Raw genomic sequence first — 230,686 nt, forward strand, 5'->3', positions numbered from 1 at the left:
GTAATCAACACAAATCGCTATTGGTTGCTCAATCGCCATTGTTTTTTGCTGATATAACAGAAAGAAACAGCGATCAATTTTAGTGTCCAAAAGTTTATCTAAGTGTAATCAAAATGTTAAAAAATGCTTAATTTGACTCGAAGGTAGAGAGTAAATTGAGGTTTACATCGATGATTTTGTAGGGATATGTGTGGAATTTGAGGAATGTAAGAAACACAGGTGAGAGTGATTCTCTGGTTTTTAATCGCGAGTTAGTGAAATGTATTAAATAATAGAAAATAAAAAAACAGCAGACTTATGTCTGCTGTTTTTGGATGACTTATCGTTATTCTGGCTGTTCGATAAGTTCTGGGTTCTTCTGCGTTTTGTACACTTTACCGGCATTAAAGCGTTCTAGATAATCGGCTAAGTCACGTTTCACTTCTGGAACAAGAATGTAGAGACCAACGATGTTGACCAATGCCATGGCGAAAATCATCGCGTCTGAGAAGTCGATAACCGGGCCTAGGTTCATTGCTGCACCAATCACTACAAAGACACAGAACTTCACTTTGTAGATGATTTCAGCGGTTTTGCTCTCACCGAACAGGAATGTCCAAGCTTTAAGACCATAGTAAGACCAAGACAGCATGGTAGAGAAAGCGAACAACACAACTGCAATAGCCAGAATGTAAGGGAACCAGCTAATCGCGCTGCCAAATGCGGCTGAGGTTAGCTCTACTCCCGCCAGCCCAGTATCAGTATCTAGGTAACCTGTGATGATGATAACAAGTGCCGTCATCGTACAGATAACCACAGTGTCGATGAATGGTTCTAACAAGGAGACAAAACCTTCTGACATTGGCTCTTTCGTTTTTACGGCTGCGTGTGCAATAGCTGCCGAACCCACACCCGCTTCGTTCGAAAATGCCGCTCGCTTGAAGCCTTGAATCAACACACCAATGATACCGCCTGTAATACCTTCGCCAGTGAATGCACCGTTGAAAATAGCGCCGAACGCATCATCGATATGGTTGAAGTTCATTGCAAGGATGATTAAAGCAGCGCCTACATAAATAGTCGCCATGAAAGGTACGACTTTCTCAGTCACTTTTGCGATGGATTTGATGCCACCGATGATGACGATACCAACGATAACCGCGAGAATAATACCGAACAACCAGCCTTTATCTGCAAAGAAAGACGCTTCTCCACCAGTGACACTAACCACTTGCTTGAACGCTTGGTTCGCTTGGAACATGTTTCCGCCGCCCAGTGAACCGCCAATAGCGAAGACGGAAAACAGGACTGCTAGGGTGCGACCGAAAGCTGCATTACCACGATGAGCAAGGCCTTTGCTCAGGTAGTACATTGGGCCGCCTGAAACAGAGCCATCAGGGTTAGTATTACGGTATTTCACACCCAATGCACATTCAACAAACTTACTCGACATACCTAATAGGCCTGCCAAAATCATCCAGAATGTTGCACCGGCACCACCGATGGAGATAGCCACAGCCACACCCGCGATGTTACCTAAACCTACTGTCCCTGAAAGGGCTGTTGTTAGTGCTTGAAAGTGAGAAACTTCCCCCTCTTCTTTGGCTTTTGGATCTGAGAATTTACCAGACACCAAATCAATCGCGTGTTTAAATCCGCGAATGTTGATAAACCCAAGGTATAGAGTGAAGAATATTGCTGCAACAACTAACCAAAGAACGATCCAAGGCACCTGTACGTCAGTAAAAGGGAACGGAATGGTCGAGAAGATCATGCCTACAAAAGGGTTGACGATAGGTGCGACCATTTCATTGATCGTGTCATCCAAACTGGATGCTGCAGCACTACCTGCAAAAGTGCTTGCCAAAAGAGCAAGCGAAATACGCTTTGTCATGCTTTTCCTGCCTGTGAAATAAGGTTTATATGAATAATATTTATAAAATGTTGTGTTTTGTTACAAATGAGTAACATTTGGTATTTTTCACTTTATTGTTCTTCGCGCAACATTTTTATCGGAAAATTTGATCTAGAAAACAGTTCTAATAATGACTGAGTTTGAGTGATTAATTTGGATTTAATGACTGATTATAAGTTGTATTGTGGTTATAAATTTCAATTGACTGCTGTTTTATCTATTGTAAATTTTTAACATTTGAATGGTTGATGAAACTGTTTGTTTATAAAACATACAGTAATCAATGGTGAAAGAACGAAATAATGCAGAGTTTTATATCGAATGAAATGAGTGGCATATTGCATTCGGTGTTTTTTTCGAGCGGGTAGGAAGTATTAGTAAAATGGATAGGTATAAAGTCCCAATATTTATGGGTGAAATAATACGATATTGCATATAAAACAGATATTTAACTAAGGTTAGTTTTATGTCAATTGTGAGTGGAAAGAGATCGAAAATCTCGCGTTTGGGTGTAGGATTCGCCGCATCTTTCCTAAGTGGTAAACATCATGAAATCTAACGCATTAAAAATGGCCGTGGTTGCTGGCCTAGGTTTAACAGCTTTAACTGGATGTATGGGGCAAATGGCTACAACGGGTTTGGTCTCCAAGTTTAACCTTGAAGTTGTCGATAACCGCTATGGCCGAGAAGGAATGTTTCTATTGCTTTCTCCGGTGTATGGTATTGCTGGTGCAGCGGACCTGTTTATCTTCAACACCATCGAGTTTTGGACAGGCACAAACCCAATTTCGGGTAAATCGCCAGCCGTTGTGGATACACCCACAAAGAACTACATCAAAGTGAATGATCAACTCGATAGCTCTCTTACGGGAGTGCCTCTGTCAAACAACAGCAGCATTGAACAGACCTCTATGCAGCAAATAGACGAGAATACAATGCAAATGGAGATCTCTTACACCGATGGAACGGTAAAAACGTTACGCGGTGAAAAGGCACAAGATAGTGTGGCCTTCTATCTTGATAACCAGCATGTGACCACTGTAAGCAACGACGAACTTAGCCAATATGTTGCCGTGACTCATATCTAATCGTTCCCACTATTCAGCCTTCGTATCTGCGAAGGCTGTTTCTTTTAAGTGCGCTACACTTGCACTCTCAGCCTAATCTTTGAACAAACTCTCATCTATACATTCACTGAGCTTGCTATAGTAAATTAAGTGTACCGCTGTGAATCGGAGGCGTAATGCGCTCATTTATCACAGGTCTTTCCTTTCTATTAGCGCTGGTTTCTTTTTCTATATCTGCCAGTGCTTTATCGTCTATTAATGCTAGTGAAATCGTTGCTGCATCCGATAAAGCGATGCGAGGAAACTCAAGCTACAGTGAAGCAACGATGGAGATAATACGGCCCGAGTGGAAACGCTCAATGAGTATGAAGAGCTGGACAAAAGGGACTGAGCTTTCGCTGGTTTTGGTGACCGCTCCCGCTAAAGACAAAGGCAGTGCTTCTTTAAAACGTGACCGTGAAATGTGGAACTGGGTTCCGAGTATCGAACGCGTGATAAAAATCGCGCCGTCTATGTTAAGCCAATCTTGGATGGGGTCGGACTTTACCAATGATGATCTTATCAACCAATCCTCTATTGTGGTTGATTATCAACATAAGCTCATTCGCGACGATACGTTTGACGATGACCCTGTCTGGGTTATTGATGCTATCGCTAAGCCTGAAGCTCCCGTTGTATGGAGCCGTGTTACGCTCTGGATTTCAAAGGAAACGCATTTACAACGGAAAGTCGAGTTCTTTGATGAATTTGAAGATCTCGTTAATGTATTGGAAACATTCGATATAAAAGAGATAGGAGGGCGGATGTTACCGACCAAAATGGAAATGTCGCCAGTCGATAAGCCCGGTCACAAGACGGTCTTTAGCACCCACAGAGCTCAGTTTAATTTTGACATTGACAGCGATTTCTTTTCTATCAGCCAAATGAAATCGCTGCGAGAGTAACACTATGCTCGTGAGACTGGCGTGGCGAAACCTTTGGAGGCAGAAAAGGCGCACAGTGCTGACGTCTATGGCGCTCGCTTTGGCTCTATTTCTCTCTTTATTAACCCGCAGTTTTCAAGAAGGAAGTTACAGCGCTAACATTGAAAACGCCGCCAAGTTTTATACTGGGCTTATACAGCTTCAACACCCTGATTTTTACACATCAAACAGCATTGATGACGTACTGCCTAAAACCCAAGCCTTTATTCAACCTGTATTTGATGCTTCTAGCGTGACGCGTGCATTGCCCCGATTAGAATCTGTTGCGCTTGCGGCGTCAGGTGAACGGTCTAAAGGTGTGATGGTATTGGGCGTTGAACCGGAACAGGAAGACGCGTACTCGAACATAAGTTCAAGGCTGATTGCTGGCACATTTATTAACCGCTCTGATAAGTCTGTGTTGATCGGAGAGAGTTTAGCAAGCTATTTACAGCTGAAGGTCGGGGATGAACTGGTGCTGTATGGGCAGGGGTATCGTGGTCAAACAGCGGCGGGGCTTTTCCCTGTGGTGGGGATACTTCATTTTCCGCTTCAGCAGTTGGACAGTCAGCTTGTCTACATGCCGCTAACCGCTGCTCAACAGCTCTATTCGACTCAGGGTTTAGTGACCAGTTGGGTCTTGGATATTGCCGAACTTAAACAATTGGATGAAACAGTTAGCCTGCTTAAGGCATCTTTTGAGCCAAAGACAGTGGTGAAAGACTGGCAAGAGCTCTCACCTGAACTTGCACAGCAGATCTTAATGGACAAAGCCAGTGGAATATTTTTGGTGTACGTCCTGTACGGCATTGTTGGGTTTGGTCTATTTGCCACTATTTTGATGATGACGCTTGAACGTCAGCGAGAATTCGCCGTCATGCTCGCAACGGGTATGCTGCGCAGGAAACTCGCCAGTCTGATTTTGCTCGAATCATTTTTAATCGCGTGTTCTGGAGTGATCTTTGGAATACTCATCTCAACCCCGGTGTTAGTTTATTTCTACTTCAATCCCATAGAGCTCACCGGCGAAGCTGCTCAGCTCATGCGAGATTATGGGTTTGAGCCTATCCTGCCAGTTTTGATTGATGCTCAATTAGTCACAAATCAAATCATCACGGTGCTCACACTTATGTTGCTTTGTTTGGTTTATCCCATTTTTCGCATTTTAAAGTTGAATGTGGCTCGTGGGCTAAAGGGAGGGGGCGATGCTCGTTAAATTGGCTTGGCGTAATCTCTGGCGTAATAAGCTACGCACCGCCATCATTTTAGGGGCGATGGTGTTTGGTTTGGTGGGCGTTACCGCAATGATGGGGTTTATGACAGGCTTTGTTGATAGCATGCTGAGCAATGCGATTCGATGGCAAACCAGTCACTTGCAGATCCATAACACGCAATACATTCGCAACCCCGACATTTCTGAGCAGGTAAGTGAGGGCGAGCGCTTGGCACAGCAGTTGCGCACTTTACCCGATGTCGACACTGTTTCTGCAAGGTTTATCGCCGTAGGTATGGTGGCATCCGCGCGGAGTAATCGCGGTGTTCGGATTAACGGTATCGATTTAGAAGATGAGGCGCGTATAACGCCACTAAGTACAAAACTCAGTGAAGGCGAGTGGCTGAGCAGAGAAGGTCGAAACCCGATACTCGTTTCCCAAAAATTATCTGAGCGTCTAAAGCTGCGAGTAGGTTCCAAAGTGGTAGTGACGTTTACCGATGCTGGTGGCCAAGTGGTCGGGGCGGCTTATCGTGTCAGAGGGATTTTTTCAACGCCATCTACCCAGTTTGATGAAGGGAACGTATTAGTACGCAAATCGGATTTACAGAAGACCGCCGCGATGCAAGGTGTGCATGAAATTGCCATTTTGTTGAAGGACAGCCAAGCACTCGAAAAGATAAAAACAGACATCATCCAGATGCTGGAAGAAGAGAGCGCGGGTAGTCGTATCTCGGTTCGAGACTGGCAACAAATTCAACCTATGTTGGCCACTATGATGAATACCATGGATGTGAGCAACCGAATCATTTTGATCATTTTTGTCATCGCGATGATGTTTGGCATCATCAATATTATGCTGATGTCGGTGTTTGAGCGTACGCAAGAATTTGGCGTCTTAATGGCGGTGGGCATGCAAAAGCACAAAGTATTTAGCTTGATCATGCTAGAAACAACGATGCTTGGCGCAACAGGTGCGCTGCTTGGTTTGGTCGCCAGTGCCGCGCTGATGGCCATTTTACACCATTATGGAATTTCATTAGCAAGTATGTCGGACGGGTTAGGGGCTTATGGTATTGATACCGTTTTATATCCGAGAGTGTCGTATCGAGAGTATCAAATCACCTTTGTGACGGTGTTCGTCGCGAGTGTACTCGCCGCAATTTACCCTGCAAGGCAAATTTTAAAACAACGTCCTGTGGACGCGATGGCGGAGAAAAATTAATGACAATTAAACTAAGCCGCTTATGCAAAACGTACAACCCTGATACTGAGTTTCCGGTTCATGCGGTACAAAATGTGGATTTAGTGATTGAGCAAGGGGAGTTCGTCGCTGTCATGGGGCCTTCAGGCTCGGGTAAAACCACATTACTTAATTTGATTGGTGGCATAGATAAGCCGAGTTCCGGCTCAGTGTTTATTGATGACTGTGATATTTGCGCGTTATCAGAAAAAGAGCTTATTGCGTTTAGGCGTGATCACATAGGCTTTATTTTCCAAGACTACAGTTTGCTACCCGTTTTAACTGCGTTAGAGAACGTTGAGTTTGTAATGCAACTGCAAGGCCATAGAGAAAAAGAGTGCAAACGCCGAGCATTGGATCTGCTCAAGCAAGTCGGTTTAACAGAGCAAAAAGACAAAAGACCAAGCAACATGTCGGGAGGACAACAGCAAAGAGTCGCGGTCGCAAGGGCGTTAGCGCCTAATCCGCGATTCGTTATGGCTGATGAGCCGACCGCCAACCTTGATGCGAAAAGTACCGCGGAACTGCTCGATATCATGCAAAGGCTCAATGAACAAGAAGGGACGACATTTATCTTTTCTACCCATGACCCACGAGTGATAAAAAGAGCCAGGCGCGTCATTGTGTTTGAGGATGGCAAGCTAAAACAGGACTGGTGTGGTTCTAGCAACAAAATATCGCTTGAGGTTGTGGGAGATGAATAGGCGTTTATTCACCACCTTATTGTTAACAGGCAGTCATTTTCTATCTGCTCATGCTTTTGCACAAATCCCAGGCTTGGAGCCAGAGAAGAATTGGGACCTAGGTGGCTATGTAAAATACATGCTGACGTACACAGCCCCTGATGAAACCACTAATACCATTGACCACCTCCTGCACCAGCGTTTCAACTTTGAATACCGCTTTGACAAAACTGTATCTCTGGCTATCGGGTTAAGAAACCGAGCTTTAGTCGGTGACAGTTTAGATATCCCCCAGTATGAACAATTGATTGGACTGGACGCAGGTTACTGGGACCTAAGTGATAACCTAGCTGAAAACGATACCGTGATCGTCAACAGCCAATTCGATCGTTTATTCATGGATTGGAATAAAGGAAGCTGGGCTGCCAGAGTGGGTCGGTTTCGTGTCAATTGGTCAATGAATACCATCTGGAACCCCAACGACTTATTTAACGCTTACTCTATCTACGATTTTGATTATGAAGAGCGAGCAGGTAGTGATGCATTTATGTTGCAGCGTGACTTAGGCTTTGCGGATGGACTGGATGTTGTTTTCAGTCCGAGTAAAGACAGTGAGCTAAATGATTATATGGCGAGATACTATGGCAATAGCAACGGATGGGATTACCAACTCCTAGGAGGAAAATCTCAACTGGATAATGTATTCGGTGGAGGGTTTGCGACCGATTGGCAAGGCGCAGGCGTGCGAGGTGAGGTGACTTGGTTCAAAGCGCGAAAAGACAGCTTTCGAGGTGTATCACTCAATGACAATACCCTTGTCAGTCTAGAGACCGATTATAGCTTTGCCGGAGAAAGAAACTGGTTGGCCCGAATGGCGTGGTTGTACATCGAGCACCCAATTGAAGTACAAAATGCGCAGCGGTATTTAAATTTGCCCCTTAACGCAAAAACGTTAAGCTTTGCACGCCATACAGGCTATCTCGAAGTCGGATTTGATATTACACCGTTAAGTCGCGCGAGCGTGTCGACTATCTATTACAGTGATGATTCATATTTTATAGGATTTTCAAATAGCTACTCTTTAGCCAACAACTGGCAACTCCTGACGGTGATTCAACGTTTTGATGGTTCCAAGCGAAGTGTGTTTGGTGAAACACCAGCAACGCTGCTGTTTGCCAACGTAAAATGGAGTTTTTAGGTGCTGTGATTTAAATTATTGAATGCGCCAAGAATGGCATATTGAACCTATTCTGCACGATTTGATGATAAAGCGAGCGGTTGGCATGGTTTTGATAAAAAAAGGCTTTTCTTTTCAGTCAGATCTGGCATATTAACTCTCGTCGACACGATGTGCGTGCATCGTATAATGGCTATTACCTCAGCCTTCCAAGCTGATGATGCGGGTTCGATTCCCGCTGCACGCTCCAATTCCTGTTAGCTTTTCATCTCATTTGTACGCGAAAGTATTACGATGTGCATAGTAGAAAAGAAACGTCATTCTACTTATTAAGCTGCTCGTATTTATTACCCCAAAAAACATTTTTCCCAAGAATTTCATTTTTCTATTTGAATGCGCGAAAGAGTCTCCGATAAGCACTATACGAGAATATTTTGTTGCGATTAAATTGTTATAAAAATAGTAATAATGTGAGTTGGCGCTTATACCCAACGCTGTGACAACGCACAGCCCACCCGTTAATATGTCAGCTCTAAAGGTTGCCCACAGTCTGTTAATTCTAACTAGAACTACACTTTCCTATCTCTACTTCTTTAGATAAAAAGAGTAGCAACCGTTTAGCACTGAATGATCGCGTTTTTGGGCAAAAATAGTTAGAGGGATACTCTCTTAGCTGCCTGTGCGGCAGTGAAGCAAGAAAGCCTGCAGCTTATGTTCGGGTCCGTTTTCTTAGCTGCCTGTGCGGCAGTGAAGGAACAGATCTTACTGTCGATGCGCCTTGAATTTTTCTTAGCTGCCTGTGCGGCAGTGAAGTGGAAAGAATATGGTATAACACCTGATTTTTAAAGAGCTTGTAGAAAACTAACCAAGAAAACCCTTTTTTTCGCCGTGGCGAATGTTGATATAAAATCAATCACTTACAGCGGTGAGAAAAAAAGGGTCAGGGAGACTAGAACCAAGGTACGGTTGCGGTCTTACTTAAACCGTAACTGTTGATAGGCCCAGTTGTTGGCTCTGACAGCAGCTCACCTAGGGCGACATACACACGCATGTTTTGCTGACTAGATAAGCTTTTTAACTGTAAGAAGGGGAGTTTTAACATTTTTTGCGCTTCATCGGGGATGCGATGAATTGCTTCCTCTTCTGACAACCAACCTTTGGCAATTGAACGTTTACGACGATTATGCACGGACTTTTTTTGCACGCGATACACATTGCGATACCCTTTAACATCAGTTGGCACGCTGCGAATGTCGCTCACGTCGGTGTAGTCCCGCAGTCCTTTTAGCCATTGTAATGCCATTAGTTGACTTAAATTTTGTTCAGTGCCATGCAACCGAAGTACATCACCTAATGAGCGATGGTATTTGGGGAAGCTCACGGCAATGTCACCGGGAAGTGTTTGAGTCATGCTGCGGTGGAATTTGGCGAATAAATTGTTCATTAGCGCAGGAGCTGAAATGTCCAAATCGGGGAGTACCTGAATATCCAAATAGTAGTCCATACTTACTCCCCGAATACGCCGCCACGGATCAGCATCGCCATGACATAATGTTGTTGTTCTAGCTCTGGCGGCTGATCTTTGAGTAGCCAATTGTCCAGCAGGTTGTAAAAATCGGTCTTCTCTTTAGGCTTGCGATAAGCGACGCCGCGATTGGTCACGCTACCATAGGGTTCAATAGCAATAGGTCCGAACTCATCAGCCTGCGGGTACCAAGTGTCGATGGTGCGCAGTGCATTACCAACCTTTTGCGAGTGCATCGCTGCTTGGCCGTTCAGTTGATATAGGAATTTACTCTTGTTTCCGCTACCTGAGTTCATCACTAGCTCTTGCGAAGGGAAAACGGTTTGTCCGTCACCTAACTGACTAAACGCTTCTATTTTTAGCAGTGTCGCTTTTTCACCCATTAGCCCTTGTTCAATGACGGACGCAATATCAGCTAAGGCTTGGTTTTGCTCGTCAAACGCTTTTAAAGTGAGTGCATGGGCGTCAAACACCCACTGTTTGTCATTGTGAGAGATACGTACTTCTACGGCTTCCGCACCGACGCGATTACGCCACAAGAAACGGCCATTCGCGAGGTTGGAAGCGTAGCGATGAGCGACCACTTTGAAGCCATTATTCTCAACGTACTGGCGGATCATAGCGGCTAAAGCTGTTTGATAATCTGGGTTGTTACATGTTGAAGGCGTTGATAAATCACCCAGTACACGCAGGGTAAATTCTAGCTTTAGGGTATCAGCATCGAAAGGCAGTGCGGCATTGTCGACTGTTTGTAGGTTTGCTTTTTCTACTTCTGCGTCAATTTTGCTCGCCTTCGCGCCTTTGACTCGGTTAGAGATGGTACCACGTACTGCTTTTTCAATGACGGATATTGGATGCCATGCTTCAACCTTGTCACGTTGTTGCCAGTTCCCTGCGTACATTAAGGCATCTGAGCACGCTAGTTTAGATTCGAAAGCGAGTACTGAAGGTGTTGTTAATTTGGTCATTTTCTATCCCTTATTCTTAAAAATCGTCATCGAGGCCTTCGTTCAACATAAACTGTGTTGCCGCTACCGATGCGGTGTGACAGACATAAAACGGATCGTGGTAACGGTATTGCCAAATCATGTCGCGGAGGTTGTTAATACGGCTCGGGCTACCGATCCACTCAGCTACGCTGTAGACCGATTCGACAAAACTGACTGGCGATTGGCTATCGCGGACATTCGCTACTTCACCTGCCGCGAACGTTGGCGCAATTTTCTTGTAGCCGATTTGAACCGGAACGAGATAGCCTGAAAATGGCTTGGCGACACGATCCCAACTTACTTGCTCTTCGCCATCTTCGCTTTCTCTTACTTCGCTGGCATATTTCAGCGCGGAAAAGTCGAGCCAATGCTGCAGTGCATTATTTGGCTCTGATTCATTGAGAGCAGCCAAGTACGAGCTCGCATCGGCCAGCACAAATCCCGGTAATAATTTACGCAGCTCACGTTTATGGTGAGTAGGATCAAGTTGATAACAATCGTTGATTGCAGTGATTGTGCCGCCAGCTAGTTTGTGGCTCTGTGCTAACTGCTTGATGTAATTCAACTGTTCAGTTTTGGTTTGCTCGCAGGATGTGTTCAACCCTTCACATTCAATGATCAACGATACCGTGAGGTGCATACGGCCTTCTTCAACAATGGGTGCGGTTTTGCCCTCTTTTGTTAGCGGGTTGCGAGTCAGCGCAAAACCATAAGGCTCGTAAGGGGTATCTCGGTAGCAATGGACCTGATGTTGATGACAGACAATTCCGCAGCCAATGAGGGTGAGCTGATGCTGGCTGTTTTGTGCTTTTCGCGATAGGGCATGAGTAAAACCGAGAAAGTGGCTTACGGCTGGAAAGCCCCACGTCAGGCCAGAAATGGCATTCGCATTGGCGATACGGATGTGTTTTAAAACTAGGTATTGCATTAATTCACCTCCCAAAGCAGTTGCTTAAATTGTTGCCGCCATTCATCGGCTTCGCCTGCACCGAGTATGAATTCACGCCGCCCCGCTGCGACAACACTGTCTTTAAGCCACAAACCAAACTCAGCGCTCAGCGGTTCACGCCAGTCGTCGTTTTCTTCCTGCCATTTGGAGTTGGCAGGGTCGAGCCATCGTGCGGTAAATGCAGAAAGTTGCGAATACGCGTTACTCCATCCTGCTGGTAGTGTTTGCCAAGAGGCCACGGCATTCAAAGCGGCTTCGGCGATCTCATCTACCTTTTGCTCAAGGGCTTCGCGGTGAGATTGGGTACTGATTTCGTTTTTATTTGCTTTGATAAAGGTAGCCAAGCGATGAATCAGTGGGCGAGTGGCGGCACGGACCGCATACTGTTCGAATATCACCGATGTTTGGCTCAGCCTTGGCAACTGGTTTTGCCACTCAGGAGCGCGTGCGTTGAGCAAATAGGTTAAACCTCCTCGGCCCGAGTTAAGCTGAGAGATGTTTTGCGGTTTCGATCCACCTGCGACGGTGATGGCGATATCAGGATAGGCCACCAACATCTTGTTATCGGCTTTATTGGATTTACGTGCATCACGAACGGCTTTCATTTCTTGGCTAAAGCGCGAATGCTGAATTTCGTTGTATACAGCCTGAGACAGTGATGAAGAATACATGGGCGCAAGAAGGTGATATCCAGAAGGATCTTCTGCAACGGGGAAATAGACCTGTTTACTGAGTGTATGGCTGCTTGGCGCACGGTTTTGTAATGCCGCTGATAAACCGTCCACCCAGTTTGTCAGTTGTGCATGATCGTCAGTCAATGGCTCCAACGGGGCTGATTGCCCTTGCTTGAGATATTGCAACAGACTCTTACCTGTATCGTCTGTCAGTTGTAGTAACTTCGCGACATCCAATGCTGCCGCATTTCCGACCGCATCAACGGCTGGTTGGGCGAGACAGAAGGTATCCAGATAGCGATTGTCGTGACCCAGTTGTTCAGCAAGGAAATTACTGCCCTTTGCGGCGCTATGGGTGAACTTAACCGCATGTGTTGCCATGCTGATTTGCCCAGCCTTTTTGGCTGCACTATCAAGCCATGTGTTGACAGTAAAATCGGTATTGAGCTTGCGTTGCTTTTCAGACAGCAAGGCGAGTGCGGTATTATCGTCACCAGCTTTGCTTATCTCTTTATCCAGCGCTTCTTGTTTTGTTGCCTTTCGCTCTGCAATATTGGCAACAATCCGCTCAGTTAATGTTGATGGCATGCCACCTCCTGTTGTGATAATTCACATTGTTGTGTCATGGGGTGAAATATTCTCCTTCAAAGAGCCCCAATAGTGGTGAATAGAGCCACTGTTTACCTTTAGTCAGTTCTCTAAGCTGAATGGTGCTATAACGGCGTTGTGCGGTTTCAAATTCTATCTCGCGCGTTTCAGCCAGTTCTTGTATATCTAGCGCAAGATTGCTTTCCCCAAACGCACTAATACCCTGTGCTAGTACGAGTGGCGGAGCAAGCTTGACCTTGTCGGAGTCAATAAATTCTTCACCCAAATCGTCCCACTCCGATAGCGTGACCATTGAGCAATCCTCATCGACTTCAACGATGTATTCAATGCTTGGCACACTTTGTCTAAACGGAGTCTGGCGTTGAATTTCGCCAAATAGGTGAGCATAGTCAGATGCCCACCACACCCTGCCTTTGTCTCGTAAGTTGAAGTTCAACGCCAAATGTTCCAGTGCGATGAAGCCATTGGCACGTCTGGTTTCACGGCAATATAATTCTTTGGGTTGTTGGACACGAGGCGCGGCGCTGATTACATCGAAGGCGTTCTCTGGGAGTAGCGCGGGATCAGCGAGATCATGGGTTGTCAGGCAAAGCCACTGGCTGTCTGTATCTGGCTTGGCGCTATTGAGACGATAGGATTGGTTCGATTCGAACCCGGGTTTGCAATAGGCAGGAAAGCGATTTTGACACGCGTTAAAGTTCTTATTGAAAATTAATATATTTGGCACTTGCGGTGCAAGGCGGCGGTGACGCTGGACCCGACCGGATAGTTGGATAATGGAGCGTATTGAGCTGGGTTCAGCAATGGCCCAATCGTAATCATGATCACGACCTACCTCAGCGACAGGTGTTGCCAACACCACAAATACGTGGTGTTTTTCAGGGGCGTTCGCCATCATCTGCTGTACTTTTGGGTGCGCTGTAATCGGTGTGTCGGGATCACGTTTGAGTAGGCTATCGAGTTCATTTTCAAGCGTAGAGCGCACCAACAACGGTTGTTGGCTGTGGTAGACGCAATAATGAATGCGGGTATTTGGTTGTGGGGGGAGCGAAAATAATCGACTCGCGACCGCCAGCATGGGCTCAATATTTGCCATTCGGACTAAGCCCGCTGAAAAGGTCTTATCCTCTTGTTGGGTGTGATGATGACGCGAGAGATCTTGTGCATGGTTGAGAATGGTTTGGGCGAAGACATCCACTGGATTATCGCTTTCATTCTCTAGTGTTATCAGCGCCCCTCTGTGTATTGGGTCGCTGGTTTTGGAAAGTTGTTTCACTCGCTCATCAACGAACTGGTCATGCAGCTGTTTAAAGTCGGTCTTGTTTGCAACTGTCTCACTGTTAGCGCTAAATTCATCGACCCAAGCAGCCACAACCGCATCGCTTTGCGCATGACCGTTCGCCACATTGTATTGTTTTCGCCCATGCACGTAGGCATCGAATAGGTCGCTGACCAAGGCGGGCGGTAGTGTCGCTGAAGAAAGGATAACCCGTGAACCCAATAAGCCGGCCCAATACACCAATCGACATAACGCGGGTAAATCGGCCACATCAAAATCGTCTGGCTCATCAAGGATCAAATCACTGGTCATCAAACGCAGCATCGGGCCAATTTGACGTCCGCCTCGCACACCTTCTGTCGCAGGGATCAGGTGGTCAATGGTACTGACCGAAATAGGGGCGCTGATCAGTTTGTGTAGACTGGCGCGACAGTCATCTTTGAGCCAGCGGTTTAAGTAGGTGTTATCTAGCTCACCATCGTATTTCACATAGTCATCGGCAAACATCTGTTGTGACTCACTGCCAGTGAATTGCGTGGCTGATTCTCTCGCTGCCTCTACATCTTTCTTGTTGTGGATGTAGAGATCTTTAACAGCCTGTGAGCCAATGGTCACGGCGATGTCGTCATCGTCAAGGCTTAATGTTTCTTTTAGCGCATCACCTGTTTGTAATGTTAATGTGCGCAAACCCAGTGCAACACTAAAACGGCACCCTTGTTGCTGATCACCCAGTGCATACGCCATCTTCGCGCCCGCGATTGTTTTTCCAGTCCCCGTCGAACTTGCCAAAATAGCGAATAACCCTTGCTGATCTGCCTTTGGTTTTGCACCAGATAACACTTCATAAGCGCGATTTTGCCAGCGAAATTTGGGGTGACTGACGCGCTTTTTCAGCATAGGGTGGCGGATCAGGGTTGGTAGTGCACTGCGTAAACTCGGCAATACTTTTGCTAGGAGATAAGCGTTATGACCGACACCGACGCAATGCTCATCGAGCTTTTGCTTGAGCATTTTGGTTTTACGGTCGGTATTGGCGTAGGCTTGGTAATTGCTGTCTTGCCAGTGTGTATGGGCAATGTCTGATGAGTATGCGTGGTCTGCCAGCATAAGCACCATGCGCGCCACATGCATTGGGTAAGCGAGGTCTATACGCGCATAGTCACGTAAGTTCGGCAATTGCAGTGCTCGAGTTGCTAGGGATGCCGCTTTGGCCCGCCAAGTGTCACTTTGCAAAGGCAAACCATAAGGAAATTCAGCGCACAGCTTTTTCTCTGTGTCAGAAAAGTTGGTATTGAGATGATTTGCAGCATTCCATTCAACTCCGATTCCTTGATGGAACCAGTGATCAGCGGCATTGATCTCTTGGTTCGGTGATGTTTTACCTTGCTGTTGGGGCAGGCGATGATGTGAGACAATCAACCATGCAATGGCCGCTGCGAGTGGGCTGTATGCTGCAATATCCCTAAATACGACACTTTCACTTAACTCAAATGTATTAAGCAGAGATTCCTCGTGGTTTGCTTTTAAGTCGCACAGTGCGCTTAGCCAGGTTCTATCATCACGACCCGCAACAAAAGCTAAGAAGAGTTGCATTGAGACCCATTCATGACGGTAGGGTTCATATCCATCTCCTTTGCCATGTAGCTTATTTTGAAATAAGGTGTTCGCTTTTCCAAAGTCGTGAAACAGACCGGCGATGCCCGCCATCAAAGCAATAGCTTGATTACTGTGCATGCTGCTTTCATCGCTGGCACGCAGGATATCACGCTGGGTGCGGTTGGTTGGTACAGTGCCTTCTAGATTAAACTTGCTGCGCTTTCCAACAACCCACATTAACTCGGTGTGGTTCTTTCCGTAAATGCGATAGCACGCGACAGCGGTGTTTTTGCGCGCGCTCTTTTTCAGCAACATGCGTAGGGTTTTCATCCCTTCATAAGTGATGGGTGTTTGCCAGCAACGCTGTCCTTTGCGTTCACCAAACTGATCTAACACACGCCGCGTTTCTATCAATGCTTGTTTACTGCATTCCGAAATCAGCAAGATGTTCATACCACCATCTCCGCGCAGTGTTCAGCTGTGGCTTGTAGCGTATCAATCATCACATCAAGCGCATTACCTGAACGCAGCTGATTGAGACAGCGTTGACGAAACTCTTGCTCGTCGTCGCCAGCCATAGCGGAGATGAATGCTTGTGGCAACACCAAGGCATCCTTCACGATATCGGCAACATCGAAGACCAAGCCACCACGCCTTGTTTTGCCATGCAAAATTGCTAAGCCGTGTGGCAGTCCAATTACCCAACATGCGGTTGCACCGAGTCCGTAGGCGAGATAGTTACCGTGGTCTAAAAATTGGTTGGCGATATCGTTGCTATTGCCACGTTCTGAACGCTTGAAATCACCATAGTTCACTGCTTGACATGCTAGTTTGTAAAGCGTTTTGGTGGTGGTTGCCTCAAGTAGCAGTACGTCTTGGGTGGTTTCACAATCGGCAAGTAGGCGTTCGAATCGCTCCAAAACTGGCATAAGTTTAGTGTCCTGGACAGGAAAATGCTTTTGCACACTGGCCGATAACCAGTGTTTTTTGATCATGCTGAGTCGTGCAAGTTGAAACTGTTTTGCGGCTGCTAAACGTTTACCGTCGTCAAACCAGAAGCTAACCCATTTTTGTAGATACTCTGTCGGACGGTATTCGGATTGAGGGGTCAGCCAAGATATATCGACTTCCACTTCGTTCGCTGAAAACAAAGGTGTACCACCTCCACCGCAAAAGCCCACCAAGACGCCCGCTTTGGCAAGCTCACGCATCGCAGATTGTGTGACTGAGGTTCCTGTCCCTAGCAATATTGCGGTTGTGTTTGCTATAGGAATATTCCAGTACAAGCTTTCTTTGCCTTGTTCGGTGACGTATTCAACACGCCCACCATTAACTAAAACTCGACAATGCTGCAAGTAGTAAAGGTTCGCCCGTTTGGAGTGCAATACGGTTTTCATTTCGCTGGGGGTGAACGTGTTTTTCATTGGCAGAGCATCCTTATTCTAAGCTCAGTTTTTGTTCAGAAGCACAACAGCTAGAAGGGTGGAGATATATCAATGATATAAATTGTTTACTTAGATTTTGTGAATAGAACCATGTACGCTTTTTACGTCTGCGCAGGCCACAAGAACGAGAAGATTATTGTTCTGACATCGTATTCAACTAAGTGCACTTTGGTGCTCATCTTAAATGCAAAACCTCAAAAAACTTAGTTTTTGATGAGTTTAGAAGGCTAAAAATTGATGGTTATCTCAGTTACTAACTAATGCCTATATTGATCCTCAAAAAAACAACCACTTAGGTGGCGCTAGCTCTCAAATAAAACAATCGTTATCTCATAGGACTCAATTACTGACTAAACTCGTTGTTTATTAATGCTGTCAAGGGAATGATTATGTCCGTAGAAAATAACAAGCAAGAAGTTACGGTTGTAGATGTAAAAATGCCATTTATGTCGATGGTTGTTTTTATGGTTAAAGTTGTTATCGCTTCGATCCCTGCCTTTATAATACTGAGTATTATTTTTGGGGTCTTAATGGCTTTGTTCGGAGGAATGTTTCATGGAATGGGGCGGTATTAAAAAGCTAATAAATTGCTTTAGTTCAGATTGATTCTCTACACGTGGTATTTTGTGTTGAGTTTATTGGTTATGGCGCATTACAACAAAGCGTAAAGATAGAACCAATAACTGGGAACTAAGAGCCAGAATGTTTCAACTTACTGGCTCTCAAAAAAGAGGTTATTGCTGAGCGACTTTAACTCTAATCTTGCTCTTCGCTACATTTGTGAGGTTTAAACTGTTGAGTGCAGTTTTGGCTTCGTTTTCGTCAGGCATTTCGAGGAACGCAAAACCTTTTGAGAGGCCAGTTTCCGAATCTAAAACTAAATTACATTCAGTGACAGTGCCATGGGCAGAGAAAAGAACTCGCACTTCGTGTTCTGTGGTGGTACGCGCAAGGTTGCGGACTAAAAGTTTCATAATATTTTGCCTAGTATAAGTTGCCAGAGCATTCTCTCAGTTCTTGGGAAGCAAACCAAGGGAAGATTGCAAAGGTAGTAGATAAGTTTTAGCTAACAAGGTGTTCTAGAGGGATGGTAAACTCTGCGTTTAAACTTTGGCATTGCAGGAACTACTATAAATGAGCCAAGAACAACCAAATAATCCACTACATGGCCTAACCCTAGAAAAGATTCTTGTGCGTCTACAAGAGCATTATGGATGGGAAGGTTTGGATGCAGAAATCCAAATTAACTGTTTTTACAATAACCCTTCAATTAAGTCGTCGTTGAAGTTCTTACGCAGAACCCAATGGGCAAGAGATAAAGTTGAAGCGCTGTACATTGAAACTTTCTGCAAGTGACAACACCGTTGCTTAGCGTAGATGATACCTTTCAGTTAACGTCATGCACTATATAGACAACTGGCAGAGGATTCGCTAATAAAACTAAAATCATTAGATGCAGTATGCAGTCTTAACTTCATCAGATAATTCACTAGGTGCGATGATTATTTCGCGCCTGTTACCCTTTGTTTTTTTCTTGGACTTGCCAAGATAGCTTCCATAAAGCGGTTGCTCATGTAGAAAACATAGGTAATGGAGGCCTTTAGTCCCAGGTTTCTCCGATAATGTATTTAAGGTATCATGTACAATTAACTAAATTATAGTTACCCATGAATATACCCATAAAAAGCACTTCTTCTTCAGATGTGTCCTGCTCAAACTGCAAAGCGTGCTGCTGTCGTCTTGAAGTTATGATTATTTCAGACACAGGTGTTCCCGAAGAGTTTATCTCTCGCGATCAGTACGGTGGTGAGACAATGTTGCGATTAAGCGATGGTTGGTGTGCAGCCTTAGACAGAGAAAGCTTCATGTGTACAATTTACGAAAACAGGCCATGGATATGTCGCGAGTTCGAAATGGGTTCTTTTGAATGTATTGATGAGCGGGTAAAATTTCTATAAACAAAGGTTTATATCGGCTCTGTTTTCCCTTCCCACGACTCTTGCTACCCAATGATTTCTGGTATTAATAAAGGTGATAGTTATCTTGATTGATGCATACTTGTCTTGGCTGGACTGTTGGCAACAGCCTTTGTTTTAGTTTTAATGATTTAACTGCCCTTAGGTGGAATGTGTATTGCTTTACACTACCCAGCAGAGAATGCTGAGTTTTCGAGGAGGCTCCTGTGAAAAAATATCTGTTAATTATCATCTCGCTTGCTTTAAGTGGTTGCCTTGGAATGCCAGAGTCAGTAAAGCCTGTGCCTGACTTTGAGATTAATAAGTATTTGGGGAAATGGTACGAAATAGCCCGTTTAGATCATTCGTTTGAGGAAGGGTTAAGTCAGGTAACTGCTGAATATACCTTGAAAGATGATGGTGGCGTTTCGGTATTGAATAGAGGTTTCTTAGCCTCAGAAAACGAGTGGAAAGAAGCTGAGGGAAAAGCATATTTTGTAAACAGTGAATCAGAGGGCTATTTAAAAGTGTCTTTTTTTGGTCCTTTTTACGGTTCCTATGTGGTTTTTGAACTCGATAATGAAAACTATCAATATGCATTTGTATCTGGTCCAAACACAGACTACCTTTGGCTTTTGGCACGTACACCTTCAGTTGATCAAGAGTTGAAGGACACGTTTGTACAGATGGTAAAAGAGCGTGGTTTTGATACCAAGCGTTTAATTTTCGTTGATCAGTAATAAAGCTGACACTTCTATAACCACCTTTGAGCTAGGAAACGCAATACGCATTTTTGAAGTCATTAAAGATTTGCAATTTTCGCTAATACGTCACCAAGACAAAGCCGCCTTAACTAAGGGGGCTTTTTTTATGCGTGTTACATTCTTAGTTTTCCTGCATAAGTTCCATTTACTAGCTCGTCAAACGGAGACTTTGCTAAAACAAAAAAGTACTTAAGTGACAGCCCCTCAAGTTAAACGGTTAACCGCTATACTAAAAACTGGACTTGATGAACTCGATCATGAATGTCATTGCGCAAAGAGAATAGGCCTTAAGACGGGGAGCATTGATGGAGCAAGGAAAAGAACCAACGCCTATTGGTGTGATTACTGAGATACACGGCCCGGTGACCGTGGTTGCCTGTGATACGTTACCTCCTTTGCACCAAGCTTTGTGTGCCAATGTTGCCGATGAAACCTATTTTTTTGAAGTCCATCAACACCTCGATAAACATCATATCCGTGCCATTATCTTACATAAAAACTCCGCTTTGCACCGAGGGATATCCGTTTATGATACGGGCGCTTCTCTCCATGTCCCCGTTACCCCTGATTGTCTGGGACGTCTGCTCAATGCTTTTGGTGAGCCGTTGGACGGCGGTAGCAAGCTTAAGGCGTCAATATTTCGTGATGTCCATAGTGTGCCAGTGCCAATCTATGAATCTGTTGGTGTCGGAAAGGTATTAGAAACCGGAATTAAAGTCATCGACCTTCTCTGTCCTTTTATCGAAGGAGGGAAAACAGGCTTGCTTGGTGGCGCAGGTGTTGGGAAAACAGTGTTAATTATGGAATTCATGCACGCCATGGCTTCATTGCATCAGGGAGTCTCTGTTTTTTCTGGGATCGGTGAGCGAATACGTGAAGGCCATGAACTGTGGCATGCCATCCGTGATGCGGGAGTATTGTCACAGACATTGATGGTTTTTGGGCAAATGGATGAATCCCCTGGGGTTCGTTTTCGGATCGGATTGTCTGCCTTGACGTATGCTGAATACCTGCGAGATACCCTGAAAAAAGATGTGTTATTTGTTATGGATAATATTTTCCGTTTTGTTCAGGCAGGCAGTGAAGTATCCAGTTTGCTTGGACGAATGCCCGCGACGGTAGGCTATCAACCGACGCTGTCGACAGATATAGCTGAGATGCAGGACCGTATCCTTTCAACGAGCAATGGCACCATCACGTCGGTGCAGGCCGTTTATGTCCCGGCTGATGATATGACTGATCCGGCAGTCAGTACCATTCTGAGTCACCTTGATAGCACGGTTATGTTATCCCGGGCGCAAGCCGGTAAAGGTATCTATCCGGCCGTTGATGTTTTGCAGTCAAGCAATAAGCTCATGGATCGCCATACGTTAGGCTCACGTCATTACAGTATTGCTGAAGGTGTCCGGGAGCATTTGGCTCGTTACCATGAACTGGAAGATATTATTACCATGCTGGGTGTTGGGGAGCTATCTCAGGCTGATCGCAAAATAATCATGCGTGCCCGTAAGCTTCAGCGCTATCTGACTCAACCCTTCTGGACTACAGCCGCACATACAGGCATACCCGGTGTGTCGGTTCCGCTTGAGAGTACGCTTAAGGATTGTGAGCACTTCCTGCTTGGTCACTATGATGACATACCGGAAAAGTACTGTTATATGCAGGGCAGTATGGAGAAGCAGCCAAGATGAACAGTTTTGTGCTCAATCTGCTGGATGCCACTCATTCTAAAGAGATTGTGAATGTCACTTCTTTTGTCGGGGAAGATCAAACAGGTAGCTTCGGTTTACTCGCTAATCACAGTCGTTTTATGACAGTGCTGTCTACCGGAGTGGCGAAGTACCGTATCAGTGATGGTGATTGGAGGTATCTGGCTGCTACTGGAGGGGTGCTCTATTTTAAGAAAAACGTACTCACATTATGTACCTACCGTTTCTTGTTGGACGATGACTATAACCGGATTAGCCAGGCTTTGGAGCAACAATTGCTCTTAGAAGAAGAAAAGTTACAAACGTTCAAAAAAAGCCTTCATACCATGGAAGAAGAGGCATTGATGCGGTTGTGGGAAATAGGTAAGAAAGAGGTTATGTAGTGCATGGCCAAACTTGATGATTTGAAAAAGAAAATTGAGCATCAGACTGACCGCATGCAGAAGGCAGAGCGAGAGAGGCATACGCTTATTGGCCAAACAATTTATCTTGGAACGTTGGGGTTAGTGTTTGTGTTACCCGTTGTGGGGGGTGCCTACCTTGGTCATTGGATAGATAGCATGATGGAAGGATACTCAATCCGCTGGACCATGAGCTTTATTTTGCTCGGGCTGATGGTAGGGATGATCAATGCATATCTTTTAATTCGCAAATAATGCCATGGATTTGAACTGTAGCAGGGCAAAACTAACTTGGTGAGACTGTTATTATGATAGATAACACGATAGTCACGACATGGGGAATCATGGGGGTAATCGGGCTGATTGCCTGGTTGCTGTCACGGAAGTTAAGTATCAATCCCGGACTGGTGCAGACTGCGGTCGAAGGGATGATTGCCAGCATTGAAAATGTAATTAGAGAAGTTGCGCCTCAGCATGTTAAAAGCCTAACGCCTTTTATTGGCAGTCTTTGGATATTTCTTGTTATCGCCAACCTTAGTGGCCTAATTCCGGGAGTACATTCCCCGACGCGTGATTTATCGGCGACGTCTGCCCTCGCTATCGTTGTTTTTCTCTCCACACATTGGTTTGGCATTTGTCTGATGGGGGTAAAACCTTATTTAAGTCATTACCTCAAACCGAGCCCAATTTTGCTTCCATTCCACCTTATTGGGGAAGTCACCCGCACGGTTGCTTTGGCTGTGAGATTGTTTGGCAACATGATGAGCCTGGAAATGGCAGCGTTGCTGTTTCTTATGGTGGCTGGCTTCCTAGCTCCAGTTCCAATCTTGATGCTCCACGTTATTGAGGCTTTAGTTCAGGCCTATATCTTCGGCATGCTGGCCCTCATTTACATCGCAGGTGGCCTACAATATCAACAACAGCAACAAGAAGGAGAAACTAATGTATGAATTATCAACGTTTGTTATGACGTCCACCGTTGCTGCCATTATCGGAGTTTCAATTGGGGTTATGTTACCCGCGATTGCCATGGGGTGGGCGGTTAGTCGGGCAATGGACGCGCTGGCAAGACAGCCTGAGGCTGAGAAGTCTATCATGCGGACGCTTTTTATCGGATTGGCAATGATAGAGTCGCTGGCCATCTATGTGCTCGTTATTGTTTTGATTGTGTTGTTCCGCAATCCGTTGCTTGAATACCTTATCAACTAAGAGATGGTAGCCATTCTTTGATGGTTGATTCCGAATATTGAGGGATAATGCTTTGGAGTTTAGCTGGTCTACATTTCTGCTGGAGGTGATCAACTTTTTGGTGTTGGTCTGGATTCTAAAACGCTTTCTGTTTAAGCCCGTCATGGCTGTGATTAGTCAGCGCCAGGCTGATATTGACGAGCAACTTGCCCAATCCCAGCGTCTTAATGATGAATCTGCGGCACTGAAAGGTGAGTATGAGAATCGCTTGGCTAACTGGAAGGAACAGTGTCAGTTAGCAAGAGAAGAGTTGAACAAGGAAATTGACGCCGAGCGGGCATCTCGATTAGAACTGCTGGCGCAGTCAATGGAGCAAGAAAAGGAAAAAGCTGAGGTCGCGGAATCCCGCCAGCGCATGGAAGCAATTCGTGAAAGAGAACAACAGGCATTACAACAGAGTGCTCGGTTTGCAAAAACCTTACTTAGCAAAGCATCAGGGCCTGAGCTAGAGTCTCGGCTGCTGAATATCCTGTTAGATGATTTAACTTCGCTTTCTCACGACAATGCGGCCAGCTTGTTACTTCAGTGGGGCGTATTGCCTGAAGTCATTGAAATCAGTAGTGCCTATCCAATAGCGCAAAACAAGCGGCAAGAGTTGGAAAAGGCTCTGGCTGCAGTCAGTCAGCTGTCAATCCCTGTTAGGTATGATGAGGATCCTGAGCTAATCGCTGGATTATTTATCACAATAGGTGCCTGGTGTTTGCGCGCCAATATAAGGGATGATTTAAAAGGGTTTACGGAGTTTGCCTATGTTACCCGATGAAGATGAACTCAGGAGCCCAATTACGCAACAGGCTGTATGGCTCAAGCATTATAAACCTGGGTTGCGTATTGAAGAACGAGGAGTGGTTCTCTCCATTGGTGATGGTATATCTAGGATCACTGGGCTTCCTTCGGCTGCGATGGGTGATGTTTTAATTATGGAGGATGGCAGTCAGGCTATGGTGTTTGACCTGACGGAAGATCTGGTTAGTGCGGTGTTACTGCATGAAACCAGTCAGTTGACAGCCGGAACACCTGTACATCACTCTAATCATTCTCTGAGTATTCCTGTTGGTGATCGGCTACTCGGCCGGGTCGTTGACCCCCTAGGTACCCCACAGGATGGAGAAGCTCCACCCATTCCTTCGGCATGGCAATGTCTGGATACGCTATCACCTCCCATTATCAGCCGTGATTTTGTCAATTCCCCTCTGTATACCGGGATAAAGATCATTGATACGTTAATCCCTATAGGTAAAGGACAAAGGCAATTACTTATCGGTGATGAAGGGTTGGGGCGGAGCGCTCTTGCCCTTGATACTGTCATTAACCAAAAAAATAAAAATGTGCGCTGTGTTTATGTACTCATTGGACAGCGGCGTTCTATTATCGTCAAGACTATCGAAATATTACGAGAGTTTGGCGCCTTGGAATACACAACCGTTGTTGTTGCCGAGGCGAGCAGCCTTCCGGGATTACAGCACTTGGCTCCTTTCGCTGGTTGTGCTATCGCCGAATATTGGATGCAGCAGGGGCATGATACGCTCGTTGTGTATGATGATCTCAGCACGCATGCCAAAATTTATCGCGAATTATCATTACTTCTTCGTCGACCACCGGGGCGAGAAGCGTATCCGGGTGACATTTTCTCAGTGCATGCGGGATTATTGGAGCGCACTACCTGCCTGAGTCCTGCTTATGGTGGAGGAAGCATGACTGCGTTGCCGATAGTCGAGACGAAACAAGGAGAAATAGCCGATTACATCCCGACGAACCTGATATCGATTACTGACGGGCAGATCTATTTGGATCGCGGGTTGTTTTCAGCAGGGTTCCGTCCGGCGATTGATATTGCTCGCTCAGTCTCTCGTATTGGTGGACAAGCTCAGCACCCCAGAGTTAAAGCGGAAGCAGGCAGTATGAAGTTGAACTACCTGCAGTTTTTAGAGCTTGAGAGTTTCACCCGCTTTGGTGCTCGTCTTGAAGCCTCGATGGAAGAGGCGATTCAACGTGGATTGGTATTAAGAGAAATTCTAAAACAGGAGCAGTTTTCCCCTTTCCATGAGACTTTTCAACTAGCATGGCTGGTTGCTTTTAACGATGGACATTTTGAGGGTAACGAGCGACAAAATGTGCAATCACGTCTTGATATTCTTCAACATGAAGTGAAGAGTTGCGGTCTTACACTCGATTCCCCTAGAGAAGAATGGAGTGCAGCTGTAGCTAATTGGTTAGCCTCTTATAGAGAGCAGGACAGTACCTCATGACTCGGCGCCAGGATCTGCAGGATCATCATCAGAATTTAAACGAAATTATAAAAATTCTAGATGCGATGAAAATGTTAGCGTATCTAGAAACTCATAAGTTGAGTACCTTTATGGATGCACAGCATCGAGTGTTTGATGCGATTAACACAGCGACGACTGACTTTCTGAGTTTTTATCCTGAAATGCAGCCAAAAGAATCTCAGGCAATCCCTGTCTATCTTTTAATTGGTTCCGAGCGGGGGTTTTGTGGTGACTTCAACCAGGACCTGATGAATCATCATATTGAGCAGTCTTTAGATACTCCTATTAAGGCCACTTTGATCGTTGTTGGCCGTAAGCTTTACAACTTAATGAAAGACGATGCAGACATCTATGCTCAGTTAGATGGCCCTAATGTTGTTGAAGAGGTACCTACCGTTCTCGATAAAATGATTCAGGTATTTGCGAAGCTGCAACAGCAACAACCATTAATGAGTCTTTATAGTGTTTACCATAGTGGTGAACAGGGCATTATCTCAAAAAAATTATTGCCACCATTTCAGCAACAACCACAATACTCTCCGCGTTTTCCACACCCTCCGGAACTTAACCTGTCTCCGATAGATTTCTTGTTTGACGCTGCGGAGCAATATCTTTTTGCAGCATTGCATGAATTACTCTATTCCTCTTTGTTAGAAGAGAACCACAATCGGATTATGCATCTTGAAGGCGCGGTTAAACATCTTGAAAACGTAGCGGATGAGTTAACTCAGCAATGCAATACATTGCGCCGGGAAGAGATTACCGAGGAAATTGAGGTAATTTTACTTAATGCGAGTAGTGGTGATGATTGGACTAGTGGTTAAGTTTGTAATGAGTTGAACCAATTAGGTTGAGAGGACTTCCTACAATTGGCATTTTTAGTTTGATTCCTTTTTAGTCTTTACTGCACAATGGCCTCGAATTGGAATAAGTAGGGATAAACTCGTGAGTTTAGTTAAAGTTGTTTACGATCATAGAGCGGGTGGGGAAGAGTTCATTACCCATGAGAAAGAAGTCAGATTACATAGGGAACTCTGTGAAATAATTGATGCCTACCCGTGGGCAGAAGAAATGGAAGCCTTTGATAAATATGGCGTTGGTGGTGGTTTGTATTTTGCGCTGGGTGATGACAGCGTATATGCGTGTTATCAATTTGTACCAGTAGATATCAACGCTGGCATCTTGAGCCTAGACGTCGTTTTGAAGCCGGGTTTTTTAAATATGTTTGGACGTAAATCTGCTTCACAATACTTTAATATTGTTTCGATTCCTGAAGCAAAATCGAAGTTAAAAGACCTCTTTGAGCACACAATAGAATCATTGTACGAAAAACATAAGCATTAGCTTACAGGGAGGAACAGTGTATATTCCAAGGAAATTTAGACAGGAAAATATCGAGCAATTAGTCGCGTTAATGCAACAGTATCCGTTTGCAACACTGGTGACTCATTCAAATGAAGGTATTGATGCAACCCATCTTCCGGTGATGTTTAAGCAAGTGGGCGAGCGATTTGTTCTAAAGGCACATATTGCTAAGGCAAACTCGCTTTGGAAAGAAGTGCTAAGCGGCTCGGAGGTTCTGGTCATCTTTAATGGGCCAAATTGTTATATTTCTCCCAATCATTACCCAACAAAAGCTGAACACGGTAAGGCCGTTCCTACATGGAATTACGCAGTAGCGCACGTGAAAGGGACGATCTCTTTTATACATGATCCAGACTGGATACATACTGCAATCGAAGAGCTCACAGCAGAGCATGAATCGCAGTCGATGAAACCATGGTCAATGAGTGACGCTCCAGATGAATTTATTCAAAAATTGTTACTGGCCGTTGTTGGAGTTGAAATTGAAATCAGTTCAATAACAGGGCAGTGGAAGCTAAGTCAGAATCAGCCGGATGTGAATAAACAAGGTGTTATAGAGGGTTTATCGTCGCTTGGCGACCCCGCTTCACAGTCGGTTGCCTCAATGGTTCGCGAACAAACAAAGTAAGTGTCTTCACAATGTGTTTTATAGTGGCTTTCATAACATGGCATTACCTGTTTGTGTTGGTGGGACACGTCGATAAGTGTTACCACGGTAATTCATCACCTTTAAAGTTTACGAATGTGCCAGTATCAGCAGGCCCTTTTTGGTCTAATAAATCCAGTAAACGAAGCGCAACATAACGTGGTGTGAACAGCTTTTCTGGAGAAACGTTTCTCTGAAATGGCTTGGATAATTCTGTATCTGTCGTACCAGGATGAAAAGCCAATACACAGCAATTAGGTAATTTATATTTCCATTCAACGCTGATGGTTTTAAGCGCCATGTTCAAAGCGGCTTTAGAGCAACGATAGCTAATCCATCCACCAATATGATTATCCTCTATGCTTCCTATTCTTGCTGAAATAGAAATGAAATGTGTATTGCTTTGCGATTTTAGTTGTCTAGAAAAGTGCTTGCTAAGGAGGATGGTTGGCACAACGTTTGATTCAATATTGTGGTGAAAGAAATCTGCATTAAACTCGTTAACTGACTTCTCCGGCTTTCTATTTGGACTATGCAGGAATCCAGCGGCATTAATGAGTACATCGAGGCTAGCAATGTGATTTGATAGCTCAACTACGTCGGACTCAGAAGAAGCATCTACTTTAAACCATTGGATGTTTGGGTGTTCGATACGTGGTTTACGTGTGTGGTAGGTTGTATAAATATGCGTATCTGGTCGAGAAATCAATAGTTGGTCTATGAGTGCAGCTCCAATACCACCGGAACCACCAATAATCAAAATATTCAATAGTTTGTACCTAGTCGTTGCGTCACTTAAGCGTAGTTGCCCGATCGAGATACCGCTAATGAAACATTTTAAGTTTTCGCTAGCTGACAAGTTATAGGAAAGCTTGTCAGCAAAGTAATCTAGAATTCTGGAACGCTCAGAATCAATGATCCATTATTTGCTCGCTTGTTTGAGTGTATTCTCTAAGACAGAAATTGACTGGGCATTTGCAGCACGGTCAAAGTGCACATTGATTTGTACCCCTGCTTTTTCAAAAACTACATCATCAAAATCAGTCATCGCTATTTTGTAACCTTTACTCGCGAACAGACTCGTGACTCTTGTCCTTTGTTGAACTTCGAGTGCGGATGAAAGTAGTTTATCCATACCGTATTTCCTCCCGTTTTTCTAAATTGGATGCGAATAATATTATGAAAATGAAGGCATATCTATGCATTTTTGTTTACTAATGACTTCAAAATTTCAGCCGTTATACATTTAATATAGGGCAAAATACGACTTTAGAATAAATCCATACTTATTTTATGGGATTGTGTGAGGTTAATTGAGAATACTTAGTGTCTAATCAAGTTATTTGTTATTTGATTGACATGGTTTCTTACAATTCGGTGAGCTGTACCTTTGAAATGCGATGCACTTATATGTAAACGATTACATGGTGATAAGGATAACGATCACTATATCCTGTAATTGGCTTCGTTATGTTTGCAGTAAATTGATGTCTTTAACGAAAGTAGTATGGGGTATTATCAAAAATAATTTGAAAGTATTTCAAGTTGGTGCGCATTTTTCTAAGGTAATAAGTTTTCTATAGTTCGTGCAACAGCGAGGGCATGTTAGCCAAATCGCCTAACTGAGAGCTAAGGAAGATCAGATGAGTACAACTACCATGAACGCGATCGGGTTCACCGAATCCAAACCCATTGACGCGCCAGAGAGTCTTTACGAATTTACTACCGCCATACCAGAGCTAGAAAAGTTCGATTTGTTAGTGAAGGTGCACGCGGTATCGGTGAACCCAGCAGACGCGAAAGTAAGAGTGCGAGCCGCTGCTGGCAAAACGTTGGATACCCCTCGCGTGCTTGGATTCGATGCCGTGGGCGAAGTCGTGGCTGTGGGCGCTAATGTAACGGAATTCAAGCAAGGTGATCGCGTCTATTATGCTGGTGATATCACGCGCCCGGGTTCTAACTCTGAGTACCATACTGTGGATTCGCGTATTGTGGCCCTAGCTCCTAAGGGATTAACGGACGCGGAGGCCGCCGTTTTGCCATTAACTGCTCTTACTGGCTGGGAAACACTTTTTGATCGCTTGCGTGTTGATCCAACAGAACGTAAGACCTTGTTGATCATTGGCGGGGCTGGTGGTGTCGGTTCAATTACCACACAAATCGCGAAGCAAATGACGAACCTTACGGTGATCGCCACCGCTTCCCGACCAGAAACTGAAGCTTGGGTAAAAGAGATGGGGGCAGACTATGTGGCTAACCATCGAAATTTAGCTGAATCGGTCCGAGATCTGGGTTTTGAAACCGTCGACTATATCTTTAATACCGCCGATACAATTGGACATTGGGATGCGATGGCAGACTTGATTGCGCCCCAAGGGATGATTGCTTCTATTGTTGAGTTTGATGGCGGGGTAGATCTGAGCAAGCTGCAAGGTAAATCGGCTGGTTTTGTTTGGGAGCTAATGTTTACCCGCACTCTGTTTAAGACAGGAGATATGTATAAACAAGGTGATATCCTCAAGCAAGTCGCAAACTTGGTTGATTCTGGACGGCTTAAAAGTACGTTAAGCAAGGAGCTAAATGGGTTGACGGCAGAGTCTTTAAAGCAAGGGCACACCCTAGTGGAGAGTGGTGCGATGATTGGTAAGGTTGCGATTAACTTCGATTAACCTTCCACTACGATTGATTTCTTACCTCTTCTTTTCCGAGAAGAGGTATTTTTGTTTAAGATGCTAAAACATAGCGCTAGAGTAGTGATGATCGGATGAAAGCATTAAATGAATTAACATTGTTCGCAGAAGCAGCCAAACACGGCAGTTTTTCGCGAGTAGCCAATAACATGGATATGACCCCAGCAGCGGTTAGCGCATCGATTAAACGGTTAGAAGAGCAAGTGGGTTTCCCTCTTTTTGTACGCACTACGCGGCGCTTAAGTTTAACTGGGGAAGGCGAATTGTTTCTCACTAAAGTCAATCGCGCGTTAGAAATACTCAAAGAAGGGGTCGAAGATATTGCCAATGCGCGAGGGGAGCTGACGGGTAACATCTACGTTTCGGCCCCGTCTGATTTTGGTCGCAACTTACTCTTAGACTGGATTGATGAATTCACGGAGTTGTATGACAACATTACCGTCAAGCTAGAGTTAAGCGATAAAATTGTTGATATGTACAGTAAGCCCGTGGATATCGCGATTCGCTACGGACAATTGCCAGATTCAAATATGATTGCTATCCCACTTTGTTCGAGCAATGTTCGTGTTTTATGTGCCTCTCCAGAATACATTCGTACGCATCCGCCTATTCTTCATCCAACAGACCTAGAGCAACATAATTGCATCAGTTTTATGGTCGCAGACACAATCCACAATCAATGGCATTTAATGTGTCAGGAAGAGAGGCAAACCGCCTCGGTAACAGGAAGGCTTTCTGCTAACGATGGTGATGTGGTGCGAAGGTTAGCACTCAAAGGAAAAGGGATCGTAAACAAATCGTTGATGGACGTCAGCCAAGATATTATCGACGGCAAGCTCAGGAAGATCTTGCCTGATTGGGAAGGTGAATCTGTGCCACTTTATATGGTCTGTGCGGATAAGCGTCAATTGCGGCCCATTATCAAAGTGTTTCAAGTGTTCTTACAACAAAAATGCTGTAGCCAATTTGAAAAAGTGAGCCAGGCATTGAACCATTAGCCCTCCTAGTTAGAGGGCCAAAGTAGAAGAGGTCGCGTTAAAACTCGCTAAATAGATAGCTTTCTTGGTGGCGAGATTTGGGTAGTTTGGCGTTAAAGTCTTGTGCACTGCGCAAGCCGAGAGGAAGAATCACAGAGCTGCGATAGCCTTTTTCTTTTAACTCAAATTCTTCATCTAACACTTCAGCGTCAAACCCTTCCATTGGCACCGCGTCAATGCCTAATGCCGAAGCTCCAAGCAACACCGTTCCGAGGTTGAGGTAAACTTGCTTTTCCATCCAATGGTGAACGTCTTTTAAATCGTCACGATGCAGGTTCACAAAATAACTGCGACCATTTTGCTGGCCCTGTTTTGTTTCATCGTTAGCAAAGCGACCATCACGCGCTTCATTTTCAAGCAGAAGTTGCAAATATGCGTCGTCGATGTCGGTCTTGGTACAGAAGATCAAAACATGGGAAGCATTTAGCACCTTAGCTTCGTTAAAAGCGTAACGGCCTTGCGTCGCTTTTGCGATACGCTGCTTGGCGTGAGGGCTCTCGGCAATAATAAAGTGCCAAGGTTGTGAGTTGACGCTAGACGGGCTAAATCGCAGTAGCTCTTTTATGCTAGCGATCTGTTCGTGCGATAGTTTGTTTGACGGGTCAAACACTTTAGTGGAGTAACGCGATTTGGCGTAATGCATGATGCTCATAAGACAATTCCTTAGATCTCTGAATAACCAAGAGTGTATGAGCACAGTGGGCGCAGAAAAAGCGCGTGCTGATTGAAGCTGATTCAAATTAAATTTGAAAATAGAACCCTAAAAACGGACGGTGTACCTCAACACGTGATTTAGCCTTTAATTCACTGGACACCGAGTGCGAAAACGTTCGATTAAGAAGTCGAGGAACAGACGCAGGCGTTTGGGCTGATATTGCCTACTGAGATAAATCACGTTCAGGTCTGCGTTAGCGGAAGAAGTTGGAGTGTTGAAGTTTTTCATGCAGTCATCCAATACCGTCACCAAACGGCGTTGATTAATGTCTTCTTGCACATCTAAGATCGATTTCAAGGCGATACCAGCCCCGTCTAATGCCCATTGGCGTATCACTTCGCCATCGTCAGAAAAACGCTTAGGCACAACGGTAAGCGTGTTGTGATTGTCATCGTCCCGAAAGTGCCAAGTCTTGAGTTCTTCATTGCTGCGCACCATCGCTAAGCAAGAGTGATTAGTTAACTCTTGCGGCTCGATAGGTATGCCATTTTTCTCCAAGTAAGATGGTGAGGCGCACAATACCCTGCGGCTAGGGGCTAACTTGCGTGAAATCAGCGTACTGTCGGCTAACTCTCAATAACGAATCACAAAATCTAGTCCAGACTCGGCCAAGTTTGCTAGGTCATCACTCAGATAAAGGTAAGGAATGACATCAGGGTAGTACTCAGAAAATTCAGCCAGAATTGGAGCGATATATTGCTTACCAATGTCGCGTGGCGCCGAGATCTTTAGGGTTCCGCGAACCTCTGTGGCTCCGGTCTGCAGTAAGTTCTCGGTTTCTTTTAGACTGTTGACAATATCTAGGCACGCGTGGTGGTACAAAGCGCCAGAATCGGTCAAAGATATATGTCTAGTCGTTCGGTTTAGCAACTTGACGCCATATCGATTTTCAAGCGCTTGCAGCCGTGCTGTCACGGTTGCAGGTGATAATCCCATTTCTCTTCCTGCCCCCGCGAGACTCTGATTTTTGATAATACTGATAAACAGTCCCATGTCTGAAAATTTGTCCACGTGTTCTTCCTCTTATTCGATTATTCATCTGAGTCGAATAATCAATTCAAATATTACCCAATTATCAATCTGTGTCTAATAGATATACTCCCACCATCGACATTTTATGGGCAAGAATTTCAAGGTAAGCAAACTGATGCGCGTAGTTCTTACTCATCTTTTGATTAACGAAAACACATTGAGAATTTTTATAAAAATTAGGAGTCTCGCATGAGTAAACTATTTCAACCCACGCAACTTAAACAATTTTATCTGCAAAACCGTGTGGTAATGGCTCCAATGACGCGAGCGCGCACCACACAACCGGGTAATATTCCCAATCAAATGATGGCGACTTATTACTCGCAACGAGCAACTGCGGGGCTCATTATTTCGGAAGCCACTCAAATTTCAGATGATTCACAAGGGTATTCATTTACGCCAGGGATCTATACCGATGAGCAAGTCGCGGGTTGGAGTAAAGTGACGCATGCGGTGAAACAGCAAGGCGCAGCTATGTTCTGTCAGCTTTGGCATGTTGGGCGCGTCTCTCATCCAACATTCCAAAATGGTGAACTACCAATGGCGCCATCCGCGCTTAAACCCGTTGAAACGCAAGTGTGGATTGCTGATGAGCAAGGAAATGGTGAAATGGTTGATTGCGTGGAGCCACGCGCGATGGAGCAAGCTGACATTGAAAGGGTGGTGAGTGATTTCGCGAGTGCAGCAAAACGTGCCATCGAAGCTGGGTTTGATGGCGTTGAAATACACGGAGGAAATGGTTATCTAATTGACCAATTTCTACGCACCAACTCTAACCACCGTACCGATCTTTATGGTGGTTCACGTTCAAATCGAATTCGTTTTTTACTTGAAGTGGTTGATGCGGTGAGTAAATCAATCGGTGCAAATAGAGTCGGTGTGCGACTCGCCCCTTTTATCACTTTTAAAGACATGGATTGCCCAGACATTGTGCCAACCATTCTTGAAGCATCAAAACAGCTTCAAGCACGTGATATCGCTTATCTTCATTTATCTGAAGCCGATTGGGATGATGCGCCAGTCATACCCGAAAGTTTCCGAGTGGAACTGCGCAAAGTCTTTACGAATGCGATTATTGTTGCGGGAAGTTACACCCAACAGCGTGCGAATGAGGTGCTAGACAAAGGCTATGCCGATTTGGTGGCCTTTGGACGGCCATTTGTTTCTAACCCAGATTTGGTAAGCCGTTTGAAGCACCAACAACCATTGTCAGATTTGGACCCATCGACATTATTTGGTGGTAGTGACGGTGGTTATACGGATTACAAGGCGTACTTTGGAAGGTAGTTAAACTCACCACTTGATTGTTCCGATGGTGTAAGAACAAAAGGAATAAGAGCTGCACAACTTGGCAGCTCTTTAAGGTAGAGGCATTTTAACTTGCAGCGTTACGCCTTGCGGATTTTGGCTGGTAATGATTGGCGAGCAGCGGCTCCTACCACCCAATCCAACAACACGCCTTTGCCTTCTCGGGTAGGGTCAATTAAGCCAATGTCATTAATGTTGACGCCATCTTGGCTGTGCGTTTTGACAGGTTGCTGTTTATCGCCAATCCAGTGCGAGCGTTGTCCTAACTCAGTATGGCCAAACCCATGTTCAAATCCGAGTGTGCCAGTGCGAATCCCGCTGACTATCATCGCCAGTGCTTTGGTGCTTGCAGATGGCGTCTCGATAATAAACTCATCACCCGTTTTAATGCCTGCGCGCTCGGCATCGATTGGATGGATGTACACTGGGTTTACGCCTTTAATCGAGTTCAACCTTGGCGATAGGTTCGACACCGCACTGTGAATGTTGGATTTAAAGTTCGTCAGGCTGAATGGCCATTCTGAGCTTGGGAACTGGTCTTCTATTGGTGTGCCATCGGCTAGCTTTTGAGGATGCCATGTTGGGCAACCGGTGTAGAAATCACCAGTCATGGTGTTTCTTGCGCTGCCGACACGTTCATTCCATATCGCAACTGGTCGTGTCCATTTATGCTTCATCTGCTCGCCTTGATACGCTTCGCTGGCATTTTCAAAGCGTCCACCGCGAGCGAAAATAAACGCCACACGTTTCATCTCATCCGCTGTTAGCGTACTTTGCATGGTTGGCATTAAACGCTCTAAGCCTGACCACGCAATGTCTTCTGCCGAAACTTCAGGCACGCCGCCTTTCACATAAGCCAAGTTTGCCGCGGAACGTAAGTAGAAATCTTCAGCGCTGTGGAGAGAGTGCCAATTCCCTTGTGCATCTTGAATCGCGTTGTCACCGAAACCGCCCAGTTGCATTTTCTTAGCGACATCAATCAGAAAGTTCTCTAAGCAAATCGAGCGACCGTCGGCGGTTTTCTCTGTTCGCGCTTCCACAATCGGCCAGCGAGCGGTGACGGTTTTCACCGGAACGTCGTGCCAAGGCGTTGCCATACCCCAGCTTTCGTAGGTGACAGTGTCCGGCACAATATAATCCGACAATGCGGTGGTTTCGTTAATGAACGCATCAACAGACACAATCAAACCGAGCTGCTTTGGATCTTTAAGCTTGTCTTCTAGCAGCGTTTTTAAACCGGGTACACCATACATTGGGTTCGCCATATGGTTGATCCACGCTTTAACGCGATATGGATAACCATCAATAGCCGCAGATAGGTGCTCTGTCAGCAGTGGCGCGGCAAACGGATACCAAGGGGCGCGAGTTGGGTAAGGGGATTCACCTGCCTCAACGCGACGTTTGTATTCGCTGGTTTTGTGGTAGGGGAATTTACTGCGCGACAGAAAGACGCCTTTCGGGCCGACTTTGCCAGCAAATTTGGTGAAGTCGTAACGAGGACCCGCAGCGGAAGTTGGGTAGCCACCCGCTTTGGCCATCGCGCCGCCTTTCATATTGATATTACCAATCAACGCATTGAGCATCATGATGGTAAACGAGTTATAGAACCCGTTGGTGTGCATGTTGCCACCGTGGGTATCGGCCACCGCTTTTGTTCCGTGACTGGTGAAGCGTTTTGCTAGTTCAACAATTTGTTCGACAGGGATTTCACATTGTTGGCTGTAGAACTCAAGGCTGTATTTAAACGCCTCTTCTTTGAGTCTTTGCAGGGAAGATTTTACGCGCACTTTGCCTGATGCAAGCGAAACCGTTTTATCGACAAAAAGGGCGGCTTCCTCAGCTTGGGTATGAACACCAAATTCGCCACTTTGATCATCCACGATGACGTACGGATCGGAATCAGACAACGCTTCGCCCTCAAATGGCAGATTCAGATCCGACGCGCGTAAAAACGTGCCGTTTCTCGGGTGCTGCTCATCGCTTATCACGAGATGTGTCGCATTGCACCAGTGCGCGGTGCCTGCTCGTTTCATCGCGTTCGCGCCCGGCTGCGCCAAGAAGGTTTTGTTGTAGCGTTGGTTTTCGATGATCCATTGGATCATGCCAAGCACGAGGGCAGAATCGGTGCCCGGTTTGATTGGTATCCAGCGGTTATTGTCACCGGCCGCCAAGCTCGATGAACCCGCAGGCAAACTTGGTGTGATGATGGTGTATTCCAAGCTACCTTCTGTTCGCGCATTGGCGAGTTGGCGCGCCTGACGCTTAAAAGGGTTGCCAGCTTGAGCAGGCGACATACCAATAAAGATGATGTATTCGGCATTATCGAAGTCTGGTTTTAAATGGGCAAATTTATCCAAATCATTCATGAATGCACCGCTACCAGCACGAAATGCGTAGCCGCAGTAAGAGCCGTGATGCCCAAAATTACGCGTACCATAGCTGTTGAACGCGAAGCGTTTGAATATGTCGTCTCGGCCTTCGTTACCGGCGTTGGTCATTAACAATTGGTTGGCTTTCGGGCCATATTCTGGGCTTTCAGGATCAACAGGCGTTTTTAAATCGCGAATGTCGCGCAAGCCATCAACATGGCCTTCACCAAATAAATCACCACCTTCTACGACTTCTTCTATCAATTGCTCGTAGCTGATCGGAATCCATTTTCCTTCGCCGCGTTTGCCTACTCGTTTCAGGGGCTGAGTAATGCGGTACGGGCTGTTGCGAATTTCTAGCATCCCGTTTCCTCTCGCACAGGCGGTGGAACGGCCGTCAAGGCCCGCTTCTCCTGCCAAACTTAAATAAGCATCTTTGACTGGCGTTTCGAATGGAATGTGTTGCTGATGAGACAATGGGTGATATGGGTTGCCAGTGATACGCAAAATCTCGTCGTTGCGGTTATCAATGCGCACACGCAACCCGCACAGTGACCAACAGCCAAAGCACATGGATGGAGCGACGCGCTGGTTTGGATTAGGGATCAGGTTGCCTTTGCTGTTGACCGTGTACTCTGGTTCAAGAGAATTACCGTGGTGAATATCACGCGTTTTTTCTCCTGCAGTGCCTTTGATCGCACCCTCGACCATGTGTTTGGTTGTGGTGGCGTAACCCGCAGCGAATGCGCCAAGCCCACCCACTGCAATGCCTGATTTCAAAAACTGACGGCGTTTGTTATCCATGATGAAATCCTCTTGATTAGCGTTCAGTTAAGGTGAGTGATGATGCTTTTGCTTCGATATTTTGTTGTGGTTGAACCAGCTCTGATCCGAGCAGTGCCAGTGCAAGCCACAATCCGAGCATCCCGATAATGCCTATCCAGCCATTTCCATCCATAGTGAGTTGGTATGGATACAGCCCCGCATCGAACTTGGCGATGGTTTGTACTTCCATGATGGTAAACCAGCGAATCAGCCACGCACTTGCCAGTGCGGCAGCAGACACAAAACTGAGTCCTATGACGTGACGAAATCTGGCTGATGCGGACTTTTGGGTATCGCGCAAAAAAATGAAAGCGAGCAAAACACAACCTAAAATGACAAAAGTGAGCAAGGCAATGTTGTGCATCCATTGTTCGCTAGAATAGAGCGAAAATGCGGAATTGTTGGATGCCCAAATCGGTAGCAGTATCAGCGTTAATACACCGCTGGTAACCACCGATTTTTTCAGCAAATTAGTATCGCCAGATGTTAGCGTCTTTGACTGACTAGGCAGCAAGAGCCAAATCAGCAGAGCGAAGCCGACTGCGCCCATAAAAGCAGTAACAAACCAAAGAATCGGTGATGCTGGTTGGTGCCATAACGAGCGCGATTTAACGACTGCAATTTCAGCGCCCGTGTAAACTGCAATGGTGATGCCTGATAGCACAGTGATGGCAGACACCATAAGCATGGCTCTGCGAGATAGCGTCCACTCACCCAGTGATAGCTTTGAAATTAGAGGCAGTACTCTCCCTGACTGATTACGTAAGTTGAGCAGATCCTGGCGGAGATACAGCCATGCGGTTATTACCGCTAAACCTGAGAAAACAGGCAAGAAAAGCGACCCTAAAGACATCCATGACCACGGCGTGATGTGCGCGTAAAAATGCCATGCGCGTCCCGGTTGGTGTAAATCACCAGTTAACGCTAATGGTCCCACGATGGCGCTGATGGCCAGCGTCAGAACTAGCGCAGCGCGCAGTCTGTGGCTGGAGTGTTTTTCAAATAATAGGGCGATTAGGAATAAAATAGCGGCAGCATAAGCCGAACCGATGTAGAAGAAATACTGTACCGCCCACGGAAGCCAAGCCATCGCTTGAGGTTGGACTAACACTTCGGTGATGTTCATGCGTGCTCTCCTTGAGGGTCGTAAATAGCTGGTTGTCCGTCGATATGGCTGGTGAAGCGCTCATCCATGCCGATATAAAACACGTGTGGCTTGGTCTCTTCATTGGGCTTTAGCACTTTGATGTCGTCTTGGTGCTTCGCAATTAAGCGGCGGACTTCACTGGATGGATCATTCAAATCACCAATCACACGCGCACCGCCAACACAGGTCTCCACGCAGGCAGGCAATAGACCTTGCTCTAGACGATGTGCACAGAAGGTGCACTTATCTGCGGTGAGGGTGTCCTCATTGATAAAACGCGCGTCGTAAGGGCAAGCTTGTACGCAATACGCGCAGGCGACACAGCGACTGTTATCCACCATGACGATGCCATCTTCGCGCTGAAAGGTTGCTTGAACCGGACACACAGCCACGCAGGGTGGGTTTTCGCAGTGGTTACAAAGGCGAGGGAGCATAAAGGCTTTCGCTTCTCGCGTGGCTTTCGAACCGTCATCCAGCGTGACTTCGTACTGCTTTACTGTGGTCCGGAACTGACCGATAGGCGCTTGGTTTTCAATGCTGCAACCCACAGTGCAAGCCTGGCAGCCGACGCATTTACGCAAATCCACCACCATGGCATAACGTTTCCCCACTTGTCCTTTTCGGTCAGCGGACTGGTTATTTCGAATAATGTTTCCCGCAGTTGCCGTGCCAATGCCTGCGACTGGAATTAACGCGGCTCCGGCTGTGACCGCGCTGAGAAAGCGACGTTTGGTGGAATCCATAACTCACCTGCTTTTTTTGTTGTATTTGAATTGACTGATTCCATTGTGAGAAATGCACCGCGAGGCTTATATTGTGGATTTCCACATACCCAGACCAAACTTGATCTAAAACAAATGTGGTTTAGGGAAGGTAGCTGTTATTCTTGCTTCATTATTTTCGAAGGAACGATTCGACTCATCATGAACAAAACGCCACGGTTGCTTCAGTTTTGGATTCTTTGCTTGGTTGTCTTTGCATCTTTAGCTCAGGGCGCTGTTTCTGAACAAGCAGATCTGCAAGAGCAAAAGGCAGTGCAGCCAGAGGCCAAGCAGAAAGTCGAAGTGGGCGTGTTAGCGATACGTGGTCATCTTTATGCTGAGCAGAGATGGCAACCGACCATTGATTGGCTCAATCAGCAAATTTCTGATGTGCATTTTGTTCTTCATCCCCTTAACTTGGATGAAATGGGCGAAGCGGTGAAGTTTCAGACGATGGATTTCATCTTAACTAACCCAGGTCAGGCAGTGCGATTGGGTAGGCAATACGCGCTATCGTGGATGGCAACGCTAACCAGCCGAGCGCCGCAAAATTCGAACTACGGCATTGGTTCGGCGCTGGTGGTTCGAGCCGGTTCAAGCTATCAAACATTGCAAGATGTCTCAGGGCTTCCCGTTGCTGCTGTATCAGAAAAAGCCTTTGGCGGTTACTTAACGCTGCGTTACCAGATAGTCGAAATGGGTCTTAATCCTAACGATTTCTTTGCTGATGTCCGTTACCTCGGCTTTCCTATTGACGCCAACCTGTATCAATTGCGTGATGGTAATGTGGAAGCCGCTGTCATCCCTGCTTGTTTATTGGAACAGATGCAAAATGAAGGTCTGTTACAGCAAGGTGATTTTCGAGTCCTAAATCAACAGCCAAATGAACATTCTTCGTGCGCTGTTTCTACGCCGTTATATCCAAACTGGTCATTTGCCAAAACAGAGCGTGGCTCAGCTCAGCTCGCCAAACAGATTGCGCAAGTCTTGCTTGCTATGCCGCCAGATCACCCTGCGATTATTGCGGCAGGCGCGTCAGGTTGGACGTCACCCGTCAGCTTGCTGAGCATCGACAAACTTTATCAGGCGCTAGACCTCCATCCGTTGCAGCAGCCTTGGTGGCAAGAAGCATTGCGTTGGCTGCGTAGTCATCAGGAATGGGCGTGGGCGCTGTTCATTTTTGTGATTGTATTGAACGCTTACCACTTTTGGCTTGAGTATCGATTTAGCAAGAGCAAGCAAGCGTTGGAGCATACATCGTTACGTTTAAAAGAGAAAAGTGAACAGTTAGAGCATTCACAAAGAGTCGCGATTGTCGGTGAAATCGGCACCAGTCTTGCCCATGAGCTCAATCAGCCATTGGCGGCCATTCGCAATTACAGTGAAGGCGGTTTACTTCGCTTGGCCAAAAAACGCCCTCATGAAGATATTGTCCCAGTGCTTGAGAAAATACAGGGGCAAGTTGAACGAGCCGATGCAATTATTCAGCGCTTAAGAACGTTGATCCGCAAGCGTAGTGTCGACAAAGCGCCGTGCGATCTTCAAGTTCTTATTGATGACACGATTGAATTGCTCCATTTTCGAATGCAGAAGCAAAATATTTCGATTGTGACCAGTATAGAAGGGAACGTCTGTCCGGTAATTGTCGACGCTGTGGGCGTTCAACAGGTTTTAGTTAATGTGATCAGTAACGCGATTGATGCGTGTACTTTGTTCCAAGAGAAATATCACTCGTCAGGTTATCAAGGTAAAATTGCCCTGCATAGTGACTACCAAGTCAATCAACTTTCCATTCGAGTATTGGACAACGGCACAGGGTTGCAGCAAGAGAATCCAACTCAAGCGTTTGTGAGTAGCAAAGAAGAGGGGCTCGGGCTGGGGTTAGCCATTTGTCGTGATGTAATGGAAATGCATGGTGGCGAGTTTCTCATCAGCTCGACAGCGCCACATGGCTGTTTGGTTGAGCTCGTGTTTCCATATCAAAACTAATCTGAACTAGGCATAGGAGCATTCAATGAGCAGCGGTGAAAAGCAGTTACCTGTTTTTGTAGTCGACGATGATGAATCGGTGCGTGACTCGCTCGCTTTTATGTTGGAAGAACATGACTTCAACGTCACCACTTTTGCTGATGGGCAGTCTTTCCTCGATGAGGTGGACGTTCAGCAAGCGGGGTGTATCATTCTTGATAGTCGAATGCCAAATCTTCGTGGTCAGCAAGTCCATCAAATTTTAAATCAAGCCAACAGTCCCTTGGCTGTTATTTACCTGACGGGGCATGGTGATGTCCCGATGGCGGTCGATGCATTGCAAGCTGGCGCGGTCAATTTTTTCCAAAAGCCAGTCAAAGGAGATGAGTTGGCACAAGCCATTTTGCAGGGACAAGCGCAGTCGGCTGCAAACCTTGATATGGCGGCGGCAAAATCGGCGTATGAATCGCTCACTCCCAGAGAAAAAGACATTTTACGTTTGATCATTGAAGGAAAACGCAACATTCGAATTGCTGACGAACTTTGCATTGCAATGCGCACGGTTGAAGTACACCGCGCCAGCCTATTGAAAAAGTTCTCAGCGAAAACCGTCGCCGAGTTGGCATATATTTACGGTAAATTGGTGTAATTGAAATCAGAGAAAAAGGCTTTGTTTGGACGCTTCTTAGCCAAGTGCTTTTTGCCAAGCCAACAACACATCCTCGCCAAACAAATAAAAAGTCATCGTTAATGTTTGATACTTTTTACGTCTGCAGACCGAAATCGCAATGGTTGCTGCTTCATCTAAAGGGTAACCATAAACGCCACAAGAAATCGCAGGCAGTGCCACCGTGCGGCACCCATTTGCAAGCGCAAGATCAAGCGAGTTTTCGTATGCGGATTCCAGGGTGGCTTTTGGATTCGGGCTGTTCTTGTAAATAGGGCCCACGGTGTGAATAACAAATTTGGCGTTTAGTTTTCCAGCAGTGGTGATGCGCGCTTGTCCAAATGGGCAGCGCACACCATTAACTGCATCTAATTGAGAGCACGCTTGTAACAATTCAGCTCCGGCCGCTCTATGGATGGCACCGTCTACGCCCCCTCCACCCAATAGCGTTGTATTTGCAGCGTTGACGATGGCATCGACATTCGCTTTGGTGATGTCGCCATTGACTAAAAATATATTTTCCATCTTTGACCCTCTGCAAGACAACTAACACAAACTTAGTCCAAATTGAGTCGCATGCTCACTCAAGATTATGGATTAGCTTGCTAGAAATCGCTTCAGCCCGTCTAAAACCAAAGCAATAAGCGCAAAAATAATAAACAGATACGTTGGTATCTCTTGCGAAGAAATTGAGTCACCGATCAATAGCCCAACAATAAAAATAAACGTCGGTTCTACATAGCCAAGTAGGCCAAAGACAGACACCGGTAACTTGGAATACGCATAGAGATAGAGAAGCATTGGCGTAACGGACACGATCCCTAAACCGATGTAATACATATAATCGCTCACAGGAAGGGTAAGCATGTAGTCGGGCGGGTAAAGATAGAATAGCCCAACTAACGCCAATGGCATCATAAATATGTGGTCAACGGTTAGTCCAACATCGGTTGCTAATGGTATGGTTTTTCGATGCATGAAATAGACGGGGTAACCCAACGCGACAACGAGGACAACCCAAGAGATCCCGTCTGACAATGCATAGGCATAAAGAGTGCCCGCTAGAGCGAAATAACACGCTAGCTTTTGAAAAGAAGAGAGCGTTTCGCGATAAATAAATCGACCCACCAGAACCATCACAATCGGCATTGTAAAATAGCCGAGCGCAAGAGATAAGGTTTCACCATTTGCGGGGGCCCAAACAAACAACCAATATTGAGGTGCGATCAAAAGCGCCGAAACACAGTATTTTGGCCACATGCGCCATTTGCTGAGCGCGTCTAGCAGTAGGTGGATTCTATTCGACGTTAATAGTAGTAAGAGAAAAAGAGCAGTACTCCAAAGTACACGTTGAACTGCCAGCCAATGGCTTTCGCCCCCTGTGACATTACTCGAGGGAATTGGCGGTTGAAATTGAACGTATGCTGGGATCAGCGCAAATAGCAATGAACACAGCACAGAGGCGATAACCCCTTTGGTTTGTGCTGACATTGATTCGGTGTAGCGTTTCACCGTGGCAGAGAAATGACTCATTGCTATTACTACCTTTAAACAGAACTAAAAAATAAAAAGGTACTGCGCTTAAAAAACACAGTACCCGGTTTTGCGATTTTGGTTAATAGAACAGGCTAGGTAACCAGAGCGAAATTTGGGGAACAAACGCGATAATGATAACAGCTACGACCGCAATAAAAACGATAGGTGTCACTTTTGCTGTGATTTTTTCAAAAGGCGTTTCCGCGATTGCAGACGCGACAAACAAGTTCTCACCGAGCGGTGGCGTTGAAAAACCAATCGATAGGGCACAAATCATCACAACACCGAAATGTACCGGATCGATACCTAGCGTGTAAGTGACGGGTAGCAATACTGGCGTCAAGATCATGATCGCCGCTAACGTTTCCATAAACATCCCGACAAACAACAGAATACCAATAATCAGCAACCAAATTATATAAGGGTTGGTTGTTAGGGCTGTTAATGCATCAACAATTACTACAGGGATTTGGTTTTCTACCAATAAACGGCCGAAAGCAGTCGCGGTAAGCAGTATCAGCATGATGCGGCCAGACAGCCAAGCGGTTGAATCAATGCATTTGGTGAATTCTTTCCAAGTCAGCTCTTTATGGATAAAGACGCCAACAAACAGCACGTAGAAAATAGTGACAATGGCAGACTCGGTCGGAGTAAATAGTCCAGTGTAGATACCACCTAAAATAACCACAGGGGCACTGAGTGACCATATTCCGTCTTTACACGCTTGAACGGATTCTTTTAAAGACCAAGCATGATTAGATCGCTCAATCTTTACGCGTTTACAATAGAAATAATTATAAATCAGAATGCTGATCGACATGATTAGACCGGGAATTACACCCGCGACAAACATTTTACTGATCGATATCGATTGAAACTGCCCAAATTCCGCAATTGCTTCAAACGGTGCTGCAATCCCCATTGCCGAAATGCCAAAAATAACCATTGGAATAGAAGGTGGGATGATAATACCTAACCCGCCTGAGGCTGCGGTTAAAGCTGCAGAATAGTCTTTGCCGTAGTTGTGCTTGATCATTGCCGGGATCATTAACATACCAACCGCTGCGGTTGTAGCTGGGCCAGAACCCGATATCGCGCCAAAGAAAATACAAGCGACAACCGTTGATGCACCGATGCCACCCGTGAACGACCCCGATAAGGTTTCAGCGATATGTACCAAACGTTTGGAAATGCCAGCCGCTTCCATAATGGCCCCTGCAAAGATAAAAGCAGGGATGGCCATAAGTGGGAAAGATCCAATCGCATTAAAGCCTAGCTGGACCAGTTTAATCGGGTTTTGATCAAGCTGAAGATAAGAGAGCACCGATGCGCCGCCTAAAGCCACCGCGATAGGGGAGCCGATAAGCAACAGCAAGAAAAACGTCGCAAAAAGAACAAATGTGATACTTAAAGGAATCATGTCATCTCCTTAGCTTGTTTGTTTCTTAAACTGGCATCAGCGGCAACGCCACGCTCAAATAACTTTTTTAGATTTACCTGAATATGCCTTAGGGTCATCAATAGGAAGGCAAGAGGCATGATCATATAAATCATTTTCATAGGAATGCCTAATGTTTGTGACTTCCAATATAAATTCATTTTATTAAATACAAAGTCGTAGCATAAATAGAAAAAATAGAGGTTGAACATCAACCAAGATAACTCTGCTAATACTTTGAAAGTAGCCACAACTTTGTTAGGTAAGTATTTATATTGGAAGTCAATTCTATTATGAGCTTCTATGCGAATTGCTCTGCTTGCACCAAAAAAAACAAACCAAACAAATAAATAAACTGCGGACTCTTCACTCCAGCTTATAGAGTGATCGAATATTTCCCTCGCAATTATTTGCATAAATAAAATAGAGGTGAATGCAACGAGTAGAATTCGGCAGATGTAGTTTTCGAAATTATCAATGAAATTTTTAAACATACTACTTCCCTGTAGAGATAATGCGGGGATGACTCCCCACATTGACTAGTTTTGTTTATAGAGTGTCTCGGCCCAGTGCTTTAAGAAGCTCATTGACACGCTCTTTGCCGCCGACTTCGTCAAAGTACTTTGGCCATACGTCTTTCTGTAGCTTGTCGATCCACTTTTGCTCATCTTCGAGCTTGCTGATCTTCATGCCGTAATTGGCAACCAAGTCTTGTTTGATTTTGTCTTCGGTCTTGATGAGATACTCGTAGCTGTACAGCTCTGCTTCGTCACCCGCTTTATCAATCGCGCGTTTTACCTCATCCGACTGCGCTTGATATAAGCTTTCTGACATCAGTACTGGCTCGATTTGGAATAGATAATGGGTTTCAGTCAGGTACTTTTGAATTTCACCAAACTTCATCGACTGAATCGCGGCGTAAGGCGTTTCTTGTCCATCAACCACGCCTTGCTGTAAAGCTGCGAACGTTTCACTCCACGCGATTGGTGTTGCACCAATACCCAGCGATTTATAGGTATCAAGAATCACTTTGCTTTTCGGTACACGCACCGACAGTCCTTGTAGGTCCTCTAACTTCGTGACTGGGTGATCGGAGTTTGTTAAGCGGCGAAAGCCAGAATAAGTCCAAGAAACAATGCGTACATTGGCTTGCTTAAGAACATCTTGCTCAATTTTTTTCGTCACGTCGCTTTCCAATGCTTTTTTAGCATCGTCGATGTTGTGGAACATGTATGGATACGTAAATAAGCCAATAGCAGGGGACAATGCCGCTAAGTTGGAACTGCCCACAACAGACATATCAAGAAGCCCCATAGAGACATCGTTGACGGTAGCTTGCTCTGAGCCTAGTTGACCATTTACAAACAGGGCTGTTTCTATCTTGCCATTCGTTTCATCGGCCAGAATGTCAGAAAACTTTTGAGCAATGATCTCTTGCGTTGAGCCTGCGCCATCACCAATCGCAATATTCCATTTTGCGGCATTGGCTGAAAACGATAAAAGCATTGCAGTACTTAAGATAATCGTCTTTTTCATAGTTCGTTCCCTCATAGATTAGGTTTAGTTTGTTGTGCGCGTTCAATGATTTCCTTGGATAGAATGTCTACCGCATCGAATACAGGTACATCAGACTCTATTTTGTTTTTAATTACTGAAAGCTCAGTACAGACGAGAGCAAGACAATCCACACCTTGGTTGGTCATGTGGTTTTGTAGCTCGTCCAGAGTTTTCAGATCATCATCGGTGAATGATTTGGCTTTGATAGCTTTGATTAGCGCCATCAAATCATCCTGATGATGTGGATCTGGATAAACAGGGGTCAGACCATGTTTGCGAAACACCGGGCCATAAATATCGGTTATCTGCAGAGCAGTGGAACCCAGCAAGCCGACTTTGAAGCAGCCAAGTGAGCGCATTGCTTCGGCTGTAATATCGAGCAAGTTGATCACCGGAACGTCAACCGAACTTGCGACGTCTTGGTAGTAGTAATGAGCCGTGTTACACGGAATAACCAAAAAGTCGGCTCCTTGGCTGACAAGCCCTTGCGCCATTTGAACCATACAAGGAGCAGGGCTTTCGCCTGTGCCTTCAATAATGGCTTTAATTCGTGAAGGCACTTTAGGGTTGTTATCGACTAGCAATCGAATGTGGCCGCTGTCGTCTGACGCTGGCGTTTGTTCAAACACGCGGTACATCAAATCAATCGTGGCTTCTGGGCCCATACCACCAATAACGCCCGGAGTCAGATGGTTACTCATAAGTCGCCTCCACTTCTTGAACGATGATCTTGGCAATTAAGCTGCAATCTTGTTCGTCAAAAGTAAGAGGCAGACGCATATCCAGTAGGGTAGACAGCACCTGATCGGTTTTAACTAACTGAGTTTCGTCGTTTAGGTAGGCCCAGCTATCGTATTTACTGGTGTAACTTTCAGGGGTGTTGCTGCCGAACCACTTAAGCACCACACCACGTTTGGCACATCGCTCTACCAGAGAAATACACTGCTCTGCACTGAAAGTTGGCAGGCTAAACTGAATGGAACTGGCAACAAACTGCTCTTTCTGTGGTCTCTCGGTTAGTTTGATCTTGTCGCTGGTGGACAGCACTTCTGCAACAATATCGTGGCGTAAGTTCCATGCTTTGCAATCTTCATCCAATTTGGCAATTTGCGGCAGCAAGGTTGCGGCGCGCAAGTTATCCATACGACCACTGTAGTTCGGGGTTTGCAGACGAACATCGTCAAACTCACTGCTTTCTGGCGCGGCGTGATGACGGTCATACAGCATGTAAGAGCCTGAGTAGATGATCGCTTTCGCCATGATTTTCTTGTGCGGAGTAACCAGTAAACCACCCTCGCCAGAGTTCATGTGCTTGTAGGTTTGAGTACTAAAGCAGGCCACATCGCCAAAACTGCCGCTAAGTTTGCCATTCCACTTCGCACCCATGGTATGTGCGCAGTCTTCAATTAGCGTTAGGTCGTAGCGGTGGCAAATATCGACCACTTTATCCATATCTGCTATATGGCCACGCATATGGGAGAGCAATAAGAACTTAGCACCGCTTTGGTTTGCTTTGTATTCCAGATCATCTAGGTCGATACACAGGTTTTCATCGATCTCAACCAGTACCGGAGTGGCCCCTGTATTGTGAATCGCGCCCGGCACAGGTGCCAAAGTAAAAGCGTTACACAGCACTTTGTCACCGTGACTGACACCAACACTGCGCATAGCGATATGAAGGGCATACCCGCACGATGCACACGCCAAACAATTATCCACACCCATGTATTGAGCAAAGGCTAACTCAAGCTGATCCGTTGTGCTTTTTTCACCTGGATCAACGTTGTAGCGATGCAAGCGACCTGTACGCATCACCTCTACGGCGAGTGCGATCCCTTCTTCTGGGATAGGGGCTTGCTGAGTGAATGATTTGGTGAACCTTTCCATCTAAACTTCCTCAGAGGTGTACGACTTCTGGTTGTAAACTTCGAAATCCCATTCCATGTCAGGGAAGTACTTTCTTAGTCGCCAGTCACAAGCACGTGCGTGGCCTTCCATGCCTTCGGTACGTGAAATACGAGATCCTGCAGCACTAAAAATCAGGTTTGCTTCGTTGCTGATCTGTTGATAAGTCAGCACTTTCATGAATTTTTGTACGTTAAGACCGCCGCTGTAACGCGCGGCACATTTGGTTGGCAAAATATGGTTGGTGCCAGAGCATTTATCACCGTGTGTGACTGTGCTGCCTTCACCGAGGAAAAGTGATCCGTAGTTGTTGAGGTTGTTTTTCCACCATTCCAGATCTTCGGTCATGACTTGCAGGTGTTCACACGCGTATTCATCACTGACTTTCGCAAGCTCTTCTTTGTCTTCGCAGAAAATGATCTCGCCGTAATCACGCCATGACGCTTCGCACACATCCGCGTTTGGCATATCGGCAATGACAGATGGCATGATTGCCAGCACTTCTTCGCCAATTTCGCGTGACGTGGTGAATAACCAAACAGGGGAGTTGATGCCATGCTCTGCCTGAGAAACCAGATCGACGGCAATCGTCATTGGGTCGGCATGCTTATCCGCGATGATGGCAGATTCCGTTGGGCCAGCAAACACATCAATCCCAACAGGGCCGAACAGAGCGCGTTTCGCTTCTGCTACATACGCGTTACCCGGGCCAACAATGATGTCGACTTTTGGTGTACCAAACAGACCATTCGCCATGGTTGCGATCGCGTGTACGCCACCCATTTCGAGAATGACATCCGCACCTGCAACGTGCATTGCATAAGCAACGGCTGGGTTAATGCTTTCACCGCGTGGTGGAGAACAAGCGATAATATTTGGAACGCCCGCTGCTTTGGCGGTTGCGACACTCATTAGTGCTGAAGCCGCGTGTGCGTATCGGCCTCCTGGTACGTAACATCCTGCGGCTTGTACAGGTAGTACTTTTTGCCCCAAGGTGACGCCTTCTTCTGTTTCGATAGAGAACTCGGTTAAGCTGTCACGTTGTGCATTCGCAAAGCGCTTAATCTGTTTATGAGCAAAATCGATGTCATCTTTAACGCTTTGAGGCACAGAGTCGATGAGTTGCTGCAGTTTCTCGTTCGATAAAACAAACTCAGACGTCCAGCTATCGAACTTTTCAGCGTATTCAGCGACCGCTTGTTCACCTTCTTGCTCGATTCTTTTTAGCATGCCTTCGACAATTGCACGTGTTTCTAGATCGTTATCAACCACGTTGTCTTTTTTGTTGGCTGTTTTAATAAATTCCATTTTATTTCCTTGAGTGTTTATCTAGTGAAGAAAATACAGAGTAAAATAACTGCTGCTATAAATAGCGTTTCCATAACAACGAGTAAGATAGGTTTTATACCGACCGTTAATACGTCTTTTAGTGACGTTCGCACCCCCAGTGCTGCCACTGCGATTAGAAGTAACTTCGACGATAGGGCGTTAAGTAACTCCAGCGGCGCGGCAGGGATTACCCCAGTGCTGTTAACAATAAAAATCAATACAAAACCGACGAGGAAAAAGGGCAGTTGTACTTTGTTACCTTGATGCGAAGCGTTATGCTTCATTAAGAAAAATGATGCGATTAAAACCACAGGGACGAGCGTTGCGACACGCAATAACTTAACAAAGGTACTTAAGTTACCGGCTTCTTCCGACACGCTATATCCAGCGCCCACAACTTGTGCCACATCGTGTATCGTGCCACCTAAAAAGAAGCCTATCTCCGTTGTATTGAGCTCGAGTGCAAGCGCGATGAGTGGATAAAGCACCATTGCGATTGTACTGAGCGTGGTGACCGCGATAACGGTGAACAAGGTGTTGCGTTTTGACTCTTCGCTCTGCGGTAAAATGGCACTGATAGCCATTGCCGCAGAAGCACCGCAGATAGCCACTGAGCCACCCGTGAGCAAACCAAAGTGAGAATTGAACCCCATTCGTTTTGCCAGGAAGAGGCCAAAAGCAATGGTGGAACCGACGGCCGCGCAGACTGTGATGATAGGGGTTACACCAAGCGCTGTGATATCACCTAAGGTGATTCGTACACCAAGCAGTGCAACGCCAATTCTTAAGACAGTTTTGGCTGTAAATTCCAGCCCTTTGGCATAGACGGGCTCCACGCTAAGAAAGTTAAAGGCCATACCCAGTAAAAGAGCCATTAACATTGCTGGCGCACCATAGTTATTTGATAGATAAAGCGCGGCTAAACCAACAAGAACAGAGATCAAAACCCCTGGAGCATAGGTGTTCTTGAGGTTGGCTAACTGCTCAATATGTGCATTATTACTTAGGATATTGGCCATGACTTTCTCTTACCTCAGCGCTTATTCGTAGTTCGCAAAATCGAAGCTGTCGCGGTAGCCAAAGAGTGCTTGCGCGCCGCCAGTGTGAACAAATACGATGTTTTCGCCTTTCTTGAAATGCCCATTGCGAATCAGATCAATCAAGCCTGCTGCGCCTTTGCCTGAATAAACAGGATCTAGCAGGATGCCTTCGTAAGTAGAGAACATATTGATGGCTTCAATGGTTGAAGGAGCAGGAATGCCGTAACCCTCGCCAACGTAATCACAGTTTGCGACGACATCTTCACGTGATACCGCGTCCTTAGCGCCTAGGTGCTCTGCTGTACGTTGCGCAAGTTTGAATACGTTGCCTTCTTGAGTTGGCTTGTCGACACGAACGCCGACACCCAATACTGGGATTTGGCTGTTAGTCATGGCGAAACCAGTCACTAGACCAGCCTGAGTACCCGCACTGCCTGTTGCATGCACAACGTGGTCGATTTTTAGCTGTTGGTCATTGCTTTGTTTTAGGATTTCTAGTGCGCAGTTAACATAGCCAAGTGCGCCGATATGGTTAGAGCCACCGCCAGGGATAATGTATGGATTTTTACCTTCGGCGCGGAGTGTTGCCGCAACATCTTCCATTGCTGCATTCATATCAGTACCGCCAGGGTATTTCGATAATTTTGCATTGAACAACTGGTCCAGCATGACATTGCCGTTGAATTTGTAGTCAGGGTCGTCGCTACCTGTGCGGTCTTCTAGCAAGATGTAGCAGTTCATATTCAATTTGGCTGCGATAGCTGCGGTCTGACGAGCGTGATTCGACTGAGTTGCACCTTGAGTAATAATTGTGTCGGCACCGTTTTCAACCGCATCTGCCATTAAGAACTCAAGCTTACGAGTTTTGTTGCCACCACCAGCCAGACCAGTGCAATCATCTCGTTTGATCCAGATGTTCGGACCGCCCAGTGCCTTGCTTAGGTTTTCCATTAGCTCAAGTGGTGTATCTAAATGAGCAAAGTTCAAACGTGGATAACGTGCTAAATGCATTTTGTGTCTCCTGTTAATGTAAGTGATATGTTTAACACCCAATTACATTAGCGTTCGACATCGCTCGAAAGATAATGCTTTTTTTTAACACCCTTGTTAGTATTTTTTTAATCAGTTGTAAAAATCGAAGGGCGGGGAGCCCAAGGAAAGCAGATGGATTTAAAGTGGATAGAGGATTTTCTGTACCTATCTCAATATGGCAGTTTTGCGAAAGCAGCCAAGGCGAGAAATGTTACTCAGCCTGCATTTGGTAGAAGAATCAAACTATTAGAGGAGTGGCTTGGCGCTGATTTAGTGAACAGAAACACGTATCCGGCAACGTTCACTAAAGCCGGCTTTCGATTTTTAAAACACGCTAACGAGTTGAAGCAACAGATCGAGTTCGCCAGGCTAGAAACGGTCAAGCAAGTTAACAATAATGAAACAACGATCACATTCCATACTCAACACTCGTTATCTGAATACGTTGTGAATCGAATGATTAACAACAATGCCGATGCGTTTAAAACGGCAACGGTGTGTGTTTGCCCAAAGAATCTGCATGACTCTGTCCAATCGTTTATCGATAACCGTTCTGACTTCTTAATTGGTTTGTCGTTTAAAGGCACTCGGCTTTATATCCCAAATCCCGAAGTTGAAACCGTCACTATTGGTACAGACTGCTTGATCCCTGTCGTGGCAACCAAAGAAGATGGTTCACCCCTTTTTAAAGATGCCAAAAACGCGACAGTGCCTTTGTTGAATTATCCATCCAGTACCTTCTTTGCACAGGTGCTGGAAAAGCATGGTTCACTTGGTCAGAGCAAGTGTAACTTCAAAATTGTCTATGAAAACGCGGTAACACATTCGCTCAAATCTATGGCGCTCTCTGGCCATGGCGTGGTGTGGTTGCCTGCGGGTTTTGTTCAAGAAGAATTGGAAGAACAACGATTGACTCGATTTTCGGATTCCATCGCTGCAATACCGGCCAAAATCAAATTGTATCGTTTCTCGACAGAAGAAATGACACCCGCAATGTCAACGCTCTGGCAGCATTTCTCGGAGCAGAATATGGAAATTAACGACGAAGTTCATTGCGTTTAACGTCCGGAAAAGTACTTTGGAACAAAGAAATCAGGCACTGGTGAAAACAGTGCCTGTGTTTTTGTGCTGTTAGATTTCAATTTAGTTCTGCTCGCACAGCGCCCGTGAAAGCGTAAATTGCTGCATCGAAGCTGGAACTACTGGTGCAAGTGTGATCTCGCGAGTTGGTCATCTACGCGTTTCCACCGATGTATAAATCAGCAGAAATTAGGGGATTCATATCGCTCCACTCCTTAAGATGCCAGTTGGTTTTATCTTTGTATTCATCACAATTGAATACCGCCATTTTGTGTTTGTTCTTCCCAAACAGGTGTTCAGACATATAAAGACCAAAGTGCAAGTGTCATTAGTTGCGTATCGTGGCATGCTAGTAGCACACACTTTTTGCTATAAGAGAGCGACATGGATACCCACCAAACTTTTAGCCGGTATAGCCTTGCTGGCCTTGGTGCGACGCTGATCGGAAATGGTATTGGCCGCTTTGCTTATATCGCACTGATGCCGGCACTGATTCAAGCTGGTTGGTTTACGGAAAGCCAGGCTTCGTACCTTGGGGCTGCTACCTTAATTGGTTATATCTTTGGGGTGCCTGCGATTAGCGTACTGACTCGCTACTTTGCTGCTGGTTTTTTGATAAGAGCCGCGATGCTTGTGAGCGGCATGAGCTATATCGGGTGTGCATCAGAAACGGCGCCTTTAGCGTGGTTTTACTTACTGAGGACGCTGGCAGGTGTGGCAGGTGCGATATTAATTATATTGGCGCCACCGATGATGATTCGACTTCATCGCGCAGAGATCAAAGCGAAAGTCAGTGGTGTTATCTTCTCTGGTATTGGTGTCGGTGCGTTGCTATCTGGAACGCTTGTACCTGTTCTGATCTATTTTAATCTCGCTTCAGCTTGGTTCGGGATGGGGGCCATCACACTGGTCACTACAGTATTAACTTGGAATGTTTGGAAAGAAAACGACAAACAGCAAAGCTATGGTGTTGTTGCGGGGTCATTTCACAACTTATCAAAAATGCAGCGAATGACATTCGCACTCATTCTATTGGCATACAGCTTAGACGCTGTAGGTTATCTCCCGCACACAATGTTCTGGGTTGATTACGTGGTCAGAGAGTTAGACATGCCATTCTCAGCGGGTGGATTATTGTGGGCATCATTCGGTCTAGGTGCCATGCTTGGGCCGATTTTAGCCGGCACAATGGGGGATCGTTTTGGCGTTAGGCGTTCATTGGTTGTCTCGTATCTTCTCAAAGGTTTTGGCGTGGCCTTGCCTTTGCTAAGTCATCATCCGTTGTCTTTGTTTCTTTCTGCACTGCTGGTCGGCATTTTTACCCCTGGCACCGTGTCGTTGGTGTCTATATATACTTTAGAGTCTGTCGATTACGAGTTACACACTAAAGCTTGGGGGGCGGCAACAATGGCATTTGCACTTGCGCAGGGGGTTATCGGTTATGGGATGGCACATTTCGCGCCAATACTCGGTTCGTACCTGCCACTGTTTGCTCTCAGTGCCTGTGCGCTGGTGGTTTCTGCAAGCTTAATTGCGATTTCAAAGCAACCTACCAGCGACTACAGCGAAGGTAGAACCGCTATTCAGACAAAGGATTGATCAATGAAACTATATCTCAATGATACTTCACCATTCTCACGTGCTGTGTTGGCCATTTTGGGCCTGATTCAGCCATCCGCTCTTGAGTTGGAGTGGGTCGACCCTTGGCAATCGCCTAACAACCTAAAGAAGGTGAATCCGTTTTGCACGATCCCGGTTTTGGAACTGGATGACGGTACGGCGTTGATGGAAAGCCTGAGCATCTGCCAATACTTATGTGGGGCCTATCAGGTGGACAACCTAAAGGCATTGAACTTGTCTTCACCAAGTGAAATGCGTGTTCTGGGCCTGGCAAAAACACTGATGGAGCTCTCTTTTCGAACGGCGGTGTTACCGCGCTTTACTGAAGTAGAGAATGAGCTAATTAGCAGGGGCTCGAAAGCCATTGAACGCTGTTTAGCTCAGATAGAAGAAGAGCCAGCACTTTTACTTGGACTCGACCCAGTTCATGACAGCAGAGCCCCTTGCAACCTTGCGACATTATATTTGCACGTGGCATTAGATTATGTGGCGTTTCGCCATAACGCTACATTCAGTGCCCATGCGGGGCCAAACATACGTGCTTTTTTGGCCAACTCCCCGTTTGCATCCCTTTTACAAGCGATCACTCCTGAGCAATTAGCTTTAAAGCCCAAGTTTTCAGATCTGATCTTGTCCCTAGAAGCGGCTTAATGGTCTAGGGCACGTACATCTCTGTGCCCTGGGCGATCCTATGACCGATATCCTAAGTACTCATTTATTAATAACTCTTGTTTAATATTTGTAATCAAGTTGTTATATTCAATGCGAAGTAAACTTGGGAGTATTAGGATGAAACTCACGATATCAGGGAAGTTACAGCTCAGTTTTCTGTCACTTGCAGTACTTTTTATCGTAGCAGGGCTATTTATTTATCGCAGCTTAGATACGGTGGAGCAGCATACGACCTCTTTGTTGGAATCTGATTTGCCGACCGTGGACAATGGGCGCTCGATTCAGCAGTCGTTGCAAGCTTCAGTGTCTACTCTGCGCGCATACATGTTACTGGGTGGTGATGAACAGCTAGGGAAAACTCAGTTAGATAGGCTAAATACTATTGTTTTAGAAACAGATGAGTCTTTACCCAAGTTGGAAGGGTTATTAAAAGACGCAACATATCAGCCAATCGAATCAGGCTGGCAGCATGTAAAAACTTTGATTGCCGATATTTCTAAACTCAGCCATTCTGATGAAAATATGCCTGCCCATGCGCTGTTCATTAACGAAGCCGCGCCCATCGCTGAGGTCGCGCTCGACCAACTACAAGGTTTAATTGATGACGAAGCGGGCAACAAAGAAGGCGACGAGCGAAAGCGCTTGTTTCGTCTCTATGCCGACAGCTATACATCACTAGCCAACGCGCTGTCTTCAATGAGGGACTTTTTGCAATATGGTAAGCAAGAGCACCTAGACAAGTATCGTGACTTTCTTCGTTCACACGCCAAATTCGTTGCAGAAATTGAGTCAAAAACTTACTTGATGTCTGACAGCAATATTGGCCTGTGGGATTTGTTTAAAGAGATGCAGCAACTGTATTTTCCATTAGCTCAGCAGATCATAGAGCTGCGCACGACACCAGGTTGGAATATCGCTAACCAGAAAATGGCTCAAGAGCTGATACCAGCACTTAACGCGTTAGATACAAAGCTGGAAACCTTGATCGCCGCGCAGCAAAAGCAAGCGGATGATAGTGGCGCTGGGATTTTTAGCTCAGTTAAATCAGTGGTTTCTTTATTGGTTGCATCAGTGCTGGTTGTGCTAATTGTATCTATCTCGGTGGCGACGTATATGGGGAGAAACCTAGGCCGCAGAGTGACGACAGTGTCTAAACGTGCTCAGCAAATTGCAGCAGGTGATATTTCTCAAAACGAGTTGGTTGTGCAAGGCAATGATGAGCTCACCAGCTTGACTCATTCGATCAATCAAATGAATGGTGCGCTGGCAAACATAGTGAGCGGCGTAACTGAAAAAGCACAAGCGGTAACAGACAGTATGACGGCATTAGAGCAGTCCAGCGCTAAGACCGCAAAGCAAGTGGATGATCAGAAAGCAACCATTGCATTGGTGAGTGAACAGGTGTCAGAGGTGAGCTGCTCTGCGGAAGAAACCGCGCAACAAGCGAAACTATCGGTGAGCAATGTGACCGAATCGAAACAGCAAATTGAAGCGGGTAGTCGCGCGTTAGAGCAGAACCGTCAGACGGTCGCATCCATTCACCAAACCATAGAAATGGCCAATCAACAGGTGTTGGCACTGAGTAAAGAAAGCGAAGCCATAGGCAGAGTCACAGAAGTGATCGAAGGCTTAGCAGAGCAGACGAATTTACTCGCGCTTAATGCTGCTATAGAAGCTGCGAGGGCCGGAGAGTATGGGCGCGGTTTTGCTGTGGTTGCCGATGAGGTAAGAATGCTCGCAACTCGAACCACGGAATCAACGTCAGAAATTAACGCGATCATTCATGCTATTCAATCTTCCACTGTCTCTGTTGCCTGCGAAATTGAAAAGAGCAAAAACCTCGCAGAAGAAGGGGCAACGCATACAGAGCAAGCATCTGGGACTTTGAGTGTAACGGCTGAACAAATAGAGTTACTGGATAGCCAAATGCATGAGTTACTGAGCTCCGCGCAGCAACAATCGAGCGCGACACAGCAAATCCATACCTTGATGTCACAAGTTCATGAGTCGATAGAAGGCGTGGCTGAAATGTCGAATGCCTCAGCGCTGGTTTCTGAGCAGGTCAATCGACAAGTGAGTGAACTGAATCAGGAAATGGGGCAGTTTAAAGTTCAATAGTCTGATATTAAAAAGCGTGCTTGGTTTAACCTGAATGGGTTAATCAGCACGCTTTTCTCATTGATTGGATCACGGGTTTAAGATTCGCAATCGGAATGGCAAGGAATGGTGTAAACCAGGTCCGCCACTTTTTCTGGCTTTAAGACTTCAGACTCTGGAATGCTAAATCGGCACGCCATCATGGTGTTATACAGTTGCCAATGGTTGAGCAGGCATTGTTGATAATCGTCGGTTTCCTCTGACCAGGTTTCCATCATGAAAGGGGTAAGACTTGCCGCCCCGTGAGCAAACATGATCATCTGCCACTTGATCTCCCATACGTTGATCGGCGTATCTGGATGATCGTTGTTATATTCGTCGGAAATGCGGTTAACAATCGCCTCAATTTCTCCAGCACTATCAATAAAGTAGTCAAACAGCGCGTCTTCCTGACGAACTGCATCCGCGATCAACTGTATTGGTTGTTTAAACGTCAGCATATGGGCCAAAAGGCGAACAGAAAAAGTATATAACTTAATGCTTGGCGTTGTGTTGTTTGGCATATTCTCAATGATAGTACGCAAATATCTTTCCATATATTTGTGTAACCCATCACTGATCGCATGCCATATCTTTTCTTTGCTGCCGAAATGGTGACGTATCAAACTATGGGACACGCCGACTTTCTCACTGATGTTACGTAGAGAGACTCGTTCATACCCAAGCTCGCAAAATAGCTCGGTCGCGACCCTTAAAATTTCACATTTTGTTTGCTCAGCGCTTTGTGCACTTCGGCGGCCTTGTTTTCTTTCTGACATTTTACTTATCAATTATTCACGACGCGGTATTTCTACCAGATATAAACCAAGTTTTCACCTTTAACGTCGCTTATGAGGCGATCTATGTCAAATATTTTACTGCACAAATGGAAAATAAATATTGATCTCGCTTATCTAATAAATATACTGCACAGGTGTAAAGCATATTAAATCAAGAGCCTTGTGTATGAAAATGAACAAACTAAGAACACGGCAACCCGCATATCTATTAGCAATTGCAGTGCTAACAGGTGCATTAGTGGGGTGTGATAAAGCAAACTCAGAAATTGTCGAGTCACAGGTGATCACACCTGTAAAATTGATGGAAGTAATTGATTCAGATAGAGAAAGCTCTCAGTCATTCATTGCGGAAATAGATGCGACAGAACGAGCGACTCTCTCATTTCAGGTGAGTGGTCAGGTTGAAGCTATCAAAGTCAAAATGGGGCAGATGGTAAAGCAAGGCGATTTACTTGCACTACTTGACGCTACCGATTATCAAATTGCAGTTAATGCACGCCAAGCCGAATACGATTTGGCCAAAACCGCATTTGAACGCGCAGAGGCACTGTTTCGAAAAAAGTTGGTTAGCGCAGATATGTACGATCAGCACGAGACCAATTTGAAAGCTGCAAAAGCGGCATTAGACCAAGCTATTACTGATCTTGAGTACACAAAGATTGAAGCTCCATTTGATGGTGTTGTCTCAATTGTCTTCAGTAAAAATAACCAAGTTGTGGGCGCGAGCGAACCTGTCCTTAACCTTATTGATAACAACACCTTGGACGTTGTTTTTACTGTGCCCGTGACTTACATCGAACAAAATGGTCTAGAAAGCATTGCAAATTCTCAATTGCTCGTGGAAATGGACAGCCATACTGGTCTGGCGATTCCTGCCGAATTCAAAGAGATATCTACCCAACCAGAGAGTGATACCAACAGTTACACCGCAAGTGCCACTATTCAACGTCCACAGGGCATTAATCTGTTGCCTGGGATGACAGGGTTAGCCAACCTTCAACACAGCGAAAGGAAGCCAGGGTTCACCATATCGAGATCGGCTTGGGTATCTAAACAAGATACCACGGGCGAGTTGTACCGATTTGATGATGAAAAACAAACGATCACCAAGGTTCAAGTGAATTTGGATGAGAGCGGTCGTGTGATTTCTGGAATAGAAGCGGGTGATCTGATCGTGCAAGCGGGAGTGGATAGTTTGGTTTCTGGCCAGCAAGTGAAGGCTTGGGTGAAAGAGGGAGGCATTTAAATGCGATTGATTAAGTATTCGGTTATCGCGATGGCTGTTCTCTCTCTTGCTGCGTGTAAACCGGAAGTAGAGCATAGACCTGTCAATGACTTGGTTGTCGATACATTGAGTGTCGGCGCGCCGGTCGAGAGTCAATATCGCAACTTTAATGGGCTAGTGGTTCCAGCAGAGCTGACACCGTTGGCGTTTCGAGTCGATGGAGAGCTGGCTGCAGTCTTTGTGCGTGAAGGCGATAACGTTCGTAAAGGGCAAGTGGTTGCTTTGCTTAAAGATGCCAAACAAAAGCAGAACCTTGATGACGCTCAGGCAAAATATGAGTTAGCTCTGAAGCAGTTCAAACGAGGGGAAGGGCTGCTCCGCAACAAGATGATTTCATCGGCAGAGCTTGATCAGTTAAGAGCGAGCTATAAGTTGGCACAAGCAAACCTAGAAGCTGCCCATGCCCGTGAGTCGTACACAAGGTTAACCGCGCCTTTTGATGGCGTTGTTTCCGATGTGGCCAAAGATAAATACGAAAGTGTCGCGCCCGGAGAGGTGGTGATGTCGGTTTATATGGATAGCCAAGTGTACGTAAAAATCAATATCTCCGATTCTGTTTTAGCCATGCTGAATCCGAAAATTCGCTCAGACCGATACCAGCCTCAAGTGCGTTTTTCAGGCCATGAGACGGGTTACACAATGGCGTATTTAGAGCACACCACGGAGCTTCATCCACAAAGTCAAAGTTACGAATTTTGGCTCTCAATGCCTCAGGTCACCCCGGCGATCTTGCCCGGTACAAGTGCTAAAGTCGCGGTTGATCTTGTACAAGCTGGCTTAAATACAGTTCAAGGTTATCAACTACCAATGACCGCCATAGATGCAGGTACCAACCGCAACAGCTTTTTTGTGTGGAAGCTGCAACAAGGAGAAGCGCACCGCTATCCCGTCACAGTAGAACAAATCAACGGCCAAGGTGCACTGATATCTAAGGGGATTCACCAAGGCGATGTCGTGATCAACTCAAACTTACGCAAGCTACGTGATGGCATGGAAGTCAAAGGAGCTGAGCTGTGAATATTGCAGAGTACTCAATTAAAAACAAAGTGATCAGCTGGTTATTCTTGGTCATATTGGCAGTGGGCGGCTACACCTCTTTTATGGAATTAGGGAGGTTAGAAGATCCAGCATTTACCATCAAAGATGCCATGATCATCTCTAACTACCCAGGAGCCAATTCTCAGGAAGTTGAAGAAGAGCTTACTTATCCATTAGAAAAAGAGATCCGTAAACTCCCTTATATCGACCGCATTACATCGACATCATCGGACGGTATGTCACAGATAATGGTCAGCATGGAGATGGAATACGGGCCAGAAGAACTGCCACAAATTTGGGATGAAATGCGACGAAAGATCGCCGATCTCAAGCCAAATTTACCATCTGGCGTCAGTTCTATTCAGATCATCGACGACTTCGGTGACGTATACGGCATTATGTTAATGCTGACAGGGGATGACTACGACTATGTAGAGCTTAAGCGCTATGCGGACTATCTAAGCCGTGAATTAGAGCTGGTGGACGGCGTCGGAAAGGTGGCCATTGCGGGCGATCAGCAAGAGCAGCTCTTTGTCGAAGTATCACTGGAGCGACTTGCATCATTAAACCTAGATATGAATACCGTGGTTGGTTTGCTTAACCAGCAAAATAGCGTGCAATCAGCAGGTAAAGTGATGGTCAATGGCCAGTCACTGATTATCCGACCTAATGGGACGATGAGCTCTGAGCAAGAACTGGAAGAGCTGATCATTCACGGCCGCGATACGGGTAACTTGATTCGTTTAAAAGATGTTGCAACGATCAGCCGCGGTATTCAGGAAAAGCCAACCAATGTTATTACCTTTAATGGCAAGCCAGCGATTAATCTTGCTATCTCATTTGGTTCGGGGGTCAACGTTGTTGAAGTGGGTAAAGCACTTCAGGCGGAACTCAACGCGTTAGAAAGCATTAAGCCTGCTGGGGTTAATATTGATTACTTCTACAACCAAGCCGCTGAGGTCGATAACTCGGTCAATGACTTTATCGTCAGCCTAGGTCAAGCGGTTGGTATTGTAATTGTTGTCCTGCTGTTCGCCATGGGGCTACGCAGCGGCATTATTATTGGTTCTGTCCTGCTTCTTACGGTTTTCGGTACTTTCATTTTAATGAATCAAAATGATGTCGAACTGCATCGTATCTCATTAGGGGCTTTGATCATTGCACTGGGTATGTTGGTCGATAACGCCATTGTCGTCGTTGAGGGTATCTTGGTCGGCCTGAAAAAAGGCAAATCCAAGCTGCAAGCCTCCATTGATATTGTCAAACAGACACAATGGCCATTGTTAGGCGCCACCATTATTGCAATTACTGCCTTTGCACCTATCGGTCTTTCAGAAGATGCGACGGGTGAGTTTATGGGCTCTTTATTCTGGGTATTGTGCTACTCACTATTTTTAAGCTGGATTACCGCGTTGACCTTAACACCATTCCTCGCAGAAATGATGTTCAGTGAAGAAGACAAAGCCAGCGACAACGATGCCGATGTAGATCCGTACAAAGGCGTGTTGTTTACCGTTTTTGGCACGATCTTAAAGGTAGCTCTGCGTTTTCGTTGGTTAACCTTGGTTAGCATGGGGGCACTTTTAGTGGTTTCTGTTTTCGGTTTTGGGATGGTGAAGCAGTCCTTTTTCCCACCATCCAATACGCCGATGTTTTACGTTGATATGTGGATGCCGCAAGGAACCGATATTCGTGAGACCATCAAAGAAACCAAAAAAGTGGAACGTTATATTCGTGAACAAGAGAATGTAGAGTTTGTTTCCACGTCGACAGGGCAAGGCCTACAGCGTTTCGCGTTAACGTATCAACCTGAAAAAAGTTATGAAGCGTATACGCAATTGCAGGTTAGAACCGTTGACCGCGATACGATGTTCGAATTGTTAGAACAGCTTGATAAAGAGCTGGCGGTTAAGTTCAACAAGCCAACGTTCCAGTTTAAATTAATGGAATTTGGCCCATCTCCGGCCTCAAAAATCGAAGCGCGTATTACAGGTCCAGACCCACAGACTTTAAGAAATATCGCCTTGCAAGTAGAAGATATTCTGCTTTCCGACCCAGGGGCGAGAAACGTTCGCCATGATTGGCGTGAACGAACCAAAGAGTTAGTACCGCAGTTCAATGAATCTAAGGCTCGACGCTTAGGCATTTCCAAAGAAGAGCTATCAGAAACCTTGCAGATGGCGTTTGGCGGAACACCAATCGGCTTGCTGAGAGATGGCACACACAGGCTACCTATTATCGCCCGCTTACCTGAGGAAGAGCGTGTTGATTTTGGTTCGATTGCCAACGTGAAAATTTGGAGCCCTTCACTGCAAACCTACATTCCGGTTGAACAGGTGATCGATGGTATCGAGCTTGATTGGCAAGAACCACTCATACAGAGAAGGGACAGAAAGCGAACACTCACTGTGCTGGCTGACCACGATGTATTGGGTGATGAAACCGCAGCGAGTTTGTTTGCGCGTATTCAACCTAAAGTCGAGGCGCTACCTTTACCTGAAAGCTATAGCATTAGTTGGGGTGGGGAGTATGAATCTTCGAAAGACGCTCAAGAAGCTTTGTTTGGATCGCTACCCATGGGCTACTTGATCATGTTTATTATCACTATGTTCTTGTTTAACTCGCTCAGAAAACCGTTAGTCATCTGGCTAACAGTGCCGCTATCTATCATCGGCGTTTCAATTGGGCTTTTAGCTACCAATATGCCGTTTAGCTTTACTGCATTTTTAGGGTTATTGAGCCTAAGTGGCATGATCTTGAAAAACGGGATTGTGCTGTTAGACCAAATCAATATTGAACTTTCGTCTGGTAAAGATAAGTACCAAGCCGTATTTGATAGTGCGATCTCACGTGTTCGCCCAGTAAGTATGGCTGCGCTGACCACTATTTTGGGGATGATCCCACTAGTATTTGATGCATTTTTTGGCTCAATGGCGATTACCATTATGGCAGGATTAGGTTTTGCTACCGTGCTTACCTTGATCGTTGTCCCAGTGTTATTCGCGATATTTTATCGAATCAAGCCTTCCACTGCCGGATAATTTTCATGGAATGAAAATGATTTGATATTTGCCAACCCCGATCTAATAAATCGGGGTTTTTTATTCATGGAAATAGATGATTGTGGCACATCAAATATTCTAATTTAGAACGTGATTTACCTTCTTATAATTAGACTTTAGTCGCTATATAACATATGGGTAATTATTGAAAATAATCATAGGATTAAAATTTTATGATTATTCTAAATATCAGTTTTATATAACTATAAATAGACAAAAGTATAACTGATAACACGTGTTCTGGACGGTGTTTATACAACTTACTGTGGCTTTTTATTTTTTGATGCAAAGTATTCAATTGTAATGAAATTATAGAAACAGGATGCAATATTGAATAGAAAACAATGACTTAGAATATTGTGATAAAGTTGGCATTTAATAAAAGTCATTTAAAAACAATGCCTTATGTAGTTTAACAACTATATAACATTTCATGCTTTATGAGACTTTGTTCAACTTTATGCACTAAAAGTCAAATAATATTTGAACTGTAACAAATTGAGTTTAGCTTTGATTAATAGAGCAAGGCGAAAAGCCGAATAAAGATTTAATTTATGTTGGCTGGTGATTTGGATGTACACCTATCGACATACAATGTTAATACTTGCTGTATAGAATGGAGTCTCTTGATGAAAAAGCTCGCTTTGATCACTGGATCAAAAGGCGGAATTGGTTCTGCAATTTCTTCTCAATTAGTGAACGACGGTTTCCGTGTAATTGCTACTTATTTCACTGGTAACTATGAATGTGCGTTGGAATGGTTTAACGAAAAAGGATTTACGGAAGACCAGGTACGTTTGTTCGAACTGGACGTGACAGACACTGAGCAATGTGCTGAGCGTTTAGAATCCCTACTTGAGGAAGAAGGAACCATTGATGTAGTTATAAATAACGCAGGGATTACCCGTGATGGACTGTTCAAGAAAATGTCGGGTAGCGCGTGGAAAGCAGTCATCGACACCAACCTAAATAGTGTTTTCAATGTGACTCAGCCTCTCTTTGCCGCTATGTGTGAAAAAGGTGGTGGTCGTGTTATCAACATCTCATCAGTCAATGGCGTAAAAGGTCAGTTTGGCCAAACCAACTACTCTGCAGCGAAAGCCGGTATGATTGGCTTCTCCAAAGCGCTAGCAGCAGAAGGTGCTCGTAGTGGCGTAACTGTTAACGTAGTCGCACCAGGCTATACAGGCACACCAATGGTTGAGCAAATGAAACCAGAAGTGCTTGACTCTATCAAAGCTCAAATCCCACTAAAACGTTTAGCAACGCCAGAAGAAATTGCTCAGTCAGTTTCTTATCTAGTGAGTGACGCCGGTGCTTACATCACTGGTGAAACTCTGAATATCAACGGCGGCTTATACATGCATTAAGGATTGAGATGATGGAAAAAGTATTTATTGTTGCAGCAAAACGTACTCCGATTGGCGCATTCGGCGGAACACTAAAAGGCATTTCTGCTGGTAACTTAGGCGCAGTTGCAATCAAAGCAGCACTTGAACAAAGCAAAGTAAAACCAGAGCTGATTGACGAAGTGATCGTTGGTAACGTGGTTGGCGCAGCTCAAGGAATGGGTATCGGCCGTCAAGCGTCTATCTACGCTGGGATTCCTGACAGTGTTCCTGCTTACACGCTGAACATGGTGTGTGGCAGTGGTATGAAAACAGTTATGGACGCGGTAAGCCACATTCGTTCCGGTGATGCCTCTGTTGTGGTAGCGGCAGGTGTGGAAGTGATGTCTCAGATTCCGTTCACCGTACCGAGTTCAGTTCGTGACGGTAACAAAATGGGCAACATGAGCCTGACAGACCTGCTGATCAACGACGGCCTGACAGACGTATTTAATCAATACCACATGGGTGTCACAGCAGAAAACGTTGCACGCGAAGTCGGCATTTCACGCGAACAGCAAGATGAATACGCGCTCTCTAGCCAAATGAAAGCGGTAGCGGCTATCGAAGCTGGAAAATTCAAAGATGAAATCGTTCCGGTTGAAGTAAAACAGCGTAGAGAAACGATCACATTTGATACGGATGAATATCCTAAGGCGAATGCTTCTCTGAGTGGTCTGCAAAAACTGCGCCCTGCGTTTGATCGCGAAGGTACAGTCACAGCGGGCAACGCATCAGGCATTAACGATGGCGCGAGCGCGATTATCGTGGCTAGCGAATCAGCAGTAGAACAATACGGCTTGGAGCCACTGGCTGAAATCGTTAGTTATGCCCAGTCTGGTCTTTCACCTGAAATCATGGGGCTTGGCCCAGTTGAAGCGGTGACACGCGCCTTAGACAAAGCAGAGTTAACCACTGGTGATATCGACGTCTACGAACTCAACGAAGCATTCGCAGCGCAAGCTTTGGGTGTTATTCATTCGTTGGCGGATGAACACAACGTACCTGTAGAGTCGATTCAAGATAAAGCGAACCTTAATGGTGGCGCAATTGCTTTAGGTCATCCGCTTGGTGCATCTGGTAACCGAATTCTTGTTTCACTTATTCACGAACTTAATCGTAGTAACGGTCAGTATGGTGTGGCTTCACTTTGTGTGGGTGGCGGCATGGGTACTGCGGTTGTTATTAAATCCATCGCCTAACCAATTGGGCTGGTAAATCGAATTGGCCATTTAAATGGAATTAACCTAGGAGTAATACCAATGTATACAGATTTTTTCAAAACGTTTTCTGATCAAACTGAAAAGACTATGGAACCGTACTTGAAGTTCAACAAGCTAGTGACTAAGAACGTAGAAGTTCTTACAGAGCTTCAATTGAATGCAATCCGCACATACAGTGAGATGGGTCTTACGCAAATGAAAGCAGCAAGCGAAATCAAAGATGTGACTTCGCTAACGGCATTCAACAGCCAGCAGCTTTCTGTTCTGACTAAGCTTTCTCAGCAAATGACAGACGATAGCAACAAGCTTCAGTCTATTGCTAAAGAGTTTAAAGAAGACGTAGAACAACTGACTTCGGAAAACCTGAAAACAGTGAACCCTGCTTAACACTGTTATTAATGCCGCCGAAAGGCGGCTTTTTTCCGATTTTAGGAGTAATGCTATGTATCAACACTTCTTTTCGGACTACCTTGTGAAGCTCCAAGAAACCAATCAACAGTGGTGGGAAGATTTTGAAACAAACAGGGCAGCCGTAAACTCACCTTTAAATAAGGCGATGCAAGAAGTCAATTTGGAAGATACTGCGAAACTGTTTGAAAGTGCAGCTAACCAACCTGCGGCTATGTTACAAATCCAAGCGGAGTGGTGGCAGAAGCAGCTTCAGATTTGGCAAAACGTTACATTGGCAGGTAATGCGGAAGGTATCGTAGAGCCTGAACGTGGTGATAAGCGCTTCTCAAATCAAGAGTGGCAGCAAGATGTCTTCTACAACTTCATCAAGCAATCCTATCTTTTATTCAGCCAAACGTATCTTCAAACAATCGATAGTATTGAAGGTTTGGACGAAAAAAGTAAGGAGCGCATCAGTTTCTTCTCTCGACAAGCAATTAACGCGCTTTCTCCAAGTAACTTCATTGCTACAAACCCAGAATTGTTAAAGTTAACGCTAGAGCAAAACGGGCAAAACCTGCTGGCAGGCATGGATCAACTGAGAGAAGACATCGAGTCGAGTGCGGATATTCTAAAAATCCGTATGACGAATAACAACGCTTTCCGCGTGGGTACTGATATTGCGAATACAGCGGGTGATGTGGTGTATCAGAACGAATTATTCGAACTGATTCAATATCGTCCGATGACTGAAAAAGTGAATGCAGTACCGTTGTTGATCGTTCCGCCATTCATCAATAAATACTATATCCTCGATCTTCGAGAAAAGAACTCGATGGTTCGTTGGTTACTTGAGCAAGGTCATTCGGTATTTATGATCTCGTGGCGTAACCCTGGCGTCGAACAAAGGAACGTTGAATTTGGTGATTACGTAACCGAAGGCGTTGCTAAAGCCGTATCAGCGATCGAATCGATCACTGGTCAAGAGCAGGTAAACGCCGCGGGTTATTGTATCGGTGGTACGGTTCTCGCGAGTACCATTGCTTACTATGCGGCTAAGCGTATGAAAAAGCGCATTAAGAGTGCGACTTTCTTCACTACCTTGTTGGATTTCTCTCAACCTGGCGAAGTCGGTGCGTACGTTAACGACACCATTATTGATGCGATTACGCTTCAAAATGATGCCAAAGGTTACATGGACGGCCGTTCCTTGAGTGTGACTTTCAGTCTATTACGAGAGAACAGCTTGTACTGGAACTACTACGTTGATAACTACCTGAAAGGTAACAGTCCAGTGGATTTCGATCTTCTGTACTGGAACAGCGATAGTACCAACGTATCGGCTGCGTGCCACAACTTCATGCTACGCGACTTATATCTCCAGAATAAGTTGATTGAAGATAAAGGCGTCAAAATTGGCGGCGTATGGATTGATTTGAACAAGATTAAAGTACCAAGCTACTTTGTCTCAACCAAAGAAGACCATATTGCGTTGTGGCAAGGCACTTACCGCGGTGCTTTGAAAGTGGGTGGTAATAAGACTTTCGTCCTTGGCGAGTCTGGTCATATTGCGGGTATCGTGAATCATCCGGCGAAAGGCAAATACGGTTACTGGGTTAACGAGTCATTAGACGATAACGCCGATGAGTGGCTAGCAAATGCGAAACATACCGAGGGCTCTTGGTGGACGCATTGGCACCAGTGGTTACTTGGTTTCAACCCAGCAGAACAGGTTGAACCGTTTAGTGTCGGTAATGAAGAGTTTCCAGTTATCTCTTCTGCGCCAGGCAGCTACGTAAAACAGGTGTTACCTGTTGAAGCTGAGCAGCCAGTGGAAGAAGAACCAGCACAAACTTAAGTTTCAGTTCCTTCCTCCCTAGAAAATATTGCCCCAGTATATCTGGGGCTTTTTTCTGTATATTGAAACCTATTTTCATCCGATGTCTAAAAAGCGTTTGAAACCTATGTACTTCCTCAATACTAAATGAGTTTCATTTGCAATTTTAAGTTTTATTTGATTAATTGATGAGCGGTGGACGATGGGTAAGGATACATGATGAAAACAATTGGTATTATCGGTGGTATGAGTTGGGAATCAACGGCGACATACTATCAAAAACTCAATCAGGCAGTTAAACAGCTAAAGGGTGGATTCCACTCCGCTAAAATCATTTTGAATAGCGTGGACTTTGCAGAAATAGAGGAGCTGCAAAGGCTTGGTAAGTGGACCGAAACGGCCATCATTTTGTGTGAGACGGCGAAATCGCTTGAAAGGGCTGGTGCTGATTTTGTGATTATTGCCACCAACACAATGCACACTGTGGCCGAGCAAGTTCAGGAAGCTATAAACATACCACTGATACACATTGCGGATGCAACTGGAGCAAAACTAGTAGAGCAAGGGATTACCAAAGTAGGCTTGCTTGGTACAGCATTTACAATGGAACAGGCTTTCTACAAGCAGCGATTAACGGACAAATTCGGCATTGAAGTGTTAGTACCCAATGAGGTACAACGCAAACTAGTGCATAGCGTTATTTACGACGAGTTGTGTTTAGGAAAAATCAATCAAAGCTCCAAACTCGATTACAAAGACATTATCGAAGATCTTGCGGCGAATGGCGCGCAAGGTGTGATTTTAGGATGCACCGAAATAGGATTACTAGTAAAACAAAATGAGACGGATGTACCACTGTTTGATACTAGCCAGTTGCATGTTGAAGCTGCGATTAGAGAGGCACTCGAATGAATAGAAATGTCTGGCTATTGTCGGTTTGCCAAGCTTTGTTAATGACGGGCAATATTCTTCTTATTTCCGTGATTGGCTTGGTAGGGCGAACTTTGGCTCCAAGTGAAAGCTTAATCACTTTACCGGTCGCGTTACAATTCTTGGGTTTGATGGCGGCGACTATTCCAGCGTCTCTGATTATGGGCAAATTTGGGCGAAGAAAAGGGTTTAGTATTGGCAATATTGTGGGGATTAGTGGCGCCAGTATTGCGACCTACGCGTTGGCAAACCAATCATTTTACCTGTTCTGTCTAGGTACATTATTGCTGGGCGTTGGGATAGGGTTTGGCACACTTTATCGTTTTGCTGCAATAGAGGTCTGTGATGCTCATGCTAGACACCAAGCCATTTCTATTTCGATGGCGGGAGGTGTGCTAGCCGCCATGATCGGGCCGAACTTAGCGGTTTATTCACAGCAGTGGTCCCAAGATGGGCTGTATGTCGGTGCCTTCATGGCGCTTATCGTACTAAACATTTGCGCACTTCTTTTGCTACAAACAATTCGCTTTCCTGAAGTCGTTCAACAACACGATGCCCCTAAAGCAGACTCGCTGCGTGAAATCATTTCTGCACCTAACTTTATGCTCGCTGTATTTGCGGCCATGGTCTCTTATGCGGTGATGAATATACTGATGACCGCGACACCGCTTGCAATGATAGGCTGTGGGTTTGATTTTGATAAAGCGGCGGGTGTGATTGAATGGCACGTATTAGGTATGTTCGTACCTGCTTTCTTTACGGGTAAGTTGATAGAGCGATTTGGCGCAAGACAAATGATCCTGTTAGGTGGCGTGCTGTTTGTACTCTCTGTGATGATAAATATCCACGGACAGTCGATTTGGCACTTTACCACAGCACTTATTTTATTGGGTGTGGGGTGGAACTTTATGTTTATCGCCGCAACAGGGTTATTCAGCCAGTCTTACGAAGCACACAATAAATCAAAAGCGCAGGCATTTAACGAATTCTTCGTCTTCAGTTGTGTGACGATTACTGCGCTGCTATCGGGCTGGTTAGAGTCAACAGTAGGGTGGGAAAAGATGAATATCTACGTTCTGCCATTTGTCATCGCTGTTATTGTTCTATTTGCAATGAACACCTATAAAGCGCAAAAAGTCCCAGCTTAATTGCCTCCCTAAACAAAAAGAGACTCGGATTGAGTCTCTTTTTTATCTTCCCTGCTTACTCGCGTTATCTGTAATCGCAGATTATGGTGCTGGACTATAAAGCCTAGGTGAGCCATGTTTAGGCAAATGGATAAGGTTTAGATGATTTCTTCTCGCCCATTCGACGGTCAGTGCTGTGGGGGCAGACAGACAAACCAATGTTGATATCCGCGCACGTACCGCTTTGTGAATTAGCTCTAAGCTGCAACGACTGGTCATAATTGCGAAGCCAGCTTTAGGGTCAATATGCTTGTTGGCTAAAGCACCAATCAGTTTGTCTAATGCGTTATGGCGGCCGATGTCTTCGCGGCAAGCAATAATATCGCCGCTTAAGTTTGCAAAAAGAGCAGCATGCAGAGCGCCAGATTCTCTTGCCGCTTCTTGGTGCAAAGCGACTTGTTCTCTCAGGCCCTTAAATACTTCAGAACGAGGCGGTACAGACGGTGTTAAAGGTTGTAGATCTGGTAGTGCTTGCTCTAACGCCTCAACGCCACAAATGCCACAACCTGTTGTACCAGCTAGGTTTCGCCTTTGTTTTTTTAGAGCCCAAAAAGCACGGTTGCTGATCTCAACGTCTGCATAATGCGATTCACCATCTCCACCGATATCAATATCTTTTATCTCTTTGAAATCAATCACAATGCCAGTACTTAAGCTGAAGCCTTTGACAAAGTCTTCTAAATGACCGGGAGTGATCATCATCACCGCTTGGCTGATACCGTTGTAACTAATGGCAAGCGCGGATTCACTCGCTAGAGGTGTTTGCTGAACGGGGCGACCATCCGCCAATTCTCGATAATTAAACGCATTAGGTTGGGGAGGTTGTTGATTGAAATCGAGCAGTTCAACATAGGGTTGAGTAGTACATCTCATGAAGTCACCTCATAAGCCGTTAATATTGATATTCTTGGCGTGCGTTTCGTTATTGATTAAATATGACTTTTGCTTCGGAAAAGCATTGATCCGTTAGTGCTGAGAAAGGCTCTTGCTTACGTTTCAATAAACCTAGCGGAGCGTGCACGACCGCTTCTTCAATCGGAACAATTCGTAACGTGTCGTTTAATTCTTCCAGCCCACAGTTGAGTGGCATAATCGCACAGCAAAGACCACTGGTGACTGCTTGAATAAGATGGAACGTAGAATTACTTTCGATCACGGTTTGCGGGACAAGCCCTTTACTAACAAAACTGAGATCAATCGAGTGGCGGTAATGCATTCCTTTTGAGAGCAAACCCAGTGGAATAGTGTTCAGTGATTCCCAACGAACTTCAGACTCGGCAAAGTCAAAGTGACGTTCATCAAACAGCACGCCAAGTTTGGTTGAATTGAGCTCAATGACATCAAAATAAGCCGTATTAACTTGGTCAACGTAGCACATGCCCAAATCGAGTTGGTTGCGATTGAGCTGGTCTATGATCTGTTCTGTTGTCATCGACAGTATTTGAAAGCGCAACTCAGGAAACTGCTTGGCAAGCGGCTTTAACAGTTGCATAGGGTTCTGGCTGGCTAATGGCACCATACCGAGCCTTAAAGAGCCAACCAATTGGCCTCTGCAGTTGGCTGCTTCAGCTTGTAATCCGTCATGCGCTGCCAATACAGTCTTTGCCCAAGCTAAGATTCTTTCACCGGCTTCGGTAAAGCCTTCAAACCTTTGACTGCGCGATATGAGCTCAAGGTCCAGCTCTTCCTCAAGGCTTCGGATTCTCATTGATAACGTTGGTTGAGTGATATGACACAACGCAGCAGCTTGACCAAAGTGTTTGGTCTGTTCGAGCGCGATGAGGTACTTGAGCTGTTTGATATCCATAAGGGGTGGTTTACCTTGTTTTACATGCCCAGCGTGGTTGGCTTCATGAAGTTGAGCTGTACACGCCGTGTTTTAAGTGCTTTTGTCTCTGAACTGATAACTGGCAGCCTAAAACCTGAGTTAAGGCAAAAAACAACACTTAAAATTGATCTGCATCAAGGCTATTCCTGATGTTGGCCTCGGTCAAATTTATAGTATCTATAGTGTGATAGATATTATCTATTATCAAGTTGCTTGCTATTAGTGATGGTTTAGTCAATTTCTGATTGAGTACGCAGCGAAATGACAAATCATCATCAACTAAATTGATTAAAAGTGTGAGGTCTAACAAAGCAAAATAAAGCTGATAGATTTCATTTATCACACGGTCAGGATTATCAATTGGACGTATATCAGATATCGGCATAACCTTTGATTTAGATCAAAGCGAGAAGTCGCAGATTGAATCCGAAGTCTTCGAACAGTAGACAGGTATCAGTTCTTATTACATCTACACCCTTTCATTACTTACGCATTATGTCTATAACGCGCTTGTTGCCATGGGTGACCCTGTTTGCTGTTGTTCCTGTTCGTGAGGAGTAAAGTCGTGAGCCAAAAAGAACAAATTAAAGCATACAAAGGTCCTGCTGGTGGTTGGGGAGCGTTAAAAGCGGTTACCAGAAGCTGGTGGGGCAGTGAAAACGCCGTTAAAAACATCCGTACAATGCTCAAAACCAACCAAAATGGTGGCTTTGACTGTCCTGGGTGTGCATGGGGTGAGGCTCCTGAAAGCGGAAAAGTAAACTTCTGTGAAAACGGTGCGAAAGCGGTAAACTGGGAAGCAACAAACAAGCTGGTTGATCCCGAGTTTTTTGCCAACCACAGCGTCTCCTCTCTTTCTAATCAAACGGACTACTGGCTGGAGTATCAAGGCCGAATTACTCATCCGGTGAAATACGATTCAGCGTCGGATCATTACGTTCCTATCTCTTGGGATGATGCCTTTGAGTTAGTTGCCAACCACCTGAATCAATTGGACTCTCCTCACCAGGCTGAGTTTTATACGTCTGGCCGCGCAAGTAACGAAGCAGCTTTCTTATACCAGTTATTTGTTCGTGCATTTGGTACCAATAACTTCCCTGATTGTTCAAATATGTGTCATGAAGCCAGTGCGATCGGCATGAAAGACACCATCGGGGTAGGCAAAGGGACGGTAATTTTTGACGATTTCGAAAAAGCAGATGCGATTTTTGTTATTGGCCAAAACCCGGGAACAAACCACCCACGTATGTTGGAGCCACTACGAGAGGCAGTGAAGCGCGGTGCACAGGTTATCTGTATTAACCCGTTAAAAGAGCGCGGTTTAGAGCGTTTCCAGAACCCACAAATGCCAGTTGAGATGCTTAGTAACGGTTCAAAACCGACTAACACGGCATATTTACGCCCGGCACTTGGCGGAGACATGGCGGTATTTCGTGGTATTGCTAAGTTCTTGCTGCAGTGGGAGCGCGAAGCGATCGCGACGGGTGGGGAAGCGGTGTTTGATCGTGAATTCCTAGAGCATCATACAACGGGTGTTGATGAATACCTTGCCGAAGTTGATGCGACCACGTGGGAACATATCGCAGAGCAATCTGGCTTAGATTTAAGTGAGATTGAAACAGTTGCCAGTATGTACCGACGTGCTGAAAGTGTCATTACCTGTTGGGCTATGGGGCTAACTCAGCATCGTCATTCTGTACCAACGATTAAAGAAGTCGCTAATGTGCAAATGTTACGAGGTAACGTTGGTAAGCCGGGAGCTGGGCTTTCACCTGTGCGTGGTCACAGTAATGTACAGGGCGACCGCACAATGGGGATTGACGAAAAACCATCAGATATGTTTTTGGACAGTATTGAGCGTCGCTTTAATTTTGAAGTGCCTCGCGGCGTTGGCCATAACACCATCCAAGCGATTAAAGCGATGGAAGAAAAACAAGCCAAGGTGTTTATCGGCTTAGGTGGTAATTTCGCGCAAGCGACACCGGATACTGAGCGCACACATGAAGCGATGCGCAATTGTGATTTGACCGTGCATATTTCTACCAAATTGAACCGTTCGCACTTAGTGACAGGAAAAGATGCTTTGATCCTTCCTTGTCTTGGCCGCACTGAAATTGATACTCAAGCCGAAGGGCCGCAAGGCGTTACGGTTGAAGATACATTCAGCATGGTTCACATTTCATTCGGTCAGCTTAAGCCGCGTTCGGAACATTTACGTTCGGAGCCAGCCATCATTGCAGGTATCGCTAATGCGACGTTAGGCGCGCACCCAATTGATTGGAACTGGGCAATTGCAGATTATGATCGTATCCGTGACTTAATTGCTGACACGATTCCTGGTTTTACCGGTTTCAATGAAAAACTGAAAAGCCCGGGCGGCTTCCACCTGATCAATGCCGCGGCGGAGCGTCGTTGGAACACGCCAAGCGGCAAGGCGCAGTTTAGCTCAAGTGAGCTACCTAAACAGCTCATCAACGAGGCTATTCTTGAAAATGGAAACAAGCCAGACTTGATCCTGCAAACAATGCGTTCCCACGACCAGTACAATACAACATTGTATGGCCTGAACGATCGCTACCGTGGCGTATTTGGCATGCGTGAAGTACTGTTCATTAATGAAGATGACATCATAAAACTTGGCTTTGAACCCGGTGACAAAGTTGACATGGTTTCACTTTGGGAAGATGGCGTAGAGCGCAGAGTCAACGGGTTTACTTTGGTGGCTTATGACGTTCCAGCGGGTCAAGCCGCAGCGTATTACCCAGAGACTAACCCACTTGTGCCTCTGGATAGCTATGGTGATAGAACGTTTACACCAACATCGAAATTCATTGCGATTAAGTTAGAAAAATCGACATCGGATGAGATAGAGCTTACGACTTGTGAATAAGCAAAAACGGCTGGTAGTGTTACCAGCCGTTTTTATATTTTAAGCGCTTGCGTAGATGACGCTGCCGCCTTTGATCGTATCAATGATCTCGCGGGACAAATTCTTAGGTAGTGCCGGGCAACCCCAGCTTCTTCCTAGGTAGCCATTCTTTTTTATAAACGACTCGTTTGCGTAGTCAGCCCCGTGAATCACAATGTAGCGCTCTCTTGCTTTGTCATTCATGCCTGCCGTTAGCCCATCAAGGCGAAGCGAGTAGCCGTTTGAACCGTAGTAGGTGGTATCCGTCAGAAATGTACCTAGGGATGTCTTACGAGAGTTTATGACGTTTGAAAACGTTGTCGCTTGTTTCTTACCACTATTGACTCCGTGAGAAACATAAGTATTAAAAATGAGTTTTTTCTTTTCTAAGTCAACCACATAAAAACGTTTTTCCGTCGATGGCTTACTATAATCGATAATGGTTAACAGTGGCTTCTTTGTACCAGGAGTATTTTTATACGCGGTATATGCTTCGTTAAATAGGTTAAAATCCAATACACCATCCAACTTCGCATATTTATATGTATTTTCAATAAGTTGAGGTGTCAATAACCCTTCTTGTTTTTGAATTTTATCTTTTGAATAAGTAGGCACAGAAAAAAGTACCAAAACTGAAAGTGCTGCTGTGATTAGTGTTTTCATTTTTATTTTTAAGTGGTTGTTATTTATGGTTTTAAAATAGAAAGAGACTACAGTCCTACGATAGAAGGGAATTTTATTTTTAAGTTAACTAAAACAGGTGTAATAAACCAAATGCATATTAGTTTATCCGATTAATAAAGCATTAATTTACTTGTTTATATAACTGTATGAATAATAATGATTTTATATCATAATCTCGTTTTTCGATAATTAGATATAAAATTCTATATTACTTTGATTGTTAATAAAACCAACAAATTGAAATTCCCTTAGATTGTATTTACAAATTAATCATAGGTTAATTATTATAGATATTAATAATTATAGTATTATCATTGATATATTCAAATTAATATAAACAAAGTTGCTTATATTTATTCATGGTAATTTTTTGTATTCGGATATGTAAAATCTGCTTATTACTGAGTACTAGTATTGTTTCATATAATTTGATTTTAAAGTAATGAGCAGGTGATTTTGGGGTGATTAGAAAGTAAAAAGAAACCCTTCTAATAGGTAGAAGGGTTTTGGATAGATATGAAGAGGTTAGTTAGTGCCAAACTCCCCATTGGCCGGTAGTGCCTGGCTCATCACCTTTTGTCCACCATTTTGCAGTCCATTCTTTACCATTGTGGGTGACGGTATCTCCTTTGTTGTATACCGCGTTCTTATCCCAAAGGTTTGTAGGTTCCACAGGCGTAGGAGACTCTGCTTTGAGATGGGATAACGCGTAACTAAATGCTTCGCTTGGTGCGAACACATGGTTAGCGTTAAGGTTATTGGTATCAAACATGTAGTTATTCATTTCTTTATGCCAAATACCCACATACCAATCGCCACTTTGCTGTGCATTAAACTGGTCGGCAATCTCAGCAGCCCAAGTTGTGGTGTTGCTTGTCGTGATTGGCAAAGACAAATCGATGATTTCTGACCCACTTGCGTCAAACGTTCGGAATCGTATGGTATCGCCAGGTTTAACTGGCCCAAAACCCGGTGTAATAAAGTAGCCTAGTGAAGAAAGATCGCTGCTAGGGTCTGTAGGTGTTATCAGATCGGTTGGAGTTGTGCCGCCTGAACTGGTTATGGTGATATCGCTACAGTTATAAAATCCTTCTCCTACAACATCTACGCGCTGCCATCGAGTGTATAAAATGGCATCACCCGAGCGATCCGCAGGAAAAGTCACTTTTGTTCTGTAGCGCTTTTCAGAGTCAACAAAGATGTTGCCCGCGGTATCAATCAGCTCTAGATCATTCCAAGTCAGTGGCTGTGTTGGATCATAACTTGGTTTGGTTAGGTAAAATTCCCAATAAGATGGATTGTGTGGAGCATGGCCAAAGAACACCAGTTCGATTTGATTATTTTCATCCGGTGTAATATTCGTGCGTTGCCAATGTGGAGAAGGAACGTTTAACCCTTTCTTAGCCGCGTCGCCAGCGGAACACAGTTCACCATCAGGAATGATGGTTTGGACATGTGCCATATCGCGATAATTTGGCACATTTGCGGCAATTTCACTGCGTTGGATAAACGGAAAAGCGCCCGACTCGTCGAACGCGGCCTGACATGCTTGGTTAGGAATTTGGTTTGTCCAAAATCCGCCATCTAGATAACACGTGTTCTGACGTGCACTTGGGAACTCAACCCAACCATGGGCATTAACGTAAAACGAGCTGAATGCAGCAATGGTACTCAGACTCAGTAATGGGATCTTTAAATATGATTTCATAGTTCACCTTCAAGTTAGCTGACTAACAACTCAGCAAGTGAGTTGTATGATGGTTTTGCGCCACAAAGCTAACAGGGCGAGGGCGTTTATAGTGTTATAACTATTGTTGAAATTGTCAGACTGTTGGGCGCTTTCCATCATTTTGTGTAGGGTTTTGTCATACTCGACTGGCTATTTCGAGTCACTTCAAACTCACGTGCTACAGAACGATCAACTAAGTGGTGACCGATACGCGTCAAGGTGATGGCATACATTGTATTTTGTAGTTATAGTCAATTTTGTGCATATTGGTTTGTGCTAATTCGTTGTAAATACATGGTATCTAGGAGATTTATGCAGTTGCACTTTGACGACCGTGGGTTAGATAAGCTTGGTTATATCATCAATGATTGCTCGATTGAGCATCTCCAACCTGAATTCAAAGGCGTGGTTGATGCGGTCATTCAGTCTCTCACCGAACAACTTCCCAACAAGATACACAGTATTTACCTGTATGGCAGTATCGCACGGGGAACGGCAGTTGCGGGGCGCTCAGATCTGGATGTGTCGGTTGTGTTCAATCATGACATTAGCGCGGATGATGAAAAGACGCTGGGTCATATTTCGCTACTTATACCGTCGGAACATAACACCATTAGTAAACTGGATATTGATCCGGGAAGCTTGCAGGAGGTACTCAATGAAAAAGAGAAGTTCCGTTGGCATTTTTGGCTTAAACACTGTTGCTGTTGCGTCTGGGGGGAAGATTTATCTCAGCGTTTCGAACAGCTAAAACCGGATCTTCGGATTGCGCTGGCTTTAAATGGAGATTTAGCCGACGCAATAAAACAATTTGAGGCGCAGCCAGTTCAAAGCCAAGGTAAAGTTATTGGCAAGAAAATACTGCGCACTGCCTATTCATTAGTCGCTCATGTAGATGGTAGCTGGTATAGCAATCTTGAAAAATGTGCTCAAGTTGCTGCTCGCTTTTACCCGCAATTTGCCGATTCAATACAAATGGCGCTTAATCTTGCTCTTGGTGAGCAGGTTTCTCAGCAGAAGGCACTAGTGCTATGTTCGTCTTTCGGCAAAGAGTTAGTGACCGAAATTCAACGAGTTAAAATATCGTCACAGATATCGTAGTGGCTGAGATTCGCCAGTATAGTACTTAGGCTCATAGGGGCATGCGCTGTTATTGCGTATATATAAATAATTCAATCAATAATAAGGAATAATTATGAACGTCAGTCAATTGGAAGGCTTCGAAGTAGCAGGCTTTTTTGTGCGTACCACAAATGCGGATGAAATGAATGCAACTAACGCAAAAATTGGTGGCTTGTGGGAGCGTTTCTATATCGAAGCATTACCAAAACTTGGTGAGAGTTCTAAGGTGTATGGCCTTTACACCAATTACGATTCGGATGTTTCAGGTGCTTATGATGTTTTTGCCTGTGCAAGTAACCTTTCGTCAGATTCATTGCCGCAATTGATAAGCACCAAAATTGAATCAGGAAAGTACCTGACATTTTCAGCCAAAGGAGAGATGCCCCAAGTCGTGATTGATCTATGGGGAGAAGTTTGGCGTTACTTTGATGCTGAAGACTGTCCTCATTCACGCGCTTATACGACAGATTTTGAGTTTTATAAAGGCCATGACGAAGTTGAGATCTCTATTGCATTAAAATAGATCGTTCCATGAACCTGTGAAAACTCAGTATGAGTCGTTAAATAGCGTTTTATAACGGATACAAAAAAGGAGCACTCTAGGTGCTCCAAAAGAAATAGCAGTGGATTGCTTGCAAATTATGCTTGGGCAAAAAGATAAGTTCGGTAACCGCCCAGCAGGTTACGAGCTTTATAACCATTATTAACGAGCTGACGATATGCGACGTTACCGCGTAACCCAACTTGGCAATAGATAATGATCTCTTTGTCTTTTGGTAGCTCGCCCATACGGTGGCGTAATTGGTCAACAGGAATATTTATAGCGCCAGCTAAACAGCCGACAGCTTCAAGCTCACCAGGGTTACGTACATCCAACAAAATTTGATCGTCATTTAAGTCACAGATCTCATCGTAATGAATCGCTTTTGCGTCACCTTTCATCATGTTTGTTGCGACAAATGCAGCTTGGTTGATGACATCTTTTGCACTGCCATAGGGTGGTGCGTAGGTCAGCTCGAGGTGCTGCAACTGATCAACCGTCATACCAGCACGTTGTGCTACTGCCATCACGTCAATACGCTTGTCGATGCCATCTTTACCGACGGCTTGAGCACCAAAAATTTTGCCTGATTTCGGATCAAATAGCATTTTGAATGAAACGACTTCCGCCCCTGGGTAGTAGCTGGCGTGGCTCGCGGTGTGAACATAAACCTTTTCATATTCCACACCATCTCGTTTTAGTTGCTTCTCATTTTTACCTGTAGAGGCAACGGCTAAGTCGAATATCTTACAAATCGCGGTACCTTGTGTGCCTTGATACGTTTCGTTTCGGCCTAACATATTGTCTGCTGCCATGCGGCCTTGACGGTTAGCAGGGCCTGCTAGTGGGACGAGAGTTTGTGAACCGGTCACGAAGTCTTTTTCTTCCACTGCGTCACCAACGGCATAGATGCTTGGATCGCTTGTTTGCATCATCTCGTTGGTCCAGATGCCGCCTAGCTGACCAATTTCTAACCCTGCGTCTGCGGCGAGTTTGGTTTCAGGTCGAACACCAATCGCCATGATCAGGATGTCAGTTGTTAGTGTTTCACCGTTATTCAGCGTTAAGTTCAGCTCACCTTCAATATGCTGGTGTTCGTCACTTTCACCAGAACCGAAACTTGCAATGTGTTCGTTTGGTATGTACTCAATGGCTTGTAGCGCGACTCCCAGTTTTAAATCAATGCCTTTCTGTTTGATCTCGGCATGCGCGATCCCAGCCATTTCTCTATCGACTGGTGTCATCACTTGATCTGCCATTTCAACTAACGTGGTCTTGATACCAAGCTGGTGGAAAGCTTCCATCATCTCAAGACCGATAAAACCGCCACCAACAACCGTCGCATGTTCCGGTTTGTTCATTTGGATCGTTTGAATAATGCGATCCATGTCAGGAATGTTGCGTAGCGAGTGGGTCAGCGGATTATCAACGCCAGGGATAGGTGGAACGACTGGACCCGCCCCTGGGCTTAGCAATAGAAAGTCATAGCTTTCAGTGTATTCACTATTGTCGATTAAATTTCTAACTGTTACTGACTTGCTGGCGCGATCAATGCTTGCCACCTCGTTCATTACGCGTACGTCGACATTAAAGCGCGCAAGGAAGCTTTCTGGTGTTTGAAGCAAAAGTTTGCTGCGCTCCTCAATGTCGCCACCAATATGGTATGGCAATCCGCAGTTAGCGAAAGAGACGAAGGGGCCACGTTCGAACATGATGATTTCGGCATCTTCGCTAAGGCGGCGAGCGCGTGCAGCGGCGGAAGCGCCACCAGCAACACCACCAACAATAAGAATTTTAGTCATTTGAAACTCCGTTAATGAAAGCCAAGTTTTTTGAGGAAAAAGGCCGCAGGACATATGCCTGTAAATGCACTTTGGATCAAGTTTACCCCAATGAAAACAGTTAGCCACACAAAACCACTATGAACGGTCACCGTCAATACCACAGACAGCAAAACCATCGCTCCCGCAAAAACTCGAACAGCATTTTCTAAAGTCATCATCGTTCTCCTTACGAATCGATTTCCTCTGATGACTATTACTATAGAACTCTAAATTAGTTTTGTCTAATGTTTCTTTGTCTAAATTTAAAGTATCTAAATTAGAATTGACTAATCTATATTGTTTAGTATTATCTAATGTAGATGTGTTACTCGAGGTCAGTCATGGTGGATCAAACAGTGAATATGGCAGAGATGCAAAAAAATGCAGTAGAAGCCGCTGAGCTACTTAAAGTGATGGCCCATCCAGAACGCTTGATGGTGTTGTGCCAGTTAACACAAGGAGAGGTCGGAGTAGGATCGCTGCAAAGCGGCTCTGCATTGAGTCAATCCGCGTTTTCTCAACATCTCACTGTTATGCGCAAACATGGATTGATTACATCTCGTAAAGAAGCACAACAAGTCTTTTATTCGCTGAGCGATCCGCGAATTGTCCAACTTATTCAGAACTTACAGACCACATTTTGTGGCGAATGATTTTCGGTTTTCATTTTTTAAGAGGTAGATATGGCTTTCACAGTTCCTTGGGAATCTTTAGCAGGAGGCATTTTATTAGGGATATCAGCAACGTTGATGCTGTTGATAAACGGCAAGGTAGCTGGCATCAGCGGAATCATGACAGGCCTATTAACGCCTAAATCACGAGATTTTGCGTGGCGTTTACTCTTTGCGGTTGGAATGGTATCAGGCGGCGCCATCGGGGTATTGGCTTTTACCAGTGATGTACCGACCACTTATTCGAGTAGTACTGCTGTGTTAGCCATCGCGGGTTTACTGGTTGGTATCGGTACGCGCTTAGGTAACGGTTGCACTAGTGGACACGGGATTTGCGGTATTGGGCGTTTATCAACGCGCTCGATTGTAGCAACGTGCATTTTTATGTTTGTTGCCGCTGCAACGGTTTATGTTCGTCTTCACTTAATTTAGCTCGTGGTTGGTTTAAAAATGAATAACGTTATTTTTCGTTTAGTGTCTCTGTTTTCTGGGGTTTTATTTGGCCTTGGTATGATCATTTCGGGGATGGCTAATCCAGAAAAAGTGGTGGGATTCCTCGATGTAGCAGGTGCATGGGATCCAAGTTTGATGTTTGTAATGGGCGGGGCGTTACTTGTGTTTATGCCTAGCTACTTTTTGTTGATCAAACCCAAGCAAAAGCCAGTGGTCGCGCAAGAATTTTGCTTAGCAAAAAACAAATCTATTGATAGCCGATTAGTGAGTGGTGCAGCGATTTTTGGTTTAGGTTGGGGGATTGCGGGTGTGTGCCCTGGGCCTGCACTTTCTAGCTTGGCACTCGGGAACAGTGGAGTGTGGGTTTTCTTCGCATTCATGATGGTAGGGCTAGGGGCAACAAACTTATTGATTTGTTTCAAAAACAACCGGGAATCACAAACGCAAACAGCATAGCGACTATGCTCAAAGTGGAATAATGAGAAGGGAGTGGCAACAATGAAATGGTTAACGTGGAGTATAGCTATCGCAATGGCCGCATCTGGTCAGGTGAATGCAGCAGATAAGCAAGAGCAGTACACGGTAAAACGAGCGCCAATATCTCAGGTTATTCACCTAGATGGTGTCGTACAGCCCGTTAATCAGGGGACAGTTGCCGCTCAAACGTCTGGTCGCGTTGTGGGTTTGCATGTTGATGTTAACGACTACGTAAAACAAGGCACAGTCCTGCTGGAAATTAGTGCGGTTCAGCAGTCGGCTTCTCTGGATGCCGCGCAAGCACAATTAGCGAGTGCTATCGCTCAAAATCGAGAGGCTCAAGCACAAGTCTCGCGTTATCGCCAATTATTCCCTCGTGGAGCCATTTCTAAAGACCAAATGGATAGTGCAGAAGCACGAGCTCGAAGTACGTCAGCGGGTGTGAGAGCGGCACAAGCATCCGTAGCGCAGGCCAAAGAGTCGTTGGGTTACACCAGCGTAACGGCACCTTATGATGGCGTTGTGACTAAACGGCATGTAGAGCTAGGTGAAACGGTTGCACCAGGTATGCCCCTGTTAAGTGGCTTCTCACTTGATATGTTGAGGGTAGAAACAGACATCCCACAGCGCTATCAAGATAAAGTTGAAAACGTTGGCCAGTTTGACGTGCTTTCGCCTCAAGGTGATCGCATTGCGCCAACGGAATATAGCTTGTTCAGCTATGCGGACCCGCAATCGCATACCTTCAAAATGCGTTTAGAGTTACCTGAGAAAGTTGAGGCGTTAGTGCCGGGGATGTGGGTTAAAACTGAGTTTAGATATGGTGAAAACCACTCGTTACTTATCCCTAATAGCGCAGTTGTTAGGCGTGCCGAACTCAGTGCCGTATACCGCATTGATCAAAATGGACGAATTCTCAATCCAGTACGCCTTGGGCAAACTTACGGCGATTATGTCGAGGTGTTGTCTGGTCTAGAAGAAGGTGATGTCATTTCGACAGTCGCACTAGCTGTAGAAGGGAAGTAATTATGGACAAACGACTCGGTATTTCGGGTCGCATAGCAGCGGCCTTCCAAAACTCAGCCATGACGCCATTATTAGCGCTTGTTGGGCTACTGATGGGCTTATTTGCCGTCATTGTGACGCCGAAAGAAGAAGAACCTCAAATAGATGTGACGTTTGCGGATGTTTATATCCCGTTCCCTGGTGCATCACCAGCAGAAGTCGAAAGTTTAGTGACGAATCCAGCTGAGCAGATTGTCTCTGAGATCCAAGGTATCGACAAAATTTACTCTTTCTCACAGCCAGACGGTGCGATGATTGTGGCCATTTTCGAAGTCGGTGTCAGCCGCAACGACGCGGTGGTCAGAATCTACAACAAACTGTATTCGAACAAAGATTGGATGCCGCAAGGGGTTGGAGTCGGTGAGCCCATTATCAAACCCAAGGGCATTGAAGATGTACCTATTGTAAGTATTACACTTTCGGATCGTTCTGGAGGGCTGGATCAACAACAATTAACGCAAGTGGCACATGGTCTGGAAACAGAGCTTAAGCGTATTAAAGGCACGCGAGATATTTACACAGTGGGCGGCCATAATACGATTGTTGACGTGCGTCTCGACCCTGTAAAAATGAATAGCTTTGGTATCACGCTTGATCAGCTTAACCAGCATTTACCTGCTGCCAATGCAAGTTCTCCAATGTTACGTTTAACACACGATAATCAGGAGTTTCCGGTCCAGGTTGGCCAGTTTCTAACGCGCGTTGAAGAGGTTAAGCAGCTTGTGGTTGGGCTACACAATAACACGCCCGTTTATCTTGAGGATGTCGCTGAAGTTAAGTTGGGCGCAGATACACCAACGCAAAATGTCTGGACCAGTGACAAATCGGGAATCTACCCTGCCGTGACCATCGCGATTGCGAAAAAGAGCGGCGAAAACGCGGTCAATGTAGCCAATGCGATTGAAAGCCGCTTAGTCGAACTTGAGAACCAGCTTATTCCGGATGGAGTCAACGTTGAGATCACCCGTGACTACGGTAAAACTGCAGCAGACAAGAGTAATACTCTGATAGGTAAACTCGCATTCGCAACAACAGCCGTTGTAGTTTTAGTGTTGATCACAATGGGCTGGCGAGAAGCCTTAATTGTTGGTTTTGCGGTAGTGGTAACCTTGATGATTACGCTATTCGCCTCTTGGGCGTGGGGATTTACCTTAAACCGTGTATCGCTGTTCGCGCTGATTTTCTCGATTGGTATTTTGGTTGATGATGCCATTGTGGTGGTAGAAAACATTCATCGCCATATGTCTAAGGGCAAAGCCAAGATCAATGAACTCATTCCAGCTGCCGTGGATGAGGTGGGTGGGCCAACGATCTTAGCGACCTTCACCGTGATCGCCGCATTATTACCAATGGCATTTGTCAGTGGTTTAATGGGCCCATACATGAGCCCGATCCCTATCAACGCTTCTATGGGGATGATGATCTCGCTTGTGGTGGCATTTGTGGTGTCGCCTTGGCTCGCGCGTCATTTCCTAAAACCTGCAGCACACCAGGAAAGCACCGCATCAAGCTCGGTATTTCATCGCATAATGTCGCCGTTCGTTAAAGCTAAAGCGCAAGGTAGAAACCGTTTTATGCTGTTGCTCGCGGTATTGGCGTTAATTGCCGGGTCCGTCATGCTACCTGTTTTCCAAGCAGTCGTATTAAAAATGCTCCCGTTTGATAACAAGTCAGAGTTTCAAGTGGTGTTAGATATGCCTGAAGGTACCTCGCTTGAACGCACTCAACGCGTATTGTTTGAAATGGGCAGTGAACTAAACAAAGTACCAGAGGTAACGGGCTACCAAATGTATGTAGGGACTGCTGCGCCGATCAACTTCAACGGTTTAGTCAGACACTACTTTATGCGCAGCCAAGCTAACCAAGGCGATATTCAAGTCAATTTGGCAGGGCGCAAAGAGCGTGATCGCGACAGCCATGAGATAGCGACAGCGGTTCGCCCACTACTGAATGAAGTGGCGGAAAAATTTGGCGGTAAAGTCAAAGTCGTCGAAGTTCCGCCTGGGCCGCCGGTTTGGTCACCGATTCTGGCTGAGGTTTATGGGCCAACGCCAGAGTTGCGCCAGCAAGCTGCGAGACAAGTACGTGAAATTTTCCGTTCAACCGATGATATTGTCGATGTGGATATGTACTTGCCGGAAGCGCACCAAAAATGGCAAGTGGTGATTGATCGCAGTAAGGCCTCACGCTACCAAATACCTTATGCTTCAATAGTTGACGCATTAGCGACTTCGGTTGGTGGCAAGCCGATTACTTATTTGCACAGTGAGCACAATAAGTATCCTGTACCGATTCAAATTCAAGCCAGTGAAACTGCCAAGGTGCGCTTAGAACAAGTCTTAAACATGAAAGTAGGTAGCATGAGTGGTAATACCTACCCGCTGTCTGATTTGGTGAAAGTGCGTCAGACACGTATGGATGACTATATCGTGCATAAGAACCTAGTCCCGATGGTGATGGTGGTTGGTGATATGGCAGGTTCAGTTGATAGCCCCTTGTATGGCATGTTTAACATTGGCAGTACGTTAGACAATGAAATGAACCTTGCTCAACACTACATCAACCAGCCTGATGGTTTAGACGGAATCGCGATACTTTGGGACGGGGAATGGACAATTACCTACGAGACCTTTAGAGACATGGGGATCGCCTACGCTGTAGGTATGATTTTGATCTATTTGCTTGTTGTTGCGCAGTTCAAGTCTTACTTAGTACCACTCATCATTATGGCGCCGATACCTCTAACCATTATTGGTGTTATGCCAGGGCATGCATTATTGGGCGCGCAATTTACGGCCACCTCCATGATTGGGATGATCGCGCTGGCAGGCATTATTGTGCGTAACTCAATACTGCTGGTGGATTTTATTAACCAGCAAGTTGAGCAAGGCATCGAATTCGGTGAGGCTGTGATTCAGTCTGCTGCTGTACGGGCTAAGCCGATTATGCTCACAGCCCTGGCGGCTATGATAGGGGCGGTATTTATTCTGGATGACCCTATCTTTAATGGTTTAGCCATCAGTTTGATCTTTGGTATTTTCGTTTCCACGGTATTAACGCTATTGGTTATCCCGGTGCTTTATTATGTGGTAATGAAATCACGATTTGAGCCTCGAAAAGCTTAAACACTGCCTTTGATAACAAAGCGCCCCGCCGAATTCGCGGGGCGTTTTATTAGGCTGCACTATAGTCCTAACTGCAACTGGATCGGGCAGTGATCGCTGAGGTGATATTTAAACACCTCATCAGGCTTGAACGTGATCTGCTTTACGCTGTGGTATGCGATGTCTTTGCTCACAATGATGTGATCAATGAGCGAGCGGAACTGGTGAAGTTTATTGGGCTGCCTTTTAGAGCGAACTTTGCAGCTTGCCGGTGTGTCGCGAGTGGCAAGCAATGCTTGGGTGTCATTTGCGATTACGTTCCATAGCCAATCGTTTGGATAACTGAGGTTATGATTAAAGTCACCAAGAAGCACGTAGGACTGTTTGTGTTCCTCTCTTTCACCTAGCCAGCGATTAATCGAAGCACCTTGAGCCTTTAATGTTTTGCAGTGTCGGTTATTTCTGTACGCGCCAGAACAGCGCGCTTTAAGGTGTAATGACAGCACGTGAATTGCTTGGTCGGAATCAGGATACAGCACCACATAGGTGGCGAATCTCAATTTACTGAAAGGATGGGTATCCAGCTGGAGATCTGGCTGATTACGGGCAGGGATACCTTTTCTTACAGCTATACCCGTGTACTGATTGATGTCGTCGAATTGATTCTTATCGAAATCGCTGCCACTTCGTTGTGAGAAAAATATGTTATACCCATCTCCAACCACACCTCCAATAGCACTCAAATCATTGACTTCTTGAAACGCTAGCACGTCACTGTCCGTTAAGCGAAAATGTTTTGCTAGAGCTTCATTATCGGCTGATGTCCGGCGAGATTCTTCAAACTTGGCTGAAGGTGCAGAACTCAGCCACTCGATATTCCATGTTGTAAATGTGGCTGAAAAAGCAATAGCTGGACAAAGAACAAACAGAGCAACAATTTTCATCAATACAGAGAGAATATTAGGGCTTTTCATAGTGTGTTATCCAAATAGAGAGCGGATACCTTTATCCTATAAGGGCTCTAAAAATTGCAAGTGAAAAACGAGCAAAATTACAATTTTCTTGATTTTCATTTCCTCTGAGATCAGTGCCACTAAGATTGGTTTGATCTTAATCTTGGGGTGGTTTTTATTGATCGATATCAATACTTTTCAATGGCTCATCTCGTTAAATACGCCACAATATATAGTGTCGCAATTAGAATAGATAACCCTATATAGTGTCTTTGTGGATAAGTCTGTGAGTATGCTAAGGGTAAGGAGAGAAGGTGAAACCAATCGTAATCAAGCGTGACGGCTCAAGGGCTCCGTTTAGCAGAGATCGCATTCAGGCAGCAGTCGAAGCCGCCGCCGATCACGTCGATAAAGAGATCGCTATTTATGCACTGAATGTTGCGTTAGCGGTAGAGCTGCAGCTTAAAGATCACGATGAAGTTCATATCGCTGAAATCCAAACTCTGGTTGAAAATGAATTGATGCAAGGGCCATTTAAGTCACTTGCGCGTTCTTATATTGAATATCGTCACGATCGCGATATTGCGCGCGAAAAGCAAAGTGTTCTGACACGCGAGATTGAAGGCCTTATTGAAGAAAGCAACGTTGACCTGATCAACGAAAACGCCAACAAAGACGGTAAGGTAATCCCAACTCAGCGTGATTTGCTGGCCGGTATTGTGGCAAAACATTACGCCAAAACTCACATTCTTCCGCGCGATATCGTTCAGGCTCATGAGCAGGGTGACATTCATTACCACGATTTGGATTACGCACCCTTTTTCCCGATGTTTAACTGCATGCTGATCGACCTAAAAGGCATGCTCACGCACGGTTTTAAAATGGGTAATGCGGAAATTGATACCCCTAAATCGATTTCGACCGCAACAGCCGTCACCGCACAGATTATTGCGCAGGTGGCAAGCCATATCTACGGCGGCACAACCATCAACCGAATCGACGAAGTGTTAGAGCCTTACGTAATGGCGAGTTACGAGAAGCACCTTCAAATCGCAAAAGAGTGGGATATTCATGATCCCGAAGCATTCGCTTGCGCTCGCACCGAGAAAGAGTGTTTTGATGCTTTCCAGTCACTTGAATATGAAGTGAACACGCTGCATACCGCAAATGGGCAAACGCCTTTCGTTACGTTTGGCTTTGGTTTGGGCACCAGTTGGGCTTCTCGCCTTATTCAGCAGTCTATCCTGAAAAACCGCATTGCAGGTTTAGGGAAAAACAGCAAAACAGCGGTATTCCCTAAATTGGTATTTGGCATCAAAGATGGGCTAAACCACAAGGCTGGCGACCCAAATTACGACATTAAAAAGCTCGCCTTGGAATGTGCGTCAAAACGCATGTATCCAGATATTCTCAACTACGACAAAGTTGTTGAAGTGACAGGCTCATTTAAAACGCCTATGGGGTGTCGTAGTTTCCTTGGCACTTATGAAGAGAATGGTGAGCTTATCCATGAAGGACGTAATAACCTTGGTGTCGTGAGCTTAAACCTTCCGCGTATCGCAATTCGTGCAAATGGGGACGAGGTTAAGTTCTACCAGTTACTAGACGAGAAACTAAAACTAGCACGCCGCGCACTAGAGACGCGTATCTCACGTCTTGAAAATGTCAAAGCGCGTGTAGCTCCTATTCTATACATGGAAGGTGCCTGTGGTGTTCGCCTTAAAGCCGAAGAATCCGTAGCCAATATTTTTAAAGATGGCCGCGCATCCATTTCTTTGGGCTACATCGGGGTACATGAAACCATCAATGCACTGTTTGGCTCCGACACTCACCTTTATGACAGCAGCGAACTACGTGATAAGGCGATAGCGATTATCCAATACCTGAAAGATGCGGTGAATCAGTGGAGTGAGGAGTCTGGCTACGGTTATAGCCTATACGGTACTCCGAGTGAAAACTTGTGCAGTCGCTTCTGCCGCATTGATACTAAAGAGTTCGGTGTTGTTGAAGGCGTGACCGAGAAAGGCTACTACACGAACAGCTTCCATTTAGACGTAGAGAAGAAAGCTAACCCATACGATAAGATTGATTTCGAGATGCCTTATCCGGAGGTCTCAAGTGGTGGATTTATCTGTTACGGCGAGTTCCCTAACATGCAGAGAAATATTGAAGCGCTAGAGAACGTGTGGGATTACAGCTACAGCCGAGTACCTTACTACGGGACCAATACACCGATTGATGAGTGTTACGAATGTGGCTATATGGGGGAGTTTGAATGTACCAGCAAAGGCTTTACTTGCCCAAGCTGCGGTAACCACGATTCCACAAAAGTGTCGGTTACACGCCGCGTATGTGGTTATCTAGGTAGCCCTGATGCAAGACCGTTTAACTTTGGTAAACAAGAAGAAGTTAAGCGCCGAGTAAAGCATTTGTAACCCATGAATTACCAAAAGTATCATCAAGTTGATGTCGTCAATGGTGAAGGTACGCGTTGCACCCTGTTTGTTTCAGGGTGCGAGCATAACTGCCGTGGATGCTACAACCAAACCACACTCAACCCAAACTCCGGCCATCCGTATACCCAAGAACTGGAAGACCAAATTATTGCGGACTTACAGGATACGCGAATAAAGCGTCGAGGCTTGTCTTTGTCAGGTGGAGACCCACTTCATCCTGCTAACGTTGACACCATTCTTCATTTAGTAACACGGGTGAAATCTGAATGTTCTGGAAAGGATATTTGGCTCTGGACCGGTTATACGCTAAGCGAACTGAATGAAAAACAGAAAAAAGTCATTGAATTAATTGATGTTCTAATTGATGGGAAGTTTGAGCAAGACAAGAAAGACCTCAACTTAGAGTGGAGGGGCAGTTCTAATCAGGTTATTCATCGATTCAAGCTCTAGTCTTTTGAGTACTGGTGTGAAGGTAGATAAATATACTGCACTCATTACTCATGTTGCGAAAATGTAAAATTATCTTGGGCGTTTATTCTGTTTTTGGCTCAAGCGTTAAAATTTTATTTCTAGTTCTATAATTTAGATGATAACGTGTAGCCCGTTACTTGAATTTCAAAGGGTTGTGACTTTCATGTTCTCTAAATTACCAACACCAACACTAGATCCAATTTTGTCGCTTTCTGTTGCTTACCGAAATGATCCTCGTCCTGAAAAAGTGGACTTGGGCATCGGCGTGTATAAGAACAGTGAAGGCGAAACACCAATCATGCAAGCGATTCTCAAAGCACAAGATATTGTGGTCGAGACGCAAAAAACAAAATCCTACGTCGGCTTAGCTGGCTGTGAAGAATTTAATCAAAGCATGGTTGATCTGCTGCTTAAAGGCACTTCTGCAATGGATCGTGTCGCCGCTATCCAAACACCGGGTGCAAGTGGCGCGCTACGTATGCTAGGTGACTTAATGAAAGTTGCTCAGCCAAATACGACCGTCTGGATTTCGAATCCGAGTTATGTAAACCATCGTCCAGTGATGGAAGCCGCTGGCCTTAACGTAAAACACTACAGCTACTTCAGTCCAAAGACCAAACAAGTTGATACCGCACGTATGCTAGCTGATCTGTCTCATGCTGGTCCAGACGATGTGGTTCTACTGCATGGCTGCTGCCATAACCCAACGGGTGCAGACATTGATTTTGAATCATGGAAAGTGATCACAGAGCTTGCTCAGAAAAACGGTTTCACGCCTTTTGTTGATATTGCTTATCAAGGTTTTGGCGATGGTCTTGAAGAAGACGCAAAAGGTCTGCGTTACATGGCGGACAACGTTGACGAGATGTTGATTACGACTTCATGCTCTAAAAACTTTGGCCTATACCGCGAGCGTACAGGTGCGGCAATCGTTGTGGGCAAATCTGTAGAAGATGTAACCAACGCGAGAGGCAAGCTGTTGACTCTTGCTCGTGCTACTTACACTATGCCGCCAGATCATGGTGCTGCCCTAGTCAAAACCATCTTGCAAGATCAAGCGCTCACTGCAATTTGGAAGCAAGAATTGAGTGAAATGCAACAACGTTTGTTAAACCTTCGTCAAACCTTGTGCCAAGAATTGAGAAATTCTCACGATACTTCACAATTCGATTTTATCGAAAGCCACAAAGGCATGTTTACTGTGCTGGGCTTTAGCCAAGACCAAATGCTTCAACTGAGAGAACAGTATGGAATTTATGGCGTTGGCGATGGTCGAATTAATATCGCCGGATTAACGGAAAGAGACATTCCGTATGTCGCAGAGGCGATAGTCAAAGTGGCTTAAAATTAGATATCAGGCTCGTTAATACGGGCCTGATTAATTTTTAGCATTGTCTCGTCGAAAACTAGGTGGTTGAATGATTAAGTCGTTACGAACTCTGACTCTTATTTTACTTGGTGGTAGTCTCATTGCCTGCACGGATGAACAACCCAAAGAGCCTGAGCCAGAACAACAAGCGAAAGCCGAACAAGTCTCGGCTAAAAGCGAACGGCCCAAAATGGTGCTTAAAGCACAAAAGACCAGTGATGGAAAACTGATTCTGGGCGCAAGAGAGTGGGTGTATGTCCCAGAACTTAAGCAAAACTTTAGAGCGCGTGTCGATACTGGCGCGACGACCTCTTCTATCAGCGCAACCGATATTGAAACGTTCAAGCGCGATGGGAAAAGGTGGGTACGATTTAAAGTGGAGCATGACGGAATTAAAAGTGAGCAACTTGAACTGCCAGTAAAACGTTGGGTTAAGATCCTTCAATCCACAGCGGATGGTTCACATCGCCGCGCGGTAGTGGAAGCCTGGATTCAGATTGGTGATTTAAAACAAAAGACAGAGTTCACGTTAGCTGACAGAACGCATTTGACTTATCCACTCCTTCTAGGACGCAGCTTTATTAAGGATGTGGCTGTTATCGATGTTGGTGATAGTTACATTCAAGACAAGCACAAGTAGTGTTAACTCGCATTTTCTAGCCGATATCAGCAATGGTATCGGTTTTTTTGTTTCTCAAAACCATAAATGTGAGTTGACCCATAAGCATCAATGCGAACATTAGGCTATCATTCAACGCGAAATTTAGCCAAAGTCACAAAAGCGTAGCAAAATGTGACTTCCTGCATATAGCAGCAAAGAACTGAAGGAGTATGAGATGACACACTTATCTATGGCCGTCGTTGTCAGAAATGGGAAAGTGTTGGTGCAAGAGCGTTATAGAGCCTCAAAAGGGATGGTGGTTGAATTCCCTGGGGGAGAAGTCAACGAAAACGAAACAGGGACAGACGCTGCTATTAGAGAGCTCTCTGAAGAAACCCAATTAGAAGGGTTGAAACATTTAGCGACATTCGCTGGTATTAATGAATTTGGTGGTCGCATTTACTATGCAGTATTTGAAGCTGGCCCAAGTGATCAACCTATGCCAGTAGGTGAAGAACGTCGCCAAACGTTCAAATGGTTAGAGTATGCAGAACTGCCACTGGAAGAGTTCTACGCTGCAGATGTGAATTTCATTAAGACTCAACTCACTAAGTTTTGTAAGCAAGAGTCAGCCGTTGCTTAGTAGATAACGGAAAAATAAAGCCAATCATGATGATTGGCTTTTTTAGTTTTATCTACTTAATTTCCAAAAGTTCAACCTCAAAAATCAGCGTTGAAGCTGGTGGAATTGGGCCAGTACCACTTTTGCCGTAAGCGAGTGGGCTAGGGATAAACAAACGCAGTTTGTCACCAGGAGCCATATAAGTCAGACCTTCTTGCCAGCCTTTAATTACTTGACCTAACTTGAAAGTAATCGGCTCACCGCGATCGACCGAGCTATCAAACACAGTACCATCGATAAGAGTACCGTGGTAATGCACAGTTACTGTGCTCGTTTTGGTTGGGTGTTCAGAACCTTCACCTTTGTGTAGTACCTGATATTGAAGTCCACTTTCTGTGGTGATCACATCTTCTTTCTTCGCATTCTCTAGTAGGAAGGCTTGGCCTGCGGCAAAGTTTTCATCGCCTGCTTTATGGTTCGTCCACGTACGGTAGATCATAAACGCTGCGAGGATAAAGATAACAAGAGGGAAAATGATTTTTGACATTAGATAAGTCCAGTTATTTATTTTAAGTTAGTCAGATAGTTAATTGTATCAGCAATGCCTTCAGCGTCTTGGTGCCCAGAAGTCATTACCATGTATTTTCCACTAACAATAAAAGTGGGTACACCGTTGATTTGGCCTTTAGTTGTGATTTCATCAGCAATTTGCATCGCTCTAAATAGCTGCTCTTGCTGCGCTTCTTCAAGCTCGTAAGGGCTCTTCAAATTACGTGAATGAAATACTGACTCAATAGCTTGTTGTTTTTCAGTTATCGTCGCACCGTCACCCATTTGTACCGCCGAGAATAACTCATTCATCATGTCATGATCAGGCTGGCCACCCAGCTGCATTTCGGCGGTGTAATAGATCATGGCCGCTACCTGAGCACTTTGGTTAAACGTAACGTGCACTTTTCCGATTGACTGGTTAGTTAGAGATTCCAGTTGAGGGATCACCTCTTCCATTTTACGGCAATGGCCGCAGTTAAGAGAGAATACTTCGGTCACTGGTGGTAAGCGATAAGTCGAAAGGTTCGTGGTTAGTTTTTGATATTGCTCGCCCTCTTTAGGTGTGCTGTTTTCAGAGCAGCCAGCAAGTATGGTTATAAAGGCGACCAAAATTAGGGACAGGATTTTTTTCATAAGAAATTCTCAGTAAAGGCTTTTTAGGTATCTTACTCTTAATGGTATGAGTATCTTAAAGCATTCAATTAACAGTGTAGTGAATTTTACTCTTTCATTTTAAAGAACTAAATAGCAAGGAGTGTCAATTCCTTAGCAAATTGTTTCTGGTTGTGCGTTTCTTATTGTGTATAGCTGGATAGGGTGGGTCGCGCTAAATTATAGCTAAAGAAAATCAATCCTGGCCGATAAAGAAAAGGTAGTAAAAGAAAAACTAGGGCGGAAAGATGAAATATCTGGCTTTACCTCTGATTGTGCTGTTGTCAGCTTGCAGCAGTACCAATAACCATAGGTCCACATTTTTTATGCAGGACATGCTGGATACAGCCCCCAAAAGTAATACTGAACTTAGGAACCCAGAATGGGGTTATCCGTCTAGAAACTTAACGACAGGTGTGCAAGTTCCTGCTTCAAACCCACAACGTGAGGTAGGCGCTGCCCCGCAAACTAATTACGAGCCTACTGTAAAAAACGTCAATACAGATAGCTTACAGAGCTTCCTTCTTAAGAACGGTGTGGATTACGAAGTGTTACCCGGTAACCATATAATGGTGAAATTGAAAGACACAGTGAAGTTTAAAACTGGGTCATCTAGGGTGATACCACACACCGCGCAATGGTTAAACCTGATTGGTAGCTATTTGTCTTCCCAACCAGATATTAATGTAGTGATTGATGGGCATTCGGATAGCACGGGTAGTGCAAGGTTTAATGATGGTTTGTCAGAACGACGAGCTAAAGCCGTTAAGCAACAATTGGTGCAAAATCGTGTGAGTGAAAATGCGATTTTTACTCGTGGTTACGGAGAGCATGTCCCTTCTTGTTCAAACGCGACATCATCAGGCAAGGCGTGTAACCGCCGTGTTGAATTGTTATTGATTGTCTCTGATAAGTAATCCCTCTTCCCAAGCAAAAACGAAAACGCCCCGAAAGACGAACTTTCGGGGCGTTTGTATTTGGTACACTAGAGCTCACTTAGCTACTGGTTACCTTCTTTTCGCTTTGCATTTTTGCTAAGAAGTAGACGTTAACACAAGCAATGAAGCCATTGGTAACCACGACTGGCCAAGCGTCAATCATTAAGCCATATGCTGTGAATAGAGCACAACCAATAAAGTTAATGATTCTAAGCTTAACGATATCTTTCATGGTAAGAGAAATAGCGACCATGATTGAAGCAGCGTAGCCAAGGATTTCAACCACATTCATATCCATAAATTGACCCTCTAATGTTTGCCGAGCAGTGTCGGTACCAATTCTTCTCTTCTTGAGATAATTGAGGAAGCTCCGTGCCCCGAATGGTTTGAATTATTTAACTAAGATGAAATATAACAGGGCCAAATGTGTGACAAAAGCCCCAAATATTCTAACGGAGAAGGTTAGCGATTACGCAAACGTTTAACGCTATTTACTAAATTGTTATAACCAAAATTGTTGATAGATGACGTTAAACCGTAGATTCTCCAATAAGATGCATTTACCAATAAAAAGCCTGCATATTATATGCAGGCTTTTTAATAATGCTAACAAGGTAAGAATTATTTTTTCTTACCTTGTAGACCTTGCTTGTCAGCTTCTGTCAATTCACGAATACGGCGGCTGATGTCACGACGCTCTTTCGAGATTTCAGCACTTTTGATGATGTGATCATCAACACGGTCTTCGTAATCTGCTTTCATGTTCTTAACAATCGCTACGATTTCATCGTGAGTCATTTCTGGCTTGATGTAATCAAGTAGGTTCTCAAGAAGGTCAACACGTTTACGGTTGTCACGAACTTTTTTCTCGTTATCGATCAGTTCGCGCTTCAGTTTATTTTTACGACGAGCTTGAGCTACGATTTCAAATACACCACTCATAGATCTTTTCCTAATTATTACCTTAACTGCCAATGATTAAATCATATCATCTCGGCTGATAACAGTCCTAAGATCAATCATTACCGTATGTTGACGTTTTTATAGTCAAGTACTCGTTTGGAGATTGAGCGCGTCTTTGGTTCGATATATGATTTGAGCATTCAGCTTTCTAAAACCTGCGAAATTATGCGAACTTCAGACATTATCGTACCAAAGGAAAAAACCGAGCCAACACCTCAGCGTACGAGTAAAATCATCAGTGCATATCGCGATGAACAGAAAAAGCAAGAAATCACCGAAGTCGAATTGAACCGAAGTAAGATCGTGATGATTGATGAAAATGGTAATATGAAAAAGGTTGCTATCCTTTCTGAACACTAAATAAGGTTCAGGAAGTAAATAATAAGGAAATAAAAATGAACATTGAACTGAGTCCTGTGGAAGCGCGAGTGATTGGTTGCTTGATTGAAAAAGAAGTGACAACGCCAGACTACTATCCTTTAACGCTAAATAGTCTGACTTCTGCATGTAACCAGAAGAGCAATCGTGAGCCTGTTATGGCGCTGAGTGATATAGACGTGCAAGAGGCCGTAGATGCATTAATCGCTCGCCGTTTGGTGAGTGATGAAAGCGGTTTTAATAGCCGAGCGAGCAAATATCAGCACCGATTTTGCAATACAGAGTTTGGTGATTTGAAACTGTCAGCACAGGAAAAAGGGATTGTTTGTTGTTTATTGTTGCGCGGCGCCCAAACACCAGGTGAGCTACGCACCAGAACTGGTCGATTGGCAGAGTTCTCAGACGTTAAAGAGGTGGAATCTACTTTAGAAGCGATGGCAACGCGCGAGGAAGGGGCTTTAGTTGTTAAACTACCACGTGAACCAGGCAAGCGTGAATCTCGCTTTATGCATTTGTTCTGCGGTGAAGTTGATGTATCAGCGCTCGCATCTACAGAAGCTGTGCCAGCGTCTTCTAACGCGAATAACGAAAGAATGGAAGCACTCGAAAATGAAGTCGCGCTTCTAAAACAAGAGCTAGCGGAGCTTAAGGCTTTGGTAGAGCAAATTTCCAACTAATGGCGGATTCGCCATCAACTCCGGTTGCGGATTGGTATGTCTACCTTGTTCGCGACCGAAACAATTCTCTCTACTGCGGTATTTCAACAGATGTTGCTCGTCGTTTTTCTCAGCACAGCACTGGCAAAGGTGCGAAAGCTCTAAAAGGAAAGGGACCGTTAGAATTGGCTTGGAGCGAAAAGGTCGGTACGTCCCGCAGTTTCGCTTTGAAAGTTGAATATCGGATCAAGCAATTAAAGAAATCTCAAAAGGAGCGGTTAATAAATAAACAAATAGATTTGGCGAATGTGATCGATGTGATATTAGTGCCATAAATTTATCTAATTACTTTTCTTGTGTATTACTATTGAGACCGCTTTGAAATAGCTTGAGAAGAGTAATGAAAAAACTAACAAAACTTTCAATGGCAGTGGCTTTATCTTTGGTAGGCGCATCTGCAAGTGCTGCGAACATTGTTGCTGACGGTCGTGGTAATGGTATGGGTAACACAGGTGTTACGACAGCCGATTTTTTGCTGGCTCCGTTCTATAACCCAGCACTTGCTGCGGTACATAGAGATGAAGACCAGTTTGGCTTATTGCTTCCAGCGATTGGTGCGACTGCGCGCGACACTGATGACACGGTTGGAACCATTGACGACTTACAGTCCAAAATTGACGATTTTGAACAGTCAGGAAGCAGCGACCCAGCCATTGCTTCTGAACTTAATAAATACTTAGACCAACTCTCAGACGACAAGCCACTAGCTGTCACAGCTGGTGTTGGTGCAGCGATTGCCCTTCCGATCAGAACCCTTTCTGCCAACTTATATACTCGCGCTTACGCGGAAGTAATTGCACAAGCAGATATCGCAGACAATGCTGGTGATAATGCAGTTGCCGTAAAGAATCGTTATGAATCGTCAAGCGTTAATATGATCGCATTTGGTTATAACGAAGTTGGTTTGGCACTGGCGAAGCGCATGTCAGTAGCAGGCAGAGACGTTGCATTTGGTGTTACACCCAAGTTTCAGAAGTTGATGACTTATATTCAGTCGCCAAATGTTAACGATTTCGATGTCGATAACTACGACGAAAGTGAAATGTCTGAAAGCGCTTTCAATATGGACCTAGGTGCAGTTTGGTTCTACGATGCATTTCGCGCAGGTGTTGCTGTAAAAGATCTATTTGCTCAAGAAATTGAAACCAAAACGGGTAATCACACGTATAAACTTGATACTCAAATCACGCTGTCAGGTGCGTACTCAACGCGCTTCTTTACTGCGACAGCGGACTGGGATGTCACAAAGCAGACGCGTTTCGACAAATTTAATGACGACACGCAGTTCCTTCGTTTTGGTATTGAAGGCAACGCATGGGACTGGGCACAACTGCGCGCAGGTTATGAGATCGACCTAGAAGAAACGCTAGATAACTCTATCACTGCGGGTATCGGTATTAGCCCTTGGGATGTCGTTAGCCTAGACGTAGCTGCGAATTACGCGGGTGAGAATCAGTTCGGTGTTTCAGGAAACTTAGCACTAACATTCTAAAACTGCTCGTTAAGCGTGAAAAGCTGTGCTAGTTTAATAGGCTAAGCCTATGGAATGGCACAGCTTTTTTATAACTTACACATAGGGATATGGGAGTTATTGAAAATAAATTGACTGATTAGTGATAGTGGAAAAGCCAACTACTAGAAGCGCACATTCAATTTATTATACTTACACTGTATTTAAACTGGCGATGGAATACATATCTATGTTCAAAGCCTCACTGCTTTCTCTGTTATCTGTTATCTCTCTCTCTTCCTATGCGTCTAGCACGCAAGTACTCAATGGCTATTGGCAGTACGATGATTACTTGAATGCTTACCCTAAACAGAAAGCACTTACTGAAAAGTTGGCGACTGCCGTTCGTGACAACCCAGAACCTATTACCGCTAAACAAGACAGAGCTATTAAGATTTCAGTGATCTACCCAGGGCATCAAGTCTCTGATTACTGGAGCCGAAATATTAGAGCTTTTGAAAAACGACTCGAAAAGTTGGGTATCCAATACAGCATCAATCAAGTATTTACGCGGCCAAGTGTCGATGTGAGACAGCAAAGCCTGTCTTTACTCGCGGCTGTTAAAAGTAAATCGGATTACCTGGTTTTTACCCTGGATTCAACTCGTCACCGTAAGTTTGTTGAACACGTCATGAGCTCAACAGATACCAAGCTGATACTGCAAAATATAACGACTCCTGTAAGAGCATGGGAGGAGCACCAACCTTTCTTGTACGTAGGCTTTGATCATCTTACCGGCACGAAAATGCTTGAAGAGTATTATAAGAAAACGATGGACGACGATAGTCGCTACTCCGTGTTGTACTTTTCTGAGGGCTATATAAGTAACGCTCGCGGTGATACTTTTATCGAAGAAATGACCCGTCATAATAAATTCCAGTTGTCTTCTGCTTTTTACACTAACGCGACGCGTGAATCTGGCTACCAGTCGGCAATGAACGCGTTGGAGAAGGATTCGAATATTGACTTCATCTATGCTTGTTCTACCGATGTCGCGTTAGGTGCCGCTGATGCGCTGAATAAACTCAATCGTCAAGATGTGGTGCTCAATGGCTGGGGAGGCGGAACAGCAGAGCTTGAAGCGCTTTCAAAAGGGCATTTAGATGTGACAGTCATGCGAATGAATGATGACACAGGGATAGCGATGGCAGAAGCCATTAAATGGGATTTGGAAGGAAAGACCGTACCTCAAGTGTATTCTGGAGGTTTTGAATTAGTGACATCCAATGATGATACAAACCGATTAGAGGCGCTCAAAAAGCGAGCGTTCAGGTACTCTGAACGATAATGAGATTTCTATTTAAGCGTGGAAAAAATCACCAACTCGCCACACTGCTAACCAATTCGATTTTTTTAATCATTGGTGTGTTGGTGTTGGTGATGGTGCTGCAAAATTATCAAGTTAACCGGGAAGTAGTTGCACAAGAGGTTGAAAGGACAAAAACTCAGACACAAAGTCTTGTGCAAGAGATTTTTAACTTTCACCTAAAATCACTGGAAATTCATCAAGACAGTTACAGCAGAAGTGAATCGTTGGTTGATGCGATTTTGAGTGAAGACGCGGAGGCTGTTGATCTTTTTTTTACAGCGTTAGACCAAATTATTCCTAACTTGACGCCGGACTTTCGTTTGCTTGCCACCAGCGATGGCGTTGTCTGGGATGATGGCAACTACCAGTTTTATGGGTTGTCACACCAACAGTTGCATTCCATGAACAACGGTATTGTGTTTGGAAATGACTGGCACCTTTCGCAGACGCCATCTTCAATGGGAACCCGTTACGTCATGCTACGCAGGACACCAGTTGTGAATATTGCTAGCGGTGAAATCGTGGCTCACCTTTATATAGGCGTAGTTCTCAATAACAACTTCTCATTAATTAATGTACTTGAACAGGGCAGTAATGCTGACGAGTTGTTCCTTGCTGTCGGGTCAGAAATTATCGCTTCAAGTACCAAAGCAGAGTATGCGCGCCATATCAAATGGTTAGATCAATCCTCAAACTCAATCAACGCCAGCCGATATATGGTTTCTAAAACGGATCTTATGATAACCGGTGTGCCAACCTATCTATCGATTTATACAGTACAAAGCAACGAACATATTGAAGGTTTCATTAAAAGCCATTACCTATGGATGGCGTTTACCGGCATGTTGATCGCTTTTGTCGCGGTTTATACGCGTTTGTGGTTAGGCAAAAGAGTATCTGTTGAGCTTGATAAGTTGATGAGTTACATACAGTCGACCATAAGCAAGCAGAAAATCGAAGCTTACCAAGGCTCTTCGATCGAAGAGTTTGATCGAATTGGTGAAAATTTTGAGCTGTCAGTCAAACGTTTGAAAGAGCGCGAGAAGCAGTTTGCAGATTTGTTCAACTTTTCGTTAACGCCAATCACTTTGTGGAGTACGGACTGTGAGCTTATTCGTTATAACTCTGCGGCAGAGAAAAGCTTTAGGGATCTGGAAACAAAACAGAACCTATTGAGCGCGTTGCAGCCACATATATCCATGTGTGCCAGAGGTTCTACTCTGACGGGCGTCAATACTACGATAGGCAGCAAAACTTACCGTTGGAACTTGTCTCCGATAGTGAGTGATGATGCAACGAAGCAGATCATGGCTCAGGGGCAAGATATCACCAGTTTTGTCGAAGCTGAAAAACAGAGTCAAGCAGCGAAAGAAGAAGCGGAAGAGTCTGCAAGAGTGAGGGCCGACTTCCTTGCTAAAATGAGCCACGAGCTACGGACACCACTCAATGGTATTTTGGGTGTTTCACAGTTGCTTAAGCATCACAACAAGGAAAATACGGCGTTAGAGCATATTGACGTGCTATGTCACAGTGGTGAGCATCTGCTGGCTGTTCTAAACGATATTTTAGATTTCTCTAAGATTGAACAAGGCAAATTTCATATTCAGCACAGTGAATTTCGTTTATCGGAGTTGTTGAATACGGCTGAAAAAATATTCCTTCCGCTTTGTAAAGAGAAGGGCGTTGAGCTTAACATCAGCAGCGATGCTCAACCCGATATGTGGGCAGATAGCGATCAAGTAAGACTTAATCAGATTTTGTTTAATCTCATTAGCAATGCAGTGAAATTTACCCACACTGGATCGGTTGCAGTCGATTTAAAATGTTCGAAGCCTGACTCTTTTCATCTACTTGAAATCACAGTAGAAGACACGGGTATCGGGATAGATGAAGCACAAATAGCCCACGTGTTTGAGCCTTTTGTGCAAGCGGAATCAACCACTACCCGCGAATATGGTGGGAGTGGCTTGGGTCTGGCTATTGTGCACAGCTTGGTAGAGCTAATGAACGGTACAATCGAGCTGACTAGTGAAATCGATAAAGGGACAAAAGTGGTTGTTACCTTGCCAGTAGATATCTCTTATGGTGAACGTAACCCCGAGTCTGATGAATTATTGGTGGAGCCTTCGCAGTTATTCAGTCATTCAGTGCATGTGCTTTTGGTGGAAGACAACCACACTAACGCCTTTATCGCGAAAGCGTTTTGCGAAAAATACGGTATGAAAGTGACTTGGGTGAAAGATGGACGAAAAGCGATAGAGTTCTTAAGAGAACATGAAGATGTTGCGCTTGTGCTGATGGATAACCAACTGCCGAATTTAGATGGAATTGAAGCAACAAGGATCATTCGCGATGAGCTACGCCTGAACATGCCTATTTATGCATGTACTGCCGATGGACTGGAAGAGACAAAACGCGCGTTTATTACCAACGGGGCAGACTATGTGTTGGTCAAACCGATCAAACAGCTGGCGCTTAATAAAGCCATGATCCACTTTAAAGAAAACTTTTATACGGAAGAGTAACTAAAGCGAGTTTATATAGAATAAAGCGGAGAGTGATCTCCGCTTTTTACGTTGGATCGTGTAAATGATCAACGGGCGAGTTTTTGATGGGCACGAGAAAAATGATCGGCGCAAAAGGCACCAACAATCGATAACTCTCCGGCTAAGCACAGGCTTGCCGCGACTTCTGCCAACGCTTTTGCGTTACCAGTGCCGTACAGACCCATAATATCAAGGCAGGCTTTTTGGCTTGGCAAGCCAGTACCACCACCCACAGTGCCCAACATCAAATTGGGTAGCGTTACGCAGGCATATAAACCGCCTTGTTCGTTGATTTCCATTCGCGTCATGCCAATTGCTGACTCCGCTACACATGCTGCGTCTTGCCCACAAGCAATGTACAACGCTGCTAAAGCGTTCGCGTAATGAGCATTGACACCAATGCCACCGCTTAGTGCAGAGCCTGTTGTCGTCATTTGGCCAAATTTCACCATTTTTTCTGGCGTTGTGTGCAAATATTTTTCAATTAACTGGCGAGACAAATGTACGTCGGCTGCTACCTTTTTGCCTCTTACGTGGCGCATGGTGTGTGCGTTGGGCTTTTTATCACCGGATAAATTCCCATCAAGAAATGCTTCTTTAGGTTCAATAGGGCTGTGTTCAAGAACATAGCGAAAGACCTCATTGGTCGCGATGGTCACCATATTTTGTCCAGACGCGTCACCTGTGTGGAATTCAAACACCAAGTAAACTTGATTGCCGTCGATATTAATATTGATATCGTGAAGTTTTCCGTGTGATGTGGTGGATTCCGCAATCTGCTTGAAATGATCGTATTGAGTCACGACCCAGCTTACGAACTGGCCTGCATCGGCAAGGCGATGAAAAGCAAATACAGGAGTCCTTGTTACACCTTCATTGAGTAACATCGCACTGGCACCTCCTGCCGCGGTGATCAACTGCGCACCGCGATTGTATGATGCAACTAACGCCGCTTCGGTCGTCGCCAAAGGGATTAAGTAGTCATTGTTAGCATGCAATCCATTGACTCTCAATGGCCCCGCAACACCGACAGGTAGCTTTACTGTACCGATAAAATGTTCGATGTTTTTGTTGTACAGCTCGGCGTCTTCGAGAGATTGTTGATCCAGTAACGCCTGTTGATTGGCGAGCTCCGATAGCTTGTCCCATCGTTTCGCAAGGTTCTTTTGCGAAACATAAGGGCTTGGTGTCAGACGGAGTGAAGGGCGTTCATAATGAGGTTCGAGTAATTGTTCTAATTCGTTGGTGTCAGAAACTTGGTTGAAAAGAGTAGTGTTGCCACGTTGAGACAAGTTTAATTTGGGCATATCGGAACGAATTGAAAAAGTTGAAGGGCGATTCTAACGACTTAGCCAGTGATGACAATAGCTGTTTACGGATTGCTACAACTTAGTTAGTGCTATATGTGAATATCCAGCAAAGAACCGAGCATTTCTTGGTCACGTTGCAACATATTACTACCAATTTGACTGTATTGGCTTGATTGGTTGAGTTTGATGATGGGCTCTATTTGGCTAGTATCAGGTGCTTTAAATTCGACTTTATTAAACTCAAGAGAAGTATTTTCATTGGCAGGATTAGCAGGGCTTACGTTAGCTCTCTCGTTGATTTCACGCGTGGCTTCGTTTGCCATTTGAGATGATCTTTCAATCAATTGATAGGCAGGCTGTACAGAAGATATCGGCATAAAACAACTCCTTACTAAACACGTTTATACGAGGTAAGCGTTATAAGACACCTCAAGAAAAGAGGTTAGCTATCATCTGATGCTCTTCGTCCGTCATAATCGACGCATCTGAGTGGTCAAGCTTTTGATTAATATCACCGCGTAACGCTCTCAGTTGTTGCGGGGTGAGTTGCTTTAACTGCTCTCTAAATACCTCGAAAGGAATCCCTAATTCGCAGCTTTGTTTTGCTCGCTGAGAGCGGCTACTGTCAATGCGTACACTCTGAGACCTCATTATAATACTCCTTATCTATGACCGAATCTCAGTTTATGAGTAATTGGTCAATAAGTGTCCGAGTATTGTTAGAGTATGTGAGAAAAACGTGAAGGAGGCAAGAAATGCCTCCTAAGTTTCTTAATATAAGCCGTTAAGTGTGTGCAACTCTAACGGCAAATTTGCTGGCTAACGAGTGGAGCTCTGGCAGCATTCGGTAGATTAAGTACAACTGCTGAAGCACCATTCGAACAGAGTTTTCATCTTCTTCACGCCACTCTGCTAAGCGAGCTTCTAAGTTAGGGTCATCTATTTCAGAGGTGTCACATCCGTCACAGTGTTCGTTGAGTTGATTGAATAAAACCTCTAGGTGCTGGTGAATAACGCGGTGTGCATCAAGCACCAACTGATGGGTATCGTCTTTATCAATCCTGGTTCGATGAGCGCCTAATGCTGAAATATAGCTAAGTAGCGCGTGGCTTAAGGTAAGAAAGCGAAAGCTCTCTTCAGTGGCAGAGCGATAACGTCCTGGTTCGGCCAACATCGCGCTAATGGCGTTAGTTAAATTTGCATCTTGGTTGTGTGCGTGGCGGCGCGCAATACGATAAGAGAGATTGTCCTTTTTACCTATGCGATATTGACCAATAATCTGAGCCAGGTAAGTGCGGTTAGCCGCAACTGTCTCTGCCATTACCTTATGCAAGCGCTTGGATTGCCAGTCTGGGAAAATAAGTACCACAGCGAGCACAGCTAACGCACAGCCAACTAGTGTATCTGCCAGTCTTGGTAGAACCACGGCGTAACCTTCGCCAAGTTGGTTGAAACAAAATAGAACAAGAAGTGTGATAAAGCCGGTTGCGTAACCGTAGTTAGCAAGACGGAAGGCAAAAAATGCAACACCAGAAATTACAATGAAAACTAACTGGCTTTCCTGGCTTGGGAAAAAGGTCAGTAGCAGTACCCCAAACAGCAGACCAGCTAGTGTACCAATGATCCGTGCAACTAACTTTTGCCGTGTTGCGCTGTAGTTAGGTTGGCACACAAAGAGTGTGGTAAGTAGAATCCAATAACCACGTTCTATCTCAAAAAACTGGATGATCCCATAACCGGCGGTGAGCGCAATTGACATCCTTACCGCATGCCTAAACAGCATAGAATCTGACGTAAAGTTAGACTTCACTCTCTCCCACATTGATTTCAAAGAGTGGGCTTCGGTATCGTCTAAAACACCTTCCTCTAATCGGTTTGCATCTGGGTTGCTCACATTGTTCAACTGTTTCTCAACGGTTGAAAGGTTATTGAACAGATAATTGAGCTGGTTCAATAACGAGTGCCATTGGCCATTGTCTTGTTTTTGTAGGTATTGCAGCGAATTAGCCAGCTCATCGAGTGCTATGATTGAGTCGCCACTGTGCTGGTATTCTTTGCCTAAACGGATGGATTCGGCAATGTCGCGACAAGCATTCGCTTGAGTTTCCAGCAAATGCTTAAATCGGAACAAAATATCAAAACGTTCAAAATGCTGACTCAGTTCCTGATAGCGATAGTGGCTAGAGCTGATTCGCTCATGAATGTCTTGAGCAAGAAAGTAGATATTCAGGAAGCGGTCACTGGCCCCATCGACATGGCCTCGCTTGCTGCGCGAAAGAAAAGTGGCTTTGCAATGATTGAGCGCAGTTACCGTAGTCGCATTTAAGCGTGCCTCCTCAATTCTAAAAGGTTGAGGCGTCAAGTTCGTGACTGGATGGAACAGTTGGCTTTTGGTGTCAAGGTAATTCGCCAACTGCAAGAATACGTTTGCCAAACTTTGCTGTACTGGCTGCATCGGCCAGAAAGCAGACCAGACCATTGACATAAAAAAGTACCAGGTAGCCCCCGTCAGTAGCATCAGTGGCTGAAACCATAGGTTAGTGCTTTCGTGTGCTCCAAGCATGGCGTAAATAGCGATAAGCAAAGAGCCAAATGCGATACTCGCGTATCTTGGGCCGGCCGCCCCCAACATAATAAAACCAAACGTCGAGATAAACAGGCCAACCGCAAACAGAGAAGGTGTATTAAAAAGCAGCTCGATTGAGAATGAAGCAACTGCAAAACAGATGAGAGTAAGAACAACCGATTTAAGCCGACCTGTAAAATTGTCATCACTTTCTGCGAGCGCAGCGGCTATGACGCCCAGAATCAGCGGAATGATTAAATTATTGAGTTCATAATACCAAGCAGGGATCACCACACCCAGCAGCGTGACTAAAATAAGTAAGCTGTAGTTAATGGTTTTATTGGCCCAGTAAAGGCGTAGCTGACTAAGAAATTGCACGTGATTTCGACTTATTGGTTTGGGTAACGACTATTTTAGCGGAGAGTCAATGGTAAACTTCTGATGTAAATAAAGAAACCGTTTCGTTTGTTGGTTAATTATACGCTGGCAATATGACGAAAGATATTGACACGATTTTTTCATTCTACAATGGTGTTGCGTTATGATAGCAGCATGGAATCTATAGGTACGACAAGAATGCAGCTAACAGCCAACAAGACTGCACAGTTTTTAATTCAGAACGAATATCATCACGTAGCGCTTGACTCTGACTTCCTTATCCTTAGCTCAGATAGAAGCGAAGAACGTATCCCATTTAATGTCTGGAGTGGAAAGGTAAAACTCAAGCGCGGCCTATTTTGGGGCGGGCTTCAGTTCTTCGCACATGCTGAAGATGGGAAAGAACATTCCTGGTTGGTTCAGGGGTTAGATTGGGTTAAATGTCGAGAATTTGCTCGCCATGCCATTGCTACCTACCAAAAGTGGCATCAGCACCAGTGCCAACAACTGAACCAATATCTACCTAAATGGGAATTGGCTGTTAGTGGTTTTGAGCGCCAACCTGAATTTTTAACCCACTCTCAAGTAAACTCTTGGCTCACCGAGCTGGAGAAAGATTTCCAAAAAATGGAAATGGACTTAGAAGATGCCAAGCTAAGAATGCCTGCGCGCGTTGAAAAGTTGCTGCCTTGGATTCTTGAAACGGATGAAACCTTGTCTCAACGTAATCAGGACTGGATGAAAACAGAGCTGGAGAACTGGAAGGTTTTATTCTCACAGATTGAATCTTCACCACTCAACCTGACACAGCAAATTGCTGTACTGCTTAATGATGACAATAACCTTGTTCTTGCCGGTGCAGGTTCGGGAAAAACCAGTGTATTAACGGCTAGAGTCGCGTATTTATTGCAGGGGCATTTAGCGCAAGCTGAGCAAATATTGATGCTTGCGTTTGGCCGAGATGCCGCCAACGAAATGAAACAGCGCTTAGAAGATAAGGTCGGATTGAGTGCGCAAAATGTCAAGGTAAGTACCTTCCATCAATTGGGTTTAAACATACTGAACCAAGTCTCAGATAAAGAAATAGTATTATCTCCACTGGCCCTAGATGACAAGCTAAGAAGCGCTTGGTGTGTTGATTGGCTGAAAAAGCACTGGATGACTCCAACCAATTTCAAACGTTGGCAAAAGCACTTGCAAAAGTGGCCGATTGCTTATCTTGCTGGTGATGATGAACTAGGCAGTCATGTAGAAAACCCCAAGCTTATTGCTTGGTTAACTAAGCAACTGTCGCAATTGTGTGCGCTGGGGACCACCAAAAAAGACATCCAACAAAAACTGGTTGAACATAGGGATTACACACGACTTAATAGCGAACTGTCGCTAGTTTGGCCTTGCTACACGGCATGGCAAGAGATGTTAAAAGCAGAAGGTCACATTGACTTCAATATAATGATTACCCAAGCAACCAAGTATGTGGAGAAAGGGAAGTTTCGCTCGCCTTGGAAGTACATCATGATTGATGAATATCAGGACATCTCTCCACAACGACTGGCGTTAATTGAAGCACTTTGCCAACAGAACAAAGATCAAAATTGCGTGCTGTTTGCCGTTGGAGATGATTGGCAATCCATTTATGAATTTGCAGGATCTGACGTGGATTTGACGACAGGTTTTACAGAGCGCTTCCCGCACTCTACAGTGCATTATTTGGATACAACTTACCGATTTAACAGCCAACTTGGCGAGGTTGCCAACCGCTTTATCCAGCAAAACCCAACACAAATCGAGAAAACGCTAAACAGTCATAAAGAGCAAAAAGCCAAAGCCGTGGCTTTAGCACCGACAAGCCATGTAGAAAAGATTTTGGATGATCTTAACCGAAAGGCGAAGCAGCAAACGACAGTGCTTCTTCTTGGTAGAAACCATTATCATAAACCTGAATTGCTCTCTGTTTGGAAAAAGCAATTTGGCCTGCTGTCGATCGAATTTATGACTTGCCATGCGAGTAAGGGTAAAGAGGCCGACTTCGTGATTATCTTATCTGTTGATGAAGGGCAATTTCCTGCGCGAGTCAAGACTCTTCACCTTGATAATGCGCTGACTCAATCAGAAGACAGGTTCCCTTACGCAGAAGAGCGTCGGCTCTTTTATGTCGCGATGACTCGAGCGAAGAAAAAAGTCTGGGTGACTTATCAAGGAAGTGGCTCAAGTTTTGTAAAAGAACTCATAGAGCAAGATTACCCAATTATTCATCAGAAATAGAGGAGCAGGTAATGAGTGGACAATATTGCATTACTCTCACTACAGCAAATAACGAAGCAAATGCCCAAGAGATAATAGATAGCGTGCTGTCTAAGAAGCTGGCTGCTTGTATTCAGACAATGCCGATCCAAAGCCACTATGTATGGAAAGATGAAATTTGTTGTGATCAAGAAATCTTGTTGGTTATGAAAACGACACGAGCTTGCTATGCAGAGCTAGAGCAAGTCATTGTGGAGAGTCATGAGTATGAAACTCCACAAGTGGTACAAGTGCCATTTGTTGAAGGCTTTAATCCTTACTTATCTTGGATTGAAGAAAACACTTGTCGCTGAACCGATAACAAAGCGAGCGATGTTAATGCGCCTAATGTATCCATAAGCATATCTTGCTGAGCATCCCAGATATCACCTTGTGAACCTAAGAACGCTATGCCTTCGTCACCACCGGCGAGGGCGGCGTACCACCATTCGATAATCTCGTAACCTGCTGCGACAGACATAACCGCAAACAAAGCAAATAATATACTTACCGTTGCGCTAGCGAGTTTGTTTTTAATTAGATACTCGGCAACAGGGTAGGCGTATAGCCCGATTGAGTAGTGTGCAACGCGGTCAAAGTTGTTTCTTTCTGATCCAATCAGTTGGTTAAACCAATCAAAAGGGACTTCAGCAAACGTGTATTTTGCCCCTATGGTGTGCAGAGTTAGCCAAACGAACATTAAAATGTAGGCTGTGTTTGAGAATCGAAAACTACGCGAGACCCACCAAATAGTCGCTAGGATGCCAACTGCTGGGAGAATCTCTGCTATCCATACCGCGCGTGAGAAAGGTTCTACCGCTGAGAATAAAAAAACAGCAAAGTAGGCCATTGTTAGCCACGTAAGTAACGGAGCCTTAGTCGGTAACATAAATTATTGTCCTTTGTTGAAATCAGCAATTATGATGGCATTTAATAAAACACCGTTCAATTATCTTTATGTTAACTAAAGGAAAGAATAAGAACAAAATGTGTTGAAACGATTGCTTGTTGCACATTTAAAGAACAAACGTGCAATTTCGTTACATGAAAGTTTGATTTAGATACATATCAAACATAGAATTCGCAAACTAATTAATAACTATTTCAAAGTAAATGTCATGAAATTGGAAACTGTCGATTATCTTGCAGACGATGCTGCTGAGCAATTTGTTACTTCACTACGCGAAACGGGTTTTGGTGTACTCAAAAATCATCCAATCCCAAAAGAGCTTGTCGAATCAATCTATGAAAATTGGTACAAGTTTTTTACATCAGAGCGTAAGAACGAGTTCACTTTCAACGTAGAGACACAAGACGGTTACTTTCCACCATCAGTGTCTGAAGTGGCTAAAGGTCACGCGGTTAAAGACATTAAAGAGTACTTCCATGTGTACCCTTGGGGTCAGATCCCTGAAGAGTTAAAAGAGCAGATTCTAGACTACTACAATCGCGCGAACGCGTTTGCTGAAGAGTTGTTAGGTTGGGTTGAAGCTCATGCACCGAAAGACGTTCAGGAAAAATTCTCTATCGCGTTGTCTGAGATGATCAATGGCAGTGAAAAGACACTGTTGCGCATTTTGCATTACCCACCGATGACTGGCGATGAAGAGCCAGGTGCGATTCGCGCAGCCGCTCATGAAGACATTAACTTGCTAACTGTGTTACCTGCCGCTAATGAACCAGGTCTACAAGTAAAAGGCAAAGACGGTAACTGGATTGATGTGCCTTGTGATTTCGGCAACTTAATTATTAACATCGGCGATATGCTTCAAGAAGCGTCAGGTGGTTACTTCCCATCAACGACACACCGTGTTATCAACCCAACGGGTAAACGCCAAGAGCAGTCTCGTATCTCTTTACCACTGTTCTTACACCCCAAACCTGACGTTGTTTTATCTGAGCGTTACACTGCCGATAGTTACTTAATGGAGCGTCTACGCGAGTTAGGTGTTATCTAAGGTATTTTTCATTGAATGAAGGTCAGCATAAGCTGGCCTTTTTTACGTCTTATGTCTGTCTTTTACTCGACAAGTTGAAGGTTTTAGCGTTGTATTACAAATGAAATATGAACAAGGGTAATCGTATGAGCCAAGAAGTGAGAGAGCAGTACCAACAATATATGGAAAACCCATTGCTGTGGCCTATATTGGATGCATTAAGGAAAAAGCCATCAGGCTGGAAAGTCCACACGCTGTCTTCACATCTGACCGATTTTGGCTTTATGCCTGTTCTTGATAGCTCGGCTGACAAAGATCTTTTTAAGCGCAACTTTTTAATCATGAATGCGCTGTATCAACTTCAGGAAACGTTACTCCCCGAAAGCTGGTTGCAAGTTCAAGCGATGGACATTGTGCTTTTAACAAGCCAAGGGAGTGAACATCAGATTGATCAGCAAGATCCTTTGCGAGATTACTACTTGAACTGGCAAAACTATGAAGCAGAAGAAGGGGAGGTGAAGCGCCTTCTTAATGAATTTTGGAGTCGCTACCGAGAATTTGTTGGTACCAAGGTTGACTCAAATTTGGATAGAACAAAAGCCTTAAAGTTGTTTGAGTTACCAGAAGATGCTGGCGCTAAAGAAATTCGTAAAACTTGGCGTAAGCTGGCACTTAGGTGGCATCCTGACCGAGAAAATGGTGACAGCGAACGCTTTCGAATATTGTGTGAAGCTTGGAATGTACTGCGAGTTTAACCTAGAAACTCAGATTCTAGCATTGCCAGTACCGTCGTATTCCACCACTGGTTTTTGAAGCACCTATTTTCAATGAACTCAGCTTCAACTCGCATCCCGACACGCTGGCAAAGACGAATGGCTGCTTTGTTCGCGGAGATAGTTTCAGCGTAGACTCTATGTATATCCAGTTGCTTAAATCCGTAACCAATTAAGGCATTCATGGCTTCTTCGGCGACACTTGCGCTTTGGTAGCAGCGTGCTAAACCACAGCCAACGGAGGCTTGATGCTCGTTTTCTAGCCTAAGGCCTGCAATCCCCATATAGGCACCGGTTGTTTTACACGTAATCGCAAGGTGATACTGCTTTCGAGGAGACTCTGCCGCCTGTTGGATAAACACATCAACCAATTGTTGTGACTTTGCCTGCGTACAGTCTTCTTCGTTGTAAAACCGTTGGTACTTTGGATCCTGGCATTGTGCAATATAGGCATCGTAATCGTGGGGAGTAAAATCTCTTAAGATAAGCCGTTCTGTTTCGATTATAAAAGACATAGATAATAAAAAAGCGCCAAACAATGGCGCTTTTATACAATAGATATCAGGCAGATGTTCAGTTCGATGCCTTGAACTGAGACTTGCGCATTCTATTTAGTGCTGCCATTACATCTAATGTTCGTGGTTTTGCCAAATCACCTTGGTTTGGCATTAACTTTGACCAGTCGTTCGCTAGCATTTGAGCCACCTCTTTCGCTGGGTTAGACGACCACCCCGGCAGTTGAGCCAGTTGGAACCAAAGCCAGCCAATAGCATTAACTTCAGAGCTTGACTCCAGTTGCTCAAGGGCACTTAAGTCAGTGAACTCTTTTCCGAACCTTAGTGAGTCTACGCCTTTTGCAGACACTCGGAACTTACCATCTGCGAGGATTTTTTGTAGAGCTGCTCGGTTGAGTGAGCGAGGTCGGAACGTTTCTAGAGGTGATTCACTCTCATTGTGTCGTTCAGTTGGGTGTTGGATAATAACCTGTTTGGCTTTCTCAGTAACATCCACTGCTTGGTAGTCGTGCATTTGGATCACCGTATCTGCCACATCGAGATAGTCACCCGAACCACCCATGACGATAACGGTAGAAATATCCAACTCATCACGCAGTTGACCAATTCGGTCGACAAGAGGAGTTATAGGTTCATCTCCTTTGTTGACCAATGCTTGCATGCGCTCGTCACGAATCATGAAGTTGGTTGCAGATGTATCTTCATCAATAAGCAGGCTTGTGGCGCCAGCTTCAATAGATTCTTGTAACCAAGCTGCTTGAGAGGTTGAACCAGAGGCATCCTGCGTAGAAAAGTCCGCCGTGTTCTTACCCATAGGTAAATGATTAATGTAGTTAGACAGGTTCAGGTTATGAACCGAACGGCCATCTTCAGCGCGAATCTTCATTGCGTCAGAGTCAGTGACGATGTGCTCGCGGCCATCACAAGGGATATGGTTATAGATAGAGCGTTCGATCGCGTTGAGTAGGGTAGATTTACCGTGGAAGCCGCCGCCAACAATAAGGGTGATTCCTTTGCGGATCCCCATCCCTTTGATTGGGCCTTGATTTGGCGTATTAATGGTCACTTCCAGTGACTCTGGCGCAGTGAGTGGCACAGCATCTTTCATTGGTAAGTCGCAGTTGCCTGCAACGCGTGGAAGTATGGAGCCATTGCCAACGAAAGCCATTAAACCAAGCTCTTTAAGCTGGGAACGCATAAAGTCTTGGTCTTCAATCACTTCACAGTGTTTCACCAAGGCTTCTATATCCAGTTCACGTTCTAGCGTGGCACGGCGAATGAACTTTGGTAAGTGAAAAGTCAGTAAGTTAGTGGCTTTCTTGCCCAAAACAGCACGGCCTTCAGCAGGTAAATTGACGCGAAAACGCAGTTCAATACCTTCTTCTGTAAACAGTACCGCAGTGTTATCCATCACCACTTGACCTGTTAATGCGATGCTAAGGCTGGATTCTTGTTGTGACAGTTCAGCGAAGCGGCGAGCGATAAAATCACGTGCTGCAATCTGGTAGGCATCCGATTTTTCACGCAGCCAGGCTAAGCCAGTCACTGACCATGGTCTCACGGCACGAACGCGAGATGCAGAAGCGTATGGGTCGGCTTGTACGTAGTCTATAAAGAAAGTGTAATCGCTGAAGTCGTACTGACCTTTGATTTGCTGATAAGCACGATAGTTTTGTTTTTCGATTTTTTTTAGTGTTGCGGTTAACTGATCCATAAGACGTTTACAAGCCTGATAAAAAGAGGGCGGGAATTATATACCTATCTGCAGTACTTATGCGAGCCCAACAGCAAGTTTGCGCGGTAAGGTGGCTCACTTAATCTATTCCTATAACTGGCTACCTAGTTTTTGAAATAAGTTGGTTTCAAACTCATCGCAGGGCATGGGTTTACCGTATAAATAGCCTTGCCCAGCATCACACCCTTCGGCAACAATAAACGATTCATGCTTTTGAGTTTCCACACCCTCAGCTGTGACAGTGTAACCAAGTTTCTTAGCGATAGTGATGATTGAGCGAACAATCTCTTGATCTTCTTGATTGCTTTCTAATTGTCCGATGAAGCTCTTGTCGACTTTGATGGCATCAAACGGAAACTTTTTAAGGTAGTTAAAAGAGGCGTAACCAGTACCAAAGTCATCGAGTGACAAGGTGACCCCAAGGTTACTTAAGGCTGTCAGGGTTTTCTTAGCGATGACCTCGTCTGCGATTAAACCTGTCTCTGTGACTTCTAACTCCAAAAATTTTGGCGGTAATTGATAGGTGAGGAGTAAATCTCTAACTTGTTCAACAAACTGAGGGCTTTGTAACTGTACGGAGGAAATATTCACCGCGAGTTTAAAGTCATCTACTTTTCCAATCCACTCACTGGCTTTTTCGATGGCACAGCGCAGAACGAAACTACCTACTTCAAAAATCAAGCCGTTTTGCTCTGCAAGGTGGATCAGAGGCTCGTTAGATATATCACCGAGTACAGGGTGTCTCCACCGTAGTAACGCTTCAGCGCCTATCCATTGGTGGGTAGTCGGCGACACTTTAGGTTGAAAATAGAGCAATAGGTCGTCGTTTCGAATGGCTTGCAGCAGGTAGCTTTCTAACTGGTTTAGGTTTTTATGTACGTCTGATAAGTTCTGAGAGTAATAACTGAACTTATGACCCGAGTCTTTGCAAGAGAGCATAGCTTCAAAAGCAAATTTCAAAAACTTGCTGCTAGAAATCGTATCTTTTGACGTGGCGATACCGATAAAGCTGTGAAGGTGAAGCTGTTCACCTTCAACAGAAAATTCAGATTGGCTGATTTCTAGTAATTGAGAGCAAAATTGCTGAATATCGTCGTCTATTTGGTCTGAATAGAGTAAAAATGCGAGATCGGTTGACGTTGGCCGAGCTGTAATGACTTTGTAAGGACTTAAATCCGAGAGCCGGTTTCGGTATTCAACCAGCACGCTATCCCATGCGTTGTAACCATATTTGGACTGGATTCTTCGACCGTTGGCAAAGCCAATATGAACAAGTGCAACGTGTTCATTCTCGTTGGTCAGCGCTTCTTCCAATAACGCTTTCGATTCTAGCTCTAATGCAGCACGATTTAAGAAGCCAGTCCCTAAATCGTGTTGCTGCTGAAAGATGATTTTTTGTTCTGCGGCGCGACGTTTGTCCATCTCGATGTTGAGCGAGTAATTAAGTTCCACAAGATCCTGGGTGCGCGTTTGAATTCGAGACTTCAAAACAGAATTTAATTGTTGTAGCCGGTTGTTTTGGTAAAGGGTTTTTAGGTGAGCTTCGATGGTATCTCGAAATGACTCGAGTAATACCTGGTAGGTGTTGAGAAAGTGGTTTTCTTTTTTGTCTAAGATGCAAATCGTGCCAAATACATCGCCATTTGGCCAGCATACGGGTAAACCACAATAGGCAATAAAACCAAGCCGACCGTCGGGGTTATTTTGCCACTCTGGATCATTGTTCGAGTTTGCGACGAGTAGCTTCTGGCGCTTATTGATTACGGTTTCACAGTACAAGCCCTGATTCAGGCTTTCTGTCTCACCAGGAGTGTAAGGATGCTCAGCGTTATTGTTGGCCGTGAATACTTCAATATGTTCTTTATGTACGCGCATGATTAGTGCGGCCGGAACAGCAACAATATCTGCAAGCAAATTTGCGATTGTTTGCCACCCGTCGAGCATTTCTTCTGGAATACAAATATCGTCAGTATTCAGTTTTGACATACGGCTTCCCTAAATTTTTCCAATTGTTATCCAGTACACTCCTTGCACTCAATTAATAATAGCCAGTATTAGAGAAGTTTATCGATTCTGTAGCGAATTTATGTGAAGTCAAAAGGTTATGTGGCGAATATGAAATAAGCCCTCTAACTAGTGAGGGCTTATGTGCTAGGAGGTTAAATTATCACTTTATTCAGCGCGATCAGCTGATTTCAGCAGCAAAAGCGTCAAGGTTAACGGGTTTAGTATAATCCACGGACTCGAAGCCAAAGCCATTAAGTTGCATAAATGCTTGCTTTAAGCCTTTATAGTCGCCCAGTTGCTTAAAGTTGCTACTGTTCAGTTCAGCGACTAGTGCTGATACTTTTTCTTGCGTGGTTGGATCGAGCTCCCAGTCATCCATCCGAATCAGTCGTTCACAATCCACTGGAACATGATGAACTCCATACAATTTCTCACTAAACAAACGCTGCATTTGTTCGATACACCCTTCATGTGTACCTTGCTCTTTCATCACTTTGTAAAGTGCAATTAAATAGGGGCTGAGTCCTGGAATAAATACGCTGGCTTTGGTGACTAGAGCCTTACATACCGTGGCATACGCACCGCCATTAAAGTTCGCCAGCTTCAAATTGAGTGAATGGCTGGTTTGATGCAGGTCTATTTTAGCGCGGCCAAGCGTGCCATCTAGGTAAATTGGGTGGGTGACTTCGGGACCAACGTAAGAAAACGCAATGGTTTTGCATCCTTCAGCGATAGACTCGACATTGATTAAGGTATCAATCCAGCTTTCCCAGTCTTGGCCGCCCATAATTTTAAGCGTGTCTTTCGCTTCTTGTTCTGTTGCAGAAGTGATGGTGGTTTCGTGCCAGGTGTCATCTTCAAGTGTGATGGTCGCTCCTGTCACTTCTTGCCCGATAGGTTTAATCGCGGAACGCAGCATCTCACCAGTTTCTGGATCAGGTCGTATGCCAGCTGCAACGCTGTAGATAACGAGATCGACTTCGCCTTCGAAATAGGTCTCAATGGCTTCGATAACGTCTTCTTTTGTTTGGGGAGAGAAGGCGTCACCTTGGATATTTATCGCGGTTCGGCCAGCTTCCTCAGCGTACTTTTTAAAGAAAATGTTGTTGTAATAACCCGCAGTGCCCACACCTTTCTCAGATGGCCCTCGCTCAAATGAGACGCTGATGGTATCGCTTTGGGAACCACCAAAGGTAAGCGCGACCCTTGCCGCTAGCCCAAAGCCAGATGAGCCACCGATAATAAGGACACGTTTCGGCCCTTGGGTAATGGATTTAGCGTGTTTCACGTAATTGATTTGTCGGAGAACGGATTGTTCGCATCCGAATGGATGGGCTGTACGTGCGACGACGCCGTTAATTACAGGCTCAATAATCATTTTTCAGTCCTTTGCTTAAAGGGATTGGACCAACATAGCGTAAAACAACGTAAATTTTATTGAGCTAGACCAATTAGAGGTGATTAATTAACTCTGCTGCGACAAATTCAGCAATCCAAGGCTGTGCTTCGGATTTCGGATGCAATCCGTCTTCCATCATCCATTCAGGCTTAGTGATCACGCCTTCTAAGAAGAAAGGTAATAGGGGGACATCCTGCTGTTTTGCTAATTTCGGGTACAGGTCTGCAAACGCGTTAGTGTAGCGTTTGCCATAGTTAGGCAACACTCGGATCTGCATCAGAAGAGGTGTCGAGTCAGACACGCGCACCATGTCGATCAACCGAGCGAGGTTTTTCTGAATCATTTGGGGTGGAAAACCTCTCAAGCCATCATTGGCGCCGAGCTCAATGAGTACGTAATCCGGTTGGTGTTGAGTAAGTAGCTGGGGCAGGCGCGCAATACCGTTACCTGTTGTATCTCCGGAAATACTGGCGTTGATTACGTCGATAGATTTGCCTTTTTGCGATAACACATCTGGTAATAAAGTAGGCCATGCTTTTTCGATTGGCATTTGATAGCCTGCACTGAGGCTGTCACCTAAAATCAATAATTTGCTCGCATTAGCTGGAAATGCAAAAACAACAATAATGGCAAGGGAAAGTAAACGAAACATGCAAACATCCGTGATTAAAACAAACTCTGTGTCTAAAGTAGTCTCTACTAAACAAGAGCAATTAACAATCCTTGAAGATATAAACCTAGATATAAAAACAGGGGAAAGTGTTGCCATTGTTGGCAGTTCTGGTGCTGGGAAATCAACCTTAATGACGCTTCTCGCTGGTTTAGATACGCCCAGCGGTGGTGCAATTGAGTTACTTGGCAACGACTTAACCTCTCTAAATGATGAGGCGCGTGCCGCTATTCGTAGTGAATTTGTCGGTTTTGTCTTTCAAAGCTTTTTGCTAATACCAAGCCTTAGTGCGTTAGACAATGTCACGTTGCCTTGTTTACTAAAAGGTGAAGACGAAGATACTGATAGGGCCAAGTCATTACTGACTGCCGTTGGTTTAGAGCACCGAATGGAGCATTCGCCAGCTCAGTTGTCTGGAGGGGAGCAGCAGCGCGTAGCGTTGGCGAGAGCATTTATGATTCAGCCTAAAATTCTATTCGCGGATGAGCCTACAGGTAACTTGGATCAGCAGACGGCAGAGAAAGTGATTGAGCTATTGTTCGAACTGAACAAGCAGCATGGAACAACATTAGTACTCGTTACCCACGATATGAAGCTTGCTGAGTTGTGTGAGCGCCGTATTCGAATGCATGCAGGCAAACTTGAGGAGTCGTGATGAGCATGAAAATATCGCCGACCCTAAATAAACGCTTATTTAGCTGGAGTTTGAGTGAAATCCGACACGGGCAACTTTGGCCAGTGTCCATCGCTTTAACTTTAATTATTGCGTGTATTTTTGCACTGACAGCACTTGCGGAACGGATGGAGCAGGTGGTGGTAAAACAAGGCAAAGACGCGCTCACCGCAGATACTGTTTTTTCGTCAGCGAACCCTATACCTGACACACTACTGGCAGCCACTCAGCAGCAAGAGTTAACGCTCTCGCTGCAAACTCGTTTTGCTACCATGGCTTTCAGCGACAATGCCATGAAGCTTATCACGGTAAAGTCGGTGGACAGTCAATATCCGCTGCGCGGCGAAATGCTGCTTTCTGATGACAAAAACACATTTACGCATGTTAAGCCTGGGGAACTTTGGTTGGATGAGCGCTTGTTCTCACAACTATCGGTAAATATAGGTGACGCGGTCACTGTGGGCGATGCGGATTTTGTGGTGTCGGGCAGGATCGTAGAAGAACCTGGGTTAAGTTTTAACCCATTCCGTCAAATGCCTTCTGCCTTTATCCATGACACGGACCTGGATAAAACAGGTGCGGTCCAACTGGGAAGCCGAGTTCGTTTTAGTTTGTTTATTAATGGTGATGATCGTGCGATCAGTCGTTTAAAGGAGCAGGTGACGCTCACGCCTAGTGATCGCTGGCGTGACCAAAATAGTGCCAGCAGAACAAACGAAGTCTTTCAGCGTACAGAGCAATATTTATCTTTAACCGTAGCGATTGTTGTCATCATGGCGGCAACTACGTTGGTATTAACGTGTCAGCATTATGTAAGTACGCGTAGAAAGACAATCGCTATGCTAAAGAGCTTGGGCGCAAGCAGAGCTTGGATTGGACGTTGGCTTTCTATCCAGGTATTAATTCTTCTTTTGACGGCAACGGTACTTGGTATCGCTATTGGGGTGTTATTAGAAGTCGCACTCAGAGTACCACTAGTGGATTTGCTACCGGATCCACTGCCGAGTTACGGCCTGTCACCCGCTTTGATCGCGGTTATGACAAGTGTATTGATTGCAGTGCCAGCCTTAGGTATTCCACTTTTGGGGTTGCTTAATGTCAGTGCTGCTAATGTTATGCAGTCATCTTCTGACTATTCCAGTGGTAAGTCATATCGCTGGCTGATACTCGTGCCCATACTGCCGATGATCGTCGCTTATTATCAGAACACCATGGTATGGATTGTACTAGGCGGCATACTTGTGTTGTTTCTCGTGCTCGCGGCTTTGAGTTTATTGATTACAAGAGCCATTGCTAAAATGCCGCTTAACCCCGCGCTTAAACTGGCTATTAGTCGTATTAATCGTTCCAGTATTGCGACAGGCATTCAATTTGGTGCATTAGCACTTTCATTAATGCTATTGGCTGTGATGTGGCTAGTGAGAACCGACCTTCTGACTGACTGGCAGAGAACACTCCCAGCGGATGCTCCGAATGCCTTCGCGCTTAATATTGCCCCATATGAACGGGAGGCGTATTTAGCCGCGCTCGATGAACAAGGGATAGAACGCTCTGAGGATTATCCAATTATTCGCGGCCGCTTAGTGCAAATTAATGGCGAAGATGCCAAAGAATATGCTCAGGGTGGAGAAGGGACTGATGCCTTACGTCGCGAGATTAATTTCACATTTGCCAATGGCATACCAGAACACAACGAAGTGTTGGATGGGGCTTGGAGTGAGCGTAATGGGGTATCTGTGGAGTCTGATGTTGCTAGTGATCTTGGATTAGAGCTCGGAGATGACCTGACTTTTGTCATCAATAGTCAGCAAGTCACCGCACAAGTAAACTCTATTCGCGAAGTAGAATGGCGTGATATGAAGCCGAACTTTTACTTCATTTTTACGCCCGATGTATTGGCAAATATTCCATCTACTTACTTAGTGAGCTTTAGACTGGAAGGGAAAGATAACGAGCTAATTAATCAGTTATCAAGGAACCACCCAACGGTCAGTTTAATGGATATTCGTAGTATGGGAGCCAAAATACAGCAGCTATTAACTCAAATAGTTTGGTCGATTACTGTATTGGCTGCTTTGGGTGTGCTGGCTGGGGTTATGTTGATCTTTACACTGCTTAGGTTGAGTATTGGCCAGCGTCAGTCAGAGATACAATTATACCGAACCCTTGGAGCAAGCAAAAAACGTGTAACTCAAACCATATGGGCCGAATACGGGTTGATGGCGTTAATCGCAGGAGTGATCGCAGCATTTGGCGCGGAGCTAGTGGTAGGGGCATTGATGAAGTTTGGTTTTAACCTATCGCCTTCACTACATGTGACCCTTTGGTTTGCTTTGCCAGTACTGACATTCGCGACATTGGCATTAGTTGTTAACAGCATGATAAAACGGTTACTAATCCCGATAAATAAAGCGTTTAGCTAAAATCGACAGTGCTGAGTTATTCAGTTATCCACAAAATCGGTGGATAAACTTTTGGATAACTCAGCCTGTAGAAAACCAAGAAATTCCCATAGCCCTTGTATTATGAATGTGTTGAGCAAGTTTGTTATGCACAATCGTTAAAAATCTCGTTTCATCAGAATTTGAGTCAAGTATTTTTTTGATTTTTTACCGTCAAATTCTCTTTATTTTTCCCTGTAAAAATTGTGTTTTTCTTCTATGGCCGTAAGCAGTAAAATACACCTAGAATTAATGGATTAACCATATAAATGCAGCCTAACTATCCCCAAACAAAAGCTTCATCTATCGCCATTATCGGTGGTGGTATTGCTGGCGCTACCGCAGCCGTTCATTTAGCTGAACTTGGCTTAAATGTCACGTTAATTGAAAAGAAAGACGGATTGATTTCTGGTCCACCTATCTGTCATTTGCACGCTGGTGGTAATTTATACAGAGAGATATCTACCGAACAGTGTTTGGTTCTTCTCAAGCAGTCCATCGATACGGCTCGCCTTTATCCTAATACGGTCAACACGCGTCCGACTGTTATCGCGGTTCCCTATGTTGATGGTGGTACACCTGAAGAGTTATACGAGCGCCTTATCGCCGTTCAAAGTGCTTATCGACAGCTTGTAGAGCAAGACTCGGCAAACAAGGTGTTGGGCGAGCCAGAAGAGTATTACCGTTTCTATTCGCGAGATGAGGTAGAGGCTTTAAAGGAAAAGTCTCAGCCAGAACATCCGGTATGCTTTGATGATTGGTTGATCCCTTTTGCTAAACACACAGACCTCGATACGCTTAAGTTTCCTATTGCGGTGGTCCAAGAGCCTGGGTGGAGTGTATTCCGCATCGGTGCTGCAGCAGAGTTAGCACTCGGTAAAATTCCAAACTGCCAACTATTACTTCAGACAGAGGTCACTAACTTAGCTGAAAGCGAAAGCGGTTGGCAGATATGCTGTCAAAACCAATCTGGCGAGCCGACTAGCCTTGAAGTGGATTACTTAGTGAATGCTTGCGGTTATGAAACGGGCAGCATCGATGATCTGGCGAAGAAGCCACGCAGCCGATTAGTAGAATTTAAAGCTGCTTATGTCACCCAATGGAAAGACTATGACGAACTTTGGCCAGAAGTTATCTTCCATGGCCCGCGTGGGACACCCAATGGTATGGCGCAGCTGACACCTTATCCTAATGGTGTTTTTCAACTGCATGGAATGACAAAAGACATTACTCTGTTTGATGATGGTTTGGTTGCCTCTTGCGAGCGTTCTTCGCAACCGAAGTTGCCAAGTCGACTCAAAGATAAAATTGTGTCTGGTTGGGATGAGCAAGTCGTTATAGAACGCTCACGCAGAGCTATTGATCATATGGCTCGTTTTGTGCCCGATTATAAACACGCCACAGAATATGGCACACCACTGTTTGGGGCTCAGCAGATTCCTGGTAGTGATGAAACGTTACGCGCAGCCGATGTCACTTTTGAAGGGCAGCATTACGCACGTATCGAAGTGGTTAAAGGCTCATCTGCGCTGGAAGCTGCGATGAAATTAGTGAATCAATGGCAATTATTCGATTATGAGGCGCGTTCGATTGAAGAGCTTCACCCGGTGAGCATGTCTTTAAATGCAGAGCAAGTAGAAGAAAAGGCAAAATTGATAGCGGCGAGTCGAGATTACCCGCCAGAGCTTGCAGAATACTACGGTGAATAGTGATATCTGAACGGCCCCAGAGTGTTAGTGCACCCTGGGGCCGTTTGACTTAGTACCCAAAGTAATTGGCCCATTTACACCAAGCTTCTTGGAGGCCGAGCAAATCACCTTTGACAAAACGAACCTTTTGACCGGGTTTTGCTTGAGCTAACCTTGGCAAATCGATCCTTGCGACACATCCCAGTTTTGCATAGCCACCGATTGTTTGACGATCATTAAATAGCACAATGGGCTCGCCATTGGGTGGGACCTGAATAGCACCAAGCGCAATGCCTTCGCTTAGGTATTGTTTTTCCGGTGGCATGACTTTTCCACTACACAGCCGATAGCCCATACGATCGATAAACTGGCTCACTTCAAACTCTTGGCTATAAAATTTTTCCAGTTGTTCTGCGGAGAAATCTTCAATTTGGTAGCCTTCGACAACCCTAAGTTCAAGAACTCTGTCGTAGTCAGGCTTGCAGCGAAAGCTCATTTGTACCGGTTTTTTTCTTACACTATGGGGACTAAATTGGAGTTCGTCTCCCGCCGATAGTGGCGAGCCGCTTTTTATTCCCCCTAATTGATCCCTAACAACAGTGGCGCAGCTGCCCAGTTGTTGTGGTGCGATAAATCCTTCTTTCACGGCCAAATAACTTCTAAGGCCATTTAAAGGCAAGCCAAAGGTGAGAGATTGACCTTTGCGGGCGGAAAATGTTGACCAATTGGTTATCGGACTCCCATCCAGTTTCGCGTTCAAGTTGCCGCCCGCAATGGCTAGCTCGCAGTCATCGCCAATTTTGAACTCCGCTTGACCAAGGGTAATTTCGAGTGCAGGGCAATTTGTTGAATTCCCAAGTAGATGATTTGCCCAGCTGTAAGCATAATCGTCCAGTGGGCCTCCTTGAGCAATTCCCATGTGCGATAAGCCAAATCGCCCAAAGTCCTGAAGCAGGGTTTGCTGGCCGGGCTTTATCACTTTTATAGTGCTGGTGTTACTCATTGCCACTCCTTTGAAATATTTCCGCCTAGTGCTAAAAACTCTTCTAATCCTATGGGATTGAAAGTGACTTGCGTACCAATAGCAAATGGCAACACAGGTGAGGAATTTGGGGTATAAATGTCTATTGGGCAATTACCAATAATATTCCAACCGCCAGGTGAGTCAATTGGGTAAACGGCTGTTTGATGATTGGCAATACCGACACTGCCTTTGGCTACTTTCAATCTAGGTGAAGCTTTGCGTTCTAACTGCAACTTGTCATCAACGGCTGAGAGGAAAGCAAAGCCGGCTGTAAAGCCAATTGCGCCGACTGTGTAAGCTTTGCTGCTGTGAAGGTGGATGATTTGATCTAGCGTAAGCCCATGTTCGTAATAGATTGCCAGATCTGGACCAACATCAGGGTGATAATAAACAGGGAGCTCAATCGACTGAAACTCAGGCTGTTCGGGTAAATGCAATAGTGCTTCTGTAACGATGCGCTCTAGATAAGGGACAAACTCGAAAATAGAAATCCGGTGAGGTAGGTAATCAATTAAAATTGTGTTGAATGAAGGGGTGACATTCATTACCCATGCGCCAAGCTGATTTCTCAAGTACAGGCTGATTTCTCCAATAATCCAAGAAAGTTGATCACTGGGAGCCGCCTCGAAACGGATGAGAACGGAACACTCAGCGACAGGGTCAATTGTTGTTTCTATATCCACTACGAGCTCTCCATTTTCAATGTTTGTTGAATTTTCTCAATCAAGTTAACCGCTTCTTGATTGTCGCCATGAACACAAAGAGTGTCTGCTTCTAATGAAATCGTGTAGCCATCGAGTGTGCGGACTTTTCCGTATCGCGCGATCAGGGTTACTTGGTCCAAAATCTCGCTTTCGTTAGTCATCACTGAATCTGGCATATTACGTGGTGCAAGTTGGCCTGATGCAAGGTAACGTCGATCAGCAAATGCTTCAAAAAGGAGAGGAACGTCGTAGTTGTCGGCAATATCGAGCCACTCTTGCTTATCATTAATCGCGAGCATCATGAGTGGCACGTTAAAGCACGAGACCGCGTCAACAACGGCTTCAAATATTTGTATATTTATGAGCATGTCATTGTAGAGTGCGCCGTGAGGTTTAATGTAGCTGATTTCTGCATTGACGCTTTCGCAAAGCGATTTCAAAGCCCCAACTTGATAGATCACCATGTTGGTAATTTCTTCAGTGCTGAGTGGGATACTTCGGCGACCAAAGCCTTGAAGATCAGGATAGCTTGGGTGTGCGCCAATTTGCACGCCATGTTTTAACGCGAGTTTAATGGTATTTATCATAACGATAGGGTCTGAAGCGTGAAAGCCACATGCGATGCTGGATTGGTCGATGAAAGGCATGACTTTTTCGTCATTTCCTATCTTCCAGTGTCCGTAACTTTCCCCCATGTCACAATTTAAGGATATTGAATTCCGTTTCATAATGTAAGTTCCTTATGACATCATTGTATAAAGATGTTTTAAAAGAAGAATTTAAACAGTGATCTGGTTCGTTTTTCAATCAATTAGATGTTAAAAATACACCGTTCTATATACCATTTTATATAGATAAATGTGATAATAGAGGCTGCTAATATAGCTAGGTAAATTGATGTATAAACGCTCCTTTCTTTTCTTATCCTTGTTTCTCGCGGGCACGACCGCGTGTGCTAATAACAATCTTGATGAATTGATGTCGATGAGTCTTGAAGAGTTATCAATGCTTAATGTCACAATGGAAACCGCATCAAAATTTTCTCAGAATCTGACCGATATTCCAGCCTCAGTCTACGTACTTAGCGGTGACCGTATCTTACGTAGTGGTGCATCGTCCATCGCGGAGGCATTGTCACTTGTACCTGGTATGTATTTTTCTAAGTGGAATGAGAACCTATATCATGTTTCGTCGCGTGGGTTTCATGATGGGCTGTTTAACAAAATGCTCGTCATGGTCGATGGGAGGAGCGTTTATAGCCCAGTATATGGCGGGGTTTATTGGAGTACACTCGATTACATTCTGGCAGATATTGACAGAATAGAAGTGCTGCGTGGTCCGAGTGGTTCCATTTGGGGTGGTAATGCATCTAACGGTGTTATTAATATTATTACCAAGTCGACTAAAGATACCCAAGGAACATACGTTTCCGGAACGGCGGGGAAATATAGTGCTTATGATGTATCGGTACGCCACGGGGTAAAACTGTCAGAAGATATATCGTCTCGAGTCTATTTTAAACGTAAAAGAAACCCTAATTACCTAAGCGATTCATCTAGATATTGGACGTCTGAAACGGCAGGTTTTGTTCTAGAAGGGCATCAGGAAGATGCGGACTGGAACATACGTGCTGGTGGCACAAAAACATCTACAGTCCAAACGGCGTTTAGCGCGACGTATGATCCAAATAATCCACTGGCACCAGTTTTAGGTGTGAATGTCAGAGACTTCGAAGATAAAACATCCAGTGTTTATGCTCAGCTGAGTTATTCAAAGAGACTCGATTCAGGAAACGTTGTCAGTGGTAATATTTGGGCTGACCATGTTAAAGATAGCTCGCTCGATGCCCCCGGTGAATACACAACAATCGATATAGACTTCAATTACCTGAATCAAATCAATGAACGCCATACTATGAGTTTTGGTGCTGGTCTGCGTCATGTTGGCATGGAGTTTGGACATTCGTGGTGGGAAACTGATCTTTACCAATCCTCTTATTACTCTCGTATGTACCATATTGGTAAAGCCAGCGATTACATAGGGAATGTGTTTGCTCAATCTGATTACCAGTGGTCACCAGAAGTGCGCACTGTTTTGGGCGTAAAAGCGGAACATTTTAATCAAAACACGACAACCGAGTTATCTCCTCAGCTACGAGTGCTTTATAGCCCTAGCAAAGTTCATAGTTTTTGGGCAGGTGTTGGCCGCGGCGTTGTATCTCCATCCTACATGAATACCGAAGCAACCTATCAAGAGGTCTATACGTATTTTGATGGCGTTGACACATATGGCCAAACTTACTTAACACTGCCTAATAAGGATCTGGCGAATGAGTCTGTGGTGACTTATGAGCTTGGTTGGCGCTTTATACCTAGCGCGGATTTTGAAGTAGATACAACCGCATTTTACAGCCAGCACAAGAACCTCAGAGGCAGTGATTGTAATGATTCATTGTATGCACCCGGGTACGAGCATTTATGGTTTTGTTTTATTTCCGATGACTATAGCGCTGTGTCACAGGGTGTGGAGTTGGCTGCTCACTACAAGTTGACGGAGGACTTAACGTTTTTCGCCACTTATAGCTACCTAACCCTAGACGGAAAATGGGAAGGGGGAGCATTATCGAATGGAGCGAGCGCTAAATACTTTTCACTCCCTAGTCAGCATCTAGCCACACTACAAACGTTGTGGAATATTACTCAGTCGTGGCAGTGGGACTTTGTTATTCGTTATAACAACACTTCTTTTCCTCATGAAGTGCTTGATGACTTTGCTGGTTTACCAAGCCCTACATTGCATGATGTAAAACCGCACTTTACGGTCGACTCTAGGTTAGGCTGGCAAGCAACCCCCAATACCCCTTTAATTGAGGTGATCGCGAAAAAAATAGGATCAAACGACTTGTATGATTCGTGGGGGCTTTACGCTAACGAAGAACAGTACTCCGTGAGGCTGTCTTATGAGTTTTAAATCGTTATTGCTCGCAGGTTCTATTCTATGTGCTGGAGTCTCATTTTCAGTGAATGCTAAATTCACTCCAGAACAAGTGAAAGCGGTGTATATCTATCGAATCACCAGCTTCATTCAGTGGAACGACGAGCAGCAGATGTCGCGTATAAACATCTGCGTCCCAGATGATAGTGAAGTTAGAGCGATATTAACGGACATAACCCAAAATAAAGCGGTGAGAAACAAGCCACTGACTATCACTGACGATCAATGCGATGTACTTTATATTACTAGCGAAGAAAGCCTGTCAACGATAGCTACTAATACGCCAAACACTGTGCTTATCAGTGATATCGACAAGTTCACACATTTGGGTGGTGTTATTGAGTTAGCCAACAAGCAAGGACGTATAAAACCGAAAGTGAACTTGGACAATGTTGGCTCGTACTCTATTTCTGCAAACTTTTTAAGAGTGGCAGATTTGATAGGAGGCGCACATGACGTTTCTCAATAATCTATCCCTTAAGAATAAGCTTATTTTACCGATTATCATTTTCACAGGGATCATATTCATTTCCTCCCAAGGTTACGCTTTCTTCAATGCTTTTGAAACGCAACGTGAAAACCTAGTTAATCGAGTTACGGTATTGGCTAACGGCGTGGCATATAACCTTCAGGCAGCCATTTTGTTTAACGATAGCCACAGTGCAGCCGAGCTATTGGACGCTTTTTCTGCTGATAAAGATGTGATTCAAGTCCAGTTGTACGATGACAATGAGCAACTGTTTGCGACTTATGAACGTGAAGGTGTAGACGTATCACAATTGCCTTTGGGTTACTCGGAGTTTTTAGATAGTCAATGGCTTCATGCAGACCAAAATATCCTTTTACAGGTACCAGTACGTGTAGAAACAGAGGTTATAGCGACACTTAGATTGGTCATATCGAAGGACTCTTTCAAAACGATTTACAGCGCAGTGCTAAACAACAGTATGATTTTTCTTTTACAGTTGGTTTTAGCGGGTAGCGTTCTATATATATTGGTTTATAAGTTTATTCTGGAGCCGGTTTACAGCCTTAATATTGGCATGCATTCATTTATTAACCGTAAACAACAAAACCTGAATATTACGCCAGCGAGTAACGATGAAATCGGTGCACTGGTTAGAGCCTTTAATACTATGCTCGATAGATTGTCTCAGCGAGATAAACAGGTCGCTTATACGCTCGATAAACTAGAGGAAGAAAAGTCTTTTGCAAATGAAGTTGTCGAAGCAGTTCAACACGCATTGGTCGTTGTTGATCAGTCTGGGGTGATTATTCACTCTAACGCGGCAAGTTGTGATGTTTTTCGATGTACTCAAGCGGGGTTGAAAGGGACTAATCTAACGAAGCTGATTGATAGCGAAAATAACTTTGCTCTGACAGCTTTATCACGCGGCCAGGACTTTACTGATAAGCAGGTTTGGACGACTAACGCCATAGGTCAGCCTCAACTATTACAAGTAAGCTTTACCGTACTCAGTATGCGTCATCAATTTCTATTTACGATCCAAGATATTACGGAAGTTGAAGCGGCTCTTAGACGTCAACGTATTGCGGCTGGTGTATTTGAAAACAGTCAAGACGGATTGCTGGTGACGAATAGTGATGATGTGATCACCATGGTGAATCCATCAATGTCTCGAATGTTGGGCTACTCGCAAGAAACGTTGCTAGGTAAAAAACCAGAAGATGTATTCGAATGGCAACAGTTTCGTTCACTTATGCCAACCATAAAAGAATCAGTTACTCAATATGGGCAATGGCAAGGGGAAATATGGGAGAAGCACTTATTTGGGCATAAGGTTCCTATGTTCGCCAAGGTGTCGATGATCAATCGAGAAGAAGGCACTAAATTTGATTATGTTTATATATTGTCTGATTTATCAAGTGTAAAAGAAATGGAGCGTTTAGAGTACCTGGCACACCATGACTCTCTAACTGGATTGGCGAACCGGGCTCAATTATACAGCGTATTAGACAGCACGCTTAAAGATGAGCGCGAAGCTAGAAATGGTTTAGCATTGCTCTATCTTGATCTCGACGGCTTCAAACTTGTGAACGATACCCATGGGCATGATGCAGGCGATGAAGTTCTGAAATGCGTAGCAGAGAGGCTATTGTCGCAAGTGAGGAGTCAAGATTTGGTTGCACGTTTGTCCGGTGACGAGTTTGTTATTCTGTTAAAAAGAGCAGATAGGGAAAGTCTGCCGCCTCTTGCCGATCGTTTAATCGACCTTATCCAAAAAGACATTATGTATCGCGGTAATCCGGTTAATGTCGGGGCCAGTATTGGTGTCCATTATGTTGATGACCGCTCGGTTGATATGGACGACATTCTTAAAGCAGCGGACACAGCGATGTACAAAGCTAAACACCTTGGCAAGTGTCAATTTGTGCTTAGTGAGCACGCTTGAACATATAACTGTTAAATTGGAACTGTATTTTGGTCTTATTGTTCGCTAACATTTGAGCTAGATTTTTCAGAAGGTTAGTACTATGAACGTCTTGGTTACAGGCGGTATGGGCTATATTGGTAGCCATACCTCGATTCAAATGATACAAGCGGGGATAACACCCGTTATATTTGACAACTTATACAATAGTAAAAAAACAGTTCTTGATCGAATTGAAAAAGTTTCAGGCGTTAGACCTGCCTTTATCGAAGGCGATATTCGCGATAAAGGGTTACTTGTTGATGTACTGAAGCAAAACAATATAGAAGCTGTGATTCACTTCGCTGGTCTAAAAGCGGTTGGTGAGTCAGTCGCGAAACCTCTAGAGTACTACGATAATAACGTTCATGGAACGTTGGTTCTCGTCGATGCTATGCGTGAAGCCGATGTAAAAACACTCGTTTTCTCATCGTCAGCGACAGTTTACGGTGATCCTGCTTCAGTACCAATTACAGAAGATTTTCCAACTAGCGCGACTAACCCCTACGGTCGTAGCAAATTAATGGTGGAAGAGTGTTTAGCTGACTTTCACAAAGCGAACCCTGAGTGGAGCATAACGTTACTGCGTTACTTTAATCCTGTGGGGTCTCATCCATCAGGCGAGCTTGGTGAAGATCCGCAAGGCATCCCAAATAACTTGATGCCGTTTGTATCACAGGTAGCGGTGGGACGACGTGAATTCCTTTCTGTGTTTGGAAGTGATTATCCAACGAAAGATGGCACAGGTGTGCGTGATTATATCCATGTCATGGACTTGTCAGACGGGCACGTTGCTGCGCTCGAAAAAGTTGGAAACAAACATGGCCTCCATGTATACAACTTAGGGACAGGTAATGGCTATAGCGTCTTAGATATGGTGAAGGCATTTGAAGCCGCGTCAGGGAAAGATGTGCCGTATCAATTTGCCGATCGTCGTCCGGGTGATATAGCGGAATATTGGGCAGACCCTGCTAAAGCAAAAAAAGAATTGGATTGGGAAGCGAAGCGCACTTTAGAACAGATGGCTAAAGATACTTGGTGTTGGCAGGTTAACAACCCTCAAGGTTATCCAGAAGTATAGCGACGTGTTTTGGAAAAAAAAGCCACCGCAAAATGCTGGTGGCTTTTTTGTGCGCTACACAAATTAGGCAGATTTGTACAGCATGTGAGGTACCCAAATGGGGTTAGTCTACCTCTTTATCTTTACTAAACGACAGTAGCCAGAGAGAGATTGCTGCTACTACCGCAAAGCCAGATAGGATGATGATGGGCATCGCACTGTATCCGAGTACGTGCCAAATGACGGATTCTAAAGTACTCATTGTTTGCTCCTTACTGCCAGCCTTCTACACCGTGCATGTCTGGTAATTTATGTGCGATGCCTTTATGGCAATCTACACATGTTTTCTCACCAGAAGCAAGGGCCGTTGAGTGTTGTTTGGCACTGCGTTGACCTTGTTCAGAAAAATCCATGTATTCAAACTGGTGACAATTCCGACACTCTAAAGAGTCATTCTTCTTCAAACGAGCCCATTCTCGTTCGGCAAGATGCGCACGGCGAGCTTGAAATTTCTCTTGCGTATCGATAGTACCGATAAAGTGGGCGAATAGTTCTTTAGATGCCTGAACTTTACGAACAATTTTGTCTGTCCATTCGTGAGGAACGTGACAATCAGAACAAATAGCTCGTACACCTGAACGGTTTGAGTAGTGAATGGTTTCTTGTATCTCTGCAACGATGGGAGCGTGACAGCCAGAACAGAACTCCTCTGTATTGGTTGCCTCCATACCTGTGTTAAATGCGCCCCAGAACAGAAGACCACCAGCAAAACCCATAAAAAGTACAACACCTACCGCTGCTTTACTCGGGCTTGTCAGCCGCTTCCAAAACGCTTTTAATAATTTCATAGTTAGCCTCTTACAAACGGTTATTTAAGTGAGTCAACAGCTTCAAAGTCGTTCTTAATAAGCGGCTTAGCGTTTGCTTGTGGAACATGGCACTGTAAACAGAAGTAACGACGTGGGGACATATCCGCCAATACAGCGTCTTCACGGTTCACATAGTGCGTCACACTGATCTTTGTAGCCCCCATCTCTTTTGCATTTTTCCAGCTGTGGCAAGACAAACATTTGTTGGCGTTTAAAGAAACCTCGTAACCACGAATATTGTGCGGGATAAGAGGTGGCTGGTATACATAGCTCGATTCCAGCACTTGTTCACGTGGATATTTTTTGAAATCGTCAGCAGGGCGCGTATCTTCAAGATTGGTCGCACCACGCAGAGATTCTAATCCACCTGTACCCCCTGGGTTTTCAATTTCAGCCAGTACATTACCACTTAACAACGCACCAACAGACAATAGTGCAACAAGTAATTTTTTCATTTTACATTCTCCGCCTTATGGCTAAATTCTTTTGATTGGTCGCCGTATTTCAGGCGACCAACGCATTCTCTTTAAGCAACTTTAGTGATCTTAACTGGACACTTTTTGAAGTCTGTCTGTTTAGACAGAGGGTCAGTGGCGTCGAGGATCAGTTTGTTGATCAAGATGCGCGCGTCAAAGAATGGTACGAATACCAAGCCTTGAGGTGGGCGGTTACGACCGCGAGTTTCAACACGAACGCGAACTTCACCACGCTTGTTAGCGATGAGAACTTCTTCACCGCGACGAACACCACGAGCTTTCGCATCTGCAGGGTGCATGTAACACACTGCATCTGGCACTGCTTTGTAAAGTTCAGGTACGCGACGAGTCATCGTACCGGTGTGCCAGTGTTCCAGAACGCGGCCAGTACATAGCCATAGATCGTATTCTGAATCCGGTGATTCTGGTGGCGCTTCATATGGTGCAGAGATAATCAGTGCTTTACCATCTGGTTTTCCGTAGAAGTCCCAACCTGAGCCTTTCTTGGCGTATGGGTCAGAGCCTTCTTTAAAACGCCATAAGGTTTCTTTCCCGTCAACAACTGGCCAACGTAAGCCGCGTACTTCGTGGTAACGATCGTACGGCGCTAAGTCATGCCCGTGACCGCGGCCAAACTGAGCGTACTCTTCGAAAATGCCTTTTTGTACGTAGTAGCCAAAGTGGTGCGCATCGTCATTCAGCTCTTGGGCTTCTTCTACTGGGTATTTATTGATGTTACCGTTAGCAAACAGCATGTCGTACATGGTTTTTCCGCGGTATTGAGGCGCTGCTGCAAGTTGTTCTTCAGTCCACACTTCTTCCATCTTGAAGCGTTTAGAGAACTCCATGATTTGCCAAAGGTCAGATTTAGAATCACCAACTGTTTTCACTTGTTGGTACCATGCTTGCGTACGGCGTTCCGCGTTACCATAAGCGCCTTCTTTCTCTACCCACATGGCAGTCGGAAGAATAAGGTCAGCAGCTTGTGCAGTTGCAGTTGGGTATGGGTCTGAACACACAATGAAGTTTTCTGGGTTACGGTAGCCAGGTAAACGCTCAGTATTGATGTTTGGGCCAGCTTGCATGTTGTTATTACACATTACCCAGTACGCGTTCATTTTACCGTCTTTCAGCATACGGTCTTGAACGACGGCATGGAAACCTGGTTTTGGTGGAATTACACCGTCAGGAATGTTCCAGATACCTTCTGCAATTTTACGATGTTTAGGGTTAGCAACCACCATATCTGCAGGTAAACGGTGAGAGAAGGTACCTACTTCACGTGCCGTACCACACGCCGATGGTTGGCCAGTTAATGAGAACGGGCTGTTACCGGGAGTTGAGATTTTACCGGTCAGTAAGTGGATGTTGTACACTAGGCTGTTCATCCATACACCACGAGTATGTTGGTTCATACCCATAGTCCATAGTGACATGACTTTTCTGTTTGGATCCGCGTATTGCTTCGCTAACTCAATTAATTTCTCTTCAGATACACCAGACAGCTCTGATGCCTTCTCTACTGTATACGGTGCAACAGATGCTTTGTATTGCTCGAAGTCGATATCAAACATTTTACCCGAGTTAGGGTTAGCAGCCGCTTTTTGTAATGGATCGTCATCGCGAAGGCCATAACCAATGTCAGTGGTCGCTTGCTTGAAGTTTGTATGCTTGTTAACAAAATCCCAGTTTACCGCATCGTTTTGAATGATGTAGTTCGCAATGAAGTTCGCAATCGCCAAGTCAGTTTGCGGTGTAAAGATGTAACCTGAATCCGCTAACTCAAAAGAACGGTGGTAGTAAGTCGATAGAACGTTTACTTTAACATGTGGGTGACTTAGGCGGCGGTCTGTAATTCGAGTCCATAGAACAGGGTGCATTTCTGCCATGTTCGAACCCCAAAGAACGAATGAATCTGCGTTCTCGAAGTCATCGTAACAACCCATCGGCTCATCGATACCAAATGTACGCATGAATCCGCCTACCGCAGATGCCATACAGTGACGCGCGTTCGGGTCGATGTTATTTGAGCGGAAGCCGGCTTTCATCATTTTGGCTGCGGCGTAACCTTCCATTACCGTCCACTGGCCAGAACCAAACATACCAACGCTTGTCGGTCCTTTTTTCTTCAGCGCTTCTTTCCATTTCTCAGCCATAGTGTCGAATGCCACATCCCAAGAAACTGGAGTAAAATCACCGTCTTTATCAAATTTACCATCTTTCATACGAAGGAGTGGCTGACTCAAGCGGTCTTGACCATACATGATCTTCGATAGGAAGTAGCCTTTGATACAGTTTAAGCCCTTATTTACGGGAGCTTCAGGATCGCCTTGGGTTGCGACTACTTTGCCGTTTTGTGTGCCTACAAGAACAGAACAACCTGTACCACAGAAACGACAAGGCGCTTTGTCCCACGTAATTTTAGTTTGGTCTGAGCTAGCAATCAGGTTTGCAGCGGATGCTGGCAGGGTTACACCTGCTACTGCTGCTGCTGATGCTGCTGCGTTTGCCTTAACAAACGCTCGTCTTGTCATTTTCATACTTCACCCTCAGTTTGAGAATATTCTGTTCCAGTGTCTGTATTTGCCGAATCATCTTGATCGTTTAGCTCAGTTTCAATTTGGTGATAAACCAGAACTGTGCTCAAGACATTCGGTAAGTTGTTGATCGCGTCAATGGTGTCAGTAATGAATCCCTGATTTTCTGTTTCCAGAACAACGATGATTTTCCCTTCTGGACTGTCGCCATAAATCTCAGCATTTTCGAATGCCTCAATTTGGGGTTTAATCTCGTCTAAGTGTTCAGGAGAAACATGAACCACTAAGCTAGAAATATGCACTTCATTAAGTGACATTGTTATCTTCCATTTTCTTTAAATTGCTCACATTGATGGATGAAGTAGGGCATACTGAAACGCACGCACCGCAACCATTGCATTCATCAAGTTTTATAGTTGGTTGGGCGACTTGGCCAATTGCTAATTTGAATGTGATTGCCATTGTTTCACAGCTGTCGCCACAGCTTCGGCATTCAACATTTTGTGTTGCCAGGCAGCCATCACTAATCGCGGCTTTTGCTTGCCAAGGGTTCTCTGTTTGAGGTAAAAACAACGCTTCGGGGCAGGCTTCAGCACAGCGATAACAAAACGTACACTCATCGATATTGAAATCGACGCTAGGGAAGCCCCCATCGCCTTTCTTTATTATGTGAGTCTCGCAAGTGTCAGCACATTTCCCGCATCGCGTACACAAATCAGTAAAGAGCTCTGGTTTGGCTAACCAAGGCAGACAAAGCGCCGATTTGTCTATGCGAGAGCGAGAAAATAAACGCCGTTTAGATAAGTCGACCACTGCATAATCCATAGTTCTGGGGACATGAACTAAGCATAGTTCACAACCTCCATTAACAAACTGTCATTTAAGTTCATAACGATTGTAGTTTTTGACATATTTGGATAAATACCCCTTAGGGGTTAATTGGGTACCGTTATTGTTTTAGATCAATAAATTCCAGTCATTTTGATCACATATTGTGTCCGCCAGTAACAGAGAAGATGAATAGCTGCGAACAGAGGAAATAAAATGGGGCAAGCGTGTTAAATATTGTGAAAAACTCCGTCACAAGTACAGTTGCTAAAGCTTTAGGGTTGATTCTGGCCTTGTCGTTAGCAACCACAAGCTTTGCGATTATTACGCTAGCATCCAGCTTGAACGACGCGGAAGCGGTGAATGTTGCTGGCTCTATGAGGATGCAGAGCTACCGTCTGGCGCATGATATTCAATCCGCTTCGATTGACTACACCGATCACATCGTGATGTTTGAGCGCTCTATCTATTCTCCGTCAATGAAGGCGTTACAAGGTTGGACAGTGCCTGATGACATAACGCATGATTACTACATGCTCATTACTCGCTGGCATGAATTAAAGCACCTACTGCGTAGCAAAGATCGAGATACCTACTTGGTCGTTGTCGCCGATTTTGTCCAACAAATTGATGGTTTTGTACTGAAACTGCAAAACTTCTCCGAACAAAAGCTGATAAAGCTAGCATGGGTTGGTGGGCTGGGTTTAGGCGGCATACTCATAGTGAGTATGTTTGTCGTTCACTTTGTTCGCAAACAGATTGTAAAGCCGCTAAATGCATTGGTGATAGCCAGTCGGCAGATTCAAGCACGCTGCTTTGATGTTGAGCTCAATGTATCTAATGATAATGAAATGGGCATTTTGACCCGCGCGTTCAATAATATGGCGGCAGATCTCGGTAAATTGTATCGCGGCTTAGAATCTGCAGTGAGTGAGAAAACACAAAAGCTACAGCACGCCAATGATTCACTTGAAGTGCTATACCGTTCATCACAAGAGCTTACAGATTCACGGATCACTCAAGATAACTTTGAAGCAATCTTAAAGCACATAGCTAGCCTAGAAGGTATTGCATCCGTCAAACTGGAAGTTAATGCTGAAGGAGAACGACCGTTAGTATTAACCCAAGGCGAAAAATGTGTTGGTTGCGGGGAGAATTGCCGTTCTAAGCCACTAGCACTTGATGGAAAGGAATTAGGAACTCTGTACTGGAAGGTTGAGCTGCCATGTCCAGATCAAGCGTTGATTGATAACTTCGTTCAAATACTCTCGCGCGCGGTGTACTACAATCAAGCGCAAAGACAAGCTGAGCAGCTTTTGCTTATGGAAGAGCGAGCCACAATTGCTCGTGAACTTCATGACTCATTGGCTCAGTCTCTATCGTATTTAAAGATCCAGGTTTCCCTTTTAAAGCGGGGAATGGCCAAATTGCCGGACTCAACGGCGTTGGAGAAAACTAAGCCAGTATTGTCAGAACTGGATGTGGGCTTGTCAGCTGCTTATACACAGTTAAGGGAACTGCTTACGACATTTCGCCTTTCGATAAAAGAAGGCAGTTTTGGTTCCGCACTGAACGAAATGACGGCCCAGCTTGGAGAACAAACCGAGGCCAAGATTGTACTAAAGAATCAGCTCTCCTCGATCGAATTGGAGGCCAATCAGCAGGTGCACTTGTTGCAGCTTATTCGTGAAGCGACTATTAATGCAATTAAGCATGCAGAGGCCTCGACCATCGAGATTCACTGCAGTGAAACCGATGAACAGATAGTGGTGTCGATACAAGACGACGGTATGGGGTTTGATGACTCTATTGAGAAGCTTAATCATTACGGCATCAGTATCATGCGTGAAAGAGCATCTCGATTAAACGGTAAATTCACCGTAACCAGCCAATTGGGGCAAGGCTGCAAAGTATTATTAGAATATCCAAAAACTAAGGAATCATGCATTGAGCGAGTTTAAAGTACTACTTGTTGACGATCACCCTCTGATGCGAAGAGGGATTAATCAATTACTGAGTTTTGAAGATGAATTTGAAGTGGTCGCAGAAGCAAGCAATGGCGCAGACGCTGTCGCGATGAATCACTCACACCAACCAGATTTGATCTTGTTGGATCTTAATATGAAAGGAATGTCCGGCCTAGATACTCTTAATGCGCTTCGGGCTGACGGATGTGATGCGAAAGTTGTCATTCTTACTGTCTCCGATAGTCCCGCTGATATTGAGGCGATCATAAAGGCGGGTGCGGACGGCTACCTACTAAAAGACACCGAACCAGATGAGCTGGTGGATTTGCTTAAACTTTCCCTGCAGGGCAACAAAGCGTACAGTCAAGAAGTGCAAAAGTATTTAGAGGATAGGGAAAACTCAACTGACGTATTCGATGAGCTTACCGACCGAGAAATGCAAATTCTTAGAGAGGTCGCTAAGGGATACCGAAATAAGCAGATTGCAGATGCCTTGTTTATTTCGGAATCCACCGTAAAAGTACATATGAAAAGTTTATTGAAAAAGCTAAAAGTCCCATCTCGTACTGTGGCTACAGTCCTATACCTCGAAAGATATGGCGACTTAAAATAATCGGCTTTTGGTGACAAAGGTTCATCGTTCATCAAAAAAATCTTTATTTCTGATGTACTTTGCCATTAAGTGATAAGAGAAAGGCCGCATTATCCAAGACGCGAGAGAGCGGCCTAATCGGATCAACGTGGGAGTGTTCTCGTAAATACGACCGTTGTAAAGCCACAGCATTTTGCCCATGTGTAGATAGAGTCCTGGCAGTGGTGGTAAGAAGGTAACAACATCTAGATCACAACATACGCGATAGGTTTTGTGTGATAAGCGGTAATGTTTACGAACAGAGTAGCCGCCAAATGCAGGCTGACCAAAGGTTACAACGCGCTTTACTGATTTTGGGCTTTTGTTTTCTAGCGTATCGGCCAGCACACAGCCCACAGCTCCACCGGATGAATGGCCAGTAAAGGTAATTCTTTTTCCTTGAAGCAGGAGCGGCTCTAATATCGCCATTAACCTTTCATAAACAGATAAACCGAGTTTGTCGTCTTTATGGCTAGGCATGCTTTCCTGAGTAAGAAGGAAATAAAAGCCCGCATGTATCGAGTACTTTAGACCTAAGGCATCGCATCGCTTTTGCCAAAGTGCAAGGTTTAATATCCAATCTGAAGGGTTGTGTGAGCCTTTGATTACGACAATTACTTCGTCGTTGTCATGACTCCAAAGGACACGCATCATCGGTTTCCCGAAGCGGTTATTAACGATTCTTTGACCATTGGGAGCAAAGCCATATCGAGTTTGCTTCAAAACGCGTGAGTAGGCTAAGTTGCACAGTACCGCGTAGCGTTCATATTGATAACGTTTGAGTTTTTTCACATATCCATTACCGCTACCTTATAATCGATGAAGTATGACCGTAAAACATGAACGCATTATGACAGATTGAGTTACCACCTTATTTGTACACCTAATGCACTATAACTAAATTTCATGGAGGCAACATTAGACACAATTTTGAGCGTTCACGTCATGAACGGAGGATACAATAAGAAAGTTAACTAAGCTGGACTACCGAGTAGAGCTGTATGTATTTCCTGACCAATCGCTGATCAGTCGCTCGTTTTAGTGGGTGGGTAAACTTTACGTAGTAAGGGCTTAAGCCGAAATGTTGCTCCAACGATTGAGAGAGCTGAGACTCACTTTCATACAAGCTGATACCTTGTAATTTGTACTCATCTATCTCGTCAGGGAGCTGACCAGTCCACCAATGCAGAAGCTCTCGGCTTTGTTTGCTTCTTGTAATCCAGTGATCGGTCACAAGTAGCATCAGATCGTTCGGCTGGATTGAATAACCGTACTCTTCTTGCCATTGCGCGATAGTATTTAACTGTTTTTTCCGGCAAGAGTTACCAGCACTCACGAGATGAGACGTGAGAATCCAAACCGTTCCAATTTCAGAACTCACACGGTAGTGGTGCGGGTGTTCAGTCTGCACATAGCTGTCTAGTGGTTTGTATTCGAAAGCATGCCCGAACTCATTCAGCGTTCTAGCGAGACGCCTTGCAAAAGCCAACCCTAAATGGTGTTCACTCATCCCCTGATTGTGAATAGTCGGGTAGTGCTTCTCACATAATTTCATGCAGTCTGCCTGAAACTCGTTAACACTCTGAATTAGCACATCCAATAGCAAGCTCTATCTCTCCATATCGCGCATTACGGCATGGCTAGATTAACATGTGTCAGTAAAGTTCAGTTACACTTAATTTCTTAAAAGTTACATAGAGTTAATGGTTTATGTCTAAGATTGAATTTACATCACAACAAAAACAAGCCATGGCAAGCGCCGTGCAAACGTACCTTGAAAATGAACTTGAATTCGAAATCGGTCAATTTGATGCCGATTTTCTTGTGGATTTTATCGTAGAGAAATTCGGTCCAGCCTTTTATAACAAAGGTCTAAAAGACGCGCAGCTCGTTATGGAGAGGAAAATGATGGATATTGCTGACGAACTGTATGAAATAGAACAAATTAGCGATATTTAAATCGTTTATAAGTTCCTTCGAAAATTTTGAACGACTTAATCGGAGAGGCGCGGTTCTTACCTTGTAAAGAATGGTAAATAATCTGTTAACCCAATGAGGTATAAGGTACTCTTTGTTGATAAAGAGATTCATTTAATGATGGAATGCTTACGATGAAGTCTGAAGTAAAAAACTATAACCCTATTACTCGCGCTGTTCACTGGATATCTGCGATTGTTGTTATCGGCATGTTTGCAGTGGGACTGTGGATGGTGGATTTGTCCTATTACAGTGAGTGGTATCGTACAGCGCCACACTGGCACAAATCTGTAGGGATTTTACTGGCGTGTTTAACTGTATTTAGATTTATCTGGAAGCATGTTACGGCGTCACCAAAGATGGAAGGGAAAGCATTTGAGGTAATGGCTGCAAGAGCTGTTCACCTTGTCATGTATGTGCTTCTTTTCGCGTTGTTTGCTTCGGGCTACTTGATCTCTACAGAAGACGGTCGAGGAATTGATGTGTTCAACTTGTTCACAGTTCCAGGGGCGGGCGCTCTATTTGAAAATCAAGCTGACACGTCTGGGCTAATTCACTTTTATACCGCTTGGGCATTGATTTTGATGGCAGCAGTACACGCTATTGCTGCACTTAAACACCACTTTATTAATAAAGACAATACGCTACGCAAAATGATAGGAGCTTCAAAATGAAAAAAACGTTAATTGGACTAGCTATGGCAATGGCATTGCCATTTGGTGCAAGCGCGGCGGACTATGTGATTGATACAAAAGGTGCTCATGCATCTGTTAACTTCAAAGTAAGTCACTTAGGTTATAGCTTTATCAAAGGTCGATTTAACCAGTTTGACGGTCAGTTCTCATTCGACCCAGCGAACGTTGCTGCTTCAAAAGTAACTGTTAACGTAGACACTACAAGCTTAGATTCAAACCATGCTGAGCGTGACAAGCATATCCGTAGTTCAGATTTTATCGATGCCTCAAAATTCTCAACTGCGACTTTTACCAGTACAAGCGTTGTTGACAAAGGCGACGGTAAACTTGCTGTAAACGGTGACTTAAACTTACACGGTGTGACTAAGCCAATTACTATCGATGCAGAGTTTATCGGTGCAGGTAAAGACCCTTGGGGTGGCGAACGTGCAGGCTTTTACGGCACAACTCGTCTAGAACTGGCTGATTTTGACATTCAAGTGATGGGCGATTCAAGCTACGTTGATATGGAACTGCATGTTGAAGGCGTGAAACAGTAATCACGTTTCTTACCAAACACAAAGCCCTTGATATGATATCAAGGGCTTTTTCTTATTGGGCTGTTTATCTTCTGTCTATGAAGTTAAGCGGTTTCTAACGCGTTTTGCTCCTGAACAAGAGACATACGCTCACCATACACATTTCTCAGAGCACTAAGTACGTCTGTACGCATTACCACACCAACAAACTTGCCATTGTCCAAGACTGGAAGTACGTGAGGCTTACTGACTCGCATTGATTTTGCACGCTCTTCTAATGACAGAGTACTAAAGCGTGTCGCAATACCCATGCTCGTTGTTGGATAAAGCTGTTCTTTGTCGATGCATAGGAACTCTGCAACATCGACCAGTTTGTCCGATACATCAATAGCGACTACGTCACGAGACATTAAATCCACCACTTTCTGGCCTTCGCATGGCAGGTAGTCCTGACACCATAGATCAACCATGACATCATGAGCCGAGAAAAAACCAATCAAACGATCTTGACTGTCGATGACAGGGGCGCTGACAAGGTTGTTGTCCAGCAATACGTCGATAGCCTTTGGCGTCACCATGTCAGCAGTTAAAGTGATTGGGTTAGTATTCATAATGTCTTTGACAAGGATAGTGTTACTCATGGCGGTTTCCTTAACTGACGCGATGTTAGTTGTTGTAGTAATAGAAGAAATAGGTGTAGCTGCGAGTTGTGGTTTACGATAGATACTCCAGTTGGCAAGGCCAACCAAGACAGCTCCACCGACAATGTTACCGAAAGTCACGGGGATCAAATTTGCAGTAACAAATTGCATAATATTGAGGTCAGCATACTGCGCTTGAGATACGCCAACCTGAAGCCAAAAGCTTTCTGGTGCAAAGCTCTGAATGACAATACCAAGCGGCACCATGAACATGTTTGCCACACAGTGCTCAAAACCACTAGAGACAAACATGGCGACTGGCATAATCGTCATTGCGGCTTTTGTCATCGCATTAGCACTACTAAACGTTAGCCAAATAGCTAAACAAACTAGTAGGTTACAAAGAATGCCTAGTGAGAATGCTTGTAAAGTTGTGTGGTGCAATTTGTGCTGGGCGATATTTAGAGCATTTAGCCCCCATTGCCCATGATCCATTTGATAAAGACCAGCAGCAGAGACGATGGCAAGGAGTAACATGGCACCCAAAAAGTTACCGACATAAACTTTGCCCCAAATAGACAGCATCTTGGCGAAACTTAGCTGTTTGTTTGCCCATGAAATGCTCGAAAGTACTGAGCTTGTAAATAGCTCACCACCACATATCACAATCAAAATTAGTCCCATACTGAAGGCAAGACCACCAGCTAGACGACTAAGCCCCCAACCGGCCTCTGAACTGCCAGTTGTCACCGTGATATAAAATACAAAAGCGAGCCCTATAAAAGCGCCAGCCATGGCGGCTAAGCTTAGTGTCATCCCACTGCTTTTTTTGGCCTTACTGAGCGCAAACTTTTCTGCTTCGGCCATCATTTCTGTAGGTGAGAAATATTGAATATTCGTTTGAACCTGAGTCATAGTTGCTCCCGAATCTGATAGTACATAGTTTTTACCTCCAAATTTATGCAACACTGAATCCCTGGTTGCATACCCAGATTAGAGAGGCTGGATGCACAGGTAAAATTGATAATTTTTAAAAACCACATCAAAAATATTGATATGAAAAACATAAAGGATAAAATGAAACGGTTTGCGTATTTGTCGTGTAAGTCACACCAGCGGCAATGCGAAGCGAATAAGAATAAAGCCCACAAAAACAAGGATTAGAGCGGAATGCGTTACTCGTTAAAACAACTGGCTGTATTTGATGCAGTGGCAGATTTAGGCAGTGTGAGTTTAGCGGCAGAAAAGCTAGCTTTAACACAATCAGCCACAAGTATGTCTCTGTCGCAGCTAGAAAAAATGCTCGGCCATCCTTTATTTGAGCGTCAGGGAAAACAAATGGCACTAACCCATTGGGGAATGTGGTTAAGGCCTCGGGCAAAGCGTTTGTTACAAGATGCGCAACAGATTGAAATGGGCTTCCATGAGCAACACTTACTTAGCGGTCATATCAAGCTTGGTGCGAGTCAAACACCCGCTGAACACTTAATCCCAGACCTTATCAGTATTATTGATAACTCATTTCCTGAGCTTCGAATTTCACTCAAAGTAAAAAGTACAGACAGCGTTATACAAGGCGTTCTCGACTATAAATACGATCTAGGGATTATTGAAGGGCGATGTGATGACAATCGAATTCACCATGAGCTTTGGTGTCGAGATCATTTAACGGTTGTTGCTGCGTCACACCACCCATTTGCTAAACAGTCAACGGTCAGTCTTGCACAGCTGGAACAAGCGCGGTGGGTTTTAAGAGAGCACGGTAGCGGTACCAGAAAGACATTTGATAGCTCCATTCATCACCTGATAGAAGATCTCGATGTATGGCGAGAGTATGAGCACGTTCCAGTCATCCGTACTATGGTAGAAAATGGCCAGTATTTGTCTTGTTTGCCGTACCTCGACGTTGAACGTTACATTGATAATGGACAACTGGTTGCCTTGAATGTTCCGGAGTTAAGCATGGAGCGTACGCTCTCGTTCATCTGGAGATCGGACATGGTTGAGAACCCGTTAATTGAGTGTATTAAGCGGGAAGGCTTGAGAATGATGAAAGGAAAGCCATCGGTGTTATGATTCAATGTCTGTCTATATAAACATCACATCTGCATATTAATAAGACATAGATCACACCAATATGAATATCTTTGATTTTGTTACTTTGTTTTTGTGATCTGTGGTGTATGTATTTTTGCCATTAATTCTTACTATGTCTCCTTGAGTATTTGGTATGGGTCAGGCCCATAAAGCGAGGCAGTATGAGCACATTGGTCGCAATTTCTTTAACAACGGGGCTTTTGTCTGGTCTATGGGGATGGGTCGCCATCTCTCTTGGCTTACTATCCTGGGCGGGATTCTTAGGGTGTACTAGCTACTTTGCGACCCCAAATAGTGGCGTAAAAGGGTTAGCCGAAAGTTTGCTTACCAACTTGACAGGTGTGTTTTGGGCTATGGTGATTATCCATGCATCTCAATTGGTATCACTAGAGATTCTTGGCTACGTCATCACCGCTATCGTAGCATTTATGATGTGTATACAAGCTAAACAGTCATGGCTTGGCTATATACCAGGAACCTTTATTGGATCTTGCGCCACGTTCGCTGCTGATGGTAACTGGAAACTGGTTGTCCCTTCGCTGATTTTGGGTGGCGTATTCGGTTATTTGATGAAGGCGAGTGGTGTATGGCTACACAATAAGTCCAATCAACCTGACTCTGCCGCGCAGCTGTCGACCCGCTCTTAGTAAATTATATAACGTGTCATGTATAACGGCATTAACGTATTACTGTTAATGCCGTTTTTCTATGTGTTTCCGTTTGCCATCGTGACTACGCGCTTGAGTGTCCAGCGTAAAAGAATAGGGATGCAGTCCGTTCCTTTTGCCTCGCAGTGCGAAACAATAGCAAGTGCTAGATCCGGCTTGGCAAACTTTTTCAGGACTCTTGCGACCACTTTCTTTGCCGGAATAGGGTGATCTAGAGGGATCTTCACCATATCTTTGAAGAACGATTCAAAGCCGTTGTTATACAGAAAGTGCTCTATATCTCGATCGGGAAGTTCTGTTAGCCTGTGCCTTTCTTTATCGTGCTCTAGCTGGCCTCGAACGGCTGTCGCGTATTTTTTGCCTGCCGGGTCGCCGTCGGTGACAACATGCCAGTCTATATCAAACGCTTTGGCTACTTTAATAAGTGATTTTAGGCCTGATTGTGCGAATTCTATAATTTGAACCCCTTCAGCTGCGAGATTATAACCGCACTGATTGGCAAGCTCATTGAATAACCAAACTTCAGTTTCTCCTTCAACCAGCAACCAGCATCGCGCAAACAGTGCTCCAGGGCGATGAAAGCGAATATGGAAGCCAATTCGTCTTAGCTCGTCGCGCCCGAATCTTTGCGGAGGTAAGGCGGTAGTGATTGTCCGGTCTGAATGGCGCACTAAACGTCGAATTGAATGGAGAGGAACTTGCCCTAATAAGTGTCCACTATTTGTTGTTAGGATTTTCTGCATAGGGAGAAGCTGCAATAGACTCCAGGCCCTAGCTAAGTGCGTTGGATGTAGGCGACCCTCAGGGTCTTCAAGGATAAGGATAGGTCTTGCGCAACGTCTAAGTTCTGTCGGGCCTTTTGCTTGTAAGTAAGCATTGAGAAGCCCCATAAACAGCAAACGAGTTTGCTTATCTTTGGTTTCGGCAACAAATTGAGAAAGGTTTTTCCCTGTGGGGGATGAGTTGTAAAAAATACCATCTCGTGGCTTTCTTAAATTTTTCCGCGAACTCGGCTTATAAGAGAAGTAGTGGTTAACCAAAGTCTCCATAGAGTTCAGTCCACTTCGCATCTCACCTTTATTAACGTGGCCTGGCACAGCCATTAAGCGGCGGCAGGTATTATTAATGCGTTTTTCAATACGTGCATTAGTACTTATATCACTGACAACGGGGCGCTCGAATCGGCGAGCGTCTTTCAGCCTGATGACTGGATGCAATGTCATCAGTTCCTTTGCAAGCTTCTCGGAATGATGCAGCTTAAGCGTGTTTCCGTCTTTATCAAGAAACGAGTAACGAGTGTCTATATCATATTCGTCTCTGCTTGCGCTGACTCGGTAAATAATCTTATTTGTGCCTTCCGCGTCTTGGATCCATGCTGGTCTTATTTTACGGTATCGACCTGAACGTAGCTCGTGTTTATCTGTCGAGATAAAACTTAATATTATTTGTAAATGCTGTGTTTGCGGGTGGGATATCGAATAGTCGACATGAAAATCGGATAGTTCGAATTGGTATGGGTTTCCGTCTGCTGGCAATGCGACACACAATGCGTCCAATAGGGAAGATTTACCCCAAGTATTCTCACCAATCAGTGTGGTGAGTTCGTCAAACGCAATTGATAATCGCTTAATTCCACGAAAACCAGATATTTCGATTCTCTCTAGCAGCATAAAAAACCTCTAATGAGCTACTTTGTTTTAAGCATAATAGAAAAACCTCGTATAAGCAGAAGGTTACGTCACAAAGTCACAGATGGCATAAATTACGCGCATTCAGAATTTCTGATTCAAGTCATAATGACAAATGTATGAACGTACGTGTTTACAATAAAATTGTGAAAGTTAATGAATTTGTCATAGATGCTGCGATAGGATGTAGGGATGAAAAGAGAAAAACATATGAAAGATAAAAAGAACAAGTCAGTTAAGATTAGGCTGGCACATATCAATGATACCCATTCTTATTTTGAACCTACGTCTTTACAGCTAAAACTGAATATTCATGGTCAAACATTGACCCCATACGTAAGTGCAGGAGGCTTTGCTCGCATAGCAACGCGTAAGGCTCAGCTTCAGCAGATAGCTTCTGATGAAGGTCGAGAATTTATGTTCCTGCATGCTGGGGACTGTTTCCAAGGAACGCTTTATTTCTCTTTATTTAGAGGAGAGGCGAACGCCGAAATGCTTAATACGCTAGGTATAGATGCAATGGCGTTAGGCAACCATGAGCTTGATATGGGGAACTTACCCGTTGCTCGTTTTGCAAAGCAGATTCGTTTTCCGTTACTCGCGGGTAACTGGGATCTCAGCAATGAGGATCAGGCGAAACCAGCGACTTTGCGTGATAACCCGGCTGTTTACCCGTATAACGATCAACAAAAGCGTGCATCTTGGATAGTTAAACAAGTGCAGGGCGAGTCAATCGCGATATTCTCGTTAGCGTTAGAAAAAATGGAAGACATTTCCAATCCTGATCCAGATACGCCATTTATTAATACGTTAGAAACTGCGAAGGCAACCGTTGATGCAATTCGTCGTGAAGGTATTAATAAAATTATTTTGTTAAGCCACATGGGCTATGAAGCAGATTTAGAGCTAGCCGCCAAGGTGGACGGCATCGGTGTGATTGTCGGAGGCCATAGCCATAGATTACAAGGTGACTTTAGCGATTTGGGGCTGAAAAAGGACGATCCTTATGGTGTTGAAGTTAATAATACCTATGTCGTGCAAGCTGGATACCACTCGCTGAGCATGGGACATTGTGATATTGAGTTTTCATCTGATGGAGGTATAGCGTCATTTAATGGAAAAAACGAATTGCTCCTAGGTAGACGAATTTTCCTTGATGCTAGTATGAGTGAATCCTGCGATGAGAACCCTTACGATGCCGCACGAAAATTTGTGGATCAGCACCCCAACGTTGTTGTGTGTAAGAAAAATCCAGAGCTACACCAACTACTTATGGATAAATACACATCGCAAGTTAGAAAGTTACAACGTGACATAGTTGCTAAAGCGAGCGACTTCCTGCGCCATATCAGAATTCCTGATGAACAAGGCCCGAGTGAACTGGCACCTCTGGTTGCTGCCTCTTTTGCCCACAAAATGAGAAAAGAAGGGCACCCTGTAGAATTTGCTATTCACAATGCCGGTGGAGTAAGAAACTCACTCCATGCTGGAGATGTATCTGTAGCTGATATTGCCGGCAAGTTGCTGCCATTTGCAGTGCCAATTGGTGTATATGAAATTCAAGGCAAAGACATTGCAGCCTCAATTGAAGGAGCAATTAACAATGCGTTGAATAATGGTGTTGAAGGCACCGGAGATGGCTCTTACCCATACACTTATAACCTTAGGTTTGAGTACGAGCATGATGCACCTTTGGGGCAGCGTATCGTCAACTTACAGATATTAGGTAAGGAATCGAGTTGGCAACCAGTCGAGCAAGAGCGCTTTTACCTTGGCACTTCGTCAGCCTATACCATGAAAGGTAAAGAAGGCTATGAAGCAATGCTGAACATGAAAGGAGAAGGTGTGGTTACAGCCATTTCCATGGCAGACTGTTTTATTGAGTTATTAAAAGACGATACCAATATACTTAATCGCTATAAACATGAGTCGAATCATCAACACGGTATAATGTTTGCTAGTTCTTATTCCAAATAGTGAATTCCTTTTCTATGGAGGAAATTATGTGGAAAGACTGGTTAGATGTTGCGGTTGTGGTGAGTTGGGTAGGAGTTTGGTCAGCATTGGTATATCTAATACCGATGGTTAGCCAATAGCATGTAGAAAAGGAGCAAATATTTGCTCCTTTTCTGATTTAAATTATAGACGTAGCCTTTAGAGCGTAATACGATTCCATCCGTTTGGGGAGTAGTCGCCTCTGGTTTACTTATCGTCATCTCGTTAGATATTCATCTATCCGGTAAGTAAGAGTCCGAACCTGCTTTTAGCAGTATCAGTACTTCGACGAGACCAATGCAACCAATTCGTTCGCTTATGTTTAGCGGGTAGTGAGTTTGCGGAGGGATTATCGTCACACTATCTTGTCGATCCCTCCGATTTTGGAGGAAATATGACTTTATCTACATACATTGGTTTTACGGTTATGACTATCTCTATGGTTTTGCTGGATATTTGGCAAACTCGTGGAGGTAACATTAGCCTTAAAAAAGCTGCACTCTGGAGCATAATATGGTTCTTGCTCGCATTTCTGTTTGCGGCAAGTATCTATCTATTTTGGGACTTTTATGCACCGCAAAGTGATTATACAGCGGAAAAGGCAACCCTATCATTTTTAACCGGGTACTTACTGGAAAAATCGCTCAGTGTAGACAACTTATTTGTTTTTGCGATCATTTTTGGCCAGTACGCGGTGCCGAACAACCTTCGTCCAAGAGCATTGCTACTAGGGGTCATTGGTGCGTTAATCTTACGTGCTGTATTAATAGCAGCAGGAGCGAAACTTCTCGTTCAATATCACTGGTTACTATATGTGTTCGCGGTATTTTTGATCTGGACTGGCGTGCACCTAGGGTTGGATAAAGGAGACGATGGTATAAGCCCATTGCCAGAAAAGCTGATCAGAAAGTGGGCGAGGGTAACGGAAGGTTTTCACGGCAACGCACTGACCGTTGTTGAGAGCGGTAAACGTATATTGACGCCAATGGCAATAGTAATCGGCGTGATCGCCTTTATGGATGTTATGTTTGCACTGGACTCTATTCCTGCAATATTCGCCGTAACGAGAGAGCCTTTTTTAGTACTTGCTGCGAACGTATTTGCGTTGCTTGGGCTTCGGTCGCTGTATTTTGTGCTGCAAGGTATGTTGGATAAGTTTTTTTACCTCAAACCAGCGCTCGCTTTCATTATGATATTTATTGGCATCAAAATGTTGTTGGTAAACTCTGAATGGGAGATTCCCACATATGTGTCGTTACTGGTCTTAGTTGTTACTATGGGAATAGCGGTGTTGGCCTCTGCCATAAAACAGCGTAAAAATTCAATGAATAACGTACTAAGTACTGATAGTAAAACTAATTAAAACTGCGACAGACTGCCCGATTGTTGTCCATTACATTTGTAATAGAACTGTGAACACTGTTTGAGGTGAGGTTTCTAGGTTGGTTTAAATATCACTAAGAACGGATAAACAATCGAAAAAGTTGAGGTTTTAATGAATAATGTAAATTTGACTTGTTAATGGTTTGTTTTATTAGAAAAACTAATCCAAAAAACCAAATTTTGTCATTTTTTAAACAGTAAATTATTGAATAATATTGCCTCACCGAAACGAATCAGATGATTTATAGAGAGGCAATCATGGCACAGACAATGCAATTTGGAACGATTAACGCTCCTATCTCTATGGACAAAAAAACCTACGCGGTTTCTTTCAAAGGACTGATTACACATTTACTGGATATTCTTTTTACTGATAACACTCCTCGCGCTTACTACGCGAATGATTTATCAGGCCATTTGCAGAAAGATATCGGGTTAACTCGTTAACAAAAAGCGTCAGTAATTGCTGGCGCTTTTTTGTATCTATACTTTTTTCAGCGTTCAAATACGCAAAAAGGCGCTAAAAGCGCCTTTTTGCAAATGTACAATCTGTGAATTACTTTTTACGGCAGTACTCAGCAATTACGTACATAGACTGGCCGCCATTCGCTTTACCAGAAACTAATTTTGGATCGCTACCAAGGCTGATACCACGAATAACTGTACCTTGTTTGATCACTTGGTTTGTACCTTTAACTGGCAGATCTTTAATTACTGTTACGTCGTCACCTTTTTTAAGCTCGGTGCCGTTGCAGTCTACAGTCTTATCGTCGTCAGACATGCCAATCATTGCCCAGTTCATTTGCTCTTCTTCCATGTACATCATGTCTAGAGCATCTTGAGCCCAGTTTTCTGAGTTAAGACGAGTCAGTTGGCGCCATGCAGTGACCTGTACTGCTGGTACTTGGCTCCACATACTGTCGTTTAGGCAACGCCAGTGGTTAATATCCTGTGGATCTTCAATTTCACCTAAACACTTGTCACATACCATGATTGCGGTATCAACAGTCACGTGGCTGTGAGGTGGAACTGCGTATGCCGTTAGAGGCGCCTCAGCAGCACATAATTCACATTTAGATTCGCAGCGTTCTAGCATTGTAGCTTCAGAAGACATAAAAGGACTCACATTTTATAGGTGTTAATGAAGGGCGTTATTATGCACTTTATTCGGTAAAAATAAAGAGGTATCCAAGAAAGCGCTGCATTCAGATGCAATATACGCCTCGTGATGACTATGAGTTACATTCGTGATACATGACAATAAATCAAACACCTACGCCAGGTTACATTGTAACAATGGCTTTACCTTGTAGTGGTCTATGGCGCATAATTAGGGCGTTTATAAAACCCAATTAATAGGCACAACATTGGAACTACTTTCTATTGATTTCTTAGGCAAGCCCCTTCGACTCGAAGGATCTATGGCTGGTTGGCAGCAACTCTTCTGGGGCAACCAATTAGTATCGCAACTTAATGCAGACTCTGAACGAGGAAAGCAGAGCATTCATGAGTTTAGGTTGCTAAATGGAGATGAAGAGTTGGTTTGTCGTTTAGACATGTCGCTTGAGTGGCAGCCATTTCTCATTGAATATCGAGCAACGCTAAACGATCAGCTTGTCGTAGAAGGTAGCCGAGATACAAAAGACATAGAAAAACAAGTCCCCTTTAACCCTCCTGAAGCCGAAAAGAAATTTAGTTTAATAGGGCTTGTATCGCTTGGCATGAAGGCGCTAAAAAGTGCCAAATTAATTAAAGTCGTTCTAGCCTCTGCCAGTTTAGCCGCGTACTCGTGGTTGTTCTCATTCCAGTTTGCATTAGCCTTGCTCGCTTGCCTAATCTTCCATGAGTATGGCCACGTAAAAGCAATGAAATACTTTGGAATGAAAACCAAAGGCATTTACCTTGTGCCATTCTTAGGTGGTTTGGCACTCAGTGACGAAAAGATAAACACGCGTTGGCAAGATGTGGTTATCTCTATTATGGGGCCTATGTTCGGTTTCGTGTTGTCGCTCATCCTTGTATTGATTTATTGGATGACGGGGGAGGTATTTTTTGCCGGACTTGCCGTTTTTAACGCATTTTTAAATCTGTTTAACTTATTGCCGATATTGCCACTTGATGGCGGGCATGTTCTTAAGAGTATTAGCTTTTCGATGAACAGTGTTGCCGGGCTTGTGCTTTGCACTGCTGCGGCACTTAGTGGTGTTGCACTCAGCTACTCTCTAGGCTTAACCCTGTTTGGTTTTTTACTCATTATGGGGACACTAGAAATTGTCCTAGAATGGCGTGGTAGACATCATAGTCATTTACTTCCTTTGGATCGCTATGGGCAAATTGTATCAGCCATCTGGTACGTTTCGCTTGTATCTGGCCTGATTGGTATCATCTGGTACTTTGCTGGAACGGGTGATCAGCTACTGCAGCTGCCGTTGATGATTTTAGGGACCTAATTGACAGGGAGCCATGTGGCTCCCTGTTTGTTTTGTATGGATGAGAACTTACGAACAATTTGGTCGTGTTGCGCCGTAATTTGGTAATCGACGTATTTCATCCGCTAAATCTTGAATGCGTGTACCGTGAGACGGGTGAGTAGACAAAAGTTCTGGCGGTTGGCTTCCGCCAGACGCTGCTGCCATATTTTTCCAGAGACTGATGCTTTCTCTTGGGTCAAACCCTGCCTTAGCCATCAGCTCAAGCCCTACGATATCGGCTTCAGACTCTTGAGTTCGCCCATAAGGGAGTAGAACGCCATATTGGACGCCCAAGCCGAGTGCCGCCATAGTGGCACTTTGGTACTGTGCATATTCAGATGAGCCGATAGCAATACTGGTAATTTGCATGCCCGCATTGGCAAGTTGTGATTGAGAAAGCCTTTCGTTACTGTGGTCAGCCAAAACGTGTGCGATTTCGTGACCGATCACCGTCGCAAGCTGATCTTGATTTTTGGCGACTTTCAACAATCCGGTATATACACCGATTTTACCGCCAGGAAGCGCAAACGCGTTCACTTGGTCGTCGTCAAATACAACAACTTCCCATTCGCTAAAGCCTTTTTTAGGAACATAACGCGTAACGTTGTTCGCAACGCACTGAACATAAGCATTTGTTTTTGAGTCAGTGCTGACGTTTTGCTGCTTTTTCATTTGTTCGAAAGATTGTGCGCCCAAGCTGTTCATATCTTGGTCGGAAAACAGCAATAATTGATTACGGCCCGTAGGCGACGAGCTACATGCAGCCATGCCAATTGTTGCCGCTAATACGCTCACCTTTAGCCAATTACGCATCGAATTCTCCATTTCATAGTCTATATTTTTCTAATCATAGCATTAGGTTACAATGCATTGTATTTAAACATTTGGGAAATCAGTATGGCAATCTGGAAACGCACAATAGATTTAGAACGTCTAAATGCGACATCTAAAAACACTTTGATAGAGCACTTAAATATTATTTATACCAACGTTGGTGACGATTTTATTGAAGCGAAGATGCCTGTTTGCTCTTTCACTCACCAACCTTTAGGTATGCTTCATGGTGGGGCATCCGTCGTTCTTGCAGAAACGCTTGGCTCAGTCGCGGCTAATTTTTGTGTGAATGAAGATTCGTTCTGCGTAGGCTTAGACATTAATGCGAACCATATTCGCTCAATGCGAGAGGGAAAAGTCATCGGCAGAGCAAGCCCGATCCATTTGGGCGTTTCTACTCAGGTATGGCAAATCAATATTACTGATGAGCGAGAGAGGCTGGTCTGCAGCAGCCGTTTGACCATTGCCGTTCAAAAAAAACGAAACACAAAACAAGCGCTTAAGGCCTAAACGATGGTTGTAGAATTTAAAAGCGGAAAAATCATTATTACCCCACATGAAGTAGTCATCAAGTTCGTAGGGGAACATATGATTACATTGCAAGCGCAAACGGATGCTATTCAACTTATTGGCCGAGGAGCTAATGTGATAGCGGCCAATGGCAGCGAAACCAAGTGGTCAATTAAGCTCGATAATGAAGCACAATTGCGCGAAGTCGCAGCAGAAATGGGCTGTGAAGTAGAATAAATATGCCGAGAGCTTGATTCTTTGAGTTAAATGGGGAAAATCCTCTCTTAGGTTTAAGTAGTGAGGTTTCCCCCTTTATGAGTAGTCCCCGCCTTAGAGTCCAGTTTGAGACCTTGTTCGAACATTACAAGGGTCAAGACTGTGGCATCCAACTTGATGAAATTACAGAAATTCTATTTTGTACTAGGCGTAACGCGCGTATCGTACTCAACAAAATGGAAGAAGAAGGTTGGATTGAATGGCATCCCGCACCAGGGCGTGGAAAGCTTTCCCAGCTTATATTCAAACGCAGTCGTTCAGATGTGAGCGAAAATCTAGCGAGGCGTTACCTAGAAGAAGGCAAAATCGGCCAGGCGTTAAAAGTACTCGATCAAGATACATCGAAACTTGCACAAGTTGTGGAAAGTTACCTCGGAGTCCAACAACGAGAAGGTCTCCAAGTTATTCGTCTGCCTTACTACCGACCACTGACTAACTTAAACCCCCGAGCACAAGTAAGGCGCTCTGAGCAGCATATCATCAGCCAAATTTTTAGTGGTTTGACTCGTTTGGACGAAAAAGAGGAGTTACAACCCGATCTGGCTCATACATGGGAAAGAGTCACTCCCACTCATTGGAAGTTTTATATACGTCCAAGCGTTCGTTTTCATAATGGCGATCTCCTCACGACCGAAACTGTAATTGAATCACTCATTTCATTAAAAAATAAACAGCTATTTTCTCATATCGAAGATGTCACTACATCGGAGAAATTGTTGGTTGATATCACGCTAACTAGGCCAGATTACCGCTTACCACTGTTACTTGCAGAATCTTGTGCAAAAATACTCTTACCAGAGAGTGCAAGAGGAGACGACTACGACATGTTTCCGATTGGCACAGGTCCTTATCGAGTGACAAAAAATGATGAGAAACGCTTAATTCTACAAGCATTTGATGTTTATTTTGGTTTTAGAGCACTGTTGGATAGCGTAGAAATTTGGGTCATTGATGATGTTCACTCATCAATGGTATTTCCTAGTTTAACCAATCCAATCAAACCCAAAACAGGCACATTCAGTGATGAAGTGGAGTTAGACCCAGGCTGTACTTTCTTACTCCTCAATCGAAAAAGTGGGCTAGCGAAATCAGAAGATTGGGCGAACTACTTTAGTCAGCGATTAGCATCTTTAAACTTGTTCCAGCAACTCCCTCAACAGAAAGTGATTGATTTGGGTGTTTTGCCTGCTCATGGGTTAAAGCCGGGCTGGTACCACCATACCCGAAGCGGACATTACTGTTCACCTCCGTCGTATCGAAAAGTCACCATTGCTTATCATGCTCAGCACCCTATGTTTCCAACCTTGGTCAAGTGTATTGAAACACTGTTAAAGCAAGACCAGCTGGACGTTGAGTTTGTTAAATATGACATTGTCGCCCCAGATGTTGAAGATATCGATATTTGGGTGAAACCTATGGGCATCTCAAGTAATAGGGAAGATGCACTGGCTGGGTGGTTACTAAATTACAGTGATATTTCTCAACTGAGTGATGCAGGTGACTTCAAGTTTTGGTGCGAGATTGTTGAAAAGTGGCAATCTGAAGAGCATACAAAGTTCCCTGCAAAAATACTTGGAGAGTCCTTGGTTGAGAAAAAACAAATCATACCCATGTTTCATTGCTGGTTGGGTGTCAGCAAAGATCAATGTGGGGAGTTACAGAATGCACAATGCAATGCACTTGGCTGGTTCGATTTTAGTCAAGTTTGGGTCAAACCCAAAGCACAATAACCGTGGGGGATACGTGGCAAAACCAAATAAAAAACAACCCTCTAAAACCGTCGATATTTACTGTATTAAATGTAAGACAAAATTGTTTAAGTATCGAAAAGGAGGTAAAGGGGCATTAGTAAAGTGCTTTAAAGAAAGAATAGTAGAAGATTACACACTCACGCCGTGTCACTGTCCTGCCTGTAATACTGAATTCGCGAGGGATACTCTGATTCGAGGCACACCTGCTTTCAAGATGATAGGCGGTAAAGTCATGATGAAATAGCACTTTCAAAAACCTCAGTTAATTATAACTTTGTAAGTAAATTTTTTTGTGAAAGTTTGATTAAAACAGGCCTTAAGGTATCGGATTTGATCTGAGTCGATAAAAATCGTAAAAAACTCTTTAACGTCTATCTTTGCACTATAAACCTGTTAGAATAACCGCAGTTTCAGTTCGGTTTTTCCAACATTTCTAAAGAGGGTCGTCATGGAGTTAGCACTAATCGTCGCTTTTATCGTTGCAGCAGCAGTAATGGTTAAAAAAGAGATGGTAAGCTCAAAATAAGCACTCATTCATCCCATTTTTCTTTTCCTTTCGATGAATGAAGTGCAAAAAGTCAGTTAATAAGGTGACTTTTGTACAAAGCCCCTCACGATGTTGAGGGGCTTTTTTGTTTGGCTGGTCTGAATAATTCTAAAAATCCGCTTTTTCTTTAATCGCTATAAACAATCGCATATCCAAATCATTAGCTAATGTGCAAATCTAGCAATAAATTAAACTCATAAACCTTATACTTAACTGAGCAGTATCATCCAATTCATAGTGTTCATCGCTAGGGTTGTGATTAACCAAGCAGTGATTAATCTATTTAGATTCAATGATGTATATGCTTAAATGCATTAGCTCTCATCTCAGACGTGTTGTAGAAGGATAAATAGTGTGCAAAGCCCAATAACATTAGAAGCGTTACATATTCTGGATGCAATTGATCGACGTGGCAGTTTTGCCTCTGCTGCGAATGAACTAGATCGAGCACCGTCGTCGTTAAGCTACCAAATACAAAAGCTTGAGCAAGACCTAGACATCATGATCTTTGATCGCTCTGGTCATAAAGCGAACTTTACAGATGCGGGCAAATTAATTTTGGAGCGGGGACGAACAATACTTTCTGCAACCCAAAAGCTTGTTAATGACGCCAGTTTGCTTGCGAATGGTTGGGAACTGGATATCACACTCGCGTTTGATGGCATCATTCCAGTGGAGAATTTTTTCTCGATGGTAGATGAACTGGGTAAAGTGAGTTCGACACGGGTTAAGTTGCAAGAAGAAATTCTGGCTGGCTGTTGGGAGTCATTAAATGACGGTCGTGCTGATCTTTTGATTTGTCCCAAGATGGATATATTGCCACACGATGTAAAGTCTCAAACCATTGGAAGTATGGAGATGATTTGGGTTGCCGCTTCAGAGCATTATGTCCATAAACGCTCGGGTGAGTTCAATGAGGAGGCGCGAGAAAAGTATCGAATGATTGCAATCGCGGATACTGCGCGCGAGCAGCCGCCTATTAGTGTCAATGTTACCCAAAAGCAGCCTAGATTAACGGTAACCAATTTTGCTGCTAAGGTTTCGGCGCTAGAGAGAGGGCTAGGTATTGGTACGTTGCCTAAAGATTTGGCAGAAGAGTTGATCGAGAAAGGAAGTATTAAGAAAATTGCCGGGACAGAGCCACAACCTATAGAAGTCATTCTAGCCTGGAAAAGAAACAAGATAGGTGAAGCGAAATCTTGGTGTATTCAATATCTTCAAAAAAACTTCAAACACGCGACCAAAGTGCAATGATTGAGTAGGTGGGTCGTTACCGGCCCACCCACCTCTTTATCGTGTTTTTAATCGAGTGGTAATACCATATCGGCCACACCTTCCTCGAAGTGAACATCTAGCTTAAAGCCCATTTTTTGTGCAAGCATTAACATCCCTCGGTTTGCTGGCATAGTCATACCAGACATTTGTTTTGTCTTTTTCTGGCGGCAATAATCAATGATTTTTTTCATGAGTAGTTTGCCTAATCCACCACCTTTTAGGTCTGAGCGTATTAATATTGCGAACTCTGCATCCGTGTTTTCGGTGTTTATCAGTGCTCTGGAAACGCCGATTATTTCGGTGCCCTTTATTCCTTGTCTGACCGCAACAAATGCCATTTCTCGGTCATAATCTATTTGGGTGAAGTTAGCTAATGCTTCGTGATTGAACTCCCCAACATCAGTAAAGAAACGCTTATAAAGATCTTCCTTGGTGACGTTATGAATAAATTCAGCGTGAAGCGGCTCGTCTTCCGGTAGGATAGGGCGTATCAGTATTTCATCCCCTGTTTTTAGTCTCGTAATCTCTTCATATTCAACAGGGTAAGGCCGGATGGCTAATCGTTCGTGGGCGTCACCTTCATATCGTTTTAAGATGAGATCTGCATCTAATATGGTAAATGAGCGTCCGTTAGCCAATAGTGGATGTATATCCAGTTCATGTACTTGTGGGCAATCAACCACCATTTGAGAAATACGTACTAGCAATTCAGATAAGCCATGAACATCCATTGGCTCTGGCAATTTTTGCAGTCTAATTTTCCCCTTTTTCAGCGCTCTAACGATCAAATAGCGTGCGAGTGCCATATTCAACGGTGGCAAAGCTGAGGCCGCATCCATAGACTCATCCCACTCAGAACCGCCTTGTCCAAGCAAGATGACTGGTCCAAAGGTTTCGTCTGTTTTTACTTTGATACGTATTTCTTCACCACCGGCCAATTTGGCCATACCTTGAACTAAAAGGCCGTGGATATTGGCTGATGGGTAGGAAAGCTTAGCGCGATCCAAAATGGATTCAGCTGCGTTTGCGACTTCACTGCTATTTCGGAGGTTGAGCATTACCCCCTGTATATCTGACTTATGTGCAATATCAGGAGAGCGTAGTTTTACAGCTACGGGGTAGCCTATTTGTTCTGCTACATGCACAGCTTCACTGGCATCTTCGGCTATCCAAGTAGGAAGGGCATTGAAATTAAAGTACTTAAGGAAAGTGCCGATTTGATGCGTATCTAGTGATACTGTTTTTTTATCCAGTAATTTGTCTTCAATCCATTTTTTCGCTTCATTAAGCTCTGTGATATGGACAGGCTCTGCCGTAGTCGGCGTTTCCATCAATTGTTTTTGGTTTCGCCTGTACTCCACTAGGTGCATAAAAGCTATAACCGCACTTTCTGGGGTGCGATAAGTTGGAATACCCGCTTGAGTTAAAATGTGTCGGGCGGGTTTAGCTGTTTGCTCGCCTGACCAATTGGTAAGAATATTGAAACGTTTGTATCTAGGGTGTGATTTGATTGCATCAACCACTGCTTGGGCTGTTTGCTCTGAGTGTGCGACTGCTGAAGGGCTATGCATAATCAATATAGCATCGGCGCAGTCTGCATCCATGACGGCATTCAGCGTTTTGATATAACGCGTATGATCTGCATCGCCAACGATATCGATCGGGTTACTATGACTCCAGCTTGGTGGCAAAATTTCACTTAAAGATTCAATGGTGTCTGGTGAAAGCTGAGCCAGTTTACCGCCACGCTCTAAAAGTGTGTCTACCGCCATTATCGCAGGCCCACCACCATTGGTAATGATGGCAAGACGTTCGCCACGCAGTGGAACCGAGTGGGTAAGTGTTTCTACTGCAGCGAACAGCTCATGTGAGTTCTTAACGCGAAGCATACCAGTACGCCTGATAGCAGAGTCGTAAATGATATCTAGCGTATCACTGCCGCCTGTGTGGGCTTTTGCCGCGGCACGTCCAGCGGCTGTTCGGCCGCCTTTCAGTACCAGAATACGTCGATTTCGCGATGCGGCTCGCGCTGCGGACATGAATCGCCTTGCGTCACTAATAGTATCAACATAAAGCAATATAGCATCTGTATGAGAGTCAGTACTTAGGTAGTCGAGTAAATCAGCAAAATCGATATCAAGCGCGTTACCTAGAGAAACAAACGCAGAAAAACCGATATTTTTATCATTAGCCCAATCCAAAATCGTGGTGCACATTGCGGCGGACTGAGATATGAAAGCAATTTTCCCTTTTTGTGCTGTCACAGGTGAAAAAGAGGCATTAAAGTTTTCCCATGGCAGAACAAGCCCTAAGCTATTAGGCCCCAGTATCCGCATACCCGCTGCCTTGGCAATTTTTAAGCAGCGGTCCTGAATACTATCACCATTATCCAGCGGAAAATGCATATCGGCAGATAAAACAATGGCCGCTTTTACTTTCTTAGCAGCCAAATCGTGGAATATTTGTATGTTTCTACTTGCGTGTGTACACACAATGGCGACATCTGGTACGACAGGAAGCTCAGCCACCGACCGATAGGCCAATACACCACACACAGCAGGGTGGTTGGGTGTGACGGGCATAATAATCCCTTCAAAACCACCGTGCAGTAGATTTTTCATGATGATATTACCTGCGCGCATTTCTTTTGTTGAGGCTCCAATAATGGCGACAGATTTGGGTTTGAGCAGGCGTGTCAATTGATTCATAACATAGCTCCGGCGGGGTATATCAAACAATCGTACCCAAGCTGCATATTTAAAACAGAAGAGAATTGGAGTTGTTTTAATCAGATCACTGGTGAAGTGATTAAGTTTGTGTCACGTGTCACAGTGTATAGGTAGATAATTGCAATGTTGGGTTGATTCTGTGCCTATCTAACGGCATGATTTAAGGTAATTTATCGTTTAATGTGTTTGAATATTCCATGAAAAAAATCGCTATTGTTGGCCTATCTGTTGTACTTTCTGCTTGTGTATCAAGCGAGTATGTCACAGATGTGAGCTCTGAAAGCCATCGAGAAGAGTACCGTACAGCAAAAGTTGAAAAACCACTTCTGTCACAGCCTCAAGTCACAGAACAGAATGTTCAGGCTAACGTAGTAAAAATGTCGCCTAAAGCTGAAAAGCAGGTAGTGAAGATGACGCCAAAAACCGCAAAACCGGCGGTTTCTATCACTCCACCTAGTAGCAAACAGCAAGCGAAGAACGCACGATTTGGTTACACGATACAAGTTGTTGCTGTTGGTAATCAGCTGAAAGTCGATCAGTTTGCCCGAAAACTCCCTCAGCATGAACAGCCAATTTGGGAAAACTTCAAAGTTGTTAACGGTACGAAATGGTACACAATCTTATTTGGCGATTATGCAACGCGTAGTGAAGCGCAAGCGGCGATTGCCCAGCTACCAGCCGATTTTAGAACGCTTAAGCCTTTCGTTAAAAGTATCGATGCGATAAAAAATTCAGCATATCCAAAACTAAACAAATTGAACTAAACCACGAAGGGGCAAGTAGCCCCTTTTTTATGTGTAATTATTGGCCGGTTACGCAGCTATACACTCGATTTGACGCTAAATTCGTGTAACTTGATTTCCTTTCTATTATTATGAGGCCACTAATACATCTGTTGTATCACGGAAAGATTTTTAATGATTAATACGACAATATTACTTTTATGTGGAGGTGGCTCGTCTGAACACGAGGTATCTCTGATTTCCGCTAATTTCGTTCAAGAACAACTTGAAAGCACCCGCGAGTTTGATGTTATTCGTGTTGAGATGAAAGCGGATGGGTGGTTCACCACAGAAGGTAAACTGGCGTACCTTGATACAAACAGAGGTACTCTAAATACAGAAGACAATTCAATAAAAATCGACTTTGTGGTGCCATGTATTCACGGCTATCCAGGTGAAACCGGTGATATTCAGTCAATGCTCGAGTTATCGGGTATTCCTTATTTAGGCTGCGGGCCAGAAGCAAGCACAAATAGTTTTAATAAGATCACATCAAAGCTTTGGTACGATGCATTAGGCATCCCAAACACACCTTATATTTTCTTGTCAGAGAATAATGCATCTGCGCTTGAAGAAAGTATGAGCGCATTACAAAAGTGGGGCTGTATTTTTGTAAAAGCAGCCAGACAAGGCTCATCTGTAGGATGCTATAAAGTCGATGATATCAATGAGCTGGAATCTGCTTTGAATAATGCATTCCATTACTCCGATCAAGTGCTGATCGAACAAGCGGTAAAACCACGCGAGTTAGAAGTCGCTGCGTACCAATTCCAAGGCGAACTTTATATAAGCAAACCTGGTGAAATCAAAGCGCCGGAAGATGCGTTTTATACTTACGAAGAAAAATACAGCGAAGCGAGTCATTCGACGACAGAGATCGAAGCGAGCAACTTAAGTGAAGCGCAGCTTGAGCTAATCCGTTTAAGCTCGGAAAAAGTGTTTAAACAAATGCGCCTAAGACACTTATCTCGTATCGACTTTTTCTTAACTCCAGATGGTAATATTTACCTGAACGAAGTAAATACATTCCCAGGAATGACACCAATTTCAATGTTTCCAAAAATGCTTGAGAATAATGGGCACGACTTCTCAGAATTTTTAGCGGATTGTGTCCGTAGTTCGATCTAATCCCACGGTTTAAAACGTTTAAATACCATCCTTTCAGTATCTGCTTGTGCCTTATTACCTATGTAGTAATAAGGCATTGCAGCACTTAACCAACGCCCATAGTGCTGAATATCTGATACTTTGTTTCCTTGTTTGGCTAACTCTTTAGCTGCTCCGACTCGTAACGATTGGCCGGAAAACTTAAGGTCTAGACCAAGTTTATCGCTAGCGCTACGTAGAATACGGTAAATAGATGAATCATCCAAAGGCTCATTATTCATGTTGCCGTGCTTATCTATGGCTGTGAATAGTGTTGAGCCATGAAGTCCACGAAGATTTATCCATCGAGAGAGGTACTCGCAGGCATTAGGTGAAAGCGTATAAAGGTTGTCTCCAATCGCAACTTTTATACAGTCGTTATTGTATGTAAGCTGTTGAAGACTCAAATTACGCAATTCACTTCGTTTTAGCAGGCATTCATACATAATGTAGTAAATGGCCAAATTGCGGATATCGCGTGCTTTATCGGAGTGACCAAGAAGTCTGGTAATCTGATCTAAGTGCTTCTTCTCAAATGCATCGGTGGCCTTTGCGTCGCCCACCTTGTCTAAGCGAATTTTAGATAAGGCGATTTTGACACTAGAGTGCGCACTCGGGTCCGAGGACGTAAGAATTCTATGGAACAAACCAATGGTGACAAGGTAACGTTTAATTGTTGCGTACTTACGTTCTATTGATTCCTTTTCAATAAACATACGTAACGCTGTCGTAGCCGCTGGGATAGGGGATACATTCTTCTGAGTACAGAACTCAACAAACAAGTTCCAGTCTTTCGTCATCGCTAGGAGTGAATTACGCGAATACTGATGATCTGTCAGATGATTGACATCCTCAATGGATACTTTTTTTGAAAATAATCCTATGTATCGTTTTATTTCGGAAATGTCGTCGATGGAACGTATTTTTTTTCTCATTTTAAAGCACTATAACCGTCAGATTTTAATAAATATACTTGATAATGATATATATACAATTATTATTAAATGACCGATTTCTAAATAACGATGATTATGGCCGCAGCTTCTTATCGAGGGTTTACCCTTAAAACTGCCGGAAACTCGACAGAGATCTGGCAAGTTCAAATTAAAAAACATCTGTTGTCAGGAAGCATGGCAGCAGTAAAGAAAAGCATCGATTGGTTTTGTGATACCGCTACAATCATCGATCCAAAAGAGTTCAGCTCACTCGAAAATCAAAAGCAAACCAAAGCAAATTCAGCCCAAGAAGTCTTTAATGGTTATCTGTTAAAGAATGACACAGGTGAAGCGAATGCGTGGTACTGCTTATTTAACGGCCGCTTAATCAAAGGCGGTAAAGTTGCAATTCAAAAGCACATCGAGGCATACTTGCAAGCCAAGCAAAGAGCCGAACAGCAACAAAAGAAGTAATATATTATGAGTCTTGTATATTCGACCGAAGTTGGTCGTATTAAACCTGAAGAAGATAAGCCCCAACGTCCTAAAGGTGACGGTATTGTTCGAATCCAAAAACAAACCAAAGGTCGCAAAGGTAAAGGAGTTTGTGTTGTATCTGGACTCGATCTTGAGGATGCACCACTTAAACTTCTAGCAGCAGAGCTAAAGAAAGTGTGTGGTTGTGGTGGCTCTGTAAAAGATGGCACTATTGAAATCCAAGGCGATGCTCGTGACAAGATCAAAGTACATCTAGAGAAAAAAGGTTTTACAGTTAAACTTTCAGGTGGCTAATAATCGATTGGATAATCAATGATTAACCAAATGATTATTAGGTATTTTATGGTAAATCAAGTTATGTTGAATTTACTACTAAACACCAAGTTTCAAAGTTACTCAAGATAGAAGGGAGCATGGCGCTCCTTTCTATTTCTACATTATATTTAACATAAGATAGATAATACGCACTGCAGTTATAAGCACAAAGCGAAAATTTCCTAATATTACCAAGTGAATTTGTCCTACATTCGCTTGGAGGTTTAAAGATGCTAATAGTCATGAATGATCGCCAACTACAACGATTTTCTGTCATCCCAAATGTCTTGCACTGGTATCTTTCTTGTATAGTGCGTCGCGAATTCTTTGGCCACGACAACCGAGGAAAACCTTCATCCTATCGAATTGATGACAAAATAAAAGCCCAGGCCTGAACATCCGTTCTTAGCAGTATCCAGACTTTGGTCCTACGTTTGCGCAGGAAAAGTTAACAGTACAACATCATATCAATGCGTCGCTTGAAGTCCTTCGTCAATGGATGATTTCCGATGGTCTTTGGGTGCCACATTCACAACGTAAGCCTCGTATTTATCAACCTCGTTATCGCCGTGACTGCTTTGGTGAGTTCATCCAGAACGATGGCTCTCATCATGATTAGTTTGAAGGACGTAGCGATAAATGTTGCCTGCTGGTGTTCATCGATGATGCGACTGATCGCCTGATGAACTTGCGTTTTAGCGAGACCGAATCCGCCTTCAATTATACGGTCGCAACACGAGAATACCTCAATGAACATGGTAAACCGGTAGCATTCCTCCAGACTAAGTAACCAGAGAGATAGTAAGAATACATTCATTCCTCTAGAGAGTGTTTGTTACAGGCTTCACGTACAACATTTGCTTTGCAGGAACGGTAATTAGTAGAAGAGCCTGTTTACTTTCTTATTGTGTGACGCTGTCACCTTTATGGGCGAGCCCTTTGTGACACTGTGCGCCTGAAGAATAATCATCTAATAAAAATAGCCCGCTCAAGCCATCACTTACCACATTGTAATTTTATTACAAATAGGATTAACCTAAACCTGAAAACAGATAAAAACTCTGTAGTAATTCCTTGATTACAAGGGTAAATGTGGGTTTTTAACCTTTATTCAGATTTTCTGAAACTACTTCTGTAGGTTGCTGTTAGGCTTTTAAGAATACGGCGTTGGTAGCGAAGGTATGTAAGAATTTTCGTTGTATCACTATAGAACTAGTTATAGTGCACCGATTTTTCACAGGTATAAAAAATCCCAGGCTACATAATGTAAACCTGGGATTAAGTTCTACTTCCTAAAAATAGGTGCTGCCCTATCCTTTTGTATTAGCTGCTTTAGCTTCTTCTCGTATTTGCTCAGCTACGATCTTGATTGCTTGTGCAGTGCTGATTCCTTCTGCCATTAGCTGCTGAATTCTATCTACAGCTTTTTGTTGTTCTTCATGGCTTAGCGGTGGTAAATCATCAAACATAAAACGGCCCCTATTTTTGCTAGGGGCCGACTATATTATGAATTGAGGGATAAAACCAGTATTGCTACGTTAAGGCTTAATAGCTAGTTAAGAAGTTGATGTATCCACCCATTGAGTCTTTGTTGGTATAGCTAGCACCAATATCCAATTGGAACAAATTAAGCGGTGATAATCCGATACCGGCTGTGACCGTATCATCAAGGTTGTCGTAAGCAAGGTTACGTTTCCAACCCGCTCTCAACTTAAGTTGGCGAAGAAGATCGACTTCACCGCCAACACGAATCATTTGTGTGTTGTCGGCGAATCCTGTATATCTTTCTTCTTCATTCAAATCATAATCAACACTAAGCGTCGCGTAGTCAGCAACCAAACCAAAACCTACTGTATAATGCGGACGTAATTTGTACTCAAAGGTTTGTTGAGGATTGGATGGCATTGCTTTAGTTTTGATATCACGCCCTAAAATGTTACTTGCTGATATACCAGCCCTTAAAGGCCCATAAAACCAAACAAAACCCGCATCTGCATTTAGTACCGTTTCGCCTGTCGAATTTTCTCTTAGATCTTTAAGCTCATAGTCAGATAGGGATGCTTCATAAACGTACGTGTAAACACGCTGTAGTTTTGGCGAAACACCAAAAGCAATGTGTTGCCCCATGAAAGTCTGATATTTGGCGAGCGCCATTCCGACTTCTGTTACGCCTACAGAAACAGCTTGAATCTTACTATTACTCGCATCAGTAGCCGCGTCTCCAGTATCCGGAATGACAGGGTTTACAAAAGATTCAGTATAAGCTTTACCAAATAAGTTGGCCGCCACAAATTGGTTAGGTAAAGCAAATGCGACAACACCACCTAACTCTACTTTCAGTTGATCGCCTCTTAAATCACTCAACGATGCTTCTAAAGCGCTAACTTGACTCGGATCAGTTTTAACTTTATCTATTAAATCAACAGTTTTATCGATGTCATCAATAAACGAATCTTCGTCCGTATACGTCAAGCCAATACTTGGCAGGATCATACCTAAATCATCATTGCGACGGTATATAGCAGTCAACGCAGGGTTATAGAAAGGTGCAGTCAGAAAGTTTGCAGATACAACGCCTACTCCCCCCATCGCGTCGCCCCTTGCTTCAATTGCATAGTTAGCAGCGGTGGCGGTAGAGGCAAAGAGCGCAAAAGAGAGTGGAAGAAGTTTAATTGAATTTGTCATGTCGATTTAATTACTAGAACGCTGGTATTTGTATCAGCGTATTGTCCAATAAATTCAACTATTCCTCTAGTGAAACATCATATGTTTTACTAATAGTTTGGGACTGTTCAACAATTATTGGGCCTTGCCAGCGTGTTTGGTTGACAGCAACAGCCAATACATAGCGACCCGGCTGTGCGGCGCCAGAATCTATAGTGGATGGATAATCCGATTCGTAGACTTTACCCCATACACGATTATATTTGCCATCTACAAAATCATAAAGTGACACATCGAGTTTGGGTAATGGGCAATGAGGGTTCAACAATGCGTTCTTTTCCACTTTCCATTGGTCTTTTGACTGCCAACGAACCGTCACTTTCGCTTTGTCTTCCCCTAATACCAGCCACGAGCTCCAGGTAGTGTCATCGCTTCCAGTAACATCAATTCTGTATAAGCCCATGGTCATACGACTATTGAGATTATACCTTTTTACATATTTCGTGAGCGTATCTGAGACTTTAAACGCAGTGAGCGCGTTATCATTGGTAAGTGAGCGTGATACCCATTTAGTTAAAGATATGTCAGATATATCAATTCTCGACTCGATCTCCACACTCGCTCTATAGGAATTTCTACCAGGGCTTTGAATATCTGTGCGCCTTACAATGACGCTATTCAACCAATCGGGTAACGGTTTGGTGTCTAGCGTTTTGCCGCAGTCAACTTCAAGTGATTGCAGGAGAAGGTCGTTGAGATGAGGTGTGATAGTCTGATTTTTCTCTAACTGCCATACCTCAACCAGCGATGAAAACATCGCCGGAAGATCATTATTTAATAGGTGCTTATGTGCCTGTGTCAAAGGTGTATTACTTTGAAACCAAGGCACATCTTTAGCTGACGCAGGCGCACTTACTAATAATGCGCCTAGAATAGCAGTACGTTTTAACATTAGGCTTTCATTTTATAGCCAACACCGCGTAGTGTTTCTATTTCAAGGCCAGGTAGTTTTTGACGGAGTTGAAGTACGTGTGTGTCTACCGTTCTTGTTGTTGGGAAATGGTTGTAGCCCCAAACATGATCAAGTAACTCATCACGAGTAAATACTCGACCTAAATTACTTGCTAAGAAAAGCAACAAATCAAATTCTGTTCTTGTTAACGTGATTGATTCCTGCTTGTAGAACACTTCACGCGTTGCTTTATCGATAACAAGGTGTTCCGTAATGACTTTTGAGTCGTCTTGGCTTTCACCTTCTGGTGCTCGTAACTGCGCACGAATTCTGGCGAATAATTCTGCTTCAGCAAAAGGCTTCGTTAGGTAATCATTTGCACCTGCATCTAAGCCTGCCACTTTATCTTTTACAGTCACTAATGCTGTCAGCAGAATGACAGGCACATCTTTTAGTTGTTTCCATGCCTCAAGGTGCTGAACAGAATCTCCGTCTGGCAACTGGCGATCCAAAATTACAAGATCGGCTTTTTCCCAATGCTGCGCAACATCAGCGATTGTTTCTGAATGAAAGCACTCGTATCCCGCTTGTTCTAGGCTAACTAAAAGGCCATCTGCTAGGTTTTTATCATCTTCAACGAGAAGCAGTGTCTGTTTCACAAGGTATCTCCAATATAAACGTTGTTGGTGGCCCGATTAATGACATTTTACCGCCCATTCGGCTGACCATTGATTCAACAATTGTTAAACCTAGTCCAAGGCCACTTTTACTTACAAAAGGTTTACGTAAATTACGCCAGTCCTTTTTGCTAAGCTTTCCTTGGTCTATAACTTTTACAGTGAGTAGTTGGTTAGAGGCATTGACCTCTAGCTCTACGGGACCAACCCCATATTTCACTGCGTTTCTAAGTAAATTATCTATACACGTGCCAAGCCAGTATACATTAAGCTTGGCTGCGACATCTTTGTTAATTGTGAACTCGATCTGTTCATCGAATTCTTCTTCAATTTTGAACTCTAACCATTCTTGTACAGAAGGAACCCACTCTGTCGCTAAAGGCTTGCTATCTGACTGTAAGTAGTCTTTACTCGCTTCTGCAAGCTGTCTTAACCGTCGAGAGTCTTCACACAATCTTCGAAACTCATCATATACTGATTCGGGAAGTTTCTCGAATTCTCTCCTGAAACCTTCAACAGTGAGAGATAAACTAGCGATCGGAGTCCTTAGCTCATGAGTTAATATTTGTAAGATGAGCATCCGACTTTTCATCTCTTGTCTCTTGGTGTTCCAACGGTAAAGAGACCAACCAAGGACAAGCAAAATATTGGCGATAACCAACGCTACCATGCTCATTCTGAGCAGATCTGAACTATCTTCGATATCCCAACACAAATTACCGCGTTGAACGAAACAGCTGTCTGATTCACTTCTTAAAGTAAACTGCAGACCCGCGTTATCCGCATTTTGTATCCAAACTTCTGCGGGAAACACGAGATAATGGTCATTTTTTCTGAGCCATAATTCATCGTGTTCCAGAAACATACTTGAGCCAGCAATCAGTGACAAAATCGTGTCTTCATTCATGCGTTGCAGCCTACCAAGTAAACTGTTTTTCGGAGCTAAAGGTCTTTCTTTAATATGCATATACTGTTGAAGTCGCTCCTGCTTTTCAGGATAAACTTCTGCATAGCGACTCGCATATGTGCCACCACCAGGGTGAATTAGAGCGCTGCGAGCAAACCATTTGTTACTAAGCGTATTTCCATTACACATGGCACGAGTAAATACTAACGGCTCCGTCACCAAAGGGCTAAGCGGTAACTTTCCTGTACATTTTTTGGATAAGTCATACAGTCTTTGCACGTCTCGTAAAGGATAAGCGGCTGTTTGAGGAAGCATAGAGTCAGGCGTGAGTAGACGTGTCGGATAGTCTGACTGAAGATTGCGAATATCGTATACAACAATAGAATCGCTCTTCTCAAACAAATCGACAAATGTATCTATCCGCTCAGGAAGAGAGTCTGCGGTTGCACTCACAGAGCCTAAACTTAAGCATAAGATGATTGTGTTTAAAGCTGCCTTTAACAATGCAAAATTTCGCTAAATCAGTGGGTTATATTTAAGGCAAAGGATTATGCCAAACTTATGGATTTAATATGTAATAACTGTGTCAATTATAAGTTCTAAAAAAGAAGCCAGCATTGAGCTGGCTTCAGGTCTTAACAACAAACTAGTTTACAGTGCTTTAAAGATAGCCTCTACACTTTCTTTAGCATCACCAAACAGCATTTGGGTATTTTCTTTAAAAAATAGTGGGTTTTGAACACCAGCATAACCTGTGTTCATTGAACGCTTAAACACGATAACGTTTTTCGCATTCCACACCTCAAGTACTGGCATACCAGCGATTGGACTGTTTGGATCTTCTTGAGCCGCTGGGTTTACTGTATCGTTCGCACCAATTACGAGCACTGTGTCTGTCTCATCGAAATCATCGTTGATTTCGTCCATTTCCAGCACGATGTCATACGGAACTTTCGCTTCAGCAAGTAGCACGTTCATGTGACCAGGCAGGCGACCCGCTACTGGGTGGATACCAAAACGTACATTAATGCCTTTTGCGCGAAGTGTTTCAGTGATTTCATACACTGGGTATTGTGCTTGCGCTACGGCCATACCGTATCCTGGAGTGATGATGACAGACTTTGAATTTTTAAGTAAATCTGCCACATCTTCTGCTGAAGTTTCACGGTGCTCACCATGATCAACATCACTAGAGATGCTAATTTCTTGGCCAAAGCCACCAGCAATAACGCTGATAAACGAACGGTTCATTGCTTTACACATGATGTAAGACAGAATTGCACCGGATGAACCAACAAGAGCACCAGTAACGATTAGTAGATCATTTGCTAACATGAAACCAGCTGCCGCCGCTGCCCAACCAGAATACGAGTTAAGCATAGACACAACCACTGGCATATCCGCACCACCGATTGACGCCACTAAGTGATAACCGAAAGCAAACGCGATCAGTGTCATCACGATCAAAGCAAACATGCTGCCATCAGCTTTTACGAAAGCAATCATCAACAAGGTTGAAACAACAACGGCTGCCAAGTTCAACTTATGCTTGTGAGGTAAGTTCAGTGGTGACGAAGAAATCACACCGCGAAGTTTGCCAAATGCAACGATAGAACCCGTGAAGGTCACAGCACCAATAAACACACCTAGGAAGACTTCCACAAGATGGATTACGTGTTCTGCGTGTGTTGCTGTTTCCGGTGCATCTAGGTAGCTGTTAAAACCAACTAATACTGCCGCCATACCAACAAAGCTGTGAAGAATTGCCACAAGCTCTGGCATTTCAGTCATTTCTACTTTTTTAGCATAGTGAATACCGATCGAACCACCGATCACCATAGCGATAATGATCCACACGAAACCTTCGGATTCTGGGCCAAAGATCGTTGCGATCAAAGCGATCGTCATACCAGCGATACCATAGTAGTTACCTGCTTTTGCAGATTCTTGCTTTGATAAGCCAGCTAGACTCAAAATAAAGAATAATGCAGCAACAATATAAGCTGCTTGTACTAATCCTGCAGACATTTCTTGTTACCCCTTAATCTTTACGGAACATTTCAAGCATGCGCTTGGTTACGGTGAAACCACCGAAAATATTGATACTGGCAATCAAGACAGCAATAAATGCGAGGAATGAAACTGCCCCATTCCCTTGGCCTATTTGCAGAAGCGCACCGACAACAATAATGCCTGAAATCGCGTTTGTTACTGACATAAGAGGCGTATGCAGAGAGTGTGTAACGTTCCAAACCACGTAGTAGCCCACAACACAGGCTAGAACGAATACCGTAAAGTGAGACAAGAAAGCCGCCGGTGCAACCGAAGCGATCCAACCGAATGCAGCAACACCAGCAACCAAAGCACCAATTTTCTTCGCTGGAGAAGTTGGCTCTTTAACTTTAGGTTCTGCCTTGGCTTGAGGCTCTGCCGCTTTAGGCGCAGGTTGCGCAGAAACTTTGATAGGTGGCGCAGGCCAAGTCACTTCACCTTCTTTGACTACTGTTACACCGCGAATGACGACATCTTCAAAATCAATATTGATGTTGCCGTCTTTTTCTTTGCAAAGCAGCTTAAGTAGGTTTACTAAGTTAGTAGAGTAGAGTTGGGAAGATTGCGTTGGCAGGCGGCCAACCATATCAGTATAACCGACGATTTTTACGCCATTTTCAGTCGTGATGACCTTATCCGCAACGGTGTACTCACAGTTACCACCGTTTGCGGCAGCTAAATCAACAATGACACTACCCGCTTTCATGCTGTCTACCATTTCTTTGGTAATCAACTTCGGCGCAGGGCGACCTGGGATTAGTGCTGTCGTAATAATGATATCAACGTCTTTGGCCTGCTCTGCATATAGCTCAGCTGCTTTTTTGTTGAATTCATCAGACATCTCTTTGGCATAGCCATCACCGGAACCTGACTCTTCCTTGTAATCAACTTCAAGAAACTCAGCACCCATAGATTGGACTTGCTCTTTCACTTCAGGACGAACGTCAAATGCACGTACAATAGCTCCCAAGCTGCCCGCCGCACCGATAGCCGCTAGACCTGCAACACCCGCACCTGCAACAAGAACTTTCGCTGGTGGAACTTTACCTGCAGCGGTTATTTGACCAGTAAAGAAACGACCAAATTCATGCGCTGCTTCAACGACTGCACGATAACCAGCAATGTTTGCCATTGAGGAGAGTGCATCTAGAGACTGTGCGCGAGAAATACGTGGAACAGAGTCCATCGCCATAACATTGATGTTCTTGCTAGATAGCTTTTCCATCAATTCTGCGTTTTGCGCAGGCCAGATAAAACTGATTAACGTCGCGCCTTCCTTGATTAGAGCAAGCTCGTCATTGTCATTCTCTGTTAAAGGGGCGTTCACTTTTAAAATTAGGTCTGAATTCCAAACCTCTTCTTGGGTTACAATCTTAGCTCCAGCAGCTTCAAATGCTGAATTATCAAAACTTGCTAAGTCCCCCGCTCCGGATTCAATGTGTACTTCAAATCCTAACTTAATTAACTGCTCAACCGACTTCGGCGATGCAGCCACTCGCGCTTCGCCCGCGAGCCTTTCTTTTGGCACACCAATTTGCATTAGCTATTCCTTGACTATTGGCAACTATGATTATTTTTATCCAACGAATTGAATCAGTTTGAATATTTCTTTATACACGTCGAATATTTCGCGACAAATACACAAAACATCATTACATATAACCGTTGGTAATTAACTATTCTGCTTATAGAACTGAACTTCACAACACATTTAAGACAGCGCGGAGGTCAAACCAGTAAGCGAAACAGCCATTAAAACAATAGATTATCTAACCGTATATAACAAAAGAGCCATCAGCATAACGGCTAATGGCTCTTAAATTTATGACGTCTGTCAACTTGCAAGGTAAGTTTTACTGAAAAATGTTCTCGCCCATTTGATCAATAAACATTTGTGCTTTTTTGAGCATAAACTCATCAGCATCACTTGGGCTGGCCAAGACATCTGAACGAATAAAGCGATGTGTTTTCACTTCACCATCAATTTCTTTTGTAATACGCCCGGCAATCCTATATTGACCACCTTCTGCAATGGCCTCTTGATAAATCAGAAAGCCTTTATACTCCACAGGCTCAACTTCAGTACTTTGCTCTGTTTCTTTTCCACCAAATAAACGCGAAAAAAGTCCCACACAACTCTCCTTACGGTTAGGGTTTCGTCGGTAGAATGGGCGTTTCGAACCATTCTAATTCCATATCATCATCAAAGTTCTGTTTAGAGAACAACACTGGCATTTCGTCGTCACGGCTCTTACGTCGGTCATCAATGATCATACCTTCAGCTGCATTGACTGCTGTTTCGGCGTAAGATTTCAGTTTAACTAATCTATCTTCAGGTAATGCAGATAAAAAGTCGACATCATGCCTAATATAAACGGGCCTTAACTGGCTTAAGGCTAAGCAGGCTAGATCTGCCAACTGAGTATGAGTAAAGTTCTCTACATACTCATCCTGTGCCAACACCTGACCAACTAATGTTTCCATATAGTTATGTACATCTACGCTGATCTGCATAACTTTAACTCCCTCTAAAGTAACTGTATGTATAAACCATAATCAAGATCTATCTCTATACAAACAAGCATACGCCATATGTTCGTACAATATTTATCCGCTCGCCATTTATTACTACATAAGTTTAGTAAAAAGCTTGGAAATCCAACAGATCGCAGTATTCTTAAGGTAACAGATTCACTTCTTAGAGTTATTATCTTGGGCTAGGTTCATGTCTTTTTCTATTGCCACTACAAATTGGTTTCGTTTACTGTTACCACTTATGTTGTTGACGGTTATCTACCTTGGCCTAGACTCGGCAATTCGCTTTACTGAATCTAACTTGGGAATACTGTCAAATTTACCATTTGTCCTTTTTCTGTGCTCTATTGTCTTAGCAAGGGCTTTTAAGCAGCATCAAATAGCCATGGTGGCGAGCACGCTAATCATTGCCTATTGGTTCATTCAAACTCGCCTTCAGTCACCACTCGCGACGGGGACAACCATACTAGAGCTGTCATTGCTTACAGGCCTACTTCCCGTGACACTTGCGCTGGTATTCAGCTATAAAAGCAACACTTCGTTTACTAAGTCATTGACCCGGTATTTGGCGGTTATTTCTTTGCTTGTTGTGTGGAGTTACCTAATTTTATCGCACTTCTATGACGGCGGATTCGATAACATAAATGAGACATTTCTCTTTGTTGTCTCCAATGTTTCTAAAATCCCTTTTATTTTAGTCGTGTACTCCGTCGGTATCGTAATGATATTTGCGATTTGTGTAATGAACATGAATAGAACTATTGATGTTGCTGTCTATTCTACTTCTCTAATTTCGGGGGCTACATTCATTTTCTTTCATGTCCCTCATATCTCAAGTATGTTGTTTTCTCTGTCTGGAGTATTACTACTTATCTATCTGTTATCAGCTAGCCATGAGATGGCGTTTAAGGACCAATTAACAGAACTTCCAGGTCGATTAGCACTTGAATCAGATCTTAAGCACTTGGGGAAACGATATACAATCGCCATGATAGACATCGACCATTTTAAATCTTTTAACGACTCTTATGGTCATGATACTGGTGATGAGGTTTTAAGGTTAATAGCACGTCAATTAACTTGTGTGGGTGGTGGAGCAAGTGCCTATCGTTACGGTGGTGAGGAGTTCACGGTATTATTTAAAGGTAAACATAAGCAAGAAGCTAAGGTACACCTTGAAAAACTTAGAGCCTCTATTGCTTCATACGATCTAGTTTTACGAGATTACTCCTCTCGCCCTCAAAATAGTAAAGTGGGTATAAAGCAGAGAAGTAATGTGGCTAATGGCGAAACCGTAAACGTAACGGTTAGTATCGGTGTATGTGACAATACAAATGAAGATCACGTAAAAGCAGTTATGAAAAAGGCAGACATTGCCCTTTATAAAGCTAAAACAGCAGGCAGAAATCAGATCTGTTTGTCATAGTTTGTCAGCCTTAAGCCACTAGTCTGCAAGTTGATATCTGTTTCTACCTTCTAGCTTCGCCTTATACAACGCTTTGTCTACTCGTTTATAGACCCAATCAGTCACCTCATCACCTGATGGATGAAAATAAAGCAACCCTTGTGACACTGTCACTATATTGGACACATCGCTGTTTTGATGCGGTATTCGCAATGACTCAAGGCGAGATTGAATGCGCTCCGCATCGTGTATTAACTTATCTTTGGAGGAATGGGCGCTTAACACAACAAATTCTTCGCCACCAAAACGCCCAACAACTTCACAGCTACGCTCAAACAAATCAGTGAGCACTTGGGCAATAGAAATTAAACACTTATCCCCTGCAACATGCCCGTAACTATCGTTGTAAAGTTTAAACTGATCAACATCCAGTAAAATGACACTCATCGGCAACTGCAATCGCCCGTACGTAGAAATCATTTCTCGGAGTTTGCTATCAATAAAGCGTCGGTTTTTAATTCGTGTTAACCCATCTTCTTGAGCAAGCCGTTCCAGTTTCTCATTGGCAATGGCAAGCTCGGTCGTTTTTTGCTTTAGCACTCTACGCATTGATGCAATACGCTGCATAGCCATAAGTTTAGATTCAAGCACGACTTGGTCGACGGGTTTTATTAGGTAGTCATCCCCTCCCGCTTCAATGGCCTTAGCAATAATCGATGGCTCATGGTAACTACTTAAAAAAATAATGGGGACCCATTCAGAGTACATTTGACGAAGTCTAGTGGATACGGTGAAACCGTCCATATCAGGCATAGATATATCTAGCAATACCACGTCTGGCTCGAAATCAGGATATGCTTCAAGTGCTTCCATTCCAGATTTAGCCATTACAACCGTGTGGCCTAACTGCTTTAAAAGGATAGCTAGACGCATGCGTTCGGACTGAACGTCATCGACGAGCAGTATCCTCATTAACATCTCAGAGCCCCAAATCATAATAAATAGCTAATTCCAATCAAATTACATGCATATGTAAATCATACGCTAGGGTTTGAGAATCAGCCAACCAAGCTTGACATTTAGTAGGAGTTTTTTACGATAGCGCCGTCAAATACACACTTTAAGAGAAAAATAATGTCTGACGTTAATACAACAGAACAACCAAAAGTAGATCTAGCAACAGTATCTGCTGAACTTCGCCAAGTTATCGAGTTTGATGAAGTTCCTGAAGCTATGCACTACATGGTGACGTCAATCCACGAAGTTTCTGAAGAAGCTGTTCGTGAAGCGTGGGAAGAACTACCAAAAAGTGCTCAAAACGTTCTAGATAACTTCGAGCAATTCCATGCGCTTATTTCAGTGAGTCAGGCATTTGCTGGTATTTCAGTAATGGAAGAATTCCCTACAATGAAATTGCCTGAAGATATGACTGATGAAGATAAAGAAGAGTACCGAGCTCAACTGCTTGATCAAGTTCTACACAACTGTGTAAAAGACATGGTTAAGCAAATCAAAAAAGCACGCCGTGACCCAATTCTAAAGCGTGATTTTACTGACGTATTCGCTAAATAATTACCGATATGTAAAAAACGCCGCTGATGCGGCGTTTTTCTTAAGAAAGGACAATATCCCTCTGGGTAACGCTGACCCCTTTAATTTGCGCGTAAACTTCCATACCTTCTTCTAAGGCAAGATCATCACACGCCCACCCAGTGACAGTCGCAACCAGCAAACACCCTTCAGCAAGTTCAATTGTTACAGAAACACTTTTTTTATCTTCACCATTGGAGTGGTTTTCTAGCTGAGTTATCTTTCCGTTAATAACATTTCGGATAGAGGTTTTTCTTGGATGTTCAAGTGCTAGCGATACATCATTCGCTCTTACTTGCAGACGCACACTGCTCCCGATATCACCATCAATTTTCTGCACCCAAAGATTCACATTTGGTGCTAACTCCACCATAGACAGTGCGTAATCATGGTTGTGGTCCGCAATCGTTGCTTCAAATAATGTACTTTGCTCAGAAAATGATTGCCAAGGTCTCATCTCTTTAGAAGACCAAACGGCTTCTAAAGCGCCACAGGCGGCAACTTTACCATTATCGATAACAACTAAGTTCTGCGCTAGCCTAAGCACCTCATTAAGGCTGTGGGAAACGTAGATAATCGGGATCTCGATGCTCAACGCGAGTTGCTCTAAAAATGGCAGAACTTCGCGCTTTCTCGGCAAATCTAATGAGGCCAGAGGCTCATCCATCAGGAGGATTTTGGGTTTCGATAACAACGCTCTTCCAATCGCGACTCTTTGTTTCTCACCACCTGATAACTGATTTGGGTAGCGATTTAAGAGTGGCGTCAGGGCCAGTAAACGAGTGATTTGATGAAAATGCTCTGCATCAAATTCAGTAACACCGTAAAGTAAATTTCCTTTCACTTTGTAGTGTGGGAATAAACGCGCGTCCTGAAAGACATACCCGACACTACGCTTGTGGGTAGGCATGTTGATCTTTTTCTGGGAATCAAACAAACGACTGCCATTAATATTTATGACACCACTTTCGGGGATATTTAGGCCAGCAACAACATTAATAAGCGATGTTTTACCCGCGCCAGAACGCCCAAATACAGCGGTTATGCCTTTAGAAGGCAGTGTTAAATCGACATCAAAGTCTTGAGTACCTAAACGCTGCTTATAGGAAATAATTATACTCATGCTAGCCTCTTAACCTTTGACGCGTTTGTCGCGACATCCATTCAGACAGCATCATAGAGGCTAAGGCGATCACAATGGAAATAACGCAAAGTCTCATTGCCGCGGTTTCCGAACCCGGTGTTTCGATAAAACTGTACATGGCCAGCGGAATCGTCTGTGTCTCACCTGGAATATTTGAAACAAAGCTAATGGTCGCTCCAAACTCACCTAAGCTACGCGCAAAAGATAGCATCGTTCCTGTGATAATGCCTGGGATAATAAGCGGTAAGGTAATAGTCACAAAAACTTTAAGCGGTGATGCGCCAAGGGTAGCTGCGGCTTGTTCTAACTTGTGATCGACGCCCTCTAAGCTTAACCGAATAGATCGAACCATGAGAGGGAGTGCTACTACAACACAAGCCAAAACAGCCCCTTTCCAATTGAAAGAGAAAACGATATCGAGATGTTCATAGATCCACTTTCCTATCAAGCCTTGTCTGCCCATGGTAATTAGAAGAAGGTAACCGATAACAACAGGAGGCAATACCAGAGGGAGGTGAATCACGCTGTCTAAAAAGTTTTTTCCAATGAACTCTTTTTTCGCTAATACCCAAGCGATAAAAACCCCTAAGGGAATTAGCCAAAAAATCGCATACGCGGCTACTTTGAGGCTCAAGAGCAATGCTTGAACCTCATAGTCTGTCAAAACACCGACCATAATTAGTTGAAACCAAACTTAGCTAAGATGGCTTTCGACTTGTCATTTTGGATAAATTGAGAAAACGCCTTAGTCAACTCTCGATCATTTAACTGCGCCATAGGGTAGATAATAGGCTGGTGACTGGAACTCGGCAGTGTACCAAGCACCTCTACTTTTTTACTGAACTGAGCGTCGGTACGATATACCACACCTAGAGAAGCTTCTTTACGTTCCACCAGTGTCAACGCAATTCTTACGTTATTGGTTGGGGCTAATTTGTCTTTTACCGTAGGCCAGATTTTTAGGGTTTCAAGAGACTCTTTCGCATACATACCAGCAGGCACAGCATCTGGCTGACCTATTGCCAAGCGACTGTTTTTCAGACCACTCTTCCAATCTTCAGCATCTTCTACATCGAGGTTACCTTGGTTGAGTTCACCAGAAATCACCACAAGGCTGTTAGAAGCAATATCTGTGACGTTGTCACTATCTACAACACCCTGATCAACTAAGTATTGAGCCCACTTGGTATTAGCTGAAATAAAAATGTCCGCTGGAGCCCCATGAGCAAGCTGCCTTGCGAGTGACGAACTTCCTGCAAAAACCGTCGTTACCTTTACATCATTATGTTTTTCAAATGCTGACACAACGTCTGCGACTGCGTTTGTCATTGAAGAAGCCGCATAAATTGTGAGCTTCTCCGTTGCATTCGTTACAAAACTCATACCCAGAAGTGTGGGTAAAAGTACAGATTTATAGAGATTCATCTTCATTATAAATTTAGTCCTGGCCAAAGCTGAGAAAGATTAAGGTGTGATTCAACTGCGTCAGTGATTCGATTTATAGCGTCTTGCTTATTCTTTTCGTGATCAACTACCGCTACCTCGTGAACACCTAACCACGTCGCTACCGCATTGGATACGTTAACGGCGTCAAAGATACCATGTAAGTAGGTACCCATCACTTGATTGCAGTCACTAATTGCGCCATCTGTCTCACCATTGTTTAACGTTATCAACGGTGTACATTGAACTTTGCTAACACCGGCATGAATCTCATACCCAGAAACGGGGACTGGCTGACCATTTAGTGTCATTACCCCTGACACATTCGTCAGTGTTTTTTCTGGCGCAAGCTCTGTCGTCAGCTCCAAATACCCTAACCCTTGAGAAGATCCTACTTCTCCTTCGACACCTAAAGGGTCGGAAATCGTTTTGCCAAGCATTTGATATCCGCCACATATACCCATCACTTTCCCACCGAGACGAATATGGCGAGCAATATCTTGATCCCAACCTTGTGCTCTTAAATAAGCAAGATCATTACGTACCGATTTAGATCCAGGCAATATAATCAAATCCGCTTTATCCAGTCGCTCTCCCTGACCCACATAGCGAAGATCAATATCAGGATTACTTCGTAGTACATCGAAGTCTGTATGATTACTTATCCGTGGGAATACAGGCACGACAACCTTCATCTTGGCATCAGCACTAGAAACTTGATCACTATTGATCGCATCCTCTGCTTCCAGATCAAAGCCGTGCAAATAAGGGATCACCCCCAGTACGGGTTTATTTGTCTTTTCTTCCAGCCAATCCAAACCCGGCTGTAGTAAGGATAGATCACCACGAAACCGGTTTATAACAAAACCAACCACACGATCTTGTTCACTTTGCGACAAGAGTGCTAACGTTCCGTACAGATGTGCAAATACACCGCCTTTATCAATATCAGCAATAATAATGACAGGTACATCCGCTTCTTCGGCAAACCCCATGTTGGCGATATCATTTTCTCTTAAATTCACTTCGGCGGGGCTACCTGCCCCTTCGATAACCACACTCTCGAATTCATTTTGCAATCGACTAAAAGAATCCATGACGTATGGCAACGCAAATTCCTTATAACTTTGATAACCGATAGCATTCATATCGGAAACGGCTTTGCCTTGCACGATGACTTGCGCACCAACATCTGTACTGGGCTTCAGCAGTACTGGATTCATGTCAACCGTTGCCTCAATACCTGCCGCGAGGGCCTGCACGTATTGAGCCCGCCCAATTTCTCCACCATCTGCGGTTACGGCGCTGTTTAACGCCATATTTTGTGGCTTAAATGGTGCGACCTTTACTCCCTTACGTGCTAAAACGCGACACAAAGCAGCGACTAATACACTTTTACCTGCATCAGAGGTGGTTCCTTGCACCATTAGTGCTCTTATCGTTGGCTGCATAAATTAACTTCATGATATCTAGTAGAATTGAATCCGATGATAGCGCCTTGTGCGTAATACTCAATAATGAATCGAAAATGAACTCGGTACTCAGCACAGGTTCAAACCTAACCTGCTTAAATCAACGAACACTTTAACAAGTAGATAGGTAATACCATGAAAGCAACGACCCTTATAGCAGTATCGCTGATTTGTTTATCCTCATTGGCAAACGCATCTGATCATTCGAAAAATGGCAACGTAAAATACAACGGGCCTGTCAATTTAGACTCCATTGAAAAACTCTTAAAAGACACGGGATATTTCACAGAAAAAGACGTAGTTGTAGAAGGAAAACTAGTCAGACAGATTAGCGCTGACACGTTCATCTTGAGTGATGGTAAAACAGAGATTCAAGTTGAACTTGATGATGACATCACACTGAAAGAGCCAATAGAGTCATCGCAAAAGCTGCGTTTATTTGGTGAATATGAAGGTGGAAATACACCTGAAATAGAAGTTGAGTATATTCAAACTATGTAAAAGTGTTTCATTATCTGACAATTGCGTTACTATTTGGTTTGTATGTTGCCAAGCAAAACAAGTCAAACACATTGATGCAAGTCGGAGACTGCTTTGAAAAAGTTAATTTTAGCCAGCACTATTGTTTGTGCTGGCTTTTCTGGAATCGCTCACGCTAATAATTTTAACTATAACTTTATGGAGTTTCGCACTTCAATCGACCCTCAGTTAACAGGGATTGAGGCAAGTACTCTCCTCACCCAAAACACACATTTAGTAGCGCGCGTTGACTCTCAGTTCGAAGGAGATATTGCGGCAGCAGGCGGCATTGGCTTCAATGGCCCTGTTTCTCAGTTCGCCGACGTATATGGTCAGTTACTATTTCACTATGTTCAATTTCCAGAAGAGTATCGACGTGACGATGTCACGCAAGCAGAAATGAATATCGGCTTTCGCCTTTGGTTGTCCGATCAAATTGAAGCAACAACGCGTATCGGGCGTAACGATGAAGCATCTGTTTTTCATGCTGGGGTTCGTTTCCACTCTACTGATCAGTTAACTCTTTCAGCAGAAACGCGTAACAATGGATTTTATGGTCCCCAATTAACCATGTCGGTACGCTTTCAGTACTAGTTGACCTCCCTTACCTCCCTTAATACATAATAAGCGCCCAAAGGCGCTTATCGTTGTCGCCAGTCATCAATTACGAACGACTATTTTTCTAGGCACCAACTCGACACCTGGCTGATAACGCTTTGATGCTGCATTCAAAGCGAGAGCCATCGCACTATCGGCAATAACTTCAAATTGTTGTGGCAGAGAGTTAATCTTTACAGGTAAAAAGTCGAGTAAACGGTTATCACCAAACGTTGCTATTCTCAATCGATTCACAATTTCTGGGTGCTCTAATAAAACATCCAATACACCTTCAAGCAATGTGTAAGACGTTGTGATCAGAGCGTCTGGTAATGTTCCACCTTCTATCCAGCTTGATAGCACTGATTTGCCATCTTCTCTGTTAAAGTGCTCTCCGTAACCAATCAGAGTCTCGATATTTGCTTGTTTTGCCGCAGAGCAAAAACCAAGCTCGCGTTCACGAGAAATATTCAATTCTGGCAATGCTCCTATCAATCCTATTTTTGTTACGCCGTCACCAATTAATGAGTTGGTTAAATCAAAGGCTGCACCAAAATCTTCACTAATAACGCAAGAAAAATGCTCGTCGTCTAGTGGGCGGTCTAATGCAATTACAGGTGTGCCATTTTTTTGAAGCTCTAGATAGAACTCGCTGGCTTCAGGGATCACACTTGCTACAAAGAGTGCATCCACTTTTCTACTCACCAACGCTTGAACAACACTTTTTTCCGTTTCTGAGTTGTCGTCAGAACAGCCAATTAAAATTTGATAACCAGCAGAGCGTGAGTTTTGTTCAAGCAGCTTTGCTAACCGTGCATAACTGGTGTTTTCTAAATCGGGAATAATGAGACCAAAAGAGCGGCTTTGCCCTGCTCTCAATGTACTTGCAGCAAGATCGGGGCGGTAATTATATTCCTCTACCACTGTCATTACCTTGCGCTGCGTTTTCTCACTAATTCGGTATTTTTGTGCTTTGCCATTAATGACGTAACTGGCCGTTGTTTTGGAAACGCCTGCCAGTTTTGCGACTTCATCCAGTGTCATATGTTAAACCTTGTTCTGTGCGCGGGATCATAATAATAAATCAAAGATCCTAACTCGAGTTGAATTATAAGCTGAACCGATTCAGTATTAAAGCTGAAAGGATTCAGCAAAACTAATAAAGTTGAACTAGCTCACCATTCAAATGCTAATGAACTGCGTCTATCCTAATGAATAGATGAGTGAAGATTGAATGAATACAGGTTTTGCTGAATCTTTTAATTTAGATATTTGCTGAATCGATTCAGTTAAATGTAAATTGTGACCCGAATACCTAACGCTGGAGAAAGCATCATGCTTAAGCTAAATAACTCTGACATCACGCTCTCGCAATCAGCGACCGATAAAATAGATGCAATTAAGAACATTGCTAAAAGCCTGAATGATAAAGGCCTAGTAGAAAGTGATTATGTGTCTGGCATGCTAAACCGTGAAAAGCAAAACTCTACATTTCTTGGTAATGGTATCGCCATTCCTCACGGTACAACCGATACGCGCTCAATGGTGAAAACAACAGGCGTTGCCGTGCACCACTACCCTCAAGGCGTAGATTGGGGTGATGGTAACACGGTTTATCTCGCTATTGGCATTGCGGCTAAATCAGACGAACACCTCAGTATTCTAAAGCAACTGACTAAAGTTTTAGGCGCTGATGGTGTCGAAGAGCAATTGCGTAAGTCAGCATCAGAACAAGAGATCATTGCACTGCTTAATGGTGACGTTCAGCTTGAGGCTGACTTTGATGCTTCTCTGGTACAACTTAACTTCCCAGCAAGCGATATGCTTCAGATGAGCGCCGTGGCTGCTGGTCTACTAAAAAATACAGGCTGTGCGGAAAACGCGTTTGTAGCGGATATCGTAAGTAAATCTCCTACTCATTTGGGCAAAGGACTGTGGTTGGTCGGCAGCGATAAGAGTGTGACTCGCAGCGGGGTTTCGTTCGTATCAACGGCTAACGACTGCCAGTATGAAGAACAACCTGTACATGCATTACTTGCGTTTTCCGCGTGCAACGCCGCTCACCAACCTTTGCTGAACAACTTATCGCGCATTGTGTTTAATAACGAGCAAGAAAAGCTGCTTCAGGCAGATATCGAACAAGTGTTAGCACTGCTAAAAGGCGAAACTACCGCGAATCAGCAAGACTTGGCAGACGAAAATCAAGCGGTATTCAAAATTAAAAACGCGCATGGTCTGCACGCTCGCCCGGGAGCGATGCTTGTTGCTGAGGCGAAAAAATTTGAATCCAACATTCGCGTGGCCAACCTCGATGGTGACGCAAAACCCGTCAATGCCAAAAGCTTAATGAAGGTGATTGCGCTCGGTGTAAAACACGGTCATCAGCTTCAATTCACCGCCGAAGGTCCGGATGCTTCCGTTGCACTGCAATCCATTGGTAGCGCTATCGCATCAGGGCTAGGTGAAGGTTAAGGGGAACACAATGCAAAGTATTAAAACCAGCAAAGTTGTCACTGTGACACTGAACCCAGCGCTTGACCTAACTGGCAGTTTATCTGAGCTCAATGCCGGGTCCGTTAGTTTGGTTTCTCAGAGTAACCTTCACGCGGCTGGCAAAGGTGTCAATGTTGCAAAAGTGCTTAGCGATTTAGGTGCTCAAGTCACTGTCACGGGATTTTTAGGCAAAGAGAATCCGGAGCTGTTTCACCAACTTTTCTCTCAAATAAACGTTACAGATGAGTTTATCGAGGTTGAGGGTGCAACACGCATCAACGTTAAACTTGTCGAAGAGAACGGACGTGTCAGCGATATTAATTTTCCCGGCGTGCAAGTTTCTACAGAAGAAATAGAACGTTTTGAGCGCGTCCTTTTCCGTTTAGCGGAAGATCATGACTACTTTGTTATTGCTGGCAGCCTTCCAGGTGGAGTGTCTCCTGAGCTTTGCGCTAGCTGGATCAAAACTCTCCGCCAACGAGGTAAAAAAGTGCTGTTCGATAGCAGTAACTCTGCATTAGCTACTGGAATCTCAGCACAGCCTTGGCTGGTGAAACCGAATGACGAGGAATTGGCAGATCTAGTAGGTCAAGAATTGTCGACTTTTGAACAGTGTCAACGTGCCGCCCAAGCGCTCAGCAGCAAGGGAATTGACAATGTTGTTGTATCAATGGGCGCTGAAGGTGTCATGTGGCTAAACCAAGACCAGCTCCTACGCTCCGCCCCCCCAAGAATGAATGTCGTCAGTACTGTAGGTGCTGGTGACACACTCGTGGCTGGCTTGTGTTGGGGTCACATGCAAGCCATGCCCAACAACGAAATACTGCGCTTCGCGACAGCGCTATCGGCTTTGGCCGTCAGTCAAGTCGGCGTCGGATTAACCAACCAAGAAGAGTTGGACGCCATCAAGTTAAAAACACAAATTACTCAGGTTTGCCCTAGTACAGACGTGGAAACAAACTAAGGAACAGAAGGTTATCACTATGAAAATTGCCATTATTACCGCTTGCCCTAGTGGCGTAGCCAACAGCATTCTCGCTGCTGGCTTACTTGAACAAGCTGCAGAACAGTTAGGCTGGACTGCGAATATTGAATGCCAATCTACTGTGATTGAGCCAAATACGCTCACCCTCTCAGAGATAGATCAGGCAGACTGTGTCATTATCGCTGCGAACACCCCCGTTGATACCACACGTTTTGTTGGCAAAAAGGTCTATCAAGCATCCATCAATGAAGTGACACAAGATGCCGTGAACTTTTTGAAAAATGCGCCATCGAAAGCATCTGTGTTATCCGAAGTGACCACACTCAATAGTGCACAACCTAACAGCTCGACCAAGAAAGTTGTGGCGATTACCGCCTGCCCTACAGGCGTCGCTCATACTTTTATGGCAGCAGAAGCGCTGGAAGAGGAAGGAAAACGTCGCGGTTACCAAATTAAGGTTGAAACCCGCGGCTCTGTAGGAGCAAAAAATCAGCTTACCGATGATGAAATTGCAGACGCCGATTTGGTCATCATAGCAGCTGATATCGAAGTCCCTCTCGATCGCTTCAACGGTAAAAAAATGTACCGTACGAAAACAGGTCCCGCACTGAAGAAAACTGCGGAAGAAATGGATAAAGCCTTTGAGCAAGCCATTGAATACCAGCATTCTGGTTCAGCAAATGCATCAGCCGCAACGGAAGATAAAAAAGGCGCTTACAAACACTTGATGACTGGTGTGTCACACATGCTGCCTGTAGTTGTCGCAGGTGGTTTGATTATCGCGCTCTCTTTCGTGTTTGGTATTGAGGCATTTAAGGAAGAAGGAACTCTAGCAGCCGCGCTGATGACCATTGGCGGTGGTTCAGCTTTCGCGCTGATGATTCCTGTACTCGCGGGTTACATCGCGTTTTCTATCGCTGATCGCCCTGGTCTGGCACCTGGTTTAGTGGGCGGTATGCTCGCAAGCTCTACAGGCGCGGGTTTCTTAGGAGGCATCGCCGCAGGTTTTATTGCTGGTTACGCGGCAAAATTAATCGCTGAAAAAATCACTCTTCCTTCGTCAATGGAAGCACTTAAACCCATTCTAATCATCCCATTTATTGCCACACTATTTACTGGTTTGGTGATGATCTACATTGTTGGCGGCCCTGTTTCGGGCATTATGGATGCTCTAACCAACTTCTTAAACAACATGGGATCTGATAGTGCTGTTCTGCTGGGTGTTCTACTAGGCGCAATGATGTGTTTCGACTTAGGTGGCCCGGTAAACAAAGCCGCTTACGCGTTCGGTGTTGGCTTATTGGCTTCACAAACATATGCGCCGATGGCTGCCATCATGGCTGCAGGTATGGTCCCTGCGCTTGGCATGGGCTTAGCCACCTTTATTGCGAAGAACAAATTTGAACAAGGTGAGCGCGAAGCTGGTAAAGCGTCATTTGTGTTAGGTCTGTGCTTTATCTCTGAAGGTGCAATTCCATTTGCGGCAAAAGATCCTATGCGTGTCATTCCAGCATGTATGGCAGGTGGAGCACTAACAGGCGCACTATCTATGCTTTTCGGCGCTAAACTAATGGCACCACATGGTGGTCTATTTGTACTGCTAATCCCAAATGCGATTACTCCCGTCGTGATGTATTTAGTGGCTATCGCTGCTGGTACTGCGGTAACTGGTCTTAGCTATGCCTTTCTTAAAGCACGTAGCGAAGTAAAACCCGTTCAGGTTGAAGCTTAATACGAATGCTTCACAAAAAATAAACAAAAGCACCACTTTAAGTGGTGCTTTTTAGATCATAAGTACCGAACCTTTTAAAAGGCACTTTGTATGAATAAATAAATTTGATGATAAAGTGATCGAGCTATCACTGATACATCATTTAACTAGAGAACTTGCGTACTAAATTTGCAATTGTTTAGGTATAATAACCGTTCTACTTAGCGGGTTATGTTAGGTGAGCATTAACAAAATTGAAAAACGTTTCGTCGTAATGCATCCGAATCTTTTATCTGCGCAATTTTAGGGCTCAATACTCGGCAATGTTGTTTACTCGCTACAAAGTCATCCTTCATTTTTTGATTACATTCTTAACCTTATCGTGTGTACCCTCTTTGTACTTCTATAACGAGTATGGAAAAATCACCAATGAAGCTTTGCAAAGCGTAGAAAAGTACAATTTTCAGCGACTTGAATACTCCAAAACAGAGTTGCAAGTCTCCTTTGACAGAATCAATACTTCGATTCGTTTTCTGTCTCAGAACGGGCTGTTTCACCAAGCGGTTCTTAATCCTACGAAAGACAACATTAGCGCGCTAAGTGACTTTTGGTTACTGGTCGCTCGTACACAAAAACTCTACTCTCAAATACGATTTATTGATGCCAATGGGCTGGAAAAGGTACGCATAAATAGCAGTGAACGCGTATCAGAAATCGTTGCTCCAGAGCGCCTTCAGGATAAAAGTCGAAGTGCTTATTTCGCATACGCCAAGTCGTTGTCTGTCAATCAAGCGGGGACATTTGGTATCGATTTCGAGTCGGAGAACGGCCAACCTGTTGTTCCACATATCCCGGCATACAGAATTATTGTGCCTATAGAGCTTGAGGGAGAGCGCAAAGGCTACTTCGTTGCCAACATAAACCTTAAACGCCTTTATAAGGATCTTGCCTACAAACGTGAAAGTGACAACCTTCCGACTATCTTTAACGAAGAAGGGTACTTCGTTTTAACGAACGACAATGCGCCGATTTTGGGCAATATCATACAAGCGAACCGCGATTACAAAATTGAAAAACTGTATCCAAATTTGTGGAAAGAAATCCAACAGCGTAATTCTGGAACCGTGAAGGATGGCGAATCCTGGTTTTCGTTTATCAAAACAGAATTTTCACTAGCCTCTTCAAAGCAAACTGCTATTTTTGTTTTGGAATCGAGCATGTCCGATCTTCTACCCGTTAAAAGCGAAGATATTACGGAGTTAATGACCCAGGCGACTTTCATTTTAATCATTATTTCTTTGATCAGTTTTACCTTCATCGCATGGAACTACAATCACGAAAAGAACAGTGTTGCCAGCCAAATAGCCAGGGCAGCCATGAACGGCATGTCTGCGATGGTCATTACCGACCGAAACAATCGTATTGTGCAAGTAAATGAGCAGTTTACTAAGTCCAGCGGCTATACATTGAATGATGTGAAGGGCAAACACCCTTCCATGTTTTCTTCTGGTCAACATGACCGCGATTTCTATGTGGCGATGTGGAAAGCGCTGGAGAATGACGGCATTTGGGAAGGCGAAGTAGTTAATAAACGCAGTGATGGCTCGTTAATTACAGAGTTGCTGCGTATTCAAACCGTTCGTAACAATCAGAATGTTGTTCAATTCTACGTTGCTTCTTTCATTGATATTTCACATCGTAAAGAGCTAGAGGATCAACTTAGAGAGCTCAGCGAAAAAGATCCACTCAGCGGCCTTTGGAACCGCCGTAAATTTGATTCTGAAATAACAAAACACACACAAAAAGTTAAGCGTTACCCGAACAGTGAGAAAGCAGCACTGGCACTGATTGATATTGATCACTTTAAACGAATCAATGACAAATATGGCCATGATGCTGGCGATAGAGTGATCATTAATGTTGCCGATACTATCTCAGCACAATTGCGTGAAACGGATATTGTGGCTCGTATTGGTGGCGAAGAGTTCGCAATTATTATGCCTCACACTCGGGTTGCTGAAGCGGAGATTGTCATTAACCGACTGCGCAATGCTATCCATCTGAAAAGCGACTACGGTATCACTGTAAGTGCAGGTGTTACCGAGCTGTGTGACAAACCAAGTGACAGCTACAAACGCGCAGATATTGCACTTTATGAGTCTAAGAGCTTAGGTCGAAACCAAGTTAATATAATGTTGGTGTCAGAAACCCAATCTATCGCATAGCTTTATATTTTAAGTTGTTATTTATTCACGATATATAAATCTAAATTCACAAAAACGCCATGTAAATGGTGAAAAGACACATAGTTATTGTTTAAACAGCATCTTGTACTATTCTCTCTGAGTAATCTAGCAACCTTGTGGAGAATAGAATGCAAGACACGCTCACCATTATCCTCGCTGGTGGTATGGGCTCCCGACTTAGCCCACTAACCGATCACAGAGCCAAGCCCGCTGTACCTTTTGGGGGCAAATATCGAATCATCGATTTTACTCTCACCAACTGTTTACGTTCTGGCTTGCGTAGGATTTTGGTGCTCACCCAATACAAATCCCACTCGTTACAAAAACACCTTCGCGATGGCTGGTCTATATTCAACCCAGAATTGGGCGAATTCATCAGCGTGGTACCACCACAAATGCGTGGCAGTGGTAAATGGTACGAAGGTACTGCCGATGCGATCTATCACAACCTGTGGCTATTATCTCGTAGTGACGCCGAGCATGTAATGGTGCTTTCCGGCGATCATATCTACCGTATGGACTACGCCGCCATGCTTGAGGAGCATAAAAGTAACAATGCCGACCTCACCATTGCGTGTATGAATGTAAGCCGCGAAGAGGCCTCGCAATTTGGTGTCATGGCCGTTGACGACACTGCTCGTATTACCTCCTTCGTTGAGAAACCAAGTGATCCCCCTGCTATGCCTGGCAAACCTGATCGCAGTTTGGCTTCAATGGGTATTTATATTTTTAATGCAAAAGTCCTCGAAGAAACACTGCGCAAAGACGCCGCCAATCAAGACTCTTCTCACGACTTTGGTAACGATATCATTCCTGAGCTTATTCAATCTTTTAACGTCTATGCTTACGACTTTTGTAGTGATAGAGGTCGCGTGGCGAAAGATTGTTATTGGCGAGATGTAGGCACCATTGATTCTTTCTATGAAGCAAACATGGACCTATTAGAACCACTACCGCCAATGAATCTTTATCAAAGAGACTGGGCAATACGCACTTATGAGCCACAAAGTCCACCCGCCCGAACCGTATCATCAGAAACGGGTAACGAAGGCATATTCATCAACTCTATCATTGCCGATGGTGTGATTAATTCCGGTGGTTCGGTTCAGCACTCCGTCGTGTCGATGAATGTGCGTATTAACGACGGCGCAACGGTTGTCGATAGCATCCTATTTGACGATGTCGAAGTTGGAGAAGGATGCCAATTGGTGAATTGCATTATTGATAAACACGTGAAGATTCCACCGTTTACCCAAATTGGTCTAAACCGAGTAGAGGATTCGCAACGTTTTAAAATATCTGAGAAAGGCGTTGTAGTTGTACCGGAAGGCTATGAATTCTAAAGTACGACAGCATTAATCGTGTTTGGTAAGCATAAAAAGAAAGCAAGCCTCAGAGCAATACAGCAAAGAGGCTTTACTTAAAGAGATTGACTAGATCTCCTATAGGGGCATAGTCTCCAACTGTTAGATAGGCACTATCTTGTGGATGACTATGTTTGCATTATGTATGAGATCAGTTTCAAAAAAAACAGTAATTTTGTAAGTCTATTTTTCCTCTTTTCAGCATGCCTATAACTAGCTGGCGAGCTTTAAGCCTCGGGGCGTTTCGTTGAAGTGACGCTTATACTCCCTTGAAAACTGAGAAGAACTGTTATACCCCACTAAACGTGCCGCATCGTTCACTTTCTTGCCTTCTAGGTGTATTAATTCTTTTGCTTTATTCAGTCTGACTTTTTTTATGTATTGAATTGGAGACTCTAACGTCACTTCTCTAAATGCATGATGAAAAGCGGAAGCGCTCATATTCGCTTCTTGCGCCAACTCTTGAACAGATAAATTCCCAGCATACTCTCGATGCACTTTATCCAGTGCTTTGGCAACTCGCGCGTAATGGCCATCATGGCGGGCCAAATCAAACAAGACATGCCCTTCTTCGCTCATTAAAGCCCGATATACCCACTCTTCCTTTAAAGTGTCGGCGAGCATTATGCGGTCAACAGGATCGCACAGTGCGCTCATGAACCTTTGACACACGTCGAGCATACTTTTATCCATGCGTACCGACTTAAGACCACAGCGTTGGTCGTTGCTAGATTTCGCTGGCCGATAACCCAAGGACTCCAATTTGTGAACCAAACGGTGCAACAGATGAGGATCGATATCGATAGACAAGCCTAATAATGGCTCACCATCCGTAGCAATGGCCTCGCACTCTAACGGCATTGGTACCCCAACAACGAGATAATCTTCCGGACCATAGTGAACGGGTTGGTTACCCACATAGATATTTTTGTTACCTTGGCCAAGAACAATAATGCCCGATTGATAGACAAAAGGCTTCCGCGAGTTACCTTTGCTGCTCCTATAAAACCAAACGCCGTCGATCTCTGTTTGATAAATACCTTCAAGATCATGAAGTTGCTTAAGTTCGACGTACTGCCTCATCAGGCTTGCCAGTGTCATATCTTCCCTCCCAATCTTGCTCAATCTTATATTAAAAATAGTTTTAGGCAATAAATTTGGAGAAATTGACGTATATAAGCTCACAAACCAAGACTATTATGCACAAACTAGATATTACCTTTGCGGTGATTAGATCCTAGTCTAAATAAGACTCACAACACGAAAGCAAGAGGCTAACAATGCAATTTACTTACGTTAACCCGACACAGATTTTTTTCGGGAAAGGCCAGATTTCTTCGGTCAAACAAGCCGTTGCCGATGCAAACAACATTCTTGTTATTTACGGTGGCGGTTCCATTAAGAAGAATGGCGTTTATGATCAAGTTGCAGATGCGCTCAAAGAGACGACTTGGTTCGAGTTTAACGGTGTAGAGCCTAATCCAACCAAAGAAACACTTGATAAAGCCGTTCAAATCGTCAAAGAGCACAACATTGATTTCATTCTTGCGGTTGGTGGCGGTTCTGTCATCGACGGTTCAAAATACGTAGCGGCAGCTGCAAAGTATGCTGGCGATGGCTGGGATATCCTAACTGGCGAGCACAAGGTAGATGATGCCGTACCACTTGGTGCAATCTTAACGCTTCCTGCGACTGGCTCAGAATCAAACATGGGCGCGGTAATTACTAAAGCGGAAACGCACGATAAGCTGCCATTCATGTCGCCATTTGTTCAGCCAAAATTTGCTGTATTAGACCCGGATGTCATGAAAACCTTGCCAGAGAAACAACTGCTCAATGGCGTGGTAGATGCTTGGGTTCACGTTTGTGAACAGTACTTAACCTACAACCACGGTGCATTGGTTCAGGACGGATACGCTGAAACCCTACTTCGTACATTGAAATCATTGGGCGAGTCATTCGCTGATCGTGATAATGACGAGTGGCGAGCCAATTTAATGTGGTCAGCGAACCAAGCGTTAAATGGACTTATTGGTAGTGGCGTACCGCACGATTGGGCAACCCATATGATTGGTCACGAATTCACTGCGCTTTGGGGTGTTGACCATGCACGTTCGTTAGCGATTGTTCAGCCTTCTCTTCTGAGACATCAATTTGATCTGAAAAAAGACAAACTTGAACAAATGGGTAAAAATGTCTTCGGATTAGAGCAAACTGATGACCTAGCGAATCGGACAATTAAAGCGATTGAAGCTTTTTACCACTCTCTAAACGTAGATACACAATTTAGTGGCTATGAAGGTAGCAAAGAAGAAGCTGTAGATGCAGTAGTCTCACAACTTGAATCACATGGCATGACTCAGTTAGGAGAAAAGCAGCAAATTTCACTAGAACACAGCCGCCAAATATTGCAACAGGCTATTGCCTAGCTCAAAACCACTGATTACCCTATAGCAGCAAATTTTTGCTGCTATTTTTTTGAGTTGAATATATGTGGTTATTAATTGTTTTCTTGTGCGCGATACATGTCTGGAGTATTGATCGCAAACCAAGGTGGGTCTTTTATTGCTCTAAAGCAACGCCTATCTTGCTTATGGCAGCGCTAGTTTTGTCTGAAAATCCAGATATTAACCAATATTCTTTTTGGATAGGCATTGGACTGCTTGCATCTGCCATTGGCGATCTATTCCTGATGCATCCTAAAGATAAGTTTGTACAAGGGTTAATTAGCTTTCTTGTCGCTCATATCGCCTACGGTTATGCCTTTTTCACTCAAATAGACTCAGCCATTACGCTGTGGGTACCAGCCGTGTTGTTTAGTGTGGGGTTAATTGTGTACCTATTACTGCTTCCAACCTTGGGCAACATGCAACTTCCGGTCGGTGTCTACTCTACGGCTATATTAGTGATGGCATGGGGTGCGATTGAGGTTTGGCTAGACGCCATCAATCCAATGGCGAGCTATGCTGCAATGGGGGCATTTACCTTTATTATTTCAGATTTGGTCCTTGCTATAGACAGGTTTAGATCGAGCTCTGCTTTCTCGCGCCATGTCATTATGGTTACCTACTATACTGCACAAATTCTACTGACTTTATCCGCGTTAGGTATCCACTACACTTCATAGGTATAGAGAAGATCATCATAAAGCTGACCACCGATTTGGTAAGCATTGGGCTCTCGCTCTTTTAGTATAAAGCCCACTTTTTCAAGGACTTTGCAAGAAGCAACGTTGCCATCGGTGACAATAGCGCTGAATTTACTGATCGGAAACTCTCTTTTGGCATACTGTACCAACGCCAGCAATGACTCGGTCCCAAACCCTTTACCATGGTATTCAGGTAAAAGTAGGTAACCGACTTCAACATCTGTACTACTCTCTTCAGAAAGGCAAAGGCCAGTGACCCCTACACATTGCTGTGTCGCTTTACAGACAATCACTAAACACAACCAATGTTCACTCCCCCATTTCCAGCCAGGAAGGCGACTTTCGAAACGTGTTCTTATCTGCTCTACGGATGGTTTATCAAACGCGTATTTAATTACATCCTCATCCTGATGCAGACGCTCAAACAATGACCAGTCATTAGGAGTAATCTTTCTCATGATCAAGTTTGAGGATTCGAATAATGCCATTTTTACACCCTTATACCAGAAGTTGTTTGATTGCTTGTTTCGATTTTTCACAGAGGATTTCGAGTTGCTCTTGGCTGTCAAAATAACAAGTTATTGGATCCTTGTCCTTTTCTATTCCCTTGCAAAGTTCAAATAATGACAATAAACCAAGACTACCGGCGGAGCCTTTCAACTTATGTGCTAACTGTTTTGTTGTATTCATATCTTGATTTTGAGCTGCCGTTTCAAGCTGAGTAAGAATTTCGTCACAACCAATATCGAATAATTCATAGATTTTTTGCATTTTCTCTTTACCCAATACGGCCATATCGGATTGGATAATATTCGGATCTATTAGCATGCTGTCTTCTGAATCTGAATCATTGGTTTCTTCAACTTGTGAAAGCAGTAGTGTCTGACCTTCCAAACAATTTTGGATCAAACTGGCCAGCGCCTCTTTATCTAGCGGTTTGGGGAGATAACCGTCAAAACCAGAAGAGAGATAGTTTTCAACTTCCTCGTTAAATACATGCGCAGAAACCGCCACCATTGGTGTGATGCGTTCGTTATGTTTATGAGACTCAATCTCTCGAAGTTGATCCAGTAAAGAAACACCATCACAATCTGGCAAGTTGATATCCAGCAACGCAATGTCATACTCACCTTCCGTAAATAGCGCCTTGGCCGTTTCTCCATCTTCAGCAATGGCTACTTCATGGCCTAAACTTTGTAAGAATCCTTCAGCAACCATGCAGTTGACAGGGTTGTCTTCCACCAACAATATCCTTGCACGCCATCTGCTACTTGTGACGTCGTCACTTTCTTGAATCTCTTCTCCATGTTCTAGCGGGACGGAAAACCAAAAACGACTACCTTCTCCTAAGCCAGACTCCACTTCTAATTCACCACCTAAAGCCTCAACCAGTTTTTTGCTGATGGCTAAACCAAGACCAGTCCCACCTTTGGTATTAAATCCGCCAGATGCTTGGGTAAATGCATCGAACAGTGTTTCCTGCTCTTTTTCAGAGATACCAACTCCGGAGTCTGATACCTCAAATAAAATAAAGCCTTCACGATCAGGGTCTTCAGCAACATAAATATCGACATACCCTTCGTCTGTAAATTTAATTGCGTTGCCGACCAAATTATTGAGTACTTGACTGATACGCGTGACATCACCAAACCAAAACGGCTCCAAGTCGCTTTCAATTGCTACGCTTAGCTGCAGATCCTTCTCTTTAGCTTTGCCATCTAAAAGCTGCTTTACATCGTCAACCATGGCATGCAGGCTAAAGTTGACTGGCCTAATCTCTAAATGGCCTGCTTCAATTTTTGAATAATCGAGAACATCATTAAGAATGGCTAATAAGGTGCTCCCACTGCGATTAATCACATCAACATAGAAGCTTTGCTTCGCGTTTAACCCTGCATCTTTTAACAGTCGCGCTGTGCCCAATACCCCATTCATTGGCGTTCGGATCTCATGGCTCATGGTTGCGAGAAATGCTGATTTTGCTCGGCTTGCCTGCTCTGCTTCTTGCCTTGCAATAGCATGATTCACCACCTCTTCATTGAGGCGTTCATTGGCTTGTTGTAGCTGATGCGTACGCTCTGTGACCAACTCTTCCAAATGTTCTTTGTGGCGTTGCAGTTCACGTTTAGCTTTCACCTCACTTTCTGCCACCACTTTTAAAGATTGCGCTGTATTTCTCGCGGTTATAATCGCTTGCCCCATATGCGCAAGTTCATCATTGCCTCGCACAGTAATGTCGACTTTTAGCTGGCCCTGGGCAATAGAAAGAAGCGCTGATGAATACTCTGCAAGGCGTTTTAGTACAGAAACATAAACGACCTTCCATACAATGAACACCACGGTTACCATACCTAAAACAGTGATTATCGTTAGCGTTAGCTGGGCATATTCCAGTGTGGTTTTTAGCTCCTCCACAGCATGTGTTGTGGCGATATTGGATTCATCCACTAATTTACTCACCGTCGTATTGAGTTCTGTAAACTGGTTTAATGTATCCTGCATCAGCTGCTTGGCGGTCTGTTCGTTATTGTGTCGTTGAAGCAAAACGTCGAACATGGCCCCGCCTTCTTCTAGTTTAAGTAACAGCTGAGTCATTTGAATTGAGCGTGTTGGATCCTCAACGGCTTTTACACGACGCTTCATAATCTCTAAATTGCTCGTAAATTCGTCATGGATAGTGCGTATACGATCCGCGTCTGCAACGGTGCGCGCTTCCTCAATGTGGTTAAGCATTTTGAAAGCCAGGAGATGGAGTTCATGCAGCCGCTCAGACAAATCAAGATCCACTTCGACCAAAGTATCTAACGCTTGGTAGACATGTTCTATTTTCTTGGTTTCCAGTAGGTCATAAATATGCGTGATGTTAGCAACTGCAATGGTAGAGGTATTGGCAACTTGTGTGCGCGTTAATCGCTCTAGCTCCGACGCATAACTACGCATCTTTTCAGTTCGGTCAGACAAGTCCTCCACTAATAGCAGACGTGTTTCAACAACTTTTCCTAATTGAGCCAGCGTGTCAATCACATGCTGCACGTCAGATTCCAGTTTAGAGAGTAACGTAGAGTCGAATGAGTCCGAGCCTAACTGTTTAATATGGGTTAATAGTGACTCTAGTTGTGAGAACAGCGCCTGACCTGACTGCCGGCGCTGTTCTTCGGTTTTTGCGTTGGACAGTACTTGCACTGAAGAAATGATACGTGAGCTAAGCTCTGAAACTTGTCTTGCTTCTATCATTGACGGAATCGCCGAGTTAACGACGTTTCTCTCTGTTTTAGCGACAGAGCTAAAACCAAACACACCAATGAGTGATGACGTTAGAACCAGTAGCGCCATCGCCAAGAATGCAAACAGCAACTTACGGCCAATACTGGCTTTCGCTAATAACATCGAGATACTTCACTTTTTAAAACTGATAGAATGACGTATATTTTGCAGTGTTTACCCCCTCTTTATCAATGAAATACGGTATGTCTTTATACGCTGGTTTAAAAAAGCTTGTTATCACATCAACGGCACTGGCCATTCTGACCACCGCAAACACGGTTTTCGCTTCAGAACCGTTACGCCTTTGTGCTATTTACCCTCACCTCAAAGACTCCTATTGGTTGTCTGTGAATTATGGAATGGTTGAAGAAGCTAAGAAACAAAGCGTCGATCTAAGAGTGCTCGAAGCTGGCGGGTATATGAATGTGACGAAACAACAGCAGCAGCTATCACTTTGTGTTCGTTGGGATGCAGACGCCATTATTCTTGGTACCGTCGCCCCGCTACTCTATGACGACTCGCTCAAACACTACACCCGTGATATCCCGGTATTCGCGACAGTGAATAAACTACTTTTAGATGAAGAAAACCAAAGCCTATTGAAAGGTGAGGTTGGCGTCGACTGGTATTGGATGGGTTACTACGCTGGTGAATACCTTCAACAAAAACACCCTAAAGGTTCGGGGGTTGCTAACATTGCCTTTCTGCCTGGCCCCAAATCCAGTGGCGGAACGAACCCTGTTCTCAAAGGTTTTTACACCGCGATTGAAGACAGCGACATACGAATCGTCGATACGTATTGGGCAGATAACGATAAAGAACTACAACGAAACTTAGTTCAAGAAGCCATTGAAAATGAACAAGTAGATTATATTGTCGGCAGTGCGGTTGCGATAGAAGCAGCTATTAGTGAACTACGCACCGCAGGCAAAACAGATAAAATTGGACTGGTGTCAACTTATCTCAGTCACGGAGTCTACCGAGGGCTACTCAGATCACGCGTTGATTTTGCTCCGACTGATAAAATGGTCAAACAAGGGCGGCTTTCAATTCAACAGGCGGTGAGTTATTTAAAAGGTGAAGAATACGACTTTGCCGTGACGCCAAACATTGAACAGCTCACCCCAAAAACACTCAATGACAAAGTGATAAGGGAGTCCTTGTCACCTTCTGAATATCGACCAACATTTTACGTTTATAGCGAAAACAATTAGGAAGTTTGAATGGAAAAAACAATCCGTACTCTCCCAGCACACAAGCATATTGCACTCGTCGCACACGATAACTGCAAACCAGAACTACTTCGTTGGGTTAAAGAAAACAAAGAAAAACTTCAGGGTCATTTCCTTTATGCCACGGGCACAACGGGCTCTATCTTAAGCAAAGAGACTGGCCTTGCGATCAAATCCTTGATCAGCGGCCCTATGGGAGGCGACCAGCAGCTAGGTGCATTAATTTCAGAGTGCAAGATTGATGTGTTAGTTTTCTTCTGGGATCCATTGAATGCTGTTCCACATGATCCAGATGTAAAAGCGCTGCTACGAATCGCCAGCGTTTGGAATATTCCGGTCGCGACCAACCGAGCTTCAGCCAAATTTTTGTTCGAATCTGATCTAATGGAGCAAGCTGTTGATATCGAAGTACCGGATTACGATGCGTACTTAGCAAAACGTACTTAACTCTGATACTAAAAGCCTGCAAATCATATCAGTCTGCAGGCTTTCTTTATCCATAACTCTTTGTTACAGACCTTTAGTTAGAGCACACTTTTGCGGCTGTTTTTGAAGCGAAAATAGCAGGTTTCTTCACTACAAGATAAACCGCCACTGCGGCAAAACCAAACCCAACGCCTCCCATTACATCGAATGACTCACCAAATGCTAACCACGCCTGAACCGCAGTAGTTGGAGGAACAAGATAAAACACCGATGCCACACTCGATGCTGCGCCATTTTTCACCATAAACAGCAGTAGAAGTATCGCCACACAAGAAAGCACAACCACCAGCCAAATCAGCGTTAATATAAACTCGGTGGTCCACTGGACTTCCATCGTCTCAAATTGCATCGCAAAAGGTAAAAACAGCGCGCCAGCAGCCAAATATTGCACCATCGCACTGCCGACCATATCTCCGCTGTGACAAAACTTCTTCTGGTAGAGTGTTCCAAGCGTAATCCCCGCTAATGCACACAAGCAAACAGCAATTGCCAATATTTTATCGGTTTCAGATTGCCATTCCATCTTTCCACCCAATACCAAAGCGATACCAACAAACCCTAGAGCTAGCCCCAACCACTGAACAGGCTTAAACGTCTCACGAGTAAAACCAACCAGCAAAACGGCAGTCAAGATAGGTTGAATACCCACCAATAAGGAACTTAAGCCCGCTGGCATTCCCAAGTCTATCGCCATATAGGTGCCCCCCAGGTAAAAACCGTGGATCAGCACGCCGACTACGCAACAGTGAAGAAAATCCTTACCAGTTGGTACTCGCCTACGTAGAAAAGCAATTATAAGCAAGAATAATACGACATTGCCTAGCATTCGGATTGAAAGCAGCGTGGCTGGCTCTGCGTATTGAAGACCAAACCTCGCGCCAACAAAACCAGAAGCCCACAAAATGACAAAGATAAAAGGAATGGCTCTGACTAACATGACTGACTCTCGTTATTTGTTTTTTATTTGTGAATACTGGTACTGTAGTTGGGCACAGATAAATGAGTAAGTGACAGATAAGAGCATTTTAATGGGTACAGATAAGGCACAAGACACAGTAAGCAAATTTCATTATGTAGAATCAACACTGAAGCAAGCAATCACTGAGGGTGTGTATGAGCTGAACGATAAGCTGCCCTCTATCCGCCAGTTAAGTCTAGAGCTAAAGGTTAGTAAGAATACGGTGATACGTGCGTTTCAAGAATTGGAAGCTCAGGGTGTTGTGTATTCTGTTCCTAGATCTGGCTATCGGGTCAGCAGTGGGACGATGATATCGCCCCCTATCGTAAAACCGTTACGCGTTGACTTACTCTCCGTCTGTAAAGAGTTTCTTACCTACCCGCAGTATAAGGAGCTGTTACCGTTGGGATCGGCTCACCCAAACATCGATGCTCCCGCCATCAAAAGCTTATATGCAGAGATTGGCCGACATAGCCGCAGACAGACCCATACACCCAGTCACTATCAGCTCCCTCCGGGCGATTCCCTATTAGTAAGGCAATTAGCAAAGATCACACAAGATCTAGGAACACCTGCGTCACCGAACGAATTGCTAGTGACGCACGGGGCGCAACAAGCGATCAGTTTGGCGTTACGTGCCACCACACAGCCGGGCGATATTGTTGCGGTCGAATCTCCTTGTTATTTTGGTAACTTATTGCTCCTTGAGTCGTTGGGCCTGGAAGTCATTGAAATTCCGAGCTGCCACCGCGATGGTATGGATCCACAAGCGTTAAGAGAAGCACTAGAACAGTGGGAGATTAAAGTCATTATTTTAACGCCCAACTTTACCAACCCTACTGGCTCTATGATGCCCTTAGAGCGTCGTAAAGCGATACTGGATATGTCCGGTAAAACACCTATTATCGAGGACGATGTATTTGGCGCTTTAAGCTATGCAGAGCCTATTCCCAGCTTAAAATCGTTAGACAAAGCCGATCGCGTTATCTATGTAAATTCTCTCTCTAAAACACTGGATTCAAGACTACGAATCGGTTGGATGCTGGCTGGAAAACACACTGAGCATATAGAGCGGCTTCTTCTATGCGACAGCATGGGAGGGATTAACTTAATGCAATCCGCCTTATCGGATTTCTTTACCTCAGGAAAGTATAAAACCCACTTGTCTAGAATGAGGCGAATCTATCAAAGCAACACTAAACGCTTTGTGGCTTTGTTCAAGCAGGCTATGGAGCAATACCCATCGCTGCACAATCACTACCATATTTCAGGGGTGCAAGGATCTTTTTTGCTATGGATTCGACTACCTGAAAGTATCGATTGCGATGCACTCTACCGCACTTGTAGCCAACACAAAATCAGTATCTTGCCTGGTTCGGTATTTGGTACTCAGAGCCAATTTAAGCATTGCTTTCGCGTATGTGTTGCTAATTTCACTAATGAAAAAGACTGGAGTAACGCCATAAACAGGTTGGCAAAAATTTTAGCTGGCTTCTTGCTGTAATGAAAACGTAGCGTAAAATTTCAATACTCTTTCGTTATAATATGAATCGCTTCTCACAATTAACACAACACACTATGTGCAAATGAGGTCTAGAGGTTACTTTAAGTACATCGGCTGACTACCAAACGAGTACTCAGTCACACTAATAAAAAATTAATAATAATAAACATCTTACTATTAGCCTGCTGCTGGAGAATCCCCATGCCTCAAAATGATAATAAAACGCTGTGTTGCCCACTGTGTGGAAGTGAAGAGTACCTGCTGTCTGAGAAAAACAGCATGCTATGCGCGGAGTGCGGTTCGTTTTTTGAAGACGTCGACCAAGTGGTCGCTGCAATGCCTCAAATTCAATTTGCCATGAGAAGCAAAGGAAGAATGGATGCGGCAGTCGCTTTCCATTAACAAGTAGGTTGAAGGAAAGACTCTAACTCGCGCAACGAAGTGATTTTTTTTAAATCAAACGAATGAGGCTTTTCATTTAATCCGACGAGATGAATGGTTTTCATACCTGCTCTTACACCCGCTTCAAGGCCTTTGGGAGTGTCGTCGACATATAGGCACTCCTCTACTCTAAAGCCCATGTTCATTGCGCTGTATAAAATCAAATCAGGCTCTGGCTTCCAACTATTTGTGTCAAAAGCCGAAAAAGTCTTCCCTTTGAAATAGTCCAGCAGCCCTGTAAGTTGCAATGAGCGCTCAATTTTATCTTGGGGACTATTTGATACCACGCAATACTCGATATTCTGCTCATCAAGCCATGCTAATGCCTCAAAGATTCCATCCATTGGCTTCAATGATTGCTCGAAAAGCCTGTCTAAGCTATCGCGGTAGAGTGGCTCTAACTTATCGATTGATACATCCACATTGAAACGGGTACGCGTTCTCGCCAATATATCTGCGATCTTGCCCCCCTCGTAATGCTCGGTCACATCTTGGAGCGACAAATTTGCACCGAATCGATTGAAAACGTCACAAAGCGCTTCACAGCACAACTTCTCACTATCGACGATCGTTCCATCACAATCAAAAATCACGCATTTTGTTTGAGTCGTAGGCATATCGATACCCTATTATTTCGATGGGAGAAATAATAATCGAGTTACATGATGTATTCATGACTCGCTTAACATTTTAAGTCTAAGAGAAGTAGAGATGGTGAAAACTTCAGGTTTAGTCACCCTTTTGGCCGTATTAATTTTAAGAGTGACTAAATAGCAAAGTACAGATGAGGGAGGAAATTTACATTTCTAGGTAAACGGCATTATACGAACTAAAGTCAGTGTTTAACTTTGCTAAAACTGACGCAGCAAACAGGCGTTTTTCGTCGTCACTATTGTCAGGTTTAACAACAATATCCGATATCAATAATGAATTATCATGTTCTGTGACGATTGCGGCTGCCGATGCTTCTCCATTGTGAAAACCGACATACAACTGGCAAGGCTCCGAATAGATAATTTGAGTGAGGAACTCAACAATCAGCTCTTGCTCTTGTTTATCTTGCCAACGTTGTGATTGAAGCAATGCAAACATTACCGTTAAACGGTGAAAATCCACTAAGTAAATATCTTCAAGAGCATAACTTGCATCAGCCATGTTTGATGGCTCAATATTTTCACATACTTGCTCTTGTGCCTTTGCAAGGTAAACCTTACGTCCGGCGATACTTTCTTTGGTTGGATATTCTACATCGACCTGCTGTGCCAACCATTGGTTCTTCACACTACAGATATTTGGAGTTAATTCTGTCATTTACGTCTACACGCTATAAAGATTTACGTAAGCTTAGCGGTAACCCCCTAAGGGCTCAAGTGTTTTGAGGGATTATTCGGTATGGGCGATAAAAGCTGATATGCTATACAACCAATTAGCTATACGTTGTGCCACGGCATTCGTTTCGCGATTTGTATTTTACACAGTTTAGGACAGCACCATGACGATGAAAAAAATAGCTGCTGCAGCTCTGCTCACTCTCGGCTTAACAGCATGTGATAGCGGCGAGGTAGGCGATGTCAGCCTAGGGCTTTTTACTATGAAGGATATCAAACTTAACCACTTGCAAGATCCTGTAGTAACCGGCGTAACCTGCCACGTGGCATCTGTTGAGGCAGATTTTAGCTTAGCCGATCCAAGTGATAGCTCAATTTCATGTCGTCAGACAGGTGAAATCACGCCAGAAATGATCGCTAACATTGATACGTCTAAAGATGGCGAAGTGGTGTTTAAGAAGTCAAAAAGCATCTTTTTTAAGAGCATGAAGATCAGACGTATCTTGGATGTTGAAAATCAGACACTTATGTATCTCTCCTATTCAACTAAAGAGACCTCTGGCAGCTTCAAACACAGCTTGTCTACTGTCCCGCTTTGGGGAACAAAAGCGTTCGGTACATTTACTAAAAAAGATTGATTTACCCTGATGCCAGATAGCGATATCTGGCATAATTTTATGAAATAAAAATGAAAACAACCTTTCTTTTATGTGATATCATGCGCGAAAATTTCCTACTTACATTTAAATATGAAGTTCCCCGGACAGCGCAAATCTAAGCACTACTTTCCTACACACGCTCGTGATCCACTCATCAACCAGATGAAAGAAACACCAAAATTGTATCGCCCGATCATTGTTGGTGTTGGCCAAACTATTGTTGATATTGAAGCTCGTGTAGATGATGAGTTCCTTGCAAAATATGACTTGAGTAAAGGACACTCTCTAGTCTTAGAAGAGAGCAAAGCCGACGCTTTGTATGATGAGCTGGTAGAACGCGGCTTAATCACACACCAATACCCAGGCGACACAATCGGTAATACACTTCACAACTACTCTGTCTTGGCAGACAGTAAATCTGTTTTGCTTGGTGTCATGTCCCGCAACATCGAAGTGGGCTCTTTTGCATACCGCTATTTATGCCGCACGTCTTCTCGTATGAACCTCAACCATTTACAGACAGTAGAAGGTTCGATTGGCCGTTGTTACACCCTAATTTCGGATGATGGTGAACGTACGTTTGCAATCAACGAAGGTGAAATGAACAATCTGCGTCCAGAAAGCATTCCTGGTGAAGTATTCGAGAAAGCTTCTGCACTGGTTGTTTCTTCTTACCTAATGCGTGGAAAGCCTGAAGACCCGATGCCACAAGCTGTTGCTCGTGCTATTGAGCTGGCAAAAGAGAATAATGTACCTGTTGTGTTAACACTTGGCACAAAGTGGGTCATTGAAGGCAATGCAGAATGGTGGCAACAGTACATCAAAGAGAACATTTCCGTTGTCGCGATGAACGAAGAAGAAGGTCAAGCGCTAACAGGTGAAAAAGATCCTCTTCTTGCTGCTGACAAAGCACTAGAGTGGGTTGACCTTGTTCTATGTACTGCTGGCTCTGTCGGCTTATACATGGCTAGCTACACTGAAGATTGCGTTAAGCGTGAAACAGAACTGCCATTGTTACCGGGTAACATCCCTGAATTCAATAAGTACGAGTTTAGCCGTGCGATGCGCAAACAAGATTGTGCAAAACCAGTGAAAGTTTACTCACATATCGGCCCATACCTGGGTGGCCCTCTTAAAATCAAGAACACAAATGGCGCGGGTGATGCAGCACTGTCTGCCCTGTTACATGATATGGCAGCAAATAGCCACCATCTAAACAACGTACCGAATTCGTCTAAGCACGATCAGCCGTACCTGACTTACTCATCTCTGTCGCAGATTTGTAAGTACGCAAACCGTGTGAGCTACGAAGTTCTAACCCAGCACTCCCCTCGTTTAGGTCGCGCTTTGCCAGAGCGCGAAGACAGCTTAGAAGAAGCCTACTGGGATCGCTAACGCTAAACTAGCAAAACAAAGAGCCGCTTTATAATGCGGCTCTTTTAGTATTGAGGGCTTAAAGAGTATCAGTGGCTTTCTCTTGATACGGATAAAACACCAATTCATCCCCTTCTACCATAATGCAATCCATACCACCGGCATGCGCGGCCTGCTTACCAATCTGGGTATCTTCAAACACAACACATTCTCTAGGTAAAAACCCTAATGCCTCAGCTGCTGTCAGGAATGTATCTGGTGAGGGCTTGTGGTTATCGACATCCGTTGCGGTCACAATCACATCTAATTTATCCACTAAGTTCGCTTTCGATAGTATACGCATTGCGCCTTCACGCTGGCTACCTGTCCCCACCGCTAATTTTTTCTTGCCATAGAAAAACGCTAAGATTTCATTGGTATGAGGAATCAATTCACCATGCTCTTCAAGCGATGCAAACGTCTTCATTTTGAAACGAGAGACGGCTTGTGTATCGAGCGCCATTTGATATTTTTGGTTAATTTGCGCAGCAATTTTAAAACTAGGCATCCCCCCTAAGCTGTGAAGCCATTCTTGATTGAATGGAAACTGAAAGTGCTTTGCTGTCTGTTCCCACGCTTTTAAATGTGCAGGCATGGTATCAATTAACGTACCATCCATATCAAAGATAATGCCCTGATAACTTTCAACTCGATGAATCATAAATTCTTACTACCTAAATGCATCAACACACCTAAACCATAACATTTTTACCGTACAATTAATTGATATATTCATCATTCACGATTACTATCGCGGCAGATTCTAATTTGCTCTATCAATATTAAGGTGATCTCGTGAATATCAAAAATAAAGTGTATTCATTGGGTGTCGTAGCCATTTTCGGAGTTGTTACATTATTGTTTTCAACTTCTCACTTTGCCAAAACGACTTACCAACTCAACCAAGCCAACCTAATGGTAGCTCAACTTGAAGTTCGACTATTAAATCTACGTCGCAACGAAAAAGACTTTTTACTGCGCAAGGATATGAAATACCTTGATCGTTTTAGTCAGAATATGGATATCTTCTTAAACACCGAGCAGGAGCTTTCAAACATCTTAGCCGCGCATGATTTACCAACAAGTAGCGCCCTAAGACAAGACATCATTGCTTATCAGAAAGGGTTTACCACTCTAGCCAACGCCTTTAACCAACTTGGACTTAAGCCGGAATCGAACTTGTATGGACAATACTATTCAGAACTGGCCGCTATTGAAGCAGACCTAGACAGTGCACAGCTCGTTGATCTCTTTGAATTCAACAATAAAGTTCAAGCTGGCAAACTCGACGAGAGCCTTGCGCCTTGGGGGGCTTCCCAGTTGCTAAGCTCAGCACAGGCTTTAATTGAGCAAAAGACCAAAATCGGTCTCAAATACAATGTGGGCTTACTGGGAGACACTCGCGCTTTATCTCATAAAGTCGAAGAACAATTCAGTACTTTTGCCACAGCGTTGACGAAACAATCAGAATCGACTGCATCAAAGCTGGCTACGTTTAAAATGATTGTGACTGCGCTGGTGATTACTTTGATTCTATTAGTGATCTGGCAGATATCTCGCTCTATCAACAGTCAAGTATCTAGTTTACTCTCCATCATTCAAGAGATTGCGCGCTCTAATAATGTCTCCCTCAGAGCGAACCTCAAGGGCAATGATGAACTGACGGCTATTAGTAAATATTTCAATCAGCTTTTGGACAAACTAGAGCAACTGATCGCAAGTACACAGACGAAATCTTCAGAGCTTTCTTGCAGCACAGCAAGTATGCAACACGAACTTGAGCATGTTATCACTCAATTTAATGTTCAAGCTGATCACACCACAAACATGGCCGCCTCAGTTCAGCAAATGGTCGCGACGATCAATGAAATTTCTGAGAGTACATCGGTAGCCGTTGAAGGGGTTCAACAAGCTTCCCGTAATGCTGAAAGTGGTAAAAACGTTGTACAAACAACGGTAGACAGCATTGACCAGCTTTCGACTATTCTGGGCAGTAGCCAAAATTCGATTGGGTCACTGAACTCACATGTGGCGAAAATTGGCGATGCAGTAAACATTATCCAAGAGATCGCGGATCAAACTAACTTACTCGCACTTAATGCTGCGATCGAAGCTGCGCGTGCCGGTGAACAAGGTCGTGGATTTGCTGTGGTTGCGGATGAGGTAAGAGCGCTGGCAAGTCGTACTCACCAATCGACAGAAGAGATCACAAAAGTAGTTTCCGACATTCAGGTCCAAATGGCTACTGTTGTATCCGACATCGATCAATGCAGTGAGCAAGGTGCGCAAACTATGCAAGCATCCGAAACTTTAGATTCTAGTTTGACTCAAATCCTTCAGGATATGACGAACATTCAAGCGAACTCCGAACGCATAGCCTCTGCAATTGAAGAGCAAGGCATCGTGATGAACCAAGTCGGAGAATCCGTGACAGAGCTGAATACAATTTCTGACGGTAATATGCATTCTGCCCAGCAGTGTCTAAGTGAAGTCGGCAAAGTATCGGCCCAAGCAACAGAAATGGACCATGCTGTTGCTGAGTTTAAAACCTCTTAGTTTTTTACCTCGCTAGTCCCAAAAGAAAAAGCCAGCGTATCTACTATACGCTGGCTTTTTATCGCTTTAAGTAAGTCTTTCCAGATTACTCGTCATCTAAAGGCACAAGCTTAGTGTTTCCACCATGTACCTTTTCACGCTGACGCTGAACTAAAGCATAGAAGCCTGGAATCAAGAAGGTACCAGCAAGTAATACACAGAGTAGACCGCCAACCAGTGAGATACCCAATGAGTTTTGACTCACGTGACCAGCACCCGAGGCAAAGATCAGCGGGAATATACCCAGGATGAATGACCAAGAAGTCATATTTACTGCTCGGAAACGGAGCTTACCACCGTTAACAGAAGCTTCGTCGATAGAGACATCCTTCTCTTCACGTTCTTGTTTCGCAAATTCTACAATCAAAATTGCGTTTTTCGCCGCAAGTGCAATCAGTAGAACTAAACCTATCTGTGCATATAAGTTCAGCGGTGTTCCTGTCAGTTTCAGAGCTAAGAAAGTACCTAATGTCGCAACTGGTACAACTAAGATGATCGCCAGAGGAATACTCCAACTTTCGTACTGAGCCACCATAAACAAGTAGATAAAGATAAGCGCAAGTGCGAATGCGTATATAGCCTGATTACCCGCTAGTACTTCTTGATAAGCCATACCCGTCCACTCGTACTGGTAGTCATGTGGCAGAATATCTTCCGCAACACGCTCCATCGCCGCGATAGCATCACCGCTCGAGTACCCTGGCGCAGGCTGACCTTGAATAATCGCACTGCGATACATGTTGTAACGCCATGCCACATCAGGTTCGAATACCTGCTCGTAGCTAACCAACGTACTTAGTGGGATCAAGTCGCCTTTCGAAGAACGAACGTGAAAACGCTCCAAGTCTTCCATCCCACTGCGGTATTCACTATCGGCCTGCATAGTAACGCGGAAGTTCTTACCAAACATGGTAAAGTCATTCACGTAAAGGGAACCTAAGTTACCCTGTAGCGTTTGGAATATGCTGCTTAATGAGATACCCAGTTGCTTCGCTTTTTCACGGTCGATATCAACATAGTAGTGGGGAACGTTCGCGCGGAATGTACTAAAGCCATAAGCAATTTCTGGCTGTTTAGTTGCTTCTTCAATCACTTGCCCCATTACCATCGCAAGATCCGTTCGGCTGCGACCTAATGTATCTTCAAGTACAAATTCAAAGCCTGATGCGGCACCCATACCAGGAACGGCAGGCGGTCCCATGGCAAATACCACCGCTTGAGGTAGCTCCGTTGCGGCTCGGCCATTTACACGCTGTGCTATTGCATTGGCAGTATGATCGCCATCTAAGCCATTTCGCATTTCCCAATCGTGCAGTTTGATAAACAGTGATGCACCGTTTGACGCGGCCGCCCCTGTCATAAAGGCGAAACCATTGGCAACCGTTACACCATCTACGCCCGGCTCTTGCTCTACCATAGCAACCAACTGCTTGGTCACTTCTTCAGTTCGAGACAATGACGCAGAATCAGGAAGCTGAACGTTAACCAGCAAAATCCCTTTATCTTCTTGAGGAACAAATGCTGACGACGTGGTTTTGGCAAAAAACGTTACGGCAGATACGGCAACAATAAAGAATGTCACCAGCAGTAAGGATTTTTTAACCAAGAACCCTGCGACTTGACCATAACGCGCTGTAACACGCTCCAAGCCTCTGTTAAACGCAGCAAACCAGCGGGCTGTGTTTTCACCGCCTTGCTTCAGTACCAAAGAACACAGTGCTGGAGACAGAGTCAGGGCATTAATGGAAGAAATCACAACTGAGATACAGATGGTGAGAGCAAACTGACGATACATAATGCCAGTGATGCCCGGTAACATCGCGACTGGTAGGAATACCGCCAACAATACCAACGTAGAAGTAATGATTGGCCCTGTCACCTCTTTCATCGCGATCAAGGTCGCCTTACGCGGACTGATAGTGGGATCTTTTGCCATTGTGGTATCAACGTTTTCGATAACCAGAATCGCATCATCAACAACAATACCGATCGCTAATATCAGGCCAAACAAAGTTACCGTGTTAATGGTAAAGCCTGTCATTTGCATAACGGCGAATGTGCCTATCAACGAAACCGGAATCGCAACCACAGGAATCAGCGTGGCACGTGCACTACCCAAGAATAGATAGGTAACGGCAATCACCAACAGGATAGCCTCGATCAGTGTCTTAACCACACCCTTGATTGATTCTGAAACAAACAGTGTTGTGTCATAGCTGGTTTCATACGCCATGCCTTCAGGGAAACTTTCGCTCAGTTTGTCGAGCATTTCCATCACAGCTTGGCCACTTTCCAGTGCGTTAGCATCTGATTGTAAAGATAGAGCAACAATTGATGCTTGCTGGCCACGGAATTTACCACTGCCGTCGTAGAACTTTTTACCCAGCTCAACACGTGCGACGTCTTTTAAGTAAACCGTCGAGCCATCACTGTTCGCGCGAAGCACAACGTTTTCAAACTCACCGACACTTTCAAGGCGCCCTTTGGTAACAAGGTTAAATTGTACTTCTTGCACATCGTTGTATGGCGCGGATCCGACACGACCAGCCGCAACTTGCACGTTCTGCTCGGCTAATGCGGCGTAAACATCTGATGTAGTGAGCTTCAAACCCGCCATTTTGTCTGGGTCAAGCCAAACCCGCATCGCGTATTCACCACCACCGATCACGTTCACTTCACTGATACCAGTAACGCGTGCGAGTTGGTCCTTCACGTTCAGGTTGATGTAGTTGATCAGGAATTGGTCGTCATACTTGCCATCCGGCGAATAGAAGTTCAACACCATCAGAAGATCTGGAGAGCGTTTTTTGACCGTTACGCCGACCATACGAACTTCTTGAGGAAGTTTAGACTCAATCTGAGACACTCGGTTCTGTACGTTAACCTGTGCCATATCAGGATCAGTACCAACGTCAAACGTTACGTTTAGGCTATACGAACCATCGTTCGCACTCTTAGAAGACATGTAAATCATGTTTTCTACGCCGTTAACCGATGTTTCTATAGGATCGGCTATCGCTTGTTCGACGACTTCTGCACTGGCACCGGTATAAAATGCAGACACACTGACAGAAGGTGGGCTAATTTTCGGGTATTCCGCGACGGGCAAAAGCGTTAGAGAGATCGCCCCAGCGAGAGTTAAAATAATGGATATTACCAACGCAAATTTAGGGCGCTGGATAAAGAAACGACTTAACATTTAAGCACCTTTATTCAGCTGTTTGCGTTGGTTCTTCCATACGAACGGGCACACCATTTCGTATGCGTTGAAGCCCTTGCGTGATCACCTTATCGGAACTAGTGACACCGTCACGAATTATAATCCCTTGTTCTAGTTGGCGACCAAGCTCGACATTGCGTCGCTCAGCCACATTACCTTCAGCGACAACCATGACAAAATGCCCTTCTAGGTCGGTCTGCACTGCTCGGCGTGGAACCACAACCACATCATTGGATTGCTTTTGACGAAGTTCGACACGGACATGCTGGCCGGGAAGCAATCGATACTCAGTGTTAGGGACTTCTGCACGCATCGCGATCGTGCCTGTGTCCAAGTTAATCCGATTACCTAAGTAATCTAGTTTACCCAAGTGCTCAAATTTATGGCCATTCTCTAAAATGATTTGCACTTCGACCAAGTCAGCCTCACTTGCGTTATCAGCCTGAACTTTGTCCATGCCCATCTCTAGGCGTTCACGTTCACTGATGCTAAAGCTTGCATGCACCGGGTCTAGACTGACTAAGGTGGTCAAAACGCCAGATTGTGGCGAGACAAGATCACCCGTACTTACCCTACTCTGGGCAATTCTTCCTGCAAATGGCGCTTTAATTTGCGTGTAAGACAAGTTTACTTTCGCAAGGTGTAACTGTGCTTTGCCTGCTTCTAGCTGAGCTTTCGCGCCCAGTAATGCCGCATTTAGGTTATCGAATTCAGATTGCGAGATACTGCCTCTAGGAAGCAAGTTTTTACCTCGTTGGAAATCTAGCTCGGCCTTTTTAAGCGCAGCATTCGCTTGTGCAACTGACGCTTTAGCGCTTTCTACTTGTGCTTTGAATGAAGACGGTTCAATGGTATAGAGCAACTGGCCTTTTTCGACCATTTGTCCTTCTTCGAAATGACGTTTTTGCAGATAGCCCGTTACTTGGGCTGTTATGTTGGTATCTTCGACCGCTTCGACGCGGCCAATATAGGCTTTACTTGATTGATGAGGGATGATTTTTGTTTGTTCCGCCACCACAACAGGTGCTGGCGTTTGGCTCAGTCCTTGATTTTTTTCTCCACACCCTGACAACAAGATCGCGCTAGTAAGTGCGCTAAATAGAAGTGTTTTTTTCATGAGTAAACCGTTAGGGATTAGAATTTTAAGCTAGAGTAAAATACCTAACGGCTTATATTGTTATGTCAGAGAATTATCAGAACACCGTACTGAATTGTGTCAGTTTGTTACCAAAGCGCACTTTTTATGAGACTGAAGTGCTTTGCGTAAGTCTGCGGCTGAATGCCATGCATAAACCAGTTCCGTTAGCTCAGTTCCGCATGGTGCCTTCCACAAGCGTTCGAGGGTGTTTTTACCACCAATATGTTCATAAAACTCAATCGCCTGGGTGTTGTTTTTTAGCACTTCTAGGTAAACACCACTTTCTGGAAAATACTGCTCTATCCATTTCGCCATTTCTTCCAACAAACGAACTCCTAATCCACGTCCGCGAAAAGCATCGCTAACATGAATAGCGTCAATCATGGTCCCTTTCTCAAAGTCATGATTGCCAAACGCACAAATAAAGCCACAAAGCATTCCATTATCTTCGAGCATTAAAACGTGCTGGTTATAAGGAGGGTTAGTTAAACGTGTCTGCCAGATAACGAGTCTGTCTTCGAGAACTTCATTGTCTAGGTATTCTTTACCTAGGATTCCTTGATAATACTTTTTCCAGCTTTCCGTATGAAGCTGCGCGATTTTTTGAAAATCGTTATATTCCGCTACTTTTAATTCCATTCTTGGTTCCTTGTTACTTCCTGTAAGGATGTTGCACGCATTCATACTATGCATTAACAAACGAAAAGCCAAACATTCTATTCACAATCTTGATATTTTTATTTGACTTACACGTGTACGCTGATATTCTAGCTTACAAGTGTTCGCTGAATTAGGAATGTAGAATGTCTCCTAAGCAAAAACCACCGTTAATTTGGGTTAATGTCCTGCTGTTTTTAACCAGTTTTGCTTTGGCTGTTTTGGTAGCGCCTTGGTATGGATTTGAATTTGGCTACTCCATGGAACATTGGATATGGCTGGCAATAACCTACTCGTTTTGTAACCTCTCTATTACAGCGGGTTACCATCGTCTTTGGTCCCACAAAACTTATGAAGCACATTGGTCTTTACGCTTGTTGTTCGCCATTGGTGGTGCATTTGCACTGCAAAACAGCGCGCTACACTGGAGCTCTGATCACCGCGTCCATCATAAACACGTGGATAACAACGACAAAGATCCCTACTCGGCCAAACAAGGTTTTTGGTATTCACACATTGGCTGGATGCTCAGAAACTACAACCAAAATACGTACACAGATTACGAAAACTGCCGCGACCTGCAAAAAGACAAAATTGTCATGTGGCAGCATAAACACTACCTAGCACTTACGCTGGCAACAAACATAGGTATCCCTTTAGCGCTCGGCATCATTTACCAAGATATTGTCGGCATGCTGCTGATGGTGGGTATTGTTCGATTAGTGTTAAGTCACCATTCGACATTCTTTATTAACTCACTCGCGCATATCTGGGGTTCGCAACCCTATACAGATAAAAATACCGCCCGTGATAATGCAGTACTGGCCGTCTTTACGTTTGGTGAGGGTTACCACAACTATCACCATATCTTTGAGAACGATTATCGAAATGGTATCTACTGGTGGCAGTATGATCCGACCAAATGGCTGATTAAGAGTTGTTCATGGCTTGGACTGGCACATAAACTACGCGTCACACCTAAGTTCAAAGTTGAAAAAGCCAAAGCGAAGAAGGCTCTCACGACGGCAACGAACAATATCCGTATGTTGCCTAATGCAAAATACCTTAATGATGCCCTTAATGCGGAGTTTGAGGCATTGATGAGTAAACTGTCGGATTACTATGAGCTGAAAAAGCAGCTTGTGGAAGCGAAGAAAAGTGACTTAGCTAAGAAATATGAACGTTCAGTGCTACTGATGCGCTATCAACAACTTAAGCAAGAGCTAGACAACCAACGCCGGAGCTGGAATACACTTGTCGCGCAATATGCCTAAACTAAAAAGAAGCAGCAACGATGCTCTAATGCCGTTCACTAAGGTGAGCGGCATTGTTTTTTCTAGGGTATCGACTTAGCTTTTTCTTAACGACTCTAGGGAAGGATCTTTCTCACCTAGGTTCAAGTATTGATCTGCCGATTAATCCCCTAACTAATCGGCATTAGATCATTTACTCCTCTTGTACCCAGCCTTTTGGTCATTTTCTGCGAGTTACCCTATTGCCAGTTTAGTGCTCGCGTAACGCGCTTTTTTCTTTCTTGGACTGGCTAAGAAGTACGCCAAAGTAAGAGGCCCTAATCGTCCCATAAACATCATGAAGATGATCACTAACTCACCTGGTTCGGACAAACTGCCCGTTAAACCTCGCGATAACCCAACTGTACCCAGTGCAGAGACCGCTTCAAACATAATGTCTAACATAGACGCTCGCTCGGTCAGTAACAGCGTGAAGATGGCAAACCAAGTCACGCCCACCGAGATCAGAGTCAGCGCCAATGCCTTGCTGATGGTCTCTTTGGGAATCTCACGTTGAAACGCATAGGTTGCTTCATCGCGACGCAAATAGCTGTAAGTTGCCAAGACTAACACCATAAATGTCACAACTTTAATGCCACTTGCCGTGCTCAATGATCCACCTCCAATAAACATCAACACTAGAATGATCGCCGTTGTGGCATCTTCCAACTGATCGATAGCTAAAGTATTGAACCCTGCCGTTCTTGGCGTCACCGCTTGAAACCACGATGCCCACCATTTCCCCGCTTCGCTCAACGGAGCAAGCGTGTTGGGGTTGTCATATTCAATCAGGTAAATCGCAATAAGTGCCACCACGTTAATGATCACCGTGCCTAAGATCATCATTCGACTGTAAACGGTGAGTCGGTGCCAACGGCGATTGCGTTTTAAGTCAATCCAAACCGAGAAGCCTAAACCACCAATAATGAACAAACTGGTAATAGTGAAGTTAACAACCGGGTCGTCCACGTAAGGCATTAAGCTATCGGCACTTAACGCAAAACCTGCATTGTTAAACGCACTGATGGTGTAGAAGAAACCATGGAACAAACTGGTTTTCCAGCCCAGCTCTTCACTCCAATAAACGCTCAAAATAGTGAAACCAATAAATTCAACGAGCAGAGCGAACATCAATACAGATTTAGCGGTGGCAATGAGTGTCGACGAGTCAGTTTGGTTAAATGCCTCTCTCGCGACGGCTCGCTCCAAAAAGCCAATTTTTCCGCCCAGAGCCAGCAAGGTCACGATGGCAAACGTCATTAAACCTAGGCCACCACATTGAATCAGGAAGGCAATAACCACTTGCCCAAAAGGCGTAAACGCCGTGCCCGTGTCTACCACAACTAATCCTGTCACCGTAATGGCCGATGTCGCAGTAAACAGGCTTTGAATCCAAGTGATGGGCTCAGTGGTGGCAATTGGCAGTTTGAGTAAGACTGTGCCAAGAATGATCAAGCACGCAAAGCTGAGGCTAAGTATCAGCGGCGGTGCGCCCAACAGTTTTTTGCCCGCTTTGGGTTTTCGCTCGATTGGGATAATAGAGGGATGCCACAAAACCATGTTACACCAACCTTGGAGCGACGTATTTCAGCTCAGCGCGACTACCGCAAAGCAACAGCGTGTCGAACTCATTAAGCACAAACTCATCATTGATATTGGTGTAGACGGCTTCTTCGCGCTTCACCAAGATAGGCTGAATGTTGTAACTGCCTCGGCTGATCAATTTAGAAAGCGGCGTATCGTGCAGATTGGATTTAACGTGGATTTCCACCACATACAAACCATGTCCCATTTCCAAATAGTTGTTCACCATCGGATAGTTGAGTGCCTGCGCGACTCTTACGCCCATCTCCTCTTCCGGATGAATAATGCGTTGCACACCAAGCTTAGATACGATTGTATGGTGCGCTTTGGTGCTCGCTTTGACCCAAATGGATTTCACACCCAGATTTTTCAGCGCCAGCGTACACAACAAACTGGCTTGCATGTCTTCGCCAATCGCCACCAACACCACATCACTGTTCGCTAGCGCTAATTCTCTGAGTGCACCTTCGTCTGTCGCGTCACATATGACCGCTTGCGTTAACTCTTCGACGTATTTTTCGACGATTTTCGGGTCGCTATCCACCCCCGTTACGGTGTGTCCAAGATGAATAAGTTCTAAGCTAGCGGCAACGCCAAATCGCCCTAAACCAATTACTGTAAAGTGAGCCATATCAATCCCTAACTGTGTTTTATGTATAGAAAATGCTAATGCGTTAAGGGCTAGACTGATTTTCCGTCACGGAAAATAGGCAACACGAATCCTGTTCGAGTGCCGATAACCAGCACTAAACCTTGGCATTAACGTTGATTAAATTTGGAATTTAGTGGTGCTTGGACGTCTCAAGCACTAAACGATAACCCAGCCCCGGCTCGGTTTTTAATAGCCGCTGTTCGTCAGCACTATCGTTCAGTTTTTTGCGTAGTTGACTCACTAACACGCGTAAATAGTGAGTATCTTCGACATGACTTTTTCCCCAAATCACCGCTAGCAAATGAGTTTGCTCAATGAGTTTTCCCGGCTTGAGAATCAACTGTTCAATGAATGAAAACTCTTTCTTGGTGAGTGGAATTTCCCTCTGATCCAACCAAAATTGGTGAGTACTTTTGATGATTTTGACTCGGCCAGCCACCAGCTCATCAGCGATGGATTGCTCATCAACCAAATCTCGAACCAGCACTTTGATGCGCGCGATGAGCTCTTTTACGCCAAAAGGCTTGCTCAAGTAATCATTCGCGCCCGCTTCTAAAAGGCGGATTTTTTCCTCTTCTTGATCGCGAGCTGTCAGCACTAGCACTGGCGTTTTATACGTCTGACGAAGTGTATTGAGAAACTCCGTCCCATCGCCGTCGGGCAAGCCTAAATCAAGCAGAATAACGTGCGGTGAATGCGCTTCGAAACACGCTTTGGCTTCTGCAATGGTACTCGCGCCAATGTAATCAAACCCTTCAGCAGACAGCGAAATTCGAATAAAGGTATGAATGCGAGGCTCATCGTCCACGACTAAAACTTTGTAACTCACGCCTGCTCTGCTCCTTGATTGAGTGGAAGTCGAATGCGGATCAGCGTCCCTTCTGATACTGGCATAGATTGAATCTCTCCTTGGTGCGCGGTGATGATGCCTTTGGCAACCGCGAGTCCCATTCCGGTGCCTGAATCGGCCGATTTGTTGTTCGCGCCGGAATAGAAAAGGCTGAATATTTTTTCCGCATCTTCAGCTTTGATGCCAATCCCCATGTCCCGAACATCAATCACGCACGACGAACCCTGCTTAGAAAGAGAAACCTCAACAGATTCACTCTCTGGCGAAAATCGCATGGCATTATCCAGCACATTAAAAATCGCTTGTTCGATGAGCGAACGACTTACTGACAAATAGCCTACGGCATAATCCATATTCATGGATACTTTCTCGGTGTAATTCGGCAAACGAGAAACTGCATCCTGCACAATATTCGCAATAGGCTCATCTTTTTTGGTAATTTTTAATGTGCCATGTTGGAGCTTAGTCGCCTGTAAGAGGTTCTCTATATATTGATGCAAGCGGTGGCTTTCTGAAGTCGCACTGTCGAGCAATTCTTTGCGCTCTAAGTCATTGAGCTTGGGCATGTACTCGTTGAGTGTGGTCAGTGTTCCAATAATGGTTGCCAGCGGCGTGCGTAGGTCATGGGACACCGATAGCAGGATGCTGTTTTGCAACTTGGTTTGTTTTAACTCGCCCTGCTGGCGACGATAAAGATCTGCAAAAGTGCTGGTGATAAATGCCACCACCATAAACACGACTAGATTAAAAATGTCTTCCGGACGAAACATCTGCAAAGAGTAACGAGGCGTCGTGAAAAAGAAGTTGAAGCTCAACGCTTCGATCACCGCCGCCGCATAAGCGAATCGCGAGTTGCATTGAAACGCCACCACCACGACTGCTAACTGCAAAATCAGTAGGACGGCAGCCGTAGAGCCAAACAGTTGGTCTAACAGCCATGAGGCCACAACCGCGCCAACAATCACGATGGCAGAAAAGAGAAATGTGTTATCTCGCCAATGAGCAAACATAAAGTACATCAACCAAAATTCGATGCAGAAACTTTAGCAAAAGCCCATTCGGAGTTCGCGTAAAAAAAGCGTAAAAAATTCAATAACGACAGTCAGTTATAAACATAATCATCATTAAGTTGGCCTAACTTAATGAATAATCACAAGTAAACTTCGACCATTGGCTCCTACCCAGCCGGTATCAAAAACAAGCACAAAAAAAGAGCAACGATGCTCTTTTATTCTACTAAGCTACAACTAAACTCGATACAACTAATCGATTGCCCGTGCAGTTTGGCAAAGTCTTCAACCACCCGTACTCGGCGGAATCCATTTGAGGTTAACACACGCTGTGAAGCCGTATTACTCTGCTCGGCATAAGCAAATAAGCGTTTGAAGCCTTCTTCTTTCAGCTTTACTTTAGCAAGTGCCAATGCGCCCGTAGCGACCCCTTTTGAAGTGAATGCCTTTCCTACCCTATAGCCAACATGCGCAGTACCTTTCCTACTATTAAGGCTGGTAAAGTTCATTCTGCCAATGATTTCCTGCTCGTTATTTTTGATTAGGAATGGCAACAATTGATGGCATTTATAGTCGAGCAAAAATTCTTGTATGTGCTCGGTAACGCCTTGCAAACAGTAAAAGTCTGATTCGCGTGGAGGGATAAATTGGTCAAACCAATCCTTGTTATTCTCTTCAAATTCCAAGAGCTGCTCTGCATCGTCTAGGCAGAGCAGCTCTAATGTGAATTTTTGAGTCTCCATACTTCTATTCAATCGTTATCCCTTAGAATGATTGTATTAACGCTTTTTGCCACGACCAGCATGAATTTTTAGTTTAGCCTTCATTTTACGTTTTTCAGATGAGCGGCTTTTTCTTTTTGGCGAGCGATCAGGTTCAATATCTTCAATCAAGCTTGGCTCAAAACCTTGCAGCCACTCTTGCGGTAAGCGGGTGTCTAACAGGCGCTCAATCGCTTCAAGTAAGTATTCCTCGTCGCGGCTCATCAAAGACGCAGCAAAGCCTTCTTTACCAGCTCGACCAGTACGCCCAATGCGGTGTACATAATCTTCTGCTTTATAAGGCATATCGAAGTTAACAACCTGCTCAAGCTGATTGATGTCTAGCCCTCGAGCTGCCACGTCAGTGGCGATAAGAGCTCGCACTTTGCCTGATTTAAAATCATCTAACGCTTTTTGACGCGCGCCTTGACTCTTATCACCATTGATAGATGCCGCCTTAATACCATCTAGCTTAAGTTCTTTCGCCAGTGCATCACTGCCTTGCTTGGTTTTAGTAAAGACCAAAACTTGCTGCCAGTTTCGTGAACCAATGAGATACGCCAGCAGCTCAGCTTTGCGCTTTTTGTCCACTGGGTAAACGAGCTGCTTAACGGTTTCTGCAGTACTGTTGGTTGGTGTAACTTGCAACTCAACTGGCTCATCAAGCAGTTTGTAAGCAATGGTCTTAATCCGTTTATCAAATGTGGCTGAAAAGAACAGCGTTTGACGTTCAGGTGAAATCTTTTTCAGAATGCGCTGAATATCGGGCATAAAACCCATATCAAGCATGCGGTCCGCTTCATCGAATACCAAATAATGAGTCTTACGTAGATTGATGTTCTTGCAAAATAGATGGTCTAAAAGTCGACCAGGCGTTGCGATCAAGATGTCGCAGCCGTTTAAAAGGTTTCGAGTTTGAACGTTCATGCTGGTGCCGCCATAAGCCGTCACAATATGTAAATCCGTTCCCGCTGCGTATTCAATCAGATTGTCAAAAACCTGCTGAGCCAATTCACGCGTTGGAACCAAAATGAGCGCCAAAACATCATTACTTTGCGGATCGCGTTTTATGTCGGAGTCTACTAACCTTTGGATTAACGGCAAACCAAACGCTGCAGTTTTACCCGTGCCCGTTTGCGCGCCAGCTAAAACGTCTTTGCCTTCCAACACATGAGGGATAGCATGTTGCTGAATCGGCGTAGGTTCATGAAAACCCAACTTTTCAAGAGTGGTCAAGAGTAATGGACAAAGGCCCAATTGCTGAAATGTAGACATGGAGTTATTCCGAATAAAACAGGACGGGTGATTCTATCAGAATCGTCGAGCAGCGTTTAGTACATCTGGGTACAGGGTATTAAATACTTTAACCAACTCATCGTAGTGGCTATCTAATGTACTAAAGCAGTTTGCTAGTTCACCCATTCTGGGCGTTCGAGTAGACATCCTTTGCAAAGCATATTCGATATTGTCCAGATCTTGGTAAGATTCCATCCACCTTCCCTGCCACATCGCGCCCGTCACTTGTGTGAATCGCTCCGGTAACAGTGGCTTAGGGCTCTCATTATGTATGATGGTTTGCTGCTGTTGGCAGAATTTACTCAGCGCCATTTTATGGTAATGATGCCAATTTGCCGCGAGGCAGTGATCCCAAAACATATCAAGCGCGATACCAGAAAACCGCCTTTGCTTACCCTGAAACATAAGACGAGCCTCTCGTACCAATTCATGATTATCGGTATAAGAATCGACAAACCGGTGTAACTTGATGCCTTGCACTATCTCAGAGGAAAACTGGTTGTCTGGATTTCCCTTAACAAAGTCACCCAATAAATTACCGAGCGCGCTAGATTCACAGTGTTCAGCGATATGAAGGTGTGCAAGAAAGTTCATTTGTACCTTGTGCTCTTTGAGTTTCTCTTTTCATAAAAGCACAAAGCCAGCGCGATTGCACTGGCTCACTTAGTTAAACCTGCTTGTTAGAGGTTCAATGATTAGTTGTTGAAGATATCTTCTGCAAGCTCTTCGATTGACTGTTCGTAATCTGACAGCTCAAAGCCAATTTCCATTGCATCGAGTAGCTCTAGGCTTTCTTCATTTAATGCGTGGTCACTCATCCTGGACCTCCTGTTACTTAGTTTAATTTCTATCTACGTAGATAGCGTGGTCTATTATCCCTTTGTAAATCACTTATATGACAGTTTTTTGAAAGAACAAAGCAAAAGTTTCAGGTGGTTTGAGCTTAATCTCAAGCAAACGTTTCCTATTTTTAAAAACAACTAGGTGTAAATAAATTAATACACCAACGGTAATTTATATGTACATTTCTCTTGAAAAGCACCGTTTAATTTTACACAATGGCGTCATCGGTGGTTATCTGAACCAAAACTTGTCTATTACATGGTCAGATTAACTAAATAATAACTATAAACGTAAAGATATTTATACATGAACAAATCAAAGGTTTTAGGAAGTACTTTGATCATTGCTGGCACAACCATTGGTGCCGGAATGCTCGCTCTGCCCCTTGCTTCAGCAGGTATTGGTTTCTCAACTTCACTTATGATCATGGTTGGCCTTTGGGCGTTTATGGCCTACACCGCCTTACTGATGATAGAAGTCCACCAGCATGCAGACCAAAGCGCTACATTACACACGCTGGCTAAACAGTTTTTAGGAACCAAAGGGAAATGGGTCGCAAGTTTCGCGATGATGTTCCTTTTCTACTCTCTATGTGCAGCGTACATTGCCGGTGGTGGTTCTCAGTTTGGTGAGCGTATTGCAAGCTTAAGTGGTATAGAAGTGTCTTCAACGACCGCCACTCTACTCTTCACTTTTATCGTGGCGTCTATCGTTACGGTAGGCACAGCGACGGTTGATAAAGTAAACCGCGTACTGTTCTTGGTAAAAATCATTGCTATGGCTTTGGTACTCACATTCCTAGCGCCTAACGTAACTGAATCTTACTTGCTAAGTATGCCTGTAGAACAAGGCCTTGTGATTGCTGCTATTCCGGTTATTTTCACCTCTTTCGGTTTTCATGGCAGTATTCCAGCGGTTGTTAATTACTTAGACGGACACACACCGTCATTGCGTAAAGCGATTCTGATTGGTTCTGCTATCCCGCTCATCATTTACATTTTCTGGCAAGTTGTGACTCTGGGTGTCGTTAACCAGTCTACGCTATTAGAAAATCAAGGTTTGAGCGCGCTTATCTCTACACTCTCAACGACAGTGCATCAATCAAACCTTGGTCAAGCGATTGGCATCTTCGCGGACCTAGCGCTTTTGACCTCTTTCTTGGGTGTTAGTCTGGGTTTATTTGAGTTCCTTGGCGACACAATTAAAAAGCGCACAAAGGGTAACTCACGTTTACTGGTTGCTTTGGTTACGTTCTTACCACCAATGGGTTTCGCCTTGTTTTACCCTCAAGGCTTTATTATGGCGCTGGGTTACGCTGCTATCGCTTTGGCTGTATTAGCTATCTTCCTACCTATCATGATGGCGAAGAAAGCACGTACTCAAGCAGAAGACTCTCACTACCAAGTGTTTGGTGGCAATGTTGGCCTTGTGGCAAGCAGTGTGATCGGTTTTGTTATCATCAGTGCACAAATCTTGATTACGTTCGGTGTGCTGCCAGCTTTAGGCTAATCAGAAATAATTGGTAGACGAGCGGCTCACCTGAGCCGCTTTTTTTGATCCTATTAATTAAAAAATCGATAAAACTTCGTGGTAAATGTAATTTTTTAGTCACTGCTACGTTCTTATTATTACGATAACTAAAAGCTATTTGACGGGGTTAATATGAAAGTGAAGTTTAAGTTTGTTTTGTCCGCTCTTGCTGCCGTCGCTGCCATAACCTCTTTTTTAGGCACAGCTGACAGCGATATGTCTCGTACAAACGCTTCTGGGGATATTGAAGTTGCGACGTTAGCGGGCGGGTGTTTTTGGTGTACCGAGTCAGATTTGGAAAAACTACCTGGTGTGGTAGACGTTGTGTCTGGTTATTCAGGTGGTGAACTTGAGAATCCCACCTACAAGCAAGTATCGTCTGGCAAGTCAGGGCACATTGAAGTCATAGAAGTTAAGTTTGATTCGGAACAAGTTAGCTATGAACAGGTTTTAGACCAATTTTTCCGTCATATAGACCCAACGGATGATAAAGGATCATTTGTCGATCGCGGTCCTCAATATCGTCCAGCCATTTTCTACCATAACTCACAGCAGAAGCAGATCGCTGAGCAGTTTATGCAAGAGATCGATGAGCTTGGTGTTTTCCAGGCGCCACTCAAAACCGAGCTAATCAAGTTTGAGAAGTTTTGGCCAGCGGAAGACTACCACCAAGACTACTACAAACGTAATAAGATCCGTTATAACTACTATCGTTATGCTTCAGGGCGAGATCAGTACCTAGACAAAATATTTGGTGAAGACCGTAACGAAAAGCCGGTAACACTGCGTGAGTTAATCAATCAAAGCAAAACAACAGCGAACGCGAAAACCTACACCAAACCCAGTGATGCTAAAATCAAAGCAACGCTCACTGACATGCAATACTACGTCACTCAAGAAGATGGTACAGAGCGCGCATTCGAAAACGAGTATTGGGATAATAAACGCGAAGGGATATACGTGGATATTGTCTCTGGTGAACCTTTGTTCTCATCAACTGATAAATACAAATCTGGCACAGGTTGGCCAAGCTTCACCAAGCCAATCAGCGATAAGTATATTGTCACGCAAACCGATTTTAAGCTGATTTATCCTCGTACCGAGGTGCGCAGTAAATTTGCCGACTCGCATTTAGGTCATGTGTTTAAAGACGGCCCGAAACCAACAGGATTGCGCTACTGCATGAACTCAGCTGCGATGCGATTTGTCGCGAAAGAAGATATGAAAAAAGAGGGCTACGTAGATTATCTTTACTTATTCGACCGCTAGTCCATCCAAATGTCGGGTAAAGAAAAGGCCAACGATGATTCGTTGGCCTTCGTTTATCTACAACCGTGCTATTTGCTTAATATTACTTCATCACGCGGGCTTTAAAGTTACGCCCTTTCATCTTGCCTGTTTGGAGTTGTTTAAGCGCTGGTTTGACGACGTCATGCTCAATCGCAACATAAGAAACCATAGGTAAGATATTAATTTTACCGATTTTTTTACCGTCGATACCTGCTTGCTTAGTTAGCGCGCCTAAGATATCACCCGCACGTACTTTTTGCTTTTTACCACCCAGGATCTGGATGGTTTGCATGCTTGGGTAGAATGGACGTTCAACTGGCTTTTCTGGCAATGTTGAAGGTGAAATCGCGATATCCATGTACTCATCAATTCGAGCCACTCGATATTCTTCTTTCTCGCTGTAGAAGCTAAACGCAACACCTTTTGAACCCGCGCGGCCAGTACGACCAATACGGTGCACGTGTACTTCAGGATCACGTGACAACTCAAAGTTGAAGACTGCGTCTAGGTTGTCTACATCTAAACCACGTGCGGCAACGTCGGTCGCGACAAGAATAGAAATACTCTTGTTAGCAAACATGGTGAGCGCTTGTTCGCGTTCACGTTGTTCCATGTCACCATGAAGTTCAACCACACTAAACCCGCGGTGTTTGAGCTCATCCGTCACATTTTGAACTTCTTTTTTGGTATTACAGAACACAACCGATGATTCGGGCTTATGAGTCAGCAACAGTGCTTCTAACGCATCATCACGTTCTTCTGTCGTGTTTAGTTTGAAGAAACGCTGCTCAATGGTGCTGTGTTGGTGCGTTGACTCTACTTTCACCATCTCAGGCTGCTTCATAACCTTAGCAGACAACGACTCTATGTTGTGTGGGAAAGTCGCGCTGAACAATAATGTTTGGCGGTCTGTTGGCGCTTGTTCGATGATGGTATCGATCGCATCTTCAAAACCCATGTCCAGCATGCGGTCCGCTTCGTCCAGAACTAGAGTATTCAGTTCATCTAGGCTGATACGCCCTTTCGACATGTGATCCAAAATACGGCCAGGTGTACCTACCAAAATATGCGCACCGTGCTCCAGTGAGCCAATTTGTGGCCCCATAGGCATGCCGCCGCATAGTGTAAGCACTTTGATGTTGTGAATACCACGAGCCAAAGTACGAATCTCGGTCGCGACTTGGTCAGCCAGTTCACGCGTTGGACAAAGTACCAAAGTTTGCACACGAAAACGCTTAACATTCAGGTTGGTAAGCAAGCCTAGTGAGAAGGCCGCCGTTTTACCTGAACCGGTTTTACCCTGACCAATCACATCTTTGCCTGCGAGCACAATCGGCAGTGCTTGTTGCTGAATAGTGGTCATTTCCGTGTAGCCTAGCGTGTCCAGTGTTTCGAGTAACTCTGGTCTTAGGCCAAGTGTTTTAAATGAAGTTGTCACATCTATACCTTTAAAGGATTCGCTGAATTTACAGTGTGAACTCAGCGATAAAAACTAAAAACCGCCTCAACTGGGAAGCGGTTTTAAAATCAATCTGTCGTCAATCGGCTCGTTAACGGATTCCGTGCAGAAACTCATGTCTGGTTGCCGAATTGGACTTAAAAATACCACCTAAAGCTGTGGTTGTGGTTTCGCTGGTTGCGTCCATGACTCCACGGGATTTCACGCAGTAGTGTGTAGCATCAATCGTTACCGCAACATCGTCCGATTCCAGCAACGTTTGCAACGCAACCAAAATTTGCTGCGTCATACGCTCTTGCACTTGAGGGCGCTGGGCAAAGAAACGAACGATACGGTTGATCTTAGAAAGCCCGATGATCTTACCACGTGGAATGTAAGCAACTGCGGCACGGCCATCGATAGTCACTAAGTGATGCTCGCAAGTGCTGGTGACGGTAATGTCTTTCACTCGTACCATTTCACTCACATCCATCTTATTTTCGATGACAGTGATCTTAGGGAAATTTGAATAGTCTAAACCAGAGAAAATTTCGTCCACATACATTTTTGCAATGCGATGCGGTGTTTCTTCAAGGCTATCATCAGTGAGGTCTAGCTCTAACAGAGATAAGATTTCACGCATATGATACTGAATCTTTTCTTTTTTCTCTTCTCTGCTGAACTGATTAGGCACCATTGGCGTCTCTAATCCTCGACGTTCTAGCGCATCTTTTACCAACATTGCTGATTCGCTAAGACCTGACATTCCACTTCCTCTTAATTCGTCAAGAATCCCAATACGAGATTACCCCTTTAGGATGGCAGACAAGGATACTCGGATTTTTGAATAATTACACCCATATTTTATAGGGGGTCATTATTGCCATTATTAATTCTGTGGTAGAGTGACCAAAACAAATTATTATAAGCACTTAGGATTTTGTTATGGGCTGTTGTGATGCGCCGGGCTTAATGCCACTTGAAGATGCGATGGAGAACATGCTATCGCGTATTAAACCAATTCAAACCACATTACAGTTACCTCTTGCTGAAGCGATTGGATACGTCTTAGCTGAAGACATTCTCTCTCCCATTTTCGTACCGCCCTTCGATAACTCTGCGATGGACGGTTACGCCATCCGCATTGCGGACCTTGAAAAGAACAACACGATGCCTGTCGCAGGCAAATCTTTCGCAGGCCAACCTTTTGAGGGCGAATGGCCGCAAGGTAGCTGCGTACGTATTATGACAGGTGCAAAAATCCCTGACGGTTGCGACGCGGTCATCATGCAGGAAAACACCGAAGTCACTGAGCAAGGTGTTACTTTCACGCAAACTGAAGTAAAACCACAAAACAACATTCGCCCTACGGGTGACGATATTCGTCAAGGCGATATCGTGCTACCAAAAGGCGCTCGCCTAACCTCTCGTGATATTCCAATGATTGCGACATTGGGCGTTAGTCATGTAACGGTTGTGCGTAAACCTCGCGTGGCATTCTTCTCTACTGGTGATGAACTTAAACCATTGGGCCAACCTTTGGCCGAAGGTCAAATCTACGACAGCAACCGCTACGGCATTAAACCGCTGATTGAAAACTTCGGTTGTGAACCAATCGACCTCGGCATTATTCCAGACTGTCCTGAAACGCTGAAAGCGACATTTGAGCAAGCACAATCGCTGGCAGATGTAGTGGTAACATCGGGCGGCGTAAGCGTTGGCGAAGCCGACTACACCAAAGACATTTTGGAAGAGCTAGGTGAAATTGGTTTTTGGAAACTGGCGATCAAACCAGGCAAGCCTTTTGCGTTTGGCAAGCTTTCTACAGCTTGGTTCTGCGGCTTGCCGGGTAACCCTGTCTCCGCCGTGCTAACTATGTACGTACTTGTTCAGCCGATGCTGGCGAAACTGTCGGGTCACACCGAATGGAAAGCACCAGAATCCATTCCGGCAACAACCAAAACAGCATTCAAGAAAGCACCAGGACGAACCGATTACCAACGCGGTATTTACACTATCGAAGACGGCAAATTTGTGGTTGAAACCACGGGCAACCAAAGCTCTGGTGCATTCCGTTCCATGAGCTTGGCCAACTGTTTTGTCGTGCTTGAACGCGAACGTGGGCGCGTAGAAGTCGGCGAAACCGTCAATATCCAGTTATTTAACTCAACACTGTACTAGGAGTTAACTTTGGAGATCCTGTCTGATCAAGAGATGCTTCGCTATAACCGTCAAATTATTCTTAAGCAGTTTGATTTTGAAGGCCAAGAAGCACTGAAACAGAGCTCTATCCTAGTACTCGGCGCAGGTGGTTTGGGTTGCGCGTCAACCCAATACCTTGCTACTGCTGGCGTGGGCGCGCTGACGTTGATTGATGATGATGTTGTCGAGCTATCTAATTTGCAGCGACAAGTGCTGCATCATGATGCTGACATTGGCAAACGTAAAGTGGATTCGGCAGCGCAATCACTAAAGCAATTAAACCCATACCTTGAAGTGCGCACCATCGATAAACGCTTGAATGATGATGACCTGAAAACGCTTATCGCTGATCACACTTTAGTGTTAGACGCCTCTGACAACGTCGAAACTCGAAACCAGTTAAACCGCCTTTGCTACACGCTTAAAAAGCCGCTTGTCTCTGGCGCTGCAATTCGTATGGAAGGACAAGTAAGTGTCTTCACTTACCAAGACGAGTCACAGCCTTGTTACCAATGCTTAAGTGCTCTTTTCGGCAGTGGCGCATTAAGCTGTGTTGAAGCGGGCGTGATGGCGCCTGTAGTTGGCATTATTGGTGCGGTACAAGCAATGGAAGCCATCAAGGTGATTGCAAGCTATGGGAAACCTAAGCAAGGCAAGATTCTGATTCTGGATGCTCTAACCATGTCATGGCGTGAGATGAACCTGATGAAGATGCCAACTTGCCCTGTGTGCGGTTCCAACTCTTAACTTAGTGTGTAAGGGTGGTTGAGGGTCTTTGATATTAATGAGTAATACTAAGATATATCTCGCCACCTTTTTTACCAGCTTGATCGTGCTGATTCTGCTACTCTATTTTCAACCTACAAATCGTAGCGATACTCAAGTTGGGTTTGTTGTTTCTCAAACCGAGACTCAATCTCTCGATGGACATCGCCGCTACCTGTCCGTACGCACTCAAACTAACGAGTTAATACTGATTCAATCCCCTGTAAACGCTAACTGCCCTAAAGGCTACCGCGTTGCTTTCAAAGAGGAACAAGGGCTGACTCAAAAAACAATGTCGTATAAATTTGTCAGTTGTTCCAATAACTAAATGAAAAGGAATGGTTTATGTCACCTCTGGTAACCCCTCAATGGCTTAACACTCAAGCGACCAATTCAAATCTTGTTATTTTAGATGCCAGCATCACGTTCCAGATCCCATCAGAAACAGAGAAAGACCAAGAAAACGTCATTCCTGGATCAATCCGATTTGATTATGACCATGTTTTTTGCGACCCCGATTCTAAGCTTCCTCATATGATGCCTTCTGAAGCGCGCTTTAATCGGCTTGCTCAACAGATCGGCCTTAACAACGAATCTGTAATTGTGGTTTACGATAACAGCGGGACATTTGCATCCCCTCGCGCATGGTGGATGTTCAAAGCTATGGGACACAAAGAGGTTTATGTTCTGAACGGTGGCTTAACTGCCTGGAAAGAGCAAGGGTACCCAGTCGCGCAGAATTACAAAGAGGTTACTCGAGAAGGGAATTTTCAGGGCACTCTCAACCCTAACTATTTCGTCGATGCATCTTACGTGAACATGCAAATCAATGAGCCAAGCAGCCTAACGGTTGACGCACGATCTCACCAACGTTTTAATGCTGAAGTGCCAGAACCAAGAGCTGGCATTCGCAGCGGTCACATACCAAACTCGGTTTGTTTACCCTTTGCCCATGTCATGGACAAGTACCGAATAAAAGCACCCGAAGAACTGAAAGAAGAGTTATCTCCCGTTCTACCGACAGACAAAGAACAATACCTATTTAGCTGTGGTTCTGGTGTAACGGCGTGTATTATTCTTTTGGCAGCGCACACCTGTGGCTACGAGAACCTTGCCGTTTACGATGGGTCGTGGACGGAATGGGGAGGCAATAGCAACCTACCAATAGAGTAACCTAAGCTTGATAAAGGCTCCCACCTCGCTCTTTAAGTTAGCGGGCTGGGAGTTCGCCCACCTCTCCTATCTATTACTCAATAGCTTATTTCGTGATATTAACTTCTGCGAACCCACTTCTATTGATGGTATTTCCCTAACTCTTTCCTATAGTTAATTAAGATAATCCCATTGTTACTAGATTGCAGGAGGTTACATGGCTTTCACGAAACTCCTTGTACCCATTGCGCCTGAGCAAGAGGTCAACCAAGCCCTACACCAAGCGTTTGTATTCGCTAATCAACAGTCTGCTCATGTTACTTTGTTGGTAGTGATTAAAGAGTTAGCCGAGTTTAAAGACATCTACCATATATCAGGGACAGCACTAGATATTCTTGATAAAGCGACGGAGTTTTATCATCAAGCCATGGAAGATCATGTACAAACCCTTACCAAGCAATATCCGCAGATAACATTTTTAGTTAAG

Annotated in this window: 214 protein-coding genes, 1 tRNA gene and 2 pseudogenes (1 of these 217 cut by a window edge); 117 read left to right on the top strand and 100 right to left on the bottom strand. The window is 44.3% G+C overall.

Annotated elements, in window-relative coordinates; genetic code table 11:
- Nucleotides 1-325: 325 nt before the first annotated feature.
- On the bottom strand, nucleotides 326-1,873 hold the full coding sequence (locus VNE01S_RS05540; protein ID WP_053394914.1) for an alanine/glycine:cation symporter family protein: 1,548 nt from the start codon (nucleotides 1,871-1,873) through the stop codon (nucleotides 326-328).
- Between the two features lie 569 nt (nucleotides 1,874-2,442).
- Here VNE01S_RS05540 and VNE01S_RS05545 point away from each other — a divergent pair.
- The 7 genes from VNE01S_RS05545 (at nucleotide 2,443) to VNE01S_RS05575 (ending at nucleotide 8,489) form a co-directional block, all read left to right on the top strand.
- Nucleotides 2,443-2,982, top strand: coding sequence for a DUF3332 domain-containing protein (locus VNE01S_RS05545; protein WP_053394913.1), 540 nt, complete (start codon nucleotides 2,443-2,445; stop codon nucleotides 2,980-2,982).
- 155 nt (nucleotides 2,983-3,137) lie between these two features.
- Nucleotides 3,138-3,905, top strand: a complete 768-nt coding sequence (locus VNE01S_RS05550; protein ID WP_053394912.1) for an outer membrane lipoprotein-sorting protein — start codon at nucleotides 3,138-3,140, stop codon at nucleotides 3,903-3,905.
- Nucleotides 3,906-3,909: 4 nt separating this feature from the next.
- Nucleotides 3,910-5,139 (top strand): ABC transporter permease, encoded by a 1,230-nt coding sequence (locus VNE01S_RS05555; protein WP_053394911.1) that lies wholly within the window; start codon nucleotides 3,910-3,912, stop codon nucleotides 5,137-5,139.
- Nucleotides 5,129-6,361, top strand: coding sequence for an ABC transporter permease (locus VNE01S_RS05560; RefSeq protein WP_053394910.1), 1,233 nt, complete (start codon nucleotides 5,129-5,131; stop codon nucleotides 6,359-6,361). The genes VNE01S_RS05555 and VNE01S_RS05560 overlap by 11 nt, the downstream gene beginning before the upstream one ends.
- A complete protein-coding gene (locus tag VNE01S_RS05565; RefSeq protein ID WP_053394909.1) occupies nucleotides 6,361-7,083 on the top strand; it encodes an ABC transporter ATP-binding protein in 723 nt (240 codons plus the stop codon). The genes VNE01S_RS05560 and VNE01S_RS05565 overlap by 1 nt, the downstream gene beginning before the upstream one ends.
- The gene (locus VNE01S_RS05570; protein WP_053394908.1) at nucleotides 7,076-8,260 is read left to right on the top strand and encodes a hypothetical protein; all 1,185 of its coding nucleotides are present in this window, start codon (nucleotides 7,076-7,078) and stop codon (nucleotides 8,258-8,260) included. Before VNE01S_RS05565 ends, VNE01S_RS05570 begins: the two co-directional genes overlap by 8 nt.
- Nucleotides 8,261-8,414: 154 nt before the next feature.
- A tRNA-Gly gene (locus tag VNE01S_RS05575) sits at nucleotides 8,415-8,489 on the top strand.
- 699 nt (nucleotides 8,490-9,188) lie between these two features.
- On the opposite strand, the gene cas6f is transcribed toward VNE01S_RS05575, so the two are convergent.
- Genes cas6f through cas1f form a run of 6 tightly spaced genes read right to left on the bottom strand, consistent with a single transcriptional unit; the run spans nucleotide 9,189 to nucleotide 17,284 of the window.
- Nucleotides 9,189-9,743, bottom strand: a complete 555-nt coding sequence (cas6f, locus tag VNE01S_RS05580) for a type I-F CRISPR-associated endoribonuclease Cas6/Csy4 (RefSeq protein ID WP_053394907.1) — start codon at nucleotides 9,741-9,743, stop codon at nucleotides 9,189-9,191.
- Nucleotides 9,744-9,745: 2 nt separating this feature from the next.
- Entirely contained in the window at nucleotides 9,746-10,732 is a 987-nt protein-coding gene (gene csy3, locus VNE01S_RS05585; protein WP_053394906.1) for a type I-F CRISPR-associated protein Csy3, read from the bottom strand.
- 16 nt (nucleotides 10,733-10,748) lie between these two features.
- Nucleotides 10,749-11,681, bottom strand: coding sequence for a type I-F CRISPR-associated protein Csy2 (gene csy2 / locus VNE01S_RS05590; protein WP_053394905.1), 933 nt, complete (start codon nucleotides 11,679-11,681; stop codon nucleotides 10,749-10,751).
- Complete coding sequence (gene csy1, locus VNE01S_RS05595; protein WP_053394904.1) at nucleotides 11,681-12,964, bottom strand: type I-F CRISPR-associated protein Csy1; 1,284 nt, start codon at nucleotides 12,962-12,964, stop codon at nucleotides 11,681-11,683. Before csy1 ends, csy2 begins: the two co-directional genes overlap by 1 nt.
- 34 nt (nucleotides 12,965-12,998) lie before the next feature.
- Entirely contained in the window at nucleotides 12,999-16,313 is a 3,315-nt protein-coding gene (gene cas3f / locus VNE01S_RS05600; RefSeq protein ID WP_053394903.1) for a type I-F CRISPR-associated helicase Cas3f, read from the bottom strand.
- Nucleotides 16,310-17,284, bottom strand: a complete 975-nt coding sequence (cas1f, locus tag VNE01S_RS05605; protein ID WP_053394902.1) for a type I-F CRISPR-associated endonuclease Cas1f — start codon at nucleotides 17,282-17,284, stop codon at nucleotides 16,310-16,312. Before cas1f ends, cas3f begins: the two co-directional genes overlap by 4 nt.
- A gap of 410 nt (nucleotides 17,285-17,694) precedes the next feature.
- Here cas1f and VNE01S_RS05610 point away from each other — a divergent pair, with 410 nt between their 5' ends.
- On the top strand, nucleotides 17,695-17,880 hold the full coding sequence (locus VNE01S_RS05610; RefSeq protein WP_053394901.1) for a hypothetical protein: 186 nt from the start codon (nucleotides 17,695-17,697) through the stop codon (nucleotides 17,878-17,880).
- 159 nt (nucleotides 17,881-18,039) lie between these two features.
- Here VNE01S_RS05610 and VNE01S_RS05615 read toward each other — a convergent pair whose 3' ends face one another.
- A complete protein-coding gene (locus tag VNE01S_RS05615) occupies nucleotides 18,040-18,279 on the bottom strand; it encodes an RNA recognition motif domain-containing protein (protein WP_053394900.1) in 240 nt (79 codons plus the stop codon).
- 160 nt (nucleotides 18,280-18,439) lie between these two features.
- Here VNE01S_RS05615 and VNE01S_RS05620 point away from each other — a divergent pair, with 160 nt between their 5' ends.
- The 13 genes from VNE01S_RS05620 to VNE01S_RS05680 all read left to right on the top strand — a co-directional run bounded on the left by VNE01S_RS05620 (nucleotide 18,440) and on the right by VNE01S_RS05680 (nucleotide 27,645).
- Complete coding sequence (locus VNE01S_RS05620) at nucleotides 18,440-18,661, top strand: VF530 family protein (protein ID WP_004400149.1); 222 nt, start codon at nucleotides 18,440-18,442, stop codon at nucleotides 18,659-18,661.
- Between the two features lie 311 nt (nucleotides 18,662-18,972).
- Nucleotides 18,973-19,263 carry a YkgJ family cysteine cluster protein gene (locus VNE01S_RS18840; RefSeq protein ID WP_053394899.1) on the top strand — a complete coding sequence of 97 codons (291 nt, stop codon included), beginning with the start codon at nucleotides 18,973-18,975 and terminating at the stop codon, nucleotides 19,261-19,263.
- A 224-nt stretch (nucleotides 19,264-19,487) separates the two neighbouring features.
- The gene (locus VNE01S_RS05625; protein ID WP_053394898.1) at nucleotides 19,488-20,000 is read left to right on the top strand and encodes a lipocalin family protein; all 513 of its coding nucleotides are present in this window, start codon (nucleotides 19,488-19,490) and stop codon (nucleotides 19,998-20,000) included.
- A gap of 329 nt (nucleotides 20,001-20,329) precedes the next feature.
- Nucleotides 20,330-21,715 carry a F0F1 ATP synthase subunit beta gene (atpD, locus tag VNE01S_RS05635; RefSeq protein WP_053394896.1) on the top strand — a complete coding sequence of 462 codons (1,386 nt, stop codon included), beginning with the start codon at nucleotides 20,330-20,332 and terminating at the stop codon, nucleotides 21,713-21,715.
- Nucleotides 21,712-22,116: a F0F1 ATP synthase subunit delta/epsilon gene (locus VNE01S_RS05640; protein ID WP_053394895.1), complete on the top strand. Its 405-nt coding sequence runs from the start codon at nucleotides 21,712-21,714 to the stop codon at nucleotides 22,114-22,116. Before atpD ends, VNE01S_RS05640 begins: the two co-directional genes overlap by 4 nt.
- A 3-nt stretch (nucleotides 22,117-22,119) precedes the next feature.
- Entirely contained in the window at nucleotides 22,120-22,389 is a 270-nt protein-coding gene (locus VNE01S_RS05645; protein WP_053394894.1) for an AtpZ/AtpI family protein, read from the top strand.
- A gap of 53 nt (nucleotides 22,390-22,442) precedes the next feature.
- The gene (locus VNE01S_RS05650; RefSeq protein ID WP_053394893.1) at nucleotides 22,443-23,084 is read left to right on the top strand and encodes a F0F1 ATP synthase subunit A; all 642 of its coding nucleotides are present in this window, start codon (nucleotides 22,443-22,445) and stop codon (nucleotides 23,082-23,084) included.
- Nucleotides 23,077-23,343, top strand: a complete 267-nt coding sequence (locus VNE01S_RS05655) for an ATP synthase subunit C-like protein (protein ID WP_053394892.1) — start codon at nucleotides 23,077-23,079, stop codon at nucleotides 23,341-23,343. The genes VNE01S_RS05650 and VNE01S_RS05655 overlap by 8 nt, the downstream gene beginning before the upstream one ends.
- Nucleotides 23,344-23,395: 52 nt before the next feature.
- Nucleotides 23,396-24,145 (top strand): F0F1 ATP synthase subunit delta, encoded by a 750-nt coding sequence (locus VNE01S_RS05660; RefSeq protein WP_053394891.1) that lies wholly within the window; start codon nucleotides 23,396-23,398, stop codon nucleotides 24,143-24,145.
- Nucleotides 24,132-25,631 carry a F0F1 ATP synthase subunit alpha gene (locus tag VNE01S_RS05665; RefSeq protein WP_053394890.1) on the top strand — a complete coding sequence of 500 codons (1,500 nt, stop codon included), beginning with the start codon at nucleotides 24,132-24,134 and terminating at the stop codon, nucleotides 25,629-25,631. Before VNE01S_RS05660 ends, VNE01S_RS05665 begins: the two co-directional genes overlap by 14 nt.
- Nucleotides 25,628-26,476 carry a F0F1 ATP synthase subunit gamma gene (locus tag VNE01S_RS05670; protein ID WP_053394889.1) on the top strand — a complete coding sequence of 283 codons (849 nt, stop codon included), beginning with the start codon at nucleotides 25,628-25,630 and terminating at the stop codon, nucleotides 26,474-26,476. Before VNE01S_RS05665 ends, VNE01S_RS05670 begins: the two co-directional genes overlap by 4 nt.
- A gap of 121 nt (nucleotides 26,477-26,597) precedes the next feature.
- Nucleotides 26,598-26,996: a hypothetical protein gene (locus tag VNE01S_RS05675; protein ID WP_053394888.1), complete on the top strand. Its 399-nt coding sequence runs from the start codon at nucleotides 26,598-26,600 to the stop codon at nucleotides 26,994-26,996.
- Nucleotides 26,997-27,012: 16 nt separating this feature from the next.
- Nucleotides 27,013-27,645, top strand: coding sequence for an FMN-binding negative transcriptional regulator (locus tag VNE01S_RS05680; RefSeq protein WP_053394887.1), 633 nt, complete (start codon nucleotides 27,013-27,015; stop codon nucleotides 27,643-27,645).
- Nucleotides 27,646-27,724: 79 nt separating this feature from the next.
- Here VNE01S_RS05680 and VNE01S_RS05685 read toward each other — a convergent pair whose 3' ends face one another.
- Together VNE01S_RS05685 and VNE01S_RS05690 are read right to left on the bottom strand one after the other, a co-directional pair.
- Nucleotides 27,725-28,432 carry an SDR family NAD(P)-dependent oxidoreductase gene (locus VNE01S_RS05685; protein ID WP_053394886.1) on the bottom strand — a complete coding sequence of 236 codons (708 nt, stop codon included), beginning with the start codon at nucleotides 28,430-28,432 and terminating at the stop codon, nucleotides 27,725-27,727.
- A 153-nt stretch (nucleotides 28,433-28,585) separates the two neighbouring features.
- Nucleotides 28,586-28,798, bottom strand: a complete 213-nt coding sequence (locus VNE01S_RS05690) for a hypothetical protein (RefSeq protein ID WP_053394885.1) — start codon at nucleotides 28,796-28,798, stop codon at nucleotides 28,586-28,588.
- A gap of 508 nt (nucleotides 28,799-29,306) precedes the next feature.
- On the opposite strand from VNE01S_RS05690, the gene VNE01S_RS05695 reads away from it, so the two are divergent.
- On the top strand, nucleotides 29,307-30,332 hold the full coding sequence (locus VNE01S_RS05695) for a zinc-binding alcohol dehydrogenase family protein (protein ID WP_053394884.1): 1,026 nt from the start codon (nucleotides 29,307-29,309) through the stop codon (nucleotides 30,330-30,332).
- Nucleotides 30,333-30,427: 95 nt separating this feature from the next.
- Entirely contained in the window at nucleotides 30,428-31,351 is a 924-nt protein-coding gene (locus VNE01S_RS05700) for a LysR family transcriptional regulator (RefSeq protein WP_053394883.1), read from the top strand.
- A 37-nt stretch (nucleotides 31,352-31,388) separates the two neighbouring features.
- Here the strand turns inward: VNE01S_RS05700 and nfsB are convergent, their stop codons facing one another.
- Together nfsB and VNE01S_RS05710 are read right to left on the bottom strand one after the other, a co-directional pair.
- On the bottom strand, nucleotides 31,389-32,042 hold the full coding sequence (gene nfsB / locus VNE01S_RS05705; RefSeq protein WP_053394882.1) for an oxygen-insensitive NAD(P)H nitroreductase: 654 nt from the start codon (nucleotides 32,040-32,042) through the stop codon (nucleotides 31,389-31,391).
- Between the two features lie 147 nt (nucleotides 32,043-32,189).
- Nucleotides 32,190-33,116 (bottom strand): annotated as a pseudogene (locus VNE01S_RS05710) (LysR family transcriptional regulator).
- Nucleotides 33,117-33,326: 210 nt separating this feature from the next.
- Between VNE01S_RS05710 and VNE01S_RS05715 the strand changes: the two are divergent.
- On the top strand, nucleotides 33,327-34,424 hold the full coding sequence (locus VNE01S_RS05715; RefSeq protein ID WP_053394881.1) for an alkene reductase: 1,098 nt from the start codon (nucleotides 33,327-33,329) through the stop codon (nucleotides 34,422-34,424).
- A 101-nt stretch (nucleotides 34,425-34,525) separates the two neighbouring features.
- On the opposite strand, the gene VNE01S_RS05720 is transcribed toward VNE01S_RS05715, so the two are convergent.
- From VNE01S_RS05720 to dsrO, 3 genes are read right to left on the bottom strand one after another with little or no spacing between them, the layout of a single operon-like run.
- Nucleotides 34,526-37,618 carry a tetrathionate reductase subunit A gene (locus VNE01S_RS05720; protein WP_053394880.1) on the bottom strand — a complete coding sequence of 1,031 codons (3,093 nt, stop codon included), beginning with the start codon at nucleotides 37,616-37,618 and terminating at the stop codon, nucleotides 34,526-34,528.
- A gap of 16 nt (nucleotides 37,619-37,634) precedes the next feature.
- Nucleotides 37,635-38,765 (bottom strand): NrfD/PsrC family molybdoenzyme membrane anchor subunit, encoded by a 1,131-nt coding sequence (gene nrfD, locus VNE01S_RS05725; RefSeq protein ID WP_053394879.1) that lies wholly within the window; start codon nucleotides 38,763-38,765, stop codon nucleotides 37,635-37,637.
- Nucleotides 38,762-39,529 (bottom strand): sulfate reduction electron transfer complex DsrMKJOP subunit DsrO, encoded by a 768-nt coding sequence (gene dsrO, locus VNE01S_RS05730; protein ID WP_053394878.1) that lies wholly within the window; start codon nucleotides 39,527-39,529, stop codon nucleotides 38,762-38,764. Before dsrO ends, nrfD begins: the two co-directional genes overlap by 4 nt.
- Nucleotides 39,530-39,709: 180 nt before the next feature.
- Between dsrO and VNE01S_RS05735 the strand changes: the two genes are divergently transcribed.
- Together VNE01S_RS05735 and VNE01S_RS05740 are read left to right on the top strand one after the other, a co-directional pair.
- Nucleotides 39,710-41,536 carry a sensor histidine kinase gene (locus tag VNE01S_RS05735; RefSeq protein ID WP_053394877.1) on the top strand — a complete coding sequence of 609 codons (1,827 nt, stop codon included), beginning with the start codon at nucleotides 39,710-39,712 and terminating at the stop codon, nucleotides 41,534-41,536.
- Nucleotides 41,537-41,561: 25 nt separating this feature from the next.
- On the top strand, nucleotides 41,562-42,164 hold the full coding sequence (locus tag VNE01S_RS05740) for a response regulator transcription factor (RefSeq protein ID WP_053394876.1): 603 nt from the start codon (nucleotides 41,562-41,564) through the stop codon (nucleotides 42,162-42,164).
- 36 nt (nucleotides 42,165-42,200) lie between these two features.
- Here the strand turns inward: VNE01S_RS05740 and VNE01S_RS05745 are convergent, their stop codons facing one another.
- The 10 genes from VNE01S_RS05745 to cuyA all read right to left on the bottom strand — a co-directional run bounded on the left by VNE01S_RS05745 (nucleotide 42,201) and on the right by cuyA (nucleotide 51,998).
- A complete protein-coding gene (locus tag VNE01S_RS05745) occupies nucleotides 42,201-42,707 on the bottom strand; it encodes an O-acetyl-ADP-ribose deacetylase (protein WP_053394875.1) in 507 nt (168 codons plus the stop codon).
- A 72-nt stretch (nucleotides 42,708-42,779) separates the two neighbouring features.
- Nucleotides 42,780-43,715 (bottom strand): EamA family transporter RarD, encoded by a 936-nt coding sequence (gene rarD, locus VNE01S_RS05750; protein WP_211263090.1) that lies wholly within the window; start codon nucleotides 43,713-43,715, stop codon nucleotides 42,780-42,782.
- Nucleotides 43,716-43,797: 82 nt separating this feature from the next.
- Entirely contained in the window at nucleotides 43,798-45,138 is a 1,341-nt protein-coding gene (locus tag VNE01S_RS05755; RefSeq protein WP_053394874.1) for a TRAP transporter large permease, read from the bottom strand.
- On the bottom strand, nucleotides 45,135-45,650 hold the full coding sequence (locus VNE01S_RS05760) for a TRAP transporter small permease (protein WP_053394873.1): 516 nt from the start codon (nucleotides 45,648-45,650) through the stop codon (nucleotides 45,135-45,137). The genes VNE01S_RS05755 and VNE01S_RS05760 overlap by 4 nt, the downstream gene beginning before the upstream one ends.
- Before the next feature lie 55 nt (nucleotides 45,651-45,705).
- Nucleotides 45,706-46,692 (bottom strand): TRAP transporter substrate-binding protein, encoded by a 987-nt coding sequence (locus VNE01S_RS05765; protein WP_053394872.1) that lies wholly within the window; start codon nucleotides 46,690-46,692, stop codon nucleotides 45,706-45,708.
- Between the two features lie 11 nt (nucleotides 46,693-46,703).
- Entirely contained in the window at nucleotides 46,704-47,414 is a 711-nt protein-coding gene (gene cuyB / locus VNE01S_RS05770; protein WP_053394871.1) for a cysteate racemase, read from the bottom strand.
- Nucleotides 47,407-48,600 carry a DegT/DnrJ/EryC1/StrS family aminotransferase gene (locus VNE01S_RS05775; protein WP_053394870.1) on the bottom strand — a complete coding sequence of 398 codons (1,194 nt, stop codon included), beginning with the start codon at nucleotides 48,598-48,600 and terminating at the stop codon, nucleotides 47,407-47,409. The genes cuyB and VNE01S_RS05775 overlap by 8 nt, the downstream gene beginning before the upstream one ends.
- A complete protein-coding gene (gene hisD / locus VNE01S_RS05780) occupies nucleotides 48,601-49,926 on the bottom strand; it encodes a histidinol dehydrogenase (RefSeq protein WP_053394869.1) in 1,326 nt (441 codons plus the stop codon).
- A gap of 17 nt (nucleotides 49,927-49,943) precedes the next feature.
- Nucleotides 49,944-50,966 (bottom strand): YeiH family protein, encoded by a 1,023-nt coding sequence (locus VNE01S_RS05785; RefSeq protein ID WP_053394868.1) that lies wholly within the window; start codon nucleotides 50,964-50,966, stop codon nucleotides 49,944-49,946.
- Nucleotides 50,967-50,987: 21 nt separating this feature from the next.
- Nucleotides 50,988-51,998, bottom strand: coding sequence for a D-cysteate sulfo-lyase (cuyA, locus tag VNE01S_RS05790; protein ID WP_053394867.1), 1,011 nt, complete (start codon nucleotides 51,996-51,998; stop codon nucleotides 50,988-50,990).
- 153 nt (nucleotides 51,999-52,151) lie between these two features.
- Here cuyA and VNE01S_RS05795 point away from each other — a divergent pair, with 153 nt between their 5' ends.
- Entirely contained in the window at nucleotides 52,152-53,081 is a 930-nt protein-coding gene (locus VNE01S_RS05795) for a LysR family transcriptional regulator (protein WP_053394866.1), read from the top strand.
- Nucleotides 53,082-53,253: 172 nt separating this feature from the next.
- Here VNE01S_RS05795 and VNE01S_RS19265 read toward each other — a convergent pair whose 3' ends face one another.
- The gene (locus tag VNE01S_RS19265) at nucleotides 53,254-53,403 is read right to left on the bottom strand and encodes a hypothetical protein (protein ID WP_156309807.1); all 150 of its coding nucleotides are present in this window, start codon (nucleotides 53,401-53,403) and stop codon (nucleotides 53,254-53,256) included.
- An 80-nt stretch (nucleotides 53,404-53,483) separates the two neighbouring features.
- On the opposite strand from VNE01S_RS19265, the gene VNE01S_RS05800 reads away from it, so the two are divergent.
- The 3 genes from VNE01S_RS05800 to VNE01S_RS05810 all read left to right on the top strand — a co-directional run bounded on the left by VNE01S_RS05800 (nucleotide 53,484) and on the right by VNE01S_RS05810 (nucleotide 57,509).
- The gene (locus VNE01S_RS05800; RefSeq protein ID WP_053394865.1) at nucleotides 53,484-54,698 is read left to right on the top strand and encodes a YbfB/YjiJ family MFS transporter; all 1,215 of its coding nucleotides are present in this window, start codon (nucleotides 53,484-53,486) and stop codon (nucleotides 54,696-54,698) included.
- Nucleotides 54,699-54,701: 3 nt separating this feature from the next.
- Nucleotides 54,702-55,370: a glutathione S-transferase family protein gene (locus tag VNE01S_RS05805; RefSeq protein WP_053394864.1), complete on the top strand. Its 669-nt coding sequence runs from the start codon at nucleotides 54,702-54,704 to the stop codon at nucleotides 55,368-55,370.
- Nucleotides 55,371-55,508: 138 nt separating this feature from the next.
- Nucleotides 55,509-57,509 carry a HAMP domain-containing methyl-accepting chemotaxis protein gene (locus tag VNE01S_RS05810; RefSeq protein WP_053394863.1) on the top strand — a complete coding sequence of 667 codons (2,001 nt, stop codon included), beginning with the start codon at nucleotides 55,509-55,511 and terminating at the stop codon, nucleotides 57,507-57,509.
- Between the two features lie 77 nt (nucleotides 57,510-57,586).
- Here the strand turns inward: VNE01S_RS05810 and VNE01S_RS05815 are convergent, their stop codons facing one another.
- Complete coding sequence (locus VNE01S_RS05815) at nucleotides 57,587-58,306, bottom strand: TetR/AcrR family transcriptional regulator (protein ID WP_053394862.1); 720 nt, start codon at nucleotides 58,304-58,306, stop codon at nucleotides 57,587-57,589.
- A gap of 187 nt (nucleotides 58,307-58,493) precedes the next feature.
- Between VNE01S_RS05815 and VNE01S_RS05820 the strand changes: the two genes are divergently transcribed.
- From VNE01S_RS05820 to VNE01S_RS05860, 9 genes are all read left to right on the top strand, one after another.
- Nucleotides 58,494-59,573: an efflux RND transporter periplasmic adaptor subunit gene (locus VNE01S_RS05820; RefSeq protein ID WP_053394861.1), complete on the top strand. Its 1,080-nt coding sequence runs from the start codon at nucleotides 58,494-58,496 to the stop codon at nucleotides 59,571-59,573.
- Complete coding sequence (locus VNE01S_RS05825; RefSeq protein ID WP_053394860.1) at nucleotides 59,574-60,629, top strand: efflux RND transporter periplasmic adaptor subunit; 1,056 nt, start codon at nucleotides 59,574-59,576, stop codon at nucleotides 60,627-60,629. It abuts the gene before it with no gap.
- Entirely contained in the window at nucleotides 60,626-63,691 is a 3,066-nt protein-coding gene (locus VNE01S_RS05830) for an efflux RND transporter permease subunit (protein WP_053394859.1), read from the top strand. The genes VNE01S_RS05825 and VNE01S_RS05830 overlap by 4 nt, the downstream gene beginning before the upstream one ends.
- 650 nt (nucleotides 63,692-64,341) lie before the next feature.
- Nucleotides 64,342-65,082: an SDR family oxidoreductase gene (locus tag VNE01S_RS05835; RefSeq protein ID WP_053394858.1), complete on the top strand. Its 741-nt coding sequence runs from the start codon at nucleotides 64,342-64,344 to the stop codon at nucleotides 65,080-65,082.
- 11 nt (nucleotides 65,083-65,093) lie between these two features.
- A complete protein-coding gene (locus VNE01S_RS05840; protein WP_053394857.1) occupies nucleotides 65,094-66,302 on the top strand; it encodes an acetyl-CoA C-acetyltransferase in 1,209 nt (402 codons plus the stop codon).
- 60 nt (nucleotides 66,303-66,362) lie between these two features.
- Nucleotides 66,363-66,710: a phasin family protein gene (locus VNE01S_RS05845; protein ID WP_053394856.1), complete on the top strand. Its 348-nt coding sequence runs from the start codon at nucleotides 66,363-66,365 to the stop codon at nucleotides 66,708-66,710.
- Nucleotides 66,711-66,765: 55 nt separating this feature from the next.
- The gene (phaC, locus tag VNE01S_RS05850) at nucleotides 66,766-68,571 is read left to right on the top strand and encodes a class I poly(R)-hydroxyalkanoic acid synthase (RefSeq protein ID WP_053394855.1); all 1,806 of its coding nucleotides are present in this window, start codon (nucleotides 66,766-66,768) and stop codon (nucleotides 68,569-68,571) included.
- A gap of 198 nt (nucleotides 68,572-68,769) precedes the next feature.
- Nucleotides 68,770-69,462, top strand: coding sequence for an aspartate/glutamate racemase family protein (locus VNE01S_RS05855; RefSeq protein WP_053394854.1), 693 nt, complete (start codon nucleotides 68,770-68,772; stop codon nucleotides 69,460-69,462).
- Nucleotides 69,459-70,628, top strand: a complete 1,170-nt coding sequence (locus VNE01S_RS05860; protein ID WP_053394853.1) for an MFS transporter — start codon at nucleotides 69,459-69,461, stop codon at nucleotides 70,626-70,628. The genes VNE01S_RS05855 and VNE01S_RS05860 overlap by 4 nt, the downstream gene beginning before the upstream one ends.
- An 81-nt stretch (nucleotides 70,629-70,709) precedes the next feature.
- On the opposite strand, the gene fdhD is transcribed toward VNE01S_RS05860, so the two are convergent.
- Together fdhD and VNE01S_RS05870 are read right to left on the bottom strand one after the other, a co-directional pair.
- Nucleotides 70,710-71,540 carry a formate dehydrogenase accessory sulfurtransferase FdhD gene (gene fdhD / locus VNE01S_RS05865; RefSeq protein ID WP_053394852.1) on the bottom strand — a complete coding sequence of 277 codons (831 nt, stop codon included), beginning with the start codon at nucleotides 71,538-71,540 and terminating at the stop codon, nucleotides 70,710-70,712.
- A gap of 49 nt (nucleotides 71,541-71,589) precedes the next feature.
- The gene (locus tag VNE01S_RS05870; RefSeq protein WP_053394851.1) at nucleotides 71,590-72,474 is read right to left on the bottom strand and encodes a LysR family global transcriptional regulator AcsS; all 885 of its coding nucleotides are present in this window, start codon (nucleotides 72,472-72,474) and stop codon (nucleotides 71,590-71,592) included.
- Nucleotides 72,475-73,060: 586 nt separating this feature from the next.
- Between VNE01S_RS05870 and VNE01S_RS05880 the strand changes: the two genes are divergently transcribed.
- The gene (locus VNE01S_RS05880; RefSeq protein WP_053394849.1) at nucleotides 73,061-75,385 is read left to right on the top strand and encodes an FdhF/YdeP family oxidoreductase; all 2,325 of its coding nucleotides are present in this window, start codon (nucleotides 73,061-73,063) and stop codon (nucleotides 75,383-75,385) included.
- A 39-nt stretch (nucleotides 75,386-75,424) separates the two neighbouring features.
- Here the strand turns inward: VNE01S_RS05880 and VNE01S_RS05885 are convergent, their stop codons facing one another.
- Together VNE01S_RS05885 and VNE01S_RS05890 are read right to left on the bottom strand one after the other, a co-directional pair.
- On the bottom strand, nucleotides 75,425-76,066 hold the full coding sequence (locus VNE01S_RS05885; protein ID WP_082331657.1) for a murein L,D-transpeptidase catalytic domain family protein: 642 nt from the start codon (nucleotides 76,064-76,066) through the stop codon (nucleotides 75,425-75,427).
- Nucleotides 76,067-76,616: 550 nt separating this feature from the next.
- The gene (locus VNE01S_RS05890) at nucleotides 76,617-77,795 is read right to left on the bottom strand and encodes a lytic polysaccharide monooxygenase (protein WP_053394848.1); all 1,179 of its coding nucleotides are present in this window, start codon (nucleotides 77,793-77,795) and stop codon (nucleotides 76,617-76,619) included.
- 333 nt (nucleotides 77,796-78,128) lie between these two features.
- Between VNE01S_RS05890 and VNE01S_RS05895 the strand changes: the two genes are divergently transcribed.
- Nucleotides 78,129-78,917: a nucleotidyltransferase domain-containing protein gene (locus VNE01S_RS05895; protein WP_082331656.1), complete on the top strand. Its 789-nt coding sequence runs from the start codon at nucleotides 78,129-78,131 to the stop codon at nucleotides 78,915-78,917.
- A 94-nt stretch (nucleotides 78,918-79,011) separates the two neighbouring features.
- Nucleotides 79,012-79,461 (top strand): GyrI-like domain-containing protein, encoded by a 450-nt coding sequence (locus VNE01S_RS05900; RefSeq protein ID WP_053394847.1) that lies wholly within the window; start codon nucleotides 79,012-79,014, stop codon nucleotides 79,459-79,461.
- A gap of 116 nt (nucleotides 79,462-79,577) precedes the next feature.
- Here VNE01S_RS05900 and VNE01S_RS05905 read toward each other — a convergent pair whose 3' ends face one another.
- Nucleotides 79,578-81,281, bottom strand: coding sequence for an FAD-dependent oxidoreductase (locus tag VNE01S_RS05905; RefSeq protein ID WP_053394846.1), 1,704 nt, complete (start codon nucleotides 81,279-81,281; stop codon nucleotides 79,578-79,580).
- Nucleotides 81,282-81,292: 11 nt separating this feature from the next.
- Nucleotides 81,293-81,478 (bottom strand): YgaP family membrane protein, encoded by a 186-nt coding sequence (locus tag VNE01S_RS05910; protein WP_053394845.1) that lies wholly within the window; start codon nucleotides 81,476-81,478, stop codon nucleotides 81,293-81,295.
- 165 nt (nucleotides 81,479-81,643) lie between these two features.
- Between VNE01S_RS05910 and VNE01S_RS05915 the strand changes: the two genes are divergently transcribed.
- The 5 genes from VNE01S_RS05915 to VNE01S_RS05935 are packed head-to-tail and all read left to right on the top strand — an operon-like array spanning nucleotide 81,644 to nucleotide 87,093.
- Nucleotides 81,644-81,955: an ArsR/SmtB family transcription factor gene (locus VNE01S_RS05915; RefSeq protein ID WP_082331655.1), complete on the top strand. Its 312-nt coding sequence runs from the start codon at nucleotides 81,644-81,646 to the stop codon at nucleotides 81,953-81,955.
- Nucleotides 81,956-81,985: 30 nt separating this feature from the next.
- On the top strand, nucleotides 81,986-82,405 hold the full coding sequence (locus VNE01S_RS05920; RefSeq protein WP_053394843.1) for a YeeE/YedE family protein: 420 nt from the start codon (nucleotides 81,986-81,988) through the stop codon (nucleotides 82,403-82,405).
- A gap of 18 nt (nucleotides 82,406-82,423) precedes the next feature.
- Nucleotides 82,424-82,882 (top strand): YeeE/YedE family protein, encoded by a 459-nt coding sequence (locus tag VNE01S_RS05925; RefSeq protein WP_053394842.1) that lies wholly within the window; start codon nucleotides 82,424-82,426, stop codon nucleotides 82,880-82,882.
- A gap of 42 nt (nucleotides 82,883-82,924) precedes the next feature.
- Complete coding sequence (locus VNE01S_RS05930; RefSeq protein ID WP_053394841.1) at nucleotides 82,925-83,929, top strand: efflux RND transporter periplasmic adaptor subunit; 1,005 nt, start codon at nucleotides 82,925-82,927, stop codon at nucleotides 83,927-83,929.
- A gap of 2 nt (nucleotides 83,930-83,931) precedes the next feature.
- On the top strand, nucleotides 83,932-87,093 hold the full coding sequence (locus VNE01S_RS05935; protein WP_053394840.1) for an efflux RND transporter permease subunit: 3,162 nt from the start codon (nucleotides 83,932-83,934) through the stop codon (nucleotides 87,091-87,093).
- Between the two features lie 59 nt (nucleotides 87,094-87,152).
- On the opposite strand, the gene VNE01S_RS05940 is transcribed toward VNE01S_RS05935, so the two are convergent.
- Complete coding sequence (locus VNE01S_RS05940; protein WP_053394839.1) at nucleotides 87,153-88,046, bottom strand: endonuclease/exonuclease/phosphatase family protein; 894 nt, start codon at nucleotides 88,044-88,046, stop codon at nucleotides 87,153-87,155.
- A 293-nt stretch (nucleotides 88,047-88,339) separates the two neighbouring features.
- Here VNE01S_RS05940 and nrdD point away from each other — a divergent pair, with 293 nt between their 5' ends.
- The 5 genes from nrdD (at nucleotide 88,340) to VNE01S_RS05965 (ending at nucleotide 93,565) form a co-directional block, all read left to right on the top strand.
- On the top strand, nucleotides 88,340-90,460 hold the full coding sequence (gene nrdD / locus VNE01S_RS05945; RefSeq protein WP_053394838.1) for an anaerobic ribonucleoside-triphosphate reductase: 2,121 nt from the start codon (nucleotides 88,340-88,342) through the stop codon (nucleotides 90,458-90,460).
- Between the two features lie 3 nt (nucleotides 90,461-90,463).
- The gene (gene nrdG, locus VNE01S_RS05950) at nucleotides 90,464-90,931 is read left to right on the top strand and encodes an anaerobic ribonucleoside-triphosphate reductase-activating protein (RefSeq protein WP_053394837.1); all 468 of its coding nucleotides are present in this window, start codon (nucleotides 90,464-90,466) and stop codon (nucleotides 90,929-90,931) included.
- A gap of 184 nt (nucleotides 90,932-91,115) precedes the next feature.
- A complete protein-coding gene (locus tag VNE01S_RS05955) occupies nucleotides 91,116-92,297 on the top strand; it encodes an amino acid aminotransferase (RefSeq protein ID WP_053394836.1) in 1,182 nt (393 codons plus the stop codon).
- Nucleotides 92,298-92,370: 73 nt separating this feature from the next.
- Nucleotides 92,371-92,961 (top strand): ATP-dependent zinc protease family protein, encoded by a 591-nt coding sequence (locus tag VNE01S_RS05960; protein ID WP_053394835.1) that lies wholly within the window; start codon nucleotides 92,371-92,373, stop codon nucleotides 92,959-92,961.
- A 196-nt stretch (nucleotides 92,962-93,157) separates the two neighbouring features.
- A complete protein-coding gene (locus tag VNE01S_RS05965; RefSeq protein ID WP_053394834.1) occupies nucleotides 93,158-93,565 on the top strand; it encodes an NUDIX hydrolase in 408 nt (135 codons plus the stop codon).
- A 52-nt stretch (nucleotides 93,566-93,617) separates the two neighbouring features.
- Here VNE01S_RS05965 and bamJ read toward each other — a convergent pair whose 3' ends face one another.
- Together bamJ and VNE01S_RS05975 are read right to left on the bottom strand one after the other, a co-directional pair.
- Nucleotides 93,618-94,091 (bottom strand): BamJ family beta-barrel-assembly machinery protein, encoded by a 474-nt coding sequence (gene bamJ, locus VNE01S_RS05970; RefSeq protein WP_053394833.1) that lies wholly within the window; start codon nucleotides 94,089-94,091, stop codon nucleotides 93,618-93,620.
- Nucleotides 94,092-94,108: 17 nt separating this feature from the next.
- Nucleotides 94,109-94,729, bottom strand: a complete 621-nt coding sequence (locus tag VNE01S_RS05975) for a thiol:disulfide interchange protein DsbA/DsbL (protein ID WP_053394832.1) — start codon at nucleotides 94,727-94,729, stop codon at nucleotides 94,109-94,111.
- A gap of 266 nt (nucleotides 94,730-94,995) precedes the next feature.
- On the opposite strand from VNE01S_RS05975, the gene VNE01S_RS05980 reads away from it, so the two are divergent.
- Nucleotides 94,996-95,664: an OmpA family protein gene (locus tag VNE01S_RS05980; RefSeq protein WP_053394831.1), complete on the top strand. Its 669-nt coding sequence runs from the start codon at nucleotides 94,996-94,998 to the stop codon at nucleotides 95,662-95,664.
- A gap of 79 nt (nucleotides 95,665-95,743) precedes the next feature.
- Here VNE01S_RS05980 and VNE01S_RS05985 read toward each other — a convergent pair whose 3' ends face one another.
- Together VNE01S_RS05985 and VNE01S_RS05990 are read right to left on the bottom strand one after the other, a co-directional pair.
- Nucleotides 95,744-95,983, bottom strand: a complete 240-nt coding sequence (locus tag VNE01S_RS05985; protein ID WP_053394830.1) for a YgjV family protein — start codon at nucleotides 95,981-95,983, stop codon at nucleotides 95,744-95,746.
- A 323-nt stretch (nucleotides 95,984-96,306) separates the two neighbouring features.
- Entirely contained in the window at nucleotides 96,307-96,627 is a 321-nt protein-coding gene (locus VNE01S_RS05990; protein WP_053394829.1) for a DUF496 family protein, read from the bottom strand.
- Nucleotides 96,628-96,813: 186 nt separating this feature from the next.
- Here VNE01S_RS05990 and VNE01S_RS05995 point away from each other — a divergent pair, with 186 nt between their 5' ends.
- The 6 genes from VNE01S_RS05995 to luxQ all read left to right on the top strand — a co-directional run bounded on the left by VNE01S_RS05995 (nucleotide 96,814) and on the right by luxQ (nucleotide 103,086).
- Nucleotides 96,814-97,008, top strand: coding sequence for a hypothetical protein (locus VNE01S_RS05995; protein ID WP_053395112.1), 195 nt, complete (start codon nucleotides 96,814-96,816; stop codon nucleotides 97,006-97,008).
- Between the two features lie 35 nt (nucleotides 97,009-97,043).
- Nucleotides 97,044-97,703, top strand: coding sequence for a YceH family protein (locus tag VNE01S_RS06000; protein WP_053394828.1), 660 nt, complete (start codon nucleotides 97,044-97,046; stop codon nucleotides 97,701-97,703).
- Nucleotides 97,703-98,017 carry a GIY-YIG nuclease family protein gene (locus tag VNE01S_RS06005; protein ID WP_053394827.1) on the top strand — a complete coding sequence of 105 codons (315 nt, stop codon included), beginning with the start codon at nucleotides 97,703-97,705 and terminating at the stop codon, nucleotides 98,015-98,017. Before VNE01S_RS06000 ends, VNE01S_RS06005 begins: the two co-directional genes overlap by 1 nt.
- A gap of 65 nt (nucleotides 98,018-98,082) precedes the next feature.
- Nucleotides 98,083-99,234 carry a conjugal transfer protein TraF gene (locus tag VNE01S_RS06010; protein WP_053394826.1) on the top strand — a complete coding sequence of 384 codons (1,152 nt, stop codon included), beginning with the start codon at nucleotides 98,083-98,085 and terminating at the stop codon, nucleotides 99,232-99,234.
- Nucleotides 99,235-99,442: 208 nt separating this feature from the next.
- Entirely contained in the window at nucleotides 99,443-100,540 is a 1,098-nt protein-coding gene (locus tag VNE01S_RS06015) for an autoinducer 2-binding periplasmic protein LuxP (protein ID WP_053394825.1), read from the top strand.
- Nucleotides 100,540-103,086 carry a quorum-sensing autoinducer 2 sensor kinase/phosphatase LuxQ gene (luxQ, locus tag VNE01S_RS06020; RefSeq protein WP_053394824.1) on the top strand — a complete coding sequence of 849 codons (2,547 nt, stop codon included), beginning with the start codon at nucleotides 100,540-100,542 and terminating at the stop codon, nucleotides 103,084-103,086. The genes VNE01S_RS06015 and luxQ overlap by 1 nt, the downstream gene beginning before the upstream one ends.
- A 68-nt stretch (nucleotides 103,087-103,154) precedes the next feature.
- Here the strand turns inward: luxQ and VNE01S_RS06025 are convergent, their stop codons facing one another.
- From VNE01S_RS06025 to yccS, 4 genes are all read right to left on the bottom strand, one after another.
- Complete coding sequence (locus VNE01S_RS06025) at nucleotides 103,155-104,414, bottom strand: hydroxymethylglutaryl-CoA reductase (protein ID WP_053394823.1); 1,260 nt, start codon at nucleotides 104,412-104,414, stop codon at nucleotides 103,155-103,157.
- Between the two features lie 92 nt (nucleotides 104,415-104,506).
- The gene (locus VNE01S_RS06030) at nucleotides 104,507-104,794 is read right to left on the bottom strand and encodes a hypothetical protein (RefSeq protein WP_053394822.1); all 288 of its coding nucleotides are present in this window, start codon (nucleotides 104,792-104,794) and stop codon (nucleotides 104,507-104,509) included.
- 52 nt (nucleotides 104,795-104,846) lie between these two features.
- Nucleotides 104,847-105,068: a hypothetical protein gene (locus VNE01S_RS06035; RefSeq protein WP_053394821.1), complete on the bottom strand. Its 222-nt coding sequence runs from the start codon at nucleotides 105,066-105,068 to the stop codon at nucleotides 104,847-104,849.
- A gap of 133 nt (nucleotides 105,069-105,201) precedes the next feature.
- Nucleotides 105,202-107,361, bottom strand: a complete 2,160-nt coding sequence (gene yccS / locus VNE01S_RS06040; RefSeq protein WP_053394820.1) for a YccS family putative transporter — start codon at nucleotides 107,359-107,361, stop codon at nucleotides 105,202-105,204.
- A 198-nt stretch (nucleotides 107,362-107,559) separates the two neighbouring features.
- Between yccS and helD the strand changes: the two genes are divergently transcribed.
- Complete coding sequence (helD, locus tag VNE01S_RS06045; protein WP_053394819.1) at nucleotides 107,560-109,626, top strand: DNA helicase IV; 2,067 nt, start codon at nucleotides 107,560-107,562, stop codon at nucleotides 109,624-109,626.
- Between the two features lie 11 nt (nucleotides 109,627-109,637).
- Entirely contained in the window at nucleotides 109,638-109,958 is a 321-nt protein-coding gene (gene cutA / locus VNE01S_RS06050; RefSeq protein WP_053394818.1) for a divalent-cation tolerance protein CutA, read from the top strand.
- Here the strand turns inward: cutA and VNE01S_RS06055 are convergent.
- The gene (locus tag VNE01S_RS06055) at nucleotides 109,922-110,533 is read right to left on the bottom strand and encodes a DUF2238 domain-containing protein (protein ID WP_053394817.1); all 612 of its coding nucleotides are present in this window, start codon (nucleotides 110,531-110,533) and stop codon (nucleotides 109,922-109,924) included. The two genes, cutA and VNE01S_RS06055, sit on opposite strands and share 37 nt — an antisense overlap.
- Before the next feature lie 229 nt (nucleotides 110,534-110,762).
- On the opposite strand from VNE01S_RS06055, the gene VNE01S_RS06060 reads away from it, so the two are divergent.
- Together VNE01S_RS06060 and VNE01S_RS06065 are read left to right on the top strand one after the other, a co-directional pair.
- A complete protein-coding gene (locus VNE01S_RS06060) occupies nucleotides 110,763-111,602 on the top strand; it encodes an isopenicillin N synthase family dioxygenase (protein ID WP_053394816.1) in 840 nt (279 codons plus the stop codon).
- Nucleotides 111,603-111,727: 125 nt separating this feature from the next.
- Nucleotides 111,728-112,336 (top strand): DNA-J related domain-containing protein, encoded by a 609-nt coding sequence (locus tag VNE01S_RS06065; RefSeq protein ID WP_053394815.1) that lies wholly within the window; start codon nucleotides 111,728-111,730, stop codon nucleotides 112,334-112,336.
- Here the strand turns inward: VNE01S_RS06065 and VNE01S_RS06070 are convergent.
- From VNE01S_RS06070 to tesA, 5 genes are all read right to left on the bottom strand, one after another.
- Nucleotides 112,333-112,869, bottom strand: a complete 537-nt coding sequence (locus VNE01S_RS06070) for a GNAT family N-acetyltransferase (RefSeq protein WP_053394814.1) — start codon at nucleotides 112,867-112,869, stop codon at nucleotides 112,333-112,335. The genes VNE01S_RS06065 and VNE01S_RS06070 overlap by 4 nt on opposite strands.
- A 58-nt stretch (nucleotides 112,870-112,927) precedes the next feature.
- A complete protein-coding gene (locus tag VNE01S_RS06075) occupies nucleotides 112,928-114,583 on the bottom strand; it encodes an ABC-ATPase domain-containing protein (RefSeq protein WP_053394813.1) in 1,656 nt (551 codons plus the stop codon).
- Between the two features lie 111 nt (nucleotides 114,584-114,694).
- On the bottom strand, nucleotides 114,695-116,590 hold the full coding sequence (locus VNE01S_RS06080) for a sensor domain-containing phosphodiesterase (protein ID WP_053394812.1): 1,896 nt from the start codon (nucleotides 116,588-116,590) through the stop codon (nucleotides 114,695-114,697).
- A 199-nt stretch (nucleotides 116,591-116,789) separates the two neighbouring features.
- The gene (gene fabV / locus VNE01S_RS06085) at nucleotides 116,790-117,989 is read right to left on the bottom strand and encodes an enoyl-ACP reductase FabV (RefSeq protein ID WP_053394811.1); all 1,200 of its coding nucleotides are present in this window, start codon (nucleotides 117,987-117,989) and stop codon (nucleotides 116,790-116,792) included.
- Between the two features lie 73 nt (nucleotides 117,990-118,062).
- Entirely contained in the window at nucleotides 118,063-118,662 is a 600-nt protein-coding gene (gene tesA, locus VNE01S_RS06090; RefSeq protein ID WP_053394810.1) for a multifunctional acyl-CoA thioesterase I/protease I/lysophospholipase L1, read from the bottom strand.
- Here tesA and VNE01S_RS06095 point away from each other — a divergent pair.
- The 3 genes from VNE01S_RS06095 to VNE01S_RS06105 all read left to right on the top strand — a co-directional run bounded on the left by VNE01S_RS06095 (nucleotide 118,661) and on the right by VNE01S_RS06105 (nucleotide 123,503).
- Entirely contained in the window at nucleotides 118,661-119,335 is a 675-nt protein-coding gene (locus VNE01S_RS06095) for an ABC transporter ATP-binding protein (RefSeq protein WP_053394809.1), read from the top strand. The two genes, tesA and VNE01S_RS06095, sit on opposite strands and share 2 nt — an antisense overlap.
- Nucleotides 119,335-121,776 (top strand): ABC transporter permease, encoded by a 2,442-nt coding sequence (locus VNE01S_RS06100; RefSeq protein ID WP_053394808.1) that lies wholly within the window; start codon nucleotides 119,335-119,337, stop codon nucleotides 121,774-121,776. Before VNE01S_RS06095 ends, VNE01S_RS06100 begins: the two co-directional genes overlap by 1 nt.
- Nucleotides 121,777-122,063: 287 nt before the next feature.
- On the top strand, nucleotides 122,064-123,503 hold the full coding sequence (locus VNE01S_RS06105) for an FAD-dependent oxidoreductase (RefSeq protein WP_053394807.1): 1,440 nt from the start codon (nucleotides 122,064-122,066) through the stop codon (nucleotides 123,501-123,503).
- Nucleotides 123,504-123,552: 49 nt separating this feature from the next.
- Here VNE01S_RS06105 and VNE01S_RS06110 read toward each other — a convergent pair whose 3' ends face one another.
- The 3 genes from VNE01S_RS06110 to VNE01S_RS06120 are packed head-to-tail and all read right to left on the bottom strand — an operon-like array spanning nucleotide 123,553 to nucleotide 125,938.
- On the bottom strand, nucleotides 123,553-124,485 hold the full coding sequence (locus VNE01S_RS06110) for a 5-oxoprolinase subunit C family protein (RefSeq protein ID WP_053394806.1): 933 nt from the start codon (nucleotides 124,483-124,485) through the stop codon (nucleotides 123,553-123,555).
- On the bottom strand, nucleotides 124,482-125,189 hold the full coding sequence (locus VNE01S_RS06115; protein ID WP_053394805.1) for a 5-oxoprolinase subunit B family protein: 708 nt from the start codon (nucleotides 125,187-125,189) through the stop codon (nucleotides 124,482-124,484). The genes VNE01S_RS06110 and VNE01S_RS06115 overlap by 4 nt, the downstream gene beginning before the upstream one ends.
- A complete protein-coding gene (locus VNE01S_RS06120; RefSeq protein ID WP_053394804.1) occupies nucleotides 125,189-125,938 on the bottom strand; it encodes a 5-oxoprolinase subunit PxpA in 750 nt (249 codons plus the stop codon). The genes VNE01S_RS06115 and VNE01S_RS06120 overlap by 1 nt, the downstream gene beginning before the upstream one ends.
- A 169-nt stretch (nucleotides 125,939-126,107) precedes the next feature.
- On the opposite strand from VNE01S_RS06120, the gene VNE01S_RS06125 reads away from it, so the two are divergent.
- The 4 genes from VNE01S_RS06125 to galE all read left to right on the top strand — a co-directional run bounded on the left by VNE01S_RS06125 (nucleotide 126,108) and on the right by galE (nucleotide 131,717).
- Nucleotides 126,108-128,180 (top strand): TonB-dependent receptor plug domain-containing protein, encoded by a 2,073-nt coding sequence (locus VNE01S_RS06125; protein ID WP_245649873.1) that lies wholly within the window; start codon nucleotides 126,108-126,110, stop codon nucleotides 128,178-128,180.
- Nucleotides 128,170-128,673 (top strand): YfiR family protein, encoded by a 504-nt coding sequence (locus VNE01S_RS06130; RefSeq protein WP_053394803.1) that lies wholly within the window; start codon nucleotides 128,170-128,172, stop codon nucleotides 128,671-128,673. Before VNE01S_RS06125 ends, VNE01S_RS06130 begins: the two co-directional genes overlap by 11 nt.
- A complete protein-coding gene (locus VNE01S_RS06135) occupies nucleotides 128,657-130,618 on the top strand; it encodes a sensor domain-containing diguanylate cyclase (protein WP_061781629.1) in 1,962 nt (653 codons plus the stop codon). Before VNE01S_RS06130 ends, VNE01S_RS06135 begins: the two co-directional genes overlap by 17 nt.
- A gap of 82 nt (nucleotides 130,619-130,700) precedes the next feature.
- On the top strand, nucleotides 130,701-131,717 hold the full coding sequence (gene galE, locus VNE01S_RS06140; protein WP_053394801.1) for a UDP-glucose 4-epimerase GalE: 1,017 nt from the start codon (nucleotides 130,701-130,703) through the stop codon (nucleotides 131,715-131,717).
- A gap of 103 nt (nucleotides 131,718-131,820) precedes the next feature.
- Here galE and VNE01S_RS06145 read toward each other — a convergent pair whose 3' ends face one another.
- The 6 genes from VNE01S_RS06145 to napF all read right to left on the bottom strand — a co-directional run bounded on the left by VNE01S_RS06145 (nucleotide 131,821) and on the right by napF (nucleotide 136,391).
- Nucleotides 131,821-131,958, bottom strand: coding sequence for a TIGR02808 family protein (locus VNE01S_RS06145; RefSeq protein ID WP_061781630.1), 138 nt, complete (start codon nucleotides 131,956-131,958; stop codon nucleotides 131,821-131,823).
- Between the two features lie 10 nt (nucleotides 131,959-131,968).
- Entirely contained in the window at nucleotides 131,969-132,544 is a 576-nt protein-coding gene (locus tag VNE01S_RS06150) for a NapC/NirT family cytochrome c (RefSeq protein ID WP_053394800.1), read from the bottom strand.
- 20 nt (nucleotides 132,545-132,564) lie between these two features.
- Complete coding sequence (locus VNE01S_RS06155; RefSeq protein WP_053394799.1) at nucleotides 132,565-133,020, bottom strand: nitrate reductase cytochrome c-type subunit; 456 nt, start codon at nucleotides 133,018-133,020, stop codon at nucleotides 132,565-132,567.
- A gap of 71 nt (nucleotides 133,021-133,091) precedes the next feature.
- Nucleotides 133,092-135,581, bottom strand: coding sequence for a periplasmic nitrate reductase subunit alpha (gene napA / locus VNE01S_RS06160; protein ID WP_053394798.1), 2,490 nt, complete (start codon nucleotides 135,579-135,581; stop codon nucleotides 133,092-133,094).
- Nucleotides 135,578-135,895 carry a chaperone NapD gene (locus tag VNE01S_RS06165; RefSeq protein WP_053394797.1) on the bottom strand — a complete coding sequence of 106 codons (318 nt, stop codon included), beginning with the start codon at nucleotides 135,893-135,895 and terminating at the stop codon, nucleotides 135,578-135,580. The genes napA and VNE01S_RS06165 overlap by 4 nt, the downstream gene beginning before the upstream one ends.
- A complete protein-coding gene (gene napF, locus VNE01S_RS18845; protein ID WP_082331654.1) occupies nucleotides 135,885-136,391 on the bottom strand; it encodes a ferredoxin-type protein NapF in 507 nt (168 codons plus the stop codon). The genes VNE01S_RS06165 and napF overlap by 11 nt, the downstream gene beginning before the upstream one ends.
- 242 nt (nucleotides 136,392-136,633) lie before the next feature.
- Between napF and narQ the strand changes: the two genes are divergently transcribed.
- Both narQ and VNE01S_RS06180 read left to right on the top strand, forming a co-directional pair.
- The gene (gene narQ / locus VNE01S_RS06175) at nucleotides 136,634-138,367 is read left to right on the top strand and encodes a nitrate/nitrite two-component system sensor histidine kinase NarQ (protein ID WP_053394795.1); all 1,734 of its coding nucleotides are present in this window, start codon (nucleotides 136,634-136,636) and stop codon (nucleotides 138,365-138,367) included.
- Entirely contained in the window at nucleotides 138,354-138,986 is a 633-nt protein-coding gene (locus VNE01S_RS06180; protein WP_053394794.1) for a response regulator, read from the top strand. Before narQ ends, VNE01S_RS06180 begins: the two co-directional genes overlap by 14 nt.
- 21 nt (nucleotides 138,987-139,007) lie before the next feature.
- Here the strand turns inward: VNE01S_RS06180 and VNE01S_RS06185 are convergent, their stop codons facing one another.
- Nucleotides 139,008-139,796 (bottom strand): lipase family protein, encoded by a 789-nt coding sequence (locus VNE01S_RS06185; RefSeq protein ID WP_053394793.1) that lies wholly within the window; start codon nucleotides 139,794-139,796, stop codon nucleotides 139,008-139,010.
- A 178-nt stretch (nucleotides 139,797-139,974) separates the two neighbouring features.
- A complete protein-coding gene (locus VNE01S_RS06190) occupies nucleotides 139,975-140,610 on the bottom strand; it encodes a hypothetical protein (protein WP_053394792.1) in 636 nt (211 codons plus the stop codon).
- A 104-nt stretch (nucleotides 140,611-140,714) separates the two neighbouring features.
- Here VNE01S_RS06190 and VNE01S_RS06195 point away from each other — a divergent pair, with 104 nt between their 5' ends.
- From VNE01S_RS06195 to VNE01S_RS06205, 3 genes are all read left to right on the top strand, one after another.
- Nucleotides 140,715-140,963 (top strand): DUF2164 domain-containing protein, encoded by a 249-nt coding sequence (locus VNE01S_RS06195; RefSeq protein WP_053394791.1) that lies wholly within the window; start codon nucleotides 140,715-140,717, stop codon nucleotides 140,961-140,963.
- 152 nt (nucleotides 140,964-141,115) lie between these two features.
- Nucleotides 141,116-141,655 (top strand): cytochrome b, encoded by a 540-nt coding sequence (locus tag VNE01S_RS06200; RefSeq protein ID WP_053394790.1) that lies wholly within the window; start codon nucleotides 141,116-141,118, stop codon nucleotides 141,653-141,655.
- The gene (locus VNE01S_RS06205) at nucleotides 141,652-142,215 is read left to right on the top strand and encodes a YceI family protein (protein WP_053394789.1); all 564 of its coding nucleotides are present in this window, start codon (nucleotides 141,652-141,654) and stop codon (nucleotides 142,213-142,215) included. Before VNE01S_RS06200 ends, VNE01S_RS06205 begins: the two co-directional genes overlap by 4 nt.
- A gap of 83 nt (nucleotides 142,216-142,298) precedes the next feature.
- Here the strand turns inward: VNE01S_RS06205 and focA are convergent, their stop codons facing one another.
- A complete protein-coding gene (focA, locus tag VNE01S_RS06210) occupies nucleotides 142,299-143,750 on the bottom strand; it encodes a formate transporter FocA (protein ID WP_053394788.1) in 1,452 nt (483 codons plus the stop codon).
- Between the two features lie 255 nt (nucleotides 143,751-144,005).
- On the opposite strand from focA, the gene VNE01S_RS06215 reads away from it, so the two are divergent.
- Together VNE01S_RS06215 and VNE01S_RS06220 are read left to right on the top strand one after the other, a co-directional pair.
- Nucleotides 144,006-144,911, top strand: coding sequence for a LysR substrate-binding domain-containing protein (locus tag VNE01S_RS06215; RefSeq protein ID WP_053394787.1), 906 nt, complete (start codon nucleotides 144,006-144,008; stop codon nucleotides 144,909-144,911).
- A gap of 182 nt (nucleotides 144,912-145,093) precedes the next feature.
- A complete protein-coding gene (locus VNE01S_RS06220; protein ID WP_053394786.1) occupies nucleotides 145,094-145,579 on the top strand; it encodes a DUF1097 domain-containing protein in 486 nt (161 codons plus the stop codon).
- A 59-nt stretch (nucleotides 145,580-145,638) separates the two neighbouring features.
- Here the strand turns inward: VNE01S_RS06220 and VNE01S_RS06225 are convergent, their stop codons facing one another.
- Entirely contained in the window at nucleotides 145,639-147,270 is a 1,632-nt protein-coding gene (locus tag VNE01S_RS06225; protein WP_053394785.1) for an ATP-dependent endonuclease, read from the bottom strand.
- A gap of 228 nt (nucleotides 147,271-147,498) precedes the next feature.
- On the opposite strand from VNE01S_RS06225, the gene VNE01S_RS06230 reads away from it, so the two are divergent.
- The 3 genes from VNE01S_RS06230 to VNE01S_RS06240 all read left to right on the top strand — a co-directional run bounded on the left by VNE01S_RS06230 (nucleotide 147,499) and on the right by VNE01S_RS06240 (nucleotide 151,113).
- Nucleotides 147,499-149,265 (top strand): bifunctional metallophosphatase/5'-nucleotidase, encoded by a 1,767-nt coding sequence (locus VNE01S_RS06230; RefSeq protein WP_053395110.1) that lies wholly within the window; start codon nucleotides 147,499-147,501, stop codon nucleotides 149,263-149,265.
- Nucleotides 149,266-149,677: 412 nt separating this feature from the next.
- Nucleotides 149,678-150,646, top strand: coding sequence for a TerC/Alx family metal homeostasis membrane protein (locus VNE01S_RS06235; RefSeq protein WP_053394784.1), 969 nt, complete (start codon nucleotides 149,678-149,680; stop codon nucleotides 150,644-150,646).
- Nucleotides 150,647-150,924: 278 nt separating this feature from the next.
- Nucleotides 150,925-151,113 carry a hypothetical protein gene (locus VNE01S_RS06240; protein ID WP_053394783.1) on the top strand — a complete coding sequence of 63 codons (189 nt, stop codon included), beginning with the start codon at nucleotides 150,925-150,927 and terminating at the stop codon, nucleotides 151,111-151,113.
- 109 nt (nucleotides 151,114-151,222) lie between these two features.
- On the opposite strand, the gene VNE01S_RS06245 is transcribed toward VNE01S_RS06240, so the two are convergent.
- On the bottom strand, nucleotides 151,223-151,780 hold the full coding sequence (locus VNE01S_RS06245; RefSeq protein ID WP_053394782.1) for a PhnA domain-containing protein: 558 nt from the start codon (nucleotides 151,778-151,780) through the stop codon (nucleotides 151,223-151,225).
- 253 nt (nucleotides 151,781-152,033) lie between these two features.
- Here VNE01S_RS06245 and VNE01S_RS06250 point away from each other — a divergent pair, with 253 nt between their 5' ends.
- Entirely contained in the window at nucleotides 152,034-153,116 is a 1,083-nt protein-coding gene (locus VNE01S_RS06250) for a site-2 protease family protein (RefSeq protein WP_053394781.1), read from the top strand.
- A 48-nt stretch (nucleotides 153,117-153,164) separates the two neighbouring features.
- On the opposite strand, the gene VNE01S_RS06255 is transcribed toward VNE01S_RS06250, so the two are convergent.
- The gene (locus tag VNE01S_RS06255; RefSeq protein WP_053394780.1) at nucleotides 153,165-153,950 is read right to left on the bottom strand and encodes a M48 family metallopeptidase; all 786 of its coding nucleotides are present in this window, start codon (nucleotides 153,948-153,950) and stop codon (nucleotides 153,165-153,167) included.
- A gap of 84 nt (nucleotides 153,951-154,034) precedes the next feature.
- Between VNE01S_RS06255 and VNE01S_RS06260 the strand changes: the two genes are divergently transcribed.
- From VNE01S_RS06260 to VNE01S_RS06275, 5 genes are all read left to right on the top strand, one after another.
- Nucleotides 154,035-154,481, top strand: a complete 447-nt coding sequence (locus VNE01S_RS06260; RefSeq protein WP_053394779.1) for a hotdog fold thioesterase — start codon at nucleotides 154,035-154,037, stop codon at nucleotides 154,479-154,481.
- A gap of 3 nt (nucleotides 154,482-154,484) precedes the next feature.
- Entirely contained in the window at nucleotides 154,485-154,718 is a 234-nt protein-coding gene (locus VNE01S_RS06265; protein ID WP_053394778.1) for a DUF3389 domain-containing protein, read from the top strand.
- Nucleotides 154,719-154,795: 77 nt separating this feature from the next.
- Entirely contained in the window at nucleotides 154,796-156,487 is a 1,692-nt protein-coding gene (locus VNE01S_RS06270) for an SgrR family transcriptional regulator (protein ID WP_053394777.1), read from the top strand.
- Between the two features lie 13 nt (nucleotides 156,488-156,500).
- Nucleotides 156,501-156,752, top strand: a complete 252-nt coding sequence (locus VNE01S_RS18850) for a hypothetical protein (protein ID WP_082331653.1) — start codon at nucleotides 156,501-156,503, stop codon at nucleotides 156,750-156,752.
- Between the two features lie 657 nt (nucleotides 156,753-157,409).
- Nucleotides 157,410-158,309, top strand: coding sequence for a LysR family transcriptional regulator (locus tag VNE01S_RS06275; protein ID WP_053394776.1), 900 nt, complete (start codon nucleotides 157,410-157,412; stop codon nucleotides 158,307-158,309).
- 47 nt (nucleotides 158,310-158,356) lie between these two features.
- Here the strand turns inward: VNE01S_RS06275 and VNE01S_RS06280 are convergent, their stop codons facing one another.
- Nucleotides 158,357-161,038 (bottom strand): bifunctional acetate--CoA ligase family protein/GNAT family N-acetyltransferase, encoded by a 2,682-nt coding sequence (locus tag VNE01S_RS06280; protein WP_053394775.1) that lies wholly within the window; start codon nucleotides 161,036-161,038, stop codon nucleotides 158,357-158,359.
- A gap of 218 nt (nucleotides 161,039-161,256) precedes the next feature.
- On the opposite strand from VNE01S_RS06280, the gene VNE01S_RS06285 reads away from it, so the two are divergent.
- Complete coding sequence (locus tag VNE01S_RS06285) at nucleotides 161,257-161,823, top strand: SPOR domain-containing protein (protein WP_053394774.1); 567 nt, start codon at nucleotides 161,257-161,259, stop codon at nucleotides 161,821-161,823.
- A 153-nt stretch (nucleotides 161,824-161,976) separates the two neighbouring features.
- The gene (locus tag VNE01S_RS06290) at nucleotides 161,977-162,969 is read left to right on the top strand and encodes a D-alanine--D-alanine ligase (RefSeq protein ID WP_053394773.1); all 993 of its coding nucleotides are present in this window, start codon (nucleotides 161,977-161,979) and stop codon (nucleotides 162,967-162,969) included.
- On the opposite strand, the gene VNE01S_RS06295 is transcribed toward VNE01S_RS06290, so the two are convergent.
- Nucleotides 162,966-163,787, bottom strand: coding sequence for a tyrosine-type recombinase/integrase (locus tag VNE01S_RS06295; protein WP_306304697.1), 822 nt, complete (start codon nucleotides 163,785-163,787; stop codon nucleotides 162,966-162,968). The genes VNE01S_RS06290 and VNE01S_RS06295 overlap by 4 nt on opposite strands.
- Before the next feature lie 231 nt (nucleotides 163,788-164,018).
- On the opposite strand from VNE01S_RS06295, the gene VNE01S_RS06300 reads away from it, so the two are divergent.
- The 3 genes and pseudogenes from VNE01S_RS06300 to VNE01S_RS19735 all read left to right on the top strand — a co-directional run.
- Nucleotides 164,019-164,396: a DUF3319 domain-containing protein gene (locus VNE01S_RS06300; protein WP_053394771.1), complete on the top strand. Its 378-nt coding sequence runs from the start codon at nucleotides 164,019-164,021 to the stop codon at nucleotides 164,394-164,396.
- Nucleotides 164,397-164,402: 6 nt separating this feature from the next.
- The gene (gene yciH, locus VNE01S_RS06305) at nucleotides 164,403-164,714 is read left to right on the top strand and encodes a stress response translation initiation inhibitor YciH (RefSeq protein ID WP_053394770.1); all 312 of its coding nucleotides are present in this window, start codon (nucleotides 164,403-164,405) and stop codon (nucleotides 164,712-164,714) included.
- Nucleotides 164,715-165,147: 433 nt separating this feature from the next.
- A pseudogene (locus VNE01S_RS19735) lies at nucleotides 165,148-165,522 on the top strand (ISNCY family transposase); the annotation flags it as partial.
- A gap of 523 nt (nucleotides 165,523-166,045) precedes the next feature.
- Here VNE01S_RS19735 and VNE01S_RS18860 read toward each other — a convergent pair.
- The 9 genes from VNE01S_RS18860 to VNE01S_RS06350 all read right to left on the bottom strand — a co-directional run bounded on the left by VNE01S_RS18860 (nucleotide 166,046) and on the right by VNE01S_RS06350 (nucleotide 174,501).
- A complete protein-coding gene (locus VNE01S_RS18860) occupies nucleotides 166,046-166,204 on the bottom strand; it encodes a YoaH family protein (RefSeq protein WP_082331652.1) in 159 nt (52 codons plus the stop codon).
- 76 nt (nucleotides 166,205-166,280) lie between these two features.
- Nucleotides 166,281-167,420 (bottom strand): conjugal transfer protein TraF, encoded by a 1,140-nt coding sequence (locus tag VNE01S_RS06315; RefSeq protein WP_053394768.1) that lies wholly within the window; start codon nucleotides 167,418-167,420, stop codon nucleotides 166,281-166,283.
- A gap of 58 nt (nucleotides 167,421-167,478) precedes the next feature.
- Entirely contained in the window at nucleotides 167,479-168,351 is an 873-nt protein-coding gene (locus tag VNE01S_RS06320) for a DUF2861 family protein (protein ID WP_053394767.1), read from the bottom strand.
- Nucleotides 168,351-169,010 (bottom strand): response regulator transcription factor VxrB, encoded by a 660-nt coding sequence (gene vxrB, locus VNE01S_RS06325; RefSeq protein ID WP_053394766.1) that lies wholly within the window; start codon nucleotides 169,008-169,010, stop codon nucleotides 168,351-168,353. Before vxrB ends, VNE01S_RS06320 begins: the two co-directional genes overlap by 1 nt.
- The gene (vxrA, locus tag VNE01S_RS06330) at nucleotides 168,985-170,415 is read right to left on the bottom strand and encodes a sensor histidine kinase VxrA (RefSeq protein ID WP_304951237.1); all 1,431 of its coding nucleotides are present in this window, start codon (nucleotides 170,413-170,415) and stop codon (nucleotides 168,985-168,987) included. Before vxrA ends, vxrB begins: the two co-directional genes overlap by 26 nt.
- A gap of 171 nt (nucleotides 170,416-170,586) precedes the next feature.
- The gene (gene pntB, locus VNE01S_RS06335) at nucleotides 170,587-171,963 is read right to left on the bottom strand and encodes a Re/Si-specific NAD(P)(+) transhydrogenase subunit beta (protein WP_053394764.1); all 1,377 of its coding nucleotides are present in this window, start codon (nucleotides 171,961-171,963) and stop codon (nucleotides 170,587-170,589) included.
- Nucleotides 171,964-171,976: 13 nt separating this feature from the next.
- The gene (locus VNE01S_RS06340) at nucleotides 171,977-173,527 is read right to left on the bottom strand and encodes a Re/Si-specific NAD(P)(+) transhydrogenase subunit alpha (protein WP_053394763.1); all 1,551 of its coding nucleotides are present in this window, start codon (nucleotides 173,525-173,527) and stop codon (nucleotides 171,977-171,979) included.
- A gap of 313 nt (nucleotides 173,528-173,840) precedes the next feature.
- On the bottom strand, nucleotides 173,841-174,119 hold the full coding sequence (locus VNE01S_RS06345; RefSeq protein WP_053394762.1) for an HlyU family transcriptional regulator: 279 nt from the start codon (nucleotides 174,117-174,119) through the stop codon (nucleotides 173,841-173,843).
- 16 nt (nucleotides 174,120-174,135) lie between these two features.
- Nucleotides 174,136-174,501 carry a late competence development ComFB family protein gene (locus VNE01S_RS06350; protein WP_053394761.1) on the bottom strand — a complete coding sequence of 122 codons (366 nt, stop codon included), beginning with the start codon at nucleotides 174,499-174,501 and terminating at the stop codon, nucleotides 174,136-174,138.
- A gap of 211 nt (nucleotides 174,502-174,712) precedes the next feature.
- On the opposite strand from VNE01S_RS06350, the gene VNE01S_RS06355 reads away from it, so the two are divergent.
- Nucleotides 174,713-175,948, top strand: a complete 1,236-nt coding sequence (locus VNE01S_RS06355; RefSeq protein ID WP_053394760.1) for a GGDEF domain-containing protein — start codon at nucleotides 174,713-174,715, stop codon at nucleotides 175,946-175,948.
- Nucleotides 175,949-175,966: 18 nt separating this feature from the next.
- On the opposite strand, the gene VNE01S_RS06360 is transcribed toward VNE01S_RS06355, so the two are convergent.
- Entirely contained in the window at nucleotides 175,967-176,899 is a 933-nt protein-coding gene (locus tag VNE01S_RS06360; RefSeq protein WP_061781633.1) for a GGDEF domain-containing response regulator, read from the bottom strand.
- Between the two features lie 162 nt (nucleotides 176,900-177,061).
- On the opposite strand from VNE01S_RS06360, the gene VNE01S_RS06365 reads away from it, so the two are divergent.
- Nucleotides 177,062-177,499 carry a DUF3069 domain-containing protein gene (locus VNE01S_RS06365; protein WP_053394759.1) on the top strand — a complete coding sequence of 146 codons (438 nt, stop codon included), beginning with the start codon at nucleotides 177,062-177,064 and terminating at the stop codon, nucleotides 177,497-177,499.
- Between the two features lie 40 nt (nucleotides 177,500-177,539).
- Here VNE01S_RS06365 and modC read toward each other — a convergent pair whose 3' ends face one another.
- The 4 genes from modC to VNE01S_RS06385 are packed head-to-tail and all read right to left on the bottom strand — an operon-like array spanning nucleotide 177,540 to nucleotide 181,555.
- Nucleotides 177,540-178,640 (bottom strand): molybdenum ABC transporter ATP-binding protein ModC, encoded by a 1,101-nt coding sequence (gene modC / locus VNE01S_RS06370; protein ID WP_053394758.1) that lies wholly within the window; start codon nucleotides 178,638-178,640, stop codon nucleotides 177,540-177,542.
- A gap of 1 nt (nucleotide 178,641) precedes the next feature.
- Nucleotides 178,642-179,337 carry a molybdate ABC transporter permease subunit gene (gene modB / locus VNE01S_RS06375; protein ID WP_053394757.1) on the bottom strand — a complete coding sequence of 232 codons (696 nt, stop codon included), beginning with the start codon at nucleotides 179,335-179,337 and terminating at the stop codon, nucleotides 178,642-178,644.
- 2 nt (nucleotides 179,338-179,339) lie between these two features.
- Nucleotides 179,340-180,086: a molybdate ABC transporter substrate-binding protein gene (gene modA / locus VNE01S_RS06380; protein WP_053395108.1), complete on the bottom strand. Its 747-nt coding sequence runs from the start codon at nucleotides 180,084-180,086 to the stop codon at nucleotides 179,340-179,342.
- Between the two features lie 5 nt (nucleotides 180,087-180,091).
- A complete protein-coding gene (locus tag VNE01S_RS06385; protein WP_082331651.1) occupies nucleotides 180,092-181,555 on the bottom strand; it encodes a cobyric acid synthase in 1,464 nt (487 codons plus the stop codon).
- 156 nt (nucleotides 181,556-181,711) lie between these two features.
- Between VNE01S_RS06385 and VNE01S_RS06390 the strand changes: the two genes are divergently transcribed.
- Together VNE01S_RS06390 and VNE01S_RS06395 are read left to right on the top strand one after the other, a co-directional pair.
- Nucleotides 181,712-182,077, top strand: a complete 366-nt coding sequence (locus tag VNE01S_RS06390) for a YgiW/YdeI family stress tolerance OB fold protein (protein ID WP_053394755.1) — start codon at nucleotides 181,712-181,714, stop codon at nucleotides 182,075-182,077.
- A 93-nt stretch (nucleotides 182,078-182,170) separates the two neighbouring features.
- Complete coding sequence (locus VNE01S_RS06395) at nucleotides 182,171-182,689, top strand: hypothetical protein (protein WP_053394754.1); 519 nt, start codon at nucleotides 182,171-182,173, stop codon at nucleotides 182,687-182,689.
- Between the two features lie 66 nt (nucleotides 182,690-182,755).
- On the opposite strand, the gene cra is transcribed toward VNE01S_RS06395, so the two are convergent.
- The gene (gene cra / locus VNE01S_RS06400) at nucleotides 182,756-183,736 is read right to left on the bottom strand and encodes a catabolite repressor/activator (RefSeq protein ID WP_053394753.1); all 981 of its coding nucleotides are present in this window, start codon (nucleotides 183,734-183,736) and stop codon (nucleotides 182,756-182,758) included.
- 291 nt (nucleotides 183,737-184,027) lie between these two features.
- Here cra and fruB point away from each other — a divergent pair, with 291 nt between their 5' ends.
- From fruB to glgC, 5 genes are all read left to right on the top strand, one after another.
- Complete coding sequence (fruB, locus tag VNE01S_RS06405; RefSeq protein WP_053394752.1) at nucleotides 184,028-185,164, top strand: fused PTS fructose transporter subunit IIA/HPr protein; 1,137 nt, start codon at nucleotides 184,028-184,030, stop codon at nucleotides 185,162-185,164.
- A gap of 10 nt (nucleotides 185,165-185,174) precedes the next feature.
- On the top strand, nucleotides 185,175-186,149 hold the full coding sequence (pfkB, locus tag VNE01S_RS06410) for a 1-phosphofructokinase (RefSeq protein ID WP_053394751.1): 975 nt from the start codon (nucleotides 185,175-185,177) through the stop codon (nucleotides 186,147-186,149).
- A gap of 19 nt (nucleotides 186,150-186,168) precedes the next feature.
- Complete coding sequence (fruA, locus tag VNE01S_RS06415) at nucleotides 186,169-187,902, top strand: PTS fructose transporter subunit IIBC (protein ID WP_053394750.1); 1,734 nt, start codon at nucleotides 186,169-186,171, stop codon at nucleotides 187,900-187,902.
- Nucleotides 187,903-188,204: 302 nt separating this feature from the next.
- Nucleotides 188,205-190,106: a sensor domain-containing diguanylate cyclase gene (locus VNE01S_RS06420; protein ID WP_053394749.1), complete on the top strand. Its 1,902-nt coding sequence runs from the start codon at nucleotides 188,205-188,207 to the stop codon at nucleotides 190,104-190,106.
- A gap of 137 nt (nucleotides 190,107-190,243) precedes the next feature.
- Nucleotides 190,244-191,470, top strand: coding sequence for a glucose-1-phosphate adenylyltransferase (gene glgC / locus VNE01S_RS06425; RefSeq protein WP_304951211.1), 1,227 nt, complete (start codon nucleotides 190,244-190,246; stop codon nucleotides 191,468-191,470).
- 234 nt (nucleotides 191,471-191,704) lie between these two features.
- On the opposite strand, the gene VNE01S_RS06430 is transcribed toward glgC, so the two are convergent.
- Nucleotides 191,705-192,592 carry an AraC family transcriptional regulator gene (locus VNE01S_RS06430; RefSeq protein WP_053394747.1) on the bottom strand — a complete coding sequence of 296 codons (888 nt, stop codon included), beginning with the start codon at nucleotides 192,590-192,592 and terminating at the stop codon, nucleotides 191,705-191,707.
- A gap of 179 nt (nucleotides 192,593-192,771) precedes the next feature.
- Between VNE01S_RS06430 and VNE01S_RS06435 the strand changes: the two genes are divergently transcribed.
- Nucleotides 192,772-193,920, top strand: coding sequence for an iron-containing alcohol dehydrogenase (locus VNE01S_RS06435; RefSeq protein ID WP_053394746.1), 1,149 nt, complete (start codon nucleotides 192,772-192,774; stop codon nucleotides 193,918-193,920).
- Between the two features lie 62 nt (nucleotides 193,921-193,982).
- Nucleotides 193,983-194,618, top strand: coding sequence for a lysoplasmalogenase (locus VNE01S_RS06440; RefSeq protein WP_053394745.1), 636 nt, complete (start codon nucleotides 193,983-193,985; stop codon nucleotides 194,616-194,618).
- Here VNE01S_RS06440 and VNE01S_RS06445 read toward each other — a convergent pair.
- Nucleotides 194,606-195,127: a GNAT family N-acetyltransferase gene (locus VNE01S_RS06445; RefSeq protein ID WP_053394744.1), complete on the bottom strand. Its 522-nt coding sequence runs from the start codon at nucleotides 195,125-195,127 to the stop codon at nucleotides 194,606-194,608. The two genes, VNE01S_RS06440 and VNE01S_RS06445, sit on opposite strands and share 13 nt — an antisense overlap.
- Nucleotides 195,128-195,137: 10 nt before the next feature.
- Nucleotides 195,138-198,026, bottom strand: a complete 2,889-nt coding sequence (torS, locus tag VNE01S_RS06450; protein WP_053394743.1) for a TMAO reductase system sensor histidine kinase/response regulator TorS — start codon at nucleotides 198,024-198,026, stop codon at nucleotides 195,138-195,140.
- 80 nt (nucleotides 198,027-198,106) lie between these two features.
- Between torS and torT the strand changes: the two genes are divergently transcribed.
- Together torT and VNE01S_RS06460 are read left to right on the top strand one after the other, a co-directional pair.
- Entirely contained in the window at nucleotides 198,107-199,117 is a 1,011-nt protein-coding gene (torT, locus tag VNE01S_RS06455; protein WP_053394742.1) for a TMAO reductase system periplasmic protein TorT, read from the top strand.
- A gap of 9 nt (nucleotides 199,118-199,126) precedes the next feature.
- Nucleotides 199,127-199,582, top strand: coding sequence for a methylglyoxal synthase (locus VNE01S_RS06460; protein WP_053394741.1), 456 nt, complete (start codon nucleotides 199,127-199,129; stop codon nucleotides 199,580-199,582).
- A 73-nt stretch (nucleotides 199,583-199,655) separates the two neighbouring features.
- On the opposite strand, the gene VNE01S_RS06465 is transcribed toward VNE01S_RS06460, so the two are convergent.
- Complete coding sequence (locus VNE01S_RS06465) at nucleotides 199,656-200,558, bottom strand: DMT family transporter (RefSeq protein ID WP_053394740.1); 903 nt, start codon at nucleotides 200,556-200,558, stop codon at nucleotides 199,656-199,658.
- A gap of 91 nt (nucleotides 200,559-200,649) precedes the next feature.
- Between VNE01S_RS06465 and VNE01S_RS06470 the strand changes: the two genes are divergently transcribed.
- Both VNE01S_RS06470 and VNE01S_RS06475 read left to right on the top strand, forming a co-directional pair.
- Nucleotides 200,650-202,083, top strand: coding sequence for an aminotransferase-like domain-containing protein (locus VNE01S_RS06470; RefSeq protein ID WP_053394739.1), 1,434 nt, complete (start codon nucleotides 200,650-200,652; stop codon nucleotides 202,081-202,083).
- A 201-nt stretch (nucleotides 202,084-202,284) separates the two neighbouring features.
- Entirely contained in the window at nucleotides 202,285-202,485 is a 201-nt protein-coding gene (locus tag VNE01S_RS06475; protein ID WP_053394738.1) for a hypothetical protein, read from the top strand.
- Here the strand turns inward: VNE01S_RS06475 and VNE01S_RS06480 are convergent.
- On the bottom strand, nucleotides 202,482-203,141 hold the full coding sequence (locus VNE01S_RS06480) for an HAD-IA family hydrolase (protein WP_053394737.1): 660 nt from the start codon (nucleotides 203,139-203,141) through the stop codon (nucleotides 202,482-202,484). The two genes, VNE01S_RS06475 and VNE01S_RS06480, sit on opposite strands and share 4 nt — an antisense overlap.
- 181 nt (nucleotides 203,142-203,322) lie before the next feature.
- Entirely contained in the window at nucleotides 203,323-203,835 is a 513-nt protein-coding gene (locus VNE01S_RS06485) for a hypothetical protein (protein WP_053394736.1), read from the bottom strand.
- Between the two features lie 187 nt (nucleotides 203,836-204,022).
- Between VNE01S_RS06485 and VNE01S_RS06490 the strand changes: the two genes are divergently transcribed.
- Both VNE01S_RS06490 and VNE01S_RS06495 read left to right on the top strand, forming a co-directional pair.
- Complete coding sequence (locus tag VNE01S_RS06490; protein WP_053395107.1) at nucleotides 204,023-204,490, top strand: CreA family protein; 468 nt, start codon at nucleotides 204,023-204,025, stop codon at nucleotides 204,488-204,490.
- A 111-nt stretch (nucleotides 204,491-204,601) separates the two neighbouring features.
- Nucleotides 204,602-205,906: an inosine/guanosine kinase gene (locus VNE01S_RS06495; protein ID WP_053394735.1), complete on the top strand. Its 1,305-nt coding sequence runs from the start codon at nucleotides 204,602-204,604 to the stop codon at nucleotides 205,904-205,906.
- A 58-nt stretch (nucleotides 205,907-205,964) separates the two neighbouring features.
- Here the strand turns inward: VNE01S_RS06495 and VNE01S_RS06500 are convergent, their stop codons facing one another.
- A complete protein-coding gene (locus tag VNE01S_RS06500) occupies nucleotides 205,965-206,585 on the bottom strand; it encodes a beta-phosphoglucomutase family hydrolase (protein ID WP_053394734.1) in 621 nt (206 codons plus the stop codon).
- 134 nt (nucleotides 206,586-206,719) lie between these two features.
- On the opposite strand from VNE01S_RS06500, the gene VNE01S_RS06505 reads away from it, so the two are divergent.
- Nucleotides 206,720-208,480, top strand: coding sequence for a methyl-accepting chemotaxis protein (locus VNE01S_RS06505; protein ID WP_053394733.1), 1,761 nt, complete (start codon nucleotides 206,720-206,722; stop codon nucleotides 208,478-208,480).
- An 85-nt stretch (nucleotides 208,481-208,565) separates the two neighbouring features.
- Here the strand turns inward: VNE01S_RS06505 and VNE01S_RS06510 are convergent, their stop codons facing one another.
- The 3 genes from VNE01S_RS06510 to VNE01S_RS06520 form a co-directional block, all read right to left on the bottom strand.
- A complete protein-coding gene (locus VNE01S_RS06510; RefSeq protein ID WP_053394732.1) occupies nucleotides 208,566-211,718 on the bottom strand; it encodes an efflux RND transporter permease subunit in 3,153 nt (1,050 codons plus the stop codon).
- Between the two features lie 10 nt (nucleotides 211,719-211,728).
- The gene (locus VNE01S_RS06515; protein ID WP_061781632.1) at nucleotides 211,729-212,856 is read right to left on the bottom strand and encodes an efflux RND transporter periplasmic adaptor subunit; all 1,128 of its coding nucleotides are present in this window, start codon (nucleotides 212,854-212,856) and stop codon (nucleotides 211,729-211,731) included.
- Between the two features lie 99 nt (nucleotides 212,857-212,955).
- Nucleotides 212,956-213,516, bottom strand: coding sequence for a GNAT family N-acetyltransferase (locus VNE01S_RS06520; RefSeq protein ID WP_053394731.1), 561 nt, complete (start codon nucleotides 213,514-213,516; stop codon nucleotides 212,956-212,958).
- 164 nt (nucleotides 213,517-213,680) lie between these two features.
- On the opposite strand from VNE01S_RS06520, the gene VNE01S_RS06525 reads away from it, so the two are divergent.
- A complete protein-coding gene (locus tag VNE01S_RS06525) occupies nucleotides 213,681-214,808 on the top strand; it encodes an acyl-CoA desaturase (RefSeq protein ID WP_053394730.1) in 1,128 nt (375 codons plus the stop codon).
- 213 nt (nucleotides 214,809-215,021) lie between these two features.
- On the opposite strand, the gene VNE01S_RS06530 is transcribed toward VNE01S_RS06525, so the two are convergent.
- The 8 genes from VNE01S_RS06530 to VNE01S_RS19690 all read right to left on the bottom strand — a co-directional run bounded on the left by VNE01S_RS06530 (nucleotide 215,022) and on the right by VNE01S_RS19690 (nucleotide 221,797).
- Nucleotides 215,022-216,386, bottom strand: coding sequence for a TrkH family potassium uptake protein (locus tag VNE01S_RS06530; protein WP_053394729.1), 1,365 nt, complete (start codon nucleotides 216,384-216,386; stop codon nucleotides 215,022-215,024).
- A 1-nt stretch (nucleotide 216,387) separates the two neighbouring features.
- Nucleotides 216,388-217,041, bottom strand: coding sequence for a potassium channel family protein (locus VNE01S_RS06535; RefSeq protein WP_005375180.1), 654 nt, complete (start codon nucleotides 217,039-217,041; stop codon nucleotides 216,388-216,390).
- Nucleotides 217,042-217,192: 151 nt separating this feature from the next.
- Nucleotides 217,193-217,891 (bottom strand): response regulator transcription factor, encoded by a 699-nt coding sequence (locus tag VNE01S_RS06540; protein WP_053394728.1) that lies wholly within the window; start codon nucleotides 217,889-217,891, stop codon nucleotides 217,193-217,195.
- Nucleotides 217,888-218,922: a sensor histidine kinase gene (locus tag VNE01S_RS06545; RefSeq protein WP_061781634.1), complete on the bottom strand. Its 1,035-nt coding sequence runs from the start codon at nucleotides 218,920-218,922 to the stop codon at nucleotides 217,888-217,890. Before VNE01S_RS06545 ends, VNE01S_RS06540 begins: the two co-directional genes overlap by 4 nt.
- 218 nt (nucleotides 218,923-219,140) lie before the next feature.
- A complete protein-coding gene (locus VNE01S_RS06550) occupies nucleotides 219,141-219,665 on the bottom strand; it encodes a GNAT family N-acetyltransferase (RefSeq protein WP_053394727.1) in 525 nt (174 codons plus the stop codon).
- A 36-nt stretch (nucleotides 219,666-219,701) separates the two neighbouring features.
- On the bottom strand, nucleotides 219,702-220,958 hold the full coding sequence (locus VNE01S_RS06555; protein WP_053394726.1) for a DEAD/DEAH box helicase: 1,257 nt from the start codon (nucleotides 220,956-220,958) through the stop codon (nucleotides 219,702-219,704).
- A 36-nt stretch (nucleotides 220,959-220,994) separates the two neighbouring features.
- Nucleotides 220,995-221,573, bottom strand: coding sequence for an acyl carrier protein phosphodiesterase (locus VNE01S_RS06560; RefSeq protein WP_053394725.1), 579 nt, complete (start codon nucleotides 221,571-221,573; stop codon nucleotides 220,995-220,997).
- Nucleotides 221,574-221,674: 101 nt separating this feature from the next.
- The gene (locus tag VNE01S_RS19690; protein WP_281178088.1) at nucleotides 221,675-221,797 is read right to left on the bottom strand and encodes a hypothetical protein; all 123 of its coding nucleotides are present in this window, start codon (nucleotides 221,795-221,797) and stop codon (nucleotides 221,675-221,677) included.
- A 331-nt stretch (nucleotides 221,798-222,128) separates the two neighbouring features.
- On the opposite strand from VNE01S_RS19690, the gene VNE01S_RS06565 reads away from it, so the two are divergent.
- The gene (locus VNE01S_RS06565) at nucleotides 222,129-223,331 is read left to right on the top strand and encodes an aromatic amino acid transport family protein (RefSeq protein WP_053394724.1); all 1,203 of its coding nucleotides are present in this window, start codon (nucleotides 222,129-222,131) and stop codon (nucleotides 223,329-223,331) included.
- A gap of 153 nt (nucleotides 223,332-223,484) precedes the next feature.
- Nucleotides 223,485-224,621, top strand: a complete 1,137-nt coding sequence (msrB, locus tag VNE01S_RS06570) for a peptide-methionine (R)-S-oxide reductase MsrB (RefSeq protein ID WP_053394723.1) — start codon at nucleotides 223,485-223,487, stop codon at nucleotides 224,619-224,621.
- Nucleotides 224,622-224,703: 82 nt separating this feature from the next.
- Here msrB and dbpA read toward each other — a convergent pair whose 3' ends face one another.
- Together dbpA and folE are read right to left on the bottom strand one after the other, a co-directional pair.
- Nucleotides 224,704-226,080, bottom strand: a complete 1,377-nt coding sequence (gene dbpA, locus VNE01S_RS06575; RefSeq protein WP_053394722.1) for an ATP-dependent RNA helicase DbpA — start codon at nucleotides 226,078-226,080, stop codon at nucleotides 224,704-224,706.
- A 112-nt stretch (nucleotides 226,081-226,192) separates the two neighbouring features.
- Entirely contained in the window at nucleotides 226,193-226,846 is a 654-nt protein-coding gene (gene folE, locus VNE01S_RS06580; protein WP_053394721.1) for a GTP cyclohydrolase I FolE, read from the bottom strand.
- Nucleotides 226,847-227,025: 179 nt separating this feature from the next.
- Between folE and moeA the strand changes: the two genes are divergently transcribed.
- The 5 genes from moeA to VNE01S_RS06605 form a co-directional block, all read left to right on the top strand.
- A complete protein-coding gene (moeA, locus tag VNE01S_RS06585; RefSeq protein WP_053394720.1) occupies nucleotides 227,026-228,261 on the top strand; it encodes a molybdopterin molybdotransferase MoeA in 1,236 nt (411 codons plus the stop codon).
- 9 nt (nucleotides 228,262-228,270) lie between these two features.
- Nucleotides 228,271-229,029, top strand: coding sequence for a molybdopterin-synthase adenylyltransferase MoeB (moeB, locus tag VNE01S_RS06590; protein WP_053394719.1), 759 nt, complete (start codon nucleotides 228,271-228,273; stop codon nucleotides 229,027-229,029).
- Between the two features lie 37 nt (nucleotides 229,030-229,066).
- Entirely contained in the window at nucleotides 229,067-229,375 is a 309-nt protein-coding gene (locus VNE01S_RS06595; RefSeq protein ID WP_053394718.1) for a hypothetical protein, read from the top strand.
- 17 nt (nucleotides 229,376-229,392) lie between these two features.
- Entirely contained in the window at nucleotides 229,393-230,220 is an 828-nt protein-coding gene (locus VNE01S_RS06600; RefSeq protein ID WP_053394717.1) for a sulfurtransferase, read from the top strand.
- Nucleotides 230,221-230,416: 196 nt separating this feature from the next.
- On the top strand, nucleotides 230,417-230,686 hold the 5' portion of the coding sequence (locus VNE01S_RS06605) for a universal stress protein (protein WP_053394716.1). Its footprint extends 660 nt past the window's final position; only the first 270 of its 930 coding nucleotides appear in the window; its start codon is at nucleotides 230,417-230,419; its stop codon lies off the right edge, out of view.

It is taken from the genome of Vibrio nereis NBRC 15637, assembly GCF_001591105.1.
Taxonomy (GTDB): Bacteria; Pseudomonadota; Gammaproteobacteria; order Enterobacterales; family Vibrionaceae; genus Vibrio; species Vibrio nereis.

Bases quoted from the DNA above. Each gene is read 5' to 3' on its own strand.
- VNE01S_RS06265 (WP_053394778.1), top strand. From the start codon at position 154,485: ATGGTTGTAGAATTTAAAAGCGGAAAAATCATTATTACCCCACATGAA.
- VNE01S_RS06135 (WP_061781629.1), top strand. From the start codon at position 128,657: ATGACGTTTCTCAATAATCTATCCCTTAAGAATAAGCTTATTTTACCG.
- VNE01S_RS06195 (WP_053394791.1), top strand. From the start codon at position 140,715: ATGTCTAAGATTGAATTTACATCACAACAAAAACAAGCCATGGCAAGC.
- VNE01S_RS06600 (WP_053394717.1), top strand. From the start codon at position 229,393: ATGTCACCTCTGGTAACCCCTCAATGGCTTAACACTCAAGCGACCAAT.
- VNE01S_RS05960 (WP_053394835.1), top strand. From the start codon at position 92,371: ATGATTAAGTCGTTACGAACTCTGACTCTTATTTTACTTGGTGGTAGT.
- napA (WP_053394798.1), bottom strand. From the start codon at position 135,581: ATGAAAATGACAAGACGAGCGTTTGTTAAGGCAAACGCAGCAGCATCA.
- VNE01S_RS06460 (WP_053394741.1), top strand. From the start codon at position 199,127: ATGGAAAAAACAATCCGTACTCTCCCAGCACACAAGCATATTGCACTC.
- VNE01S_RS05995 (WP_053395112.1), top strand. From the start codon at position 96,814: ATGCGAACTTCAGACATTATCGTACCAAAGGAAAAAACCGAGCCAACA.
- VNE01S_RS05810 (WP_053394863.1), top strand. From the start codon at position 55,509: ATGAAACTCACGATATCAGGGAAGTTACAGCTCAGTTTTCTGTCACTT.
- VNE01S_RS06205 (WP_053394789.1), top strand. From the start codon at position 141,652: ATGAAAAAAACGTTAATTGGACTAGCTATGGCAATGGCATTGCCATTT.
- VNE01S_RS06000 (WP_053394828.1), top strand. From the start codon at position 97,044: ATGAACATTGAACTGAGTCCTGTGGAAGCGCGAGTGATTGGTTGCTTG.
- VNE01S_RS06295 (WP_306304697.1), bottom strand. From the start codon at position 163,787: ATGACGAAAGACTGGAACTTGTTTGTTGAGTTCTGTACTCAGAAGAAT.
- VNE01S_RS06560 (WP_053394725.1), bottom strand. From the start codon at position 221,573: ATGAACTTTCTTGCACACCTTCATATCGCTGAACACTGTGAATCTAGC.
- VNE01S_RS05765 (WP_053394872.1), bottom strand. From the start codon at position 46,692: ATGAAAAAGACGATTATCTTAAGTACTGCAATGCTTTTATCGTTTTCA.
- VNE01S_RS06025 (WP_053394823.1), bottom strand. From the start codon at position 104,414: ATGCCCAAATTAAACTTGTCTCAACGTGGCAACACTACTCTTTTCAAC.
- VNE01S_RS05915 (WP_082331655.1), top strand. From the start codon at position 81,644: ATGGTGGATCAAACAGTGAATATGGCAGAGATGCAAAAAAATGCAGTA.
- VNE01S_RS06435 (WP_053394746.1), top strand. From the start codon at position 192,772: ATGCAATTTACTTACGTTAACCCGACACAGATTTTTTTCGGGAAAGGC.
- VNE01S_RS06385 (WP_082331651.1), bottom strand. From the start codon at position 181,555: ATGCAGCCAACGATAAGAGCACTAATGGTGCAAGGAACCACCTCTGAT.
- VNE01S_RS06475 (WP_053394738.1), top strand. From the start codon at position 202,285: ATGCCTCAAAATGATAATAAAACGCTGTGTTGCCCACTGTGTGGAAGT.
- VNE01S_RS06095 (WP_053394809.1), top strand. From the start codon at position 118,661: ATGCAAACATCCGTGATTAAAACAAACTCTGTGTCTAAAGTAGTCTCT.
- VNE01S_RS05615 (WP_053394900.1), bottom strand. From the start codon at position 18,279: ATGAAACTTTTAGTCCGCAACCTTGCGCGTACCACCACAGAACACGAA.
- VNE01S_RS06100 (WP_053394808.1), top strand. From the start codon at position 119,335: ATGAGCATGAAAATATCGCCGACCCTAAATAAACGCTTATTTAGCTGG.
- VNE01S_RS05935 (WP_053394840.1), top strand. From the start codon at position 83,932: ATGGACAAACGACTCGGTATTTCGGGTCGCATAGCAGCGGCCTTCCAA.
- modB (WP_053394757.1), bottom strand. From the start codon at position 179,337: ATGGTCGGTGTTTTGACAGACTATGAGGTTCAAGCATTGCTCTTGAGC.
- VNE01S_RS05565 (WP_053394909.1), top strand. From the start codon at position 6,361: ATGACAATTAAACTAAGCCGCTTATGCAAAACGTACAACCCTGATACT.
- hisD (WP_053394869.1), bottom strand. From the start codon at position 49,926: ATGGAATTTATTAAAACAGCCAACAAAAAAGACAACGTGGTTGATAAC.
- VNE01S_RS05645 (WP_053394894.1), top strand. From the start codon at position 22,120: ATGGCCAAACTTGATGATTTGAAAAAGAAAATTGAGCATCAGACTGAC.
- nrdG (WP_053394837.1), top strand. From the start codon at position 90,464: ATGAATTACCAAAAGTATCATCAAGTTGATGTCGTCAATGGTGAAGGT.
- VNE01S_RS06595 (WP_053394718.1), top strand. From the start codon at position 229,067: ATGAGTAATACTAAGATATATCTCGCCACCTTTTTTACCAGCTTGATC.
- VNE01S_RS05670 (WP_053394889.1), top strand. From the start codon at position 25,628: ATGACTCGGCGCCAGGATCTGCAGGATCATCATCAGAATTTAAACGAA.
- VNE01S_RS06445 (WP_053394744.1), bottom strand. From the start codon at position 195,127: ATGGCATTATTCGAATCCTCAAACTTGATCATGAGAAAGATTACTCCT.
- VNE01S_RS05800 (WP_053394865.1), top strand. From the start codon at position 53,484: ATGGATACCCACCAAACTTTTAGCCGGTATAGCCTTGCTGGCCTTGGT.
- VNE01S_RS05570 (WP_053394908.1), top strand. From the start codon at position 7,076: ATGAATAGGCGTTTATTCACCACCTTATTGTTAACAGGCAGTCATTTT.
- VNE01S_RS06515 (WP_061781632.1), bottom strand. From the start codon at position 212,856: ATGAAAAAAACACTTCTATTTAGCGCACTTACTAGCGCGATCTTGTTG.
- galE (WP_053394801.1), top strand. From the start codon at position 130,701: ATGAACGTCTTGGTTACAGGCGGTATGGGCTATATTGGTAGCCATACC.
- VNE01S_RS05905 (WP_053394846.1), bottom strand. From the start codon at position 81,281: ATGACTAAAATTCTTATTGTTGGTGGTGTTGCTGGTGGCGCTTCCGCC.
- VNE01S_RS06200 (WP_053394790.1), top strand. From the start codon at position 141,116: ATGAAGTCTGAAGTAAAAAACTATAACCCTATTACTCGCGCTGTTCAC.
- VNE01S_RS05870 (WP_053394851.1), bottom strand. From the start codon at position 72,474: ATGGATATCAAACAGCTCAAGTACCTCATCGCGCTCGAACAGACCAAA.
- VNE01S_RS06315 (WP_053394768.1), bottom strand. From the start codon at position 167,420: ATGACAAATTCAATTAAACTTCTTCCACTCTCTTTTGCGCTCTTTGCC.
- fruA (WP_053394750.1), top strand. From the start codon at position 186,169: ATGAAAATTGCCATTATTACCGCTTGCCCTAGTGGCGTAGCCAACAGC.
- VNE01S_RS05940 (WP_053394839.1), bottom strand. From the start codon at position 88,046: ATGAAAAGCCCTAATATTCTCTCTGTATTGATGAAAATTGTTGCTCTG.
- dsrO (WP_053394878.1), bottom strand. From the start codon at position 39,529: ATGGATTCCACCAAACGTCGCTTTCTCAGCGCGGTCACAGCCGGAGCC.
- VNE01S_RS06235 (WP_053394784.1), top strand. From the start codon at position 149,678: ATGACTTTATCTACATACATTGGTTTTACGGTTATGACTATCTCTATG.
- cas3f (WP_053394903.1), bottom strand. From the start codon at position 16,313: ATGAACATCTTGCTGATTTCGGAATGCAGTAAACAAGCATTGATAGAA.
- VNE01S_RS06120 (WP_053394804.1), bottom strand. From the start codon at position 125,938: ATGAAACGGAATTCAATATCCTTAAATTGTGACATGGGGGAAAGTTAC.
- VNE01S_RS06285 (WP_053394774.1), top strand. From the start codon at position 161,257: ATGAAAAAAATCGCTATTGTTGGCCTATCTGTTGTACTTTCTGCTTGT.
- VNE01S_RS05545 (WP_053394913.1), top strand. From the start codon at position 2,443: ATGAAATCTAACGCATTAAAAATGGCCGTGGTTGCTGGCCTAGGTTTA.
- VNE01S_RS05560 (WP_053394910.1), top strand. From the start codon at position 5,129: ATGCTCGTTAAATTGGCTTGGCGTAATCTCTGGCGTAATAAGCTACGC.
- cas6f (WP_053394907.1), bottom strand. From the start codon at position 9,743: ATGGACTACTATTTGGATATTCAGGTACTCCCCGATTTGGACATTTCA.
- VNE01S_RS05965 (WP_053394834.1), top strand. From the start codon at position 93,158: ATGACACACTTATCTATGGCCGTCGTTGTCAGAAATGGGAAAGTGTTG.
- VNE01S_RS06165 (WP_053394797.1), bottom strand. From the start codon at position 135,895: ATGTCACTTAATGAAGTGCATATTTCTAGCTTAGTGGTTCATGTTTCT.
- VNE01S_RS05735 (WP_053394877.1), top strand. From the start codon at position 39,710: ATGAACAAAACGCCACGGTTGCTTCAGTTTTGGATTCTTTGCTTGGTT.
- VNE01S_RS06130 (WP_053394803.1), top strand. From the start codon at position 128,170: ATGAGTTTTAAATCGTTATTGCTCGCAGGTTCTATTCTATGTGCTGGA.
- VNE01S_RS05755 (WP_053394874.1), bottom strand. From the start codon at position 45,138: ATGATTCCTTTAAGTATCACATTTGTTCTTTTTGCGACGTTTTTCTTG.
- cra (WP_053394753.1), bottom strand. From the start codon at position 183,736: ATGACACTGGATGAAGTCGCAAAACTGGCAGGCGTTTCCAAAACAACG.
- VNE01S_RS06545 (WP_061781634.1), bottom strand. From the start codon at position 218,922: ATGTTTGCTCATTGGCGAGATAACACATTTCTCTTTTCTGCCATCGTG.
- VNE01S_RS05900 (WP_053394847.1), top strand. From the start codon at position 79,012: ATGAACGTCAGTCAATTGGAAGGCTTCGAAGTAGCAGGCTTTTTTGTG.
- VNE01S_RS06485 (WP_053394736.1), bottom strand. From the start codon at position 203,835: ATGACAGAATTAACTCCAAATATCTGTAGTGTGAAGAACCAATGGTTG.
- VNE01S_RS05715 (WP_053394881.1), top strand. From the start codon at position 33,327: ATGAGTAAACTATTTCAACCCACGCAACTTAAACAATTTTATCTGCAA.
- VNE01S_RS06350 (WP_053394761.1), bottom strand. From the start codon at position 174,501: ATGCAGATCAGCGTAGATGTACATAACTATATGGAAACATTAGTTGGT.
- VNE01S_RS06005 (WP_053394827.1), top strand. From the start codon at position 97,703: ATGGCGGATTCGCCATCAACTCCGGTTGCGGATTGGTATGTCTACCTT.
- VNE01S_RS06260 (WP_053394779.1), top strand. From the start codon at position 154,035: ATGGCAATCTGGAAACGCACAATAGATTTAGAACGTCTAAATGCGACA.
- phaC (WP_053394855.1), top strand. From the start codon at position 66,766: ATGTATCAACACTTCTTTTCGGACTACCTTGTGAAGCTCCAAGAAACC.
- VNE01S_RS06520 (WP_053394731.1), bottom strand. From the start codon at position 213,516: ATGGAATTAAAAGTAGCGGAATATAACGATTTTCAAAAAATCGCGCAG.
- VNE01S_RS06430 (WP_053394747.1), bottom strand. From the start codon at position 192,592: ATGACACTGGCAAGCCTGATGAGGCAGTACGTCGAACTTAAGCAACTT.
- moeA (WP_053394720.1), top strand. From the start codon at position 227,026: ATGGGCTGTTGTGATGCGCCGGGCTTAATGCCACTTGAAGATGCGATG.
- atpD (WP_053394896.1), top strand. From the start codon at position 20,330: ATGGAGCAAGGAAAAGAACCAACGCCTATTGGTGTGATTACTGAGATA.
- VNE01S_RS05620 (WP_004400149.1), top strand. From the start codon at position 18,440: ATGAGCCAAGAACAACCAAATAATCCACTACATGGCCTAACCCTAGAA.
- VNE01S_RS06075 (WP_053394813.1), bottom strand. From the start codon at position 114,583: ATGGATCAGTTAACCGCAACACTAAAAAAAATCGAAAAACAAAACTAT.
- VNE01S_RS06470 (WP_053394739.1), top strand. From the start codon at position 200,650: ATGGGTACAGATAAGGCACAAGACACAGTAAGCAAATTTCATTATGTA.
- cuyB (WP_053394871.1), bottom strand. From the start codon at position 47,414: ATGAGTAACCATCTGACTCCGGGCGTTATTGGTGGTATGGGCCCAGAA.
- VNE01S_RS05555 (WP_053394911.1), top strand. From the start codon at position 3,910: ATGCTCGTGAGACTGGCGTGGCGAAACCTTTGGAGGCAGAAAAGGCGC.
- VNE01S_RS05650 (WP_053394893.1), top strand. From the start codon at position 22,443: ATGATAGATAACACGATAGTCACGACATGGGGAATCATGGGGGTAATC.
- torS (WP_053394743.1), bottom strand. From the start codon at position 198,026: ATGTTATTAGCGAAAGCCAGTATTGGCCGTAAGTTGCTGTTTGCATTC.
- VNE01S_RS06495 (WP_053394735.1), top strand. From the start codon at position 204,602: ATGAAGTTCCCCGGACAGCGCAAATCTAAGCACTACTTTCCTACACAC.
- pfkB (WP_053394751.1), top strand. From the start codon at position 185,175: ATGCAAAGTATTAAAACCAGCAAAGTTGTCACTGTGACACTGAACCCA.
- VNE01S_RS19265 (WP_156309807.1), bottom strand. From the start codon at position 53,403: ATGTCTGAACACCTGTTTGGGAAGAACAAACACAAAATGGCGGTATTC.
- VNE01S_RS06145 (WP_061781630.1), bottom strand. From the start codon at position 131,958: ATGAGTACTTTAGAATCCGTCATTTGGCACGTACTCGGATACAGTGCG.
- VNE01S_RS05795 (WP_053394866.1), top strand. From the start codon at position 52,152: ATGGATTTAAAGTGGATAGAGGATTTTCTGTACCTATCTCAATATGGC.
- VNE01S_RS05920 (WP_053394843.1), top strand. From the start codon at position 81,986: ATGGCTTTCACAGTTCCTTGGGAATCTTTAGCAGGAGGCATTTTATTA.
- luxQ (WP_053394824.1), top strand. From the start codon at position 100,540: ATGAGATTTCTATTTAAGCGTGGAAAAAATCACCAACTCGCCACACTG.
- VNE01S_RS06150 (WP_053394800.1), bottom strand. From the start codon at position 132,544: ATGAAATTATTAAAAGCGTTTTGGAAGCGGCTGACAAGCCCGAGTAAA.
- VNE01S_RS05655 (WP_053394892.1), top strand. From the start codon at position 23,077: ATGTATGAATTATCAACGTTTGTTATGACGTCCACCGTTGCTGCCATT.
- VNE01S_RS05930 (WP_053394841.1), top strand. From the start codon at position 82,925: ATGAAATGGTTAACGTGGAGTATAGCTATCGCAATGGCCGCATCTGGT.
- VNE01S_RS06565 (WP_053394724.1), top strand. From the start codon at position 222,129: ATGAACAAATCAAAGGTTTTAGGAAGTACTTTGATCATTGCTGGCACA.
- VNE01S_RS05815 (WP_053394862.1), bottom strand. From the start codon at position 58,306: ATGTCAGAAAGAAAACAAGGCCGCCGAAGTGCACAAAGCGCTGAGCAA.
- VNE01S_RS06225 (WP_053394785.1), bottom strand. From the start codon at position 147,270: ATGCTGCTAGAGAGAATCGAAATATCTGGTTTTCGTGGAATTAAGCGA.
- VNE01S_RS18860 (WP_082331652.1), bottom strand. From the start codon at position 166,204: ATGTTTGATGATTTACCACCGCTAAGCCATGAAGAACAACAAAAAGCT.
- VNE01S_RS05840 (WP_053394857.1), top strand. From the start codon at position 65,094: ATGGAAAAAGTATTTATTGTTGCAGCAAAACGTACTCCGATTGGCGCA.
- VNE01S_RS05885 (WP_082331657.1), bottom strand. From the start codon at position 76,066: ATGAAAACACTAATCACAGCAGCACTTTCAGTTTTGGTACTTTTTTCT.
- VNE01S_RS05550 (WP_053394912.1), top strand. From the start codon at position 3,138: ATGCGCTCATTTATCACAGGTCTTTCCTTTCTATTAGCGCTGGTTTCT.
- VNE01S_RS06365 (WP_053394759.1), top strand. From the start codon at position 177,062: ATGTCTGACGTTAATACAACAGAACAACCAAAAGTAGATCTAGCAACA.
- fruB (WP_053394752.1), top strand. From the start codon at position 184,028: ATGCTTAAGCTAAATAACTCTGACATCACGCTCTCGCAATCAGCGACC.
- VNE01S_RS05720 (WP_053394880.1), bottom strand. From the start codon at position 37,618: ATGGATAACAAACGCCGTCAGTTTTTGAAATCAGGCATTGCAGTGGGT.
- VNE01S_RS06060 (WP_053394816.1), top strand. From the start codon at position 110,763: ATGAAATTGGAAACTGTCGATTATCTTGCAGACGATGCTGCTGAGCAA.
- pntB (WP_053394764.1), bottom strand. From the start codon at position 171,963: ATGTCTGCAGGATTAGTACAAGCAGCTTATATTGTTGCTGCATTATTC.
- VNE01S_RS06490 (WP_053395107.1), top strand. From the start codon at position 204,023: ATGAAAAAAATAGCTGCTGCAGCTCTGCTCACTCTCGGCTTAACAGCA.
- VNE01S_RS05700 (WP_053394883.1), top strand. From the start codon at position 30,428: ATGAAAGCATTAAATGAATTAACATTGTTCGCAGAAGCAGCCAAACAC.
- VNE01S_RS06280 (WP_053394775.1), bottom strand. From the start codon at position 161,038: ATGAATCAATTGACACGCCTGCTCAAACCCAAATCTGTCGCCATTATT.
- VNE01S_RS05835 (WP_053394858.1), top strand. From the start codon at position 64,342: ATGAAAAAGCTCGCTTTGATCACTGGATCAAAAGGCGGAATTGGTTCT.
- VNE01S_RS06465 (WP_053394740.1), bottom strand. From the start codon at position 200,558: ATGTTAGTCAGAGCCATTCCTTTTATCTTTGTCATTTTGTGGGCTTCT.
- VNE01S_RS06300 (WP_053394771.1), top strand. From the start codon at position 164,019: ATGGCCGCAGCTTCTTATCGAGGGTTTACCCTTAAAACTGCCGGAAAC.
- VNE01S_RS06065 (WP_053394815.1), top strand. From the start codon at position 111,728: ATGAGCCAAGAAGTGAGAGAGCAGTACCAACAATATATGGAAAACCCA.
- VNE01S_RS06525 (WP_053394730.1), top strand. From the start codon at position 213,681: ATGTCTCCTAAGCAAAAACCACCGTTAATTTGGGTTAATGTCCTGCTG.
- VNE01S_RS06230 (WP_053395110.1), top strand. From the start codon at position 147,499: ATGAAAGATAAAAAGAACAAGTCAGTTAAGATTAGGCTGGCACATATC.
- VNE01S_RS05610 (WP_053394901.1), top strand. From the start codon at position 17,695: ATGTCCGTAGAAAATAACAAGCAAGAAGTTACGGTTGTAGATGTAAAA.
- torT (WP_053394742.1), top strand. From the start codon at position 198,107: ATGTCTTTATACGCTGGTTTAAAAAAGCTTGTTATCACATCAACGGCA.
- bamJ (WP_053394833.1), bottom strand. From the start codon at position 94,091: ATGTCAAAAATCATTTTCCCTCTTGTTATCTTTATCCTCGCAGCGTTT.
- VNE01S_RS06030 (WP_053394822.1), bottom strand. From the start codon at position 104,794: ATGCCGATATCTTCTGTACAGCCTGCCTATCAATTGATTGAAAGATCA.
- VNE01S_RS05540 (WP_053394914.1), bottom strand. From the start codon at position 1,873: ATGACAAAGCGTATTTCGCTTGCTCTTTTGGCAAGCACTTTTGCAGGT.
- tesA (WP_053394810.1), bottom strand. From the start codon at position 118,662: ATGTTTCGTTTACTTTCCCTTGCCATTATTGTTGTTTTTGCATTTCCA.
- VNE01S_RS06055 (WP_053394817.1), bottom strand. From the start codon at position 110,533: ATGTTACCGACTAAGGCTCCGTTACTTACGTGGCTAACAATGGCCTAC.
- VNE01S_RS05805 (WP_053394864.1), top strand. From the start codon at position 54,702: ATGAAACTATATCTCAATGATACTTCACCATTCTCACGTGCTGTGTTG.
- VNE01S_RS06480 (WP_053394737.1), bottom strand. From the start codon at position 203,141: ATGCCTACGACTCAAACAAAATGCGTGATTTTTGATTGTGATGGAACG.
- VNE01S_RS06245 (WP_053394782.1), bottom strand. From the start codon at position 151,780: ATGTCTTCTGAAGCTACAATGCTAGAACGCTGCGAATCTAAATGTGAA.
- VNE01S_RS06110 (WP_053394806.1), bottom strand. From the start codon at position 124,485: ATGAGTAACACCAGCACTATAAAAGTGATAAAGCCCGGCCAGCAAACC.
- VNE01S_RS05845 (WP_053394856.1), top strand. From the start codon at position 66,363: ATGTATACAGATTTTTTCAAAACGTTTTCTGATCAAACTGAAAAGACT.
- rarD (WP_211263090.1), bottom strand. From the start codon at position 43,715: ATGAGTCATTTCTCTGCCACGGTGAAACGCTACACCGAATCAATGTCA.
- VNE01S_RS06220 (WP_053394786.1), top strand. From the start codon at position 145,094: ATGAGCACATTGGTCGCAATTTCTTTAACAACGGGGCTTTTGTCTGGT.
- cutA (WP_053394818.1), top strand. From the start codon at position 109,638: ATGAGTGGACAATATTGCATTACTCTCACTACAGCAAATAACGAAGCA.
- VNE01S_RS05740 (WP_053394876.1), top strand. From the start codon at position 41,562: ATGAGCAGCGGTGAAAAGCAGTTACCTGTTTTTGTAGTCGACGATGAT.
- VNE01S_RS05890 (WP_053394848.1), bottom strand. From the start codon at position 77,795: ATGAAATCATATTTAAAGATCCCATTACTGAGTCTGAGTACCATTGCT.
- fabV (WP_053394811.1), bottom strand. From the start codon at position 117,989: ATGATTATTGAGCCTGTAATTAACGGCGTCGTCGCACGTACAGCCCAT.
- VNE01S_RS05825 (WP_053394860.1), top strand. From the start codon at position 59,574: ATGCGATTGATTAAGTATTCGGTTATCGCGATGGCTGTTCTCTCTCTT.
- VNE01S_RS06010 (WP_053394826.1), top strand. From the start codon at position 98,083: ATGAAAAAACTAACAAAACTTTCAATGGCAGTGGCTTTATCTTTGGTA.
- msrB (WP_053394723.1), top strand. From the start codon at position 223,485: ATGAAAGTGAAGTTTAAGTTTGTTTTGTCCGCTCTTGCTGCCGTCGCT.
- VNE01S_RS06255 (WP_053394780.1), bottom strand. From the start codon at position 153,950: ATGCGTAATTGGCTAAAGGTGAGCGTATTAGCGGCAACAATTGGCATG.
- VNE01S_RS05690 (WP_053394885.1), bottom strand. From the start codon at position 28,798: ATGGATAAACTACTTTCATCCGCACTCGAAGTTCAACAAAGGACAAGA.
- nrfD (WP_053394879.1), bottom strand. From the start codon at position 38,765: ATGAACATCACCGAAGTGTTAGTCCAACCTCAAGCGATGGCTTGGCTT.
- fdhD (WP_053394852.1), bottom strand. From the start codon at position 71,540: ATGAGATGTACTACTCAACCCTATGTTGAACTGCTCGATTTCAATCAA.
- VNE01S_RS06360 (WP_061781633.1), bottom strand. From the start codon at position 176,899: ATGAGGATACTGCTCGTCGATGACGTTCAGTCCGAACGCATGCGTCTA.
- VNE01S_RS06270 (WP_053394777.1), top strand. From the start codon at position 154,796: ATGAGTAGTCCCCGCCTTAGAGTCCAGTTTGAGACCTTGTTCGAACAT.
- VNE01S_RS06530 (WP_053394729.1), bottom strand. From the start codon at position 216,386: ATGGTTTTGTGGCATCCCTCTATTATCCCAATCGAGCGAAAACCCAAA.
- VNE01S_RS06215 (WP_053394787.1), top strand. From the start codon at position 144,006: ATGCGTTACTCGTTAAAACAACTGGCTGTATTTGATGCAGTGGCAGAT.
- VNE01S_RS06355 (WP_053394760.1), top strand. From the start codon at position 174,713: ATGTCTTTTTCTATTGCCACTACAAATTGGTTTCGTTTACTGTTACCA.
- VNE01S_RS06535 (WP_005375180.1), bottom strand. From the start codon at position 217,041: ATGGCTCACTTTACAGTAATTGGTTTAGGGCGATTTGGCGTTGCCGCT.
- VNE01S_RS06015 (WP_053394825.1), top strand. From the start codon at position 99,443: ATGTTCAAAGCCTCACTGCTTTCTCTGTTATCTGTTATCTCTCTCTCT.
- VNE01S_RS05745 (WP_053394875.1), bottom strand. From the start codon at position 42,707: ATGGAAAATATATTTTTAGTCAATGGCGACATCACCAAAGCGAATGTC.
- VNE01S_RS05955 (WP_053394836.1), top strand. From the start codon at position 91,116: ATGTTCTCTAAATTACCAACACCAACACTAGATCCAATTTTGTCGCTT.
- VNE01S_RS18840 (WP_053394899.1), top strand. From the start codon at position 18,973: ATGAATATACCCATAAAAAGCACTTCTTCTTCAGATGTGTCCTGCTCA.
- csy3 (WP_053394906.1), bottom strand. From the start codon at position 10,732: ATGACCAAATTAACAACACCTTCAGTACTCGCTTTCGAATCTAAACTA.
- focA (WP_053394788.1), bottom strand. From the start codon at position 143,750: ATGACTCAGGTTCAAACGAATATTCAATATTTCTCACCTACAGAAATG.
- cuyA (WP_053394867.1), bottom strand. From the start codon at position 51,998: ATGCATTTAGCACGTTATCCACGTTTGAACTTTGCTCATTTAGATACA.
- csy2 (WP_053394905.1), bottom strand. From the start codon at position 11,681: ATGCAATACCTAGTTTTAAAACACATCCGTATCGCCAATGCGAATGCC.
- VNE01S_RS05980 (WP_053394831.1), top strand. From the start codon at position 94,996: ATGAAATATCTGGCTTTACCTCTGATTGTGCTGTTGTCAGCTTGCAGC.
- VNE01S_RS05695 (WP_053394884.1), top strand. From the start codon at position 29,307: ATGAGTACAACTACCATGAACGCGATCGGGTTCACCGAATCCAAACCC.
- VNE01S_RS06155 (WP_053394799.1), bottom strand. From the start codon at position 133,020: ATGAAAAAATTACTTGTTGCACTATTGTCTGTTGGTGCGTTGTTAAGT.
- VNE01S_RS06510 (WP_053394732.1), bottom strand. From the start codon at position 211,718: ATGTTAAGTCGTTTCTTTATCCAGCGCCCTAAATTTGCGTTGGTAATA.
- helD (WP_053394819.1), top strand. From the start codon at position 107,560: ATGCAGCTAACAGCCAACAAGACTGCACAGTTTTTAATTCAGAACGAA.
- VNE01S_RS06340 (WP_053394763.1), bottom strand. From the start codon at position 173,527: ATGCAAATTGGTGTGCCAAAAGAAAGGCTCGCGGGCGAAGCGCGAGTG.
- VNE01S_RS05910 (WP_053394845.1), bottom strand. From the start codon at position 81,478: ATGACTTTAGAAAATGCTGTTCGAGTTTTTGCGGGAGCGATGGTTTTG.
- VNE01S_RS06500 (WP_053394734.1), bottom strand. From the start codon at position 206,585: ATGATTCATCGAGTTGAAAGTTATCAGGGCATTATCTTTGATATGGAT.
- cas1f (WP_053394902.1), bottom strand. From the start codon at position 17,284: ATGAAAAACACGTTCACCCCCAGCGAAATGAAAACCGTATTGCACTCC.
- VNE01S_RS05665 (WP_053394890.1), top strand. From the start codon at position 24,132: ATGTTACCCGATGAAGATGAACTCAGGAGCCCAATTACGCAACAGGCT.
- VNE01S_RS05925 (WP_053394842.1), top strand. From the start codon at position 82,424: ATGAATAACGTTATTTTTCGTTTAGTGTCTCTGTTTTCTGGGGTTTTA.
- VNE01S_RS06070 (WP_053394814.1), bottom strand. From the start codon at position 112,869: ATGTCTTTTATAATCGAAACAGAACGGCTTATCTTAAGAGATTTTACT.
- VNE01S_RS05640 (WP_053394895.1), top strand. From the start codon at position 21,712: ATGAACAGTTTTGTGCTCAATCTGCTGGATGCCACTCATTCTAAAGAG.
- folE (WP_053394721.1), bottom strand. From the start codon at position 226,846: ATGTCAGGTCTTAGCGAATCAGCAATGTTGGTAAAAGATGCGCTAGAA.
- VNE01S_RS06420 (WP_053394749.1), top strand. From the start codon at position 188,205: ATGTTGTTTACTCGCTACAAAGTCATCCTTCATTTTTTGATTACATTC.
- VNE01S_RS06080 (WP_053394812.1), bottom strand. From the start codon at position 116,590: ATGTCAAAACTGAATACTGACGATATTTGTATTCCAGAAGAAATGCTC.
- VNE01S_RS05775 (WP_053394870.1), bottom strand. From the start codon at position 48,600: ATGGAAAGGTTCACCAAATCATTCACTCAGCAAGCCCCTATCCCAGAA.
- VNE01S_RS06320 (WP_053394767.1), bottom strand. From the start codon at position 168,351: ATGTTAAAACGTACTGCTATTCTAGGCGCATTATTAGTAAGTGCGCCT.
- VNE01S_RS05895 (WP_082331656.1), top strand. From the start codon at position 78,129: ATGCAGTTGCACTTTGACGACCGTGGGTTAGATAAGCTTGGTTATATC.
- VNE01S_RS06390 (WP_053394755.1), top strand. From the start codon at position 181,712: ATGAAAGCAACGACCCTTATAGCAGTATCGCTGATTTGTTTATCCTCA.
- VNE01S_RS05820 (WP_053394861.1), top strand. From the start codon at position 58,494: ATGAAAATGAACAAACTAAGAACACGGCAACCCGCATATCTATTAGCA.
- yciH (WP_053394770.1), top strand. From the start codon at position 164,403: ATGAGTCTTGTATATTCGACCGAAGTTGGTCGTATTAAACCTGAAGAA.
- VNE01S_RS05860 (WP_053394853.1), top strand. From the start codon at position 69,459: ATGAATAGAAATGTCTGGCTATTGTCGGTTTGCCAAGCTTTGTTAATG.
- VNE01S_RS06240 (WP_053394783.1), top strand. From the start codon at position 150,925: ATGGCACAGACAATGCAATTTGGAACGATTAACGCTCCTATCTCTATG.
- VNE01S_RS06125 (WP_245649873.1), top strand. From the start codon at position 126,108: ATGTATAAACGCTCCTTTCTTTTCTTATCCTTGTTTCTCGCGGGCACG.
- VNE01S_RS06555 (WP_053394726.1), bottom strand. From the start codon at position 220,958: ATGTCTACATTTCAGCAATTGGGCCTTTGTCCATTACTCTTGACCACT.
- csy1 (WP_053394904.1), bottom strand. From the start codon at position 12,964: ATGCCATCAACATTAACTGAGCGGATTGTTGCCAATATTGCAGAGCGA.
- VNE01S_RS19690 (WP_281178088.1), bottom strand. From the start codon at position 221,797: ATGAGTGACCACGCATTAAATGAAGAAAGCCTAGAGCTACTCGATGCA.
- VNE01S_RS06440 (WP_053394745.1), top strand. From the start codon at position 193,983: ATGTGGTTATTAATTGTTTTCTTGTGCGCGATACATGTCTGGAGTATT.
- VNE01S_RS06035 (WP_053394821.1), bottom strand. From the start codon at position 105,068: ATGAGGTCTCAGAGTGTACGCATTGACAGTAGCCGCTCTCAGCGAGCA.
- VNE01S_RS05985 (WP_053394830.1), bottom strand. From the start codon at position 95,983: ATGGATATGAATGTGGTTGAAATCCTTGGCTACGCTGCTTCAATCATG.
- VNE01S_RS05785 (WP_053394868.1), bottom strand. From the start codon at position 50,966: ATGGCCAATATCCTAAGTAATAATGCACATATTGAGCAGTTAGCCAAC.
- VNE01S_RS05990 (WP_053394829.1), bottom strand. From the start codon at position 96,627: ATGAGTGGTGTATTTGAAATCGTAGCTCAAGCTCGTCGTAAAAATAAA.
- VNE01S_RS05975 (WP_053394832.1), bottom strand. From the start codon at position 94,729: ATGAAAAAAATCCTGTCCCTAATTTTGGTCGCCTTTATAACCATACTT.
- modC (WP_053394758.1), bottom strand. From the start codon at position 178,640: ATGAGTATAATTATTTCCTATAAGCAGCGTTTAGGTACTCAAGACTTT.
- VNE01S_RS06550 (WP_053394727.1), bottom strand. From the start codon at position 219,665: ATGGAGACTCAAAAATTCACATTAGAGCTGCTCTGCCTAGACGATGCA.
- VNE01S_RS06290 (WP_053394773.1), top strand. From the start codon at position 161,977: ATGATTAATACGACAATATTACTTTTATGTGGAGGTGGCTCGTCTGAA.
- modA (WP_053395108.1), bottom strand. From the start codon at position 180,086: ATGAATCTCTATAAATCTGTACTTTTACCCACACTTCTGGGTATGAGT.
- nfsB (WP_053394882.1), bottom strand. From the start codon at position 32,042: ATGAGCATCATGCATTACGCCAAATCGCGTTACTCCACTAAAGTGTTT.
- VNE01S_RS06105 (WP_053394807.1), top strand. From the start codon at position 122,064: ATGCAGCCTAACTATCCCCAAACAAAAGCTTCATCTATCGCCATTATC.
- VNE01S_RS05760 (WP_053394873.1), bottom strand. From the start codon at position 45,650: ATGTTTAAAAATTTCATTGATAATTTCGAAAACTACATCTGCCGAATT.
- VNE01S_RS05855 (WP_053394854.1), top strand. From the start codon at position 68,770: ATGAAAACAATTGGTATTATCGGTGGTATGAGTTGGGAATCAACGGCG.